The following is a 222,648-nucleotide window of genomic DNA, read 5'->3' as shown; positions in this document are numbered from 1 at the left end:
GCATCATCAAGATTTCAGAGCAGATGCACGAAAACCTGCGTCTGACCAGTGGGGCGCTGAGCCGCTCCATGAACGCGCAGGCCGAACACTGGCTGCGCGTGGGCATGTTGTCGGAGCTGAACCCGACGCTGTGCCACGGCGAGATCTGCCAGCTGCTGATCGAATCGGAGCGGCAGGCGCCCGTGACGCCCAGTCTCAGGAGCGTGTCGCCCGCCGGCCTGGAGAAGGCGGCATGACGGGCGGCAAGAAGGTGAGCATCAGGACGGCGGCCGAGATCGACATGGCCCGGCGCGCCGGGCACCTGGCCGCCGACGTGTTGCGCATGATCGGCGAACACGTGAAGCCGGGTGTGACCACGGACGAGCTGGACCGGCTTTGCCACGACCACATCGTGAACGAGCTGAAGGCGGTGCCGGCCAACATCGGTTACCACGGCTACCCGAAGACGATCTGCGCTTCGGTGAACCACGTGATCTGCCACGGCATCCCGTCGGACAAGAAGCTGAAGGACGGCGACATCGTCAACATCGATGTGGCGCTGATCAAGGACGGCTGGTTCGGCGACACGAGCCGCATGTTTTATGTGGGCGAGCCGGGCATTCTGGCCAGGCGCCTGGTGCGCACGACTTACGACGCCATGCGCGCGGGCATCCAGCAGGTGCGCCCGGGCGCGACGCTGGGCGATGTGGGCCACGCGATCCAGACCGTGGCGCACGCGGCGGGTTTCAGCGTGGTGCGCGAGTACTGCGGCCACGGCATCGGGCAGGTCTACCACGACGAGCCGCAGGTCTTGCACTACGGCCAGCGCAACACGGGCCTGAAGCTGGCGCCGGGCATGGTGTTCACGGTGGAGCCCATGATCAACGCGGGCAAGCGCGAGACCAAGGAGCTGCCCGACGGCTGGACGGTGGTCACGCGCGACCGCTCGCTCTCGGCGCAGTGGGAACACATGGTGGCGGTGACGGAGACGGGCTTCGAGATCCTCACGCCCTGGCCGGATGGCCTGGGCGATTACGCGGCGATCGAACCGGTGATCAGCGCCGCAAGCCCGCTGGCCGCAGCGGCGGCTGCGGTGGCCTGAGCGGGTTCAGCCGCGGCGCCTTCGCCACAGCCAGACGCCGACGCCCAGCAGGGCGGCGTAGTTCAGCGCCATGAACCAGGGCTCGTTCCAGGCGATGCCGTCGAAGCCCCAGTAGGTGATGGGGTAGAAAACGGGCGAGGGGAAAAAGTCGGCCGAGTGGGTGAACACGTCGATGATGATGTGCGACCACCAGCCCAGCAGGGGCAGCCAGAGCCGGCGCAGCCAGACCCAGAGCAGGGCCGTCACCGCGGCGGCCACCAGCGCGCTGTGAAACACGCAGTGCACCTGGTGCGACCAGAATGCCACCCAGGCCGGGAAATCGGGTTCGCCGCCCGGGGCGGCGGTGGCGTAATTGAGCCATTCGCCGGGCGTGCCGTTGGCCAGGGCCCAGGCCGCCACGGGCAGCGTGTGCACCACGTCGGGCACCACCGCCAGCGCCACCGCCCAGGCCAGGGTGGGTTTGTCCACCGGCCGGGCGTTCGCCAACGCCACCAGGCCGGCTCCCGCCCACAACCCATGCGCCAGGATGTCCATGGTTCAGGCCCGGGTGTTCATGGTTCGGCTCAGTAGTGGGGCGGCAGCTCGTCGCGCAGGTTGCGCGCGGGCGCCGAGCCCTCGTCAGCGCCCTGGCGGCGCAGGTGGCCGAGCTCGCGCAGCAGCAGGTGAATCTGCTCCTGCTGGCGCGCCACCACGGCGTTCAGCGTGTCGAGCAGGTCGTCGGCGTAGCTGGCCTTGATCTCCAGTTCGGTGAGGCGGCGCTCGGTGTCGGCGGCAGGTGCTGAGGGTGGGGTCGAAGCGGTGCTCATGTGGCTATTGGACACCACGCCGGCGCGTGACCCGCAGCGCAAGAAACAACCCCAACCCAGGGAGACCGAGGGTCCGGCTTTGCCGGCCCAAGGTATCGCCCCCCTCCAAGCCGAAGGCGCCAGAGAGGGGGGAGGCGCCGAAGGCGACGCGGGGGGTGTTTCCTTTACTCTGGCTGGTGTTCCAGCGAAGCGGAGTTCATGCAGTAGCGCAGGCCCGAGGGCGCCGGGCCGTCTTCGAACACGTGGCCCAGGTGCGCGCCGCACTGGCTGCACACGGTTTCCACGCGGGCCATGCCGTGGCTTCGGTCGGTGATCTCGGTGATGGCGCCGGGGATGGCCTTCCAGAAGCTGGGCCAGCCGCAGCCGGCGTCGAACTTGGTGCCGGCGTCAAACAGGTGGTTGCCGCAGCAGATGCAGTGGTAGCTGCCATCGGCCCAGACTTCTTCGTATTTGCCGGTGAACGGGCGCTCGGTGTGGGCGTGGCGGGTCACTTCGAAAGCAGCGGGTTCGGCGCCTTTTTCGGCCAGCAGGGCGCGCCACTCGGCATCGGTTTTCTGGATGGGGAACGTCATGGCGGGGTCCTTCAAGATGAGCAACTGATTTCAATCTGGGCCGCCCAGTCGGGCGGAAAGTCGGCCAGGTCGTCGTGGCCTGGCAGCTCGGTGAACGGGGTTTCCAGCGCGGTCTGCAGGCGCTGCAGAGCCGAGAAGTCGCCCTCGCGGGCGCGCTGGATGGCGATCTCGCCGAGGTGGTTGCGCAGCACCACGTGCGGGTTGGTCGAGAGCATCAGCACCTGGGTGAGGCGGGCGTCAAAACCGGGCTGGCTCTGCAGCCGCCCGCGCCACTGCAGGGCCCAGGCGTCGAAGGCTTCGCGCTGCAGGAACAGGTCGCGCACCGGCTCGATGGCCGCGCTGGCTGCCGCGGCGCCTGCGCCCGGTTCCGCAAAGCCGGCCACGGCGTTCGAGAGGCGGCGCCAGAAGAGGGTGAAGTCGACCGCGTCCTGCGCCATGAGCGCCAGCAGCTGCTCGGTGAGCGCTTCGTCGCCGGCCATCACGGTGCCGAGGCCGAGCTTGGCGCCCATGCGCCGCTGCAGTGCCGCGGGGAACAGGGCCTTGTAGGGTTCGAGCGCGTCCAGCGCCTGCTGCGGGTCTTCCATCAGTGGCAGCAGGGCCTGGCCCAGGCAATACAGGTTCCAGTGCGCGATGCCGGGCTGGCGCATGTAGCGGTAGCGCCCGCCGGTGTCGCTGTGGTTGCAGATGTGGCGCGGGTTGTAGGCGTCAAGGAACTGGAACGGACCGTAGTCGATGGTCAGGCCCAGGATGCTCATGTTGTCGGTGTTCATCACGCCGTGGCAGAAGCCCACGGCCTGCCACTGCGCGACCATCTCGGCGGTGCGCGCGCTCACGGCTTCGAGCAGGTTGGCGTAGACGTTGCCGGGCAGGGCGCGGCAGTCGGGGTAGAAGTGGTCGATGACGAAATCGGCGAGCGTGCGCAGCTGCTCGTGCTGGCCGCTGTGCGAGAAGTGTTCGAAGTGGCCGAAGCGGATGAAGCTGGGCGCGACCCGCGTGACGACGGCGGCGGTTTCGATTTCTTCGCGGCGCACCGGCTGGTCGGACCCGGTGACACACAGCGCCCGGCTGGTGGGGATGCCCAGGCCGTGCATGGCTTCGCTGCAGAGGAATTCGCGGATGGAGCTGCGCAGCACGGCGCGGCCGTCGCCCCCGCGCGAATACGGCGTGCGCCCGGCGCCCTTGAGCTGGATCTCTTGCGGGCCATCGGTGCCGGCGAGTTCGCCGAGCAGGATCGCCCGCCCGTCGCCGAGCTGGCCTGCCCACTGGCCAAACTGGTGGCCGCTGTAGACACTGGCGAGCGGGCGCATGCCGGGCAGCGGCTGGTTGCCGGTGAAGGTCTGCAGGGCTTGATCGCTCGCCATCCAGGCGCCGTCCAGCCCGAGCTCGCGCGCCAAAGCGGGGTTGCGGCCCACCCAGTAAGGGGCGGGCAGGGGCGTGGGGCGCAGCTCGGTGTAGAACGCGCGACCGAGGCCGGCGAAGCGGTGCGTCCAGCCGGTCGGTGTTTCGGTGGCGGGCGCGGGCGGCAGGGCATCGGGCAGGGTCATGCGGCGCATTGTCACCGGGACGACTTGCACCCACACCCGGGCGGGCTATCCGGGGCAACCCGCTACGGCCAGCGCGCGTTGTTGAGGCATGATGCTGGGTGAATTAAACGCACGATCGTTCGTTTTTCTTGTCGGACATTCCAGGAGAACCCCATGCTGGGACAAATGCAAAGCCAACCGCTGCTGATTTCGTCGCTCATCACGCACGCCGAGCGCCACCACGGCAGCACCGAAATCGTTTCCCGTCGCGTCGAAGGCGACATCCACCGCACCACCTGGGGCCAGGTCTCGCGGCGTGCGCGCCAGGTGGCCAACGCGCTCGACAGCCTGCACCTCGCCTTTGGCGACCGCGTGGCCACGCTGGCCTGGAACGGCTACCGCCACCTGGAGCTGTATTTCGGGGTCAGCGGCACCGGCCGCGTGCTGCACACGCTGAACCCGCGCCTGCACCCCGAACAGCTGGCCTGGATCGTCAACCACGCCGACGACCGCGCGGTCTGCTTCGACATGACTTTCCTGCCGCTGGTGCAGGCGGTGGCAGGCAAGTGCCCGGGCGTCAAACACTGGATCGCGCTGTGCGACGCCGACAAGCTGCCGGCCGACAGCGGCCTGCCCGGGCTGGTGAGCTACGAGGCCTGGATGGGCTCGCAGCCGGAAAAATACCTCTGGCCCGATCTGGACGAAAACAGCGCATCGAGCATGTGCTACACGAGCGGTACCACGGGCAACCCCAAGGCCGCGCTGTATTCGCACCGCTCCACACTGCTGCACGCCTACGGCGCGGCGCTGCCCGACGCGCTGGGCTGCTCGGCGCGCGACAGCATCCTGCCGGTGGTGCCGATGTTCCACGTCAACGCCTGGGGCCTGCCGTATTCGGCCGCGGCGGTGGGCTGCAAGCTGGTGTTCCCCGGGCCGGCGATGGACGGCAAGTCGGTCTACGAACTGATCGAATCCGAGAAGGTCACGATGGCCGCAGGCGTGCCCACGGTGTGGCAGATGCTGCTGGGCCACCTGCAGGCCGGCGGCCTGAAGTTCAGCACCCTGAAGCGCACGGTGATCGGTGGCTCGGCCTGCCCGCCGGCCATGATCAACGCCTTCAATGACACCTACGGCGTGGAGGTGCTGCACGCCTGGGGCATGACCGAGATGTCGCCGCTGGGCACGGTGTGCACGCTGAAGAACGCACAGCTGGCGCTTCCCGCCGATGAGCAGCTCAAGGTGCGTCTCAAGCAGGGTCGCAGCGTGTTTGGCGTGGACATGAAGATCGTGGACGAATCCGGCAACGAACTGCCCTGGGACGGCAAGGCCTACGGCGACCTGCTGGTGCGCGGGCCGTGGATCATCGCCAGCTACTTCAAGGGCGAAGGCGGCGACCCGCTGCAATACGACGACGCGGGCAAGGGCTGGTTCCCCACCGGGGACGTGGCCACCATCGACGCCGAAGGCTTCATGCAGATCACCGACCGCAGCAAGGACGTGATCAAGTCCGGCGGCGAGTGGATCAGCTCCATCGACGTCGAAAACATCGCCATGGCGCACCCGGCCGTGGCCATGGCAGCCTGCGTCGGCATGAAGCACCCCAAGTGGGACGAGCGCCCGATCGTGGTGGTGATGAAGAAGCCCGGCGCCGAGGTGACGCGCGAAGAACTGCTGGCGTTCTACGAAGGCAAGATCGCCAAGTGGCAGGTGCCGGACGATGTGGTGTTCGTCGACGCGATTCCGCTCGGCGCCACCGGCAAGATGCAGAAGATGACGCTGCGCCAGCAGCTCAAGGACTACGTGTTGCCGGGCCTCTGATGTTGGCTGGCGAGCGTTCGTCGGGCGTGCGGCGCTGGCTGCGGCTGGCGACGCTGGGCGCGCTCGCCTGTGCGGCCCTGGGCGGCCCGGCCTGGGCGGCCGACGCGCCGCAGAAGGTGGTGCGCATCGCCTTCATCGACCCGCTCTCCGGCCCCGCGGCCGACATCGGCCGCAACAGCCTGCGCAGCTGGCAGTTCATGGCCGAGCGGCTGGCCGGGCCGGGCAACCCCGCGGGGGTGCGTTTCGTGGTGGCGGGCTTTGACAACAAGGGATCGCCCAAGGAAAGCCTGGACGCGCTCAAGGCGGCCATCGACCAGGGCTTTCGCTACGTGGTGCAAGGAAACGGTTCCGGGGTGGCGGCGGCGATCTCCGATGCGGTGACGCGGCACAACGCACGTCACCCCGAGCAGGCGGTGCTCTTCATCAACTACGCGGCGATGGACCCGGCGCTGACCAACGACCTGTGCAGCTTCTGGCACTTCCGCGTGGACGCCGACACGACCATGAAGACGCGGGCGCTGGCGCTTTTCATGGCCTCGCAGTCCGAGCTGAAAAGCGTCTACCTGCTGAACCAGAACTACGCCCACGGTCAGCAGTTTTCGCGCTACTTCCGCGAGGCGCTGACGCAGGAGCGCCCCGATATCCAGATCGTGGGCGATGAGCTGCACACGGCTTTCGTGGGCCAGGATTTCACGCCCCATGTGCGCCGCATGGCCGAGTCCGGCGCGCAGGCCGTGGTCACGGGCAACTGGGGCGCCGACCTGCGGGGGCTGGTCAAGGCGATGCAGCAGCAGGGCGTCACGCTGCCGCTCTACGCCTACTACCCGATGCTCAAGGGTGTGCCCGAACTCCTGGCTTCGGGCGACGGCCGCCTGCCGGTGTACCAGGTGGCCAACAACCACACCAACCAGGCGGGCGACATCGCCGGGCTGGCCACCGCGTTTCGCCGCCGCCATGGCGAAGACCTGGTGGTGTATGCCGCGTTCGACGGCATGTCGATGCTGCTGCAGGCGATGACCCATGCCCAGACCACCGACGCGGCGCGCGTGGCCGGCCGCCTGAGCGGCATGGTGTTTCCGGGGTTCAGCGGGCCGGTGCACATGCGCGCCGATGACCACCAGTTGCAGCAGGGGCTCTACGTTTCGCGCTGGCAGAAGGTGGACGGGCGGCACCCGCGCGCGGCAGAGGACACGGGCTACACATTTGCGCCCGTGCGCTACATGAGCGCATCGGAAATCAGCGGTCCCACGAGCTGCCGGATGCAGCGGCCCTGAGTCCGGGTTGGTGCCCATCGCCTGTCCGTGCGAACCGCGGCAGCGGGCCTGTGCCGTCCGGCGGATGCTAGGCTTGTGCGAGCGCACAGTCGCCTGCGCGATAGGTGCTAGGGGCAATCCCTGAGGGGTTTGATGGCCTGTCAGGCTACGCTAAGGTTTTCCACCTTCAGGAGACCCAGCCATGTCGTTTGCCTTGAAATCCGTTGCCATCGCCGCCCTGTCGCTGACCCTGCTCAGCGCCCATGCCCAGAAGGGCGAGACGGTCAAGATCGCGTTGATCGATCCGCAGACAGGCCTGATGGGTCCGCTGGGCATGAACCAGATGCGCAGCTGGCAGTACTTCGCCGAGAAGTTCAGCGCCACCAACCCGGCCGGTGTGAAGTTCGAGATGGTGGCGTTCGACAACAAGCTCAGCCCGGCCGAAAGCCTGAATGCCTTCAAGGCCGCGCTGGACCAGGGCGTGCGCTACATCGCCCAGGGCAACGGTTCTTCGGTGGCGGGCGCACTGATCGATGCGGTCAACAAGCACAACGAGCGCAACCCGGGCAAGGAGGTGATCTTCCTGAACTACGCCGCCGTGGACCCCGATTTCACCAACAGCAAGTGCAGCTACTGGCACTTCCGTTTTGACGCCGACACCTCCATGAAGATGGAGGCGATGACCACCTTCATGAAGGACCAGAAGGACGTCAAGAATGTTTATCTGCTCAACCAGAACTACTCGCACGGCCAGCAGGTCGCCAAGTTCGCCAAGGAAAACCTGGCCCGCAAGCGCCCCGACGTGAAGATCGTGGGTGAAGACCTGCACCCGCTGGCCCAGGTGCGCGATTTCGCGCCCTACATCGCCAAGATCAAGGCGTCGGGCGCCGACACCGTGATCACCGGCAACTGGGGCTCCGACCTCGCGCTGCTGATCAAGGCCGCCAACGAAGGCGGCTACACCGGCAAGTTCTACACCTACTACACCGGTGTCACCGGCACGCCCACGGCGCTCGGCACGGGCGGCGAAGGCCGGGTGTTCCAGGTGGCCTACTCGCACTACAACATGGGTGGCCAGATGGGCCAGTGGATGGCCGAGTTCAAGACCAAGTACAAGGACGACATGTTCACCGGCGCTATTCCCTCGGCGTTCAACGTGCTGGGCGCCGCCATGGCCAAGGCCAAGTCCACCGACCCGGTGAAGGTAGCCGTCGCCATGGAGGGCATCAAGGTCAACAACTACAACGGTGAGGTGGAGGTGCGCAAGAACGACCACCAGTTGCAGCAGCCGCTGTTCCTAACGGTCTGGCAGAAGGCCGACACGAAGTACCCCTACAGCCCGGAGAACACCGGCATGACGCTGGCCCCGGTGAAGGAATTCCCGTCTTACGTGTCCAGCACGCCGACGAGCTGCCAGATGAAGCGACCAGGCTGATTGAACCACCCCCGCCGCAGTACTTGACCCACCCCCGCCGCGCTGCGCGCGACCCCCTCCAGGGGGCAACGCGAGCGGCCCGGCGGAGCCGGTTCCGCCGCGTTCTGGGTTGGGATATTTCGCTCCGGTGAGGGGATTGGACTGCTTCTGCGCGGGGTTGCTTTCCTGACCTGCTGCTGAGTCGGTGGGTGCTCCTGACGGGTCATACTCGTCCCCCGCTCCCACCCGTTTTCCTCTTCCCCACGTATCGCGCTCGAAAGGCAGGATCCATGGAGTTCTTCATCATCTCCATGCTCAATGGCGTCAGCTACGGCTTGCTGCTGTTTCTGTTGAGCTCGGGACTCACCCTCATCTTCAGCATGATGGGGGTGCTGAATTTTGCGCACGCCAGCTTCTACATGCTGGGCGCCTACATCGGCTATTCGATCGCCCAGCTGGTGGGCTTCTGGCCGGGGCTGTTCGTGGCCCCGCTGGTGGTGGGCGCGCTGGGCGCGCTGTTTGAGCGGCTGACCCTGCGCAAGGTGCACAAGTTCGGCCATGTGCCCGAGCTGCTGGTGACCTTCGGCCTGTCCTACATCATCCTGGAGCTGGTACAGCTGATCTGGGGCCGCACGGCGGTGGAGTTCGTACCACCCGAAGTGTTGCGCGGCCCGGCCTTCACCCTGGTGCACCACGCCAACGACACGCTGGAGATGTTCTGGGGCGCTGTCAGCAGCGAGGTCTGCGCTGGCGCGGGGGTGATCTGCTCACCGTTCCCGGCCACGCGCGCTTTCATGATGCTGGTGGCGATCCTGATGCTGGTGGCGCTCTGGCTGCTGCTGACCCGCACGCGCATCGGCCTGATCATCCAGGCCGCGCTGACCCATCCCGAAATGGTGGAGAGCCTGGGCCACAACGTGCCGCGGGTGCTGATGCTGGTGTTCGGCGCCGGCACCGGCCTGGCCGGTCTGGCCGGTGTGATCGGCGGCAGCACCTTTGTGACCGAGCCCAACATGGCGGCCACGGTGGGCTCGGTGATCTTTGTCGTGGTGGTGGTGGGCGGCATGGGTTCGCTCTCCGGCGCCTTCCTGGCCTCGCTGCTGATCGGCGTGATCCAGACCTTTGCCGTGGGGCTGGACTATTCGTTCATCCACCTGGTGGAGCAGTTGGGTGTGCAGGCCTCGGACGCCATGAGGGAGAACTCGGTGCTCAAGCTCACGCTGTCGCAGGTGGCGCCGATCCTGCCCTACCTGTTCCTCGTGCTGATCCTGATCTTCCGGCCCAAGGGCTTGCTGGGGACCCGCGAAGGTTGACCGACCATGTCAAAACAGTATTACGAATTCAAACCCCTCAACGTCGGCCGCTGGATCGTCTGGTCGCTGTTTGCACTGGTGCTGGTGTTCGCGCCGCTGGTGTTCGGCAGCAACCTCTCGGTGACCATGCTCTCGCAGATGGGCATCGCCATCATCGCCTGCCTGTCCTACAACATCCTGCTCGGGCAGGGCGGCATGCTGAGCTTCGGGCACGCGGTCTACACCGGCCTGGGCTCCTACATGGCCATGCACGCGCTCAACGCCGCAACCGATGGCCAGATTCCCATCCCGGTGAGCCTGGTTCCGCTGGTGGGCGGCGTGGCGGGGCTGTTCTTCGCTGTGCTGTTTGGCTACGTCACCACCAAGAAAGCCGGCACGCCGTTCGCCATGATCACGCTGGGCATGGCCGAGCTGGTGTTTGCGATGTCGCTGATGTTCTCGGAGTTCTTCGGGGGCGAGGCGGGCGTGTCGGGCAACCGCGTGGTGGGCGACCCGTTCATGGGCATCAGCTTCGGCCCGCCGATCCAGGTGTATTACCTCATCGCGGTCTACACCTTCGTCTGCGTGGGTCTCATGTTTGCGTTCACGCGCACGCCGCTGGGCCGCATCCTGAACGCCGTGCGCGACAACCCGGAGCGCGTCGAGTTCATTGGCTACAACACGCAGAAGGTGCGGTATCTGGCCTTCATGATCGCGGGCTTCTTCGCCGGCGTCGCGGGCGGCCTGGGTGCGCTGAACTTCGAGATCGTGACCGCCGAGGTGGTGGGCGCGGCGCGTTCGGGCGGCTACCTGCTGTTCACCTTCCTGGGCGGCGCCACCTTCTTCTTCGGCCCCATCATCGGCGGCATCCTGATGGTGCTGGCCTTTGTGTTGCTGTCGGAGCTGACCAAGGCCTGGCTGCTCTACCTCGGGCTGGTGTTCCTGTTCATGGTGATGTACGCGCCGGGGGGCATCGCCAGCCTGATCATGATGAACCTGCGTGTGGCCTCGTTCGGCAAGCTGCGCGAGGTCTGGGTCGCGTATCTGGCACTGGGCGTGACCGCGCTGGTGGTCCTGCTCGGCGGCGGTGCGATGGTCGAAATGATTTACCACCTGCAGCTCGACGCGGCGATGGGCGACTCGGTGAAATACCTCGGCATGGAGCTGCATTCCAAGACCGCCGGCAGCTGGTTTGGCGCCGCCTTCGTGACGCTGACCGGCCTGGGCATCTTCGAGCTCACACGCCGCCAGTTCAGCGCCCAGTGGGCCGCGATCCAGACCGACATCGAAAAAGAAATCAAGCGCCGGGAGACGCAATGAGCAGCGCCACGTCCACAGCCGACACCGGCCGTTTCGAACAGACCATGAGCCACGTGCACGCCGGTGGCTACGCACTGGAGCTGCGCGACCTGCGCAAGCGCTTCGGCAAGACCGAGATCATCCGCGGGGTGGACCTCGCGGTGCGTTCCGGCGAGCGCGTGGCCATCATCGGCCCCAACGGCGCCGGCAAGTCCACGCTGTTCAACCTGATCTCGGGCCGCTTTGAACCCAGCAGCGGCGAGGTGCTGCTCAACGGCACGCGCATCGACGGCAAGAAGCCCTTCGAGATCAACCGCCTGGGCCTTTCGCGCAGCTTCCAGATCACCAACATCTTTCCCAAGCTCAGCGTGTTCGAGAACCTGCGCTGCGGCGTGCTCTGGAGCCTGGGCTACCGCTACACGCTGTTCCGCTTCCTCGCCGGCATGGACGACGCCAATGAGCGCGCCGAAGAACTGATGCGCATGATCCGCCTCGACAAGAAGCACGACACGCTGGCCATGAACCTGACCTACGCCGAGCAGCGCGCGCTGGAGATCGGCATCACCATCGCCGGCGGCGCCAACGTGATCCTGCTCGACGAACCCACGGCCGGCATGAGCAAGAGCGAAACCAGCCGTTTCATCGAGCTGATCCGGGAAGTCACGGTGGGCAAGACCCTGCTGACGGTGGAGCACGACATGGGCGTGGTCTTCGGCCTGGCCGACAAGATCGCGGTGGTGGTGTACGGCGAGGTGATCGCCTTTGACGAGCCCGAGGCGGTGCGGGCGAACCCGAAGGTGCAGGAGGCCTATCTGGGCTCCGTACTGGCGGATGAACAGGCGGCCTCCGCCGGCCATTGAGGAAAACCGCAGCATGCTGAAAATCGAAAACCTCCACGCCTATTACGGCAAGAGCCACGTGCTGCATGGCGTCTCGTTCAACGTCGGGCAGGGCGAGATCGTGGCGCTGCTGGGGCGCAACGGCTCGGGCCGTTCCACCACGGCCAAAGCCATCATGGGCCTGGTCGATTGCGAAGGCGCCATCGACTGGAAGGGGCAGTCCATCCAGGGCAAGAAGCCCTTTGAGATTGCCCACCTGGGCTTGGGCTATGTGCCGGAAAACCGAGACATCTTCCCCAAGCTCACCGTGCACCAGAACCTGCTGCTCGGACAAAAAGGCAAGGGCAAGGACGTGCGCTGGAGCTTCAACGACATGTACGCGATGTTCCCGCGGCTGAAGGAGCGGGAGCACACCGAAGCGGGCGTGCTGTCGGGTGGCGAGCAGCAGATGCTCACGCTGTGCCGCACGCTCATGGGCGACCCCGACCTGATCATCATCGACGAACCCACCGAGGGCCTCGCGCCCAAGATCGTGGAGCTGGTGGGCGAGTACCTGCAGAAGCTCAAGGCCCGCGGCGTGTCGGTGCTGCTGATCGAACAGAAGCTCACCATCGCCATGGCGATCTCCGACCGCGCGCTGGTCATGGGCCACGGCAGCATCGTGTTCCATGGCACGCCGGAGAGCCTCAGAGCAGACCCCTATACCCGCAAAGAGTGGCTGGAAGTTTGAACGCCCCCCGCGCCGCCTTCGGCGTCACCCCCCACTGGGGGGCGATGCCAGTGGCCCGGCGAAGCCGGTTCCACGGCATCCTGGGCGAAGGCACGCGCGCCGATGACTCTATAGCGACAGGTGGCACTTGCCGCGCTGCACAAACTGCCTAAAATCGCACGACCGTTCGTTTTTGAAACGTTTTCCCCGTATCCAACAGAGGAGATTCCATGACCGCTGAGTACCAGGTCCACGGCGATGTGGCCGTCATCACGTTGAACAACCCGCCGGTGAACGGTCTGGGCTTGTCCACCCGCCAGGCCATCGTCGAAGGGCTGGAGAAAGCCGAAAACGATGCGGCGGTCAAGGCCGTCGTGCTGACCGGCGCCGGCAAGGCGTTTTCGGGCGGTGCCGACATCCGCGAGTTCGGTTCGCCCAAGGCGATCCAGGAACCCAACCTGCTCTCCGTGATCATCCGGGTCGAGAACACCACCAAGCCGGTGATCGCGGCCGTGCACAGCGTGGCCATGGGCGGCGGCCTGGAACTCGCGCTGGGCGCGCACTACCGCATCGCCGCACCCGGTTGCAACGTGGCGCTGCCCGAAGTGAAGCTGGGCCTGATCCCCGGCGCCGGTGGCACGCAGCGCCTGCCGCGCGTGCTGGGCGTGGAAGTGGCGCTGAACATGATCGTCAGCGGCGAGGCCGTCAAGAGCGAGATGCTGGCGCAGGTGCCTGGCCAGAAGCTGTTCGACAAGCTGTCTGCATCGCCCGAGTCGCTGGCCGAAGAAGCGCTGGCCTTCGCCCGCGACATGGCCGCCAAACACGCCGACGGCTCGGCCTTCCCGCTGGTGCGCAACCTGCCCTGCAAGCACCCCAATGGCGAGGCCTACTTCCAGTTCGCGCGCAACATGGTCAAGGGCATGGCGAAGAATTTCCCGGCGCCCGCCAAGTGCGTGGACGCCGTGGAAGCCGCAACCCAGAAGAAGTTTGCCGACGGCATGGCCTTCGAGCGCGAGATCTTCATCAACCTGATGTGGACGCCCGAGTGCCGTTCGCTGCGCCACCTGTTCGTGGCCGAGCGCGCCGCGAGCAAGATCCCCGACGTGCCGGAAGACACGCCCAAGCGCAGCATCGAGTCGGTCGCCGTGATCGGTGCGGGCACCATGGGCGGCGGCATTTCCATGAACTTCCTCAACGCCGGCATCCCGGTGAAGATGCTGGAGATGAAGCAGGAAGCGCTGGACCGTGGCGTGGCCACCATCCGCAAGAACTACGAAGCCCAGGTCAAGAAGGGCAAGCTCAAGCAAGACAAGTACGAGCAGCGCATGGCCTTGCTGAGCACCACGCTGAGCTACGACGACCTGAGCGCGGCCGATCTGGTGATCGAGGCCGTGTTCGAAGAGATCGGCGTCAAGGAGGCCGTGTTCAAGGAACTCGACCGCGTGATGAAGCCCGGTGCCATCCTGGCGTCCAACACCTCCACGCTGGACGTGAACAAAATCGCCCACTTCACGAAGCGTCCACAGGACGTGGTGGGCATGCACTTCTTCAGCCCGGCCAACGTGATGAAGTTGCTCGAAGTGGTGCGCGGTGACGCGACCGCCAAGGACGTGCTGGCCACGGTGATGGCGGTGGCCAAGAAGATCAAGAAGACGGCGGTGGTGTCCGGCGTCTGCGACGGCTTCATTGGCAACCGCATGATCGAACAGTACGGCCGCCAGGGCGGCTTCCTGCTCGACGAAGGCTGCACCCCCGAGCAGGTGGACAAGGCGATGGAGAAGTTCGGCATGGCCATGGGCCCGTTCCGCATGGGCGACCTGGCCGGCAACGACATCGGCTGGGCGATCCGCAAGCGCCGCTACCAGGAAAAGCCGGACATGAAATACAGCAAGACCGCCGACCTGCTGTGCGAGAAGGGCCGCTTCGGCCAGAAGACCGGCGCCGGCTGGTACGACTACGTGCCGGGCAAGCGCGACGCGATCCCGAACGCCGAGGTGGTGAAGATGATCGAAGACCACCGCGCCGCCGCCGGCATCACGCCGCGCAAGATCTCCGATGAAGAGATCGTGCAGCGCCTGGTGTTCTCGCTGGTCAATGAAGCCGCGCACATCCTCGAAGAAGGCATCGCCAACAAGGCCAGCGACATCGACGTGGTCTACATCTTTGGCTACGGCTTCCCGGTCTACCGCGGCGGCCCGCTGAACTACGCCAACGAAGTCGGGCTGTTCAACGTGGTCCAGGCCATGAAGCGCTTTGCGAAGAACCCGCTGGACGACGCGAAGTTCTGGGAGCCTGCTCCCTTGCTGGCCCGCCTCGCCGCCGAAGGCAAAACCTTTTGATGACCGCACGAACCACGAATTGAGGATTCCATCATGACCAACGCCGTCATCGTCTCCACCGCCCGCACGCCCCTGGCCAAGAGCTGGAAGGGCGCCTTCAACATGACCCATGGCGCCACGCTCGGCGGCCACGCCGTGCAGCACGCCGTGCAGCGCGCCGGCATCGACGCAGCAGAAGTCGAAGACGTGATCATGGGCTGCGCCAACCCCGAGGGCGCGACGGGCGCCAACATCGCGCGCCAGATCGCGCTCAAGGCCGGCCTGCCCATCACGGTATCGGGCATGACCGTCAACCGCTTCTGCTCGTCCGGACTGCAGACCATCGCCCTGGCCGCCCAACGCATCATCGCGGGCGAAGGCTCGGTGTATGTGGCCGGTGGTGTGGAGAGCATTTCCTGCGTGCAGCAGGAAATGAACCAGCACATGCTGGTGGACCTGGCCCTGCAGAAGCAGAAGCCCGAGATCTACTGGAACATGCTGCAGACCGCCGAACAGGTCGCCAAGCGCTACAACATCGGCCGCGATGCCATGGACGAGTACGGCGCCGCCAGTCAGCAGAAGGCCACGGCCGCGCTGGAAGCCGGTCTGTTCAAGGCCGAGATCGCGCCCATCACCGTGACCGCCGGCGTGGCCGACAAGGTCATGGGCCTGATGACCCGTCAGGTCACGGTCGAGAACGACGAAGGCATCCGCGCCGGCACCACGTTCGAAGGCATCCACGGCCTGCGCTCGGCGCTGCCGGGCGGCCTGATCTCGGCCGGCAACGCCAGCCAGTTCAGCGACGGCGCTGGCGCTTGCGTGGTGATGGACGAGACCCTGGCCGAGAAGAAGGGGTTGCAGCCGTTGGGCCGTTTCCTGGGTTTTGCGGTGGCGGGCTGCGAGCCCGACGAAATGGGCATTGGCCCGGTGTTCGCCATTCCCAAGGTGCTCGCGCGCCTGGGCCTGAAAGTCAGCGACATCGACCTCTGGGAACTCAACGAAGCCTTCGCTGTGCAGGTGCTGTACTGCCGCGACAAGCTGGGCATCCCGGCCGATCGCCTGAACGTCAACGGTGGCGCCATCGCCGTGGGTCACCCCTACGGCGTGTCGGGCCAGCGCCTGACCGGCCACGCGCTGATCGAAGGTAAACGCCGCGGCGCCAAGCGCGTCTGCGTGACCATGTGCATCGGCGGTGGCATGGGCGCGGCCGGCATCTTCGAAGTCTTGTAAGGACTTCCGGTGAGCGACGTCACCGTCAGCCCCGAGGCATTTCTGGCGATGGGTCGCGAGGTCCTGGCCTCGCAGCCCTTCTCCCAGCTCATCGGGGCCGAGCTGGCAGCGCTCTCGCCGGGACGCTGCGAGCTGCACGTCCCGATCACGGAAGTGGTCAAGCAGCAGCACGGTTTCGTGCACGGTGGCGTGCTCAGCTACGCGGCCGACAACGCGCTCACCTACGCCGGAGGCACGGCGCTGCGGGTGCCGGTGGTGACGGCCGAGTTCAAGATCAACTACCTGCGCCCGGCCATCGGCGAGCGCCTGATCGCGCGCGCCGAAGCCGTGCACACCGGCAAGTCGCAGGCGGTCTGCCGCTGCGACGTGTTCGTGGTGAAAGACGGTGAAGAAAAACTCTGCGCGGTGGCACAGGGCACGATCGCCGCGCTGCCATCGTCGCCAACCTGAACGGGCGCCGGTGCCGGGGTTCACCCCATGCCCACGGCTCGCCTGTCGCACCATACTGCAACGATGAATCCCTACCGCATCGGCTCCGGTGCCGGCTACGCCGGCGACCGCATCGACCCCGCGCTGGACCTGGCCGAACGCGGCGAGCTCGACGCCCTGGTGTTCGAGTGCCTGGCCGAGCGCACCATCGCCCTGGCCCAGCTGGGCCGCGCCCACGATCCACAAGCCGGCTACGACCCCATGCTCCAGGCGCGCATGCGCGCGGTGCTGCCGGCCTGCGTGCGCAACGGCGTGACCATCATCACCAACATGGGCGCCGCCAACCCGATGGCGGCCGGGCAGGCCGTGCTGGACGTGGCGCGTGAACTGGGCCTGCCGCGCCTGCGCGTGGCGGTGGTGACGGGCGACGACGTGCTGCCCTGGATGCTGGTGAACGACGTGCCGCTGATGGATTCGCCCGACACCGTGCGTTCGCTGGACGACCGCCTGATATCGGCCAACGCCTACCTCGGCGCCGACGCCTTGCTGCCCGCGCTGCAGGCCGATGTGAACGTGATCATCACCGGCCGTGTCGCCGACCCGTCGCTCTTTGTGGCGCCGCTCATGGCCCACTTCGGCTGGGCCGCCGACGACTGGCATCACCTGGGTCAGGGCCTGCTGGTCGGACATCTGCTCGAATGTGCGGCCCAGGTCAGCGGCGGTTACCTGGCCGACCCGGGCCATGTGGACGTGCCCGATCTGCACCGCGTCGGTTTCCCTCTGGCCGAGGTGTGTGCCGATGGCAGCGCGGTCATCACCAAGCTGCCGGGCACCGGTGGGCGTGTGGACCGGCTGAGCTGCACCGCGCAACTGCTCTACGAAGTGGAAGACCCGGCGCACTACCTGCAGGCCGATGTGGTGGGGGATTTTTCAAAAGTCCGTTTCACACAGCTTGAATCCGACCGGGTGCAGGCGCAGGGCGCCAGCGGCCAGGCGCGCCCCGAGCAGCTGAAAGCCACGCTGGGTTACCGGGATGGTTTCATCGGTGAGGGTCAGATTTCCTACGCCGGACCGGGTGCGCGAGCGCGGGGTGAGTTGGCGTTGTCCATCCTGCGGCACCGCCTGCAAGATGCCACGCTGCACCACGGCCTCTCCGGTCTGGAACACCGCGCCGAGCTGATCGGTGTGAACGCGATGCACGGCCCTCAGCTGGGCGCGGACCGCGAGCCGTATGAGGTGCGCGTGCGCCTGGCGGTGCGCTGTTTGACGCGCGCGCAGGCTGAAGCAGTGGGACAGGAGGTGGAAGCGCTCTACCTCAACGGACCGGCGGCTGGCGGCGGTGTGACGCAGTCCGTGCGCGAGGTGATCGCCGCGGCTTCGGCCCTGGTGCCGCGCAGCGCGGTTCATGCCCGCTGCGACATCCTCGAACTGAGCGCGGAAGGTTGACATGACAGCACCGTCCCAAAAAACATCCCCACGCCGCACGCTGCGCGACATCGCGCTCGCCCGCTCGGGCGACAAGGGCAACCGCGCCACGCTCAGCGTGATCGCGCTGAACCCCGCAGACTATCCCGAGCTGGAGCGCCTGCTCAGCGCCGAGCGGGTGCAGGCCCACTTTGCCGGCGTGGTGCAGGGGCCGGTGCAGCGCTACACCTTGCCTGATCTCGCGGCGGTGCATTTCGTGATGTTCGACGCCCTGGGCGGCGGCGTCACGCGTTCGCTGGCGCTCGACGCCCACGGTAAAACCCTGAGTGCGGCGGTGCTGGATCTGCCGCTCTGAGCCCTACACTGACTTTGCCTTTTCACAACCACCCCGAGGAGACTTTCATGCGTCCTGTGTTCCGATTGCTGGCCATCACCGCCACTGCGCTGGCGTGTTCCTCCACCGCCCTGGCCCAGGCCTGGCCCGACCGGCCAATCAAGGCGGTCGTGCCCTTTGCCGCCGGCAGCGCCACCGACACCATCGGCCGCGCCTTCGCGCTGAAGATGCAGGAGTCGCTGGGGCAGACCATCGTGGTCGACAACAAGCCCGGCGCCAGCGGCCTGCTGGGTGCCGACGCGGTGGCCAAGGCCGCGCCCGACGGCTACACCATCCTGATCGGCACCAACAGCACCAACGCCGCGCTCAAGAGCCTGATGAAGAAGCTGCCCTACGACCAGGACACCGCCTTTGCGCCCGTGGCCTACATGGGCTCGGTGCCGCTGATCATGGCGGTCAACAACGACGTGCCGGCCAAGACGCTGAAGGAGCTGGTGGACATGGCCAAGGCCAAGCCGGGCAGCATCAACTTCGCCAGCGCCAGCACCTCGCAACTCGTGTCCACCGAGATGATGGCGGGCATGGCCGGCATCCAGCTCTCCAACGTGCCCTACAAGAGCGGCCCGGCCGCCATGACCGACCTGATCGGCGGCGTGGTGCAGATGTTCAGCGCCGACTTCGCGGTGATGCTGCCGCAGGTGAAAGCGGGCAAGGTGCGCGGCCTGGCGGTGACGTCGTCCAAGCGCTCGCCGGCCGTGCCCGAGCTGCCCACGGTCAACGAAGCGCTGGGCTTGAAAGACTACGAACTGATCGCCTACTTCGCGGTGTTCGCGCCCGCGGGCACGCCGCCCGACATCGTGGCCAAGCTCAACAAGGCGGTGAACGAAGCGGCCAACAGCAAGGAGATCCAGGACCGCTTCGCGGGCATCGGCTTCGCGGTCGAACCCGGTACCCCCGCCGACCTGGCCAAGCGCAGCGTGGCCGAAACCGCCAAGTGGGCCAAGGCCATCAAGGACGCCAAGATCGAACCGCAGTGAGGTCTGCGCGGGACGGTGCCCGCTGGCGCTGTCCCGCAGCCGACTGTCCCGCGAGGGACGAAATTCACCCTTTGGCTGGGCCGTTCCCCTTGCTCCCACGCGTGCGGACGGCACACTACAGCGTCCTTCTGCACCGACTGCTGCCATGAGCCTCCGTCCCACCCTCGATTTCCTGCTGCATCACTGGCTGGCCGCTGAATCGCTCAACCAGCGCGAGCGCTTCAAAGACCACAGCCGCGAAACCTTTGACGCCGTGCTCGACACCTGCGAGCGCATCGCACGCGAGAAGTACGCGCCCTTCAACCGCCTGGTCGACACGCAGGAGCCGCAGTTCGACGGCGAGCGCGTGATCCTGCCGCAGGCCACGCACGACGCGCAGAAAGCCTACGCCGAGAGCGGCATGCTCAGCGCAGCGCAGGACTATGAGATTGGCGGCATGCAGCTGCCCTACACGGTGGAGGCTTCGGCCAACGCCTTCTTCGCCATGGCCTCGGTGAGCATCGGCAGCGGCATGCTCACCACCGGCAACGCCAACCTGCTGATGAAACACGGCACAGAGGCGCAGAAGCGTGTGTTTGCGCTCAACGAATTCAGTGGCCGCTTCTCCGGCACCATGTGCCTGAGCGAGCCGCAGGCCGGCTCGTCGCTCAGCGACGTGGTGACGCGTGCCGTGCCCGATGGTGAGGGCTTTGAAGCCGATCCACTCGGCCCGCGCTACCGCCTCAAAGGCAACAAGATGTGGATCTCGGCCGGCGAACACGAGCTGACCGAGAACATCATCCACCTGGTGCTGGCCAAGATTCCCGACGCCGATGGCAAGCTGATCCCCGGCGTCAAAGGCATCTCGCTCTTCATCGTGCCCAAGAAGCTGGTGGACACCGAAGGCCAGCCCACCGGCGAACGCAACGACGTGGCGCTCGCGGGCCTGAACCACAAATGCGGCTGGCGCGGCACGACCAACACCTTGCTGAATTTTGGCGAGGGCAAGTACCCGGTGCGCGGTGAAGCCGGCGCGGTGGGCTACCTCGTCGGCCAGCCCGGCAAGGGCCTGCAGTGCATGTTCCACATGATGAACGAGGCCCGCATCGGCGTCGGCATGGCGGCCACCATGCTGGGCATGGCGGGCTACCACGCGAGCCTCGACTATGCGAAGAACCGGCCGCAAGGGCGACCGGTCACAACAGGCGGAAAAGACGCCGCGGCCCCCCAGGTGCGCATCATCGAACACGCGGACGTGAAGCGCATGCTGCTGGCGCAGAAGAGCTACTGCGAAGGCGCGTTGGCGCTGGAACTCTATTGCGCCCGCCTGGTGGACGAACAGCACACCGGCGCGCCGGACGCGGCCGACGAAGCGCGCCTGCTGCTGGAAGTGCTCACGCCCATCGCCAAGAGCTGGCCCAGCGAGTGGTGCCTGGAAGCCAATTCGCTGGCGATCCAGATCCACGGTGGCTACGGCTACACGCGCGATTTCCCGGTCGAGCAGTACTGGCGCGACAACCGCCTGAACATGATCCACGAGGGCACGCACGGCATCCAGGGCATGGACCTGCTGGGCCGCAAGGTGCTGATGGAAAACGGCAAGGGCCTGCAGCTGCTGGCCGGCCGCATCAACGCCACCATTCAACGCGCAATCCAGGTGCCCGAACTCGCGGCGCACGCCAACGCGCTGGGTCAGGCACTGGCTCAGGTGGGCGCGGCGACGAAAGCCGCCTGGGCCACCGGCAACCCTGGCCATGCACTCGCCAACGCCGTGCCCTACCTGCAGGCTTTTGGCCACACGGTGCTGGCCTGGATCTGGCTGGACGTGGCGCTGGCCTCGCGGGATGCCAGCGAGAGCAGCGCGCGCACTGGGCGCCTGGCTGCCGCACGCTTCTTCTTTCACTACGAGTTGCCCAAGATCGGTGCCTGGTTGCAGGTGGTTCGCGAACGCGACCTGACCTGTGCCGAGTTGCCCGAAGCCGCTTTCTGAACACCCATCCACAGGAGACACCCCATGACCCGAAACATCCAGCAACTCTTTGACCTCAAAGGCAAGACGGCGCTCGTCACCGGCGGATCGCGTGGCCTGGGCCTGCAGATGGCCCACGCGCTCGGCGAGGCCGGTGCGCGCGTGGTGATCAGCTCGCGCAAGGCCACCGACCTGGAAGAGGCCACGGCCGAGCTGCAGGCCGCCGGCATCGACGCGCGCTGGATCGCCGCCGACTGCTCGCTCGACGAAGACATCCGCCGCCTCACCAGCGAAACCCTGCAGCGCGTGGGCGACGTGGACATTCTCATCAATAACGCCGGCGCGGCCTGGGGCGCTCCGGCCGAAGACCACCCGCTCGAAGCCTGGGACAAGGTGATGAACCTCAACGTGCGCAGCTACTTTCTGCTGAGCCAGCTGATCGCCAAGGCGAGCATGATCCCGCGCCGCACCGGCAGCATCATCAACACCGCCAGCATCGCCGGCCTCGGAGGCAACCCCTCGGGCATGAAGACGATTGCCTACAACACCTCCAAGGGCGCGGTGATCAACTTCACCCGTGCGCTGGCCGCCGAGTGGGGCGAACATGGCATCCGGGTCAACGCCATCTGCCCGGGCTTCTTCCCGAGCAAGATGACGCAGGGGACCTTGAAGGCCATGGGCGAAGAGAAGCTGGCCTCGCACGCGCCCCTGCGCCGCCTCGGCGACGACGAAGACCTGAAGGGCCTGACCGTGCTGTACGCGTCGGATGCCGGCAAGCACATCACGGGGCAATGGCTCGCCGTCGATGGCGGCGTGAGCGTGATCACAGGAGGTTGAGTGGAGTTCTCGGTTCACATTCCTTTTGTCGAACTGCTCGGCTTCGAACTGCAGAAGTTCGAAGGCGGCGAGGCGGAGATCGCTTTTGCGCCCCGGCCCGAGCATGAAAACTCGTTCAACGTGGTGCACGGCGGTGCCAGCATGACGCTGCTGGACGTGGTCATGGCGCACGCCGGGCGCTCGGTGGAGCCGGCCATGGGCTGCGTCACCATCGAGATGAAAACCAGCTTCATGCGCGCGGCCAAGGGGCCGCTGCTCGCCAAAGGCAAGCTGCTGCACCGCACCGCCACCATGGCCTTCACCGAAGGCAGCATCTTCGATGCCGAGGGCAAGCTCTGCGCCCACGCCACCGGCACCTTCAAGTTCGTGCCGCGCCTGCCGGTGGGCAAGTCCACGAACGCCCTCAATACCTTGAAGACCGACTGATGACGTCCTCACACCCTCCTGTCGCCTTCGTCACAGGTGCCGCCCGCGGCATTGGTCTGGCCATCGCCCGCTGGTTCTTCCACCAGGGCTACCGCGTCGCCGTGATCGACAACGACGCGATCACACTGACCGCCACCGAAGCCACGCTGCGCCAGGAACTGGGTGCGCGCGCCGACCACCTGCTGGTGATCCACGGCGACGTGTCCGACCCCGCGCAGGTGGCGGCCGCCGTGCAGCGCATCGGTTCGGATTTCGGGCGGCTCGACGCGCTGGTCAACAACGCGGGCGTCGCCACTTTCAAACCGATCGGTGACACCACATACGACGAGTGGCGCTGGGTCATGGCCACCAACCTCGATGGCCCCTTCATCTGCACCCAGGCCTGCGCGCCACTGATGCTGAAGAACGGCGGCGGCGCGGTGGTCAACATCGCGTCCATCTCGGGGCTGCGGGCCAGCACGCTGCGCGTGGCCTACGGCACCTCCAAGGCGGCGCTGATCCACCTGACCCGCCAGCAGGCGGTGGAGTACGGCAACGCCGGCATCCGCGTCAACGCGATCGCGCCCGGCCCGGTCGAGACCGAGATGGCAAAGAAGGTGCACACACCCGCCATCCGCGCCGACTACCACGACACCATCCCGCTCGCGCGCTACGGCAGCATGGAAGAGATCGCCAACGCGGTCGGCTTCCTGTGCAGCCCGGAAGCGAGCTACATCAACGGCCAGGTGCTGGCGGTCGACGGCGGCTTCGATGCCGCCGGCGTCGGCCTGCCCACGCTGCGCCGTCCCTCTGTTTGAAACACACCCAGGAGACATTCCCCATGCCCAGCAACCAACAGATCCTGCTCGACAACCGCCCGCAAGGCGAAGCCACCGTCGACAACTTCAGGCTCGTGACCACCGAGACGCCCGCCCTGTCCGATGGTCAGGTGCTCGTGAAACACCACTACCTGAGCCTGGACCCCTACATGCGTGGCCGCATGAACGACAGCAAAAGCTACGCGGCGTCGCAGCCGCTGGGCGAGGTCATGATCGGCGGCACCGTCGGTGAAGTCGTGGAATCGAAGCACCCCAAATTCAATGCCGGCGACCAGGTCGTGGGCATGGGTGGCTGGCAGCAATACAGCGTGGTGAATGCGGACCAGCCGGGGGCGCTGCGCAAGGTGGACACGACGCACGTGCCGCTCTCGCACTATCTCGGCGCGGTCGGCATGCCGGGCGTGACCGCCTGGTACGGTCTGGTGAAGATCATCAACCCCAAGGCCGGCGAGACGGTGGTCATCAGCGCCGCGACGGGCGCGGTCGGCAGTGCGTTTGGCGCGCTGGCCAAGGCGCGCGGCTGCCGCGCGGTCGGCATCGCGGGCGGACCCGACAAATGCAAGTACGCGGTCGAAGAGCTGGGCTTTGACGCCTGCATCGATTACAAGCTCCACAAGGACATGTACTCGCTGGCCAAGGCGCTCAAGGAGGCCTGCCCGAACGGCATTGATGGGTACTTCGAGAACGTGGGCGGCATGATCCTCGACGCCGTGCTGCTGCGCATGAACGCCTTCGGCCGCATCGCCATCTGCGGGATGATCGCCGGCTACGACGGCGCGCCGCTGCCGCTGACCAACCCGGCGCTGATCCTGGTGAACCGCCTGAAGATCGAGGGCTTCATCGTCAGCGAACACATGGAGGTCTGGCCCGAGGCGCTGACCGAACTGGGCACGCTGGTGGCCACCGGCAAGCTGCGGCCGCGCGAGACGGTTGCGCAAGGCATCGAAAACGCGCCCGAGGCTTTCCTGGGCTTGCTCAAGGGCAAGAATTTTGGCAAGCAGCTGGTGAGGCTGTAACACCCCCGCCGCGCTGCGCGCGACCCCCTCAAGGGGGCGCCGCTGGCGGCCCGGCAAAGCCGGTTCCGCGGCGGCCTTGATCAAGGCATCGCCCTCGAAAAGGAGTTGTGATGAACGCTACCCATGAAGTGTTCAACCAGGTTGAGCCGCTGGTGGATATCAACCTGTTCGCTGCCAACCGGGCGATGCAGGATGCGTTGCGCTTCAATGCGCCCGCGCTCGACACCGCGCCTTTGCAGGCGCTCGGCGCGCAGGTGGGCAGCGCCGAGATGCAGACCCACGCGCGCCTGGCCAACGTGTTCACGCCGCAGCTCAAAAGCCACGACCGCTTTGGTCACCGCATCGACCAGGTGGAGTTCCACCCGAGCTACCACGCGCTGATGACGGCTGCCACGGCGGCGGGTTTGCACGGCACGCCCTGGGGCACCGCCAGCCGTCGCGACGTCGGGCCGCCCCAAGGCGCGACAGCCCCCTTGGGGGGCAGCGAACCACACGGAGTGGGGAGCGTGGGGGCGCACATCCACCGCGCCGCCGGTTTCATGCTCTTCACCGAGCTGGAGCCCTCCACGTTGTGCCCCATCTCCATGAGCTACGCGGTCACGCCCGCGCTGCGCGACAACCCCGCCATCTACACCGACTGGGCGCCGCAGCTCACCAGCCGCGGCTACGACCCGGCTTTGAAGCTCTGGAAAGACAAGGCCGGCGTGACCATGGGCATGGGCATGACGGAGAAGCAGGGCGGCTCGGACGTGCGCGCCAACACCACGCAGGCCGTGCCCGCGGGCAGCGATCACTGGGGCCAGCGCTTCAGCGTCACCGGCCACAAGTGGTTCTTCTCGGCGCCCATGTGCGACGCTTTCCTGATCCTCGCGCAGACGCCCAGCGGTTTGAGCTGCCTGTTCCTGCCGCGCGTGCTGCCCGATGGAACGCTGAACCAGCTCTTCATCCAGCGCCTGAAAGACAAGCTCGGCAACAAGGCCAACGCCAGCTCCGAGGTGGAGTTCGCCGGCGCCACCGCCTGGCTGGTGGGCGAAGAAGGCCGCGGCGTGCCGCAGATCCTGGCCATGGGCACGATGACGCGGCTGGACTGCGCGCTGGGCACCAGCGGGCTCATGCGCCAGGCGCTGTCCATCGCACTGAACCACACGAGTCAGCGCATGGCGTTTGGCAAGAAGCTGATCGATCAGCCGCTGATGAAGAACGTGCTGGCCGATCTGGCGCTGGAGTCCGAGGCGTCCACGGCGTTGGCTTTGCGGCTGGCGCGCAGCTTCGACCGTCCGGAGGATGAACACGAGCGCGCGATGCAGCGCCTGCTCACGCCCGTGGCCAAGTTCTGGATCTGCAAGCGCGGCAGCCATTTCGCTGAAGAAGCCATGGAATGCCTCGGCGGCAACGGTTACGTGGAAGAGGGTGGCGAGGGCATCATGGCTCGCATCTACCGCGAGATGCCGGTGAACTCGATCTGGGAAGGCGCGGGCAACATCATGGCGCTGGACCTGCTGCGCGCGCTGAGAAAAGCCGACGCCGCCGCCGCGCTCGCGCACGAACTGGCCCCGGCCCGGGGCATGCACACCGCGCTGGACCACCTGGCCGAGAGCCTGCCGATCCGCGTGGAACAGATGGCCACCGAGATGGAGGCCCGCCGCCTGGCGCAGGACGTGGCGCTGGCCGTGCAGGCCGCGCTGCTGGCGCAGACCGCGCCGGGCGCCGTGTTCGGCGCCTTCTGCGATTCGCGTCTGGCCGGCCACTGGGGCCACTGCTTCGGCTCGCTGGGTTCTGGCGTTGACTTCGATGCCATCATTCAAAGAGCCCAACCGCGCTGAATTCTGGAGACCCCATGTCGGACCTGATCCTGCACCACTACCCCATGTCGCCCTTCTCGGAAAAGGTGCGGCTGATCCTGGGCCACAAGCAACTTGCGTGGAAGAGCGTGCTGATTCCCAGCGTGATGCCCAAGCCCGACGTGGTGGCGCTCACCGGGGGGTACCGGCGCACGCCCTTCCTGCAGATCGGTGCCGACATCTATTGCGACACCGCGCTGATCTGCGACGTGCTCGAACACCGCCAGCCCGCGCCCACGCTCTACCCCGAACACCACAAGGGCATGGCCCGCGTGCTGGCCCAGTGGGCCGACAGCACGCTGTTCTGGGCCGCCATGGGCCACACCCTCAGCCCCAAAGGTGCGGCCGCGATGTTCGGCAGCCAGCCGCCCGAAGTGGGCCAGGCCTTCGCGGCCGACCGCAGCGCCATGCGCAACGGCATGACCAGCCTGCGCGCGGGCGATGCCGCTTCGGCCTACCGCAGCTACCTGCGCCGAATCGCCCACATGCTGCACGAGCAGCCCTTCCTGTTCGGCGACGCGCCCTGCATCGCCGACTTTGCGGCCTACCACCCGCTGTGGTTCACGCGTGTGGTGAATCCGGCCATGGCAGGCATCCTGGACACCACGCCCGGTGTGCTGGCCTGGATGGACCGCATGGCCGCGCTGGGCCACGGCCAGCCGGCGAAGTTCACGGCTACCGAGGCCATCGCGGTGGCTGCGGCGGCCGATCCCGCGCCGCTGGCCGACGAAGCCTTCCAGGACGACCACGGCGTCGCGCTGGGCAGCCGCGTGACCGTGGCCGCCGAGAGCTTCGGCACCGAGACCACCGAAGGCACGCTGCGCGCCGCCACCCGCACGCACTACACGCTGGAGCGCCACGACGACCGCGCCGGTCGCCTGCATGTGCACTTCCCGCGCATCGGCTATGTGCTGAAGGAAGTGCGCGCTTGAGCGGCCAGACCGTGCTCCCCCGCAGCGCCGCCGTGCAGTGGCGCTGCCTGCCGTTCGCCGCCATGTCGGCCGACACCCTGTACCGTTTGCTGCGCCTGCGCTCAGAAGTCTTCGTGGTGGAGCAGCGCTGCGTGTTCCTGGACATGGACGGGCTTGACGCGCAGTGCATGCACCTGCTGGGCGAGACCGTGGACGAACAGGGTGAAGTCCATCTGCTTGCGTCCACCCGCCTGGTACCGACCGGCCTTGCGTTCGCCGAGGCCAGCATTGGCCGCGTGGTCACCGCGCCATCGGCACGCGGCGGGGGCATCGGCCACACGCTCATGGCCGAGTCGGTGCGCCAACTGATCGCGCTGTGGGGCGAGCAGCCCATCCGCATCGGCGCGCAGGCGCACCTCGAAGCCTTCTACAACCGCCACGGCTTCGTGTCGGACAACAAGCCCTACATCGAAGACGGCATTCCCCATCTGGAAATGCTGCGCCGCTGAAACCTCAAAATACCCCGGAGACAACCACATGATTTCAGACTTCAAAGGCAAGACAGCGGTACTGACCGGTGCGGGTTCGGGCTTCGGCCTGGAGTGCGCACGCATCGGCGCCCAGCTCGGCATGAACCTCGTGCTGGTCGACGTGCAGCCCGACGCGCTGGACCAGGCCGCGGCCGAGCTGATCGCGGCCGGTGCGCAGGTGCTCGCCAAACGTGTGGACGTGTCCAGCGCCGAGCAGATGGAAGCCCTCGCCACCGACGTGGTGCAGCGCTTCGGCGCGCCGCATTTCGTCTTCAACAACGCGGGCGTGGGCTCGGGCGGTCTGGTCTGGGAAAACTCGGTGAAGGACTGGGAATGGGTGCTGGGCGTGAACCTCTGGGGCGTGATCCACGGCGTGCGCCTGTTCACCCCGCTGATGCTCGCCGCCGCGAAAGCCGACCCTTCGTTCCAGGGCCACATCGTCAACACCGCCAGCATGGCCGGCCTGCTCACGCCGCCCAACATGGGCATCTACAACGTGAGCAAACACGCCGTGGTGAGCCTCACCGAAACGCTCTACCAGGACCTGAAGCTGGTGAGCGACCAGATCGGCGCGAGCGTGTTGTGCCCGTACTTTGTGCCCACCGGCATCAGCCAGAGCCACCGCAACAAACCCGCCGAGCTGGCCGACGAAAAAGCCACGCAGAGCCAGCTGATCGGCCAGGCCATGAGCGACAAGGCGGTGAGCTCGGGCAAGGTCACGGCGGCCGAGGTGGCGCAGAAGGTGTTCGACGCCATCGCGGCCGACCAGTTCTACATCTTCAGCCACCCCAAGGCGCTGGGCAATGTGCGAGCGCGCATGGAGGGCATCGTCAACCAGACCAACCCGGCCGACCCGTTCCTTGAACGGCCCGAGATCGGCGTGGGTTTGCGCGCAGCGCTGCGCGCCGTGTGACACAGACCGGGACGGCCATGGACGACGGTGGCCACACCCTGTTCGACACCGCCATCGGTGTCTGCGGCATCGCCTGGGGGCCGGGGGGTGTGGTCGCGGTCCAGTTGCCCGAGGCCGACGCGGCGCGCACGCGTGCGCGGCTATTGAAAGGCTTGCCGCCGCTGCCCGGGCTGACCCCGCCGCCGGCGACCGTGCAGGCCGCCATCGACGGCGTTCAGGCCTTGCTGGAGGGCAGGTCGCGCAGCGATCTGCGCGAGATCGAACTCGACATGGCGCGCCTCACGCCGTTCCAGCGCGAGGTCTATGCGATGGCCCGCGCGATACCGCCCGGCCAGACCCGCACCTACGGCGAGATGGCCCAGGCCCTGGGCGATGCCGGCCTGGCGCGCGCCGTGGGGCAGGCCCTGGGCCACAACCCGTTTGCCCCGGTCGTGCCCTGCCACCGCGTGCTGGCGGCGGGCGCCCGCTCGGGCGGCTTCTCGGCCCGCGGCGGCGTGGCCACCAAGCTGCGCATGCTGCAGATCGAAGGCGCGCAGATCGGCGGCGAGCCCGGCCTGTTCGACGGAGACGGTGCGTGATCACCGCGACCGAGCTGCTGTCGGGCGCCATCCGCGTGGTGGACTACCGCTGCAGCGTCGGCCCCGCCGAGCCAGCACCTGGTGCACTCGCGCTGGGGCTGTGTCGCCGAACAGCGCAACCCAGAAGCCCCGTTCGCCGAGCGCCCGAGATCGGGGTGGCGTTGCGGGAGCGTGGCCGGTGTTTGCTCGGCGCCGCGCCTTTTCATGGCATGCGGTTGCGCCAGGCTTCGGGCAAGAAGTCGATCAGCGGCGTGGCTTCGCGCTGCAACTGGCGCTGGCCGCCGCCTGCGCGCCGGCTGGGCGTTTCCTGTGACAGGTCCAGTTCGCCGAGCTGCTTGATCCAGGCCACATCCAGACCCCCGTTGACCAGCGGGCGGGAAAAGATCAGGGCCAGCATGCGCCGGGCTTCGGCGCTGCCCTGTGCCTCGGCGAGGCGGTAATAGCGGATGGCTTCGGTGTAGTTGACTGGCGTGCCTTCCCCCCGGTGGTGGCGCCGGGCCTGGTTCAGCAGTTCCAGCGGCAGGCGCGATGCATCGGGCTGGGGCTTCCGGGGGATCTGCAACTGGTCGGCCACGATGGCGGCGTTGGTGCCCGCCACGGCCGATTTCGGCGCAGCGGCGCGGAAGTACTGCAGCGCTTCGGTGTCGCGCCCGGCCGCCACGCTCTCCATGCCGAGTTCGATCAGGGCATGCACGTCGCCGGCCCGTGCCGCCCGCTGCAGCAGGGCTCTCGCCGGGAGCGGTTCGTCGATGGCGTCGGTGTCCACGCCCGGTCGGGCCAGGCGCAGGGGCGCCAGACGGGCGGCCACCAGCCATTCGAGGTACTGGGCGCGGGGCAGGTGGGTGCGGCGCAGCGGTGCCAGCCACTGGCGGGCCGCCGCCGGGTTGGCCGGACCCTGACAACCGTCGATCTCGCACCAGGCGAGCCCGGCCAGGGCGATGCCGGCGTTCTGCTGGTGTGCCCGTTCGAACCACTTCTGCGCCTCGCCGCTGTCCTGTGGCACACCGGCACCGTGCAGGTGGATGAGGCCCAGTTGCCAGGCGGCCTGTCCGGCCGCGCGCGTGCGGCCGGTGGCGACCCGGCGCAAGGCATCGAGTTCGGCGAGCACTGCCGTGTCGGGCGCATCCGGCAGGCGGATCGGCGCCTGGTGCAGTGGTGTGACCTCGATGGGGTCGGCGTGGAGGGGGGCGGCCTCGATCGGCGCGGCCTCCAGGGGTTCCGCTCGGATCGGCGCTGCAGCGGGGACGGGGCCGGTGGCCAGGGCGAGCGGGACCACCGCTGTGAACAGCAACGAGGCAAGGGCGTACCGAAGCCGGCGCGCCGGCTGCGCGTCACTGCGGGCGGTGGACTCGGGTCCCATGGGATGCCGTTCGAAGCCGATGGGGTGGCGTTGCGCGGCTTGCCGGCTCAGCGCTTTGCCGCCGCGGCTGAAGCTGGCGCTGGTGCGGGAGCCGCCACCGGCACAGCACGCTTGGGCGTTACCCGCCACTGCATGCGCTGCTTCGCGACCGGCATGCCGCCTTCGGTGGCCTGGCTGAACGCGGCTTCGATGCTGTCCATGCCGCTCATGCCGGCGATCACCGCCAGACCCGGCGCCTGCATGGCCTCGGGCAGGCGCGGCAGCACGTCTTCGCCCGTGGCAAAACACATCACCGCCTCTTCGCCCGGCTGGCCGGCGTCCAGCACAAAGCCGGGGCTGGGCACCATCCAGTCGGGGATGCGCACGGTCTGGTTGGCCGACACCAGCGACGAGGGGTTGGTCGCGTTGGGCAGCAGGCGGATCATGCCGCCCTGCGAGGCCTGCATGTAGCAGTAGAGGTGCGAAGCGCGTGACACCGTGGCCGAGAGGAAGATCTGCGTGCCTTGCTCGAACACCGTCTTGTCGGCCACCAGGTTCTCTATCTGCAGGTTCATGTGCAGCGGGTCGGCTTCTGCGCCCAGCGCAGGGCCGGTGGGGGCCGCGGTGACCTGGCCATCGGCCACGCTGGGGATCGCGGGCTCGGTGTTGACCGTGTTCCATCCCACGCGCAGCAACTGGCCCTGGTCACCCAGGGTCACGTAGTTTCTGAGGGCCCGTTCGTAGGTCATGAAATCCACCACGCCGGTGACCACCATGCCCTGATCGGCCTGGTATTTGGCCAGGGCGGCCCGCACGGTGGGGTGGTTGACCGGCAGCTTCGCGGTTTCAGCGCTCAGGTAGCCGCCGCTGCGCAGCGACTTCATCACCAGCGCCTGCTGCACGGCGGTCGTGCCTTCGTCGTGCCAGTCACGCAGCTGGCGCTGGAAGTCCGGGTGGTTTTGCTCCAGCGTCAGGCATTGCCAGTAGGGCACGCGTGCCCACTTGCCCGCCAGCTCGATCATGGCCAGTTCGACCAAGGTGCGCACGGCGGCACCCGAACCCTGGGTGTAGTCGCGCCCGACGTTGAATTGCCAGCCGTAGTCGCTGATGCGACCCGCGAGGTCCAGCCCCTGTCCTCCGGCACCCACGATCACTTCGTTGGCCGAATCGAGCCCTGGAATGAGCGTGCGCGAGCGGAAGTCACCCAGGTGCAGCTCCATGCCGATGATGGTGGCGCTCTTGTCCCGGCTGTAGCCGGTCTCCAGGCGCGAGGCCGAGGTGCCCACGTCGAAACGGTTGTTGATCACGTTCTGGTCGACGAAGGCCACCGCGCCCGAGACATACAGCGCCGGGCGCTGCAGCCGGATCTGGTTGTTGTTGAGCAGGATGGTGGTGAGGTTCTGCACCGTGTCCTGGCGGGCAATGTCCACCTCGAAGTCGACGTACCTGAAGGCGTTGCTCAGCCGGGACATCTGCGAGATGGCGGTGATGATCATGTCCTTGGTTGCGACCGGGACGCGTCCGGAGAAATCGGGAATCTGTTTGCTGGTGATCAGTGTGGTGGGTATCTGGGCATCACGGAAAAGCCGGTCCATGCACATCAGCGAGTCCGAGAAGCTCGACAGTGAACGCACTGGCCGGGTGGTCGGACGGTCCGAAGCGTGCGCATAGGACTGGAAGCTGGCATCCTTTCGGGCGTCCATGGGGGTGGAACAACCGCTCATCAGCAACAGGGTTGCCAGCAATGTTGCGACCAGGCGGCGCCTCTGTTGGCGCAGAGTCCGGGTGCCGATGTGCAGGATGTCCATGATGTCCTCGCCCTCTGGGTGTTTTCGTTTTTACCGGCAGACGTTGACCAGGTCGCCGCGCAGAACCACAACCTGATCTCGCGTCTGCGGTCCGTAGCGCGTGCCCAGGCTGTCACCAGTGGGAACGCTGCTGGATCCGACCTCCTGGACGCAGGTCTTTTGCAGACCTTCTGTCTGGACCGTGGTCACCACATCGCTGTCGGTGTAGATGGATCCGTCTTCCGCCGTCGCGGAATAGGCTTTGGCCACATAGCGGTTGATGCGCGCACGCATCCAGGCCGGAATGTCGGTGGGGCCGTCCATGCCGCCTGACTGCTGCCGAGGTCCGCTGGGCATGGCCACGTACTTGACGGGACCGTTCAGTTGAATCGGATCTTCGCCAGGAGCGGCGTGCGCCATCTGGGCAGAGAGCAGGTGGAACATGGTGATGGTCATGATCCATTTCCCCGCTCGCACTGGAGTGCTTTTCATGGTTGTCCTCCTGAAGTCATGGAATCAGAAGACAGCGCCCCCCGCACAGATGCAGGGGGCGCTGGAGCAGGGGACGTTCAGCGACCAGGACCGCCGTGGCTTGCGGCCGTCGGCTTGCAAGCCACGCAGCCGTTGTTGCTGGCGATGTTCTGGATCGCCTTGGTGCCTTCCGTCGCCACGTTGACGACGCCGGAACGGTTCAGCGCGGTGATCTGCCACGACTTGCCATCAATGGTCACGTTGCCAATGTTGGACGACACGTTCTGGCTGGCGTAGGCCTCGTCACCCAGGGCGAGGTTGGCCACGACCGAGCCACGGGCTGCGGTCAGCTGCACCGACTCGGCGCCTTTTTCGACCGTCACGTTGCCGGAGTTGCTGGACACGTTTTGCTGTGCGTAGGCGTCTTCGCCGTTGGCCAGGTTCATGAAGAGGGAAGAGGTGGCGGCCACGGCCTGGAACGACTTCCCGTCGATGACGATTTCCGGGCATTCCGTGCATGTGTCCCCCCCGCCGCCACCGCCGCCACCGCCAGCGAAGGCAGAGGTGGCAAGGGCTGCGAAAGCGATGATGGCAAGTTTTTTCATGATGGTTCCTCAAAAAAGTGGATTCACATTTCCCAAGTGGCTCGGAGGATTCCTGGCCACCAGCCTGATCGACTCGGCCTGGCGGGAGGGCTTGCCCTCGGTAGGGTTTTTGCGGCCCGTCTGGCGTTGTCTGGCTCCAGTTTGGGCAGTGGGCGAAGTTGCGACCAGCGTCACAAATGACTACTGCATTTGTCCAGCGGTGTCCACATGGCGGGGCATGCGATCACCCCTTGCCAGCCCTCTGAATTCGCGGTTTTTCAACCTTCTGGGCGGGTCTGAAAGAGGGCGTAAGAAGTAACTAGTATCTAAATGAAACACAAGAAACATTTAGAAAACAAGGTGTAAAAATACGTCGCTCTGTATCAAATTCGCACTTTCAGTGAGCACAAAAGCACACTAAATCTTGGTTTTTGGCTCGCTGGTGTCGTAACGAAATGATTTTGTTGCAAGCAACACCGCTGATTACGGGCCAGGCCAGCAGCCCCAAGGGGGGCCTTCATGGATCCGTTGAGCAGACTCCTTACTTCATCGGGGGCTTGTCCACGGCCTTGGCGCAATGAAAAAATCCAGACGCAATGGTGTCGCATTGAGCATAGGCAACTCTGGACGAAATATTTCGTTGTAATTTGAACTGCGGCATACATGGTTGAAAGACTCACTGAGGGATGCACGTATGGAACGTATGGACACACCGATCAAAACCGCCTCGCCATCGGGCGTGAACCCGAACCACAAGGCTGTGTTGAGCCGATCCGGCAACGCCTTTGCGATGCGTGACAACCCGCCCTCCATCTGGCCGGACTTCATGGTGGGGCAGACGGAACAACCGGTGAGGGTGCTGCTGGTGGACGACGACCCACTCGTTCGGCATGTGATGGCGCAGGAGTTGCTCGCCGATGACCGGATCACACTGGTTGCCCAGGCGGGCAGTGTGCGTGAGGCGCGCCGCAAGATCGCCCTGCATGAGTTCGATGTGCTGCTGGTGGACCTCAATCTGGGTGACGGCACGGGGTTCGAGTTGATCGAGCTCGCCAAGCGAAGCCGACCGGGTGCCGAAGTGGTGGTGATCTCCGCCATTGAAGACGAACCGCAGGTTCTGCAGGCCTTTGAGCTGGGTGCCACGGGCTACCTGATCAAGAACTCCTGGTTCGGCAATTTCCCGCAGGCGGTGCTCCAGGTGGTCAATGGAGGAGCTTCGATCACGCCGAGTCTCGCGCGACGCCTGTTGCACCGGCTGGACCCGCGCGATGCCGGGCAAACGGGCCAGATCAGCCGAATGAAGCTCTCCAGCCGCGAGCGCGACGTGTTGAAGATGGTGGCATCGGGCTACACCAGTGCCGAGATCGGGGGCCGGCTCGGCATCAGCGTGCGGACCGTGAATGCACATGTGCGCAACATCTACAGCAAGCTGCAGGTCAAGACCCGTGCGCAGGCCGTGAGCTTTGCCACCGATCGTGGGTTGATATGAGGCGCAGCGCCGGCTGCGATGGACCATGCTGAGTGGCGTCCTGCGTCCGGGGACCCGAATCTGGGCGGTCCCGGTGCTCGCGCTGACGCTGTCGGCCCTGGTGGAGATCGTTGCGCCCCGCTTTCTGGAGGAAGGGCTGGCGCCGGCCCGGCTGTTGCACCATGCCACCTGGGCGCTGAGCCTGCTGGCGGGCCTGATCGCTGCGGTCGCCACGGTGAAGATGCGCTACAGCGCTGCGCCTGAAGAGCGCCGACCGCAAGACCTGGCCATGGTGGTCAATGCGCTGATCTGGCTCGTGCTCGCGTTGATCGCCGCCTGGTCGGGCGTGGCCAGCAATACCCCTGTTTCGGGCCTCCCGATCCACATCACCTACCAGTTGGCGGTGGCCGCCGTCGCCCATCTGCTGCTGGTCAGCGTTTCGGCGCTGTCTGCGCGGGCGAGAGCGCTCTGGCTGGCGTATGCCGTCTTGAGTCTGGTGCTGTTGGTGTGGAGTTTTCTCGAACCAAGGGGGAACGACGTCAGCTACCTGGCGTGGAAGGTGCTCAATGTGGTGTTTTTTGCCGGGCTGTTGCGCCGGCTGTTGCTGAAGCTGGAGCAGCCCGCATCGCAGCTGCCGGTGCTGGAGCGTGATGGTTCGGCCCGTCAGGCCCTGTCGGATCGGGAGCGCGAAGTGCTCCGGCTGGTGGCGATAGGACACACCAGCAATGAGATCGCGACCAAGCTTTCGCTCAGCGTGCAGACGGTCAACACCCACATCCGCAACATCTACCGCAAGCTGCACGTCAAGTCACGCGCCCAGGCGGTCAATCTGGCGGCGCACCAGAGGTTGATCTGATCCGGCCTCGACCGGTTGACCTGAACGCATGATGCCTACAGGTCCAGCATGTCGTCACACCACATCGGCCCCCTGGTCGGACTCTTCTCGGTCACACTGACTGTTGGGTTCCTGACGGTTTACGGCGGCGGGCGCGAGAGCAAGCGCGCTGACGTGGCCATGGCCTGCGGACTGCTGGCCTGGGTGGTGTACATGTTGTGGATCGGGCGCTTCGCCGACGAGCCACCCGACGCCGTCGACCTGTTCGTCGAGCGCATCGGACTCCAGGTGTGCCTCTCGGCGGCCACCGTGCTGGTGCTGATGGTTGTGCCCCTGTCTTCGCAACGCTTCTGGGGCCTCGTTGGGACGCAGGCGCTGGGCGGTGTGTTGTCGCTGTGGCTCTGGGCTGCCACCTCGCTGGCCGCCTGGTTGACCGTCTGGCGGTTGTTCAACCTCATTTTTGTGGGTGTGTTGCTGGTCGTGCTCGCGCGACCGCTCCTGCGCCGCCCGAGGTCTGTGGCCTGGGGGCGATTTCTGTTGTCGGCATTGTTGATGCTGTGTGCCCTGGTTGCCGTGTGGCCCGTGGCAGCGGTTCCGTGGCTGGCTCCGGCGGGTGCGTATACCTATCCGGCCGCTCTGGTGTGCGCCTGGTGGATGTTGTCCGGGCGGTTCGGAGGCCGGGGTGTCCCGTTTCAGCACTCAGCCGCCGCCGAAGAAGAGGGCGGTCATGAGGAGCGGCAGCGCATTGCCCAGGACGTGCACGATGGCGTGGGCGCCCACCTGGTGGCGATCCTGTCGTCGCTTGATGCGCGGGACCCGGAGCAGAGGGCGCTCGCGTTGTCGCTGGAGCAATGCCTGCTGGACCTCAAGATCATGGTGGACGGCCTGTACGAGGACGTGACCCATCCGCTCGAAGCGCTGGCCATGCTGCGTTACCGGGTTCAGCCCTGCCTGGAGCGCACGGGCATTGCCATGGTGTGGGACATCGAGGACAGTCCGTCCATGGAGCAGCTGTCGCCGCACGCCGTCACGCAGTTTCTCAAGATTGCACAGGAGGCCATCGCCAACGTGATGCGCCATGCCCAGGCGACCGAGATCCGCGTGGTGTGCGAATACGACGAAGCGGACCGGCGCATTGAATTGACCGTCGTGGACAACGGCCGGGGCTTTGACGGGCAGCGGCGTCACCAGGCCGCCCGGAGCAAGGGCCTGGCCGGCATGCAGCGCCGGGCCCTGGACATGGGGGGCACGCTGCAGATCGAGAGCGCAGCCGGCCATGGCACGCGTGTCCACCTGACGCTGCCCTGCCCGGACCCGGCCTTCCGAGCGCAGCCGGCGGCGTCGGCGCAGGGCCTTTCTTCGGACGTGTCGGGGCATCCGGACCCGTAGCGACGATGCCTGCGGCTTGTGCACCGCCCGTGGTTGGCACGGGGTGTCCATTGGGGCGAGGGCCGCCCGGCTTGTGGCAAACTGCGCCCCTTCTTGAAGCCCCGCCCACCGTGCGGGCAGGACGACAGGGGTCACATGCACACCATCATCGCGCAGATCGCGCAGGAAATCCGGGTCGGCGTTCACCAGATCAAGGCGGCTGTGGAGCTGCTCGACGGTGGCTCCACCGTGCCCTTCATCGCGCGCTACCGCAAGGAAGCCACCGGCGGCCTGGACGACATCCAGCTGCGCGAACTCGAATACCGCCTGGGCTATTTGCGTGAGCTCGAAGACCGGCGCGCGACCGTGCTGAAAAGCATCGACGAGCAGGGCAAGCTGACGCCCGCGCTGCGAGCCGCCATCGCCGCCGCGCCGACCAAGCAGGAACTGGAAGACCTGTACCTGCCGTTCAAGCAGAAGCGCCGGACCAAGGGCCAGATCGCGCGCGAGTTCGGCATCGAGCCGCTGGCCGACAAGCTGTTTGCCGACCCGACACTGGACCCGATGGCCGAGGCCGCGGCCTTCACGAAGCCGCCCGAGGTGCTGGACGACGGCAAGCCCGGCGCTGATTTTTCCACCGTGCCCGCCGTGCTCGACGGTGTGCGCGACATCCTGAGTGAACGCTGGGCCGAAGACGCAGCGCTGCTGCAGAACCTGCGCGAATGGCTCTGGGCCGAAGGCCTGTTGCAGAGCAAGCTGGTGGCGGGCAAAGACGAGAACCACCCCGACGTGGCCAAGTTCCGCGATTACTTCGACTACGACGAACCGATCAGCCGCGTGCCCTCGCACCGTGCGCTGGCCGTGTTCCGTGGCCGCTCGCTGGAGATCCTGGATGCCAAGCTGGTGCTGCCCGAGCCCGAAGCCGTGCTGCTGGCCAGCGGCAAGCCGGCGCCCACGGTGTCGCTGGCCGAGGGCCGCATCGCGCTGCACCTGGGCTGGAGCCACCAGGGCCGCAAGGCCGACGACCTGCTGCGCAAGTGTGTGGCCTGGACCTGGCGCGTCAAGCTCAGCCTGTCCAGCGAACGAGACCTGTTCGCCCGCCTGCGCGAGAGCGCCGAGGCGGTGGCGATCAAGGTGTTTGCCGACAACCTGCGCGACCTGCTGCTGGCCGCACCCGCCGGCCCGCGTGTCGTGATGGGGCTGGACCCGGGCATCCGCACCGGCGTGAAGGTGGCGGTGGTGGACGCCACCGGCAAGCTGGTGGACACGTCCACCGTGTACCCGCACGAGCCCCGGCGCGACTGGGACGGCTCGCTGCACACCCTGGGTCTGCTGGCGCGCAAACACGGCGTGAACCTGATCGCCATTGGCAACGGCACCGCCAGCCGAGAAACCGACAAGCTCGCTGCCGACCTGATCAAGCTGCTGGCCAAAGCCGGCATTGAAGGCGTGCAAAAGGTGGTGGTGAGCGAAGCCGGCGCATCGGTGTATTCCGCCAGCGAGTTCGCCTCGCAGGAAATGCCCGACGTGGACGTGAGCCTGCGCGGTGCCGCTTCCATCGCGCGCCGTCTGCAGGACCCGCTGGCCGAGCTGGTGAAGATCGACCCCAAGAGCATCGGCGTGGGCCAGTACCAGCACGACGTGAACCAGAGCGAACTCGCGCGCACGCTGGAAGCGGTGGTCGAAGACTGCGTGAACGGCGTGGGCGTGGACCTGAACACCGCGAGCGTGCCGCTGCTCTCGCGCGTTTCGGGACTCTCGGCCACCGTGGCCAAGTCGGTGGTGCGCTGGCGCGAAGCCAATGGCGCCTTCAAGAGCCGCCAGCAGCTGCTCGACGTGACCGGCCTGGGGGCCAAGACCTTCGAGCAGAGCGCGGGCTTCCTGCGCATCCGCGGGGGCGACAACCCGCTGGACATGACCGGCGTGCACCCGGAGACCTACCCGGTGGTCGAGCAGATCATCGCCCAGACCGGCCAGCCCGTGGCCACGCTCATGGGCCGGGCCGACATGCTCAAGACCCTGCGCCCGGAGCTGTTCGCCAATGAGAAATTCGGCGTCATCACGGTCAAGGACATCCTGACCGAGCTGGAGAAGCCCGGCCGCGACCCGCGCCCGGACTTCCAGGTGGCGCGCTTCAACGACGGCGTGGACGACATCAGCGACCTGCGCGAAGGCATGATCCTCGAAGGCACGGTGAGCAACGTGGCCCAGTTCGGCGCTTTCATCGACCTGGGCGTGCACCAGGACGGCCTGGTTCACGTGAGCCAGCTGGCGAACAAGTTCGTCAACGACGCCCGCGAGATCGTCAAGACCGGCGACATCGTCAAGGTCAGGGTGATGGAGGTCGATGTGGCGCGCAAGCGCATCGGCCTGTCCATGAAACTGGGCGATGCGCCGACCCGTTCCGGACGGGACGACGGGGCGCCGCGTGACAACCGGTTTGAGCCTGCCCGTTCGGGCTCACGCTCCGGTGGTGGTCGCCCGGCCGGTGCGGGGCCATCGTCCGCGCAGCCGGCTTCGGCCATGGCCTCGGCATTTGCGCGTCTGCAGGGGATGAAAAAAGGCTGAATCCGGCCCCGGACGTCGGGTGGCGCTGAGCCGCCTGGGCGCATGGGCCTCAGGCTGCGAGACAATCGTGGCCTTATGCAAGCGCTTCGCCTCTACGCCGGTCCCAAGGCACGTCAGCACATCGAACAGCACGGCCTGCGCCCGCAGGACGTGGGCACGGTGCCGGCCGCCGCCGGTGGCCCCAAGGGCCTGATACTGGGTCCGCTGGACCGTTTCATCTTTGGTCACTGGCTGACCCACAGCATCCAGCCGGTGCACCTGGTCGGGGCCTCGATCGGGGCCTGGCGCATGGCGACCGCCTGCCTGCAGGGCACCGCCAGCGCGCTGGAACGGCTGGAGCGCGATTACATCGCCCAGCACTTTGCGTTGCCCCCGGGCCAGAAGCGCGCGACGGCGGCACAGATCAGCGGCCAGTTCCGCAGCAACCTGCAGACCTTTTTCAGCGGGCGCGTCAGCGAGGTGTTGTTGCACCCGCGCTACCGGCTGCACGTCGTTGCCTCGCGTGGGCGTCGCCTGCTCGCGCGCGACGGGCCACTGCGGACGCCGCTGGGTTACCTCGGTGCGTTTGTGGCCAACGCCGTTCATCGCCAGGCGCTGGGGGGCTGGCTGGAGCGTGTCGTGTTCTCGACGTCCACAGCGGATGGTGCGGCACGGCCTGATGCGTCGCTCCCGTTTGAGACGACCGACCTGCGCACGCGTCAGGCGCCCCTGCGCGAAGACAACTTCATGGATGCCCTGCAGGCCAGCTGCTCCATCCCCTTCATGCTCCGGCCCGTGCAAGGCATTGCGGGTGCGCCATCGGGGCCCTACTGGGACGGCGGCATCACCGACTACCACCTGCACCTGCGTTACCTGAGCAACCCGGTGGCCCCTCTGGTGCTCTACCCGCATTTCCAGCAGTTGGTGGTGCCCGGCTGGCTCGACAAATCCTGGAAGCGCCGCCACCGGTCCAGCCCCGCGCTGGACCACATGCTGGTGATCGCGCCCGACCCGGCCTGGGTCAAGACACTGCCCAACGGCAAACTGCCCGACCGCGGCGACTTCACGCACTACGGCCAGGACATCACGAGCCGCCAGCGCGTCTGGAGCGGTGCCACCGCCGCCGCCGCGCAACTCGCCGACGAATTTGCCCAGTGGCTGGAGCGACCCGACCTTTCGCGCATCGAGGCGCTGTAGGGCGGGCCAGCGCGTACCGGGGTGCGAGGGGATAATTCCGCCCATGGAATCTGTCCCGCGCTACCTCACCGCCGCCCTCTACAAGTTCGTGGACCTGCCCGATGTCGAGGCGCTGCGCGAACCGCTGCAAGCCTGTTGCGATGCGCAGCAGGTCAAGGGCACGCTGCTGCTGGCGAGCGAAGGCATCAACGGCACCATCGCCGGCCTGGAGCCGGGCGTGCGTGCGGTGCTGGCGCACCTGCGGGCCGATCCCCGCCTGGCCACGCTGCAACACAAGGAGGCCTGGGCCCACAAGCCGCCTTTCCTGCGCATGAAGGTGCGCCTGAAAAAGGAAATCGTCACCTTGCGCGTGCCCGGGCTGGACCCGAACAAGACCGTGGGCCAGTACGTCAAACCCCAGGACTGGAACGCCCTGGTGGCCGACCCGGACGTGGTGCTCATCGACACCCGCAACGATTACGAGGTCGCCATCGGCACGTTCCAGGGCGCCATCAACCCGAACATCAGGACCTTCACCGAACTGCCCGCCTGGCTTGATGCCCAGCCCGGTTTGCAGGGCGACAGGAAACCCAGAATCGCGATGTTCTGCACCGGCGGTATCCGTTGCGAGAAGTCCACCGCGCTGATGAAGATGCACGGGTTTGATGAGGTCTACCACCTCGAAGGCGGCATCCTCAAATACCTGGAAGAAGTTCCACCCGAGCAGAGCACCTGGGAGGGTGCGTGTTTTGTGTTTGACGAACGGGTGAGCGTGGGTCACGGCCTGCAGCCCGGCCCCCATGAACTGTGTCGCTCCTGCCGCTGGCCGCTGGGTGAACAGGACAAAGCCTCGCCGCTGTACGTCAAAGGCGTGAGCTGCGCGCACTGCCACGACCAGCGCAGCCCCGAACAGAAAGCCCAGCTGGCCGAACGGCAGCGCCAGGTCGAGCTCGCCGAGGCGCGCGGGGAAGTGCACGTGGGTGCGCACATGCCCACCCACGACCCGCGACGGTGAACCGAGCGCCCGTTGCGACTGCATCGCCCGTGTAAAGCGGGTAACGCTTCCACACACACGGCGTTTTCATGCGGGTTTGTCCCTAGACTGGCCTGCCCTAACGACTCTCAAGGAGTGTTCATGAAACGCCTGATTCCTTTGTTCGCCGTGGCCACGCTCGCCGCTGCCTCCGCTTCTGTTCAAGCCGAGGGCCTGTACGGCGAAGTCGGCTACACGCCGCTGAAGCTGGAAAGCCGTGTCGGTGGCCTCGATTTCTCCTCCAAACCGTCCAACGTGCGCGGCATCATCGGCTATGAACTGAACAGCAACCTGGCCGTCGAGGGCATGCTCGGTCTCAGCGCACAGGACTCGTCCGTGAAAGTGAACGGCATCAATTCCGGTGTCAAGGCCGAGGTCGACAACATGGTCGGTGTCTTCGTCAAGCCCAAGATCGAAGTGGTTGAAGGGCTGGAGCTCTTCGGTCGCCTGGGTGCGGCACGCACCAAGCTCTCCGTCGGCAATGAGACCGACAGCGCCACCTCCGTGGCCTACGGCCTCGGTGCAAGCTACCAGCTCACCCCCGCCCTCTCGCTCAACGCCGACTACATGACCTACCACGACAAGGACGACACCACCCTCAAGGGCGTCACCGTCGGGGTCGGCTACAAGTTCTGACGAAAGGCAGCGTCACCACCGTTCTGGCGGGTCCGCCAGAACGGTGGTGCCCCGCCGTTCACCCCACGGACGGCGCTGGCGGCAGCTTGAGCAGGCGGCCGTATTTTTCGGCCAGGTGGCTCTCGGCCCGCTCCAGCATGAAATAGCGGAACGCTCCGGCCGCGGGCGACAGCAGCTTCGACAGCGTGTGCACCACGTTCCAGGCACGGATGATGGTGTGCCTTTCACGCCCAGTGTGGCGATCAGGCCGTGTTCCAGCTCCAGACCGATGGTGTGCAGCGACAGGAAACTGATGCCCATCCCGGCCATCATGGCCTGCTTGATGGTTTCGTTGCTGGCCATCTCCATCACCACGCGCGGCTCCATGCGCGACGTCTCCAGAAATTTTTCCATCGCGGCGCGCGTGCCGGATCCGCGCTCGCGCAGGATGAAGCCGCAGGGCCGCAGGGCCGCAGGCTGTCCACCGTGGGGTGGCCCACCTTGAGCAGCGGGTGCTCGGTGGGTGCCGCGAGCACATGCGGGTGCGCGGCAAAGGGCTCGGCCCGCGTGGCCAGTTCCTTGGGCGGGCGGCCCATGACGGCGATGTCCACCTCGTTGCAGTGCAGCATCTTCACCCGCTGCTCCCGGTTGCCCACGGCGAGCCGGATTTCCGCCCCCTCGTGTTCGTGCTGGAACTCGGCCAGCAGCCGCGGCAGGCAATATTTCGCCGTGCTGACCATGCCGATGGTCAGCGTGCCCACCTCCAGCCGCTGCAGCCGCGCGGCCGCGTCTTCGGCGTCCTTGAGGGTGGCGATCACCTTGCGCGCGTCGACCAGCATGTATTCGCCCGCCGTGGTCAGGGCCACCTGGCGCCCGTTGCGCTCGAACAGCGGCAGGCCCACGTGGCCCTCCGGTTCATTGACCTGCATGGTCACGGCCGGTGGCGTGAGGTGCAAAACCTCGGCGGCCCGGGCAAAACTCAGGGGTTTGGCGACCTCAGTGAAAACCCTGAGTTGGCGGAAGGCGGTGTTCTTAATTAAGTAATCTCTTAACCAAAATGCAAGTAATCATGAATTTACCTTATTTAAGTCCATCCCTATAGTCCGTTCATCACCCCGTGTTTTCGGGGTTTCTGAACAGGTGAATCCATGCTGAACGCCCTGATTTTTGATGTCGATGGCACCCTGGCCGACACGGAAAGTGTGCACCTGGAAGCGTTCAACCACGCCTTCCAGCAGGAGGGTCTGGACTGGCACTGGAGTACCGAACAGTACACGCAGCTGCTCGATATCTCGGGTGGCAAGGAACGCATGCTGGCCTATTGGCGCTCGGTGGATCCGGACCTGAAAGAGGTGGAGGCGGGCGCGGTCAGCGACACGATCAACCGCCTGCATGAAATCAAGACCGCGTACTACGAAAACGCCGTCAACAGTGGCGCCGTGACGCTGCGCCCGGGCGTGCTGGCGCTCATGAACGAAGCGCGTGGCCAGGGCCTGCAACTGGCCATCGCCACCACCACCTCACCAGTCAACATCGCGGCACTGATGCGCTCGGCCATAGGGCTGGACTGGCGCTCGCATTTTCTGGCCATCGGCGATGCCAGCAATGCCCCGGTCAAGAAGCCGAATCCGCAGGTCTACATGAAGGTGCTGGCCGACATGGGCATGCGCGCGGCCGATTGTGTGGCTTTTGAGGACTCGTCCAACGGCCTGCGCGCGGCCCGGGCAGCCGGTCTGGACACCGTCATCACGCCCAACGGTTTCACTGCCCACCACGATTTCACCGGCGCGCTGCGGGTCGTGCCCGACCTGAGCGAAGTCAATGTGGCGCGGCTCAGGGAATGGCACAACCGCTGAAGCGCCTTCGCGATCTTTCCTTTCACTTTCCAGGCTTTTCATGACCATCCGCATCGCACCTTCCATCCTGTCTGCCGACTTTGCCCGTCTGGGCGAAGAAGTGCGCGCCATCGAGGCCGCCGGGGCCGATCTGGTGCATTTCGACGTGATGGACAACCACTATGTGCCCAACCTCACCATCGGCCCGCTGGTGTGCGAGGCGATCCGCCCGCACGTGAAGATCGGGATCGATGTGCACCTGATGGTCGAACCGGTGGACGCGCTGATCCCGCTGTTCGCCAAGGCCGGCGCCAACATCATCACCTTCCACCCCGAGGCCAGCCGCCATGTCGACCGCACGCTGCAGCTGATCCGTGACCACGGCTGCAAGGCCGGCCTGGTGTTCAACCCGGCCACGCCGTTGTCGCTGATGGACCATGTGATGGACAAACTCGACGTGGTGCTGCTCATGAGCGTGAACCCGGGCTTCGGCGGGCAGAAGTTCATCGCCGGTACCCTGCCCAAGCTGGTGGCGGCCCGCGAGCGCATCGATGCCCACATGGCGGCAGGGGGCCAGACCATCTGGCTCGAAGTGGACGGTGGCGTGAAGGTGGACAACATCGCCGAAATCGTGTCCGCCGGGGCCGACACCCTGGTGGCGGGCAGTGCCGTGTTTGGAGCCCCCGACAACAACGGCGGCTACCACACCGTCATGAAGCAGTTGCGCAAGAACGCGCTGGCCTGAAGCCCGCCCACAGCCATCCATTCAACAACTCCCACGAAAGCCCTCCATGACCACGCGCCGCCGCTTCACCCTCACGCAATACCTGATCGAACAACGCCGCCGTTTTCCCAGCGCCAGCGGCGACTTCAACGCGCTGCTGCTCGACGTCGCCCTGGCTTGCAAGGCCATCGCACGCACGGTGGCTTTTGGCGACCTGGGCAGCATGCTCGGTCAGCCGGCGCCCGAAGTCACCACCAGCGTGAACGTGCAGGGTGAAGAACAGAAGAAGCTTGACGTCATCAGCAACGAGTACTTCACGCAGATGACGGAGTGGGGCGGTCATCTGGCGGGCATGGCGTCCGAAGAGATGGACCACCCGTACCAGATCCCGGCCACCATGCAGCGCGGCAAATACATGCTGGTGTTCGACCCGCTGGATGGTTCGAGCAACATCGATGTGAACGTCACCGTGGGCAGCATCTTCAGCGTGTTGCGCGCACCGCAGGACGTGATCGACAGCGGGCGCGATGTGGTCGAGGCCGACTTCCTGCAGCCCGGCACGCAGCAGCTCGCCGCCGGGTATGCGCTCTACGGCCCGACCACCATGCTGGTGCTCACGGTGGGCAATGGCGTGGCCGGCTTCACGCTGGACCCGAACCTTGGCCAGTTCATGCTCACGCACCCCAACCTGCAGATTCCGGAAGACACCCACGAGTTCGCGATCAACGCATCCAACAGCCGCTTCTGGGAAGCCCCGGTGAAACGTTATGTGGACGAGTGCCTGGCCGGCAAGACCGGCGCGCGCGGCAAGGACTTCAACATGCGCTGGATCGCCAGCATGGTGGCCGAGGCGCACCGCATCCTCATGCGCGGCGGCATCTTCATGTATCCGCGCGACACCAAGGACGCCGCCAAACACGGGCGCCTGCGCCTGCTCTACGAAGCCAACCCGGTGGGCATGATCATCGAGCAGGCCGGTGGCCGCGCCAGCACCGGCCGCGAGCCCGTGCTGACCGTCAAGCCCACCGCGCTGCACCAGCGCATCGGCTTTGTGTTCGGCAGCAAGAACGAAGTGGAGCGCATCGAGCGTTACCACAGCGAGCCGGGCGCCTACAAGGACGACAGCAATCCTTTGTTCGCAGAACGCTCCCTTTTCCGCGCCTGATCGCACACCCAACTTTCATCTCCGGGGACAACACCATGTCAGAACGCCATCCCATCATCGCCATCACCGGTTCCAGCGGCGCCGGTACTTCGACCGTCACACGCACCTTCCAGAACATCTTCCGCCGCGAGAACGTGACGGCCGGGATCATCGAAGGCGACAGCTTCCACCGTTTCGACCGCAAGGAGATGAAGGTGAAAGCAGCCGAGGCCGAAAAAGCCGGCAACAACAACTTCAGCCACTTCGGTGCCGAGGCCAACCTGTTCGGCGAGATCGAGAACCTGTTCCGCACCTACAGCGAAACCGGCCAGGGCAAGTGCCGCAAGTACCTGCACAACGCCGAAGAGGCAGCGCCCTACAAGCAGGACCCGGGCACCTTCACCGCCTGGGAAGACCTGCCCGATGGCACCGACATGCTGTTCTACGAAGGCCTGCACGGCGCCGTGGTCACGCCCGAGCACAACGTGGCGCAGTACCCGGACCTGCTGGTCGGCGTGGTGCCCGTGATCAACCTGGAGTGGATCCAGAAGCTCTACCGCGACAAGAACATGCGCGGCTACAGCGCCGACGCGGTGACCGACACCATCCTGCGCCGCATGCCCGACTACGTGAACTACATCACCCCCCAGTTCCAGCACACGCATGTGAACTTCCAGCGCGTACCGATCGTGGACACGAGCAACCCTTTCGTGGCGCGCGACGTGCCCACCGCCGACGAGAGCATGGTGGTGATCCGTTTCGCCCAGCCCAAGGGCATCGACTTCCAGTACCTGCTCAGCATGATCAACGGCTCCATGATGAGTCGTGCCAACACCATCGTGGTGCCGGGCGGCAAGATGGAGCTGGCGATGCAGCTGATCTTCACGCCGTTCATCTGGCGCATGGTCGAGCGCAAGAAAAGAGCGGGTTGACCCCCTGCGCCGCGCCTGATGGCGCGTCACCCCCCAGGGGGCAACGCGAGTGGCCCGGCACAGCCGGGTCCATCGCGTTCCCGGTTGGAGGCACCTCGCGCCGCCGGTATTGAGATTCGAGACAAAAGCATCCCAAGGACAGACCATGACCACACCTTCCCCCGAACTCGCCCGCCAGATGGCCAACGCCATCCGCATGCTCGCTGTCGATGCCGTCGAGAAAGCCAAGTCCGGCCACCCCGGCGCGCCCATGGGCATGGCCGACATTGCCGAGGTGCTGTGGAACCGCCACCTCAAACACAACCCGGCCAACCCGCACTGGCCCGACCGCGACCGCTTCGTGCTGTCCAACGGCCACGGCTCGATGTTGATCTACGCGCTGCTGCACCTCACCGGCTACGACCTGCCGATGAGCGAGCTGAAGAACTTCCGCCAGCTGCACAGCAAGACCGCGGGACACCCCGAAGTGGGCATCACCCCCGGTGTGGAAACCACCACCGGCCCACTGGGTCAGGGCATCACCAACGCGGTCGGCATGGCGCTGGCCGAGAAGCTGCTCGCGCAGGAGTTCAACCGCGAAGACGAAACCGTCAGCCACCACATCGTCGACCACCACACCTACGCGTTCCTGGGTGACGGCTGCATGATGGAAGGCATCAGCCACGAAGCCTGCGCGCTGGCCGGCACGCTGCGCCTCTCGAAGCTGGTGGCGTTCTACGACGACAACGGCATCTCCATCGACGGCCACGTCGAAGGCTGGTTCACCGACGACACGCCCAAGCGCTTCGACGCCTACGGCTGGCACGTGATCCCCAACGTGGACGGTCACAACCCCGCCGCCATCGAAGCCGCACTGCTGGAGGCGAAGAAGCAGGGTGTGTTGCCCCACGGCAAACCCACGCTGATCTGTTGCAAGACCGTGATCGGCATGGGATCGCCCAACAAGGCCGGCACGCACGACGTGCACGGCGCCGCACTCGGTGCGGCCGAGGTGCAGGCCACCCGCGAACAACTGGGCTGGACCGCACCGCCGTTCGAGATTCCGGCCGATATCGCCACCGCTTGGAACGCTACCGAGCGCGGCGCTGCGGCCGAGCGCGCCTGGCGCGAACGCTTCGAGGCTTACCGCGCGCAGTACCCGCTGGAAGCGGCCGAGTTCGAGCGCCGCATGGCCGGTGATCTGCTGCCCGCGTTCGCCGACAAGCTGCCCGAAGTGCTGGAAGCCATCGCCGCCAAGGCCGACGCTTTCGCCACCCGCAAGTCCAGCCAGAACGCGCTCGACGTGCTGGCACCGCTGGTGCCCGAATTCTTCGGCGGCAGTGCCGACCTGACCGGCTCCAACCTCACCAACTTCAAAGGTTGCGTGAAGGCCGGGCGCGACGCCTGGGGCAACCACATGAGCTACGGCGTGCGCGAGTTCGGCATGGCCGCGATCATGAACGGCATCGCGCTGCACGGCGGCTACATCCCTTACGGTGGCACCTTCCTCACGTTCTCCGACTACAGCCGCAACGCGATCCGCATGGCCGCGCTGATGAAGCTGCGCGTGATCCACGTGTTCACGCACGACTCCATCGGCCTCGGCGAAGACGGTCCCACGCACCAGAGCGTGGAGCACGTGCCCAGCCTGCGCATCATTCCCGGCCTGGACGTGTGGCGTCCGGCCGATGGCCTGGAGACCGCCGTGGCCTGGGCATGCGCGATCGAACGCCGTGACGGCCCGAGCGCGCTGTGTCTCTCGCGCCAGAACCTGCCGCGCCTGAGCGACGTGTCCATGGTCGCGAAGATCCGCAAGGGCGGCTACGTGCTGGCCGAAGGCAAACACCCGAAGGCCGTGATCCTGGCCACCGGTTCCGAAACCTCGCTGGCGATGGAAGCCCACGCGGCGCTCGCTGCCGAAGGCATCAGCACCCGCGTGGTGTCCATGCCCAGCAGCAACGTGTTCGACCGCCAGTCCGAGGCCTACCAGGACATGGTGCTGCCGCTGTCGCTGCCCACGGTGGCGGTGGAGGCTGCACACCCGGACTTCTGGCGCAAGTACGTGGGCCGCACCGGCGTGGTGGTCGGCATCGCGACGTTCGGCGAATCTGCCCCGGCGAAAGACCTGTACCAGCACTTCGGCATCACCAGCGCCCGCGTGTGCGATGCCGTGCGCACCCTGGTGCACCGCGCGGCGCACCGCCGCGAAGAAGCGTTGCCCGAGCACATCGTTGTCGGATCGCACTGAACCACCCCCGTCGCTGCGCTTCGCCCCTCAAGGGGCAGCGCCTGCGGCCTGGCAAAGCCAGTTCCGCGGCGCTCTGGGTGAGCTGCCCATCGCCCGCAACGCTTCTTCAATCTGATGGTGTTTGATGTGACTGAAAAATATCCCTACGACCTCATCCTGTTCGACCTCGATGGCACGCTGATCGAGACCGCGCCCGAGATCGCCGACGCAGTGAACGACACGCTCAAGCAGTTCGACCTGCCGCCGGTGACCCAGCAACAGGTGAACGACTGGATCGGCCACGGCACGCGCGAGCTGCTGATCCAGGCGCTCGCCTTCACCGGCGACACCACGGCCGACACGGTGCGCCAGTCCGACAGCTTCAAGCTCATCGAGCACGAGTTCGGCAAGCACTACCAGCAGCGCTGCGGCACCCGCAGCCACCTCTACCCGCACGTGCGCGAAACGCTGCAGGCGCTGCGCGCTGCGGGCGTGAAGCTGGTGGTGATGACCAACAAGGAAGGGCGTTATACCCAGACGGTGCTCGATGCGCACCAGATGGCACCCCTGTTCGACCGCGTCATCAGCGGCGACACCTTGCCGGTGAAGAAGCCCAACCCGGCTGGTATCACCGACTGCCTGAAGCAATTCGGCATGAGCAGTGATCGTGCGCTGTTCGTGGGCGACTCCAGTATCGACGTGGCCACCGCACGCAACGCGGGCATCGCCGTCTGGGCGCTGCCCTATGGCTACAACATGGGCGAGCCCATCGAGGCCTGCAACCCCGACCGCGTGATCCCCGACTTTTCGGCGTTGACCACCTCGCTCTCGGCCCGCGACACCGCGGCGAGTGCCTGAACGCCTTTTCTTATTTTCTTTATCCATCGAGGAGACTTCCCCATGACCATCAGGATCGGTATTAACGGCTTCGGGCGCATCGGGCGCATGGTGTTCCGCGCCGTCACGCAGGAAGCCGAGTTCAAGGACATCGAGGTTGTCGGCATCAACGACCTGCTGGAGCCCGAGTACCTGGCCTACATGCTGCAATACGACAGCGTGCACGGTCGCTTCAAGGGCACCGTGGCCGTCGAGGGCAACCACCTGGTCGTCAACGGCAAGAAAATCCGCCTGACCGCCGAGAAAGATCCCGCCAACCTGAAATGGAACGACATCGGTGCCGACGTCGTTGTCGAGTCCACCGGCTTCTTCCTGACCGGCGATACCTGCCAGAAGCACATCGATGCCGGTGCGAAAAAGGTGGTGCAGTCCGCGCCATCGAAGGATGCAACACCGATGTTTGTCTACGGCGTGAACCACGCCAAGTACGCGGGCGAGGCCATCGTGTCCGCTGCGTCCTGCACCACCAACTGCCTGGCCCCCGTGGCCAAGGTGCTCAACGACAACTTCGGCATCAAGCGCGGCCTCATGACCACCGTGCACGCCGCCACCGCGACACAGAAGACCGTGGATGGCCCCTCCAGCAAGGACTGGCGCGGCGGACGCGGCATCCTGGAGAACATCATTCCCTCGTCCACCGGTGCCGCCAAGGCCGTGGGTGTGGTGCTGCCCGAACTGAACAAGAAGCTCACCGGCATGGCCTTCCGCGTGCCCACCTCCGACGTGTCGGTGGTGGACCTGACGGTCGAGCTGAACCAGGAAGCCAGCTACGAAGACATCTGCAAGGCCATGAAGGCGGCCTCGGAAGGCGCGCTCAAGGGCGTGCTGGGCTACACCAGCGACAAAGTGGTCTCCACCGATTTCCGCGGCTGTTCCATGCCTTCGATTTTTGACGCTGAAGCCGGTCTTGCACTCGACAGCACCTTCGTCAAGGTCGTGGCCTGGTACGACAACGAGTACGGCTACACCTGCAACATGATGCGCTTCGTGCAGCACGTCGGTCGCCACTGATCGGGAGGACCACCATGAAATTCCTCCGATTCAGCGATGTCTGCGCCAGCGGTTTCGCCCGCGGCAAACGCGTCTTCATCCGCGCCGACCTCAACGTGCCCCAAGACGACGAAGGCAAGATCACCGAAGACACGCGCATCCGCGCCAGCATGCCCGCCATCCAGATGGCGCTGGACGCCGGTGCCGCCGTCATGGTGACCTCGCACCTGGGCCGCCCCACCGAAGGCGAGTTCAAACCCGAAGACTCATTGACCCCTGTCGCTGCCCGCATGGGCCAGCTCATGGGCCGCAACATCCGCGTCGTCGCCAACTGGGTGGATGGCGACTTCTCCGTGGCGCCCGGTGAGGTGGTGATGCTGGAGAACTGCCGCCTGAACAAAGGCGAAAAGAAGAACAGCCCCGAACTCGCCAAGAAGCTCGGTACCCTGTGCGACATCTTCGTGCACGACGCCTTCGGCACCGCGCACCGCGCCGAGGGCACGACCTATGGCATCGCCGAGACCGCGCCCATCGCCTGTGCCGGCCCGCTGCTCGCCGCCGAGATGGACGCGATCGGCAAAGCGCTCGCCAACCCGAAGCGCCCGCTGATCGCCATCGTCGCCGGCAGCAAGGTCAGCACCAAGCTCACCATCCTGCAGGCGCTGGCCAAGAACGTGGACGGCCTGATCGTCGGCGGCGGCATCGCCAACACCTTCATGCTCGCCGCCGGTCTGAAGATCGGCAAGAGCCTGGCCGAACCCGACCTGATCGGCGAAGCCAAGGCCGTGATCGAAGCCATGAAAGCGCGCGGCGCCGCGGTGCCGATCCCGACCGACGTGGTCTGCGCCAAGAGCTTCAGCCCCGACGCCGTGGCGACGGTCAAAGCCGCCACCGACGTGGCCGACGACGACCTGATCCTGGACATCGGCCCGGAGACCGCCCTGCTGCTGGCCGAGCAACTGAAGAAGGCTGGCACCATCGTCTGGAACGGCCCGGTGGGCGTGTTCGAATTCGCCGCCTTCGGGAACGGCACCAAGGTGATCGCGCACGCGATTGCCGAGAGCAGCGCCTTCAGCATCGCCGGCGGTGGCGACACCCTGGCCGCCATTGCCAAATACGGCATCGAGAAGGACGTGGGCTACATCTCCACCGGCGGTGGTGCCTTCCTCGAGGTGCTGGAAGGCAAGACCTTGCCGGCGTTCGAGGTGCTGGCGCGCCGGGCCGAGACCCCCTGATTCACGACTTCATTTCATCTTTCCAAGGACATTCCCCATGGCCCTCATTTCCCTCCGCCAACTGCTCGATCACGCCGCCGAGCACAACTACGGCCTGCCGGCCTTCAACGTCAACAACATGGAGCAGGTGCAGGCCATCATGCAGGCGGCCGACAAGGTGAACAGCCCCGTCATCCTGCAAGGCTCGGCCGGTGCGCGCTCCTACGCGGGCGAACCCTTCCTGCGCCACCTGATCTCTGCCGCCATCGAGATGTACCCGCACATTCCCGTCTGCATGCACCAGGACCACGGCGCCGCGCCCGCCATCTGCTTCCGCTCCATCCAGTCGGGCTTCAGCTCGGTGATGATGGACGGCAGCCTGCTGGCCGACGGCAAGACACCTTCAAGCTATGAGTACAACGTGGCAACCACCCGCCAGGTGGTGGACCTGGCCCACGCCTGCGGCGTGTCGGTCGAAGGTGAGCTCGGTTGCCTGGGCTCGCTGGAAACCGGCAAGGCCGGCGAAGAAGACGGCCACGGCGCAGAGGGTGTTCTGGACCATTCATCCTTGCTGACGGACCCCGATGAAGCGGCCGACTTCGTGAGCAAGACCCAGGTGGACGCGCTGGCCATTGCCATCGGCACCAGCCACGGTGCCTACAAGTTCACCAGCAAACCCAGCGGCAAGGTGCTGCGCATCGACCGCGTGAAAGAAATCCACCGGCGCATCCCCAACGTGCACCTGGTGATGCATGGTTCCAGCAGCGTGCCGGAAGACTGGCTCGCCATCATCAACCAGTACGGCGGTGACATGGGCGTGACCTACGGCGTGCCGGTGGAAGAGATCGTCGAAGGCATCAAGAACGGCGTGCGCAAGGTCAATATCGACACCGATCTGCGCATGGCCAGCACCGGTGCCATCCGCAAGCACCTGGCCGAAGACCGCAAGAACTTCGACCCGCGCAAGTTCTACAAGGAAGCCACCAAGGCCATGCAGGCGATCTGCGCAGCCCGCTACGAGGCTTTTGGTGCCGCCGGCATGGCCAGCAAGATCACCCAGGTGCACAGTCTGGAGACGATGCAGAAGCGCTACGACAAGGGTGAGCTGGCCGCCAAAGTGGCGTGATCAAAGTGCGGCGCAGGGGGAGCCTCCGGCGAGAAGGGGCTCTCCCAACCCAGGATGCGGTGGAACCGGCTTAGCCGGGCCACCGCATCGCCCCCTTGGGGGGTGACGCCGCAGGCGGCGCGGGGGGTACCTCTACTTGCTGCTGACGTATTCCGCCACAGCCGCCATCTCCAGCTCCGTCATCTTCTCCGCCACCACGTGCATCACCGCGTTGTCGTTGGTGCGGTCGCGCTTGTTGAACGACTTCAGCTGGGTGTGGATGTAGCCCGAGAACTGGGTCGCCAGGCGGGGCAGGTTGGCCGCACCTTCGGCGTTTTGTCCGTGGCAGCTCACGCAGGCCGGCACGCCGCTGAACTTGTTGCCGTTGTGGTAGATGTACCGGCCCATCGCCGCGAGCTGCGGCTCCTTGGCCTCCTCGCGCGGGATGCTGAACTTCTCGTAGTACTTGCCCAGCGCCAGCATCTCGTCGGGTGTGAGCTTGCTCACCATCTCGGCCATGGCGGTGCTCTTGCGCTGGCCGCTCTTGAAGGCGTTGAGCTGCTTGGCGACGTACTCGGCGTGTTGTCCTGCCAGACGCGGAAACACCTCGCTGGTGGACTCGCCTTGGGCACCGTGGCAGAGGAAACAGGAGCCGCCAGCGATTTTTTTGGCCCGTGCTTCGTCGGCCTGGGACCAGGCGCCGGCGCTGCCCAGCAGCAGTGCGGCGACGGCAACCACCTGGGTGGTAAGGGTGAGTCTGGCAACTTTCATTGCATAACCTCTGACTGATATTTGAAAGCCAAAAAAACGCCCCGGCCTGCGCCAGGGCGTTGTGGAGTATCAGGCCAGGGTGTCGGCCCAGATGTTGCGCGACCAGGCGTGGGCATAGCGGCCTTCGAGCTCGCTGGCCGCGGTCGACACACCTCCGGAGCCGGGCACGGTCAGCATGGTCTTCTTCTCGGCGTCGTAGCGGTGCACGCTGGCCACGTGCACCACGTCTTCGTCGGTCACGAAGCTGTAGCAGGTGTTGGCATAGATGGGCAATGCGAGCGGCTCCTTGCCTGCCAGCAGGGCCACCACGGCGGCCGCACAGGTCTTGCCGTGCTGGTTGGCCATGTGGCCCGACTTGGGCATGCCGGGCGCGATCTGGATCGAGTCACCCAGCACGTGGATGTTCTTCCTCGCCTTCGATTCAAAGGTCAGGAAGTCGACTTCGCACCAGCGGTTGTTGGCGGTGGCCAGACCGGTGGAGACGGCGATGGCGCCAGCGCGCATGTTGGGCACCACGTTGGCGACACCGGCCTTGAAGTCGTCGTTGAATTCGAACTTCAGGGTGTTGGTGGCGGCGTCCACGTCGACCACCTTGTGCTTGGGGCGGTACTCGATCATGCCGTCGTAGTGGTCCTTCCAGGCCTTCATGAACAGGCCCTTCTTCGACTGGATGTCGTCGTTGGCATCGAAGATCACGACCTTGCTCTTGGGTTTGGCCTTCTTGAAGTAGTTGGCCACCATGCAGGCCCGCTCGTAAGGGCCGGGCGGGCAGCGGTAAGGTGCCAGTGGGATCGACAGGGCGTAGACGCCGCCGTCGGGCATGGCTTCGAGCTGCTTGCGCAGGGCGACGGTCTGCGCGCCGGCCTTCCAGGCGTGCAGCACCTTGTCCTGCGCACCGGGCTTGGCCATGCCGGGCAGGGTGTCCCACATGAAGTCGATGCCGGGCGAGAGGATCAGGCGGTCGTAGGGCAGCTCGCCGCCGCTGGCGAGTTTCACCATGCGTTTCTCGGCGTCGATGCTCGCGACCATGTCGCGCACGATCTTCACGCCGTGGCGTTTTTCCAGGTTGTCGTAGGGCGTGGTGATGTCGGCGATGGTCTTGCTGCCCTGGATCACCAGGTTGGAAATCGGGCAGGAGACGAAGGCCGGATTCGGCTCGATCAGCGTGACATTGATACCGTAGTCGGAGAACAGGCGCACGTATTTGGCGGCGGTGGCGCCGCCGTAGCCACCCCCGACCACCACCACCTTGGCACCACTGGCGCCTCCAGCCGCACAGCCACCCAGCAGGCCCAGACCCGCAACCGCCGAACCGGCGCCCAGCGTTTGAACAAATTGACGACGTTGCATCATGGTGGGTTCTCCTTATTTTTTCAGGGCTGAGAAGTAGGCGGCCAGCTGTTGCAGCTGTTCGTCGGAATAGCCCTTGGAGAGCTGGTGCATGATGGTGGCGGGCTTCTTGCCGGTCTTGAAGTCCATCATCTTCTGGAGCAGTTCGTCCTTGTCCTTGCCGGCCAGGGATTCCATGCCGGCCTCGGCCTTGCCCATGGTGCCGTGGCAGTTGGCACAAGCCGCCGCCCACGCGCGCACCTGGCTCACCTCGGCCTGCACACCAAAAGCGGCTGCGCTCAGCGCTCCCACTGCCAGCCATTTCATTGTTTTGATCATCGTCACCTCCAGAGTGTGGTTGGAAAAAACACCATCTAAAACTGTAGCAGAGGGTCTTCCGGTGCGCCAAGCATCAGTAATTCCGCATATTTAGATGATTGATGCTAGCACCGTGATCGGACCCTCCAAACCGTAAAAACCCTATCGGATTTCGTTCGCAATCGGGCGAAAAAGTCAGCGCGGGGTAAGGGTTTGCGGTTTTCCAGGTCGACGAGGGAGGTCCATGTTTCGGGGGCCTGTTGGTGCGCCTCCTGTCAGAAAAGTGTGGAAATTCGGGTTTACACTAATCTGTATATAGGCATTCAATCATATAGTTGATTGATCGAAGTCAAACAGATCTGGAGACCACCGGTGGATGACATGCACGAGGTTTTTGAGTCCGTGGCGCGCTACTTCAGCGTGCTCGGCGAGCCTACGCGGCTGCGCATCCTGTACGCGCTGTGTCAGGAAGAAAAGTGCGTCAACGAGATCATCAAGGTGACGGCGCTGGCGCAGGCCAATGTGTCGCGCCATCTTGGTCTCATGTACCAGGCTGGCATGTTGTCGCGCCGCCGTGAGGGTACCCAGATTTTTTACAAGGTGGCCGATCCCATGTACGTCGAGCTGTGCCGCACGGTGTCGATGCAGGTGGCCGATCGAGCAGACAGCACGTCAGTTTCCCGAGAAAGTTTCAACCATTTTGTTGAAGACATGACCCCGCGCCAAAGCCCCAAGGTCAAAACCAAAGCCAGGGCCAAACGCAATCCCCCCGCCAACCAGAAGGAAGAAGCAAGTGTCTAAAGACCTGAGCGAAGTGATTGGACGCGTGATCCCCGCGCCCGAAAATTTTCTGAGTCCCGAGAAGCTCGAACAGGCGCGCAAGGCCCGTCGAAGCTTCATGGGCAAGGCATTGGCCATGGGCGCCGGTGTGGCCGCCACGGCCGGAGCCGCCACGCGCGCCATGGCCGCTGATGGCGAGGAAGCCATCCTCAAGATGCCCGAGCACTCCACCGGGCTGGGACAGGCGGTGGCTATCGAAGACGGCTATGGCAAGCCCAGCAAGTGGGAAACCAACCTGCGCCGCCGCCAGAGCCCGGGCCTGACCCGTGTGGACCAGGCTTCGGTGAGCTTCACGCCGCTGCAGGGCCTGTTCGGCATCATCACGCCCAGCGGCCTGCACTTCGAGCGCCACCATCAGGGCTGGTGGGACATCGACCCGTCCAAGCACCGCCTGATGATCAACGGTCTGGTCAAGCGCCAGCGCGTCTTCACCATGGACGACCTGATGCGCCTGCCCAGCGTGTCGCGCATCCACTTCATCGAGTGCGGCGCCAACACCGCGACCGAATGGGGCAACGTGGCGGTGCCCACCGTGCAGTACACGCACGGCATGGTCAGCTGCTCCGAGTTCACCGGCGTGCTGCTGTCCACGCTGCTGGAAATGTGCGGCTACGACAAGAAGGCCGCCAAATACGTGCTGGCCGAAGGGGCCGACGGTTCTTCCATGACCCGCACGATCGACATCGAGCGCGCCATGGACGATTGCATCGTGGCCTGGGCCATGAACGGCGAAATGCTGCGCCCCGAGAACGGCTATCCGCTGCGCCTCGTGGTGCCGGGCATCCAGGGCGTGAGCTGGGTCAAGTACCTGCGCCGCATCGAAGTGGGCGACCAGAAATACGCGACCAAAGACGAGGCGGTGCACTACATCGATCACATGCCCGATGGCACGCACCGCCAGTACACCGGCATCCAGGAAACCAAGAGCGTGATCACCACGCCTTCGGCTGGCCAGACGTTGCTGGACAAGGGTTACTACAACGTGACCGGTCTGGCCTGGTCGGGCCGCGGCTCGATCAAGCGCGTGGACGTGAGCGTGGACGGTGGCCGCAACTGGCGCACCGCCCGCATCGAAGGCCCGGTGCTGCCCAAGGCCATGACGCGCTTCAACATCGACTGGGTGTGGGATGGCAAGCCCGCCATCCTGCAGGCCCGTGCCATCGACAGCACCGGCTATGTGCAGCCCAAGATCAACCAGCTGCGTGCCGTGCGCGGCACCAAGTCCGTCTACCACCAGAACGCCATCCAGAGCTGGCTGGTGTCCGAAAACGGTGAAGTCTCCAACGTGCAGGTGTACTGATGAAATCCATTTTTAAACTCTCAACGAAAGCCGTTGTTCTGGCGTCTGCGCTCTCGCTGGGTTCTGCCTTTGCGCAGACCGCGCCGTGGCACAACATGGGCCGCGACGCCACGCCCGCCGAGGTGAAAGCCTGGGACATCGATGTGCGCCCCGACTTCAAAGGCCTCCCCGCTGGTGCGGGCAGCGTCTCGCAGGGTGAAGCGGTCTGGGAAGTCAAGTGCGCTTCCTGCCACGGTTCGTTTGGTGAGTCCAACGAGGTGTTCACGCCCATCATCGGCGGCACCACCAAGGACGACATCAAGAACGGTCGCGTGAAGGGCCTGGAAGAGGGCAAGAGCATCTCGCCCCAGAAGACCACCATCATGAAGGTGGCCACGGTCTCCACGATCTGGGATTACATCAACCGGGCCATGCCCTGGAACGCGCCCAAGACGCTGACCACCGACGAGGTCTATGGCGTGACGGCTTACCTGCTGAGCCTGGCCGAGATCGTTCCGGCGGATTTCACCTTGACCGACAAGAACATCGCCGAGGTTCAGAAGCGCATGCCCAACCGCAACGGCATGGTGTTCTACGAGCCGCTGTGGAAGGCGAACGGCAAGGGCGATGTGAAGAACGTGGCCTGCATGAAAGACTGCTCGGTGGATCCCACCGTGCGCTCATTCCTGCCCGACTTTGCCCGCGACGCTCACGGCAACATCCAGGAGCAGAACCGGGTGATCGGTCCGGTTCGTGGTGCCGACACCACCAAGCCCGCGCCCAAAGGTCCTGTGGGTTCGGTTGCACCGGCTCCGGTGGTGCTGGCCGCCCGCACGGCCACCGGTGGCGCTGACACCAAAGGCATGCTCAACACCAACGCCTGCACGGCCTGCCACGGCTTGAAGAGCAAGATCGTCGGCCCCGGCTTCAACGAAATCGCTGCCAAATACAAGGGCAAGGCCGACGCCGAAGCCTATCTGGAAGGCAAGATCAAGGCGGGTGGTTCGGGTGTCTGGGGTGCCGTGCCCATGCCGGCCCAGGACCAACTCTCGGCCGCTGACGCCAAGACCATCGCCAAATGGATTGTGGAGGGCGCGAAATAAACCGGAATTCTCCCAACTTGTATGCGCCGCGGAGGTGACGTGATCCACGTGTCTCTTCAAATATGCGCATTTAATCGTTAACCCCCATACGTTTTTTACCAAGGAGACCCTAAGCTATGAAGATGGATTTCAAACAGGTTGTCCTCGCCGCTTCGGCCCTGCTGATCACCGCAGGTGCTTATGCCGTGGACGCTGCCGCTGCCAAGGCACTCGCTTCCAAGAACGCATGCCTGGCCTGCCACGCTGCGGACAAGAAGCTGGTGGGACCCTCATACAAGGACGTGGCCGCCAAGCACAAGGGCCAGGCCGATGCCGAAGCCAAGGTGGTCGCACGCATCAAGTCTGGCGGTTCCGGCATGTACGGTCCGGTGCCCATGCCTCCCCAGCCGAACCTGAAGGATGACGAGCTCAAGCTGCTCGCAGCCTGGGTCCTGGCCGGTGCCCCCGATAAGTAAACTCACCCTCACTTTTTTTCAGGAGTTCCCCATGAACAGTTCCCGTCGCACAGCCATCAAGTCCACCGGCGCGTTCGCCTCCCTGATCGCCCTGGGCCTCGTCACCCAGAGCCAGGCCCAGGCCGCCGTGGATCACGCCAGCTTCCAGGTCAAGACCCTGGAAGATGCCCTCAAGGCCATCGGTGGCACCGCTGCCTCCAGCGACCAGGTTTCCGTGGTGTCGCCCGACATCGCTGAAAACGGCGCCGTGGTGCCCGTGGGCGCCACCAGCAAGCTGCCCAACACGACCGAGATGTACCTCATCGTCGAGAAGAACCCGACCCCGCTGTCGTGCGCTTTCATGATCCCCGCCGGTACCGCTGCCGACGTGCAGACCCGTCTGAAGATGGGTCAGAGCACCAACGTGGTGGCCGTGGTCAAGGCCGACGGCAAGCTGTTCTCGGCCACCAAAGAAACCAAAGTGACGCTGGGTGGCTGCGGCGGCTGATCGCCCCGAGCTCACACCACACATCCCCGCAAACCATATTTTTTGAATTGATAGGAGTCCATCATGGCTGATCCGATGCGCATCCGTGCCGCCCTCGCTGGCGACGAAACCACCGTTCGCGTGCTCATGTCCCACCCCATGGAACCCGGTACCCGCAAGGACGCGGCCGGCGCCCTCATTCCCGCCCACTTCATCAAGGATGTGGAAGCCACCAGCGCCGGCAAGACCGTTCTGAAGGCAATGTTCAGTGGCTCCGTGTCGCAGAATCCCTTCCTGTCCTTCAAGTTCAAGGGCGGCGCCAAGGGTGACAAGGTCGTGGTGAAGTGGACCGACAGCAAAGGCGATTCCCGCACCGACGAAGCCGCCATCGCCTGATCGGGCGCGGGCAAGAGACGGCCAGTCACGCCAGGTGCTGGCCGTTTTTGATTTTTCACTGCACAAGAAGGAGACCCCCAGATGAAACAAGCCGTGGTTTACCGCAGCGCTTTTGTGGCCGCCGCACTGACACTGGGTGCTGCTGCGGCGTCTGCCCAGGGCAATGCCACGCTCGATGGCATCGCCAAGTACCGTGAGATGCTGCAGGATGGCAATCCGGCCGAGCTGTTCGAAATGAAGGGCGAAGAGCTCTGGAAACAGAAGCGCGGTCCGAAGGCTGCCACGCTGGAACAGTGCGATCTGGGCAAGGGGCCTGGCGTGCTGAAGGGGGCGTTCACCGAGTTGCCGCGCTACTTCAAGGACACCGGCAAGGTGATGGACCTGGAGACGCGCCTGATCCACTGCATGACCACCTTGCAGGGGTTTGATTCGGCCGAGCTCTACAAGGCAGCGCCATCGATCGGCAAGGGTGAAGGCGCCAATCTGGTGGCCATCACAACCTACGTAGCGACCCAGTCCAAGGGTCTGCGCTTCAACCTGCCGAACAACACCGAGCAGGAAAAGGCGATGTACGAAGTGGGCAAACGCCTGTTCTTCCAGCGCAGTGGCCCGCACGACTTTGCGTGCTCGTCCTGCCACGGCGTCGAAGGGGGGCGCATCCGCCTGCAGGACTTGCCCAACCTGACCAAGAATCCGGGTGACGGCATTGGTTTCGCCGCATGGCCTGCCTATCGGGTCTCCAACTCGCAGATGTGGACCATGCAGAAGCGCCTGAACGATTGCTACCGCCAGCAGCGCTTCCCTGAACCCAAGTTCGGCAGCGATGCCACCATTGCCCTGGGCGTTTACATGGGCGTCAACGCCAAGACCGCCGAATCCATTGTGCCGGCCATCAAGCGCTGATCAGGAGACTCAACCCATGAAAAAATCGATCTCTTTTGCACTCGTTCCTCTGGCCGTGGTTGCGCTCAGCGCCTGCACGACAGGCGTCGGTGGAGCGGACTACGACAAGATGCACGCCAATGTGGTGGCCTCTTCTTTCCAGCCCAAAGGCATTGCCACGATGGAATACCTCAAGCAGGACGAAACCAACCGCCTGTGCAGCGCTGCCGATGTCGCGGGCAAGCCCCTGGATGAGAAGACCGCCAAAGCCATCGAAGCCGCCGAGCTCAAGACCGTGAAGATGCCCAGTGACGGCAAGTTCCTGGGTGACTGGAAAGAGGGCGAAAAAATTGCCCAGAGCGGCCGTGGCCTGACCTGGACAGACAAGGCCGAAGCCGCCAATGGGGGCAACTGCTACAACTGCCACCAGATGGACAAGAAGGAAATCTCTTTCGGCAACCTGGGTCCCAGCCTGTACAACTACGGCAAGCTGCGCGGTGTGACGGATCCGAATGCCGCCGCATCCAAGGCGATCGTGGAATACACCTGGGGCAAGCTGTGGAACTCGCGTGCCTACAACGCCTGTTCCCAGATGCCGCGCGCAGGCCACAAGGGCATTCTCAACGAGAAGCAGCTTCAACACGTGATGGCGCTGTTGCTCGACCCCGCTTCACCGGTGAACCAGTGATGAAACCACGCCCACAGGACGCCTGACCTGTGGTGCGGCCTGCTCCCGGTGTCGAACCGGGGGCAGGATGTCGGCAAAAAAATTTGGCGCAAATATCAGCAATCAATTGTTAAGGAATGTTTATGAGCTTCAGTCGTCGTGAATTCATGCAGGTGCTGGCCGTGGCCAGCGCGGGTGGCATGGCTCTGGACCACAAGGATGTGCTGGCCGGCAAGCCGGGTGCGGGTCAAGCGATGTACGACTTGCCCAAGTTCGGCAACGTCAGCTTCCTGCACTTCACCGACTGCCACGCGCAGCTGATGCCCATCTACTTCCGCGAGCCCAACGTGAACCTGGGCGTGGCCGAAGCCGTGGGCCGCCCACCGCACATCGTGGGCGAGAGCCTGCTCAAGTACTTCAAGATCCGCCCAGGGACCCCCGAGGCCCATGCCTTCACTTACCTCAACTTCGAAAGCGCTGCCAAGACCTACGGCAAGGTCGGCGGTTTCGCGCACCTGGCCACGCTGATCAAGCAGATGCGCGCCAGCCGCCCCTACGCCATGCTGCTCGACGGTGGCGACACCTGGCAGGGCAGTGCCACCGCGCTCTGGACCAATGGCCAGGACATGGTCGACGCCTGCAAGCTGCTCGGCGTCAACGCCATGTGCCCGCACTGGGAATTCACGTTGGGCGAAAAGCGCGTGCAGGAGATCGTGGAGAAGGACTTTGCCGGCAAGCTCGACTTCCTGGCGCAGAACGTCAAGACCAACGACTTCGGTGACCCGGTGTTCAAGCCCTACGTCATCAAGGAAATGAACGGCGTGCCGGTGGCCGTGATCGGCCAGGCCTTTCCCTACACGCCCATCGCCAACCCGGGCTACATGGTGTCGAACTGGACCTTCGGTATCCAGGACGAGAACATGCAGAAGATGGTGGACGAGGCCCGCTCCAAGGGCGCACAGGCCGTGGTGGTCATCTCGCACAACGGCATGGACGTGGACATCAAGATGGCTTCGCGCGTGACCGGCATCGACGCCATTCTCGGCGGCCACACACACGACGGCATGCCCGCTCCCATCGTGGTGAAAAACGCCAAGGGCCAGACCCTGGTGACCAACGCCGGCTCCAACAGCAAGTTTCTCGGCGTGCTCGACTTCGACGTGCGCGGTGGCAAGGTGCAGGACTTCCGCTACAAGCTGCTGCCGGTGTTTGCCAACCTGTTGCCGGCCGACCAGGAGATGCAGACCTACATCGACAAGGTGCGCGCGCCCTACAAGGCCAAGCTTGACGAAAAGCTGGCCGTGTCCGAAGGCCTGCTCTACCGCCGTGGCAACTTCAACGGCTCGTGGGACCAGCTCATTGTCGACGCGCTGATGGAGGTGAAGGGTGCCGACCTGGCGTTCTCGCCCGGCTTCCGCTGGGGCACCACCATCCTGCCGGGCCAGGCGATCACGCGCGAACTCATGATGGACCAGGTGGCCATCACCTACCCGACCAGCACGCTCACCGAAATGAGCGGCGAGACCATCAAGACCGTGCTGGAAGACGTGTGCGACAACCTGTTCAACCCCGACCCCTACTACCAGCAGGGCGGCGACATGGTGCGTGTGGGCGGTCTGGCCTACACCTGCGACCCCAAGGCTGGTTCGGGCAAGCGCATCAGCAACATGATGCTCAAGGGAAAGACCATCGAAGCGGGCAAGACCTACAAGGTGGCTGGCTGGGCGCCGGTGGCCGAAGGTGCCAAGGGCGAGCCGATCTGGGACGTGATGGAGACCTATTTCAAGAGCCACAAAACCATCACCACGCGCAAGCTCAACACCCCCAAAGTGGAAGGCATGCAAGGCAATCCCGGCATAGCTGCCTGAGCGGTATGCCCCGGGCGTGAACAGGTGGATGGCGCGTTTGATATGCTTCCTCCGCCTGTTTACTCTCCAAGGAATTTTCGATGATCAAGAACGCAGGGATGCTGATCGCGGTGCTGGTGCTCGCGGGTTGTGCATCTTCAAAACCCTTCTGGGCCAAGCCCAACGTGTCCTCCGATGACACCTACACCCAGTTGTCCGAGTGTCGCTTCCAGGTGGGCTTGAACAAGGTTCCCAAATCAGAGCAGGAACTCATGGTGGCGCACTGCATGCGCGGCAAGGGCTTCCGGCTGCTGGCCAACGACAGCTGAGCACCCGTGGGGCGCTGAGTCACCAGCAAAAAATCCCCTCGCGGCGCGGCTGTGAAGGGGATTTTTTTGTGCCCCCGATATGTCCCCAGGAAAGCGTTGGCTGAACGGGCGCCGTGGGGGGATAGACCCAGAAACACAAAAGCCCCGGAGTACGGGGCTTGTGGTTGGTCTTGTGGACTCCTTGGGAAGTCCGGAAACCAGTCTGTGGCGGAGAAGGAGGGATTCGAACCCTCGGTACAGTTGAAACTGTACGCCGGATTTCGAATCCGGATGAATGCCTATTTGCGTGCGTTGCTTCGTGTTGATAGAATCATTAAAAATCAACAACTTAGAGCCGATGCACTGGCAATATACACAGCCCAAGTGTTGATTGAAATTCCCCAAAATTCGGGGTTTTTGGCTACATGGTGGCTACATGGAAGTTCCGTGTAGCCAAAACCAACCGGAGCAATCAGCATGGCACGACCGAAAAAGAGCGAAGCCCCGAACCTTGACGACCGGGTGAACCTGACAGCCGGGGCTATCGAGCGCGTGACCTGCCCGGCTGGCAAGCAACAGGCATTCATGCGCGACACCGAAGCGCCGGGCCTGCGCGTGCGCGTGACTGCTGCCGGGGCAAAGTCGTTTGTGTTCGAAGCCAAGCTGAACCGGCAGACCATCCGCCGCACCATCGGGGATGTGAAGGTGTGGACGATTGAACAGGCCCGCACAGAGGCCCGCCGCCTTGCCGTGGTGCTGGACGGTGGGCAAGACCCGCGCGAGATAGAGCGCCAGCAGGCAGCCGACGTTGTAGCGGAGCGCCAGCGAGTGCAATCCACCATCGTGCGCGAGAGGTTGACCGGCTTAGAGGCTTGGGCCGAATACGTCAAAGAAGGGCGCGAGGTGGGGTTTACCGTCCGTGGTCCGTGGAGCGCCCGACATGCCGCAGACCATGACACTATGGCCGCCGCTGGTGGCGTGGCCTACAAACGAAAGAGCAAGGGAGTGACGCAGCCGGGGCCGCTGCATCCGCTGTTGTTGCTCCCGTTGGTGAAAATTGACGCGCCCACCGTGGCCCAATGGCTGAAAGACCAAAACACCCACCGGCCCGCCCGCGCCGCGCTGGCATTTCGCCTGCTGCGTGGTTTTCTGAACTGGTGCGCTGAACACCCCGTGTATTCGACCATTGCAAAAACCGAGGTACATGAGCCGAAAGAGGTCCGCCGTTTGGTTCGAAAGCAGACCCCAAAGGATGACGTGTTGCAGCGCGAACACCTGCCCGCATGGTTTGCTGCTGTGCTGGCCGATGGCAACCCCTACGCACGCGCCTACCTGCTGGCGCTGCTGTTGACCGGGGCACGGAAAAATGAGTTGTCTGGCCTAGCTTGGGAGGATGCCGATTTCCGATTCGGTGGCAGCTTGACCATCCGTGACAAGGTGGAAGGCTTGCGCGTCATCCCTTGCCCTGCTTACCTTACCCACATCCTGGCGCAACTGCCTAGGCGTGGACCGTGGGTGTTTGGTCCGGATGGTGAAGCGCCGAACGTGGGCGATACAGCCGCATACAACCACCGCAAAGCCCTTGCCGTTGGTGGCCTGCCCCATGTGTCCCTGCATGGGCTCAGGCGCTCGTTTGGCTCGCTTGCTGAGTGGGTGGAGTGCCCGGCTGGTGTGGTGGCCCAACTCATGGGGCACAAGCCCAGCGCGACCGCCGAAAAGCACTACCGCGCCCGACCGCTTGACCTGCTGCGGATATGGCACGAAAAAATCGTGGCATGGATGCTTAAGCAGGCCGGGGTGCAGTTCGACCCGAAGGCAGAACCGGGAAAACTCACGCTAGTGGCCTAATTCACATTCATCCGTTTGAAATTCTTGAAGGCAGTTAACAGCAATGAAAAGCACAAAATTTGTCAGTGCATTCGCGGGTGTGATGTTCGCCTTTAGTTTCAGTAGTGCAGCCGTTGCTCAAGTAAAAAAATGCACCTTGCCCGATGGAACGGTTAGATACAGTGACCTGCCGTGCAACGAAAAGGAAACCGCCAATAATTTGGCTGTACCCTCAACACCAAGGATGCCGACTGAGCCAAAGGCGGGGAGTTTGCCAAGGCTGAGCCCTGAAGCAAAGGCACATGAAGCAAAGAGAGCCAAAGCCCGGGAGAGAGTTAACGCAGAATCCGCAAAGCAGGAAGAACTCGCAAAACGGGCGCGTGAAGCAAACTCAGAGGTTCGCAGAATTAGGGATGAAAATTATGACCTTGCGAAGTGTCAAGCCGCAAGGGCACAACTTGAGCAAATGGAACGCAAAGACCCAATAGGCGCCAAATTTGAATTTGACTATTTTCAAATTCGGCAAAAAGTTAGTCTCTATTGTGGTAACTAATTTGGCAATCAGAATTGCAGTTCCAGCTAGGCCCGAGAACCAAAAATCGGGTTTCCCTGCCCGACTGCTGGGGTTCCTTATCAGGGAGCACGAAGGGAGTGCTTTTCAGTGAACCTAGACAAAATTCTGCGCGACTATGCGCGTCAAGACATGCGCCGTTTTTACCCGCAGACAGAGCACAGCCTGACAGACTGCGAACTGGCCGGGTCGCTGCTGAGTGCGCCGGCTTGTCACCGCGTGAACGTGTCGCTGCAACCGCGCTAGATGCCCTGGCGAGCTTTGAGGCAATGTTAAAGCGAACGGTAGAGGAAACGACAACGGCAGAGGAAACGACTTCACCCTTAGATATGGATGTGGATGCGCCATATGGTGGCCTGACTTTTGACCAAGTGCGCCATCTGTGGGCACGCCGCGAGGTGTACCGCCGTGCTGCGCTGGTGTATGCCCGCATGGTCGGAGATGAGCAACTGATAGAGCACTATCAAACGCCAGAGCCCGCGCCCGAGTTGGAAGTGAGCCCCAGCCAGTCGGCAGCCAGTAAAGGAACACCGCCAAAGCTGAACGAAGGCGAAAAAACTGAAATTCTGCGTCTTTACGACCGAGGTAGAGGGGAGTCAGTCAACGCCTTGGCACGCCGGTTTATGGTTTCCCGACCTACTATCGACAAGGTACTAAAAAACGCTGGCATAAAAAAATAGAGCAACACTGTTGAATTCCACGCAATCCTGACCCCGGCTTTCCATCCAATATTGACCCCACCTGTTGGGGTGTAGCCGAGCTACGCGTCTGTGGATAAGTCTACCGCTGGTGCATCGGCTTCTCCTTTCTCAGTCGTGCCGTTCTGGGCCGTCCGGGGCTTCTTTCTCGGGCCTGTCTTTGCTGCAGCGCTGGAGTGTTTGAACCGCCAGCTTTCATTGCCTGTCTCCACGATGTGGCAGTGGTGGGTCAGCCGGTCCAGCAGCGCCGTCGTCATCTTCGCGTCGCCGAACACCTGGCTCCATTCCCCGAAGCTCAGGTTGGTCGTGATCAGTATGCTGGTGCGCTCGTAGAGCTTGGAGATCAGGTGGAACAGCAAGGCACCACCGGCCTGGCTGAACGGCAGGTAACCCAGTTCATCGAGGATCACCAGGTCCATGTAAACCAGCCGGTGAGCCAACTGCCCGGCCTTGCCCTGGCTCTTCTCCAGCTCCAGCGCATTGACCAGTTCCACCGTCGAGAAGAACCGCACCCGTTTGCCGTGACGCTGGATCGCTTCGATGCCGATGGCCGTGGCCAGGTGGGTCTTGCCCGTACCCGGTCCGCCGATGAGCACCACGTTGTGGGCCGCGTCAATGAACTGGCCTCCATGCAGCGTGCGCACCAGTGCTTCGTCCACACCGGCCTGGCTGAATTCAAAGCCCGCAAGATCGCGGTGGGCGGGGAAGCGTGCCGCGCCCATCTGGTACGCCATGGAGCGCACTGTGCGTTCGGCCTGTTCGGCGCGCAGCAACTGGCCCAGGAATGCCACAGGACTGAACTCGGTGTGCCGCGCCTGCGCGGCCACCTCGGGGTAGTTGGCGGCCATGCCGTGCAGCTTCAATGCCTTGAGCGCTGTGATGATGGCCTGGCTCATGGCTGCGCTCCTTGGGCGTCGTCACCATCGAGCGAGCGCAGCCGGTCGTAACGCTGCACGTTGGCCAGCGGCTGCACCGCCAACGTCAAGGGCGTCTTGACCTCCTGGGCATCGCCCGTCTGGCCGCCAGACTTCAAACGCGCCAGCACGTTGAGCACATGCTCACCACTGGGCTTGCCGCTCTCCAGCGCCAGCTCGGCCGCCACCAGCACCGGCTCCAGCCCATGCACCGGAACGGCCGCCAGCACCTGTGCCATCACCCGGTCCCCGCCTTCGTGGCGCAGCAGGATGGCCTGCAACTTCTTCAATGGCTCGGGCAGGGTCTCGAAGGGCGCACCGTTGCGCAGCGCCCCGGGCTTGCGTTCGATCAGGCTCACGTAATGGCGCCAGTCGTAGAAGGTCTGGCTGCGCTCGAAGCTGCGCGCATGGCTGGCGATGCGGGTGTTCTCGGCCACAACGTCCAGGCGATCCGGATACAGGCGCAGGCTGACCACCTCGTGGGCGTGTTCGGTCGGCACGCTGTAGCGGTTGCGCTGCAGGTGCACCAGCGCCGTGCTGGAGACTCGGGCCAGCACCTCCACGTAGCCATCAAACGGTTTGGGGTTGGGCATGAGGCGCAGTTGTTCGTCCTGCAGCACGTCGGCCACCTTCAGCGTGGGCCACTCGGGGTGGTTGAGCTCGGCCCACGCGGCGCGGCACTCCTGGGCCAGCCAGTCGTTGAGCGCTTCCATGCTGGGCCAGCGCTGTTTGAGCGCCTTGTGCCAGATGCTGCTGCGCCGGTCGCGCACGTTCTTCTCCACGATGCCCTTCTCCCAGCCGCTGGCGACGTTGCAGAACTCGGGCTCGAACAGGTAGTGGCCCGTCATGGCTTCAAAGCGCGCATTGATCACGCGCTTCTTGCCCGCGCCGACCTTGTCCACGGCGGTCTTCATGTTGTCGTAGATGCCGCGCTGGGGCACGCCGCCGAAGGCGGCAAACGCCCGGGCATGGGCATCGAACAGCATCTCGTGGCTCTGGGTCGGATATGCCACCAGCCAGAAGGCGCGGCTGCCACACAGCTTGGTGTGCGCCACTTCCAGGCGCCGGCGCAGGCCGCCCACCCAGGCGTACTCGGTGCTCCAGTCGAACTGGAACGCGTCGCCCAGCGCGAACTTCAAGGGCACGAAGGCGGGCTTGCCGACCTTGCCCGACTGCTCTTCTCGCCAGCGCCGGGCAAAGGCGGCCACCCGGCCGTAGCCGCCGGTGTAACCCTGCTCGGCCAGGGCTTCGTACATGGCCTTGATGGTGCGGCGATCGCGTTTGCCGCGGTGCTGGTCGGCCTTGAGCCAGGTCGCCAGCGTCTCGGTAAAGCCGTCGAGCTTGCTCACCACCACCCGCTGGGGGTACTTGGGCTGGACCATCTCGCCCTTGCGCAGCCACACCTTGATGGTGTTTCTGGCCAGGCCCGTGCGCCGCTCGATCTCTTTGATTGGAAGGCCATCGCGCAGGTGCATCCTGCGGATCTTTGCCAGTGTTCCCACGTTGATCACTCCTTGAACCCTCCTGCTCAAAAAACAAGCAGGAGACCTTACTCAAGGGGTCAAAGTTGGATGAAAAAACTCAGTCCAGAGGGGTCAGATTTACGTGGAAATCAACACTGCCCCAGGCATGAGCCCTGCCGAGGTGTGGAACCGCTGCGAAGCTGCAACCGCTGCGCATCCCTACATCGTGGCGAAGGCTGCCGCCGGTGTGCCGCTGGATTACCTGCGCGTGGTGCCTGCTGGGGATGCCCTGCTCATTCAAGGCGAGCGCATGGCCGGTGCTTTGGTTGTGCCTGCTTATGCGCCCGATGGGATGCTGCAAAGCCTGCAATGCGTGACCACTGGCGACACTGCCGCCCGTTTGAAGGCGAAAAAGAAAAAGCCCAAGCTGAACCTGCCCGGTGCGCCGATGGCCGGGGCATCCTTCACGGTGGGCGATGTGGTGGCCGGTGCGCCGGTGCATCTGTGCGAGGGCATCGGTACTGCATGGGCCTGCTGGCAAGCGACCGGGCATCCCGCCTTGGCGTGCTTTGGCTGGGGCAACGTGGGCAAGGTGGCCGAAGCCATGCGCCAGCGTGACGCATCCGCCCGGCTGGTGCTGGTGCCTGATGTGGGCAAGGAATCGGACGCCGCAAAGATTGCCCAGAACGTGGGCGCTGCCGTGGCCTACATGCCCGAGGGCGAGGAACGGAACTTCGACGCAAACGACCTTGCACAGCGTGAAGGGCACGATGTGCTGGCCGCGCTGCTGGAGGATGCGCGAGAGCCGCCCAAGCCTGAGCCGCGTTACAAGCTGCTGGGGGCTAATGAACTGCGCGACCTGCCGCCGCTGGCGTGGCGCGTGCGTGGTGTGTTGCCTGCCGTGGGGCTGGCCGGTTTGTATGGCCCTAGCGCATCCGGTAAATCATTCCTGGCGCTGGACATGGCCGCCGCCATTGCCGAGGGCCGCCGTTGGTTTGACTGCCGGGTGGAAGCCGCGCCCGTGGTGTATACCGCACTGGAAGGTGAAGGCGGGTTTCGCCTGCGCGTGGCCGCATGGGAAGCGCACACGGGCCGCGCCCTGCCTGCTGGCTTGTCTATGGTGTTGCAGCCGTTCAAGCTGACCGAGCCCCAGGACGTGCAAGACCTGGCCGCCGTGGTGCCTGCTGGTGCTGTGGTGTTTCTCGACACGCTGAACCGCGCCGCCCCGACTGCCGACGAAAACAGTTCAAGGGACATGGGCGAGATTCTGAGCGCCGCAAAGTACCTGCAAAGCCTTATCGGTGGGCTGGTGGTGCTGGTGCATCACACGGGCAAGGATGCGACCAAGGGACTACGCGGGCACAGTTCGCTGTTCGCCGCCCTTGATGCTGCCGTGGAAGTCTCACGCGATGGCGAGCGCCGGGAGTGGAAGGTAGCCAAGTCCAAGGATGGGCAAGACGGGGACGCGCATCCCTTCACGCTGAAAATTGAAACGATGGGCACGGATGAACACGGGGACGCCGTTACATCGTGTGTGGTGGTGCGCGACACCGCAGCCCAGGACGTGCGAACCGTGAAGCTGCCCCAGGGTGGCAATCAGAAGCTGGTGCTTGATGCGCTGCGCCCGATGTTCAGGGGTGGCCCGACAGGCAAGCCGGGAGCCCCGCCGCTGCGCCCATGTATCGAGCTTGAAGCCGCTGTGATTGCTGGGGCTGGGCGCCTGACGTGCCCGACAGACCGTAGAGCTACCCGCACCAGAGAGGCGATAACGGGGCTGGTTTCGCGCGGTGTGCTTGGCTTGAACGAGGGCTGGCTATGGCTGAACTGAATAACCGAAGTTCGCCGTTTTCACCGTTTTCGGTGAATTCCGTAACCGAAGTTCTCCTCCCCCCATATAGGGGGGAGAAAGTTCGGTGGTTTTCCGGCGGTGATTGCCATGCTTGATTTGTTCGGCCTGGAACTTCGGACCCCCCGAACCAACCGCCGTCCCGAAGCTGCCGCCCTGGTAGAAGTCCTGAAAGCGCTGCGAGTGCATCCCGCCGTGGCATGGGCGGAGCGCATGAATACCGTGGCTGCAAAGGTGGGCACCCGCTTTGTCCGTTTCGGCTGGCCGGGCTGCCCTGATGTGCTGGGGCAATTGAAGGGTGGCCGCTTGCTGGGTGTGGAAGTGAAAGCGAAGGCCGGGACGTTCCCTGTTGACACCGCCAGTTGGGAGAGCAATCACCAGCGCCTAGGCTCAACGTAAATTTTGACAGGCTCCTGAATCAATTCAGTCCTGGTTCCACAAGATGCATTGACTTCAATGATGGCCGCATTCATACGCCTGCGTTTGCCAGCCGGCGACTCGGATTGCAGGTTAGAGGCGATGGACAGCTCCCGCTTCGCCTTCTGGCACGCAAACTGGTCAATCGCTGGCCTGGACGAGTCCTGACTCTGCTGTGGCTGCTGGCGAGAAGAGTCCCGTTGTTGCCTAAGTGCGGCGCGTTCCCTTTCGAGTTGTGCGCGCTCTCGCGCAATACTGGCTCGTTCAGCGCTTAGCGCCCGCTCTTCGTCCGAGAGCTGCTTGACAATCTGCCGGCCGTCCGCGCAAGGTGCATCACTGTAGATGACCCGGCCAGTTGCTTTGTCAGGGCACCTGTACACCTGTGCGCTGGCAGCCGAACAGGCAAGCGCCGAAATTACCAAGAAAGCTACCTTCAAAGCCATACCGTCCCCCTTTTTTGCAGTCTAGCATTGCATCTGGAGATGATGTGGGTATGGCCGGGGCTTTGGTGGTGCCTAGATGCGCCAGACAAGCCCCAGGGTAAGCGCGAGGTGGTGGAGCACTTCCAACCGCGGTACGACAAGAGCGCCGTTTACCGTGAACTCAAAAAGTTGGTAGCAGCCGGGCAAGTGCTGGAGTGCATCGGGATTGTGACGGCCCATGTGGAGGTGCGAAATGGTGCGAACTGATGCAAACACCAATCCGCACCTGCCCCGCACTTACTGCTGGCACTATAAAAACTGTCCCTCGTATTTATCGGACCGTTACGGCTTGAGCTGTTCGCGGTTCAGTCGGATGAAGTACGGCTTGCCCCGGTAGGTACCCATCGTGCGCCGCCGGAGTTTCTTTAGCCCAGAAAAAAGAAACCTGAAAAAACTAGCGTCATCAGCAAAGTGCTGACAGATAGTGAGCCGACAAGCCCCCGCCGTGGGGCTTTGCTCGTTGGTGGGTGGTGATGCACGCGAAGTGCAAAACCCTGTACCGCTGGCTACATGGTGGCTACATGGGCACTTGGGCTCAGAAACAAAAAACCCCGACTGCTACAAAAAAGTGAGCATCGGGGCCTTGTCTGTGGCGGAGAAGGAGGGATTCGAACCCTCGGTACAGTTGAAACTGTACGCCGGATTTCGAATCCGGTGCATTCGACCACTCTGCCACCTCTCCGCGTCGAAGCCTTGTATTCTAGCAGGAGACAGGCACTGCTTTTTACAGGCCCTCCAGTGTGACAATGGCTCACCGTCTGTTCGTGGTTATTCATGCTTGTCGATACCCAGCCCGCAACCCACCTGCATCTGCCGGCCTCGCCCGAGGTGATAGACCAGTGGGTGAACGCCCAGCTGATCGGTGTCCTGATGGACAACATGGTTCCATCGCTGCTGGCTGCGACACTGGCGCTGCCGGTGCTGGTGTTCATGATGGCTGGTGAGGTGGACGTGGCCTCCTTGCTGATCTGGACGTGCCTTTTGGTGACTGTGCTGGTCTACCGCTACCGTCTGATCGGGATCTACCAGTTGCGCTACGACAGTTCCGAGGGCCCGCAGCGCATGGCGTTTGCAGACCGCTACCAGTGGACCTGGAGTGCCGTGGGCTTCCTTTGGGGTGGTGGGGTGCTGTTGAGCTACCTGCAAGCCAGTACCGCGACGCAGTTTGTCTGCGGCATCGTGGTGCTTGGGCAGGGGTTGCTCACCTTGACGGCTTTCAGTGCCTATTTGCCGGTCTTCCGGCGGTATGTGCATGCCCTTGTGATATCGGTCTTGCTGGGCCTCACCCTCAACACCTTGCGCGCACCAGACGCAACGTCTGTGATGGAACAAAGCCTCGCTTTGATGGCCCTGTTGATGGTGTTCTGGTGGCTTTTGCTGGTGGCGGGGAAGCGCCTGCATCAGATCTACCGCGCCAGTTTTGAACTCCAGTTCTCCAACCAGGAACTGATCGATTCGCTGACCCAGCAGACGCGGGCCTCGATCCGGGCTGTGGCGACCAAAAACCGGTTTCTGGCGTCGGCTGCTCACGATCTCCGTCAGCCGGTGCATGCCCTGAGTCTGTATGCCGACTGGCTGGCCACCGAGCCAGAGATGGCGCGCGATATATCGCCGCGGATCCTGCAATCGACCCGGGCCATCAACGAGCTGTTTGACTCCCTGTTTGACCTGACGCGCATCGATGCGGGCAATTACAAGGTGCGCTTGCAGAACGTGGACGTGCTGCAACTCTTCGCCGAGCTGACCACGCAGTTTGAGCCCGTTGCGGTCGGTAAGTCACTCAAGTTCAAGACGTATGCCCAACCCGCGACGATATGGGCCGATCCGGTGGTGTTGCGCCGGATTCTGGGCAACCTGCTGTCCAATGCGTTTCGTCACACACAGCGAGGTGGCGTCTTGCTGGGTCTGAGGCGGCGGGAGGAGATGCTGGTTTTTGAAGTCTGGGACACCGGCGTGGGCATTGCGCGCGAACACCAGCAGGCGATATTTCAGGAGTTCTTCAGGGTGTCGCAGCACCAGGGGACCGAAGACAGTCTGGGTCTGGGTCTGACCATCGTTTCCAAACTGGCCACGCTCATGGGCTATCAGTTGGCGCTGTCTTCACAGGCGGATCGGGGCAGCGTATTCCGCGTGCTGCTGCCCGCGTACACACAGAAAGCAGCGGTGGAGGCCACGCCAGATACCTTGATGCCGCGCTCGGCGGCAAGTGCTGGCGGCTGAAGCAGGCTGATCAGTCTGCTCCCGGGGAGCACACGGGCAAAGCTCAGAGGTCGAGCAAGCCGGCGGTGCGCGCCAGATGGCTGGCTTGGGATCGGCTCTTGACATTGAGGCGCCGGAACAGGCGCCACAGGTGCACTTTGACGGTGTGTTCGCTGATCTGCAGTTGTTCGGCAATGTCGCGGTTGGAGAGGCCGCGGTCCAGCATGACGAGCAGCTGTTTTTGTCGCTTGGACAACTTTTCAGGGATGGTCGGTGCGTTTTCGTCTTCTGGCTCTTCGGCCAGGAATTCGCGCAGCACCTTGCCGATCTGGGCGGCACCGGCCGATTTTTCGACGTAGGCGTCGGCACCTGCTTCCCTGGCCAGGTCTTCGTAGTCAGAGGCCGGCGATGCAGACAGCACGATCAGTGACGTGTCGGGGAGCATTTGGCGCACCTCGCGCACGCCAGAGACGCCATGGGTGTCGGGCAGCTTCAGGTCGAGGCAGACCAGCTCAGGTTCCCCGTGCTCAGCAATGGCCTTGCTCACAGTCGCCAGGCGTTCCAGCTCGATCACCTGGGTGGAGGACCGAAGACGACGCAGAAGCATGACGACGGCTTCGCGCATCAGCGGATGATCGTCAATGACAAAGATACTCATGGGGGGATGTGCTGTTAAGTTATGTATTCAGAGTGACAGCATATCGGCATTGGCAGCTTTTGGCGATAGCAATAAGGGCATGTTTGTACACCTTGTTTTTAGTTTTTGATGCCCGTGTTCCATGAAGTTGGGAACTCGGTAAACACCAGCGGTGTGCTGCCTTGATGAGGCGGTGTCTCGTCGGCGTCCACCCCGGAAACCGATTGTCGCAGGTTCGGGAATGCGAAACCTTCGCCGCTGCATCAGTCGGCTGGCGCTGCAAAACACCCGAGGGCTTGTGCCAGTACCTGCGGATCGGCCGAAACGATCAGCTGGCTTTGCAGCTCGGCGATGGCATCCGTACCTTGTTGCTGCAAACGGGTGACTGTGCCTGCCGCTTCCCGCGGCGACGCAAAGCCGGTGCTTTGCAGCAGCAGGTGGCCTTGCGCGTCGAGCAGCTTGAAGTAGAACAGGCCGTCTTTTTCGCGGTATTGCTTGAAGCTGGGCGCGGCCGCCCGGCTGGCCTTGGACGCCTTGGCGGGGGGTGGCTGGCTGTCCAGCGGGCGAAGGCCGACGGCGTGGCGCAGCCGCGCGGTGAACGGCGTGGCGAGGCCGCGCGCTTTTTTTGCACCCGCTTGCAGGGTGCGCTCGATCTGCGCCGGGTCCTGGATCAGTTCGTCGTAGATGGCGCGCATGGGGGCGATCTCGGCGTCCAGGCGTTCGAACAGCATCTGCTTGGCATCCCCCCAGGCGATGCCGTCGGCGTAGGCCCTGGCCAGCCCGGCGGTTTCTTCGGCGCTGGCGAAGGCCTGGTAGAGCTGGAACAGGGCCGAACCTTCGGGGTCCTTGGGTTCACCGGGCGCGCGCGAGTCGGTGACGATGCCCATGATGAGCTTGCGCAGTTGTTCCTTGGGCGCGAACAGCGGAATCGTGTTGTCGTAGCTCTTGCTCATCTTGCGGCCGTCCAGCCCGGGCAGGGTGGCCACGTGGTCTTCGATCGCAGCCTCGGGCAGGGTGAAGTGTTCACCGTAGAGGTGGTTGAAGCTCGACGCGATGTCGCGCGCCATCTCGATGTGCTGGATCTGGTCACGCCCCACCGGCACCTGGTGGGCGTTGAACATCAGGATGTCGGCCGCCATCAGCACCGGGTACATGAAGAGGCCCGCGGTCACGCCGTTGTCGGGTTCGTCGCCGCTGGCGGTGTTCTTGTCGACCGAGGCCTTGTAGGCATGGGCCCGGTTGAGCAGGCCCTTGCCGGTCACGCAGGTGAGCAGCCAGGTGAGTTCGGGGATTTCGGGGATGTCGGACTGGCGGTAGAAGGTGACCTTCTCCGGGTCCAGGCCGCAGGCCAGCCAGGTGGCGGCGATTTCCAGCGTGGAGCGTTGCACGCGCGCCGGGTCACCGACCTTGATCAGGGCGTGGTAGTCGGCCAGGAAATAGAAGCTCTCGACCGAGGCCAGGCGGCTGGCGCGCACCGTGGGGCGGACAGCGCCCACGTAGTTGCCCAGATGCGGTGTGCCCGAAGTGGTGATGCCGGTGAGGACGCGTTGGTGGCTCATGAACAGGGATATCTGAAATTAAAACAGCAGAAAGCGCAGCGGCGTCAGCAGCAACTCGATCGCGCCACCGGTGAGCATCATCAGCGGTCGCAGCCAGAGGTTGCCCACGACGCCGGTAATGACCAGGGCCATCACGATGAAGAAACCCCAGGGTTCGACGCGCGAGACCGGGTAGGCCAGGTGGTTGGGCAGCAGGCCCACCAGAATGCGCCCGCCGTCCAGTGGCGGCAACGGAAACAGGTTGAAGGCAAACATCACCAGGTTCACCAGCACGCCGGCGCGGCACATGTCCAGGAAGAAGCGTTCTTCCACCCCGGCGGCCACCAGCAGGTACAGGCCCACGGTCCACATCACCGCCTGCACCAGGTTGGCGCCCGGGCCGGCCAGGGCGACCCAGACCATGTCGCGTTTCGGGTTGCGCAGGCGCCCGAAATTCACCGGGACGGGTTTGGCGTAACCGAACAGGAAGGCGCCGGAGGTGGCGAAGTACAGCAGCAGCGGCATGGCGATCGTGCCGACCGGGTCGATGTGCTTGAGCGGGTTGAGCGTGATGCGGCCCAGCATGTGCGCGGTGTTGTCGCCAAAGTGCCGTGCTGCGTATCCGTGAGCGGCTTCGTGCACCGTGATGGCGAACAGCACCGGAATGGCGTAGAGGGCTACGGTTTGAATGATCTGGGCGAAATCCATGAGGGGCGGCGGGCGGGCAAAGGGCTATTGTCCCAGAAGGGGTGGCGCACCCGCAGGCGCTTGCCGTCCGGGTACCGGCATCGGGCTCACAAGCCCAGCGTGGACAGCGAGCCTCGGCCCTCTCGAACCAGCTCGGGTTCGCCACCCGACCCCATGGGGGTGAGGTCGACGACGGTGGTGGCTTCGAGCGGACAGGCGCCGGCATCGATCACGCCAGCGAGATCGTGTTCGAAGCGTTCGCGGATGTCCTGCGCATCGTTGAGGGGATGCACCTCGCCGGGCGGGATCAGCGTGGTGGCCAGCAGGGGGCCGTTGTGCAGGTCCAGCAAGGCCAGCAGGGCGTTGTGGTCCGGCACCCGCAGGCCGATCGTCTTGCGCGAGGGGTGGCTCAGGCGGCGCGGCACCTCCTTGCTGGCTTCGAGGATGAAGGTATAGGGGCCAGGCGTGGCCTGCTTGAGCAGGCGGTACTGGCGGTTGTCCACCTTGGCGTAGCTGGCGAGCTCGCTCAGGTCGCGGCAAAGCAGGGTGAGGTGGTGTTTGTCGTCGACCTGGCGGATGCGGCGCAGCCGGTCGGCCGCAGCCTTGTCGTCAATGTGGCAGACCAGCGCGTAGCTGGAGTCGGTGGGCACTGCCAGCACGCCGCCCCGTTCGAGCAGCTGCACCGCCTGCTTGAGCAGCCGGGGTTGCGGGTTCTCGGGATGGACTTCGAAGTACTGGGACATGGTGCGTATTGTGCGCGGCCCGTGGGCATAGCCAAGGCGCCGCTGGTTCAGGCCTCGGGTGGTTCCACGGGCAGGCGGTGTTCGCGCGCGGTGATCCAGCTGGCGGTTGCGCCGCAGACCACGATGAGCACGATGCCGGTCAGTTCCAGTTGCCCCGGAATGTGGTTGAACACCAGCCAGCCGCACAACATGGCAAAACCGATCTGGGTGTACAGGTAAGGCGTGAGTGTGGACGCTGGCGCGCGCGCGAACGCGAGGATGAGCAGGAAGTGGCCGACAGTGCCCATGAGGCCCACCAGGCAGAGCAGGGCGAAAGTGCGGGAGTCCGGGATGGTTTGCCAGACCAGGGGCAGGATCGCGCTGGCCACCAGCGCGCCCACCCAGCCGGTGTAGAAGTGCATGGTCATCGGGTCTTCGGTGCGTGCCATCTGGCTGGTGAGGATCTGGAACCAGGCGTAGGTGACCACCATCAGCAGAGGCAACAGGCTGGCCCAGCCGATCACGTCACCACCCGGCTGGACCACCAGCAGGGCGCCCACGAAACCACCACCCACCAGGGCCCAGCGCATCGGAGCGACGCGCTCTTTCAGGAACAGCGCCGCCAGCAGGGTGACCACCAGCGGCGTGGTCATGACAAAGGCGGTGAATTCGCCTACGGGCATGTATTGCACGCTGATGAACGACAGCACGCTCACCATCAGCAGCAGGCAGCCACGCAGCACCTGGAAGCGCGGGTGCCGGGTGGCCAGCAGGCTGCGTCCGCGCATGGGGAGCATGACGGTGCTGACGGCCACGGCCTGGAACACGTAGCGGAACCACACCGCCACCAGGATGGGCACGAAGGCACCGACGTACTTGACCGCGGTGTCCAGCACCGCGAAGCAGGCCACCGCCATCACCAGGAACGTGATGCCCAGCGCGGCCTGTGCACCGGGTCGGGCAACGGCGGCGCTCATCAGTGGAAACGCGCTGCGAGCGGCTCCCACACCGGTGTGACGCTGCCCGGCAGGTCGGGCAGCTTGCCCAGATCGGTGTGGCTTTCGGTCGGGCTGTGGAAGTCGCTGCCGCGTGAGGCGAGCAGGTCGAACTCGCTGCAGAACCCGGCGTATTTCACGTAGTCGGCCTGGCCGTGGGCACCGGTGACCACCTCCACGCCCTGGCCACCGTGGGCCTTGAATTCGGTGAAGAGCGCGTACTCTTCGTTGGCGGTGAGGTTGTAACGGCCGGGGTGGGCGATCACCGCCAGACCACCGGCGCCGGTGATCCAGGTCAGGGCGTTGCGCAGCGACGCCCAGCGGTGAGGCACGAAACCAGGTTTGCCCTCAGCCAGGTATTTCCGGAACACGGCATTGGTATCGGTGCTGTAGCCCGCCTCCACGATGTAGCGCGCGAAGTGCGAACGCGAGATCAGCTCCGGGTTGCCGACGTATTTGAGTGCGCCTTCGTAGACCCCCGGGATGCCCACGCGCGCCAGGTCATCGCTCATCGCGCGCGCACGTTGCTCGCGCCCGCCGCGTGTCTGCCGCAGGCCCTCGACCAGGGCCGGATCGGTGTGGTCGAAACCCAGGCCGATGATGTGCACCGTGGCGCTGGCGAAGGTGATGGAGATTTCCACGCCGGTGAGATAGGGCAGACCGGCCTGGCGGGCCGCAGCGATGGCGCGCTCCTGGCCACCGATCTCGTCGTGGTCGGTGAGCGACCACAAGGCCACGCCGTTGGCTTTGGCGCGAGGCGCCAGCTCCTCGGGAGTGAGGGTGCCGTCAGAGACGACGGAATGGCAATGGAGATCGGCGTTGAGGATGTGGGTCACCGTTTCATTTTAGGTTTGACGGGTTCAACGCGCTGACGCCAAGACCAAAACCTTTGCCGACGGGCGTGACTCCCGCCGAGAACACCGCGGAACTGGCTCCGCCAGGCCGCAGGTGTTGCCCCCCTTGGGGGGTGACGCCGCAGGCGGCGCGGGGGGAGCCGATCTGTCGCGGGGGGCTATCCAGTGTTCCGCAGCCCGGCCGCGATGCCGTTGATCGAGATGTGGATGCCGCGGCGCACCTTTTCGTCGCGGTCAGCGTGGTTTTCACCCGCCCGGTAGCGGCGCACCAACTCGACCTGCAGGTGGTGCAGCGGGTCGATGTAGGGGAAGCGGTGGCGCATGGAGCGCTGCAGTGCGGCGTTGTTGACCAGGCGCTGCTTCTCGCCCGTGATCAGCGCCAGCGCATCGGCCGTGCGGTGCCATTCGGCTTCAATGGCGGTGAACACCTTGGTGCGCAGGCGCTTGTCTTCGACCAGCTCGGCATAGCGCGTGGCGAGCGCGAGATCGCTCTTGGCCATGACCATGTCCATGTTGGACAGCAGGGTGCTGAAGAAGGGCCACTGTTTCACCATCTTCTGCAGTTGCGCCTTTTGCTTCGCCACGCCCTTGGGACCTTCCTTGTGCAGGAAGGTGTGCACCGCCGAGCCGAAGCCGTACCAGCCCGGCAGCGTCAGGCGGCACTGGCCCCAGCTGAACCCCCAGGGGATGGCGCGCAGGTCTTCGATCTTCTGCGTGGCCTTGCGCGACGCCGGACGCGAGCCGATGTTGAGTTCGGCGATCTCGCGGATCGGCGTGGCGGCGAAAAAATATTCGGCAAAGCGCGGGGTGTCGTAGACCAGGGCGCGGTAGGCGGCCATGCTCGCCGTGGAGAGCTCGGCTGCTGCGTCGAGAAAGGCCTTGGGGGCGTTGCGGGTGGCCTGCAGCAGGGTGGCTTCCAGCGTGGCGGCGACCAGGGTTTCCAGGTTGCGCCGGCCGATCTCGGGGTTGGCGTATTTGGAGCCGATCACCTCGCCCTGTTCGGTCAGGCGGATCTGGCCGCGCACGGTGCCGGGTGGCTGGGCGAGGATGGCCTGGTAGCTCGGGCCGCCGCCACGGCCCACCGTGCCACCGCGGCCATGAAACATGCGCAGCCGGATCGTTTTCTCGTGGCCCTTGTTGAGCGAATCGAACAGCTCCACGAGCGCGATCTCGGCGCGGTACAGCTCCCAGTTGCTGGTGAAGATGCCGCCGTCCTTGTTGCTGTCCGAGTAGCCGAGCATGATGTCCTGCTCGCAGTAGCCGTCGTGCGCGCCGCGGTGCACCATGGCGCGCACGCCGGGCAGGGCGTAGTAGTCGCGCATGATGGGCGCGGCGTTGCGCAGGTCTTCGATGGTCTCGAACAGCGGCACCACGATCAGGTCGGCCACCGCGTCTTCGGCGAGCAGGCCGCGCACCAGGCCCGCTTCCTTCTGCAGCAGCAGCACTTCGAGCAGGTCGCTCACCGTTTCGGTGTGGCTGATGATGGCGTGGCGGATGGCCTGGGCGCCGAAGCGTTCGCGGCCGCTGCGCGCGGTGTCGAATATGGCCAGCTCGTCCCTGGTGTGGGCCGAGTAGGGCGTGCCGGGCACGCGCAGGGGCCGCGCGTCGTTCAGCTGGCGCAGCAGCACCGCGCGTTTGCCCATTTCGTCGAGCGCGCTGTAGTCGGCCTCGATGCGCGCCGTGGCCAGCAACTCGGCCACCACTTCCTCGTGTTTGTCGGAGCTCTGGCGCAGGTCGATGGTCGCCAGGTGAAAGCCGAACACCTGCACCGCGCGGATCAAAGGGCGCAGGCGGGAGCGGGTGAGCGCGGCGCCGTGGTTCGCCACCAGCGAGGCTTCGATGGTGCGCAGATCGGCCAGCAGTTCGGCGGCGCTGGGGTAAGCGTCTTGCGGCGCGACCGCGTGACGCGCGGCTTCTCCGCCGGTCAGCGCGGTCAGCGTGGCGGCCAGGCGCGCGTACATGCCGGTCAGGGCTCGGCGGTAGGGTTCGTCCTGGCGGTGGGCATTGGTGTCGGGCGAACGTTCGGCCAGGGCTTGCATGGCCGGGCTCACGCTCGCCAGCATGGCCGACACCGACAGCTCGGCACCCAGGTGGTGCAGTTGCGTGAGGTGGTGGCGCAGCACCAGGTCGGCCTGGCTGTGCAGGGCCAGCTCCAGGGTTTTCGCGGTCACGTTGGGGTTGCCGTCGCGGTCGCCGCCGATCCACTGGCCCATGCGCAGGAAGGGCGCCACGTCCTGGTCTTCCAGGCCTTCTTCGAGGTCGCGGTAGATGCGCGGGATCTCCGACAGGAAGGTGGCCTGGTAGTAGCTCAGCGCGTTCTCGATTTCGTCGGCCACGGTGAGCTTGGTGAAACGCAGCAGGCGCGTTTGCCATAGCTGGGTCACGCGGGCGCGCAGCTGCGCTTCGAAGTCGGCGTGGTCGCGCGGCAGCAACTGCTCGCGTTCGGCCAGCAGGTGGGCGATGGCGCGTTCGGCGTCCAGAATGCTCTTGCGCTGCACCTCGGTGGGGTGCGCGGTGAGCACGGGCGAGATGTGGGCCGCAGCGAGCGTGCGCACCACTTCGGACGGCGCGATGCCGGCCTTTTTCAGGCGCTGCAGCGTCATGGCCAGGCTGCCCTCCTGCAGATCGCCGGCGCGGTCGTGCACCGCGCGACGGCGGATGTGGTGGCGGTCTTCGGCCAGGTTGGCCAGGTGGCTGAAGTAGGTGAAGGCGCGGATCACGCTCACCGTCTGCTGGCCCGAGAGACCCTTGAGCAGTTTCTTCAGCGCCTTGTCGGCGTCCTGGTCGGCGTGGCGGCGGAAGGCCACCGAAAGCTGGCGGATCTGCTCGATCAGGTCGTAGGCAGCCTGGCCCTCCTGCTCGCGGATCACGTCACCCAGCACCCGGCCCAGCAGGCGGATGTCGTCGATCAGTGGCTGGTCCTTGTCGGAGCCGGATATGGTGCGTCCGGCACCAGAACGGTTGGACGGGGCGGCGGATCGGGCGGGCGTTCGGCTCATGGTGGGCAAGGGTGGCTCTGGGGCTTGGGTTGCTGATTTTTTGGGCAGGGGTCATGCTAGCATCCAAAGTTGCCTTTCCCGTTACCAAGCGGGTACGAAAACGCTCCCGACATCGGTTGGGGGCTGATCTTTTTTTGAACCTTCATCGTGGCTATTTCAAACCCAACCTCCGCGCTGTCCATCACCATCGCGACGCGTGAAAGCCGTCTGGCGCTGTGGCAGGCCGAACACGTCAAGGCCCTGTTGCAAGACTTGGGCCACCGTGTCGAGTTGCTGGGCATGACGACCCTGGGCGACCAGATCCTGGACCGCAGCCTCTCCAAGGTGGGCGGCAAGGGTCTTTTCGTGAAAGAGCTGGAAGTCGCGCTCGAAGAAGGCCGCGCCGACATCGCCGTGCACTCGCTCAAGGATGTGCCCATGGATCTGCCAACGGGGTTTGCACTGGCCTGCGTGATGGAGCGCGAAGACCCGCGCGACGCCTGGGTGTCGCCCGCCTGCGCGACGCTGGCCGAGCTGCCCGTGGGCGCCGTCGTTGGCACTTCCAGCCTGCGCCGGCTGGTGCTGCTGCGCGCCGCGCTGGATGCGCTGGGCCGCAGCGACGTGCGCATCGAGCCGCTGCGGGGCAATCTGGACACGCGACTGCGCAAACTGGACGAGGGCCAGTACCACGCAATCGTGCTGGCGTCTGCGGGCCTGAAGCGGCTGGGTCTGGGTGCGCGTATCCGGCACATCTTTGAACCCGCTGAATCCTTGCCTGCTGCGGGCCAGGGGGCGCTGGGCATTGAAGTCCGAGCCGATCGCGGCGACCTCGTTGAGGCCCTGAAGCCCCTGGTGCACATGCCCACCTGGTTGCGGGTGGCGGCCGAGCGCACGGTGTCGCGCGCCATGGGCGGCAGCTGCTCCATGCCGCTGGCGGCCTACGCCGACTGGACCAACGGCGATGCCGGTCACCTGGTGCTGCGTGCCGCTTGGGGGGACCCGGAAGGTGCTCTGGCTCTGGTGCAGGTGAGTGACCAGGCCGAAGTCCAGACGCTGCAGCAGGCCGAAGCCCTGGGGCAGCGCGTGGCGCAGGCGCTGCGCGCTGCCGGCGCCCAGCCGCCAGCGGCAGGGGCTTGACGCCTTGACCGACCTGCCCGGGCCAGCGCCTGTGTTGAGACCGATGGAGCGGCTCATCGTCACCCGTCCCGCAGCCGAGGCGGCGAGCTGGGTGCAGGCCCTGCAGGCGCAGGGCTGGCCGGCCCAGGCGCTGCCCTTGATCGACATTTCGGAACCGCAAGACACAGCCACATTGGCTTCGCTGCGGTACTGGCGCGCCCACTGGCTGGACATGGATGCGTTGCTTTTTGTGAGCGGGGCCGCTGTCAGCCATTTTTTTGCGCAGGATGTGCGAGCTCCCACGCGGCCTGATGGGGGCACACGGTTCTGGGCACCCGGTCCGGGCACGGTGCGGGCACTGGCCCAGGCGCTGACCGGTCTGGGGTTGAACGCAGCGCGCATCGATGCCCCACCGCCTGATGCCGGGCAGTTCGATTCCGAAGCGCTGTGGCCGATGGTGGCGTCGCAGGTGCGAGCGGGCCAGCGCATCCTGGTGGTGCGTGGTGCTTCGCCCGGGATGGCCGCTGCGCCGGAGCCGGATCCACCGCAACGCCAGCACGCTGGCAACGGTCGCGACTGGCTGATCCAGCAATGCGAAGCCGCAGGAGCCAGCGTTGAGAGTTGCGTGGCCTACGAGCGGTCGGCCCCCCGGTGGACGGCCGGGCATGCGGCGGTGGCCCGTGCCGCGGCCTCGGCCGGCAGCGCCTGGCTGTTCAGCAGTTCGGAAGCCGTGCACCATCTGACGAGCGCCACACCACACACCGATTGGTCGTCCGCCTGTGCCATCGCCACCCATCCCCGCATCGCTGCCAGCGCGAGGGCCGCCGGTTTTGGCCGCGTGATCGAAACCCGGCCCGCCTTGCCAGACGTGTTGCGGGCCCTAGAATCGAACTGGAGCCCCACATGAGCCCAGATACCCCAGACATTCCCCCAAGCCCAGTGAAAGAAGCGTCCGCAGCGGCGGTGGGGGGGGCTGCGCCCGTGGTTGCGCCACCGGTGGTGAAAGCCCGCCATCCGGTGTCGTGGATGTCGATGCTGGCGCTCGTGGTGGCCGCATTCTCGCTGGTGCTGGCCGGCCTGATCTGGCAAAAGCTCGGGTTCACGCAGCAGGAGCTGGCAAGGCGCAGTCAGGACAGCACGGTGCAGGCGGTGGAGGTGCGCACCGTGGCGAAACAGGCGGAGGCCCTCACGCAGGAACTGCAGGCGCGCCTGGCGGTGGCCGAGATCAAATTGTCCGAGGTGACCCTGCAGCGCAGCCAGCTCGAAGAACTCATGCTCGCGCTGTCGCGTTCGCGCGATGACAACCTGGTGCAGGACATTGAATCCGCCCTGCGACTCGCGTTGCAGCAGACCCAGCTCACGGGCAGCGTGCAGCCCCTGGTGTCGGCGCTGCAGGCCGCTGATCAGCGCATCGCGAGGGCTGCTCAGCCACGCCTGAATCCGGTGCAACGGGCCATCCAGCGCGATATCGAACGTATTCAGGGCGCCGCGCTGACCGATGTGCCCACGCTGGTGTTGCGGGTGGATGAGCTGGCCCGTCAGGTGGACGATTGGCCCGTGCAGAACGATGTCGGTGTGAAGACGGCCAGCACCATTTCCCGTCGGGCGGATGTGGCAGCGTCTGGCAAAGCTGCTGTGCAGCCGCCCGCTGCGAAAGCGGGTGCACCGGATTTGGCGGAACCGGCACCCTCTCTGCCTGCGCAGGAAACCGGCTGGTCGCGTGTTTCCATGGCCTGGTCTTCGTTCTGGCAGCGTGTCTGGACCGATGTGACCCGAAGCGGTCGCGAACTGGTGCGCGTCAGCCGCATCGACAGGCCCGAAGCCGCGCTGCTCGCCCCCGAGCAGGCTTTCTTCCTGCGGGAAAACATCAAGCTCCGGCTGCTCAATGCACGGCTTGGTTTGCTGAGCCGTCAGCTCAATGCCGTTGAGGCCGATCTGAAATCCACCGAGCTGGCGCTGGGTCGGTACTTCGACACCACGGCGCCCCAGGTGATGGCGGCGCAGAAGACGCTGGGGCAATTGCGGACCGAGCTGTCGACGGCGGACTTGCCGCGACCTGACGAAAGCCTCGCGGCGCTTGCCGCCGCCGCGGGAGGCCGGTGATGGTCGATCACAAACAGGGTGGCGCCATGCGCAGCGTGTTCTGGTTGTTGGGACTCGGTGCGCTGGCGGTGGCCCTGGCTTTGCTGGTGGGGCACAACCTGGCCATGGTCACGCTGTTCTGGCCGCCGTACCGCTTTGACGTGTCGTTCAACTTTGTGGTGTTCTGCCTGATCGCCGGCTTTGCGCTGGTCTACTTCGCGCTCAGGGCCATCGTCGTGCTGCGCGAATTGCCGGCGCAGGCCCAGCGCTGGCGGGCGCAGCAGGTGGAGCGTGCGGCCGTCGGATCGGTGCTGGACGCTCTGTCCTACCAGCTGTCGGGCCGTTTTGTGCGTGCGCAGGCCGCCGGACTGGCTGCGCTGGAGCAGCTCAATGCCTTGCCGTCGGCCCAGTGGCCCCGGCGGCACCAACTGCTGTTGCTGGCCCACCTGCTGGTCGCCGAGAGTGCGCAGTCGCTGCAAAACCGCAAGTCCAGGGACGAACACCTGCAGGCGGCACTGCATCCCAGGCTTGCCAGGAGCGCACCCGAAGCCCACGAAGGCGCGTTGCTGCGCGCGGTTCGCTGGGCGGTCGAAGACCGTGACGCCGACGCCGCACGAAGCCGCCTGGCTGAACTGCCGCAAGGTGCGGCGCGTCGCATCCAGGCGCTGCGTCTGAAGTTGCGCATTGCCCGCCTTGGTGGGGCCACCAGTGAAGCGCTGGAAACGGCCCGGGTGCTGGCCAAGCACCGCGCGTTTTCCCCGGAAGCTTCGCGCAGCATCGTGCGCGGGCTGGCGCTCGATGCCTTGGGCGAATCGCACGATCTCTCGCAGCTGCAAGCGCTCTGGAGCCGTCTGGATGCCAACGAGCGCGCCATGCCCGAGCTGGCTCTGGCGGCCGCCCAGCGCGCCAACCATTTGGGCATGCAACCTGGCGAACCTGTGGACGAGAACCAGGCGTTCACCACCGCGCTGGTGCTCAGCTGGCTGGAGCCGGTGTGGAACAAGTTCGCCGAGCTGGATGCCGCGCAGCAGCGCCAGCTGGTGCGCACGATGGAGCCCGGACTGGCCCAGCTCGATGGCACCTGGCTCGCACGACTGGAGCAGGCACAGCGCCAGCAACCCAACAACGCTTACCTCCAGTACCTGACCGGTCAGGCTTTCATGCAGCGCCAGCTCTGGGGCAAGGCTGCACAGTTGCTCGGGCAGGCCAGCCACAGCCTGACCGAGCCTTCCCTGCTGCGGCGAACCTGGCGCTCGCTTGCGGCCCTGGCCGAAGAACGGGGCGATGCCGTGGCCGCCCAGTCGGCCTGGAAAAAGGCAGCCCTGCTGGACTGAGTCTCTGGCCGGTTGCCCGGTGGTGGTGCTATCCCGGTTGACAGGGGTTGATGGGCGTGCCCCGCAGTACGCACAACCAGAAACAGGAACGCCGGCTTGAAGCCGGCGTTCCTGTTGGATTCAGGCCCCGGTTACCCGCGGCCATTCACCTCTTCACTGGGTCTCAAACGGCAGCGGCATGCTGCGCAGGTCCTTGCGGGTTTCCACCAGCACCAGCGGGCCTTCGTCCAGTATCACCGCGGGTTGGATCTCGCGCGGCACGTGGATGGGTTTGGGTTCAGCGGCGATCGCTGCCTGCACCTGGGCCACCTTGTCGGTATCGGAATTGACCCACACCAGACCACTGGCTGCGGCCACCTGGTTCAACTCGTCGATCGACACCGTGTAGGCCTGTACCTGGGGCAGACCGCGGGGTGCGGCTGCAACGGCGGCGGGTGCACTCGTGCGTACCGCGGGTGCTGCCACGGGTCGGGGTGCTGGCGTGGCCAGAACCGGCACCGGCTCGATCACGACGGGAGCGGCTTCAACCACCGTTTCTTCGACCGCGACCGGGCTGCTCTCCACCGGCAGGCTGAAATAGCTGCTGCGAACGGGTGCCTCGGTGGCCACCTCTTCAACCGGCGCCACGGACATCGCTGGCGCGGCGTCAGCTTCCGAACCCTGCTCGGACGCATCGCGCGGAGCACGCTCCCGACGGTCACGGCCATAACGGTCGCGGCTGCGGCGTTCGCGGGGCGCACGCTGACCACCGTTGTCCGTATCACCTTCTGTGGCGGGCGCTTCGGCGCCGCTGGCACGGGCGTCCGGCTCCAGGCGCTGCGCAGCGCCTGGAGCACCGTCCTGCTGCGCGACCTCAACGCCTTCCACACCCTGGGGGCGGCGGCGGTTGTCGTTGCGCGGACGGCGCTCGCGGCGCTGGCCTTCGGCCATGTCGGGCATTTCGCCAGTCGCCGCCGGTGCGGCATTCAGCAACGCTTCGGTGCCCTGGGTCTGGTCCAGCGGGGCCGCATCACGGCGGTTGTCACGGCGACCGCCATTGCGCGACTCACCACGCGGTTCGCCACGTGCCTCGCCGCGACCGTCCACCCGACCTTCGTTGCGACGGGCCCCTTCACGGCCCTCACGGCTTTCGCGGCCTTCCGGGCGGCCTTCCACGTTGCGGCCTTCGCCACCCCGCGTGTTGCGGCCGGCTTCGCGACCCTCGCGACCTTCACGCGGTGCACGGCTTTCGTTGCCGTTGCGACCACCCCGGCCCCGGCTGTCGCGACCGCCTTCGCGGCGCCCATCGGGGCGCTGCTCGCTGCGATCACCGGTTTTGGCGACGGATGCAACGGTGGGTGGTGCCGTGACGGCGGGGGCTTCGCCACCGCCAAACAGGCTCTTGAGCCAGCCGAAGAAACCCTTTTCAGCCGGTGCAGCCACCTTGGCCACGGGCGCTACGGCAACGGGTGCAGCCACCGGGACGGCAACGGGTGCTTCCGGCTTGGGTGCGGCCACAGGCGCCGGACCGTCGGGCAGCACGCCCTTGATCACCGGTTCCTGTTTGTTGGTGCGTTCCTGGCTGCGGCGCGTGAAGCCGGTGGCTTCGTCCGGCTCGTCGGCCAGCTTGTAGCTGGCGTCCAGGTCGTCCAGACGCGGGTCGTCGTGCTTCAGGCGTTCCAGCTTGTAGTTCGGCGTGTCGAGCGACTTGTTGGGCACCAGCAGCACGTTGATGCGCTGCTTGAGTTCGATCTTGGTGATCTCGGTGCGCTTTTCGTTCAGCAGGAAGCTGGCCACTTCGACCGGCACCTGCACCAGCACGGCGGCCGTGCTGTCCTTGAGCGACTCTTCCTGGATGATGCGGAGGATCTGCAGCGCCGAGCTTTCCGTGTCGCGGATGTGGCCGGAGCCACCGCAGCGCGGGCAGGGAATGGACGAGCCTTCGCTGAGCATGGGCTTGAGGCGCTGGCGGCTCATTTCAAGCAGGCCGAACTTGCTGATGGAGCCGAACTGCACGCGGGCGCGGTCCTGGCGCAGGGCGTCGCGCAGGCGGTTCTCGACTTCGCGGCGGTTCTTCGACTCGTCCATGTCGATGAAGTCGATCACGATCAGGCCGCCCAGGTCGCGCAGGCGCGCCTGGCGCGCCACCTCGTCGGCGGCTTCCAGGTTGGTGCGGGTGGCGGTTTCTTCGATGTCGCCACCCTTGATGGCGCGCGCCGAGTTCACGTCCACCGCCACCAGCGCTTCGGTCTGGTCGATCACGATGGCGCCACCCGAAGGCAGGTTCACCGTGCGGCTGTAGGCGGTCTCGATCTGGTGCTCGATCTGGAAGCGGCTGAACAGCGGTGCGTCGTCGCGGTAGCGCTTCACGCGGTGCCCGTGTTCGGGCATCACGTGGCTCATGAACTGGTGGGCCTGCTCAAAGATGTCGTCGGTGTCGATCAGGATCTCGCCGATGTCGCTGTTGAAGTAGTCGCGGATGGCGCGGATCACCAGGCTGGATTCCTGGTAGATCAGGTAGGCGCCTTTGCCGCCCTGGGCTGCGCCGTCGATGGCAGTCCACAATTTCAGCAGGTAGTTCAGGTCCCACTGCAGTTCGGGCGCTTCACGACCGATGCCGGCAGTGCGCGCGATGATGCTCATGCCATTGGGGTATTCGAGCTGGTCCAGCGCAGCCTTGAGATCCTGGCGGTCTTCGCCCTCGATGCGGCGGCTCACACCACCACCGCGCGGGTTGTTGGGCATCAGCACCACGTAGCGGCCAGCCAGGCTCACGAAGGTGGTCAGGGCTGCGCCCTTGTTGCCGCGTTCTTCTTTTTCGACCTGGACCAGCAGTTCCTGGCCTTCCTTGATCACGTCGTTGATGCGGGCCTGGTTGACCGGCACGCCAGCGGCGAAATACTGGCGCGAGATTTCCTTGAACGGCAGGAAACCGTGGCGGTCCTCGCCGTAGTCAACGAAGCAGGCTTCAAGCGACGGCTCGACGCGCGTGACGACGGCCTTGTAGATGTTGCCCTTGCGCTGTTCGCGCCCTTCGATTTCGATTTCGTAGTCGAGCAGTTTCTGCCCGTCCACGATCGCCAGGCGGCGCTCTTCGGCCTGCGTGGCGTTGATCAGCATGCGTTTCATGATGCGTTTCCTTCGGTCTGACACTGACATGGCGCCGGGTTGAACCCAGGCGCCGACCTGCCGTGAACCAGTGGAAAAACGCGAACGGGGGAGGAATTGCCGGAGAGCCACCGACCCGATGCCCACCCGGTGTTGGCCAGGGGGCGAGGGAGTGTTCGGGACGGGGCACGCTGTGTGTGTGCCGCGTTGAACTGCCGGGTCAGGGCGTAGGCGCGTGGACTGGGCTGAGCAGAGAAGGCTTGATGGCTGTCGGTGACATGGATCTCGCCGGTGATGTCTCTGGCTTCACTTCATCCTCAACCAGCCTGTCCACCGAGAGCGTGTGCCTTCTCGGGAACGCGGCTGGCCGATTGGGGTATTCCGTATTCGGGTTCGCAGTTTTACTCACGGATTCGCCCGCTGCTTCTACCTGACCGGTGCGGCTCCAGCCTCTTCGGAGAGGGCTTCGGGAGCAGGCGTCGGAACAGGGTGCAACGGGTGGCAACTAGTGGCCAATCGGGTCCCCGGTATCAAAGGTCGGAGGAGCCTGTCTGCGGTGACTGCCTTAAACTCAAGGAAATCAATCACTTACAGCACACGACTGGCACAGCACATTATAGTGTGCTCCCCGATCCATGGGGCCGGTATTTCCAGCGGGTTTTCCTTGAACGCCAAGCCATCTGTCCAGACCGCCGCGGCGGTCCAATTCCTCACGGTTGACGAAGAATCGGCCGGCCAGCGGCTGGACAATTTTCTCATTCGCCTGCTCAAGGGCGTACCAAAAACGCACATCTACCGCATCATCCGCTCGGGCGAGGTGCGGCGGAACAAGGGCCGCGTGGGGGCGGACGACCGGGTGGCCGCGGGCGACGTGTTGCGCATTCCACCGATCCGCTTGTCTGAGCGTGCCGAGGAAAAAACGGCCCATCCGGCGCCTGCGCGCGAATTTCCCGTGGTGTATGAAGATGATGCTTTCATGGCCATTGACAAACCCGCCGGAGTGGCGGTGCATGGTGGCAGCGGGGTGAGCTTTGGCGTGATCGAACAAATGCGGCAGGCGCGTCCCGCCGCACGTTTTCTCGAATTGGTGCACCGGCTGGATCGTGAAACCAGTGGCTTGCTGCTGATTGCCAAGAAGAAATCGGCCCTCAAAGCTTTGCAGGATCAATTCCGCGAGCGGGAAACCGGGAAAACCTATCTGGCCCTGGTCAAAGGGGGCTGGCCGGCGCGCCTCAAGGTGCTGGATCAGCCGCTGCACAAGTATTTGTTGCCCGATGGCGAACGGCGTGTGAAGGTGGTGGGCCCCGATGATCCGGACGGTATGCGTTCCGTCTCGCTGGTCAAGGTGGTCGGGCGCCTGCCTGCGCCCGCGGCCCTGGCGACCGCATACCCTGACGGATTCAGCCTGCTGGAGGTGACCATCAAGACCGGGCGCACGCATCAGATTCGCGTGCATCTGGCGCACGCAGGCCATCCGATTGCGGGGGACGACAAATACGGTGACTTCGAACTCAATCGGCAATTGAGCCGGGTGGGCCTCAAGCGCATGTTTCTGCACGCTTGGCGGTTGCGGCTGGCCCACCCGATTAGCGGCGAAAGCGTCGAGTTGCATTCGGAATTGCCACTGGAATTGAAAAACTGGTTGCCCGATGCACCGCATCGGACCCAATAACCCTATAGAATGGAATTTGCATCGTTCGGATGCAGAATCCAACCAAGACAATCCGCAAACTCAAAAGGACGATCAATGGCAAATTACGCTGAACTCATGGCGCAGGCACAGGCTTTGATGGCGCAGGCCGAGGAAGCTCGCAAAAGCGAGCTCGCCTCGACGATCGCCGATATCAAAGCCAAAATGAAAGAGTTTGGTATCACGGTGGCTGATCTGGGTGGCGCATCGGGCGGCAAGAAGCCTGCCAAATCCAAATCCACCGCCGCGGCCAAATACCGTGGCCCTCAGGGCGAGCTCTGGGCGGGTGGTCCGGGTCGCAAGCCCGAGTGGGTGCGCGCCGTGCTGGCATCGGGCAAAAGCATCGAAGACTTCCGCATCTGATCATCCGGATACGGCTTTGACGGGGCACCTTCGGGTGCCCTTTGTTCTTGGTGTCGCCTTTGCGCGGGCGCAGCCGTGGTGCGGCGCCATCGCACCGTCATGTCGGGCATCGATAATGGAAACTTGTCTCAAACCTTTTTCAGCCGCATGCGCCCGCGCCAATTTGACCTGATTGCCTTCGACTGGGATGGCACCCTCTTTGACTCCACGGCCCTCATCGTGCGGTGCATCCAGGCCGCAGTGCACGACGTGGGTGGGCGCATTCCTTCCGATCGGGCGGCCAGTTATGTGATCGGCATGGGCCTGATGCAGGCGCTCGCTCACGCGGCACCCGATGTGCCGCCCGCACGGTACCCCCTGCTGGGCGAGCGCTACCGGTACCACTACCAGCAACACCAGGACGACATCAGCCTCTTTGATGGTGTCCTGCCGCTTTTGGCCGAGCTCAAGCAACGGCATCACTGGTTGACGGTTGCCACGGGCAAGAGCCGACAGGGGCTGGACACCGCCCTGCGAACGGTCGAGTTGCACGGTGTCTTTGACGGCTCACGCACAGCGGACGAAACTGCGGGCAAGCCCAGCCCGCTCATGTTGCACGAACTGATGCGCGAGTTCGGGATCGATCCCGGACGCACGCTGATGATTGGCGACACCACGCACGACCTCCAGATGGCGCTCAACGCCGGCTGCGCCAGTGTGGGCGTCAGCTACGGGGCCCACGAACCGGATGCTTTTGCCGAACTTTCGCCCCTGCACGTGGCGCATTCGGTGCAGGATCTGCGGGACTGGCTCACGGCCAACGCCTGAAGCCGGCGTCACACATGGCATCGTCGGAGCAGGACCCTCTCTATCCGTTGTGCAACAGCCGCGACCTCGTGGATTCGGGGTTGGCGGTGTCGTTCGATGTGGTCTACGCTGGACAGACCTGCCGGGCATTTGCCATCCGCTACCAGGGCGAAGCACACGCTTACCTCAACCGGTGTGCCCACGTGGCGATGGAGATGGACTGGCAACCCGACCGTTTTTTTGACGACAGTGGCCGCTGGCTGATCTGCGCCAGCCACGGGGCCATCTATGACCCCGCCACAGGCGCCTGCCGCAGCGGCCCCTGCCGCGGCAGCCTGATCAAGATCCGGCTGGTCGAGCGCGATGGCGTGGTGCACTGGCAGTCACAATACGCGTTGAAACCTTTCCTACTCTGAGAGCAGCCAAACATGAACGACGATCCAGTGGGAACACCGTCCCCAGGCACAACCGGGCACCGTGCGGATGTGGGGTGGGAGCGCGCGGCGCTGGAAAAACTGGCATTTTCTGCCTTGGTGGAGCAGCGGTCTGCCCGACGCTGGACCATCGTCTGGCGATTGATGTGGCTGCTGCTGGCTGGTTCGTTGGTGTGGGTGATGTTCTTCTCGGGCGGAGGCGTTTCTTCCCCACGTAAGCCCCATACGGCGCTGATCGAAATCCGGGGTGAAATTGCGGCTGGTGCAGAAGCCAGCGCCGACAACGTGGTCAGTTCGCTGAAGGCGGCATTTGAAGACGCAGGCGCACAAGCCGTCGTGTTGCTCATCGATTCGCCCGGCGGCAGTCCGGTGCAGGCCGGCATCATCAACGACGAGATCACCCGACTCAAGGCCTTGCACAACAAGAAGGTCTACGCGGTGGTGGAAGAAACCTGCGCCTCGGCCGCGTATTACATCGCTGCGGTTGCTGACAATATCTACGTGGACAAAGCCAGTCTGGTGGGCAGCATCGGCGTGCTGATGGATGGTTTCGGCTTCACCGGCTTGATGGACAAGCTGGGTGTCGAGCGCCGCCTGATGACGGCGGGCGCCAACAAGGCCATGCTCGATCCCTTCAGTCCGCAGGACGCGGAACAGACCGCCTACATCCAGTCCATGCTCGGCGAGATTCACAGCCAGTTCATCACCGTCGTGCGGGCCGGGCGCGGCGACCGGCTCAAGGAAACGCCGGACACCTTCAGCGGCCTGGTCTGGAGCGGCCAGAAGGCGATTGCGCTGGGGCTGGTCGATGGGCTGGGCAGTCTCGATTACGTGGCACGCGAGGTGGTCAAGGCCGAAGAGGTGGTGGACTACACGCAGCGCGAGAATCTGGGGATGCGCCTGGCCCGGCAGTTGGGTGCCAGCGTCGGCGAGGGCATGTACCTGGCGGCCCGCTCCAGCGGATTGCAATTCAAGTAAGTTATGGACTCAACGCCAATCAGTGAACAGGGTGATTATGAAAATTGAGAAAGCTGTTTTTCCCGTCGGTGGCCTGGGCACCCGATTCCTGCCGGCCACCAAAGCCATCCCCAAGGAAATGCTGCCGGTGGTGGACAAGCCGCTGATCCAGTACGCGGTGGACGAGGCTTACGCGGCGGGCATCCGCGAAATGATCTTCATCACCGGACGCCACAAACGGGCCATCGGTGACCACTACGATGCGGCCTTCGAGCTGGAACACGAGCTGGAGCGCGGCAACAAGGCCGACCTGCTCAAGCTGGTACACGACATCAAGCCCGATGACATGGACTGTGTGTTCATCCGCCAGCCGCGCCCGCTGGGCTTGGGTCATGCGGTGCTGTGCGCTGAGCGCGTGGTGGGCAATGACCCGTTTGCCGTGCTGCTCGCCGACGACCTGATGGTGGGGCTGGCGGGCGGCCCTTCGGTGTTGCAGCAGATGGTGGCGGCTTACGAACAAAATCCCGGGACCGTGCTGGCGGTGCAGGACGTGCCACGCGAGCACACCCGTCGCTACGGAATGGTGGACGTGCATGGCGTCAACGAGGCGTTGGCCGAAGTGTTCGGCATGGTCGAAAAACCCATGCCCGATGTGGCACCCTCCACCCTGGCTGTGGCCGGTCGTTACATCCTCACACCTGCGGTGTTCGAGAGCATCCGCCGGCAACCCCGTGGCGCGGGGGGCGAGATCCAGCTCACCGATGGCATTGCGGCGCTGATCGGCACCGAGAAGGTGTATGCCTACCGCTACGAAGGTCAGCGCTACGACTGCGGCAGCAAGGCAGGTTTTCTGGAAGCGACCATTGACCTGGCGCTGGCCGATCCGTCGCTGCGCGAAGCGGTTCGAGCCCACATGGTCAAGGTGCTGGGCTGATCCTGGGGGAGCGCCTTGAGTGCTTCTCAGCGGCCGATCAGGAAGACCGCCGGTGCGTCCAAGGGCAAACCCTGCTGCAGTGATCGGGTCTTCCACTCGTTCGCCAGGGCACTGCGGGTGACCTGTTGCGGCAGCATGAGGCCGCAACTGACGGCCAGACGCGTGTGCGGGTGCAGGATCTGCAGCAAGGCCTGCAGCAAGGCAGTGTTACGGTAGGGCGTTTCGATCAGGATCTGCGTCTGCCCGGTTTTCAGGGCCAGCGCCTCCAGCTCGCGCAGGCGTTTGGCGCGCTCGGTCGACTCCTGAGGCACGTAGCCCACGAAAGCGAACCCCTGTCCATTCAGTCCGCTGGCCGCCAGGGCCAGCATCAGCGACACCGGGCCGACGAGGGGCACCACCGGCATGCACAGTGCGTGTGCAGCGCGCACGACAGAGCTGCCGGGATCGGCAATGGCAGGCATGCCGGCTTCACTGACCAGGCCGATGTCGTGGCCCAGCAAAGCCGGTGCGAGAAGGGCCTTGGCCTGGCTGTCGCCCTCTGCGGCCGGGGTGTGGTCGCCTTTTTTGTGCGCCTGCCGGGGGAGTTCGATGATGGCTTGGGCTTGCAGCGGTGCGGCGAGCCCGTTCACCGCCTCCACACGCTTGAGAAAGGCGCGTGTGCTCTTCGCGTTTTCGCTGATCCAGTGGGTCAGCCGCGCCGCGACCGCCACGGTTTCGGCAGGCAGACATTCGGTAATGGGTGCGGGATGCGCACCTTCCGGCAGGCAGCCAAAGTCCAGCGGTGTGGGCACCAGATACAGCGTACCGGGCGTGGGTTGCGCCGGCTTCACAGAATGGGTACCCCCGCAGCGCGGATCATGCGGCAGGTGCGGATCAGCGGCAGACCGACCAGCGCGGTCGGATCGTCGTTTTCAATGCGTTCGAGCAAGGCGATGCCCAGACCTTCACTCTTGGCGCTGCCCGCGCAGTCGTAGGGCTGCTCGGTCCGCAGGTAGTGCTCGATTTCCCCCTCGGTCAGTGGGCGGAATGCCACCTGGACGGCGGCCAGATCGCTCTGCTCAAAACCGCTGGACAGGCACACCACGGCCACCGCAGTCTGGAAAACCACCGTCTGGCCGCTCATTCGGCGAAGCTGCTCGACCGCGCGCTCGTGGTTGCCGGGTTTGCCCAGGGGTTCGCCGCCCAGGTCGGCAACCTGGTCGCTACCGATCACCACCGCTTCGGGGTGGCGCCGGGCCACCTCGCGCGCCTTGGCCAACGCCAGACGCATGGCCAGTGCAGCGGGCTTTTCGCCCGGTTGCGGGGTTTCATCGACTTCGGGACGTTCGACATCAAAGGCGATGCCCAGTCGCGCCAGCAATTCGCGCCGGTAGGGCGACGTGGAGCCCAGAATCAGGCGCTTCTTCGAGAGGTTTTCAGGGGTGGGCATGTGCATGGGCATGCTGGTATTGTCCCCGCATTCTTTTACACTGCCCTCCATGAAACCGAATCCGAACACTGCGTGGAACCCGGCCCGGCTGGACGTGCGAGCTTTTGCCCAGGCCGGCGCCGGTGTGAACGCGGACGACCCGATGGGTCTGTTTGGGCGCCTGAAAGACGAGTTGCACCCCGAGTGCGGCGCGGCCGATCTGCCGGGTGTCCGTTGGCAGGCTCATGGCGCTTTGCGTGCGGCGTCCGAGGGCGGCGAGCCTGCGGTGTGGCTTCATTTGCTGGCGGAAACGGTGGCGCCCTTGACCTGCCAGCGCTGTCTGGGCGCGGTGGAAACCCCGCTCCAGGTGGACCGCTGGTTTCGGTTTGTGGCCGACGAAACCACGGCTGCGGCAGAAGACAATGACTGCGAAGAGGACCTGTTGCCGCTGGAGCCGCGTCCCAGCTTGTACGAATTGCTGGAAGATGAGCTGTTGATGGCGTTGCCGCTGGTGCCGATGCACGACGCCTGTCCGGTGCCGGTGTCCATGCAGTCCGGCGATGTGGCCGCCGCAGACGGCCCTGCAGAAGAACAGCGCCCGCACCCGTTTGCGGCGTTGTCCCGCCTGAAAAAATGACGCAGGGTGATCTTCGAGCTATAATGCTTGGCTTTGCGCTGGTATCGATTTCACTGTGAGGTGTACGGTGTACACGAATATGGTGGTAGGCGAACCCTAGGCGCACCCCGATTGACCCTATTGAATTCAGGAGCCCACCATGGCCGTCCAGCAAAACAAAAAGTCCCCTTCCAAGCGCGGCATGCACCGCTCGCACAATGCGCTGAACGTGCCCGGCATTGCCGTTGAGCCGACCACCGGTGAAGTGCACCTGCGCCACCACATCAGCCCCAACGGCTTCTACCGTGGCCGCCAGGTACTGAAGAACAAGTCCGAAGCCTAAAGTGACGGCGGGTCGCCGATCCCGTCGCGATACCGCGTCCGGGGTGGAGACCGCTGTACTTGAACAGGCCCGCATGTGCCATGCGGGCTTTTTTCATTCTTGTGGCGCTTTGGGGCGCCACCACTGAGATGTTTGCATGATCACCGTTGCTGTGGATTGCATGGGTGGAGACGTTGGCGTGGGGGTGACCTTGCCAGCCTGCGAGGCCTTTTTGGCCAGCCATCCGCAGGCCCATCTGTTGCTCGTGGGTCAGCCCGAGATGTTGAAGAAGTCCCGGCCTCAGCTGCTCAACAACGTGCGCTGTCGCGTGGTGCCCGCCAGCGAAGTGGTCGCCATGGACGATCCGATTGAAATCGCGCTGCGCAAGAAGAAAGATTCTTCCATGCGGGTCGCGATCCAGCAGGTCAAGGATGGCGCTGCGCAGGCGGCGGTGTCGGCAGGCAACACGGGTGCGCTCATGGCCATTTCCCGCTACCTGCTCAAAACCCTGGATGGCATTGACCGGCCAGCGATTGCCAGTCAGTTGCCCAACGCACGCGGTGGCGCGACCACGGTCCTGGATCTGGGCGCCAACGTGGATTGCACGGCCGAGCATTTGTTGCAGTTTGCTGTCATGGGGTCGGCTCTGGTGGTCGCGATCACGGGCAAGCCCGAGCCCACCGTGGGATTGCTCAACGTCGGCGAAGAGGTGATCAAAGGCAGCGAAGTGATCAAAAAAGCGGGTGTCCTGCTGCGAAATGCGGCGAACACCGGTGACTTGAATTTTTTCGGTAACGTTGAAGGTGATGACATCTTCAAAGGCAGCGCGGACATCGTGGTATGCGATGGTTTTGTGGGCAATGTGGCGCTCAAAGCCAGCGAGGGCCTGGCGACAATGATCAGTGGCCTCATCCGTGAAGCGTTCTCAAAGAACATTCTGACGAAAATGGCGGCTATCGTCGCTTATCCGGTCTTATCGTCTTTTAAAAAACGGGTGGATCACCGTCGGTACAATGGTGCCGCACTGTTGGGACTGCGCGGCCTTGTTTTCAAGAGCCACGGTTCGGCCGATGCCTTTGCTTTCGAGCAAGCGCTGGTGCGGGCTTATGATGCGGCCCACAACGGGTTGCTGAAGAGTGTGCAGGAGCGCATCGCCCACGCCGCGCCGCTGCTGTCGCCAGCCGGGGTGCCCAGCGAGATCAGAAGCATTCCCACCCTTTAATTTGCCACCTTCAACCAGCATGACACGCTACGCCCGTATTTCCGGCACCGGCAGCAGCCTGCCGCCTCAGCGTCTGACCAACGCCGACATGGTCGACCGACTGGCCGCTGGCGGGGTTGAAACCAGTGACGAGTGGATTGTCGAGCGCACCGGTATCCGGGCACGACATTTTGTCGCCGACGGCGTTTTTGCCAGCGACCTGGCTGCCGAGGCCTGCCGCAAGGCCATGGACGCTGCGGGGTTGGATGGCAGCGACATCGATCTGATCATCGTGGCTACCTCTACGCCGGACATGGTGTTCCCGTCCACGGCGGCCATCCTGCAACACAAGCTGGGCATTTCGGGGTGTCCCGTGTTTGATCTGCAGGCCGTTTGCAGCGGATTTATCTACGGGCTCACGGTCGCTGACGCGATGATTCGCACCGGCACCGCGAAGAAAGCGCTCGTGGTGGGCGCCGAGGTTTTTTCCCGTCTGCTCGATTTCAATGACAGGACCACCTGTGTTCTGTTCGGTGATGGCGCGGGCGCGGTCGTGGTGGAAGCCAGCGATACGCCAGGCATTCTTGCCACCGACATCCACGCGGACGGCAAGCACGCCGGCATCCTGTGTGTTCCAGGGCACGTGTCCGGCGGCGAGATCCTGGGGGACCCCCTGCTCAAGATGGATGGTCAGGCGGTGTTCAAGCTGGCGGTGGGTGTGCTGGAGGAAACGGCGCGTGCGGTGTTGGCCAAGGCCGGTCGCAGCGATGCCGATATCGACTGGCTGATCCCTCATCAGGCCAACATCCGGATCATGCAGAGCACAGCCCGCAAGCTGAAATTGTCCATGGACAAGGTCGTGGTCACCGTGGATCAGCACGGCAACACCTCGGCGGCTTCGATCCCGCTGGCCCTCGACCATGCGGTGCGTGCCGGTCAGGTGAAAAAGGGTGACACCCTTCTGCTCGAAGGCGTCGGTGGCGGCTTCACATGGGGTGCCGTGCTGCTCGATCTTTGAGTCTGCGTGTCGCCAGGCTGCCATCCGCCCCATTTACAGTTCTGTATCTTCCATGACTTCTTTTGCTTTTGTCTTTCCGGGCCAGGGTTCCCAATCCGTTGGCATGCTGGACGCTTGGGGTGATCACCCTGCCGTGCGCGAAACCCTGCAGGAGGCTTCGGACGCCTTGGGCGAGGATCTGGCGCGCCTGATCAATCAAGGCCCCAAGGAAGCGCTGGCCCTGACCACCAACACGCAACCGGTGATGCTGGTGGCCGGTGTGGCCGCCTGGCGCGTCTGGTGCGCCGAGGGTGGCGCTGTCCCTGCGGTTGTTGCCGGTCATTCGTTGGGCGAGTATTCGGCGCTCGTAGCCTCGGGTGTGCTGACGCTGGCTCAGGCGGCTCCGCTGGTCCGCTTTCGGGCGGCGGCGATGCAGGCGGCGGTGCCTGTAGGAACCGGCGCGATGGCGGCCATTCTGGGCATGGATGCGGCGAAAGTGATGGCGGGCTGTGCCGAAGCGCAGGCCACATTCGGTGGCGGTAGCCTGGAAGTGGTGGAGGCGGTGAACTTCAACGATCCGGCGCAGACCGTCATTGCGGGCAGCAAGGCCGCTGTCGAAAAGGCCTGTGAAGTCCTCAAGGCCCATGGCGCCAAGCGGGCGCTGTCGCTGCCGGTGTCGGCTCCGTTTCACTCCAGCCTGATGAAGCCTGCCGCGGACAAGCTGAAAGAGCAGTTGGCGGCAACCGCCTTTGCGCTGCCTCAGATTCCGTTGATCAACAACATCGATGTGGCCGTTGAAACCGATGCAGAACGCATCCGCGATGCGCTGTACCGCCAGGCCTTCGGGCCGGTCCGTTGGGTCGAATGCGTGAGTGCCATTCGGGAGCGCGGCATCACCACGCTGGTGGAGTGCGGCCCTGGCAAGGTGCTGGCCGGCATGGTCAAGCGCATCGATGCGGGGCTGACGGGAGCGGCGCTTTTCGATCCGGCCACACTGGCCGAAGTCAAAAACCTGCTGGTCAGCTGATCGGAGATACAACACATGACTGAAATCAAATATGCGGGCCAGGTGGCCCTGGTCACGGGTGCAACGCGTGGCATCGGTGCGGCCATTGCGCACGAACTGGCGGTGCGTGGTCTGATCGTTATCGGTACCGCCACCAGCGACGAAGGCGCTGCCCGGATCACCCAGGCGCTCGCAGGCGTGCCCGGTGCGGCCGCAGGCAGCCGCGGCGCGACGCTGGATGTGAACAATGCCGCTGCCGCTGAAGCCCTGATCGACGACATCACCAAGGCGCATGGGGGACTGCAGGTGCTGGTGAACAACGCCGGCATCACGCGCGACATGCTCGCCATGCGCCTCAAGGACGAGGACTGGGATGCCGTGCTCGACACCAACCTGAAGGCCGTGTTCCGCATGAGCCGCGCCGTGATCCGTCCCATGATGAAGCAGCGCTATGGCCGCATCATCAGCATCACCAGTGTGGTGGGCGCATCGGGCAACCCCGGACAAGCCAACTACGCGGCGGCCAAGGCCGGTGTGGCGGGCATGACGCGCGCGCTGGCCCGTGAGCTGGGCAGCCGCAACATCACGGTCAACTGCGTGGCGCCGGGGTTTATCGAAACCGACATGACGGCAACGTTGCCGGAAGAGCAGCAAAAGGCGCTGCTGGGCCAGATTCCGCTGGGTCATCTGGGCAAGCCGGCCGACATTGCGCACGCTGTGGCGTACCTCGCGAGCCCGCAGGCGGCCTATGTCACAGGACAGGAACTGCACGTCAACGGTGGCATGTTCATGTCCTGAAGGCAGGACGCCCCATTCAATTTTCGACGCCGACAAAGCCGTCCGGCGGGCCGTCTGGAGGCCACTCTCTAGCCCGGCTAAAATGACGGTCTGTCATCCAACCACCCTCAGAGGGACTTATGAGCGATATCGAAGCACGTGTTAAGAAAATCATTGCCGAACAACTCGGTGTGGAAGAAGGCCAGGTCACGCATGAAAAATCTTTCGTAGCCGACTTGGGCGCCGACTCGCTCGACACGGTGGAACTCGTGATGGCCCTGGAAGACGAATTCGGTATCGAGATCCCGGACGAAGACGCCGAGAAGATCACCACGGTGCAAAACGCCATCGATTACGCCATGGCGCACCAGAAGGCCTGATCCTTCATGGTCCAACGCAGGGCCTTCCCATGGGGCACGGTTCCCCGGGGAAAGCATTGCATTTCACGCACCCTGATGCGTGGGGGAATTCAATGAGTCGTCGTCGCGTCGTCGTGACCGGCTTGGGATGCATCAGCCCCGTGGGCAACACGGTGTCTGAGTCCTGGGCCAACATTCTTGCCGGCAAATCCGGTATTGATCGCATCACCAAGTTTGACGCGTCAAATTTCACCTGCCAGATCGCAGGCGAGGTCAAGGGCTTCAATGTCGAGTCGTACATGTCTTCGAAAGAAGCACGCACGATGGACGCATTCATCCATTACGGGATCGCAGCTGCCGCACAGGCCGTGGCGGACTCCGGTCTGCCCACGTGTGATGCGCTGGGTGAAGAAATGGCCACCCGGATCGGTTGCAACATCGGCTCCGGGATCGGCGGCCTGCCGATGATCGAAGCCACGCACACTGAACTCATGAACCGGGGTCCGCGCCGCGTTTCGCCGTTCTTCGTGCCCGCCTCGATCATCAACATGATCTCTGGCCATGTCTCGATCAAGTTCGGGTTCAAGGGCCCCAACATCTCGATCGTGACGGCCTGCACCACGGGTCTGCACGCGATCGGCATGTCGGCCCGGATGATCGAATATGGCGATGCCGACGTGATGTTGGCCGGTGGCTCGGAGTCCACGGTGTCGCCGCTGGGCGTTGGCGGTTTTTGCGCCGCCCGCGCGGTGTCCACGCGCAACGACGACCCCGCGACCGCATCGCGTCCCTGGGACAAGGACCGCGACGGTTTTGTGCTGGGCGAAGGTGCGGGCGTGGTGGTGCTCGAAGAATACGAGCATGCCAAGGCTCGGGGCGCCAAGATATATGCCGAGGTGTTGGGTTTTGGCATGAGTGCCGATGCCTACCACATGACCGCGCCCAATGTGGACGGCCCACGCCGTTCCATGCTGATGGCGTTGAAGAATGCGGGTGTCAATGCTGATCAGGTCGATTACCTCAATGCGCATGGGACTTCCACGCCACTGGGTGATCTGAACGAGACCAACGCCATCAAGGCGGCACTGGGCGATCATGCCAAAAGGACCGTTGTGAACTCCACCAAGTCCATGACCGGGCACCTCCTGGGCGGTGCGGGTGGTATTGAGAGCGTTTTCACCATCCTGGCTTTGAATGAACAGAAGAGCCCGCCCACCATCAACATCTTCAACCAGGATCCGGAGTGCGATCTGGACTACTGCGCCAACACGGCGCGTGACATGAAGATCGATATCGCCATCAAGAACAACTTTGGTTTTGGTGGCACCAACGGCACCTTGGTGTTCAAACGCGTCTGAGCCCGTTGACCGCGATAGGGGTCTGACGGCCTGATCATGCGCAACGCCCCATCGGTTCTGTATCCGGTGGGGCGTTGTGCTTTCTATGCGCGGTGGCTGTTGGGGCTCGGTGCGCTGGGTCTTCTGGCACTGGCTGGCGGATGGTGGGTGAGCGGCAACACGTCCTGGGCTGCGGGTGTTCCATGGTTGGGCGCTGTGCTTTGGTTGTCGTGGATCGGGTTCGCCACCTGGAGCTGGCAGCGAACGCCGGAGGGCTTGTTGCAGTGGGATGCGCTGGCCGATTCAGCGACGGGACAACCCCTCGCAGGCGCCTGGGTCTGGTCCAGCGAAGCGTACCAGGACGGTGTGACCTTGCTGCGGGTCGATACAGTGCTGGATCTGCAAAGCCTTGTGCTTTTGCGATTGCACTACCCGGATGCTGCGAGCAGTTGGGCCTGGGTCGAGCGGACACGTGAGCCCGCGCGCTGGAACGAATTGCGTCGCGCGCTGGTCGCACACAAGCGTCAAGGCTCTGCGTTCAGCTGATCCATCGCAGCGTTGTTCAGACCCGTCCAGCGGCATGACGTCCCTGCACGGCGTGACCGTGGATCGGGGCATCGTCAGGCTTGGGGTATATTTCCGCGGCCCCCTCTTGCCGCATGACACAACCCGAAGACCACACCGCCCCCCCGCCGCCCGACAGCGATGTCATGCTGGTGCAGCGTACGCTTGCCGGCGAGCAGCGCGCGTTCGAGTTGCTGGTCATCAAGTACCAGCGAAGGGTCGAGCGCCTGATCGGGCGCATGGTGCGCGACGTCGACCTGGTGCAGGACATCGCCCAGGAGACCTTCATCCGGGCTTACCGGGCGCTGGCGCAGTTTCGGGGTGACGCCCAGTTCTACACCTGGCTTTACCGCATCGCGGTCAATACGGCAAAAAAGCAGCTGCTGGAACTCAAGCGCGACCCGCTGATCTTCCAGTCCCAGATGAAATCAGCGGAGGATGATGAAACTTCCGGCTCCGAACGTGAACTAAATTCCAACGCGGTCGATCACGAGACGCCTGAGGCGGTGCTGGCCAGCAAGGAAATTGCCGAAGCGGTGAACGCCGCCATGGATGCGTTGCCGGAAGAGTTGCGCATGGCGATCAGCCTGCGGGAAATGGACGGTTTGAGCTACGAAGAGATAGCTCTGGCGCTGGATTGCCCCATTGGTACGGTGCGTTCCCGCATCTTCCGGGCGCGTGAAGCGATATCGGGCCGCATCAAGCCCATGCTGGAGCGCCAGTCCGGCAAACGCTGGTGACGCCGAATGGGGCGTGGTGTGAACGGGGCTTGAACCCTAAAGTTTTTTTGGATATCAACCATGAATGCCGAACAAGACAACGTGAACGTGCGCCAGCCTGCGGGGTCCGGTGTGCCGTTTCATGCCGACTGGGGTAGCGATCTGGCGGGTGCACTGTCTGCGTTGACCGATGATGAGATCGGTGCGGACGAGCTGGATGCCCTGCTGGCCGATCACGACCACCGCGCCGCATTGTGCGCCGACTGGCATGCCTACCAGGTGATTGGCGATGTGCTGCGTGGCACGGCGCCTGCCTTGTCGAACCACTCGCCGCAGGCCTTCTTGGCAGGTATCCATGTGCGTCTGCAGCTCGAAGAAGGGCCGCAAAGCAGCCCTGCGAGGCCTGCCGTGATGGCCCAAGTGCGTGGGCATGCGGCGAACGATCCGGTGATGCGCTGGAAGATGGCCGCGGGTCTGGCCTCGTTGGCTGCCGTGGTGGCGGTGAGCTGGAGTGTGATGCGGGGCGCGCCGGGTGCGGATGGTGGGGTGGTTGCAGCGCCTCAACTGGCTCAGGTGGTAGCGCCCACAGAACCGGCGAATCCGGTAGTCGCCGGATCGAACACAGGGTCAACCAACGTGGCGGTGAGTACCGGGCAGGGCATCTTGATTCGCGATGCGCGGCTTGAGCAGATGCTGGCGGAGCACCGGCAGTATGGCGGCATGTCTGCGTTGCAGATGCCGGCGGGTTTCCTGCGCAATGCCACCTACGATACCGCTCCGCAGCGCTGATGCTCATGTCTCCTCATCTGTCGTTCGGTCGGTTTCTGTCGCGTGGCTTGGCCGTACCCATGACCCGCTCCGGTCACTGCGCTCACCGGTGCACCGGGCTGCATCCATGGTCTGCGCTGGTCCTGGTCGCTTTGGTCTTCGGGCTATGGCAGCCTTTGGCTCAGGCTCAGGCTCAGTCACAGGGTCTGACCGCGGTGCCGGCGCGCAGTGTCAATGAGTGGCTTACCCGAATGCAGGAAGCATCGCGGCAGCGGGCCTATACGGGCACGTTGGTGGTGTCGGCTGGTTCGGTCATGTCGACCTCGCGTATCTGGCATGTCTGCGATGGTGTGCAGCAGATGGAGCGTATCGAGATGCTCACCGGCGCACCGCGAACCACCATCCGCCGCAACAACGAAGTGATCACCTTTGTTCCCGACACCAGAACCGCCTGGATCGAAGAACACGAGTCGCTGGGCTTGTTTCCCGAGTTGCTGCGCACGCCAGCCAACGCCATTCCAAAATACTACGAGGTGCGTGAGACCGGGGTGCAGCGCGTGGCTGGGCATGCTGCCGATGTGGTCGAGATACTCCCCAGAGATCCTTTCCGGTTTGGTTTTCGTATCTGGTCTGAACAGAAAACCGGTCTGGTCGTGAAGCTGCAGACACTGGGCGAGCGGGGCGCCGTGCTGGAGCAACTTGCCTTCTCCGAGCTCCAGATGGACGCACCCGTGCGCATGGACAAGCTGCGCAAGATGATGAAGGACACCCGTGGCTATGAGGTGGTTCGACCGTCGCTGAAAAAAACCACGCCCGAGGCCGAGGGCTGGCATTTCAAGGAGGCGGTTCCAGGCTTCCTGCGCATGAGCTGCCACTCCCGGGAGTCCGGTGATGCCAACGAAGTTTCTTCGGTGCCCATGCAGTGCGTTTTTTCGGATGGATTGGCCTCGGTCTCGTTGTTTGTCGAGCCGCTGGATGCCCGCCGGCATGGCCCGGAAACCAGCGCGGTGATGGGCGCCACCCATTCGCTGGGCATGCGTCTCGGCAACCATTGGCTCACCGTGTTGGGCGAGGTTCCGCCGGCCACACTCCAGCGGTTTGCCCAGGCACTTGAGCGCACGCGTTGAACTGCCGGTCTGTGGGGCGGGTGCCTGAATGTGCCTTTTCTCCCTGTGTCTTCAGTACTATTGCCTGTCTGAATAGGATCAACATGACATTCAGTAAATCGAATCACGCTTCCCTGTTCAACATGGCCGCCGCAGGGATGCTGGCGCTGGCCGGCTCCGCAGCGCTGTTGTCGCCTGCGCCATTGGCTGCTCAGGGCGTTCTGTCTGCGCCCAGCGTGCGCGGCTTGCCCGACTTCACCGATCTGGTCGATCTGGTTGGGCCCTCGGTGGTGAATATCCGTACGCTGGAGCGAGCCAGAGCCAGCGAGGAAGCGGCCTCCGGAACAGATGAACAGATGCTGGAGTTCTTCCGCCGTTTTGGTATTCCGATTCCACCCGGCCTGTCGCCTCGCGGTCCACGTCAAGAGCGTGGTCCATCCGACGAGACGCAGCCGCGGGGTGTGGGTTCTGGCTTCATTCTCAGCAGCGACGGCCTGGTCATGACCAACGCGCATGTGGTGGACGGTGCCGACGAACTGATCGTCACCTTGCCGGACAAGCGTGAATTCAAGGCCAAGGTGGTGGGTGCTGACAAGCGCACCGATGTGGCGGTGGTCAAGATCGAGGCGAGTGGTCTGAGTGCGGTGAAGATTGGTGACGTGAACCGCCTTCGTGTGGGCGAATGGGTGATGGCCATCGGGTCGCCCTTTGGGCTTGAGAACACCGTGACGGCCGGGATCGTGAGTGCCAAGAAGCGCGACACCGGAGACTTCCTGCCCTTTATCCAGACCGACGTGGCGATCAATCCTGGCAATTCCGGTGGTCCGCTCATCAACATGCGCGGCGAGGTCGTGGGCATCAACAGCCAGATCTACTCGCGCTCAGGCGGCTTCCAGGGCATCTCGTTTGCCATCCCGATCGACGAGGCGGTGCGCGTGTCGGACCAGCTCCGCGCGACCGGGCGCGTCACGCGTGGGCGCATCGGTGTGCAGATCGATCAGGTCAGCAAGGAGGTGGCTGAGTCGATTGGTCTGGGAAGGCCTCGGGGGGCGCTGGTGCGGGGTGTCGAAGACGACTCGCCAGCGGCCAAAGCCGGGCTGGAGCCGGGCGACATCATTCTGCGTTTCGATGGCACGGAGATCGACAAGTCGGTGGACTTGCCGCGGCTGGTGGGCAATACACGACCCGGCAGCAAGAGCCGTGTGACGGTGTTCCGGCGCGGCTCGCAGCGGGAGTTGAGCATCACGGTGGCCGAGCTGGAGCCCGAGCGCACAGCCTCGCGCCCGACCGCTCCCGAGCCTGCCAAGCCACAGCCGGCGGGTGCAGCCAAGGCTCTGGGCTTGACGCTCTCTGATCTCACGCCCGCGATGAAGAAGGAGCTCAACCTCAAGGGCGGCGTGCGTGTGGAGAGCACCGAGGGTGCGGCTGCGCGCGCTGGCTTGCGCGAAGGCGATGTGATCGTCGCCGTCGCCAACACCGACACCGGTAGCGTCGCTGAACTGGAGGCGGCACTGGTCAAGCTCGACAAGTCGCGCCCTGTCAATGTGCTGTTCCGTCGCGGCGATTGGGCACAGTACACCGTGATCCGCCCGAGCCGATGAAACCGGACAAAACTCGAATCCACCCCAACTGAGGTCAATAACCCACTGATCTTTATGGTATTTGGGGCTTGTGGGGCGGGGTGGCGGGTACGCCACACACCGCTTGTCTGCCGCGATACACGGTTTGCCTCCCGCTACAGTGAGTGAATGCTCACAAGGCTCCGGTTTCTCCTGACCGAATTCGATAAAATCGGGCCGGTTCCGGATCGATTCCTTCGTCGAGGCACTGCATCGGTTCACGATGTGAGAATCGCGCCAGATCGGCCTCGGTCATCCACAGATGCTTCACAAGAGCACTGGATTTCCTGTGAATGAATTGTGGATAAGTCCCATGTTGCTGCGCTGCAACAAGCCTCGGTTGGCGTTTGTCGGGTTTGCATTCCGGGCTTTTTGCCTACAATGAAGTCCCAACTATCGCAGTTGCCATTGATTGTTGGTTATGGGCGCGTCAACAGCTGACGCGCCCTTTTTTATGGTCCCCCGCAACCTCGTGCGTGGGCACTTTGTTCCCCTGGTAGAGCTGTTTTCTTGATGAACCACATCCGCAATTTTTCGATCATCGCGCACATCGACCACGGCAAGTCCACGCTGGCCGACCGCATCATTTCCCTCTGTGGTGGCTTGTCCGATCGCGAGATGAGCGAGCAGGTGCTGGACTCGATGGACATCGAGAAAGAGCGCGGCATCACCATCAAGGCGCAGACCGCAGCGCTCAAATACAAGGCGCGCGACGGACAGGTCTACAACCTCAACCTGATCGACACGCCGGGGCACGTGGACTTCTCTTATGAAGTCAGTCGCTCCCTCTCGGCCTGCGAAGGCGCGTTGCTGGTGGTGGATGCCAGCCAGGGCGTTGAGGCGCAGACCGTTGCCAACTGCTACACCGCGCTCGACCTGGGTGTGGAGGTGGTGCCGGTGCTCAACAAGATGGACCTGCCCAACGCCGATCCCGAAAATGCCAAGAGCGAGATCGAAGACGTGATCGGCATCGACGCGACCGACGCCATTCCCTGTTCGGCCAAAAGCGGCATGGGTGTGGAAGACATCCTGGAGGCCGTCGTTGCGCGCATTCCTGCACCCAAGGGCAATCCCAACGCACCGCTGCGCGCCATGATTGTGGACAGCTGGTACGACGCCTATGTGGGCGTGGTGATGCTCGTGCGCGTGGTCGACGGTCAGCTGCTCAAGGGCGAGCGGTTCAAGATGATGGCCACCAACACCGTCTACAACGCCGACAACCTGGGCGTTTTCACGCCTGGCAACGAACCGAGAGACGCGCTCAAGGCCGGTGAAGTGGGCTACATCATTGCCGGCATCAAGGAGCTGCAGGCGGCCAAGGTGGGCGACACCATCACGCTGGAAAAAAAGCTGCCCAACAACCTCGGTCCGGCCGAAGAGGCGCTGCCCGGTTTCAAGGAAGTGCAGCCGCAGGTCTTTGCCGGTCTGTACCCGACCGAGGCGAACCAGTACGACGGCCTGCGCGACGCGCTGGAAAAACTCAAGCTCAACGACGCCGCGCTGATGTACGAGCCCGAGGTGTCGCAGGCGCTGGGTTTTGGTTTCCGTTGTGGTTTTCTGGGCCTGCTGCACATGGAGATCGTGCAGGAGCGACTGGAGCGCGAGTTCGATCAGGACCTGATCACCACCGCGCCCAGCGTGGTGTACCAGGTGGTCAAGCCCGATGGCGAAGTCATCATGGTCGAGAACCCGTCCAAGATGCCCGACCAGGGGCGCATGGAAGAGATCCGCGAGCCCATCGTGACCGTGCACCTCTACATGCCGCAGGAATACGTGGGCGCGGTCATGACGCTGGCCAACCAGAAGCGCGGCATGCAGCTCAACATGGCCTACCACGGCAAACAGGTCATGCTGACCTACGACATGCCGTTGGGTGAAATCGTGCTGGACTTTTTCGACAAGCTCAAATCGGTGAGCCGTGGCTACGCCTCCATGGACTATGAGTTCAAGGAGTACAGAGCGGCCGATGTGGTCAAGGTCGACATCCTGCTCAACGGAGAGAAGGTCGATGCGCTGTCCATCATCGTGCACCGCAGCCAGTCGCAGTACCGTGGCCGGGCCGTGGTGGCGAAGATGCGCGAAATCATCAGCCGGCAGATGTTTGACGTGGCCATTCAGGCTGCCATTGGCGGCAATGTGATCGCGCGCGAGACCATCAAGGCGTTGCGCAAGAACGTGCTGGCAAAATGTTACGGTGGCGATATCAGCCGCAAACGCAAACTCCTTGAGAAACAGAAAGCAGGCAAGAAGCGCATGAAACAGATTGGCTCGGTTGAAGTGCCCCAAGAGGCTTTCCTCGCGATTTTGCAGGTGCAGGACTGATGCAATCCACGATGAGCGCCATCACGGCGGTGGTCCTGGCCGCCTTTGCCGCTTATGCGGGGGCGTTTTTCTTTGGCTATGTCGAAGGCAACTTCGCCCTGTTGCTGATGCTGGCCACGGCCATCACCGGTTTGTACTGGGTGGCGGAGAAGCTGGTTTTCCTGCCTCAGCGCCAGCGCGATGCGCAACGGCTGCTGAACGCTCGGGAAGACCGTGCTGCGGCCTTGCATCAGCAGGGCTTTGGCGGGACCGACGTCGACGTGGAGCCTGCTCGCCAGCGGTTGCTGATGCAGCCGTGGTGGCTGGACTGGACGGCAGGCCTGTTCCCCGTGATCCTGGCGGTGTTTGTGCTGCGCTCCTTCCTGTTCGAGCCGTTCAAGATTCCCTCCGGATCCATGATCCCCACCTTGCGCGTGGGGGACCTGATCCTGGTGAACAAATTCCACTATGGCATCCGGCTGCCCGTGTTCAACACCAAGGTGATCGCGAACAACGAGCCGCAGCGTGGCGATGTGATGGTGTTCCGCTATCCCCCGCAACCCAGTCTGGACTACATCAAGCGCGTGGTGGGTGTCCCGGGCGACGAGGTGGCTTACCTCAACAAGCAACTGAGCATCAACGGCCAGCCGGTGCCGCGCAGCCAGGAGCCTGAGTTCTTTGACAGCGATGTCATGCGTTACGCCAAGCAGTTCGGGGAAAGCCTGGGGGGGCGGAGCTACAAGACCCTGAATGACGAGGACCGGCCGGCTTTCGTCTCGGGTACCACGGAGTTCGCCTACAAGGACAACTGCCGCTACTCGGTGGAGGGGGTGGTCTGCAAGGTGCCTGACGGGCACTACTTCATGATGGGCGACAATCGGGACAACTCCCTGGATTCGCGCTACTGGGGCTTCGTGCCCGAGGCCAACATTGTGGGCAAGGCCTTCTTTGTCTGGATGAATTTTGGCGATCTCGGGCGCATCGGATCGTTTGAGTGAGTTTGACCATCTTGGAGAAAAGAACCATGAAACTGAAGCAAAGGCAACAAGGTCTGACTTTTTTTGGCTTGTTGATCGTCGGCATCCTGCTGGCCTTCGCGGGTGTGATCTTTGCGCAATTTGTGCCCACCTATATCGAGTTCATGGCGGTGGAGAAGGCGGTTCAAAAGGCATCGGAGGGCACCACCGTGGCCGAGGTGCGCAGCATTTTTGACAAGGCAGCCACGATTGATGACATCACCACCATCACTGGCAAAGACCTGGAAGTGGGCAAGCAGGGTGACCGGGTGGTGGTTTCATTCGACTACCAGCGCGAAATCCCGCTGGTGGGTCCGGCCTATCTGGTGATGAAGTACAAGGGCAGCTCCAAGTGAGTGGGCCTTGTGCAAAGGGTGCCGCCTGATTTGACCCCGGAACTTCTCGCGCTGCAAAAGCGCCTCCAGCACCCGTTTGCCAATCCGCGCCTGCTGGAGCGTGCGCTGACCCACCGCAGTTTCACGTCCGACCACAACGAGCGCCTGGAGTTTTTGGGCGACTCGGTGCTCAATCTGGCCATTTCCGGTCTGCTGTTTGAAAAACTCAGTCAGCTGCCCGAGGGTGATCTCTCGCGGGTGCGGGCGAACCTGGTCAAGCAGGACACGCTGTTCCAGATCGCATCCGTGCTCGGACTCTCTGCTTGCCTGCGCTTGGGCGATGGCGAAAAGCGCTCAGGGGGCCACAAACGCCCGTCGATCCTGGCCGATGCGCTCGAAGCCATCATCGGCGCGGTGTACCTGGATGCGGGCTTTGAGGTGGCCGCCGCGATGGTGCGCAGGCTTTACGGCGATGTTGAACTGAACGCCCAGATGAGCGCCATGGGCAAGGACCCGAAGACCGAATTGCAGGAGTGGCTGCAGGCGCGCAAAATGAAGCTGCCGGTTTACCGCGTGGTGGCTACCCTGGGCGAAGCCCATAAACAGACGTTCGATGTGGAATGCACAGTGACGGAAACCGGTCGCAGCGAACGTGGTATCGGTGCTTCGCGTCGCGCGGGTGAGCAGGCCGCAGCGGCGGCCATGTTGCAGCACCTCATGGCGGAGTGACCCGCCTCCCGTTCCCGAAACACGCCGCTTGCGTCATTTCTCTCTTTGCCCTTGGCGTTGACCCGTCAGCACGAATCCATGTCCCGAAAAACCGTTCCCATGCCCGCTCCGTCACAGCCTGCCACACCTGTGGCCAACCCTGAGCTTGACGCCATGCTGGCCCGCGCCCTGGGCAACCCCGGTGAGGTTGAAGCCGAGCAGCCCGAAGCGGCGTTGCAAGAGCCCGAGCCTGTCGATCCGGCGGCCCAGCATTGCGGCTTCGTGGCCATCGTGGGCAAACCCAACGTGGGCAAATCGACCCTGCTCAATGCCTTGGTCGGCCAGAAGGTCAGCATCACCTCGCGCAAGGCGCAGACCACGCGACACCGCATCACGGGTTACCGCACCGTCGGGCCGACGCAGTTCGTGTTCGTGGACACGCCGGGTTTCCAGACCCGGCATGGCAATGCGCTGAACCGGGCACTCAACAAAACTGTGCTGGGCGCGGTGAACGATGTGGACCTGATCCTGTTCGTGGTGGAGGCCGGGCATTTCAACCTGGCCGATGCCAAGGTGCTGGACCTGTTGCCGGCGAACGTGCCTGTGGTGCTGCTGGCCAACAAGTTCGATCTGGTGCACCGGCGTGGCGACCTCGCGCCCTGGCTGCGCTCGATGCAGGAGCGCCACGCGTTTGCCGAGTTCGTGCCGATGTCGGCCAAGAACACCAAGGACATCCAGCGCCTGTTTGCGATCTGTGAGAAATACCTGCCGCAGCAACCCTGGATGCACGATCCGGAGGAGCTCACCGACCGCAGCGAGCGCTTCATGGCCAGCGAGATGGTGCGTGAAAAGCTCTTCCGCCTGACCGGCGACGAGCTGCCCTACACATCCACCGTCATCATCGACAAGTTCGAGCAGGAAGGCCGGCTCAGGCGCATCGCAGCGACCATCGTGGTGGAGCGCGATGGCCACAAGGGCATGGTGATCGGCGACAAGGGCGAGAAGCTCAAGCGCATCGGTACCGAGGCGCGTCAGGAACTGGAGAAACTCTGGGATTGCAAGGTGTTTCTGGAGTTGTGGGTCAAGGTGCGTTCGGGCTGGGCCGATGACGATGCGCGCGTGCGCTCGTTTGGCTACGAGTGAAGTCTCCGCAAGCGAACCATGGCCACGCGCCGGTTTTCTGAAGAACCTGCTTTCGTCCTGCACCGCTACGACTGGAGCGAGTCCAGCCTGGTGCTGGAAGTGTTCACGCGTCACCATGGCCGCGTTGCGCTGGTGGCCAAGGGGGTCAAGCGGCCCACGTCCCAGTTCCGTCCGGTGCTGTTGCCGCTGCAGCCACTGCACCTGAGCTGGGGCGGCGACGCCGAGGTGCGCACGCTCAAGTCGGCCCAGTGGCAGGGCGGGCATGTCATGCCCACCGGCGAGGCGCTGCTCTCCGGCTGTTATCTCAACGAACTGCTCATGCGCCTGCTGGCCCGGGACGATCCGCACGCGGCCCTGTACGACCACTACACCCTGGCGGTGCAGTTGCTGGCCGAGCGGGCCGATGCACAGCAGCTCATCCTGCGCGCGTTCGAGTTGCTGCTGTTGCGCGACATCGGCCTGCTGCCCGATCTGGCGCAAGAAGGCAATACGCTGGCGTCTCTGCACGATGGTGTGTTCTATGTGCTGGACCCGGAGAGCGGTCTTCGTGCGGCGCATGGCGACGATGCGCATGCCCTTTCTGGGGAGCAGTGGCGTTCGCTCCAGATCGCGATGGACGAGGCCGATCCCCTCATCGCCACCCTGCGCGCCTGTGTCGGTTGCCAGCAGGCGCTGCAGCCGCAGTTGCGCAACCTGCTGCACTACCATAGCGGTGTGCGGGTGTTCAAGACCCGCCAGCTGATGCTGGATGTGCAGGCCATGGGCCGACCTCGCGCATCGCCCGAAGCGGCTTCCACCAACCTCCAGACCACGCCATGACCACGGCTTTACTTCCACGCACCGCGCTGTCGGTCAACCTCAACAAGGTCGCCCTGGTGCGCAACACCCGGCACCTGGGTATCCCGTCGGTCACTCGGGCGGCCAGCTTGTGCCTGCAGGCCGGGGCACACGGCATCACCGTGCATCCCCGTCCCGATGAACGCCACATCCGGCCCCACGATGTGTCCGATCTGGCGGAGCTGCTCAAAGCCTGGCCCGATCGCGAATACAACATCGAAGGCAACCCGTTTCACAACCTGATGGATGTTGCTCGCGAGGTGAAAACCAAGGGCCTGCCGCTGCACCAGCTGACCTTCGTGCCCGACAGCGAAGGCCAGTTCACGAGCGACCACGGCTGGAGTTTTCCACAGGATGCCGAACGCCTGCGGCCTCTCATTGCCGAAGCGCAGGCGCTGGGCGCGCGCGTGAGCCTGTTCATGGACCCGGAGCCCGCCGCGATGGCCGCGGCCAGGACCGTGGGTGCGGATCGGGTGGAGCTCTACACCGAACCCTACGCCGCCGCCTGGCACACGCCGCAGCGGGCCAGCCAGCTGGAGCGCTACCGTGCCGCCGCGCAGGCCGCACTGGACGCGGGCCTGGGGGTCAACGCAGGGCACGACCTCAACCGTGAAAACCTCACGACCTTCCTGCGCACCGTTCCAGGTGTGAGCGAGGTGTCGATCGGTCACGCGCTGATCGCCGATGCGCTGGAGCTGGGCTACGCCGCCACCATCGCTGACTACAACCTCTGCATCGAAGAGGCTTTTTCGGTCACCTGAGGCCGTTGCTTTTCATCCAACCCAACGCCCGATCCAGCGGGCGCGAACTTTCATGATCTTCGGCATCGGCACCGACATTTGCGACATCCGCCGCATGGAGGCCACGCTGCATCGCCAGGGTGAACGCTTTGTGCGCAAGGTGCTCAGCGAGGGCGAGTTCGCCGTCTGGCAGCGGCGCAACGCGCGCTGGCCACGCCGCGGCCTGAGCTATCTGGCGACGCGTTTTTCGGCCAAGGAAGCATTTTCCAAGGCCATCGGTCTGGGCATGCGTTTGCCCATGAGCTGGCGGCGCTGCGAAATTGCCAATCTCCCCAGCGGTCAACCGGTGATCGTGCTGCATGGCGATCTCAAGACCTGGTTCGAGGCGCAGGGTCTGCGTGCACACGTGACCGTGACCGACGAGACCGACTACGCGGCGAGCTTTGTGGTGGTCGAAAAGGATGACGCCCACGCGCACTCCGGGGCCGCACGTATCGACTCGGGCCGACCAGGCAGCGAAACCTGACCACTTGACCGCTCAAAAAAATCCACCATGCATCAACACGCTCCTCTCATCATTGATGTCGCCGGCCACAGCCTCACCACCGCCGAACGCCAGCGCTTGGCCCATCCCCTGGTGGGTGGCGTCATCCTGTTTGCCCGCAACTGGTTGGACCGTGCCCAACTGACCAAACTGTGCCGCCAGATCAAGGCCGTGAGGCCCGACCTGCTGATCGCGGTGGACCACGAAGGCGGGCGTGTGCAGCGCTTTCGCACCGACGGTTTCACCCACCTGCCACCCATGGCCGCCTTCGGCGGGCTGTGGCTGTCGCCGCCGAAGAAAGGCGAAGGTGAGGGCGGTCCCGCGATGCGCGCGACCAACGCCGCCACGGCCGCCGGCTACGTGCTCGGCGCCGAGTTGCGTGCCTGTGGTGTGGACCTGAGCTTCACGCCGGTGCTCGATCTGGACTACGGTGAAAGCTCGGTCATTGGCGACCGCGCCTTCGCGCGCGACCCGCGCGTGGTGTCGTTGCTGGCGCAGGCGCTGATGTTCGGCCTGCAGCAGAGCGGCATGGGCAACTGCGGCAAACACTTCCCGGGCCACGGCTTCGTCAGGGCCGACTCGCACTTGGCGATTCCGGTGGACAAGCGCAGCCTCAAGGCCATCCTGGCCGAAGATGCCGCACCCTACGGTTGGCTCTCCAGCAGCCTGCAGGCGGTGATGCCCGCGCACGTGATCTATCCCAGGGTGGACAGCCGACCTGCGGGATTTTCGTCGCGCTGGTTGCAGGACGTGCTGCGCCACCAGCTCGGTTTCACCGGCGCCATCTTCAGCGACGACCTGAGCATGGAAGCGGCGCGCCACATCGACGGGCGCGACGTGAGCTTCGCCAAGGCCGCACTGGCCGCACTCACCGCGGGTGGCGACATGGTGGTGCTGTGCAACCAGTCTGTGGTGGATGGTGGGTCGCCGATCGACGAGGCCATTGAAGCCTTGTCGCGAGCACAGGTGGAGGGGTTGTGGAGCCCCAATCCCGCGAGTGAAGACCGGCGCCTGGCGCTGCTGCCGCGCGCTGCGGAGATGGACTGGGACACACTGATGGTGAGTGCGCGCTACATGCACGCACTCTCCCTGCTGCCCTGAATCAGCGTTCCACGCCCATCCGGTCGAGCAGATCGGAAATCAGCTCCAGCCGCAGCAAGGGATTGTCCAGCGTCATCAGCCGGTGTTTGAGTTCGGCCGGTGCGGGCAGGAGTTCGGCCCAGCGGTTGGCCACCCAGCCGCTGTCGTCCCACTGGTAGGGCGGCTGCAGCGGCAGCTCGTTCATGGCCTCTGGCTCGCGCTCCTGCAGGTTGTGCAGCAAGCGTTGCAGCGCGTCGCGCGTGGGCAAGAGGTGTTCGGGCACCGGGATCACGGGCTCAGCGTCGTCGAGTTGCACATCGCCCACCCACAGTCCGTGCGGCAGTTGATGGCTGGCGGTCACATGAAAGCGCTGCAGGCCGCGGCAGTGAATGACCAGCAGTCCGGGCTGTGGCCGCTCCAGCTGTTCGATGCGCGCCAGTGTGCCCACGGGATGAAACACCTCACGCGCAAAGGTGCCACCGCTGGGCGGTGCATTTGGATCGATGCGCCGTACCTCGCTGCCCTCGGACAGGCAGACGACGCCGAACGGCGCGCCGGCCTTGTGGCACCGGCTGATCATGTCGAGGTAGCGCACTTCGAAAATGCGCAAGGGCATCCAGCCGCCGGGAAACAGGACGGTCTGCAGCGGAAACAGAGGCAGTTGCGACAGGACCAGCGGTGCTGTCTCCGGTGTTTCACTCAATCGGCAACCACCGCGTCGGCACTCTGGCGCTGCAGCATGGCGAGCGCGCTGGCCACCGTGGTGCGCAGTTCGCGCCGATCGCAGATGAAGTCGACTGCGCCCTTGGTGATCAGGAACTCGGCACGCTGAAAGCCTTCGGGCAGCTTCACGCGCACGGTGTTCTCGATCACGCGCGGGCCGGCGAAACCGATCAGTGCCTTGGGTTCGGCGATCACCACGTCGCCCAGGAAGGCGAAACCGGCCGAGACGCCACCCATGGTGGGATCGGTCAGCACGCTGATGTAGGGCAGGCCCTTCTTGGCCAGCCGGGTGAGGGCGGCGTTGGTCTTGGCCATCTGCATCAGCGAGAGCAGGCCTTCCTGCATGCGCGCACCGCCGGTGGCGGTGAAGCAGACAAAGGGCACCTTCTGGGCAATGGCTTCTTCCACACCGCGCACAAAACGCTCACCCACCACCGAGCCCATGGAGCCGCCCATGAAGTCAAACTCGAAGCAGGCGGCCACCAGGCTGACGCCTTGTACCGCACCACCCATGACAATGAGCGCATCGGTCTCGCCCGTGGTCTCCAGCGCTTCTTTCAGGCGCTCAGGGTACTTGCGGCTGTCCTTGAACTTCAATGCGTCGACCGGCAGCACCTCCTGACCGATTTCATACCGGCCCTCGGCGTCCAGGAACGCATTCAGACGGGGCCGGGCACCGATGCGGTGGTGGTGGCTGCAGTGTGGGCAGACGTTCTGGTTCTTTTCCAGATCGGTCTTGTAGAGCACGGCCTCGCAGCTCGGACACTTGATCCACAGCCCTTCGGGCACGCTGCGGCGCTCGGTCGGGTCGGTGTGGGTGATCTTCGGTGGCAGCAGCTTTTCAAGCCAGGACATGGGTGTGCTCCTATGGGGAAGCCGGGCCCATGAGGCCCGGGAAAGTCAGGGGATTATGCGTCCAGCGCTTTTCGTATGGTGCGCAGGAATTGGGTGGCAACCGACACCACCTTTTCATGCGGCTCGTTCTCGATCAGCTGGATGATCTTGCTGCCGATCACCACCGCGTCGGCGCTCTTTCCTATGGCTTTGGCCGTTTCGGCATCGCGGATGCCAAAACCCACGCCCACCGGAATGCTGACGTGGGCGCGGATGCGCGGCAACATGGCCTCGACCTGACCCACGTCCAGCGTGCCCGCGCCCGTCACGCCCTTGAGCGACACGTAGTACACGTAGCCGCTGGCCACGCGCGCCACCTGCGCCATGCGCTCGTCGGTACTGGTGGGTGCGAGCAGGAAGATCAGGTCCATGTTGGCGGCGCGCAGGGTGGCAGCGAAGTCCTCGCACTCTTCCGGCGGGTAGTCCACCACCAGCACACCGTCCACTCCTGCGGCCGAGGCGTCGCGGACAAAGCTGCCGTCGCCGTGTTTCTGGTCATAGCGTTCGATCGGGTTGGCATAGCCCATCAGCACCACCGGGGTGGTGCTGTTGCGCTCGCGGAAGATCTTCACCATCGCGATGACCTGGGTCAGGCCAATGCCCAGCGCCAGCGCGCGATCGCCCGCCTTCTGGATCACCGGGCCGTCGGCCGAGGGGTCGGAGAACGGCACGCCGAGTTCGATGACGTCGGCACCGGCCTCGACCATGCCGTGCATCAGGTCGGGCGTGATGTCGGCATAGGGGAAACCGGCGGTGACGAAGGGGACCAGGGCCTTGCGGTTCTGTGCCTTCAGTTCGGCAAAGGTTATTTCGATGCGGCTCATTTGGTCACCTTGATGGTGGCGGTTTCCATGCCGCCTTTGACCGACTGCCCACGGCAGCTCGGTCGGCAATAGAAGTCGGCATTCGACAGGTCGGCCACGGTGCCGATGTCCTTGTCGCCGCGGCCGGAGAGGTTGACCAGGATCGACTGGTCGGGCCGCATGGTCTTGGCCAGTTTCATGGCGTAGGCCACGGCATGGCTCGATTCGAGTGCCGGGATGATGCCTTCGGTGCGGCACAGGTAGTGGAAGGCTTCCAGCGCTTCCTTGTCGGTGATGCCGACGTATTCGGCGCGGCCGATGTCTTTCAGGAACGCATGCTCCGGGCCGACGCCGGGGTAGTCCAGTCCGGCGCTCACGCTGTGGGTCTCGGTAACCTGGCCGTTGTCGTCCTGCAGCACATAGGTGCGGTTGCCGTGCAGCACGCCGGGGCTGCCTTTCTGCAGCGAGGCCGAGTGTTTGCCGCTGTCCAGGCCTTCGCCGGCCGCTTCCACGCCGATCAGGCGTGTGGCGGCGTGGTCGATGTACGGGTAAAAAATGCCCATGGCGTTGCTGCCACCGCCCACACAGGCGACCACCACGTCGGGCTGTTCGGTCTTGCAGCCAGCGGCCTTGAGCATCTGTGGCATCTGCACCAGGCACTCTTCACCGATCACGCTCTGGAAGTCGCGCACCATCATCGGATAGGGGTGCGGTCCGGCCACGGTGCCGATGATGTAGAAGGTGTTGTCCACGTTGGCGACCCAGTCGCGCATGGCCTCGTTGAGCGCGTCTTTGAGCGTCTTGCTGCCGCTTTCCACCGGCACCACGGTGGCGCCCAGCAGCTTCATGCGGTAGACGTTGGGGCTCTGGCGCTTCACGTCTTCACTGCCCATGTAGACCACACATTCCAGTCCGTAGCGGGCGCAGATGGTGGCGGTGGCCACGCCGTGTTGGCCGGCGCCGGTTTCGGCGATCACGCGCGGCTTACCCATGCGCCTGGCGAGCATGGCCTGGCCGATCACGTTGTTGATCTTGTGGGCGCCAGTGTGGTTCAGGTCTTCGCGCTTCAGGAAGATCTGCGCGCCACCTTGCTCACGGCTCATGCGTGCGGCGTGGTAGACAGGGGAAGGGCGGCCCACGAAATGCGCAAGCTCGCTCTGGAATTCCGCGAGGAACTCGGGGTCGTGCTGGTATTTCGCGTAGGCGGCTTTGAGCTCGTTGATGGCGTGCGTGAGCGTTTCGCTCACGAAGCTGCCGCCGTAGATGCCGAAGTGGCCGCGGGCGTCGGGTTGCTCGTAGGTGTTCATGGGTGTCTCGGTTCAATGGCCCGAGCGACCCGGAAACGGGTTCAGCTCGGATGGGATAAGTGGGTGTCGGCCGCGCGAACGGCGGCGACGAATGCGTGGATCTTGTCGGCGTCCTTGATGCCTTTCGACACCTCGACACCGGAACTCACGTCAACGGCCCAGGGCCGTACGCGGCTGATGCCATCGATCACGTTTGCAGGCGTGAGTCCACCAGACAAAACGAGGCGAGAGCTGGCGTTTAGAAGCGGATGTGACCAAGGGAAAGCGTTCCAGTCGAATGATTGACCTCCGCCGCCAAATCCCTCGACATGGGCGTCGAGCAAGATGGCCTGGGCGGCAGAAAAGTCTTGCGCGTATTTTAGGAGATCAAAGCCCGCCCCGGCGGGGCCGGTGGGTATGCGCGCCGCGCGCAGGAACGGGCGGCCAGCGGCCAGACAGTCGGCGGGTGTTTCGTCGCCGTGGAACTGCAGCAAGGCGTTCGGCACGGCCGCGGTGCCTTGCGCAATGAACGCCGGGCTGGCGTTCACGAACAGCAGCACCGGCGTGACGAAGGCGGGTAGGCGGCGTGCCAATTCCGCGGTGCGCTCGGGCGTGACAAACCGAGGGCTCTGGGGGTAGAGCACGAAGCCGATCGCGTCCGCACCGGCCTGCACGGCAGCGTCTACGTCGGATTCCCGGGTGAGACCACAGATTTTGATTCGTGTCCTGGAAGGTTTCATCGGCGGACGTTGCTTGTTCGAGGACACCGCGGAACCGGCTTTGCCGGGTCGCCAGTGTCGCCCCCTTGAGGGGGTGACGTTGAAGGCGGCGCGGGGGGAGGGGGCTATGGCAACCAGTCGAAGGCGGGTGTGCGGGTGGGCAGACCAAAAGCCTCATCGTAAACCGGACCCAGAAAATACAGGCCATCGGGCGAAAACGTGGGCGCGGCCGCGTCTCGGCTTTTCGCGGCCAACACATCGGCCATCCATGTGGCCGGGTACTTTCCGTTGCCAATGGCGATCAGGCAGCCCATGATGTTGCGGATCATGTGGTGCAGGAAGGCGGATGCTTCGAACTCGAAGCGCCAGTAGGCGCCGCGCTGCGAAATGTCGATGCGCTGCATCAGCTTGACGGGGCTGTGAGCCTGGCAGGCCGAGGCTCGGAACGAGGTGAAGTCGTGTTCACCCACCAGCGTCTGAGCCGCCTGCAGCATGGATTCAAGCTGAAGCGGGCGAAACACCCAGCCGACCTGGCCATGGTCGATGCTGGGTCTGACCGGGGATTCAAGCAACACATAGGCATAGCGGCGTGAGCGGGCGCTGGCGCGGGCGTGAAAGCTGGCGGGTACGCGTTGCGCCCATTGCACGGCAATGTCGGCTGGCAGAAAACGGTTGGTGCCGCGGACCCAGGCGTTGTTCGGTCGTTCGACCGGGGTGTCGAAATGCACCACCTGCATGAGTCCGTGCACGCCAGCATCGGTGCGTCCGGCGCACAGCGTGCCGACTTTGTCGAGGGCAGTGAATTCGGTCAGGGCCCGTTCCAGCCGGTCCTGCACCGTGCGGCCACTGGACTGGCTCTGCCAGCCATCGTAGCAATGGCCGTTGTAGCTGACCCCCAGCGCCATGCGCAATGACGGGGCTTCACGGGGTGAAGCCCCGACAGATGTGGCCTTGATCAAAGGGGAATGCAGACCGCGGGGTTGTGTCAGGCGAGGTCGGCCAGGAAGGTGCCTGCCTTGGTTCTCAGGGTGCCGGAGGCTTCGGCCAACACTTCTTCGGCCAGCGATCGTGCACCTTCAAGGTCGCCGATGGCCCGAAACTCTTCGGCCAGGGACAGCTTGGTTTCCAGCGGATTCTCGGCACTCAGTCCGGCAGTCTCTTCACTTGCGGCTTGCTGAGGGTCACTCAGATCCAGCTCAATGTCACTCAGGTCAAAGGACAACAATTCAGCAGAGGGTGCGGTGCGTTCTTGCCCGTTGCTGCTTTGGACCGCGGGCGTGGAGGATTCATCAAAATCGAACGCAGGCAGCACCTCGCTGTCGTCCAATGCGGGCTGTTCCGCCGCAACGACCGCGGGTGTCGCCGTTGGCGCGGGCGAAGACAGGGGCACCGGCTCGGAGGGGAAGTCCAGGTCAAAGTCCATCGGTCGGGAGGCCAGATCGTTGACATCACCGGGAGCGCTTGTGAGTGCGTCCGTTTGGTCCAGATCGTCCAGGCTGGACATCTGGGCGTCCACCCGAGCGGGCATTTGCAACGCAACCGGGGCCGAAGGTGTGTCCAGCCCAATGTCCAGATCAAGATCAAGGCCGAGGTTGTTGTCGGTATCTGTGTCGGTTGGTGCACCGGGGGTGGTGTTTTGTGCAAGTGTGCTGTTGCCGAAGGGGATCGTACGGGCGCCACCTGCAACAGCAGCACCCGCCTTGCCCACAGGACTTCCGCCAGGCTGGTACAGCGGATTGTTCGGATCCAGTTCTTTGCCCAGACCGCAGGCGTGTTCCCACTCAGCCCCCTGCCCTTGGGTGATCCCGTAGGCTTCAGTGGCCACAACTTCAAATGCCTTGGCGTCGCGACGCTTGGCGTAGATTTCAAGCAGTTTGTTGTGGATGGCCACGCGCGCGGGGGTGCTGCGCATGGCTTCCTTGAGAATCTCCTCGGCCTGCAGATCGCGGCCGTAGGCCAGGTAGACGTCGGCCTCGGCCACCGGATCGACGTCGCCGGCGGCATCCAGCTGGCTGGGGGAATACACCATGGACGAGCCCGATGCCGAGGCTTCGGCGGTGTCAATGCGCTGACCACCGCTGGAGCCGAAGAACGAGTCGGGTTGCAACCGGCTTTCCAGGAAGGAGCTGTCCGAGGCGGATGTCTTCTTGCGTTGGCGCATGCGGTACAGGCCCAAGCCAGCGAGCAGCACGAGCAGTCCACCCGCAGCGGGCAGCACGAAGGGATTGCCCAGCAACTGTCCAATGAAGGAAGGTTCATCGACAGCCGGAGCTGGCACCGGTACAGCGGGGTTGGGAGCGGGGGCCGGGGCCTGGGCCTGGGCAACAACGGGCGGAGCGGAGGGTTCAGCGGCTGCAGCGGGCACGGGCTCAGGTGAAACTGCTGGCGTGACAGCCACTTCGGGGGCTGTTGCTGCCGGTTTCGGAGCGTCCGGCACGACCGGCGCGCTGGCAGCGGCATCCGCTGGCGCTGGGGCGATTTTGGCCAGTTCGTCGATGTTTCTGGAGAGCTCCGCCACGCGGGTTGTGGCGTCGCTGGCGCGCCGTTCCTCGGCGATCTTGGCTTCTTCCTGTGCAGACTGACCCGGCGCAGCACCCTTGGACAGCGTCAGCTTGTCCTGGGTTGCTGGCGCTGGCTTCTGGTCCTCGACTTCGGCCTGCACACGACCCGTGGCTTGCCGGTCTGCTGCGGCAACCGCGGCAGCGGGCACGCGGCTCGCCAGGCGGCGGCGGAATTCGTTGAAGTCGCGGCTCTGCGCAGCGATGATCTGGCGAGCCTCGCTGGTTGGCGTGGCCGTCGCGGTGGCCTCATTGGGCAGATCCACCAGGGAACCCGCTCTGATGCGGTTGATGTTGCCACCGATGAACGCATCGGGGTTGGCACGCAGCATGGCCACGAGCATCTGATCAAGCGACACATTGGCGGGCAGGTTGTTCGCCGCAATGCGCCCGGCGGTGTCGCCGGCTTTGACCCTCAGGCGCGTACCGGCGCCAGCATTCACATCAGGCGCAGTGGCTGTCGGTGCGGCCGGACGGGGGGCAGGGGCGCGACCCGGTGCAGCGGAGGAGGCGGGTGCACGGACAGTTGGAGTGGAGGCAGCCTCTGGCGGCCGGACCGGCGTGGATGATGGCGCAACCGGTGCTGTCGTCGACTGCGCGGTCACTTGGGGTGCCATCGGCGCTGGCAGGGGCGGGCGCAGGTTGGGGGGGTCAAACAGCAGCGTGTAGTCGCGCACGATTCGGCCCGATGCCCAGTTGGCCTCCAGAATCATGTCCATGAAGGGCTCGTTGACTGGGCGTCTGCCCGTCAGACGCAGGAAGGCGCGGCCGTCGGAGCGGCGCTGCAGAACGACCTGGAGGTCGGCCAGCGCGGCATTGAAGTCCATACCGGCTGCACGGAACGCGCCTGCAGCCGCAAGACCCACACGCAGACTGGTCGATTCTTCGGCCGTGATTTCGAGGACCTCGACCTCGGCCCGAAGGGGTTCTCCCAGGGCCGATTGCACCACTATGCGCCCCAGAGCCAGGGCTTGCGCATCACTGGCCTGTAGCAGGCCGGTGCACAAAACCACCGCGGCAGCTATCGCGTGCAACCGCGCAAGACCTCTTGAACCGGTATCGCCGGCCGTGGCGCAGGTTCGGATGGATGGTGTGTGGCGGGTGTGAATTGGCACGTGGACCTCGACGTAAAAAACCGAGAATTGACCATAACATCAACGCATTACGGTGACAAGCTGAGAATTCGCTTGAGTTTCCCGGGGGCCGTTTCACCATATCTGGCGGCATTCCAGCGTTGTGACTTCGCAACGAGAAAGCGGGCTCAAATTGAACTGACCCCAAGAAGTTGGACGGTTGGAAGCTAGGCACCCAAGGCCTGAGTTCGGTACTCCACCGGGCTCAGGCCTTTTAGTTTGAGCTTAATACGCTGGTGGTTGTAGTAGTGGATGTAGCGGCACAGTCCCTGTCGTAACTGCTGGACGTTGTCGAATTTGTTGAGACGGAAGAACTCCGATTTCAGCGTGCCGAAGAAGCTCTCCATCGCTGCGTTGTCCAGGCAGTTACCCCTGCGGGACATGCTTTGCGTCAGGCCTCGCTCGAGCAGCCGCTGTCGATAGGCCTCCATCTGGTACTGCCAGCCTTGGTCTGAGTGCATCATCGGAGCCTCCTGCGCAGTGAGCCGCGACAGAGCCTTCTTGAGCATGTTTCCCACCAGCGGGAAGAGCGGACGCTCGTTCATTTCATAAGCCACGATTTCTCCGTTGAACAGGTCCATCACGGGCGACAGGTACAGCTTCTCGCCGCGCACATTGAACTCGGTCACATCGGTCACCCATTTCTCGTTCGGACGCTCGGCCTCGAACCGACGATTGAGTAGGTTGGGCGTCGAGGCCATCTCGCCCCGATAGGAGCGATATCTCTTGGGTCGCACCAGCGACTTCAGGCCCAGGCTCTGCATCAGACGCTGCACCGTCTTGTGATTCACTATTTGGCCGCTGCGGCCGAGCTCGGCCGTGATGCGCCGGTAGCCATAACGCCCCTTGTGGCGTTCGTACACAGCTTGAATGCTGTCCTTCAATCCGGCGTATCGGTCGCCAGCCTGCAGCACCTTGGCTTGGTAGTAGAACGTGCTTCGCGACAGGCCTGCGGACTGCAGTAGTCGACGCAGCAGGAACTGTGGCCTCAGTTCGAGGACGGCTTGCGCTTTTTCAGCGCAGCTTGCCGATTGGCTCGAACCAAGGCCTCCAACTTTTTTAGGTAGGCCACCTCCGTACGTAGTTGCTCGTTCTCCTCGTGCAACTCTTGCAGCGAGCGCTTGTCGTCCGTCTGCGCGGGGGCGGCTGGCGCGGATTTGGGCTTGGGGGGCTTCATGGGAGGGCGGCCTCGGGGTTTGGGGTGGAGCGCTTGCAGGCCGCCCTCATCGTACTGGCGCCGCCACAAACCCACGATGCCTCCACCGCCACGCACATCAAAGAGCGTGGCCGCTTGCGTGTTCGACAACTCCCGAAGCTTGGCCTGGCGCAGTACGTTCAACTTGAACTCTGCGCTGTAGTAGCCCCCTGGCTTTCTGTGCAATCCTTTCAGACCATGGGCCATATAGCGGTCCACCCAGTTCGCGATGCTGTTTCGGCCTATCCCGTACTGCTTGGCCAAAGCCTTATGGCCCAGCGGCCCGGCCAGATACCTTTGAACAACTTCGAGCTTGAAGCTCTCACTGTGTTTCGTCATGAAAAACACCCCATCGATTGGATTGATGTCCAACCTTTGGGGTGCAGTTCACAATGGCCCACTTTGTCGTCATGCATGCCTGCAATCAGGCGGCCAGCAAAATTCGCAGCATGCGGCGCAGCGGTTCGGCAGCGCCCCACAACAACTGGTCGCCAATGGTGAAGGCGCCCACATATTCCGGGCCCATGGCCAGCTTTCGGATGCGTCCGACCGGGATGATCATGGTGCCGGTGACCGCCACGGGCGTCAGGTCCTTGATGGTGGCTTCGCGGGTGTTGGGCACCACTTTGACCCACTGATTGTCCGCCGCGATCATGGCTTCGATATCGGCTGTTGGCACGTCTTTCTTGAGCTTGAAGGTCAGCGCCTGGCTGTGGCAGCGCATCGCGCCCACGCGCACGCAGAAACCGTCCACCGGGATGGCGGCCGAACCGAAGCCTTCGCCCATGCCGAGGATCTTGTTGGTTTCGGCCATGCCCTTCCACTCTTCCTTGGACATGCCGTTGCCCAGGTCCTTGTCGATCCAGGGGATCAGCGAACCACCCAGCGGCACCCCGAAGTTGGCCGTCTCGGCACCGGTCAGGCTGCGCTGCTTGGCGATGACCTTGCGGTCGATCTCCAGGATGGCGCTTTTGGGGTCGTCCAGCAAGGCCCTCACTTCGGCGTTGAGCGTGCCGTACTGCGTCAGCAGCTCGCGCATGTGCTGGGCGCCACCGCCGGAGGCGGCCTGGTAAGTCTGGGTGCTCATCCACTCGACCAGACCGGCTTTGTACAGCGCGCCCACGCCCATCAGCATGCAGCTCACGGTGCAGTTGCCGCCGACCCAGTTCTTGCCACCGTTGGCCAGCGCGTCCTTGATCACCGGCATGTTCACCGGGTCCAAGATGATCACGGCATCCTTTTCCATGCGCAGCGTGGAGGCGGCGTCGATCCAGTGGCCTGTCCAGCCTGCGGCGCGCAGCTTGGGAAACACCTCGCTGGTGTAGTCACCACCCTGGGCGGTGATGATGATGTCGCAGCGCTGGAGGGCCGCGATGTCGTGCGCATCCTGCAGGGTGGTCTCGTTCTTCGCCATCGCCGGAGCCTTGCCGCCGGCGTTCGAGGTAGAGAAAAACAGCGGCTCGATCAGGTCGAAGTCTTTTTCCTCGACCATGCGATCCATCAACACCGAGCCGACCATGCCGCGCCAGCCGACCAAACCAACCAACTTGCTCATTTCAAACGCCCTTTCAAGTAGAAAAACAGGTCCAGACCAGACCGACTTGCCCGGCTCGTCTGGGCCGGGAGGGCGCACGACGAACCAGGCTGGATCAGCCCTTAATGGTCGTGGTTTTGATGGTGATTGCGTGCGCGGCCACACCGGCCAGGGCGGCGGGTGCTTTGTTCAGGTCGAACGGGCGGGCGGCAAACATGAGTGTAGATTGTACCGGATGGTGGCTTGGGCGAAACTGACACGCGGGCGCAAAAAAGGCAGCCCGTAGGCTGCCTTCAATGGGGCGTTGGTTCGCAGTGCGATCAGCCCAGCGCTTTCACCACCGCATCGCCCATCTGCGAAGTGCCGACCTTGGTTGTACCCTCGCTGTAGATGTCGGGCGTGCGCAGGCCTTGCACCAGCACCTTTTGCACGGCGGCTTCGATGCGTTGTGCAGCGGCTTCCTGGTTCAGGCTGAAGCGCAGCATCATGGCCGCGCTCAGGATGGTGGCCAGCGGGTTGGCCACGCCCTTGCCGGCGATGTCGGGCGCGCTGCCGTGGCTGGGCTCGTACAGGCCCTGGTTCTTCGAGTTCAGCGAGGCCGAGGGCAGCATGCCGATGGAGCCAGTGAGCATGGACGCTTCGTCGGACAGGATGTCACCGAACATGTTGCCGGTGACGACCACGTCGAAGGCCTTGGGCGCCTTGACCAACTGCATCGCCGCGTTGTCCACATACATGTGCTGCAGTTCCACGTCTGGGTACTGGGCGTGCACTTCGGTGACCACGTCCTTCCAGAACTGGAAGGTTTCCAGCACGTTGGCCTTGTCCACGCTGGTGACTTTCTTGTTGCGCTTGCGTGCGGCCTGGAAGGCGACGTGGGCGATGCGCTCGATCTCGGGCTTGCTGTAGCGCATGGTGTCGAACGCTTCTTCGGCACCGGGAAAATGGCCGTCGGTGGCGATGCGGCGGCCGCGCGGCTGGCCGAAGTAGATGTCGCCGGTGAGCTCGCGGATGATGAGGATGTCCAGGCCCGCGATCAGCTCGGGCTTGAGGCTGGACGCTCCCACCAGCTGCTCGTAGCAGATGGCGGGACGGAAGTTGGCGAACAGGCCCAGGTGCTTGCGCAGGCCGAGGATGGCCTGTTCGGGGCGCAGCGGGCGGTCGAGCTTGTCGTACTTCCAGTCGCCCACGGCGCCGAACAGGATGGCGTCGGCCGATTTGGCGAGGTTGAGAGTGGACTCGGGCAGCGGGTGGCCATGCGCCTCGTAGGCGGCACCGCCAACCAGGGCGGATTCCATCTCGAATGGGAGATCGAGCGCGTTGAGAACCTTGACCGCCTCAGTGACGATTTCGGTGCCAATGCCGTCACCAGGGAGAACTGCGATTTTCATGATTTAGGAGAAGTTAAAGGATAAGGTTACGGCGCGAAGTGCCTGTGGTCAGGTTGCCGTGGAACCGGCTTCGCCGGGCCACTGGCAACGCCCCCTGGAGGGGGTGACGCCGCAGGCGGCGCGGGGGTGGGTCTGTTCACATCGTGTGCGCGAGCCAGGGCTTGGTCGCCAGACGCTCTTTTTCGAACGCGGCGATCTTGTCCTTATGGCGCAAAGTCAGGCCGATGTCGTCCAGCCCGTTGAGCAGGCAGTACTTGCGGAAGGCCTGCACCTCGAACGGGATTTCTTCGCCTTGAGGTTTCACGATCACCTGGCGTTCCAGGTCGATGGTCAGTTGGTAGCCCGGGAAGGCATACACCTCGTCGAACAGCTGGGCGACCGTGGCCTCGGGCAGCACGATGGGCAGCAGGCCGTTCTTGAAGCAGTTGTTGAAGAAGATGTCGGCGTAGCTCGGTGCGATGACGGCGCGAAAGCCGTACTGGTCGATGGCCCAGGGCGCGTGTTCGCGGCTGGAGCCGCAGCCGAAGTTCTTGCGGGTCAGCAGCACCGACGCGCCGGCGTAACGCGGCTGGTTGAGCACGAAGTCCGGGTTCGGTTGGCGTGTAACGGGATCCTGGCCGGGCTCGCCCTTGTCCAGGTAGCGCCACTCGTCAAACAGGTTGGGCCCGAAACCGGTCTTGCGGATCGACTTGAGGAACTGCTTGGGGATGATGGCGTCGGTGTCGACGTTTTCGCGGTCCATGGGGGCCACGAGGCCCTGGTGAATGGTGAATTTCTGCATGATGGTGTGTGGGGATTGTGTGGCTGGCCTCAGTGGGTCGCGCCCTTGACGGCTTCGCCAGCCTTCTCCAGCCCGGAGCCGACCGACTGGCCGACGGCTTTGCCGCCTTCGACGGTCTTGTCCTTGATCTCGATGGCCTTGTCAACGACCGCGTCCTTGACTTCCACGGCCTTGTCTTTGACCACGTGCGCGTCCTGTTTGACGCCTTGCACGGTGTTGCAGGCGGCCAGGGACACCAGGGTTGCGGTGGCCAGCAGGGTGAACAGGGGTTGGGTAGAGGACATCTGAGGACTCCTTGATGAGGACTCGGGATGGAAGGTCAGGCGATGGTGCGCACGTCAATGAAATGGCCGTGGATCGCGGCGGCGGCAGCCATCGCTGGGGAGACCAGGTGGGTGCGGCCACCGGCGCCCTGGCGGCCTTCGAAGTTGCGGTTGCTGGTGGAGGCACAGCGTTCGCCGGGTTCCAGGCGGTCGGCGTTCATGGCCAGGCACATGGAGCAGCCGGGTTCGCGCCACTCGAAGCCTGCGGCCTTGAAGATCTCGTGCAGGCCTTCGCGCTCGGCCTGTTCCTTGACCAGACCCGAGCCGGGAACGACCATCGCCAGCTTGATGTTTTTGGCCACTTTTTGGCCCAGCTTCTTCACCACGGCTGCGGCCTCGCGCATGTCTTCGATGCGGCTGTTGGTGCAGGAGCCGATGAACACCTTGTCCACGAAGATGTCGTTCAGGGCCTTGCCCGGCTCCAGCGCCATGTAGGTGAGCGCACGCTCAATGGCGCCGCGCTTGTTCGGGTCTTTTTCCTTCTCGGGATCGGGCACGCGGGCGTCCACGCCGAGCACCATCTCGGGCGAGGTGCCCCAGGTGACCTGCGGCACGATCGTGCTGGCGTCCAGTGTCACTACGGTGTCGAACACCGCGTCGGCGTCCGAGTGCAGAGTTTTCCAGTAGGCCACGGCCTGTTCCCATTCCACCCCGGTGGGGGAGAGCGGGCGGCCTTTGACGTATTCAATGGTCTTTTCATCTACCGCCACCAGGCCCGCGCGGGCACCGCCTTCGATGGCCATGTTGCACACCGTCATGCGGCCTTCCATGGACAGCGCGCGGATGGCGCTGCCGCCGAATTCGATGGTGTAGCCGGTGCCGCCCGCGGTGCCGATCTTGCCGATGATGGCCAGCACGATGTCCTTGGCGGTCACGCCCTTGGCGAGTTGCCCGTCCACGCGCACCAGCATGTTCTTGGCCTTCTTGGCCAGCAGGGTCTGCGTCGCCATGACATGCTCGACCTCGCTGGTGCCGATGCCATGCGCGAGCGCACCAAACGCCCCGTGGGTGCTGGTGTGGCTGTCGCCGCAGACCACCGTCATCCCGGGCAGGGTGGCGCCGTTTTCCGGACCGATCACGTGAACGATGCCCTGGCGTTGGGACATGAAGGGAAAGAAGGCCGCTGCGCCGAATTCGGCGATGTTGTCGTTCAGCGTGGTGATCTGTTCCTTGCTGATCGGGTCGGTGATGCCGTCGTAACCCTGTTCCCAGCCGGTGGTGGGCGTGTTGTGGTCGGCGGTGGCCACGATCGAGCTCACTCGCCAGACCTTGCGGCCCGCCTGGCGCAGGCCCTCAAACGCCTGCGGGCTGGTCACTTCGTGCACCAGGTGGCGGTCGATGTAGAGGACGGACGTGCCATCCTCTTCGGTGTGGACGACGTGTTCGTCCCAGATCTTGTCGTAGAGCGTGCGTGCCATGGGGGAGGGGTTCCTTTGCTGATGAAATTTTATGCGTGGGGGTCTGAAACGGTGTGTTACCCGGACTGCTCGCCCAGGTGGGCAACGAGCAGCCGGGCCGTGACGGGCAAGGTCGAAAAATCGCGGGCCACCAGATCAATCTGCCGGGTGGCCCAGTCATCGGTGAGCGCCACGCAGGTGAGTTCGCCCACGCCGTGCATCAGCTCGAAAGCACGCCGGGGCATCAGACCGACGCCCAGACCGTTGTGGATCATGCGGCACATGGCGTCCAGCCCGGTCACGCGGATGCGCAGCCGGATGCCTCGGCCGGCGGTGGTGGCGGCCTGGTGCATGGCCTGGTAGATGGAGCTGTTGGCGTGCAGTCCCACATGATCCCAGTCGAGACTGTCGGCGAAAGCCAGTTGTTTCTCACCCGCAAGGGGGTGTGCCTGCGGAACGATCAGCACCAGCTGGTCTTGCCGGTAGGGGCGGGTTTGCAGGTCGGGCAGGGGGCCACTCACTCCCGTGTGGCAGATGCCCAGATCGGCCGCGCCTTCCTGCACGGCCCGCACCACCTCGCTGGACAGGTGTTCTTCCAGGTCGATCTTGACCTGGTCGTGCAGGCGGGTGAAGCTGCCCAGGTCTTCGGGCAGGAACTGGACAATGGCCGAGATATTGGCGTGCATGCGCACATGCCCGCGCACACCGTCGGCGTACTCCGAAAGTTCGCCCTGCATCTTGTCCAGGCTGAACAGCACCGAGCGCGCGTGGTGGAGCAGGCTCTGGCCGGCGGGCGTGGGGCTGGCACCCCGGGCATGGCGGTAGAGCAGCGTGGTGCCCACGGCGCTTTCAAGATCGGAGAGGCGCTTGCTCACGGCCGAGGGGGCCATGAATTCCTGCTCGGCCGCCTTGCCGATGCTGCCGCGCTCGCACACCGCCACAAAAAGCTGGAGCGAGGTGAGGTCGAGGCGGCGGGTGAAGCTGCGGTCCGGGTTGTTCATGGCTGACTCGTCGTCAATGACGATGAGTTGCCAATTTTCTCACCTTGTTCTGTTTTTTGACATCGTATTTCACGATGGGTGTCTCCGCCAAAACAAAACCCGCCGATGGCGGGTTTTGTGGATGGGGACGAGGCCGGCGCGGAACCGGCTGCCGGGCCGCTGCTGGCGCTCCCTGGGTGGGTGGCGCCGCAGGCGGCTCGGGGTTTATCGCTTGAAACCAGCGGGGACGTCGCGGCGCTCGGCGCCCGTGAACAACTGGCGAGGACGGCCGATCTTGTACTCGGGGTCGCTGATCATTTCGTTGAGCTGGGCGATCCAGCCGACGGTGCGGGCCAGGGCGAAGATGCCGGTGAACAGATTCACCGGGATGCCGATGGCGCGTTGCACGATGCCGGAATAGAAGTCCACGTTCGGGTAGAGCTTGCGCGAAACGAAATACTCGTCTTCCAGGGCAATGCGCTCCAGTTCCTTGGCCAGCTTGAACAGCGGGTCGTTTTCCAGACCCAGTTCCTTCAGCACTTCGTCGCAGGTTTCCTGCATCAGCTTGGCGCGGGGATCGTAGTTCTTGTAGACGCGGTGACCGAAGCCCATCAGCTTCACGCCGGAGTTCTTGTCCTTGACCTTCTCCATGAATTCGCCGACCTTGGCCACGCCGCCCTGGCGCTGGATGTCTTCCAGCATGTTCAGGCAGGCCTCGTTGGCGCCGCCGTGAGCGGGGCCCCAGAGGCAGGCCACGCCGGCAGCGATGGCGGCAAACGGGTTGGTGCCCGACGAACCGCACAGGCGCACGGTGGAGGTCGACGCGTTCTGCTCGTGGTCGGCGTGCAGGATGAAGATGCGGTCCAGGGCGCGTTCGAGCACTGGGTTCACCACGTACTCTTCACACGGGGTGCCGAACATCATGCGCAGGAAGTTGCCCGAGTAGCTCAGGTCGTTCTTCGGGTACATGTAGGGCTGGCCCACGCCGTACTTGTAGGCCATGGCCACCAGGGTGGGCATCTTGGCGATCAGGCGGATGGCCGCCACGTGACGGTGTTCCGGGTTGTTGATGTCGGTGCTGTCGTGGTAGAAGGCCGACAGACCTCCCACCAGACCGGTCAGCACGGCCATGGGGTGGGCATCGCGGCGGAAGCCACGCAGGAAGAACTGCATTTGCTCGTTGACCATGGTGTGGTTGATCACGAGCTTGTGGAAGTCGCCGCGTTGCTTTTCGTTGGGCAGATCGCCGTTGAGCAGCAGGTAGCAGGTGTCGAGGTAGTCGCAGTGGGTGGCGAGCTGCTCGATGGGGTAGCCGCGGTACAGCAGTTCACCCTTGTCACCATCGATGTAGGTGATGGCCGACTGGCAGGAAGCGGTCGACAGGAAGCCGGGGTCGTAGGTGAACATGCCGGTCTGTGCGTACAGCTTGCGGATGTCGATCACGTCCGGGCCGATGCTGCCGGCATACACCGGCATGTCGACGCTGGGGCTGCCGTTGGAGAACGACAAGGTGGCTTTGTTGTCTACGAGTTTCATTCGGTTTCCTTTTAAGGGGCTTAAACGGGTAGCCGGGCTGCGCGAAGCATGCCCAATACGTGCGTGACGTCGTCACGGGCCAGCTCGCCTTGGGGTGATTTCCTGCCGAGCAACAGATCGAGCAGATCGTTGTCGGACAAATCCATTAGAACCCCCAGAGCTTCAGCCTGCCTGACAGTCAAGCCAGAAGCGTGCCTGGCAAAGAAGCTGTCGATGAACAGGTCGTTTTCGAGCAGTCCACGGCGGCAGCGCCAGCGCAGCTTGCTCAGAGCGCGTTGATCGAGCAGGGCGTCACAGGTACTGGCATCCATAGTGGTTCGGGTGGGGCGCTCAGATCGAGCGCATCACCATCATTTCCTTGATCTTGCCGATCGCCTTGGTCGGGTTCAGGTTCTTCGGGCACACATCCACGCAGTTCATGATGGTGTGGCAGCGGAACAGGCGGTACGGGTCTTCCAGGTTGTCCAGGCGCTCGCTGGTGGCTTCGTCGCGGCTGTCGGCGATGAAGCGGTAGGCCTGCAGCAGGCCGGCCGGGCCGACGAACTTGTCCGGGTTCCACCAGAAGCTCGGGCAGCTGGTCGAGCAGCTGGCGCACAGGATGCACTCATACAAACCGTTGAGCTCTTCGCGTTCTTCGGGACTCTGCAGGCGCTCGCGCTCGGGGGCTGGGGTCTCGTTGATCAGGTAGGGCTTGATGCTGTTGTACTGTTTGAAGAACAGCGTCATGTCGACGATCAGGTCGCGCACCACCGGCAGGCCGGGAAGGGGCTTCAAGGTGATCACGCCGGGCAGCGTGTTCATGTTGGTCAGGCAGGCCAGACCGTTCTTGCCGTTGATGTTCATCGCGTCCGAACCGCAGACACCTTCGCGGCAGGAGCGGCGGAAGGAGATCGTGGGATCGACTTTCTTGAGCTTCATCAGCGCGTCGAGCAACATGCGCTCGTGGCCGTCGAGTTCGACCTCGATGGTCTGCATGTAGGGCTTGGCGTCCTTTTCCGGGTCGTAGCGGTAGATCTTGAATGTGCGAAGGGCCATGGTGTTTTTCTCCGGGCTTGTTCTGTTCGGGATGGGTGCTTAGAAGGTACGGACCTTCGGAGGCACGGATTCCACGGTCAGCGGCTTCAAGTTGACGGGCTTGTAGGACAGGCTGTTGGTGGCGCTGTCCCACAGCGTGTGTTTCATCCACTCCACATCGTTGCGGCCCAGAGGGAACTGGGCGTCGTCGGCCGGACGCTCGTAGTCGTTCACGGTGTGCGCGCCACGGCATTCCTTGCGGGCTGCGGCCGAGGTCATGGTGGCTTGCGCCACTTCCATCAGGTTGTCCACTTCCAGCGCTTCGATGCGCGCCGTGTTGAACACCTTGGACTTGTCACCCAGGGTGATCTTGGCCACTCGCGAACGCAGGGCATTGATCTTGGTGACACCTTCGTCCATGCTGGCCTGGGTGCGGAACACGCCAGCGTGCTGCTGCATGATGGCGCGCATGTCGTTGGCCACGTCCTGGGCGTATTCGCCTTCGCTCGAAGCATCCAGACGAGCGAGGCGGGCCAGGGTCCTGTCGGCGGCGTCGGCGGGCAGGGGTTTGTGCACCTGCAACTTGTTGTTGTTCTCGACGATGTGGTTGCCGGCGGCGCGACCGAACACCAGCAGGTCGAGCAGCGAGTTCGTGCCCAGGCGGTTGGCGCCGTGCACGCTGACGCAAGCGCATTCGCCCACGGCGTAAAGGCCGTTGACGACTTTCTGCGCACCATGGCCGTCGGGCGTGACGACCTGGCCGTTGATGTTGGTCGGGATGCCGCCCATCTGGTAGTGGATGGTGGGCACGACGGGGATTGGCTCGCGCGTGATGTCCACGTTGGCAAAGTTGTGGCCGATTTCTTCCACCGAGGGCAGGCGCTTGCGGATGGTTTCGGCGCCCAGGTGGTCGAGCTTCATCAGCACGTAGTCCTTGTTGGGACCACAGCCGCGGCCTTCCTTGATTTCCTGGTCCATGCAGCGTGAAACGAAGTCGCGCGGGGCCAGATCCTTCAGGGTGGGCGCATAGCGCTCCATGAAGCGCTCGCCTTCGCTGTTGAGCAGGATCGCGCCTTCACCGCGGCAGCCTTCGGTCAGCAGCACGCCCGCGCCAGCCACGCCGGTGGGGTGGAACTGCCAGAACTCCATGTCCTGCAGCGGCACACCAGCACGCGCCGCCATGCCCAGGCCGTCGCCGGTGTTGATGAAGGCGTTGGTGGAGGCGGCGAAGATGCGCCCTGCGCCACCCGTGGCCAGCAGGGTCTGCTTGGCTTCGAGGATGTAGGTCTCGCCGGTTTCCATTTCCAGCGCGGTCACGCCGATCACGTCGCCATCGGCGTCGCGGATCAGGTCCAGCGCCATCCATTCGACGAAGAACGTCGTGCGTGCCTGCACGTTCTGCTGGTACAGGGTGTGCAGCATGGCGTGGCCGGTGCGGTCGGCCGCGGCGCAGGCGCGCTGCACCGGCTTCTCGCCGTAGTTGGCGGTGTGACCACCGAAGGGGCGCTGGTAGATGGTGCCGTCGGGGTTGCGGTCAAACGGCATGCCGAAGTGTTCGAGCTCGTAGACCACCTTCGGGGCTTCGCGGCACATGAATTCGATGGCGTCCTGGTCACCCAGCCAGTCGGAACCCTTGATGGTGTCGTAGAAGTGGTAATGCCAGTTGTCTTCGCTCATGTTGCCGAGCGAGGCGGACACGCCGCCTTGCGCTGCCACGGTGTGCGAACGGGTCGGGAACACCTTGGACAGCACGGCCACTTTCAGGCCGGCGCGGGCGAGTTGCAGCGAGGCGCGCATGCCGGAGCCGCCGGCGCCGACAATCACGACGTCAAACTGGCGCTTGGGGAGATTTGCAGTAACGGTCATGGCTTCAGAGCCTCCAGAGAACTTGAACAGCCCAGCCCAGACAGGCCACGAGCCAGACGATGGTGAAGATGTGCAGCACGAGGCGGATACCGGCGGGCTTGACGTAGTCCATCCAGATGTCGCGCATGCCGAACCAGACGTGCCAGGCGAGGGCCACGAACACGACAAAGGTCAGGGCCTTCATCCACTGGGCAGCGAAGATGCCGGCCCAGGTGTCGTAGCCCATGGGGCCGCTGGAAAAAATCACCTGCGCGAGCACGATGAAGGTGAACAGGGCGACGAGGGCGGCGGTGACGCGCTGGGCGAGCCAGTCGCGCAGGCCGTAGTGGGCGCCGGTGACGACGCGCTTGGAACCGAAGTTGACAGACATGGGGTTGTTCCTCTTGGTGACTGTGCTCAGTACAGACCGAACAGCTTGGCGCCCAGGACCAGCGTGAGGCCGATGCTCAGGGCCAGCGTGACGATGGCCGACGATTTGCCGAACTCTTTGCTGACGGCGTGGGCCACGTCCATGTAGAGGTGGCGCAGGCCGGCAATCAGATGGTGCAGGTAGGCCCAGATGATGGCCAGCACGACCAGCTTGAAGAACCAGCCCGGCACGAAACCTATCCCGGCGGCGAAGGCCGAACTGAAGCGTTCAAAGGACAGCTCGGACGAGACCGAGGTGTCGAACAGCCACACGATCAGCGGCAGCAGGATGAACATCAGGCCGCCGCTGGCGCGGTGCAGGATCGACACCCATCCCGCCAGCGGCAGGCGGTAGGTGGTCAGGTCTTTGAAGGCGTTGATGTTGCGGAATTCGGGCCGCTTTTTGGTCAACTCGGTCATGGTGGGCTTTCTTCCGATGAGGAGACAGGGAGGTTGGAAGGATTTCTTGTAACTCGTTGGTAACTCAGACCACGGGCCCGCAAATTCTATTGCAACGCAGCATACCGGACCCTGACACTGGGTGAGGCGTGTGAGCGGTGGTGTCGATGCAGCCCATGGCCCTCAGTTCAGTTCGTTGTGGTAGTGCCGGGTTTCCGTGCGGTAGAGGCCACGGCGCAGCTCCATGGGCACATCGTTGTAGGTGTAGGCCAGCCGTTCGACGCTGAGCAGGGCATGTCCGGCTTCGATGCCGAGCCAGCCCGCGGTATCGGCATCGGCGTTGACCGCCTTGAGCTTTTCGACGGCCCTCACCATGCGCACGCCGAACTGGGTTTCGAACAGCGCATACATGGGACCCTTGTCTTCGGCCAGCGTTTCCTGCGTGAGCCCCTTGAAGGTCGTGCCCGGCAACCACAGGTCTTCCAGAATGGCAGGCGTGCCACCGAAGGCCAGCACCCGACGGACCTGCAGCACCGGATCGCCGGTGCGCAAGGCGAGCTGGCGCGCGACTTCCGCTGGTGCGCGCAGGCGGCGGCACTCGATGATGCGCCGTTCGGCGGGGCCCTGGGCTTCCAGCGTGCCGGTGTCGGGCAACAGGCGCAGGAAGCGATACTGGATGTGTTGTTCCGCGTGGGTTGCCACGAAGGTGCCCTTGCCCTGGCGGCGCACGAGCAGGTTGTCGGTGGCGAGCTCGTCGATGGCCTTGCGCACCGTGCCCTGGCTCACCCGGTAGCGCGCGGCCAGATCGAACTCGCTGGGAATCATGTCGCCTGGTTTCCACTCGCCGGCTTGCAGGCTGCGCAGGATCAGGGTCTTGATCTGCTGGTACAGCGGGCTGAACGCCGGGGCGCCCTGGCTGGCCGAGCCGATGGCGTCGCCGCTGCTCGGCCCACCCGGATCCCCTGTGGATCGGGTGTCCAGTGATGACGAATCGGGCAGAAAGGCGGGTGGGGTTGCCATGGATTTTTGAACTCGATGGTGCCGCCGTGGGTGTCCGGCGACGAGGTCAATGATATCTTATATAAGACATAAGACAAATTGACCAATCAGGGTTTGCGAGGGTACACTTCAAGGCTGAGCCAAATTCACGGTTCGCGGGTTTTTCCGCGTTTTGTGAGGTCCCGGACTCGGGGTTCGTCCCGCCCGCTTTTCATTTACCCAACGTCCTTTTCTGGAGTTTTCACCATGAGCAAGAAGCCCGTTCGTGTTGCCGTCACTGGTGCCGCAGGTCAAATCGGTTACGCCCTGCTGTTCCGCATCGCCTCGGGCGAAATGCTGGGCAAAGACCAGCCCGTGATCCTGCAACTGCTGGAAATCCCCGACGAGAAGGCCCAGAAGGCGCTCAAGGGCGTGATGATGGAAATTGAAGACTGCGCCTTCCCGCTGCTGGCCGGCATGGAAGCCCACAGCGACCCGATGACCGCCTTCAAGGACACCGACTACGCTCTGCTGGTCGGTTCGCGTCCGCGCGGCCCCGGCATGGAGCGCGCCGAGCTGCTCGCCATCAACGGCGCCATCTTCACGACCCAGGGCAAGGCCCTGAACGCCGTTGCATCGCGCGATGTCAAGGTGCTGGTGGTCGGCAACCCCGCCAACACCAACGCCTACATCGCCATGAAGGCCGCCCCCGATCTGAAGCCGGGCAACTTCACCGCCATGCTGCGCCTGGACCACAACCGCGCCGCCAGCCAGCTGGCCGCCAAGACCGGCAAGGCCGTCTCCAGCATCAAGAAGCTGGCCGTGTGGGGCAACCACTCGCCCACCATGTACGCCGACTACCGCTTCGCCACCATCGACGGCGCTTCGGTCAAGGACATGATCAACGACCAGGTCTGGAACAAGGACGTGTTCCTGCCCACCGTCGGCAAGCGCGGCGCCGCGATCATTGAAGCGCGTGGCCTGTCTTCCGCCGCCTCGGCCGCCAACGCCGCCATCGACCACATGCGCGACTGGGCACTGGGCACCAACGGCGAATGGGTCACGATGGGCATCCCGTCGCAAGGCTGGTACGGCATCCCCAAGGAAGTCATGTTCGGCTTCCCGGTCACCTGCGCCAACGGCGAATACACCGTGGTCGAAGGCCTGGACATCGACGCTTTCTCGCAGGAGTGCATCAACAAGACCCTGGCCGAGCTGCAGGGCGAGCAGGACGGCGTCAAGCACCTGCTGTAACCCGTTGGTAACCACGGCGTGATCCATCCGCGCGACATCCTCCTCGGGGCCCAGGCCGGCGCGTTCGCGCTGCCGGTCTGCGACCACTACAGCGGGGTGGAAGCGCGGATGAAGAAGAGCCTGCAACTGCAGGCCGATCTCACGGCCGAGTTCGGCACCTGTGTCTTTGACGTCACGCTGGATTGCGAAGACGGTGCGCCCGTGGGCGGCGAGGCCGATCACGCGGCGCTGGTGACGGCGCTGGCGCTCGGTGCGGCGCCCGACGCGCGTGTGGCCGTGCGCGTGCACCCGGTGGACCATCCGGCGTTCGACGCCGATGTGGCGACCATCGCGTGCCAGGCGGCCTCACGTCTCACGCATCTGATGGTGCCCAAGGTCGAGTCGGTGGCCGATGTGCAGCGTGCTGTCGCTGCCATGGATGCCGCCGGTGCGACCTCGTTGCCGTTGCATGTGCTGATCGAGTCGCCTGCCGCGGTGCACCGCGCCTTCGACATTGCCGCGCATCCGCGCGTGCAGTCGCTCAGTTTTGGCCTGATGGATTTCGTGTCCGCCCATGGCGGTGCGATTCCGGCCGATGGCATGGGCGTGGCCGGGCAGTTCAGCCATCCGCTGGTGCTGCGCGCCAAGATCGAGATCGCTTCGGCCTGCCACGCACACGGCAAGGTGCCCTCGCACAATGTGGTCACCGAGTTCAAGGACCCGGCCGCGCTGCAGACCGCCGCGCACAAGGCCGCCCGCGAGCTTGGCTACACCCGCATGTGGAGCATCCACCCGGACCAGATCCGGCCCATCCTGGCCGCTTTTGCGCCCGAAGACCGCGAGATCCATACCGCTGCCGGCATCATCGAACGCGCCACCGCCGCCGACTGGGCGCCGGTGCAGTTCGAAGGCCGCCTGCACGACCGAGCCAGCTACCGCTTCTACTGGCAGGTGCTCGAACGGGCACACCAGACCGGGCATGCCTTGCCCGAATCTGTGCGCCACTGGTTCGCGCTCGCTGCCTCGATCCCTCCTGCGGTGGTTCACGCCGTGCGGCACTGAGCTTGCTTGGTCCCCACGCAGCACCTTGCCTTTCACCCTTATCAGATCCTTCCCCACCTCTCTGGAGAAAACCATGTCGACCTTCCTGACCGACTACCGCGCCCACGCCGCCGAGCGCGCCGCCCTGGGCATTCCCCCGCTGGCGCTCGACGCCAAGCAGGTCGCTGCCCTGATCGAACTGATCAAGAACCCGCCCGCGGGCGAAGACGCCTTCCTCATGGACCTGCTGACGCACCGCGTGCCCCCGGGCGTGGACGACGCCGCCAAGGTCAAGGCCTCGTTCCTGGCCGCCGTGGCGCACGGCGATGAAAAGGTCGCCCTGATCTCCAAGGCCAAGGCCACCGAGTTGCTGGGCACCATGGTGGGTGGCTACAACGTGCATCCCCTGATCGAGCTGCTGGACGACGCCGAAGTGGCGGCCGTGGCCGGCGCAGCGCTGAAGAAGACGCTGCTGATGTTCGACTTCTTCAACGACGTGGCCGAGAAAGCCAAGGCTGGCAACGCAGTCGCCAAGGAAGTGATGCAGAGCTGGGCCGACGCCGAGTGGTTCACCAGCCGCCCTGAAGTCGACAGGAAGATCACCGTCACCGTGTTCAAGGTGCCCGGAGAAACCAACACCGACGACCTGTCGCCCGCCCCGGACGCCACCACGCGCCCGGACATCCCCATGCACTACCTCGCGATGCTGAAGAACACCCGCCCCGACGCGGCGTTCAAGCCCGAGGAAGACGGCAAGCGCGGCCCGATGCAGTTCATTGAAGACCTGAAGAAAAAGGGCCACCTGGTCGCCTACGTGGGCGACGTGGTCGGCACCGGCTCCAGCCGCAAGTCGGCCACCAACAGCGTGGTGTGGGCCACGGGTCAAGACATCCCCTTCGTGCCCAACAAGCGCTTCGGTGGCGTCACGCTGGGCGGCAAGATCGCCCCCATCTTCTTCAACACGCAGGAAGACTCCGGCTCGCTGCCGATCGAAGTGGACGTGTCCAAGCTGGAAATGGGCGACGTGATCGACGTGCTGCCCTATGACGGCAAGCTGGTGAAAAACGGTCAGACCGTGGCCGAGTTCAAGCTCAAGAGCGACGTGCTGTTCGACGAAGTGCGCGCCGGCGGCCGCATCAACCTCATCATTGGCCGCAGCCTGACCGCCAAAGCGCGCGAGTTCCTGGGCCTGCCAGCGTCCACCCTGTTCCGCCTGCCCAGCGTGCCCACGGCCACCAACGCCGGTTTCACGCTGGCGCAAAAAATGGTCGGCCGCGCCGTCGGCCTGCCGGAAGGCCAGGGCGTGCGCCCGGGCACCTACTGCGAGCCGAAGATGACCACCGTGGGCTCGCAGGACACCACCGGCCCCATGACCCGCGACGAGCTGAAAGACCTGGCCTGCCTGGGCTTCAGCGCCGACCTGGTGATGCAGTCCTTCTGCCACACCGCGGCTTATCCGAAGCCGGTGGACGTGAAGACGCACCGCGAACTGCCCAAGTTCATCAGCAGCCGGGGCGGCGTGGCCCTGCGCCCGGGCGACGGCGTCATCCACAGCTGGCTCAACCGCCTGCTGCTGCCCGACACCGTGGGTACCGGCGGTGACTCGCACACCCGCTTCCCGATCGGCATTTCCTTCCCTGCGGGCTCCGGCCTCGTGGCTTTTGGTGCCGCCACCGGCGTGATGCCGCTGGACATGCCCGAGTCGGTGCTGGTGCGCTTCAAGGGCGAAATGCAACCTGGCGTGACCCTGCGCGATCTGGTGCACGCCATTCCGCTGTACGCCATCAAGCAAGGTTTGCTGACCGTGGCCAAGGCCGGCAAGATCAACGAGTTTTCCGGTCGCATTCTGGAAATCGAAGGTCTGCCCAACCTCAAGGTCGAGCAAGCGTTTGAACTCTCCGATGCGTCTGCCGAGCGCTCCGCCGCCGGCTGCACCATCAAGCTCAACCCCGAGCCGATCAAGGAGTACCTCACCAGCAACATCGTGCTGATGAAGAACATGATCGCCGACGGCTACGAAGACAAGCGCACCCTGCAGCGCCGCATCGAAAAGGTCGAGGCCTGGCTGGCCAAGCCTGAGCTGCTCGAAGCCGACAAGGACGCCGAATACGCGCACGTCATCGAGATCGACCTGGCCGACATCAAGGAACCCATCCTCTGCTGCCCGAACGATCCGGACGACGCCAAGACCCTGAGCGAAGTGGCCGGCACGAAGATCGATGAAGCCTTCATCGGTTCGTGCATGACCAACATCGGCCACTTCCGCGCCGCGGCCAAGCTGCTGGGCGGCCAGCGCGACATCCCGGTCAAGCTGTGGGTGGCCCCGCCGACCAAGATGGACGAGACGGAGCTGATCAAGGAAGGCCACTACGCCAGCTTCGGCGCCGCCGGTGCCCGCACCGAAATGCCCGGTTGCTCGCTGTGCATGGGCAACCAGGCGCAGGTGCGTGAAGGCGCGACCGTGGTGTCCACCTCCACCCGCAACTTCCCGAACCGCCTGGGCAAGAACACCAACGTGTACCTTGCCTCGGCCGAGCTGGCAGCGATTGCGTCCAAGCTGGGCAAGATCCCGACCGTGGCCGAGTACCACGCAGCCATGGGCATCGTGAACCAGGATGGCGCAGCGATCTACAAGTACCTGAACTTCGACCAGATCGAAGAGTACGCAGAGACTGCCAAGGGCGTGACGGCATAAGCCATTCGCTCCCCAAAAAAGAAGCGGCCTTCGGGCCGCTTCTTTTTTGGGCTGTTCAAAGACCGGTCAAGCAGCGCCAGCCGGGCCAGCCCTCGCGTGCCATCGCGAACTTGCGTGTGGCCTCGCTCCAGGATTCGCCGCCGGCCATGGCTTCGCGAAAGCGCCGCGCATCGACCACCCGCGTGCCGCCCAGCAGCGTCACACCGCGCTCGAACAGGGCATCGGGCCAGAGCCCGGCCGAAGGACCGATGACCGCGAAGCGCGTAGCGTTCGGTGCGGCCGCCAGCATGTCGTCCAGCGTGTGATTGAGCAGCATGGTGGAGGTGCCGACGACCACGTTGCAGGGGCCGAGGTCGGCGCGGTTCAGCGTGATGTGCACATTCGGGAAACGCTCGCGCTGGCGCGCGACCATCGCGGCGTCCATCTCCACCACGCTCAGGCGGCCTCCGGCCTCGGCAACTCTGCGCACCAGCGGCGGGAAGAAACCGATCATGCCCAGGTGGTCCTGCGCGGTGAGTGTCACGTCGCCGAGCGAGTTGCCGGCCGGCGGTGGCTCGTAGCCTATTTGCCGCCACACCGAATCGGTGAGGGCGTTGATGGCGGCGAGCGCGATGGCGCGTTCCACAGGGCTGCCATTTTCAAGCCGGCTGGCCAGTGCCATCGGGTCGGCGCCCGCAAGTGGTGCCGTGCCCCGAGCGCCGCCGTGGGACTTCAGCAACGCATCCAGCGTGTCGCCCAGCAGCACATAAGACAGGCCGAAGGCGCCGTCTCCCAGTTCGATGGCGCAGAACTCGGCGTCGTGCGCCCCGGGGTTTTCTGCGCGCCGTGGCACGTGCAGGCGTGCCACGAGCGCCGGCGGAAAACGCTGCCCGATTTGCGCGAGCTGGGCCAGCAACGCCCGGGCAATGTGAGCGGTCTGCATGTCAGCTCAGCCGCGCAATCAACGCGCCTTCGACGGGTGCGGCCAGCGGCACCCAGACGCGGATGGGGCTGCCCTGCGCCACGGTGATGGCTTCACCGTCCTGGTTGCGCATGGCGTCCAGCATGACGGTGTGGTTGCCCGCGGGGTGGATGATTTCCAGCCGGTCGCCCACGGCGAAGCGGTTCTTGGCTTCCACTTCGACCCAGCCGTCTTCGCGCACCTGCAGCACCTCGCCCACGAACTGGCTGCGCTGGCTGGTGGAGTGGCCGGTGATGTAGTTCTGGTAGTCCTGCGCCGGGCGGCGCTCCATCAGGCCACCGGTGTAGCCGCGGTTGGACAGGCCTTCAAGCTCCAGCAGCAGTTCGGGGTTGAAGGGTTTGCCGGCCACGGCGTCGTCGATGGCGCGGCGGTACACCTGCGCGGTGCGCGCCACGTAGTAGTGGCTCTTGGTTCGGCCCTCGATCTTGAGCGAGTCGATGCCCATGGCCGCCAGCTTGCCCACGTGCTCCACCGCGCGCAGGTCCTTGCTGTTCATGATGTAGGTGCCGTGCTCGTCTTCCATGATGGGCATGAGCTCGCCGGGGCGGCCGGCTTCTTCGATCAGCCACACCTTGTTGGCTTCGGGATGGCGCTGGCCGTTGCCCACGGTGGAGAAGGCGCTCGCCGCTTCTTCGTCTTCCTGGGCGAAGTTGAAGCCGTCGAGCTGCGCCAGCGGCACGGCTTCGCCCGTGTCAGTTTCGGTGGTCGCGGCCTGGGTCTTGTATTCCCAGCGGCAGGCGTTGGTGCAGGTGCCCTGGTTGGGGTCGCGGCGGTTGAAGTAGCCGCTGAGCAGGCAGCGGCCCGAATACGCGATGCACAGCGCGCCGTGTACGAACACTTCGAGCTCGATGTCCGGGCAGTCGTTGCGGATCGCGGCCACTTCATCGAGACTGAGCTCGCGCGACAGGATGATGCGGCTCACCCCCTGCTTCTGCCAGAACTTCACTGCGGCGCTGTTGGTGGTGTTGGCCTGCACCGAGAGGTGGATCGGCACCTCGGGCCAGAGGCCTTTCTCCATCTGCTCGCGCACCAGCATGATCAGGCCGGCGTCGGCCATGATGAGCGCGTCGGGCCGCAGCTCCACCACCGGCTGCAGGTCGCGCAGGTAGGTGCGCAGCTTGTCGTTGTGGGCGATCAGGTTGCTGGTGACGAAAAACTTCTTGCCGCGGGCGTGCGCCTCTTCAATGCCCTGCGCGATCTGTTCCATGCGGAACTCGTTGTTGCGCGCGCGCAGGCTGTAGCGCGGCTGGCCGGCGTAGACGGCGTCGGCGCCAAAGTCGTAGGCGGCGCGCATGCGTTGCAGCGTGCCGGCGGGGAGCAGGAGTTCGGGGACTTTGAGGTTCACTCTCTAATTGTCCCGCAAACCGGCGGTTGCGGCCCTGAATTCGGGCCCGTGTTCGCCAGCGCACAGACTCGGTGCGGAGCTGTCGCTACGCTCGGTTCATGCCGGTTGGACAGTTTGGTCCAACCGGTGATCCGTGTGACCGGTGCTACCGCACGAACCACACCCGTTGACCCTCAAGGAATCCCCATGAAAAACTCCCTCTTGCTGCTGGCGCTTTTGTCCACACTCGGTCTGGCCGCCTGTGACCGCGAACCTGTGGTGGTCAACACGCCGCCCGCTACGGTCACGGTGCCCGGCCCCGCCGGTCCTGCTGGCGAATCCGGTGCCACGGGTGCCACCGGCGCCACCGGCGATCAAGGCTTCACAGGTAATACCGGCAGCACCGGCAGCACCGGCAGCACTGGCAGTACCGGTGACACCGGCGCGCAGGGCAACACCGGCAATACCGGCGATACCGGCGCGCAGGGCAACACCGGCAATACCGGCAAGACTGGCGACACCGTCATCGTCGTGCCCGCACCGACGAACTGAGTTTCTTCCACGTCATTCAAGGAGATGCTATGAGCTTGGGAACCATCTTGCTGATCGTGTTGATCCTGATGCTGATCGGCGCCTTCCCGAACTGGTCGCACAGCAAAAGCTGGGGCTATGGTCCCAGCGGTGGGCTGGGGTTGGTGTTGATCATCGTGGTGGTGCTTCTGCTGATGGGACGCATCTGACCGCTTTCCGGGGCCTGTTCACAACCGGAAAAAGGTGTGAGCAGGCCCTGGTCTAACCGGGTGCGGTCGTGCCAGCTGGTCTTCTGTTCAAAGGACATCGCATGAACACGTCACTTCGCACCCTGGGCATCGCACTGGCGCTGTCCATTCTCCCCGCCACGGCGGTGCACGCCCAGGTCAGTGTGGGTATCCAGATCGGCTTGCCGGGTGTCCAGATCGGGGTGAACATGCCCTCGTATCCGATGCTGGTCCCGGTGCCCGGGTACCCCGTCTACTACGACCCACAGGCCAGCTCCAACTACTTTTTCTATGACGGCCTCTACTGGGTCTACAGCGGCGACAACTGGTACGCGAGCAGCTGGTACAACGGCCCCTGGGAGCTGACCAGTCGGGACTACGTTCCCCTGTTCGTGCTGCGCATTCCCGTGCGCTACTACCGCCACCCGCCGGCGTACTTCAGCGGCTGGCGAGCGGACGCACCACCACGCTGGGCCGAACACTGGGGGCGTGACTGGGAACGGCGCCGTCCGGGATGGGACCGCTGGGATCGCCGCCATGTGCCCGCCGCCGCCCCGTTGCCTCGCTACCAGCAGAAATACCCCGGTGACCGCTACCCCAACACGCCTGAACGGCAGCGCTCGATCCGCTCTGAGCACGACCGGTATGTGCCCCGCGAGGCGGTGTCGCGTCAGTACCTGAAGGCACCAGCCCCGGTGTTGCAGCGGCGCGTCGAGCCCGCCCCACCGCCACGCAGCCCGTCACGCGATTCGCGTGAGCCGGTCCGCCGCGTCGAGCCGCGCGCCAACGACGGGCCGTCCCAGAGGTCCTCCCCGAACAAAGCCCGGTCTGAGGGAGCTTGCCAACCCGGCTCACCGGGCTGCCGTGCTGAACCACCCGACCGCAAGGCGCCGGGGCGCGGGCCCGCGGACGAAGAGCGCAACCGCGGCCGGAACTGAATCCTCCGATCCCGACGGGTACACGCTGAACCCGGGCGGGATCCGGTCGCGGGTCTTCGGAGAGCCGGCATCGCTGGCGGGCAGCCGTGCGACAAGCCATTACTGGCAGCACGGTGAAACCCGCTGCTGACAGAATGGTTCGCGATCCCACCGATTCTGTCAGGAGCCTTGCATGTCCCTCAGCGCCGTTTACGCCCATCCGTTCGCATCCACGGTCAAGACCTTCAGGAGCGCCTCGGGCAAGAGTGGCCGTTTCTATTCGCTGCCGGTGCTGGCGAAACAGTATCCGGGGGTGAAGCGCCTGCCGGTGTCCTTGCGCATCGTGCTGGAGAGTGTGGTGCGGCATTGCGATGGTGAGCGTGTCACCACGGAACACGTGGCGCAGCTCGCCCAGTGGCAGCCGAACGCACCCCGCAGCGACGAGATCCCGTTCACGGTGGCGCGGGTCGTGCTGCAGGACTTCACCGGTGTGCCACTGCTGGCCGACCTGGCCGCGATGCGCAGCACCGCGCAGCGCCTGGGCAAGGACCCCAAACGCATCGAGCCGCTGGTGCCGGTGGACCTGGTGGTGGACCACTCGGTGATGGTCGACTACTACGGCACGAAGAACGCGCTCGACCTCAACATGAAGCTGGAATTCCAGCGCAACCGCGAGCGCTACGAGTTCATGAAATGGGGCATGCAGGCCTTCGACACCTTCGGCGTCGTGCCGCCGGGCTTCGGCATCGTGCACCAGGTGAACCTGGAGTACCTGGCGCGTGGCGTGCACCTGAAAGGTGGCCTGTATTACCCCGACACCCTGGTGGGCACCGACAGCCACACCACCATGATCAACGGCATTGGCGTGGTGGGCTGGGGCGTGGGCGGCATCGAGGCCGAGGCCGCCATGCTGGGCCAGCCGGTGTACTTCCTCACGCCCGACGTGGTGGGCTTCGAACTCACCGGTCGCCTGCGCGAAGGCTGCACCGCGACCGACCTGGTGCTCACCGTGACCGAGATCCTGCGCAGCCACAAGGTGGTGGGCAAGTTCGTCGAATTCTTTGGCGAGGGCACGGCCTCGCTCACCTTGCCCGACCGCGCGACCATCGCCAACATGGCGCCCGAATACGGTGCCACCATGGGCTTTTTCCCGGTGGACGACAAGACGCTCGACTACTTCCGCGGCACCGGCCGCAGCAAGGGCGAGATCGAGGCCTTCGAGGCCTACTTTCGCGCGCAGGAGCTGTTCGGCGTGCCGAAAGCCGGTGACATCGACTATTCGCAGGTGGTCCAGCTGGACCTGGGCCAGGTCACACCCAGCCTGGCAGGCCCCAAGCGCCCGCAGGACCGCATCGAACTCGGCCGGGTGGCGGCACAGTTCGCCTCGCTGTTCAGCAAACCCAACGCGGAGAACGGCTTCAACCAGCCCGCCGCGCTGCTGCACACGCGTTACCAGCCCGAGCTGGGTCAGCCCGCCGATCCGCCGGCGCCCGAGAAGACGACACCCACGCCCCCCGGCGCGCCGCGTTTCGTGGCCGAGATGGAGGCCAACAAGCCGGCCCACGCCAACGACGAGCCGCAGTCGCAGGCGGTGCAGAAAAAGCTGACCATCGGCAACGGCGACGTGCTGATCGCCGCCATCACCAGTTGCACCAACACCAGCAACCCCGGCGTGCTGCTGGCCGCGGGCCTGCTGGCGAAGAAAGCGGTGGAAGCCGGACTCAAGGTCAAGCCGCACATCAAGACCTCGCTGGCCCCGGGCTCGCGCATCGTCACCGAATACCTCACGGCCACCGGCCTGCTGCCCTACCTGGAAAAGCTGGGTTTCTCGCTCGCGGGCTATGGCTGCACCACCTGCATTGGCAACGCCGGCGACCTCACACCCGAGCTCAACGCCGTGATCACGCAGAACGATCTGGTGTGTGCGGCCGTGCTCTCGGGCAACCGCAACTTCGAAGCCCGCATCCACCCCAACCTCAAGGCCAACTTCCTCGCCAGCCCGCCGCTGGTGGTGGCCTATGCGATCACCGGCACCGTGCTGACCGACCTGATGACCGAACCGCTGGGCAAAGGCCACGGCGGCAAACCGGTTTACCTGGGCGATGTCTGGCCGAGCAGTGACGAGATCCATGCGCTGATGAAATACGCCATGCACGGCAAGGCCTACCGCGACAACTACGAACGCGTGAAGACCGAACCCGGCAAGCTCTGGGAGCGCATCAAGGGCGTCGGTGGCAAGACCTACACCTGGCCCGCCAGCTCCTACATCGCCGAGCCGCCGTTCTTTGACGGCTTTGCCTTGCAGCCGCCCGCGAAACAGGCGCCCGCGGTGCGCAGCGCGCGCATCATGGCCCTGTTTGGCGACTCCATCACCACCGACCACATCTCGCCCGCCGGCTCCATCCAGGAGAGTTCGCCCGCCGGGCAATGGCTGCTGGCGCGTGGCGTTCTGAAGCCCGATTTCAACAGCTACGGCGCGCGCCGCGGCCACCACGAGGTGATGATGCGCGGCACCTTTGCCAACGTGCGCATCAAGAACCTGATGCTGCCGCCGGGTCCCGACGGCTCGCGCGAGGAGGGCGGCTGGACGCTGTACCAGGGCGGCGGTGTGGCGGAGAAGATGAGCATCTTCGACGCCGCCATGCGCTACCAGGCCGCGGGCCTGCCCACGGTGGTGTTCGCGGGCGAGGAATACGGCACCGGCTCCAGCCGCGACTGGGCGGCCAAAGGCACGCAGCTGCTGGGCATCAAGGCGGTGGTGGCGCGCAGCTTCGAGCGCATCCACCGCAGCAACCTGGTGGGCATGGGCGTGCTGCCGCTGCAGTTCAAAACTGGCGACAGCTGGGAGCGCCTGGGGCTCACCGGCGAGGAGCAGATCGACGTGTTGCCCCACCCGCAACTGCTGCCGCAGAGCGAGGCCACGATGGTGATCACGCGCCCCGACGGGCAGCGCAGCGAGGTCGCGCTCACACTGCGCATCGACACACCGGTGGAAGTGAACTATTACCGTGCGGGCGGAATCCTCCCCTACGTGCTCAGGCAACTGCTGGGAGCTTGAGCCACGCGCCGCAACGCGGCATGATGTGCCACATCCCCCCCAGCGTTTCAGGAGCCGCCGTGCGCAAGCCTGCCCTCTACAGCCGATCGGCCCGCGCCGGCCCTGCGCCAGCGGGCGGGCGCCCGGTGGACTCGGACACCCTCCCGAGCGCTGATGAACCCGTGACCGAGCGCCCGCCCGCCCGGATTGTGCGGCGCGGCTGGCGTGCCGGCCTGGCCCGCGCAGCGATCAATCCCCGCGTGATGTGGGCTGCTCTGGCCCTGCTCGGTGCGCTGCTGCTGGCGAGTGTCTGGATGCAAGGTCCGGTGGGCGCCAGGGCGCTGACCCAGAAAGACATCGACGCCGCGGTGCTGCGCACGCTCACAACCCAGAATCTGCCCTCGGCGGCGGCGCGTGCGGCCGAGAAGATCCGCCCCGCCGTGGTCCGCGTGATGTCCTTTGTGAAGAACACCAAGGGCGAAGAGGTGGAACACGGCGTGGGCACCGGCGTGGTGATCCTCGACAAGGGCGTCATCCTGACCAATCTGCATGTGGTGCAGGCCGCGCAGACCGTCAAACTGGTGTTTGCCGACGGCTCCGAATCGGGCGCCACCGTGACCGGTGTGCAGGCGGAGAACGACCTGGCCGTGTTGCAGGCCCACACGATCCCCGATGACCTGCACGCCGCCACCCTGCGCAGCACCGGCGACCTGGTGCCGGGTGACCACGTGGTGGCCGTGGGTTTTCCCTTCGGCATCGGCCCCTCCACTTCGGCGGGCGTCATATCCGGGCTGGGGCGCGCCTTCAAGTCGCCCGAGGGCGAACAGGAAATCGACAACCTGATCCAGTTCGACGCGGCGGCCAACCCGGGCAATTCCGGCGGGCCGCTGGTCACCATGGATGGCGAGGTGGTCGGCATCGTCACCGGCATCCTCAACCCCACCAACCACCGCACCTTTGTCGGTATCGGTTTTGCCGTGCCGATTGAAAGCGCCGCCGGCGCCGTCGGCCTTCCCCCCTTCTGAACAGGAGTGCTTCATGAGCGACAACAACGCCCCCGACACCGCCCAGCTCATGGAGCAGATCCTGTACGAAGTGAAACGCGTGGTGGTCGGCCAGGACCGGTTCCTGGAGCGCGTCATGGTGGCCATGCTGGCGCAGGGCCACCTGCTGGTTGAGGGGGTGCCCGGGCTGGCCAAGACACTGACTGTCAAGACCCTGGCCAGCGTGGTGCAGGGGCGGTTCAAGCGCATCCAGTTCACGCCCGACCTGGTGCCGGCCGATCTGGTGGGCACGCGCATCTACAACCAGAAGACCGGCGACTTCAGCACCGCGCTGGGCCCGGTGTTTGCCAACCTGCTGCTGGCCGACGAGATCAACCGCGCGCCGGCCAAGGTGCAGAGCGCGCTGCTGGAGGTGATGCAGGAGCGGCAGGTGACGATTGCCGGTGAGTCGCACAGGGTACCCAGTCCGTTCCTGGTGATGGCAACACAGAACCCGATCGAGACCGAAGGCACCTACCCGCTGCCCGAGGCGCAGGTGGACCGCTTCATGATGAAGGTGCTGGTGGACTACCCGACCGATGAAGAGGAATACGTCATTGTCGAGCGTGTCACCGGCCCCGCCGTGCAGGTGCAGGCCGTGGCGACCACCGACCAGCTCGCCGCGCTGCAGGCGCTGTGCCGCCAGGTCTTTGTGGACCCGGCACTGGTGCAATACGCGGTGCGGCTCGTGTCGGCCACGCGCACGCCCGAAAAACACGGGCTCAAGGACACGGCGCGCTTCATCACCTACGGCGCCAGCCCGCGCGCCACCATCGGCCTGGTGGAGGGCGCGCGCGCGCTGGCCATGCTGCGTGGGCGCAATTACGCGTTGCCCGAAGACATGAGCGACCTGGTGCCCGACGTGCTGCGCCACCGCATCGTGCTGTCCTACGAGGGCCTTTCCGAGGGCCTGGACAGCGACGCGCTGATCGCCCGCATCATGGACGCCGTCACACCGCCAGCCAAGCCGCTGGAGCACGACAAAAAGGCCGCTTGAAACAGAGGCACCATCATGCTGTTCGGCCTGTTCAAATCCCGTTCCCAAGCCCCTGAGCCGCCGGTGCTCGCTCAGGCGGCGAAGGCCGATGCGCTGCTGCGCGAGCTGGAGTGGACCGTGATCCGCCGGCTCGACGGTCTGTTGCAGGGCGACTACCGCACGCTCATGCGCGGCAGTGGCCTCGACCTCGCCGACTTGCGCGAATACCAGCACCACGACGACGTGCGTCACATCGACTGGAACGTCACCGCGCGGCTGCAGACGCCGCATGTGCGCGTGTTCACCGAAGACCGCGAGATGGCGGCCTGGTTCCTGCTCGACTTGAGCCCATCGGTGGATTTTGGTTCGGGCGAGCAGCGCAAGAGCCAGGTGCTGCTGGGCTTCGTGGCGGTGCTCGCGCGCCTGATCAGCCGCCACGGCAACCGCGTGGGCGCGGTGCTGTACGGCTCGCGCGGCCAGCCGGTGGTGGACGCGGTGCTGCCTGCGCGTGGTGGGCGCAACCAGGTGCTGCAACTCATGCAGATGATCCGTCGCCCCCCGGCCCTGTCGGGCGGCAAGACACCCGGCAAGGATGGCTCGACCCGCCTGGCCGACCTGCTGCGCGCCGCCACCCACACCGTGCGCCAGCGCTGCACGCTGTTCGTGGTGTCCGACTTCATCAGCGAACCCGGCTGGGAGCAGCCGCTGGGTGAACTCGCGCGGCGCCACGACGTGGTGGCCGTGCGCCTGCTGGACCCGCTGGAGCTGAACCTGCCCGACCTGGGGCTGGTCACCGTGCGCGACGCCGAAACCGGCGAGCAACTGCTGGTCGACACGCACGACAGTGGTTTCCGCCAGCGCTTCGCCCGCATCGCCGCGCAGCGCGAAGCCCAGCTGCGCGAGAGCCTGACCCGCGCGGGCGTGGACACCCTTGAGCTCGCCACCGACGACGACCTGGCCGACGCCGTGCTGCGTTTTGTGGACATGCGCAAGCGCCGCGCCCAACCGCGCCGCCCGTTGCCGGCGCACCTCGGAGCCCGCGCATGAACAGCCTCAACGCCTTGCTGGCCCAGTCGCCGGTGTCCTTCCTGTGGCCCCAGTTGCTCTGGCTGCTGCTGATCCTGCCGCTGCTGGTGTTGCTGTACTGGTGGCTGCTGCGGCGGCGCCGGCAGACGGCCCTGCGTTTTGCGAGCCTGGCCATCGTGCGCGAGGCCATGGGCAAAGGCCCGGGCTGGCGCCGGCACGTGCCGCCGCTGCTGCTGCTGTTCGCTTTTGCCGCCATGCTGCTGGCCTCGGCCCGACCCATGGCGACCATCCTGCTGCCGTCGACCCAGCAGACCATCATCCTCGCCATGGATGTGTCGGGCAGCATGCGCGCCACCGATGTGGAGCCGAACCGGCTGGTCGCTTCGCAGAACGCCGCCAAGGCGTTTCTGGCCGAGCTGCCGCGCCATGTGCGCGTCGGCATCGTGGCCTTTGCCGGCACGGCGCAGGTGGTGCAGCCCATCACGCTCAGCCGAGAAGACCTGGTGACCGCGATCGACAAGTTCCAGCTGCAGCGCGCCACCGCCATCGGCAGCGCGATCGTGGTGGCGCTCTCGGAGTTGTTCCCGGATCAGGGCATCGACCTGGGCAGCATGACCTTCGGGCGCCACAACGATCCGTTTGCGCCCCAGGGTCGCGCCATCGACCAGCCCCAGACCGAGAAGAAGGCGTTTGAACCGGTGCCCCCCGGCTCCTACACCTCGGCCGCCATCATCCTGCTCACCGACGGTCAGCGCACCACCGGCGTGGACACGGAAGAGGCCACCAAGATGGCCGCCGACCGGGGTGTGCGCGTGTACACCGTGGGCGTGGGCACCGTGAGCGGCGAGGTGATCGGTTTTGAAGGCTGGTCCATGCGGGTGCGGCTGGACGAAGACACCCTCAAGGAAGTCGCCCGCACGACCCAAGGCGAATACTTCTACGCCGGGACGGCCGAGAACCTGAAGAAGGTCTACGAGACCCTGAGCACCCGGCTCACGGTGGAGAAAAAGGAAACCGAGATCTCGGGCCTGCTGGCACTGGTGGCCGCACTGCTGGTGCTGCTCGCCTCGGGCCTGTCGCTGTTCTGGTTCAACCGCGTGCTGTAGATCGGCCTGGCCGGTGGCCCCGGGTTGCCCAAGCCCGGGCGGCACGCCTGCGCAGCCGATTCCTGCGCTGTGTCAAAAGACCGGGACTGGACGCACGGCAAAATGCGCCGATGAATACGCATGTCTTGGTGGCGGGGGGTGGCATCGGTGGTCTGGCCTGTGCATTGGCGCTGGCGCGGACGGGTGCCTCGGTCGATGTGATGGAGCAATCGGGTGCCCTGGGTGAAGTGGGCGCCGGCTTGCAGCTCGGTCCGAACGCGGTGCGCGTGCTGGACGACTGGGGCCTGATCGACGAATTGCACGCCCGCGCCGCTTTCCCCGACGAACTCCGGGTGCGTGACGCCCACCGGGGCGTGCACCTGGGTCGCCTGCGGCTGGGCGCCATGATCCGCGCCCGCTACGGCCAACCCTACGCCACCATCCACCGCGCCGACCTCCACGAATTGCTGTTGCAGGCCGTGCAGCGCCAGGACGCCGTGCGTCTGCACCTGGGCGCGCGCTTGACGGCGTACGAGCCGACCCAGGTCTCGGTGCGTGCCACCTGCGAAGACGACTCGGTGTTCCAGGGCGCGGCACTGGTTGGGGCCGACGGTTTGTGGAGCCGGGTGCGCACCCAGATGCTGGGCGCCCACCCGGTGCGCGTGAGTGGCCACCTGGCCTACCGCGGCATGGTGCGCGCAGCAGACCTGCCTGCGGCCTTGCGCGCTTCGTGCGTGACCGCCTGGCTGGGGCCTCAGCTGCATGTGGTGCATTACCCGGTCAAGCGTGGGGAGTGGTTCAACGTTGTGGCCGTGGTGCATGGCGTGCTCGGGCAGGGCCATGGCGGTCCGCCCGGCAGCGATCCGCAGAGCTGGAGCCACGCGGCGCGCAGCGCCGACCTGCAGCGCGCACTGGGGCCGGTGTGCAGCGATCTCATGGGCATGCTCGAAGCCGTGACCGAATGGAAACTCTGGGCACTGAACGACCGCGCACCCGTGGCCAGCGCGCAGGAACAGGCCCAGGGGCGCGTGGCCCTGCTCGGCGATGCCGCACACCCCTTGCGACCCTACCTCGCGCAGGGAGCGGCCATGGCGATCGAAGACGCCTGGACGCTCGGCCGGCTGCTGCAGACGCAGCCCGTGGCCGAGCCCGTGGACTGGCCGGCCCTGTTCGCGCGTTATGCGCAGACCCGCTGGCAGCGCAACGCGCGGGTGCAAAACCGCTCGCAGCGCAACGGCACCATCTTCCATGCCAGCGGTGCATTGCGCTGGGCGCGCAACATGTCCATGAGTCTGATGGGCGAGGGACTCATGGACAACCCCTGGCTCTACAGCGGGCCGCCGGAACCGGTATAGCCTCCGAGTTGGTGTAACCCTCCTGCGCCGCTGCGCGGCTTCCCCCCCCAGGGGGACCACACCAGTGGCCCGGCGAAGCCGGTTCCATGGTGTGTGCTGGTGGTATGCCGGCGGGCGGGCTGCTAACCTGTGGGCCTGTTTTCAACTTCAAGGATTCGCTGCATGCGCCACGTCCAACGCCGTCATGTCATCGCTGCTGTCATCGCCATGGCCTGCAGTGTGCCCACTGTGTTCGCCCAGACCGCATGGCCGAGCAAGCCGTTGAAGATCGTGGTCGGTTTCCCTGCCGGCTCCTCGCCCGACCTGATGGCCCGCGCGCTGGCGGAGCCGCTGCAGCAGGCGCTGGGCCAGCCGGTGGTGGTGGAGAACAAGGTCGGTGCGGGTGGCAACATCGCCGCCGCGCTGGTGGCCCGTGCCACCGATGACCACACCATCGGACTCATGATCAACGGCAACCTCACCATTGCCAAGATCCTCAACCCGGCCATCAACTACGACCCGCTGAAGGACCTGACACCGGTCACGCTGATCGCCACCTCGCCCCTGGTGCTGACCGTGCCCGCGGGCACCACGGCCACCGGCGCCGCGTACTTTGAAGCCGCGCGCCAGTCGGGTGACCGCTGGAACTACGGCACCCCGGGTCTGGGCACTGTGGCCCATCTGGGCATGGAACTGCTCAAGGCCAAGGCCGGCATGGCGCCGCTGCATGTGCCGTACCCGGGCAACCCGCAGGTCATCACCGCGCTGCTCGGCGCGCAGATCCAGATGTCGCTGCTGCCACCCGGGCTGGCCATGGCGCAGGTGCGCGCGGGCAAGCTCAAGGCCATTGGTGTCACCTCCAGCGGGCGCAGCAGCGTGGTGCCCGAGGTGCCGAGCCTGGCCGAGGCCGGTGTGAAAGACCTGCAGCTGGAAATCTGGAATGCGGTGGCCGCGCCGAACAGCCTGCCCAAGGCACATGTGAACCGGCTGGCCACGCTGCTGGCCGAGATCGTGCGCCAGCCCGAGATGCGGCAGAAAATCCTGGCCCAGGGCTGGCAGGTGGCGGGCACCTCGCCCGAAGGTCTGGCGAACCGCATCCAGGCCGATACGGCTGTGATGGCAGAAGTCATTCGCAAAAACAACATCAAACCGAATTGACGCCCAGGCAAGCGGTCATGGCCGACAGCTCGGCGTCCAACGCTTCGCGGAACGCGGTGTCCTTGGGTACCCGCCCGTCAACGTAGCCCAGGTCTGCACGCAGCCGCCCATTCACCACCGACAGGTTGCCCCAGCCGATGACCTGGTCGCGCCACAGCAGCGGCATGGCGTAGTAGCCGCGCACGCGCTTGGCAGGCGGGGTGTAGGCCTCGAAGCGGTAGGCCCAGGCCCACAGGCGTTCGAAGCGGTCGCGGTCCCAGACCACGGGGTCGAACGGCGCCAGCAGGCGCACACCATCGGGCGCTCTCCAGCGGCGCGAGCGCGGGTCTTCTTCCCCGGGCCAGTACCAGGTCGTGCCGCCCACATCGGCGTGCGGCAGCCGGGCGCAGGCCCGCAGCAGCGCCGGGCGCAACTGGTCCTTCCATTGCGGCACGGCGTGATAGAGCAGACGGCCCACCAGCAGGCGCAGGCCGGGCGAGGGCAGCGGGGCGTATTTCGCCACCAGGGTGTCTACCAGCGCGTCCAGCGTGGCGGGCACGTCGGCAGGTGCTTCCTGCGGGGTGTGCACCGCGTACAGCCGGGTGCCGTTCTCGCGCCGGGCCACGCGCAGCCAGCCGCGGTAGTGCATGCCGTCGAGCAACTGGGTGCTGGCCTTGGACTGGCCACCGAAACCGTTGGTGGTGTGGCCGTGCGCGAAATGCGTGTCCACCTCGCGCGGGTGGACTTCGCCGCGCGCCTGTACGAAGGACCAGACCGCCTGGGCCTGCGCCAAACGTTCGGGGGTCCATTCGGTGGGCGCGGTGCGTGGGTGCATGCGGGCATGCAGCGCGGGTGTGACGAAGCCGTAGTTGACGAAAAAATCTTCCTCCACCGCCAGCCGCGGGTAGTGCCGCTCCAGGTCGCCCACCCGGTACGCCTTGACCCGGTGGCGCAGTGTCAGGTCCTGCGCGCGGGCGGGTGAGCGGATCGGGTCGGCCTGCACAAAACCCAGCCGCTCGATGGCCTTGGGCAGGGTGGTGGGCGTGAACAGGCTGCGGGCGATGGCGTAGCGGCGCAGGTCGGGCAGGGTGATGGTGACCATGGATTCATCATGCCGGAGTCGAATGCATTGCGCCGTCACTGAACACGGCCGGATGGCCTGCCATTCCCAAGTGTTTCACGGGTCATGCTGCGCTGGGCGCCCAGCGCATAGACTCCACCGCATGACTTCACTTTAAGGAATTGAATGAAAGCGTTCATTGCACTGTTGCTTGTTGCCGCTTCGCTCGCTGGCTGCGCTGTCTACACCCCATCCGGTTCGGTGGTTGTCGACCCTGGCCCCCCGGGCAAGAGTGGCGGCAAGTTCTGTCCCCCTGGCCAGGCCAAGAAGGGCAACTGCTGAAACAGGCTGCGCCGGGCAGCCGATGACGGCGGCGGCACGAGCGCGGTTTTCAGTTGATCGAGCGGTGGTCTGCGGTGGGCGACCAACCGCCGGTGACGAAGCACATCACAGCTCCGTGCGCAATGTCCAGATTTCCGGGAACAGAACCACGTCCAGCATCTTGCGCAGGTAGCTCACCCCGCCCGTGCCGCCGGTGCCGCGCTTGAAGCCGATCACGCGTTCGACCGTGGTCACGTGGCGGAAGCGCCAGAGGCGGAAGGCGTCTTCGAGGTCGGTGAGTTCTTCGCCGAGCTGGTACAGGTCCCAGTGTTCCTTGGGGTTGCGGTAGACCTGCAGCCAGGCCTGTTTCACCGTGTCGCTGGCCTCGTACGGCTGGGTCCAGTCGCGCTGGGTGTGGCTCGCCGGCACGGCGATGCCGCGGCGCGCCAGCAGGCGCAGGGCCTCGTCGTACAGCGACGGGGCTTCGTAGGCCGCCTGCACCAGCGCCAGCCGCTCGGGGCTGTGCGCATGGGGCTTGAGCATGGCGGCGTTCTTGTTGCCCATCGCGAACTCGATGCAGCGGTACTGGAAGCTCTGGAAACCGCTGGAATGGCCGAGGTAAGGACGGATGGCGCTGTATTCGGGCGGCGTCATGGTGGCCAGCACGTCCCAGGCGTGCACCAGCTGCTCCATGATCTTGGAGACGCGGGCCATCTGCTTGAACGCAGGGTTCAGTTCGTTGGCCGCGATGTTGCGGATCGCGGCCGTGAGCTCGTGCAGCATGAGCTTCATCCAGAGTTCGCTGGTCTGGTGCTGCACGATGAACAGCAACTCGTCGTGCGCGGGCGAGAGCGGTTTCTGCGCGCCCAGGATGGCGTCGAGCTGCAGGTAGTCGCCATAGCTCATGTCGTTGCTGAAATCGAGCTGGGCTTTTTCCTCGGCGACGATGGCTTCGGTGGGGGACGCGGGGGTGTCGTGGTATGGGCAGGCCATGGGGTGCTCCGGTTCAGGTGACGGCGTGTTTGCGGTTGAACTCGGGGCGTTGCCACTCCGCTGTTTCGAGCACCTGCTTCAACTGCTCGACCGCGTTCCACACGTCCTCGAAGCCGATGTAGAGCGGCGTGAAACCGAAGCGCAGGATGTCCTTGTGGTGGCCACCATCGCCGGCGCGGAAGTCGCCCACCACGCCGCGCGCGATCAGCGCCTGCACGATGGCGTAGGCACCTTCGTCCCGGGTGAGGCACACCTGTGAACCGCGCTGCGCATGTTCGCGCGGCGTCGCCAGACCCAGACCGTGGCCCGCACAGCGTTCTTCGACGAGCTGGATGAACAGGTCGGTCAACGCCAACGACTTGCTGCGCAGCGCGGCCATGCCACCTTGGGCATCGGCGGCCAGCAGCGTGTCCACGCCGCATTCCAGCGCGGCCAGGCTGATCATGGGCTGGGTGCCGCACTGGTAGCGCGTGATGCCGGGGGCGGGTCGGTAGTCGGGCGTGAAATCGAACGGCGTGGCGTGGCCCCACCAACCGGCCAGCGGTTGCCAGAAGCGGTCGGCGTGTTGGGTGTTCACCCACACGAAGGCGGGGGCGCCGGGGCCGCCGTTGAGGTATTTGTAGCCGCAGCCAACGGCGAAGTCGGCCCCGGCCTGATTCAGGTCGACTGGAACCGCGCCCGCGCTGTGCGCCAGGTCCCACACGGTCAGGATGCCTTCGGCATGCGCCGCGGCGGTCACGGCGGCCATGTTGTGCATGGCGCCGGTGCGGTAGTTCACGTGCGTGAGCATGAGGATGGCCACGTTCGCGGTGAGCGAGGCGGCCATGTCTTCCGGCTCCACCAGCACCAGCTCCATGCCGTGTTGCTTGCACAGGGCTTCGGCGATGTAGAGGTCGGTGGGGAAGTTGCTGCGTTCGCTCACGATCTGCTTGCGCTGCGGCGCGTCAGTGGCCACGATGTTCATCGCCGCGCTCAGCACCTTGAACAGGTTGACCGAGGTGCTGTCGGTCGCGACCACGGTGCCCGGTGCGGCGCCGATCAGGCGTGCGATCTTGTCACCCACCTTCTGCGGCATGGCGAACCAGCCGTTCTTGTTCCAGCTCTGGATCAGGTCGGTGCCCCACTCGCGGGTCACGACGTCGGCCACGCGGGCCGGGGCGGCGGCGGGCATCACGCCGAGCGAGTTGCCGTCGAGGTAGATGGTGGCTTCGGGGAGGGTGAAGAGCTTGCGCAGGTCGCGCAGCGGGTCTTGCGCGTCGAGGGCGATGCAGTCTTGCTGGGTGGTCATGGGTTTTTGTCTCCTGGGGAAATCACAGTTCACGAAGCACGGCACGCACCGGGCTGGCGTCGGCGGTGGTCAGCTTCAGGGGCAGGGCGATGAGCTCGTAGTCGCCTTCGGGCACGTCGTCGAGCAGCAGGTTTTCCAGCACGCGCAGGCCGCGGCGGCGGATCACCTGGTGGCTCTCCAGCGTCTTGCTGTCGGCGGGGTCGATGCTGGCGCTGTCGATGCCGATGAGCTTCACGCCGCGGTCGGCCAGCAGTGAAACCGTTTCCGGGGCAAAAGCCGGCAGGGCGTTGTCAAAGCGGTCTTGGGGCTGAAGCCGGTACACGCGCACCAGCACGCGAGGCGGCAACTGGTCGAGTGCATGCGCCAGGTGTTCCGGCCGCACCAGCGGGCCGCAACCGATGGCGTGGATCACGCGGCAGGGGCCGAGAAAGGCGTCGAGCTCGACCGCGCCGATGGCGGCGCCAGAAGGGTCGTAGTGCAGCGGGGCGTCGGCGTGTGCGCCCACGTGGGGCGAGAGCGTGATGGCGCTCACGTTGACCGGGCAGCCGGGTTCGATGCGGGCCACCCACTGCTGGGCGTAGGCCGTATCGCCCGGGAAAACCGGCGTGCTGGCGTTGACGGGAGGGGAAATGTCCCAGAGCTTTTTCATGGTCCGGCGAAGGTAGCACCGGTGAAAAAACCATGGTGTCGGTTATTTCCAACGGAGAGAAATTATTTTAGGCCTAAACAAAATAATGGATTTACACCGCCGGACGGATGCCCTGTGCCGGTTCAGGTTTTTGTGAAAGCTTGATTTAAAGCAAATGAGAATCAATATCGTTTGTTTACGCTCTGCTCACTTCTTTTCATTCATGGATGTGACCGTGTCCCTCTCCACACCCCAAGCGGTTTCCTGGCCTTTGCCTGTTGACGATGATCTGGCGCCTGCCGATCGGGTGAGTGCATTGCACCAGGGTCCGATGCACACGCCGGGCGTGTTGCAGGTCTTTGCTCCGGCGCGCGACGAGGACAGCCGCAGGACCCTGCGCCGGATGGCCGAGATCGGGTTCCTGCCCGGCGAGTCGGTGCGGGTGGTGTCGCGGGGCTGGCTGCGCGGCGGGCCGATCGCGGTGCGCGTGGGGCAGTCCACCTTCGCCTTGCGCGCCCACGAAGCGGCGTTGCTGCAGGTGCGCTGGGCCGTAAAAGTATGAGCGCCGCGCCGGGCCGCCCCAAGCCAGCTCGCGCCGCAGTGCGCAGCACGGAGGCTTCCCAATGAGCGCCGCGGCTCCCCGGCTGGCCCTGCTCGGCAACCCGAACTGCGGCAAGACCGCGCTGTTCAACCTGCTCACCGGCCACCGGCAGAAGGTGGCCAACTACGCGGGTGTGACCGTCGAACGCAAACAGGGCTGGCTGACCACGCCGTTGGGCCGGCGCGCGCAACTGCTGGACCTGCCCGGCACCTACAGCCTGGACCCGCTGAGCCAGGACGAGCAGGTCACGCGCGACGTGGTGCAGGGGCGCCTGGACGGCGAAGCGCGGCCCGACCTGCTGGTGTGCGTGGTTGATGCCACGCACCTGCAGCTCAACCTGCGGCTGGTGCTGGAAGCCCAAGCGCTGGGACTGCCCATGGTGCTGGTTCTCAACATGGCCGACGTGGCGCAGGCGCAAGGCATGCGCATCGACACCGCTGCCCTGGCCGCGGAACTGGGCATGCCGGTCGTGTCCGCGGTGAGCGTGCAGAAAGACGGCGCGCGCGCCTTGCTGGAGCAACTGGATGCCCTGTTCACCCAGGGGCTTCCGACGCCGTTGCCTGCCGCGGCCGACGCCGGCGTGGTGGACCCGGTGGCGCTCAACCAGCGGGTGCGCGAACTGCTGGCGCTGACCCTGCAGGCCCCCGCCAAGCGCTGGGGCCTGAGCGACCGCATCGACCGCTTTGCGCTGCACCCGCTGTGGGGCATGGCCTTGCTGGCGCTGTTGCTGCTGTTCATGTTCCAGGCGGTGTTCGCCTGGGCGGCCTGGCCGATGGACGCGATCGAGGCCGGCATCGGTTTGGTGGGCGAGCAGGTGGCCACGCGCATGAGCGACGGCCCGTTGCGCAGCCTGCTGGTCGATGGCGTGATCGCGGGCGTGGGCGGTGTGCTCGTGTTCCTGCCGCAGATCCTGATCCTGTTCTTTTTCATCTTCGTGCTGGAGGACTCGGGCTACCTGCCGCGCGCGGCCTTCCTCATGGACCGCTGGATGGGTCTGGTGGGGCTTTCAGGCCGCTCCTTCATTCCACTGCTGTCCAGCTTTGCCTGCGCCGTGCCCGGCATCATGGCCACGCGCACCATCACCCATTGGCGCGACCGCTGGCTGACCATCCTGGTGGCCCCGCTGATGACCTGCTCGGCGCGGCTGCCGGTGTACGCCTTGTTGATCGGCGCCTTCATCCCGCAGCGCACGGTGGGTGGGCTGTTCAACCTGCAAGGGCTCGTGCTGTTCGCGCTGTACGTCATGGGCATCGTCAGCGCGATGTTCGTGGCTTATGTGGTGTCGCGCCACAGCGGCAAGGGGCAGCCCACGCCGCTGCTGATGGAGCTGCCGGCCTACCGCTGGCCGAGCGCGCGCAACATCGCGCGTGGTCTCTGGGAGCGGGGGCTGATTTTTGTGCGCCGGGTCGGCGGCATCATCCTGGCGCTCATGGTGCTGCTGTGGTTTCTCTCCAGCTATCCGGCGGCCCCCGAAGGCTTCACCGGGTCAGCCGTGGCGCACAGCTTTGCCGGCCGCCTGGGTGGCGTGCTGGAGCCCCTGTTCGCGCCGCTGGGTTTTGACTGGCGCATCGTGGTGGCGCTGATCCCGGCAATGGCGGCGCGCGAGGTCGTGGTGGCGGCCCTGGGCACGGTCTACGCCCTGTCCGCGCAAGGCGACCAGGTGCACGAGGCGCTCGGCGCCCTGATCGCCGAACAATGGACCCTGCCCACCGCGCTGGCCTTGCTGGTGTGGTTTGTCTATGCGCCGCAGTGCGTGGCCACGCTGGCCGCCGTGCGGCGTGAAACCGGTCACTGGCGCCACGCCCTGGGGGTGGCGGCCTACCTGTTTGCACTGGCATATCTGATGGCCTGGATCACGTACCGGGTCGCCGGGGCCTGGGGGGCGGCATGAGCGTTCAGGGCTTCATCGCCGGCGTGTGTGTGCTGGTGGCGCTGGCGTATGTGCTGCGGCCGAGCCTGCGGCGCTGGCTGCAGCGGGGTCGGGCGGTCGCGGCCAGCGGGAACACCGCGGACGGTCAGCCGCCGGGCGCGTGTGGTGCCTGTTCGGCCTGCTCGGGTTGCCCGTCCGGCAAACCCCGGGTCTGACAACGGGGCGCCTCCAGAGTGGGCGGCTTCAGACCGTAGGCTGCTGGGGCTGCGGCTCGGGCTGCACCAGCCCGGGCGCCCGGTAACGCAGCACCTTGAGTGCGCGCTCGGGTGACACGTCGGCGAAGCGGGCCGGGTTGGGCAGGCGTTCTACAAACACCAGTTCGGGCGCGGCTTCGCGCATCTGGTCTTGCAGAAACGCGGTGTCCAGTTCGGGCGCGTTGAGACAGAGCAGCAACTCGCCGTCGGGGCGCAGCAGGTCCGGCAGGCGGCGCATGAGGCGGGCGTAATCCTTCGTGGCGATGAAGCTGCCTTTCTGGTAGCTCGGCGGGTCCACGACGATGAGGTGGTAGGGCCCGGATCGTGTGAGCTTGCCCCAGGTCTTGAAGATGTCGTGGGCCAGGAAGCTGGCGCCGGCCTGCAGGCCGTTGAGCGCGTGGTTCTGTTGCCCGATGGCGATGGCCCCTGCGCTCATGTCCACGTTGACCACCTGCTTCGCGCCGCCCTGCAGCGCCGCCACCGAGAAGGCGCAGGTGTAGGCAAACAGGTTGAGCACCTTGGCGCCCGCGGCGTGTTCGCGCACCCACTGGCGCCCTTCGGCCATGTCGAGGAACAGGCCGTGGTTCTGCCCTTTGAGCACGTGCACCAGGTAGCGCGCGCCGCGTTCGCTCACCACGTGGGGTTCGGGCACGCTGCCGGCCATCAGCCGGGTTTCGCTGCGACCTTCGTGCCGGCTCTGGAACACCCAGTTCAGCGGCTCACCGGGCGCGAGCTGTTCGTGGCGCGCGGCGAGGGCGGCCGACACCGTGGCCAGTTCGTCGTCGCTGGTTTCGCCAAATCGGGTCAGCACCCACACCGGCGGGTACGCATCCAGCGTCCAGGCTTCACAGCCCGGGTGCAGGCCGCCCCGGCCGTGGAAGAGGCGCTGGGCATCGGTGGGCATGGCCATCGTGGCGATGGTGTCGAGCAGGGCTTGCATGTTCTTTCAGTGTTCTGGCCATTCACCCAGCGGTGGCAGACCATGGCGGCGGCGCGCCTGGCCGCAGGCGTCGCTGCCTTCTTCGAACTCGCGGCAGGGGTTGGGTCGCCACTCGTAGATGCCGCAGGTGGCTCTTTCGCCGATGCGGCCCGATAGCGCAGCGCAACGGGGTTGCCCATGATCGGTGCCGCGCATGCGGCTGATGGTGTCGGTGACCGGCACCCACAGCCCGTCGGGCACGCTGCCCCCTTCGGCCTGCGTCTCGCAGACCGAGAAGTCCACACGAAAGCTCGCGCAGCAGGCCCCGCACGAGGTACAGGTGCCCATGGTCACGCAGCGCAGGCCCAGCGCTTCAGGCCAGGCGCCCCAGCAGCAGGTACTCCATCAGCGCCTTCTGCGCATGCATCCTGTTCTCTGCCTCGTCCCACACCACACTCTGCGGGCCGTCGATCACTTCGGCGCTCACCTCTTCACCGCGGTGCGCGGGCAGGCAGTGCATGAAGAGCGCGTCGGGTTGGGCCACGGCCATCATGGCTTCGTCCACGCACCACTGCGCGAAGGCGGCGCGGCGCACCTCGTTCTCGGCCTCGTAGCCCATGCTGGTCCACACGTCGGTGGTCACCAGGTCGGCGCCTTTACAGGCTTCCTTCGGGTCCTTGAACACCTTGTAGCAGGCCGGGTTGGAGACGCCGGCAAGCTTCGGGTCGACCTCGTAGCCGCTGGGCGTACTCACATGCACGGTGAAGCCCAGCAGCTCGGCCGCCTGCAGCCAGGTGTTGGCCATGTTGTTGCCGTCGCCGACCCAGGCCACGACCTTGCCCTTGAGGGCGTCCAGCGGGTTGCCGCTGGCGGCCGGTCGGTACTCGACCATCGTGAACAGGTCGGCCAGGATCTGGCAGGGGTGGAACTCGTTGGTCAGGCCGTTGATGACGGGCACGCGCGAGTGCTCGGCGAAGCGCTCCAGCTTGCTCTGCTCGTAGGTGCGGATCATCACGAGATCGACCATGCGGCTGATGACCTTGGCGCTGTCTTCAATCGGTTCGGCGCGGCCAAGCTGGCTGTCGCCCGTGGTCAGGTGCACCACCGAGCCGCCGAGCTGGTACATGCCGGCCTCGAAGCTCACGCGGGTGCGCGTGCTGGCCTTCTCGAAGATCATGGCCAGGGTTCGGTCGGGGTCGGCGAAGGGCTGGTGCTTTTCGACGGCCTTGAACTTGGCCTTGATGAAGGCGGCGCGCGTGAGCAGGTAGGCGTACTCGTCGGCGCTCAGGTCCTTGAACTGGAGGTAGTGGCGGAGGTTCATGTGTTTTCTGCCAGGAAAGCAGCAATGATCGGCAACAGGATGGCGCAGACTTCGTCGGCCTCGGCGGTGGTCATGATCAGCGGTGGCACCAGGCGGATCACGCTGTCGGCCGTGACCGACAGCAGCAGGCCGGCGTCGGCCGCGCGCTGGGTGATCACGCCGCAGGGCTTGTCCAGCTCGATGCCGATCATCAGGCCCTGGCCGCGGATGTCCTTCACGCCCGGCTTGCCCAGCAGGGCGGCTTCGAGCTGGCCGCGCAGGTGGGTTCCCACGGTGGCCGCGTTCTCCAGCAGGCCTTCTTCTTCCATGATGCGGATGGTTTCCACCCCGGCGCGCATGGCCAGCGGGTTGCCGCCGAAGGTGGTGCCGTGGTTGCCCGGCTGGAAGATGTTCGCGGCTTTCGGGCCGGCCACCACCGCGCCGATCGGCACACCCGAGCCCAGGCCCTTGGCCAGCGGCATCACGTCCGGCTGGATGCCGGCCCACTGGTGCGCGAACCACTTGCCGGTGCGGCCCATGCCGCACTGCACCTCGTCGATCATCAGCAACCAGTCCTGCGCGTCGCACAGCGCGCGCACCTCCTGCAGGTACTGCGCGCGCATCGGGTTCACGCCGCCTTCGCCCTGGATGGTCTCGAAGAACACCGCCACCACATTGGGGTTGCCCACGGTGGCCTTCTTCAGGGCTTCGATGTCGTTGAGCGGCACGCGGATGAAGCCTTCGACCAGCGGTCCGAAACCGGCCTGCACCTTGGGGTTGCCGGTGGCCGAGAGCGTGGCGATGCTGCGGCCGTGGAACGCTTTTTCGTAGACCACGATCTCCGGGCGTTCGATGCCCTTGTCGTGGCCGTACTTGCGCGCCAGTTTCAGCGCGGCCTCGTTGGCCTCCAGGCCGGAGCTGCAGAAGAACACGTTGGTCAGGCCCGAGCGCTCCACCAGCATCCGGGCCAGCACTTCCTGGTTGGGCACGTGGTAGTAGTTGCTGGAGTGGATCAGCTTGGCCACCTGGTCCTGCAGCGCAGGCACCAGTTTGGGGTGGGCGTGGCCCAGGGTGTTGACGGCGATGCCCGCCAGCGCGTCGAGGTATTCCTTGCCGTTCACGTCCCAGACGCGGCAGCCTCGGCCATGCGACATCGCGATCGGCAGGCGGCCGTAGGTGTTCATCACGTGGGGCGACGAGGGGACGGCGGTGGCGGCGGCATTCATGCGGGACTCCGGTGGGGAAGGGCCAAAAGAAAGCGGCTCAACGAAGGTTGAGCCGTTGAAAAGCGATTTTAGGGGCAGCAGCGGGCATCATCATTGCTTGTTCCGCATCGCTGTCATGAAGCCACGGCAGCCTGTGGTCAGCCGACCGGAGCCCCGGGTTATCCCTGAGTTCAGGTCTTATATAAGATAGAATACCTGCCATCCACCCCGGCCAGCGATCCTCGGTCTGGCGGTGGCCATGCGTCCCTTCCAGGGCCCTCCATCCGAAGGCTTCCCCGATGGTTTCTCCGACTGCCAAACAAGTGTTCATCCAGGGCGTCACACGCAGTGGCCGCACCTTTCGCCCCAGCGACTGGGCCGAACGTCTGGCCGGCGTGATGAGCCAGTTCCGCCCCGGCGGCGGCGTGGTCCGGCAGGGCAGCCACATCGCGTATTCGCCCTGGTGCGTGCCCACGGTCATGAACGGCGTCAAGGTCGTCATCGTGCACACCGATCTGCGCGAAGCCGAACCCATGGCCTGGGACTTCGTCATGCACTTTGCGCGCGACAACGACCTGCAGGTGGCCGAAGGCTGCGTGCTGCCGGAGCCGGCCGCAAAACCCTGAACCACCTGGCCCACGTCACTCGAACAGTGGACAGGCAACAAAAAACCGCCCGAAGGCGGTTTTTTGCTTTTCTTTGCTGGCAGCGCACCCGTTTCAAACGGCAGACCCCGAGGGGTCCGGGCTGGTGGCCTGACGGATCAGGCCGGTGGGGTGGTCAGGCGGTGGCGAGTGCCAGTGCCTTGACCTTGGCGGACAGGCGGCTCTTGTCGCGAGCGGCCTTGTTTTTGTGGAAGATGCCCTTGTCGGCAATGATGTCCACAACGCCTTGCATTTTGGCGAAGAGTTCGGTGGCCTTGGTCTTGTCGCCGGCCAGAACCGCTTTTTCAACGTTCTTGACGGCGGTGCGGTATTTGGAACGCAGCGAGGTGTTCGCAGCGTTGATCTTGATGTCCTGGCGGACGCGTTTGCGGCCAGATGCCAGACGGGGGTTCTTTTTCTTCGGCTTGGTTGCCATGGTGAATTTCCTTCAAATGTTTGGGGATGATGCCCAGCAAAGCCCGCAATTTTAGCATGCTGCTGCCAGCCTGGGTAGCGTCTCCGCCGGGCGTGGGGAGCGCGTGGTTACACTGGCGGCCGTGTCCCTGTTCAAATCCGCCTCCCTGGTCTCCCTGCTGACGCTGGCCTCACGCATCACCGGGCTGGTGCGCGAACTGCTGATGGCATCCACTTTCGGTGCCAGCGCCCTGACCGACGCGTTCAACGTCGCCTTCCGCATCCCCAATCTGCTGCGCCGGCTGTTTGCCGAAGGCGCGTTCAGCCAGGCGTTCGTGCCCGTGCTGGCCGGTGTGCGCGAAAAGGAGGGCGACGCCGCCACCCGCCAGATGGTGGACCAGATCGCCACCGTGCTGGCCTGGGCGCTGACCGCCACCTGCGTGCTGGGCGTGGCCGGGGCGCCGGTGCTGGTCTGGGCCATGGCCAGCGGCCTGAAACAGAGCCCTGACGGCTTTGAGGCCGCCGTCTTCATGACGCGCTGGATGTTCCCTTACATCGCCTTCATGTCGTTCGTGGCGCTGTCGGCCGGCATCCTGAACACCTGGAAGCGCTTTGCCGTGCCGGCGGCCACGCCGGTGCTGCTCAACGTGGCCATGATCGCGGCCGCGTACTGGGGCGCACCCTGGTTCAACAGCCTGGGCATCCCGCCGATCTACGCCATGGCGGGCGGGGTCTTGCTGGGCGGCACGCTGCAGCTGGGTGTGCAGATCCCGGCCTTGCTGCGGCTGGGCATGTTGCCGCGCATCAGCATGCGCTGGTCGTCGCTGAAAACCGCCTGGAACCACCCCGGCACGCGCCGCGTGACCACGCTGATGCTCCCCGCGTTGCTGGGCGTGAGCGTGGCGCAGATTTCGCTGTTGATCAACACCCAGATCGCATCGCACCTGGCCACTGGCAGCGTGAGCTGGCTCACCTACGCCGACCGCCTGATGGAATTTCCCACCGCCATGCTGGGCGTGGCGCTGGGTGTGGTGCTGCTGCCCCAGCTGGCGGCCGCCAAAGCGGCCGAAGATGCCCAGCGCTACAGCAACCTGCTCGACTGGGGCCTGCGCCTGGTGGTGCTGCTGGCCGTGCCCTGCGCGGTGGCGCTGCTGACGTTTGCCAAACCGCTGGTGGCCGTGCTCTACCACTACGGCGCCTTCACCGCGGCCGACGTGCAGCAGACCACCGGCGCCCTGATGGGCTACGGGGCCGGCCTGATCGGGCTGATCGCCATCAAGGTGCTGGCGCCCGGCTTTTACGCCCGCCAGGACATCCGCACGCCGGTGAAGATCGCGGTGGTGGTGCTGGTGCTGACCCAGCTGATGAACCTGTTGTTCGTGCCTTACCTGGCCCACGCCGGGCTGGCGCTGGCCATCGGCATCGGCGCCATGGTCAATGCGCTGTGGCTGCTGATCGGCCTGCTGCGCCGCGGGGCCTACACGCCGACACCCGGCTGGGCGCGTTTTGCCCTGCAGGTGGTTGCGGCCAGCGCGCTGATGTCCGTGTTCCTGATGTGGACTGCTGCGCGCTTCAACTGGCTGGGTTTTGAGGGCCAGGCGTTGCAGCGTGTGGGCCTGCTGGCCCTGTGCGTGGTGGGCGCGGCCCTGATCTATTTCCTGAGCCTGACCGTGGCCGGTTTGAAACTTCGCCAATTCGTCCGAAAATGAGGCTCGTTGCACCGGCACCCTGCCGTTCAGCGGTCTGCCCGCCGCCCTGACCATGCCTTCAGCCTTTGAATTCCCCACGCCCACGCCCCTGGGCTACTTCGCCGCGCTGGTGGCCGACGATGACGGCTTGCCGTTGCTGGAAGCCGCCACCGCCATCGCCCAGGATGAATACCCCGAGATGGATGTGCAGGAAGTGCTGGGCGACGTGGACCAGTTGCTAGCCCGCGTGCGCCGGCGCTGCGACGACGCCACCGATCCGCTGCAGCGGCTGCGGGCGCTCAACCAGTTCTTCTTTCGCGACATGGGGTTTGGCGGCAACGTCAACAACTACTACGACCCCGACAACAGCTACCTCAACGCGGTGCTCCGGACCCGGCGCGGCATCCCCATCACCCTGGGTGTGCTCTGGCTGGAGCTGGCGCAAGGGCTGGGCCTGAAGGCGCGGGGCGTCAACTTCCCCGGGCATTTCATGGTCAAGGTCAACCTGCCCAATGGCCAGGTGGTGATCGACCCGTTCACCGGCCAGTCGCTCAGCCGCGAAGACCTGTCCGAGCGGCTGGAGCCCTACAAGCGGCGCAACGGGCTGGTGGACGATTTCGACGTGCCGGTCGGCCTGTACCTGCAGGCCGCGCCATCGCGCGAGATCCTCTCGCGCATGTTGCGCAACCTGAAAGAGATCCACCGCACGCAGGAAGACTGGCTGCGCCTGATTGCGGTGCAGGACCGCCTGCTGGTGCTGCTGCCCGATGCCTGGACGGAATACCGCGACCGCGGCCTGGCCTGGGCCGAAATGGGCGATGCCCGGCTCGCAGTGAGCGATCTGGAAATCTACATCGCCCACACCGACGATGCGCTCGATCGCGACGCCATGGACCGCCGGCTGCAGGAACTGCGCCGCGCGTTGAACTGAGCTGCCGCGGATGACAACCGTGTTGCTGGTCGGTGCCACCGGCCTGGTGGGGCAGGCTGTGCTGCAGCAGGCCCTGGCCAACCCCGCCGTGGCCCGGGTGGTCGCCCCGACCCGCAAGGCGCTGGCGCCGCACCCCAAGCTGCTCAATCCGCTGGTGGACTTCGAACGCCTGCCCGAAGACGCCGGGTGGTGGGCGGTTGACGCCGTGGTCTGCACCCTGGGCACCACCATCGCCAAGGCCGGTTCGCAGGCCGCTTTCTACAAGGTGGATCACGACCACCCGCTGGAGGTCGCCTACCTCGCGCGGCGCCACGGCGCGCGGGCGTTTGCCTTCAACTCGGCCCTGGGCGCGGACGCGGCCTCGCGCGTTTTTTATGCCCGCACCAAGGGCGAGATCGAACGCGATCTGCAGGCCGTGGGCTACCCCTCGCTCACGCTGGTGCGCCCGGGCCTGATCGGGGGCGTGCGGCTGGAGAGCCGGCCGGCCGAACAGCTCGCGGTACGCATCTCGCAGTGGGTGCAGCCGCTGCTGCCGCGACGCTACCGCGTGGTCCCCGCGCAGCGCATCGCACACCACCTGCTGCAGGCCGCGCTGGCCGCCACGCCGGGGGTGCATGTGCTGCCTTCGGAGGTGCTGCTTTAGCGGTGCGCCGGTGAGCCCGCCTTGCCGAGCTGGTGCCAGGTGCGGCGCAGCTGGGTGTCGGAGCTGAAGCCGGCCAGCTCGGCGGCCAGCGTGACGCTGTGGCCCGATCGCAGCGCGGCGTCGGCCAGGTCCAGCCGGATGCTGCGCAGGTAGGCCAGCGGGGCGATGCCCGCGTGGGTGAGGAACAGGCGCGCGAGGTGGCGCGGCGAGGTGCAGGCCACGTCGGCCATGCGCTGCAGCGACCAGTCGGCCTGCGGTTGCTGGCCGATGGCGTCCTGCACCCGGTGGATGGCCGGGTGCAGGTGGGCGCGAAAGCGCAGAAAGGGCGAGAGTTCGGGGTCGTTCGGTCCGCGCCGCAGCGCCACCACCATGGCCTGCGCCACCTGGGCCGCCAGGGCCGGCCCGCACAGGTCGGCGATGCGGTGCAGGAACAGGTCGATGCCGGTGGTCACGCCCGCGCTGCTGCTCACCGGGCCATCGACCACAAACACGCGGTTCGACACCGTCTCGCAGCGGGGCGCCACGGCGCGCAACTCGTCGAGGTGCTGGTGGTGGGTGGTGGCCCGGTGTCCATCCAGCAGTCCCGCGTGCGCGGCCAGCAGGGCGCCCGCGCACACGGTGAGCAGTTCCAGTCGGCCCGGCGCCAGCTCGAGTGCCCGCAGCCAGTGGATGAGCTGGCGCGCGCTGTCGCTGCCCACATCGAGGGTCCGCCCCGGTTGTCCGACCAGCACCACCCAGGCCGGCTCGGACAGGCCGGTCGGCAGGGGTTCGATCTGACTGATGATGGCGCCCACCGAGCTGCTCGTCTGGCGCTCGGGCCCGATGAACCGCAGCGCGAACGCCTCGGGCTGGCCGGCCGCGCGCAGGCACTGGTTGGCGATGCGCAGCGCCTCGGCGGGACCGGCCCAGTCGAGTATCAGGCTGTCCGGCATGAGCACGAACGCCACCTGGATGGGCGCGGTCGCGGGCGTCATGTCACTCGCAGCGTGAAGGCGGCCGGGCGCGGCGCTCATGCCGGTTCCAGTGCCTGCGCGGGCGTGCACAGGCGCGCGAAGCGGTCTTTCAGCACCGTGGCCGTGCGGGCCGTGATGTCGGCGGCCGGCAGCGGCGTGCCGTCGGGCTGCACCATGTCAAAGGTCAGCGTGGCATCGGTCACGAAGTCCACCGTGTAGCCCAGATCGGCCGCGTGGCGGGTGGTGGTTTCGCAGCACTGTTCGGTGCGGATGCCACTGACGATCAGGCGCTGGATGGCATTCCGGTTCAGCCACACCTCCAGCCCGGTGCCCACGAGCGCGCTGTGGCGCGACTTGTGGAAGGTCGCGGCGGCTTCAAAAGGCGCGAGGCCGTCGAGCGGCCGCACGGCGCCCGACTCCAGCGAGAAAGGGTTTTGCGGAACCTGCGGCCCGTCCACGTGGAAGATGCGCACGATGGGCATGCCAGCCGCCTGGGCGCCCGCGATGAGCGCGTTCTGCGCGGCCAGGTAGGCGGGCAGGTCCCGTTCGGTGAAGAAGGGGCGGTGGCGGAAGGACTCTTGCACGTCGATGACCAGCAGGGCGGTTTTCATGGGGACTCCATCGGGGTTGTTGAAGCCTTGATCATGCCGATGACCGATGCGGGTGTCTGCTCGCTGCCAGACAGGAACCGATCATTTCAGGACATGGCCACTGTCTACCAGGTACCCATGACAGTCGCCATGGACAGGGAATTTTCGGACACTTTATCTCCCTGGTTGTGTTGTGTCCCGGAAACGGCGAAGGCCCGTTGCCGGGCCTTCCTGGGCACGAAGCGGTGCGGGTTCAGCTGACCGTGACGATCGCTTCCCCGCCTTTGGCCGCGATCACGCCGATCTCATAGACCGTCTCGCCCAGCTCGCGCAGCGTGGCGGCGCAGGCGGCGGCTTCGGCGGCATCGATCATCACCACCATGCCGATGCCGTTGTTGAAGGTGCGGTTCATCTCGATGTCGTCGATGCCGGCGGTCTTCTGCAGCCAGGCGAACAGCTCGGTCTGCGGCCAGCTGCCTTTCTTGAGGTGGGCGGCCGTGCCCTCGGGCAGCACGCGCGGGATGTTCTCCAGCAGGCCGCCGCCGGTGATGTGGGCCAGGGCCTTGACGGGGTGCTTGGCCAGCGTGGCGAGCACGTTCTTCACGTAGAGGCGGGTCGGGGCCATGATGGCCTGCTTGAACGGCTGGCCGTCCAGCGTGGCGGGCAGTTCGCTGCCGGCGCGTTCGATGCACTTGCGCACCAGCGAAAAACCGTTGGAATGCACGCCGTGCGAGGCCAGGCCCAGCACCACGTCGCCGGGCTTGACGCTTTGGCCGGTGAGGATCTTGGATTTTTCGACGGCGCCGACGCAGAAACCGGCGAGGTCGTATTCGCCGGCCGGGTACATGCCGGGCATCTCGGCGGTTTCGCCGCCGATCAGCGCGCAGCCGGAGAGTTCACAACCCAGGGCGATGCCGCCGACCACGGCCGCGGCGGTGTCCACATCGAGCTTGCCGCAGGCGAAGTAGTCGAGGAAGAACAGCGGCTCGGCGCCCTGCACCAGCACGTCGTTCACGCTCATGCCCACCAGGTCGATGCCCACCGTGTCGTGCATGTTCCATTCAAAGGCCAGCTTGAGCTTGGTGCCCACGCCGTCGGTGCCCGACACCAGCACCGGTTCCTGGTAGCGCTTGGGCACTTCAAACAGCGCGCCAAAACCGCCGATGCCGGCCAGCACGCCTTCGCGCATGGTCTTCTTCGCCAGCGGCTTGATGCGTTCGACGAGCGCGTCGCCCGCGACGATGTCAACGCCGGCGTCTTTGTAGGAAAGGGGAGTGTTGCTGGAGGTCATGGGGTGCGTGTGCCGGCGGCGGGGCCGGGCGTTGGGACGGGGAAAACGTCGATGGAGCAGCCTCCACCAAGGTGGGGCAGCGGGGTTTGGCGGTCGGTTGCGGGTCCACCCGGGGTGGCGGACTAGAATTTGCCCCAGATTTTAAGGGTTTGCCCCTGCAGCCCGATCGTTTACCTCCGACACACCTGTTCATGACTTTCACGCCCAACCAGATCCGTGTCGCTTCGTGGGCCGCCATCGCGCTGGTGAGCTGGCTGCTGCTGTCGCTGCTGGCGCCGGTGCTCATGCCTTTTCTGCTGGCCGCCGTGCTGGCCTATGCGCTGCACCCGCTGGTCGAGCGGCTGCACGCGCGGCGCATCCCGCGCTGGCTCGGCGCCGGCCTGGCCATCACGATGCTGTCGCTGGTGATGCTGGCGGTGGTGTTGCTGATCGTGCCGGTGATCACCAAGCAGGTGCCCCTGCTCAAGGACCAGGTGCCGGCGTTGCTGGACAGTGTCAACACCCGGCTGGTGCCGCTGCTGGCGCGTTTCGGGGTTGACCTGCAGGTGGACGTGTCGCTGGTGCGCGGCTGGATGCAGGCGCTCATCACCGGTCACGAAAGTGAACTCATCCAGGGCCTGCTGTCGTCGCTGCGCATCGGGGGCAGCGCGCTCGCCGCGGTGTTCGGCAACCTGATCCTCGCGCCCATCGTGGCCTACTACCTGCTGCTCGACTGGGCCAATCTGATCGAGCGCAGCAAGGGCCTGATCCCGCCGCGCTGGCGCGCCGTGGTGCAGCGTTTCCTGGATGAAACCGACGAGGTGCTCGGGCAGTACCTGCGCGGGCAGCTGCTGGTGATGGGTGTGCTGGCGGTGTTCTACACCGTGGGTCTGGCGCTGGTGGGTCTGAAACTCGCCTTGCCCATCGGCGTCTTCACCGGGCTGGCGGTGTTCATTCCTTACCTGGGTTTTGGTCTGGGGCTGGTCATGGCCCTGCTGGCGGCCGTGCTGCAGTTTCAGGCGCTGCTGGGCGTGGCGCTGGTGGCGGCGGTCTACACCGTGGGCCAGGTGGTCGAGAGCATGTACATCACGCCGCGGCTGCTCGGCGAACGCATTGGCCTGCACCCGATCGCCGTCATCTTCGCCCTGATGGCTTTTGGTCACCTGTTTGGTTTTGTCGGCGTGCTGATCGCCTTGCCGGCCAGCGCAGTGTTGCTGGTCGCGATCCGCCGGGCCAAGTCGCAGTACATGGCCAGTGAGCTTTACATCGAAAGAGCTGTTCAACCGCAGGCGACGACACCCATGCCCGAGCAGGACCGACCGGCATGAGCAGGGGTCATCCCCCCATGAAACAGATGGCGCTGGACATCGGTCTGGCTCCCGTGCCCACGCTCACCAATTTCGTGGCTGCCGGCAACGAAGCTGCGCTGGAGCATTTGCGCCTGTGGGCTGGCAACCCGCTGCGTTCGCCGGTGCCGACGTTCCTGTGGGGCGACGGCGGCAGTGGCAAGACGCACCTGCTGCGCGCGGTGCGCGAAGCCCTGCGCGACCACGGCAGCCGGGTCGGCTGGATCGACGCCGCCACGCTGCACCCCGGCGAGTACGACGAACACTGGGACGCCGTGCTGTTTGACGATTGCCAGCTCTACACCGCCGAACAGCAGGCCACCGCGTTCAACTGGTTTGTCAACGCCCAGAGCCCGGCGCTCGGACCCGCGCGCTGGGTGCTGGCCGCCGCTGACCGGCCACCGGCCGACCTGCAGCTGCGCGAAGACCTGCGAACGCGGCTGGGCTGGGGCCATGTGTTCCAGCTGCACGCGCTGGGCGAGACCGAACGCCGCGCCGTGCTGCGCCGCGCGGCCGACGAGCGCGGCGTGTTCCTCGGCGACGAAGTCATGGACTTCATGCTCACCCGCTTCTCGCGCGACCTCTCCAGCCTGATGATGCTGCTCGACCAGCTCGACGCCTACGCCCTGCGCACCCAGCGCGCGATCACCATCCCGCTGATCAAATCCATGCTGGAAAACGAATGAACCTGGCTCTTTTCGATCTCGATCACACCCTCATCCCCATCGATTCCGACTATTCCTGGGGTCAGTTCACAGTGACCCTGGGCTGGCGCGATGCCGAAACCCACACCCGGGCGAACGACGCCTTTTACGAGCAGTACAAGGCCGGCACGCTGGACATCCACGAATACATCCGTTTCTCCGTGGCGCCCCTGGCCGAACACGGCGCCCAGAAATCCGACGCCGCGCACCGCCGCTTCATGGACGAGGTGATCCGCCCGGCCATGAAACCCGTTGCTTTCGATCTCGTGCGCCAGCACCAGGACGCCGGCGACACGGTGATCATCGTCACCGCCACCAACGAATTCGTCACCCGCCCGATCGCCGAAGCCTTCGGGGTGGACGAGCTGATCGCCATCGATCTGGAGCGCGATGCGCAAGGTGAACCCACCGGCGCGATCCGGGGCACACCGTCGTTTCGCGAGGGCAAGGTCGCGCGTGTGGAACAATGGCTGGCTGCGCGCGGCCATTCCTGGGCCAGCGTGGCGCACAGCACCTTCTACAGCGACTCCATCAACGACCTGCCGCTGCTGGAAAAAGTGCACGAGCCCGTCGCGACCAACCCGGACGCCCGGCTCCGGCCCATCGCCAGCGAGCGGGGCTGGCGCATCCTGAACCTATTCGAATGATCAAAAAATTCATCGACAAGCTGCTCGGCAAAGCCAGTGGCTCCAAAAACGCCAAGATTTCCAAGTTCGGCAAACGCGAAGACGTGCCGGTGTCGGTGCACGGCATCGACCGCAGCCTGGTGGACCAGCGCGCGCTGGACGTGGTGCACACGCTCAAGCAGGCCGGCTTCGAGGCCTACATCGTGGGCGGTGCGGTGCGCGACCTGCTGCTGGGTCTGCGCCCCAAGGACTTTGACGTTGCCACCAGCGCCACGCCCGAGCAGGTGAAGAGCCTGTTCCGCCGCGCCTTCATCATCGGCCGGCGCTTTCGCATCGTGCACGTGGTCTACGGCCGTGGCCGCGAACACGAGATGATCGAAGTCTCGACCTTCCGCGCCTACCTCGACAGCGCCGACGCCGAGCAGGTGAGCGGCAACGAGCGCACCAGCAAGGGCGAGCTCGCCAGCATGAAGCACGCGGTGGACGCCAGCGGGCGTGTGCTGCGCGACAACGTCTGGGGCCCGATCGAGCAGGACGCTGCGCGCCGCGACTTTTCCATCAACGCGATGTACTACGACCCGGAATCCCAGGTCGTGGTCGATTTCCACAACGGCATCCGCGACGCCAAGAAGCTCACCCTGCGCATGATCGGCGACGCCGCCACGCGCTACCGCGAAGACCCGGTGCGCATCATCCGCGCCGTGCGTTTTGCCGCCAAGCTCAGCGGCCTGGGTTTCAAGTTCGACGCCAAGACCCTGGCGCCGCTCGCTTCGTCGCGCAACTTGCTGGCCGACGTGCCGCAGAGCCGCCTGTTTGACGAAATGCTCAAGCTGCTGCAGACCGGTCATTCGCTGGACAGCGTGGCTCAGCTCAAGGCCGTGGGCCTGAACACCGGCATCTACCCGCTGCTTGACGTGGTGGTGGAGCGCGCCGACGATCCGTTCGTGAAACTGGCCCTGCAGGACACCGACCGCCGCGTCGGCGAAAGCAAGCCGGTGGCGCCGAGCTTCCTGCTGGCCTGTGTGTTGTGGGCCGATGTGCGCAAGGGCTGGAGCCAGCGCCTGCAGCCGCGTGGCAACCAGCGCCCGCCGCCGGCGTTTGGCGCCTTGCAGGACGCCGTGGACGAGGTGTTCGAGTCGCGCATTGGTGACGTGTCGGGCCGGGGCAAGCTGGGCGCAGACATGCGCGAGATCTGGATGATGCAGCCGCGCTTTGACAAGCGCGTGGGCACATCGCCGTTCAGCCTGGTGGACCAGGCGCGCTTCCGCGCCGGCTTCGACTTCCTGCGCCTGCGTGCCCAGGTGGGCGAGATCGAAGAAGAGCTGGCCCACTGGTGGGAGACTTTCCAGAACGCCAGCGACGAAATCCGCGAAGACATGGTGGACGCGCAGCGCAAGGTCAACCAGCCCAAAGGCGGTGCTGGCGGCGCGCGCCGCGTGAAGCGCAGCGATGCCGATCACCCGGCCAGCGCGACCGAGCCGGATCCACGATTCCGGGCGGCGGGTGAGGCTGACAACGACGAAGACGGCGACGACGACAACGCGCCGGCCGAAGCGGGCGCCTCCGCCGATGGCACGGCACCCGCCAAGAAGCGCCGCCGCCGTCGTCGCAAACCCGGTGGCGCAGGTGGTGCGGCCGGGCAGGGCGGCGCCACCGAAGGTTCCGGCGACTGATTTCGATCCGTGCAGGCCTTGGGCATGCCACAGCGCGCTGAAGTCACGGCCTTTGTGGCGCTGGGCGCCAACCTCGGCGACCCGTCGCGGGCCTTGCGAGAAGCCTTGCAGCGCTTGTCTGAAGCACCCGGCGTGCGGCTGGTGAGGGCCTCCAGCGTGTACCGCACCGCGCCCATCGACTCCAGCGGGCCGGACTACCTCAACGCGGTGGCCGAGATCGCCACCACGCTCACCGCACCCGATCTGCTGACCGCCCTGCAAGCGATCGAGCAGTGCGCAGGGCGAGAGCGTCCCTACCGCAACGCGCCACGCACGCTGGATCTGGACCTGCTGCTGTACGGCAGCGCGCGCATCCATTCGGCAACGCTGACCGTGCCGCACCCGCGCATGGGGGAACGGGCGTTTGTACTGGTGCCGCTGCACGAGATCGCGCCAAGGCTTGTGACAGACGAGTCGTTGAAAGCTGTGTCAGGGCAATCGATCCAGCGCATGTGAGGCGATAGCCCGGAGCGCGTGCCCCAGCCCAGGATGCCGTGGATCGGGCTCCGCCCGGCCACTGGCATCGCCCCCTGGGGGGTGACGCCGCAGGCGGCGCGGGGGGTCAAGGAGCCAGCCGCTCCCGCAGCCAGCCGCCATCGCCTTGCAGCGTGTAACGCAGGCGGTCGTGCAACCGGCTCTTGCGCCCTTGCCAGAACTGCCAGTTGTCGGGTTTGAGGCGGTAGCCGCCCCAGTGTGGCGGTCGGGGCGGTTGCAGCAGGAACTGCGCGCCGTATCTGGCGGCGTTGGTCACCAGCACGGTGCGGCTCTCGATCACCTCGCTCTGCGGACTGGCCCAGGCGCCAATCCGGCTGTCGAGCGGGCGGCTCTTGAAATACTCATCGCTCTCGGCGTCACTCACCTTTTCGACGAGGCCTTCGATGCGCACCACACGTTCCAGCTCAACCCAGTGGAACTGCAGCGCGGCATACGGGTTACCGGCCAGTTCGCGGCCTTTCTGGCTCTGGTAGTTGGTGTACCAGACGATGCCCTGTTCGTCGTAGCCTTTGATCAGCACCACGCGGGTGCTCGGCCGCAGGTCGGAGCCCACGGTGGCGAGCGTCATGGCGTTGGGCTCGGGCACTTCGCTGTGGATGGCTTCGGTGAGCCATTGATCGAACTGTTTGAGCGGATCGGCCTGGGAAGCGGATTCGCTGAGTTCGGCTTTTTCGTAGCTTTTGCGCAGGTCGGCGATGTTCATGGAGCCAGTATAGGCAGCCGGGGGAGCGCAGCGCTTGCGCGCGGTCAATCGGCCACGTCTGACGGGGCGAGTCGGAGCAGGCGCTCCAGCGCGTGGTCTTCGATGCCGTGGGAACGCAGCCCGTGCAGGGTCTGGCGGGCATAGTCCAGCGTGCTGCCGTAACGCCCACGCGAGTGGGTGAAGATGTCGCGGTAGCTTTCGGCGTCAAGGGGGCCGGTGTAGTTGGGGCTGTGCCGGGAGAGGGTGAAGGCCAGCGCTTGAACCGGGCCTTTCGCGGTCTGGCAGAGCAGCCATTTCGGGTCGTACACCGGGTTGGGCATTTCGCGTGCCCACAGCTGGGGCATCAGGGCCTCCACCTGGTCGTGCGGCAGGCGCAGGGCGAGGCCGCTGCAACTGCCACCGGCCATCAGCGCGAACACCAGCCCCGGCCGTTCGGGCGTACCGCGGTTGACCCGGCTCCACATCTGCAGACAACGGTGGTAGCCATGCACCCGGGCCGGTCGTTGTTCGGTGGCCTCGAATTCGGGCCGCCAGACCAAGGAGGCGTAGCCGAACACCCACAGGTCGGGTGCGGGCCCCTGGCTGCGCCATTCGGCCAGTGTGTCGGCCATCATCCGGGCGCCGTCGCGACGGGTGGGGTCCCAGGTGTCGGGTCGGCGGGTTCGGGGGGTGGCTGGGGCAGGGTGCATGTCGGGGTGGGCCATTTAGAATGCGGGGTTTGATCGCACAGGCCTGTTGGCTGCATGTCCCCGGCCGGTTGCGAGCGGTGTTGATTTTCTCTTGCCCATTGTTCTTCAGGGAGTGTTTGCCCATGTTTTCTCAAGATGACGACCAGGACGTCCGCGTTGCAGCGGTGGTGCTGATGGCCGCCGTGTTGCTGGCCGTGGGCCTGGCGCTGGGCTTCGGCATCCACCATTCCCGCGGCACGGGTGGCGCCACCGGGACCGAGGAGGTGGCAGTGCCCGCCGCTCAAGCGGTAGCCGTTGAAGCGGTCGCCACCGCCGCAATGCCCGCCGCCGCGGTGCCCGTGGTCGCGGACGACGCCAGCGTGGTGATCGAAAACGGTGTGGTCACGTTTTATTTCGCCTCCGGAAAAGCCGAGCTGGCATCGGGCGCTCTCGACGCGCTGGACGATGCGATCACCGCAGCCAAGGGCGGCAAACGCCTGTTGCTCTCCGGCTTCCACGACGCCACCGGCAATCCCGTCCAGAACGCCGAGCTGGCGAAAAAACGCGCCCTCTCGGTGCGCGACGCCCTGGTGGGTGCGGGTGTGGCCGCCGCTTCGCTGGAGCTCAGGAAACCTGAAGAAGCCGTTGGCACCGGCAACGACGCCGAAGCCCGCCGCGTGGAAGTGATGATCGTTGACTGACCCCGGCGTTTCTCATCCGAAAGAAAGCCCGGCCAAATCCGGGCTTTTTTGCGGGCGCATGCAGCGCAGGCTGCAGATCAGCGCAGACCGGCGCCGCCCTCGGTTTCTGCGCGCTGGATCAATTCGATCTTGTAGCCGTCGGGGTCGGTCACGAAGGCGATCACCGTGCTGCCGCCCTTGACCGGGCCGGCCTCGCGCGTCACGTTGCCGCCCGCCGCCTTGATCTTTTCGCAGGCGGCGTAGGCGTCGGGCACGCCCAGGGCGATGTGGCCATAGGCCGTGCCCATGTCGTAGTGGTCGGTGTCCCAGTTCCAGGTGAGTTCGATCTCGGCCTGGCCGGGGTTGCCACCCTCGAAGCCCAGGAAGGCCAGTGAGTATTTGTATTCCGGGTTTTCGGATGTGCGCAGCAGCTGCATGCCCATCACCTGGGTGTAGAAGTCGATCGAGCGCTGCAGGTTGCCCACGCGCAGCATGGTGTGAAGAAATCGCATGTCGGGTGCTTTCGGGTCGGTTCGGGGATCGCGATTATGTCGTCGCGCCGCCCGCGGGTTTGTGCTGCATGTCGAATACCAGGCAGGTCGTGGTGGCATGGGCGTAGAGCGTGCCGTCCGGGCCGACCAGCTGGGCGTCGGCGGTGGCGAGCTGGCGGCCGCAGTGGATCACGCGGCCGATGGCGCGCACGCGCGGCACCTTGGGCGTGAGCGCGCGCACGATGTTCACGCTCAGTTCGGCGGTGGTGTAGGCGCGGCCGGGCGGCATCCTGGTGTGCACCGCGCAGCCGAGCGCGGAGTCGAGCAGGGTGGCGAACCAGCCACCGTGCACCGTGCCCATGGGGTTGAAATGCTGCGGACCCGGCGTGCCCTGGAAGATGGCGCTGCCGTCGCCCACTTCGACGATCAGGAAGTCCAGCGTTTTGGCGATGGCGGCGTAAGGCAACTCGCCTTGCAACATGGCCTGCATCACCTCCAGCCCGGTCTTGCCGGCGATCTGGTCGGGCCGGGCCACGCCGGGCCCGGGGCCGGCGGCCATGCGTTGCAGAATTTCTTGCTCCTGGGCCAGCCAGGTTTCCAGGGTGTCTGACGCGCTCATGGGGTTCTCCATAACAGTTGCATATGCATTGATTGTAGATACAATCAATTGCATGAACCCTGTCACCACCGCGTCAAGCCCCACAACCCCTGCGGTCAAGCCGCAGGGTTGCACCAATCTCAAGTTGCGCCAGCTGATGCGCCGCGTGGCGCAGCATTACGACAGCGAGGTGGGCAAGTCGGGGCTGAAGGGCACGCAGTATTCGCTGCTGTCCTACGTGGTCAAGCTCGGGCCGATCCGGGCGGTGGATCTGGCCGCCGAGATGAAGGTCAGCACCTCGACCCTGTCGCGCAACCTGCAGCCGCTGGTGGCCGCGGGCTGGCTCGCGGTGGGGCCCGGCGCCGACGCGCGCAGCCACCTGATCAGCGCCACCGAAGCCGGACAGAGCAAGCGGGCAGAAGCCCAGCGGCGCTGGCGCGTCGCGCAGGAGGGCATCAACCGGGCACTCGGCGTGGAACGCGTGGCGGCCCTGCACACCTTGCTGGACGAAGCCATGGCCTGTCTGTCACCGGTGGCCGGTGACGACGGGCTCAGCGTTTGAGCCCCACCAGCTCGCTGTAGGCCTGGCGCGTCTCCGGCGACACCGAAGCCACCAGCTGGGCATACGGCGTCTGGTGGCGCGTGAGCACCCGCGCCGAGGCGGTGGTGCGGGAACGGCAATACCAGTGGCAGGTGTGCTGCATCAGGTACAGCTCGGCCAGCAGGGTGTAGGCGCGGTCGCGTTCGCTGCGCTGCGCCGGGTTGTCCACCGTTTGCTGGATGCCGCGGGCATGGATACGCATGGCCTCGCGCAGATCGAAGCTGACACCCGGCAGCCAGCGGTCGGCGTAGGGCAGGGCGATGCGGTTGACGCGAAACGGCGTGGGCGCTTCTTTGGCCAGGTCCGCTGCGAAGCGCTGGAACTGGCTGGCGAGCGTGGTTTCGGTGGCCTGCTGCAGTTGCCAGATCTGCTGGCGGCGCTCGGGGTCTTTTTCGCTCAAAGCCCGCATGTAGCCCTCGCTCAGCCGTTCCATCAGTTTTTCGATCTGGAACTGGCCGAGGTGGCGCCCCAGCAGCTGGATGCGCTGGCGCTGGTCCGTGGTCTTGAGGATGAAGGCGCCGGCAAAGGCCAGCAGGCTGAGGGTGAAGAGATCCATGGGGAAACCGAGGGGCTTTGAGGGCTGCAGTGTAGTCACTGCGCCATGGCGTTGATGGTGAAGGCCTCAGCTTGGTGGCGTGACTTGCCGATTCCATTCTGAAGATGACACGCCCACGGCGGCCGGTCAGCAGCGAAAATGGTGCTGCTTTCGGCGCCGTCGAAATGCCGGCCCCGACTTGTCCGACCCCACCCACCGTCCATGAGCGCCTCCTCCTCCGCCCCGTTTGCCCGTGTGGTCATTGGTTACGGCGTGGTCGCCTTGTTGTGGATTCTGTGGTCCGACGCGCTGGTGGAGTTGGTGTTCGAAAACATCGAGTTGCTCTCCGCAGCGCAAGCCTGGAAAGGCATGCTGTTCGTGCTGGTGACGACCGGATCGCTGTTCTGGTTCCGTGTCCAGGATTCTGTATACGAGGTCGATACCCGATGGCCGGCGCACCTTTCACGCCACCAAAGGTCCCTTGCACGATGAGTCGGCGACCATCGGTGTGTTTGGCACGGCCCGCGATATCACCGACATGGTGAACTTGCGGCACCAGTTGCAGGAGAGCGAAGAGCGCTACCGGCTGCTCCAGGACGTGTTCAGCCGCGTGACCGATGCCGTCGTGTCGATCGGACCCGACCAGCGTCTGGTGTATGCCAACGACAAGGCTGCGCGCCTGGTGGGATGGCAGTCGCCCCAGGACCTGCTGGGTCACATCTTCTGGGACGAGTTGCCGGCATCCCGGGGCACGGCGTTCGAGACGGCTTACTGGCGTGCGCGAGAAAGCGGCGAGGCCCTGAAGGTTGCAGACTGGTACGAGTCCAGGGGCGTGTGGCTGGAATTCGGTCTGTATCCGGCCGGGGAGGATGTCTCCGTCTGCATCACCGACATCACGGCGCGCAAGCAGGCCGAGCGTGAATGACTGCTCTCGACGGGGGGCAATGTCCCGGCGGCTGATGGCGCAGGAACGTTTCACGGTGCGGCGCATGGTCCAGACACTGCACGACCAGCCCGGGCAACAGCTCAGCAGCGCCCGGTTGCACCTGGATCCGGCTCGCGCGCGAGGCCGTCGGCACTGTCGACCACGCGCTGCCCGTGCAGGGCCTCGAACTGCTGGAGCAGTTGCCCGGTGCAGGCGGAGGGCCTCGGCCCGTCAGGCACCGACTTTCACGCCCTTCCAGAACGCCACCCGGCCGCGGATGTGTCCCGCTTCGGGTTTCGGGTCCGGGTAGTACCAGGCGGCGTCGGGGTTGATTTCGCCATTGACCAGCAGCGAGTAGTAGCTCGCCTCGCCCTTCCAGGGGCAGCTGGTGCGGTGGTTGCTGAAGGTGACGTAGGCGCGGTTGAGGGCGCTTTCGGGGAAGTAGTGGTTGCCTTCTTCCAGCACCGTGTCGTCGCTTTCGGCCACGACGACACCGTTCCAGGTGGCTTTCATGCGAGCGGCCTGGTCATTTGCTCTTTTCCTTGCCGCGCGGCACGACGGCCGTGACGGGAGGGGTCGGGCGGTCCGAAGTGGCCGGGCCTTTGGGTGCCGATGTGTCCTTCTTCGGTTTTTTCGACATCTTTTCGTTGCGTTGTTCTTTGCCCATGGGGATCTCCGTTGGTGACCGCTTTTCGCGGCGGGTAGACGCGGATGTTAAGCCACCGGTGCCGTTGCCGGCAGACCGCGTGGTGGCATCAGGGCGCCGACACGCCGAGCAACTCCGCCAGAGCGGGCGTGGCCATTGCGCCGGCCTTGCTCACCACCTGACCGTTGCGTGCGTTCTTGGCCACGATGAAGGGCACCGCGTCGGCGCCCAGGCTGTCGAGCAACTGGGAGTTGGACTTGATCGCGGCTTCCACGTCGGCGGGCACATTCGCCGAGGCCGACATGCCGCCTTGTCCGGCGAGCAGCGATTGTTCGTGTTCGTTCATGGCCTGCGCCGGGTCGCTCGCCTGCATCAGCGCCGCACCCTGGGGCAGGCTCTTGGGGCCGATGATGGCCACCGGCACCCAGATGAACTTCACCTTGGTGTTCAGCGGCTGACTGGCTTTCCAGAGCTGGCTGCAGTGCGGGCACTGCGGATCAAAGAGCACATAGACCGGGTTGGCACCCATCAGCGCGCCCACGGTGAAGCCCTTGGCTCGCGCGGCGACCGCGTCGTAGGCCTGGGCCGGCGCCACGGTGGCCACGGCCGGCGCTGCGGCTTCTTCTTTGGAACATGCAGCGAGCAGCAGCGTGGAGGCCGCCAGAACGGCGAGGGAGAGGTGTCTGAAATTCATGGGATGGGCGACGTGTTGCCTGGCGGGGCCATCATCATCGCAGACATCGGGCACCGGGGGCGTGGCCACCCGATGCCCATGCACCCGGGGTGCGTCAATGGTTGAGGATGATGTTCGCGATCAGCCCGGTTGCGATGGCGATCAGCACGTAGTCGGTGCCCACCTGCACCCACTGGTGACCACGCGGGGGCGGCGCCAGACGGTGTCCGCGGTGGTCCACCACGAAATACTGGCGATGACGGTACTCGTAGGGAATGTAGTGGCCGCGGCGAAACTCGGGGCTGCGCGCGTTGTAGTAGCGGTGGTTGTTCCGGAAGTTCCGGTTGTTGCTGCGCGCATCGCGGCGGTCGTCGCGCCGGTCGAAGCGGTCGTTGCGACGGTCATCGCGGCGTTCAACGCGGTCATCGCGGCGGTCGTCGCGGCGTTCAACGCGGTCATTGCGGCGGTCGTCGCGTCTTTCGACGTGCTGGACCGGTTGCACGATGACGCGCACGTCGCTGCGCCTGTCACCGCGCTTGTCGTTCGACTGCGCGAAGGCGGACAGCGAGCTCAGTCCGAGTGTGGCGGCCAGCAGGGCACTGACGAGGGTTCTGGATTTCATGGAGGTACTCCGTGGGTTGGGGTGAGCGAATACTGACAGCAACTTGTGTCGCCCGGGTAAAGGCCGGGCACTCGGACTGCAAAGACAGGTAGCCAGGTGTTCCTCTGGTCCCCCGCCTCAGAGACCTGTCAGGGCCGCTTCCTTGGCGCGCATCTTGGCCGCGATGTATTCACCGTGTGTCACGTGCAGCAGCCCGGCGACCTTGCTGATGACGTGGTTTTCGTGGGCATCGATGTGGTCGTCGGCATATGCGACCTGCCACATCGCTTCGACCACCCGCACCTTCTGCGCCTGGGTGAACCGCTCGTTGAGCTGGCTGGTGAAACGCTGGTAGTCGTAGGCGGTGTGGGCGGTGTCGTGCGCCAGCTCCAGCAGCCGCTTCAGTTCCTCATCGTCGAGAGAAAACTTGCTGCGCAGCGCGTTCAGCACCGCGTCGCGCTCCGATTCGGCGATGGCCGGATCGGCCCGCATCACCTCGACCAGCAGCACCGCCGTGGCGAGTTGCAGGTCGTGCACCTGTTCGGCGGGTGACTGGTTGGCCGCGGGGGCCGTGAGCTGGGCGAGAAAGTCCTGGAGCGTCTTGAGCATGGTGCAGTGTGTGGGTGGTGTGTCAGTCAGGGTAGAGCGAGCGGGGGTGTGCGGGGTTCCCGAACAGGTGGCCGGGTTTCAGGCCTTCGCCCGCAGACCCTGCACCAGCGCGCCGATGGCGATGCCGGCGAGTGCCCACAGCAGGCTCCAGTTGCCCGTGCCCAGGCCCGCGATGGCCGGACCGGGGCACACGCCGCACAGGCCCCAGCCCACGCCAAACAAGGCCGACCCCACCAGCGTGTCGCGGTTCCAGTGGGCGACGTGCTGGTGGAAATAGCCACCGAGCAGTGGGCTGGCGAGCAGGCGGGGAAGCAGCCTGTAGGCGAGCAGGGTCACGAGCACCGCACCGCCCATCACCAGCATCAGGCCAGCGTCCTGGAAACGCAGGAAGCTCAGCACCACCTCGGGTTGCACCATGGTGGAGAGCGCCAGGCCAAAACCGAACAGCGCGCCGCCCGCCAGCACGGCGAGGAATTTCATCGGACTCATGCCAACCCCCAGGCGACCAGGTTGGCCGTGATGAAGGCCGTGGCCATGAAGGTCAGCACCGCCAGCAGCGAGGGCAGCTGCAGCGAACCCAGGCCGCAGATGCCATGGCCCGAGGTGCAGCCGTTGCCCAGGCGCGCACCGTAGCCGACGAAGAAGCCGCCCAGCAGCAGCATCCACACCGGCACCCCGGTGGACAGCGGTGTGCCATCCGAAAAAACGAGCCACCAGACCAGCGCCCCCAGCACGAGTCCGGCCGCGTAGACCAGCCGCCAGCCGCGCGAACCGGTGAAGCGCTCCTGCTGGAAGAACGGCCGTCGTGACACGAAGGACCAGGAGCTGGTGAACACCGTGCTCATGCCGCCCACCAGGCCGGTGAACATGAACAGCAGCGACACGCCGGCGCCGATCAGCAGGCCGCCGAGCAGGTAGTGCTGCCAGCCCAGGGGGAAGAGGTTGGTGAGGGAGAGTTCCATGGCGGCGGATTATCCATGTCGGGCCTGCGCCCGATGAGAGCTTGCTGCAGACGCCAAAGTGGCAACGGCATCAGGGGCATGGGCGCTGTTGGGCGCCGGATAATCGGCGACCACGGTGGCCGATCCGGTTCCATGTCTCCACGCTTATGCACACCCTTGAACAACTGCGCAGCGGCGCGCTCGCCGGCACGCGCCGGCTCGACCTGAGCTGCGGCCTGACCGAACTGCCCCCCGAGGTGCTGGATCTCGCCGACACGCTGGAGGTGCTCAACCTCACCGGCAACCGCCTGCGTGAACTGCCGCCCGACCTGGGCCGGCTGCACCGGCTGAAGATCGTTTTCTGTTCCAGCAACGCGTTCACCCACCTGCCCGAGGTGCTGGGCGACTGCCCGGCGCTGGAGATGGTGGGCTTCAAGGCCAACCGCATCCAGCACGTGCCCGCCGCGGCGCTGCCGCCAAAGCTGCGCTGGCTCATCCTGACCGACAACGCCATCGAACAACTGCCCGCCGAACTGGGCCGGCGCCCGGCGTTGCAAAAGCTCATGCTCGCGGGCAACCGCCTCGACGCACTGCCGCCGGGGCTGGCCAACGCGCAGCGGCTGGAGCTGCTGCGCCTGTCGGCCAACCGCTTCACCGAGCTGCCCGCTTGGCTCACCGAACTGCCGCGCCTGGCCTGGCTGGCCCTGGCGGGCAACCCGCTGGGCTGGCACCGAGCGGCGCCCGCGCCGCTGCCCCGCATCGCCTGGGGCCGGCTGCGCGTGGCCGAGCGGCTGGGCGAGGGTGCTTCCGGCCACATCCACCGAGCGCATGTGGACGGCGGTGCCCGCGAAGCGCTGGCGCTCAAGCTGTTCAAGGGAGCGGTCACCAGCGACGGCCTGCCCGAACACGAACTCGCCGCTTGCCAGGCCGCCGGGCAACACCCCGCGCTGTGCACGCCCAGCGCCGAACTGAGCGCGCACCCCGAAGGCGTGCACGGCATGCTGCTGCCGCTGCTGCCGCCCGAACTGGTGAACCTCGCCGGCCCGCCCAGCTTCGACAGCTGCACGCGCGACGTGTATGCGCCCGGCTTCACCCTGCCCGCCAGCGCCGCGCTGCGCGTGGCCCGCACCATGGCCAGCGCGCTGGCCCATCTGCAACAGCGCGGCGTGATGCACGGCGATTTCTACGCGCACAACATCCTCTGGAACCCGGCCAGCGGCGACGCCATGCTCAGCGATCTCGGCGGCGCCACGCTGTTGCCCGACGACCAGCCCGCGCTGCGCCGCGCCCTGCTGGCGCTGGACGTGCGCGCCTTCGGCTGCCTGCTGGAGGAACTGGTGGCCCACGCCCAGAGCGCTGGCGCCACGGCATCGCCGGCGCTGGGCCGTCTGGCCGGTCTCGCCACCGCCTGCCTGCACACCGACCCGGCCGCTCGACCCGAGATGGCCGGCATCGCCGGCGACCTCGACACCCTGGGCCGCTGAACAAGCCCGCCGTTTTGGCGTGCAGCCGGTTCAGGCGTCGCCGGCCATCGCGTGTTGTTTCCGCCAGCGGGCGGGCGTCATCCGGTGTTCGCGCTTGAAGGCGCGGTGGAAGGCCGGCTCGGACTCGTAGCCTGCTTCCCCGGCGATGCGCGCGATGGGTTCGGTGGTTTCCAGCAGGCGCCGCGCTGCATGCTGCAGGCGCCACTTGCCCAGGTAGCGCATGGGCGGATCGCCCACCAGTCCGGTGAAGCGTTCGGCAAAAGCCGAGCGCGACAGCCCCACCTCGCGCGCCAGGCCTTCGGTGGTCCAGGCACGTTCCCGCTGGCCGTGCAGCAGGGCCAGCGCGCGGCCCACCCGGGGGTCGCGCAGCCCGGCGATCCAGCCGCTGCCGGTGGTGGCGGGGTCGTCCTGCAGGTACTGGCGCACCGCCTCGATGAACAGCAACTCGGCGAGCTTGCCGAGCACGGCGGGCGACAGCTTTTCGTCCGGCGCAGGCCGGCGTGAGGCGAAGCGCAACGAGCTCTCGACCCACTCGCTTGCTGCCGCATCTTCCATCCGCGCCTTGAGCACACGCGGCAGGGCGCTGAGCAACGGGTCGTCAGGCTGGTTGTGCGACAGGAAGCCGCAGAAAAAACGCGTGTCCGCGGCATCGGCGTTGCCATGGACCAGGCGCCCGGGCCGGCTGCCGTCGCCGGGTTCGAACAGGTCGTTCACATCAATGGGCGCCAACGCCAGCTCGCTGCCGAGCAGGTGGTGGTCGTTGCGCGGCAGGATCACGATCTCGCCGCGGTGCGCGCTCATCGGCACACCGCCGACCACCTGCACCAGCAGCTCGCCCTCGCAAACGAAGTGGTAGGCAATGATGTGGCGCGGCAGCGGCAGGTAGCCCGCGCAGTCTTCGGGCGACACCTTGGACACCACGCACCAGGGTGAGGTGAAAGCCGCTTCCAGAAACACGCCACCGGTCAGGCGCATGGCGCGCAGGATCTCGGTCAGCGGATCGGCGGGGCGGTCTTCCAGCATGGGCGGCGTTTCGGTGACAAATGCCGGCGCCCTGGGCATTGTGGGTGCGCCGTCAGACTTCTAGAGTACCCCTACCGGCCCCGCAGGCGCAACACCGGCCAGCGGCCAAGCCACCCCCGGACGGCCGGCACGCAACCACATATTCAAGGAGCCTCCCCATGATCACCGACACCCAGGGCCACGCCTTGAGCGGCGCCACCACCGAAGCCTTGCCCTTCTACGAACAGGCCGTCACGGCCTTCCAGCTGTACCGCGGCGACCCCATGGCCAGCCTGGCGCAGGCCACCGCCGCCGCGCCGCGTTTTGCCATGGCGCACATCCTCCAGGCCCATATGCTGGCGCTGGCCACCGAGCCCGGTTGCGTCGCCATGGCGCAAGAGGTGCTGCAGAACCTCCGGCCACTGCCGATGAACGAACGCGAAGCCTCGCATGTGGGCGTGATCCAGCGCGTGCTGCAGGGCGAATGGACCAAAGCCGCCCTGGCCATGGACCTGCACCACACGCGGCACCCCTACGACATCGTGGCGCTGCAGGCCGGGCACCTGATCGACTTCTACCGCGCCAGTGCGCGCAACCTGCGCGACCGCATCGCGCGCGTGCTGCCGCACTGGTCGGCCGACATGCCAGGCTATTCCATCGTCCTGGGCATGTACGCATTTGGACTGGAAGAAAGTGGCGACTACGCGCGCGCCGAAGCGGTGGGTCGCGAGGCGCTCGACCTGCAGCCGCTGGACTGCTGGGCGCACCACGCGGTGGCGCATGTGATGGAGATGCAGGGCCGCGCGCAGGACGGCATCGGCTGGATGAAAGCGCGCGAACCGCACTGGTCGGGCGATGACAATTTCTTCAAGGTGCACAACGCCTGGCACGGTGCGCTGTGCCATCTGGAGCTGGGCCAGACGGACGCCGTGCTCGCGCTCTACGACGGCACCGTGCGCAAGACGCCGAGCGCCGTGGTGCTCGACCTGGTGGACGCCTCGGCCCTGCTGTGGCGCCTGCAGCTCACGGGAGTGGATGTGGGCGGTCGCTGGACCGAGCTGGCGCAGACCTGGGACGCCCACGCCGATGGCCGCCTCTACCCGTTCAACGACTGGCACGCGGTGATGGCCTACCTGGGTGCCGACCGCCAGAGCGACGTGCAGCGCCTGCGCGATGCCATGCGCAGCGCCGATGGCGCCAGCGAGGTCTCTCGCTGGGCCGCCGACACCGGGCACGACCTGGTGGAAGGTTTTGCCGCGCACTGGCGCGGTGAACACGACAACGCGGTGCAGCACCTCTACCGCGCGCGGTACTTCGCCAACCGCTTTGGCGGCAGCCATGCGCAGCGCGACATCATCGACTGGACGCTGACCGAGTCCGCCCTGCGTGCCGGCCAGCGCGGCATGGCCGAAGCCTTGGCCAACGAACGCCTGGCGCTCAGGCCGCACAGCCCGGTCAACCGCGGTTTCCTGCGGCGGGCGCGGGCGACCGGGGTCCCGGCAACCCAGCGGGCCGCCAGACGGGTCGCGGTGACGCAGTGAACCGGGTGGATCAGGCGTCCAGACGGATATGGCCTTCGGCCACGTAGCGTTTGAAGTCGGTCAGGGGCATCGCCGCCACGCCGTGGGTCTCTTCGTCGACCCAGCTCAGCGTGACGTCGTTCAGCCCCTGGGTCACCTCCACCGGTCCGGGGCGGATGGCGATGTTCGGACCGTCGCCTTCGCGGTATTCGACCTTGCCAACAATGCGTGCGGTTTGTGCCATCTGGATTTCCCTCTGAAGGTGATGCAATCAGCTTCGCCGCGGGGCGAAACCAGGGTCTGTTCGTTGCCAGACAGAGCAGGCCATTTTTGACCCATCCGGGCGTTCTTCGGTGTGCGGCCCCGACAAGACCGGACATTCATGCGGAGTATCGAGGGCCTGGCCCGGTGTGGTCGATGGGGTCGTGTGCTTTTTTGTAATTCCCGTTGTCCGGAATGAACCACAAGTAACCACCTTTGTTGAAAGAGAACCACGACCCCGGACACCGGTTCCAAGCGGAACCCGGCCGGTTTTTCCGGCCGGGTTCGCCATTCCCCTGCCGTGTGCAGCAACGCTGAAGGAACCCGTCATGATTGCTTCCAGACTTCTCACCTCGTCGGTGACCGCCCTGGCTGTCGTGGGCGCGGTGGGCTGGGCCTATGCCCAGACCGCGCCAGAACCTGCCGCCGAGGCGCAAACGCCGATGACCACACCCGCGGACGCCGCGGTCACGCCCGCACCGGACGCCGCAACGTCCGGCGCCATGATGAACGAACCCATGGAACGGGCCGACCGCAACTGATCCGATGGACGGGCACGACACACCGCCGGACGCCTCGCGCCGGGGCATGGCCGAGGACGTCCGGCGCGGCTTGCTGGCGGGCCTGGCCATCCTGGCGCTGGTGATTCCGCCCGTTCAACAGGTCCTGGTGCAGGTGGCTGCTCCGGTCAGCGCCGGGCGCCTGCCCGACTTTGGCCACACGCCGGCTTCGGTCGCCACCCGCCAGGTGGTGGACTGGGTGGCCGGCACGGGCAACCACAGCGGCCAGCCGTTCGTCGTCATCGACAAGAAGGCGGCCCGGCTCTATGTGTTTGACGCGGCGGCGCGCCTGCGCGATGCCACGCCGGTCTTGCTGGGCTCGGCGCCGGGCGACGACTCCGTGCCGGGCATCGGCTCGCGGCCCATCGCCGAGGTCAGGCCCGAGGAGCGCACCACGCCCGCGGGCCGCTTCGTGGGCATGGCAGGCCGCAACCACACCGGCGAAGACGTGGTGTGGGTCGATCACGGTGCGGCCGTGTCGATGCACCGGGTTCGCACCACCCAACCCACCGAGCGCCGGCTGGAGCGGCTCGCATCGCCCTCCGTCGCCGACAAGCGCATTTCGTACGGCTGCATCAACGTGCCGGCCGATTTTTACGACGCGCACATCCGTCCGATGTTTTCGGGCCGGCATGCCGTGATTTACGTGCTGCCGGAACACAAATCGCTGCAGCAGGTGTTCGGGTTCCAGGCGCGGCCCATCACGCATGCAATGCCTTCCTGAACCGCGGCTGGCAGCTTGGCACCTGCCGCGCACTGTGCGCTGGTGCACAGACGGACCGCCGCGCGGGCGTTACTTTGTTCCGGTGATGCGGCGGCTCGCCACCGCACGCTTTTTTCCCTGTTCCAAAGGAGACCGTATGTCCCTCTTGTCCCATTCCATGACCCGTGGTCTGCTGGCCAGCGCTGCCCTGCTCATGTTGTCGCCTGTCGCTTTCGCGCAGTCGCGCTCGGCGATCGATGCGACCTACCAGCAAGACCGCGCCGCCTGTCTCGACAGTGCGTCGATGCACGAACGCACGGCCTGCCTGCGCGAGGCCGGTGCGGTGCGCGCCGAAGCCCTGAAGGGCCGTCGGTCGACCGGAACGTCACCCGAAGAACTGGCGCGCAACGCCCTCCAGCGTTGCAAGGATATGTCGCCCGACGACAAGATGCTCTGCGAGCGCAGGGCGCGGGGCGACGGCAACGAAACGGGCTCCGTGGCCGCCGGCGGCTTGTTGCGTGAACTGGTGACCGAGGTTCCGGCGCCGGCGCCCATGCGGGCCCCCATGCAAGCGCCGATGCCCGCGCCCAGATAACCGGATCGCGGCGCAACAGCGCCGTTCATCGGCGGCTGGCGATTCCCGTTGGCCGCCGGTCCGATGGGTGGGGCCAGTGCCAGCGCACGGCCAGCGCGATCACGGCGGCGATCAGGGGCACCCAGCCTTGCTGTGATCCCATGGTCCACAAGGTGGCCGCGCTGACGACGCACCAGGCGACCGCCACCCCCTGCAGCGCCCCCAGGAGTCCGCGCGCGAAGCGTCCTCTCGCGTCCGCGCTCAGCAGCAGACCCAGGCTGCCGATCGCCGTCGGGTCGGGCGCGAAACCAAACACCTCGGCCTGCACCAGCGACCGGCCCGCGACCATTGCGTGCAGGGGGTACAGCAGCAGCGCCCAGGCCAGCAAGCCGAGGCCGATCCCGCAGCGCAGGGGGTGGGCCGTGGTGCGCAGGCTGCTGGCGCCCGACAGCACGAGCAGGCCGAGGGCCTGCACGGCGAAGACGCCAGCCGAGACCGTGGCCGCCGGGTTGATGGCCGCGTAGCGTTGCAGGAGAAAACTCCAGGCCACCAGCGCCCAGCACAACGCCAGCGCCGCGGTGCCCGCCCGCAGGGCGGTGTCGCTGCGCCGCAGCAGGCCGAGGCCCACGGCCAGAAAGACCAGCGTGGTCAGCACCGGCATGGGCCAGAGCGCCTGGTTCTGCAGCTCGAACAGGCGCCAATAGGTGCGCGGCGCGAACATCAGCAGATCGGCCGGGCGGTAGGTCCACCATTCGCTCATGGCTGGCTCGGGGTTGCTGTGCCGTGCAGCACGTGGGTGTTCAGAGCGCCGCCACGTCCCGCGCCATGCGCGCGCGCAGGGTGGCGTCGGGCAGGCGTCCGCGCGCCGCGCCCATGTTCTGACGCAGATGCGCCACCTGGCTGGTGGCGGGAATGGCGCAGGTGACGGCCGGGTGCGACACCACGAATTTCAGCGCCACCTGGGCCCAGCCGTCGCAACCGATCTCGCGCGCCCAGCCCGGCAGCGGGTGGCCGCGCAACCGGTCCAGCAGGTCACCCTGGCGGAACGGCCGGTTCACGATCACGGCGATGCGCCGTTCCTGCGCCAGCGGCAACAGGCGCTGCTCGACCTCGCGGTCCACCAGGTTGTAGGTGAGCTGCACGAAGTCGATCGCTTGCGTGCGCAGGATGCGCTCCAGCTCGGCGTGGCGCCGGCCTTCGGAGGTGCTGATGCCCACATAGCGCAACTGGCCCGCGGCCTTCATCGCCTGCAGCCGCGGCAGGTGTTCCTCCCAGGCCAGCAGGTTGTGCACCTGCATCAGGTCGAAGCGCGGCACACCCCAGTGCGCCCGCGAAGCCGCCATCTGCCCGGCCCCGCGTGCCGCGTCACCCACCCACACCTTTTCGGCCGAAAACAGCGTGGCCGGGTGGCCCAGTTTCGCCAGCGCATGGCCGATCACCGGTTGCGAGGATCCGTACATGGGCGAGCTGTCGATCAGGCGGCCGCCCTCGGCAAAAAAGGCGCGCACCACCTCGGCACACCCATCGCGGGCCACCGGGTCGTTGCCCACGTTGAAGGTGATCCAGCTGCCCAGCCCCACCACCGGCAGCGCTTCGCCGCTGGAAGGGATGGGGCGCGTCAGGGGGCTGGGTGCAGGCTGGGCCGTTGCACGCGTGGCCCAGGCGGGCAGGCCCGCCAGCAGGGCCGATGTGGCCAGCCAGCGGCGGCGGTCCGGTGCGACCGGGGCCGGCGAATGCGTGCGCGGTGTGTCCATGTGCAGCCCGGTTCAGCGAAACCCGAACACCAGCAGCAGGTTGTTCGCCGGCATGGCGAGCCGCAGGCCCAGGCCCAGGCCGCAGCGCAGGGCTTCTTCTTCCACCGCGTCCCGGCGGCGCAGGCCCCAAGCCGGGTTCTGCGCGTGCAGGCTTTCGTCAAAGGCCAGGTTGCCGGGCGAGGTGGGCACGCCGTCCTCCAGAAACGGCCCATAGATCAGCAGCAGACCGCCGTCCTTGACCAGGTGGCGCCCGGCGCCCTGCATGAGTGATCGGCACGTGGCCCAGGGCGAGATGTGCAGCAGGTTGGCGCAGAAGATGGCATCGAAGGGCAAGGCGAACGCACTGGCCAGGGTCTCTTCGTCGCTCGGCCACCGCGGCTTCATCACGTCGAGCAGACAGGGCGCACGCACGTTGCCGGCCCCGGCCTCCTGCACCCGGGCCGCAATGGCGGGCAGTGCGGTGCTGTTTGCTTCGGTGGGTTGCCAGGTCCAGCCGGGCAGGCCGGCGCCGAACCAGGCCGCGTGTTGCCCGGTGCCCGAGGCGATTTCCAGTGCGCGGCCCCGGGTCGGCAGCACCTCGCGCAAGGCCTCCAGGATCGGTTGCTTGTTGCGGTCGGCGGCGGGGCTGAACGGCAGGGTACTCATGGGCGTGGCGCGGCGGAACCGGGGGGCGGGCGTCAGACCGGGCTGCCGGCCGTCCGGGGCGTGGTCAGGGTCAGCAGGATGTCGGCGTACCAGGCGCAGTTCAGGCCCAGCGACTCGTCGAGCACGCGGTCGCGGTCGCCCATGTCCATGCGCGACGAATGCACGCCCAGCAGCTTCCAGGGCAGCTCGGCCGTCTCGGGGGTGGGCGCGGTGTCGCGCATCACCACCGCCGCGCCGCTGGTGCCGCGGTGGGTGCGCGCGTCGGTCAGGAAGAAGCCCTGCCCCTGGAAGCGGATGCCATAGGGCGACGCGATCGCCGCCTGGCGCACCACCGGCAGGTGGTGCACGGCGTCGTGAAAGCCGAGCGGAAAACCCACCACCAGCAGCGAGGCGTCCACCGGCACGCTGGCAAACGAGGTCTGCAGGTGGGCCGGGGTGAAGGCGCGGATGATCGCGCCGGCCGGCAGCTGGCTGCGGTCCAGCTCCAGCACGGCGACGTCGATCTCGCTGCCGCCGTCGCGGCCCTGGCGCCACACCGCCGCGCCCTGGTTGTAGAGCAGCATCGAAAACCCGGTCGAGCGGGTGAGGTTGCTGGCGTCCAGGTGCACCTCGATCTCCAGCCGGTCGGGCAGGTGGCTGGTGGCTTCGTCGATCACCACATGGCGGCTGGTGACGAGGTAGAGGCGCTCGTCGCGCTGGAAGAAGAAACCGCTGGCGTTGGTGAGCGCGTAGCTGCGCAGGAAGGTGGACACGCGCGGCGCGGCCAGAAACAGCGGGTCCACCGTGGCAGACGCGTTGCGGGTTTGTGGTGGTGGCGAGGTGGGGTTCATGGGTGGTTCGGTATTCATGAAGAGTCTGTTCAGACCACAGCACCAAACAGGGCGCCCACGCCGGCTGTTATGGCCATGGCCAGCGCCCCCCAGAAGCCCACGCGCCAGGCGCCCAGGCCCATGCGGGCACCGCCGGCGCGTGCGGCCAGGGCGCCGAGCAGGGCAAGAAAAAGCAGCGACGAGCCCGCCACCCAGCCGATCAGGCCCGGCCCAGGCACCAGTGCCGTCACCGCCAGCGGCAGCGCCGCACCCGCCGCGAAGCTGGCGGCCGAGGCCAGCGCGGCCTGCACCGGCCGCGCGCTCAGGGTGTCTGAAATGCCCAGTTCGTCGCGCGCATGGGCGCCCAATGCGTCGTGTGCCATGAGCTGGGTGGCCACTTGCCGGGACAGTTCGGCGTCCAGACCGCGCCCGGCATAGATGGCGCTGAGTTCACGGTGTTCGGCGGCCGGGTCGGCATCGAGCTCGACCTGCTCGCGGGCCAGGTCGGCTCCCTCGGTGTCGGCCTGCGAATGCACCGACACATACTCGCCCGCGGCCATCGACATGGCGCCAGCGACCAGCCCGGCCACCCCGGTCAGCAGGATGCTGCTGTGGTCGGCGCTCGCCGCCGCCACCCCCAGCACCAGGCTGGCGGTGGAGACGATGCCGTCGTTGGCGCCGAGAACGGCGGCGCGCAGCCAGCCGATGCGGTCGGTTCGGTGGCGTTCGGTGTGTCGCCAGCGGGAGGGCATGGGCAGTCCTTTGCGGTTCTTCGTCGGGCCCCAGTGTAGGAGGCCAACCCGGCGCGATCTGTCCGCTGTCGAACATACCGGGGGTGTGGTGCAGGGTACATGACCGCGGGTGTTTGTGGCCACCGCGGGTTGTGTGGCGGGTCGCCGGGTCGCTGGCCGGCGATTCAGCGCCAGGTGCCCGGTGCCAGTCCGTCGAGGGTGTGGGGCCCGATGGCGGCGCGGATCAGGCGCAGCGTGGGGAAGCCCACCGCCGCCGTCATGCGGCGCACCTGGCGGTTGCGGCCTTCGCGGATCACCAGCTCGATCCAGGCCGTGGGCACCGCCTTGCGCACCCGGATCGGCGGATTCCGCTCCCACAGCCCGGGTGGCTCCGGCATCGCGCGGGCGCGCGCTGGCAGGGTGGGGCCGTCGTTGAGCTTCACGCCGCGGCGCAGCGCGGCCAGCGCGGCTTCGTCGGGCACACCCTCCACCTGCACCCAGTAGGTCTTTTCCATCTTGTGGCGCGGGTCGGCGATGCGCGCCTGCTCCTGGCCGTCGTCGGTGAGCAGCAGCAGGCCTTCGCTGTCGGCGTCCAGCCGGCCGGCCACGTACACGCCGGGCCGGTCGATGAAGTCCTTGAGTCCGCGCCAGCGCCCTTCGGGTGTGAACTGGCTGAGCACGCCGTAGGGTTTGTTGAAGCGGATCAGCATGGTGGCGCTCGCTCCATCATTCAGCGAGAAACAGCGCCGGATCCACCATGGCTCGGTTGAGCATCACGCCCCAGTGCAGGTGCGGCCCGGTCACGCGGCCGGTGGCGCCCACGGCGCCCAGGCGTTCGCCCGCCAGCAGCGTGTCGCCCACCCGCACATCGATCGCGCTCAGGTGGCACACCATGCTCAGCAGGCCACCGCCGTGGTCGAGCCAGACCGTCTGGCCGTTGAAGAAGTAGTCGCCGGTGTCGATCACCCGGCCCGCCAGCGGCGCCACCACCGGGGTGCCGGTGGGTGCGGCGATGTCCATGCCACTGTGAGGATTGCGCGACTGGCCGTTGAACACACGCCGCAGCCCGAAGGAACTGGAGCGCCGCCCCGGCGTGGGCACCCGCATGCGCAGGCTCGCCGGCAGCGGTTCGCTGAACACGGCAATCACCGTCTTCTGGTGGTCGCGTTCGCGCTCGAAGCGCGCCAGGTCCTGGGGTGAGAGGTCCACCGTTTTCGGGGCCACCTTCAGGCGCTGCTCGGCGTAACGTTTGGGCACCACCGTGTAGGCCTGTTCGCGCGGCGCTTGGCCGTCGATCTGCACCACGATGCGCGCCTCGCCCGGCGTGGCCGACAGCGGGATGCCCACCAGTGCGGACCATTCGATCGGGTCGCCCAGCACCAGCAGCGGCACCTCGCCCGCCCAGGCCCGGGGACGCTCCTGCGATGGCCCCAGCGAAAGGCGAACGATGCCGCCCGGCACCGGCGCCACCTGGGGCACGTTCGCCTCGGCCGCCGCTTCCCCGGCCCCTGAGGCCAGGCGCCAGTTACCCAGCAGCAGAAGCCCCACGGCGCCCGCGGCCCCCCGCACCACGGAGCGGCGGGAGCGGGTCGACTGAGCAGGTGGCACAAGGGGGTTCTGAAGCATGGGAGGCGGGTGCGCTGGTTGGACGATCGGCAGGGCGTGGCGGGCGCTCCAAGCATGCCACCGATCGGGCCGGCGGTGAACCGCGGGTGGGCCGGCGGTCCGGTCGGCTAGCATGGCCGCATGACCGTTCACACCGAGAGCCTGCGGCTCGCCTCCCTTTATCCCGATGTTTTCCATGTCGAGGCCCCCGAATCCCCTGTGGGGCCCGACCTCTGGCCGCGCAAGCCGGGGGTGTTCATCCGCAAGGCGGCCGCTGCCGTGGCCGAACCCGTGGAACCCGTGGAACCGGCGGAAGTTCAGGAACCGCAGGAACCCCGACCGGCGCCCCCGCTGGTGCGCGAACTCGTGGCCGGCCAGTTTGGCCTGGTGCCGCGCTGGGTGAAGTCGGCGTCCGATGCCAAGCTGCGTTCGCCCAAGCTGGTCAACGCGCGCAGCGAAACCGTGACCACCTCCAACAACCTGCGCGAAGCCTGGCTCGCCGGGCAGCGCTGCATCGTGCCGATGATGGCGTTTTTTGAAGACGACTTCCGCAGCGGCAAAGCCGTGGCCACGCGCATCAGCCGCGTGGACGGCCAACCCATGGGCGTGGCGGGCCTGTGGGAAAGCTGGACCGGCGCCGGCGGCGAAGTCATCGTGAGCTACACCCTGCTCACCGTCAACGCCAACAGCCACGCGCTGATGCACCGCTACCAGCAGCCCGGCAGTGAAAAACGCATGCCCGCGGTGCTGAACGAAGGGGGCTACGACGCCTGGCTCAACGCCGCCCACCCCGAGAAGGCGCGCGAATTCCTGCGCGCCTACCCGGCCAACTGGCTGACGGCGAACCCGGTCGAAAAAAAGTAGCGTTCCGCGGACCTCAGCGCAGCGGCTGTGGCGCGGTCACGATCTCGTGCTCGGTGGTCGCATCGGGTCCCTGAGGGCGGGACCAGTTGGCGATTTGCGCCAGCGCCAGGCGCTCGGCCTCGTTGAGGATGTCCATCGGCTTCGCGTGTGAGGGGGCGTGGGTGACCACCCCGATGCCCAGGCGCGGCTGGAAGGTGTGGTGCGTCTGATACTCATCCACCACCGGCAGCGACGCGCCGACCATGAAGCGCAAATGGGCCAGCGTTTCGGTCAGCGGCGCGGCGTGCTTGTCGGTGAACATCACCACCACAAAGCAGCGCGGGTGGTATTGACCCACCACGCAACGGAAACCGGCCGCGCGGCGAACGCGCGCCGCCAGCGTCACCAGGATCTGGTGCTCCACACCCGGCCCGGCCGAATCGGTCAGCTCGTAGAGATTGCTCACGTTCACGCAGATCACCGAACATTCGCCCTGCTGGCGGGCGGTGCGCCAGAACACGTGTTCCACCTCGGCGATCAGGGCCGAGCCGGTGTAGAGCCCAGTGACCGGATCGGCGCCTTGCTGCACGCGCGAGAGGCGGGCGAGCTTGCGGTTTTGCCGGTTGCGCACAAAACCCAGCACCGTGGCCGTGAGGAAATACACCATGGTGACCAGCGCCGTGAGCAGCCAGAAGCCCGAACCCAGGCCCGGTGCGTCCAGGCCGCGCAGGTACAGGCCACTCACCATGGCCGCCAGGCACACGATCGCCAGCACCATCCAGCGCGCCAGCGGATCGCCCCGCCGGGTGGCCCGGATGACCGCGATCAGCGCCAGCAACACCGGCACCATGTTGACCACCGCGGCCGCCAGCAGCACCGGACGAAAGTGGTCACGCGACACCTGGCTGGCCAGCAGCGCCAGCGCCATCGCGGTCAGGAACACGGCAGCGCCCCCCCAGGCGGTGAGGCGGTGCGCCAGGGCGTCCTCGCGCGCACCGCCCAGCCAGCCACCCAGGAAATACAGGGCCACGCCGCCCGCCAGCGGCCCCAGACTGGCTTTGAGCACCATCAGCGGACGCTCTGGCAGGGCTGGAAACAAGGCTTCCGGCAAACCCGACATGACCACGCAACTCGCGCCAGTGAGCACCACAAACCACAGGTTGCGCATCGCGCCCGTGCTGCGGCTGCCCAGCGCGTCACCCAGCGCCAGCGCCGCCAGCGTCAACAGACCCCCGAGCATGGCCGACCAGATGGCGATTTCAGAAACAGGCATGCGCCCGATTATGGTTGCCATGGCCCAACCAGAATCGCGGGAATCTATCGAATGCGTGTCTGAGCTGCGACACCCCACGAACGCACGCCGCTACAGCGTCTGCCGGTAGCGCTCCAGCATCTGTTCCTGTGTCTCCACCGGCGCCTCCGCGCTCATGCGCTCGCCGATCTGGTCGCGCAGCATCTCGCCCATGCTCGGCATCACCGAGCGCTCAACCTGGCGGCTGGTATCCCAGAGTGCCGATCGCATCAGCGCCTTGGCGCAATGCAGGTAAGACGCCCGCACCGTCACGCGGATGACGAGTTTGGGCACGCGCCTCGCATCGGCGCTGCGCTCGCGGTCGGCTTCATCGGTGGTCAGCAGCGCGCTGCCGTTCACGCGCAGCGTCTCGTCCATACCCGGCACCAGAAACAGCAGGCCGATCTGGCCGGTCTGCACGATGTTTTCCAGCGTGTCGAGCCGGTTGTTGCCCGGCGCGTCGGGGATCAGCAGCGTCTGCGGATCCAGCACTTTCACGAAGCCCGGCTCACCGCCGCGCGGCGACGCGTCCAGCGCGCCGTTCGCCCCCGCGCTCGACAACACCACCAGCGGCGACAGGCCGATGAAGCGCGTGGCGTGCACGTCGAGCTGAGGGAGTTCCTTCTTGGCCGAGCGTTCGCGCACCGGGTCGTACAGCGCGCGCAGCGCTTCAAGGGTGGTGATGTTCATGGCTTCAGGGCTTACAGGTCGTAGGTCACCGAGCGCTCGGGCAACACGCTCAGGTCCAGCGAGCGCACCGCGCCCATCCAGATGGCGCGGTCGCGGTGGTCCACCAGGTCGTTGCCGGTGATCGGGTGGATGAACACCACCAGACCGCCGCGGTGCAGCGTCAGCCAGGGGATCACGTCGGCAAACAGCGCCGCCTTGAAGGCCAGCTGGCAGCTCCAGTCCGGGTGCGGGCCCACCGGTTTCTCGTGCACGCGGCCCATCTTCAGGGGGAACGCTGCGGCCGCCGCTTCGCACAGCGTGCGTGCCTGCGCCAGCGTGTCGGCGTTGAAGTACACGTGGGCGTGCCAGCCGTGGATGGCGGTGTCGGGCGGGGCGGTGGTGGCGTCGTTCATGCGCGGCATGATGGCAGATTTCAGCGCACGCTGTGCCGTGCCGAGGGCGTGCAGCTCGCCACTGGCATACAGTCCCCGCATGACCACCCCTGTCACCCATCCAGCCCTGCGGGCACGCAGCCCGCAGGGCGAAGGTACGCCCATGAGCCACGCCGTCTCGCGCCTGCGCACCGCGCGTCTGGCCGTCAGCTCCAAGCCTTACGTGGCCCGCGGCTCCGGTCTGGGGCGCTGCCCCAGCTGCCGGCTCATTGCCAGCCACTGCATCTGCTCGCTGCGCCCGCAGGTGCCCACGCGCGCCGGCGTGTGCCTGATCATGGGTGACATCGAAGCGCTCAAGCCCAGCAACACCGGCTGGCTGATCGCCGACGTGGTGGCCGACACCTGGGCCTTCGGCTGGGCGCGCACCGCGGTGGACCCGGCGCTGCTGGCGCTGCTGGCCGATCCGCAGTGGCAACCGTATGTGGTGTTCCCCGGCGACTACGTGGAGCCCGGGCGCGTGGTGACCGCGCTGCCACCGGTTGAAGACAAGGAAGCCGGGCAGGGCGACCAGCGCCCGCTGTTCATCCTGCTCGACGGCACCTGGTCCGAGGCGCGCAAGATGTTTCGCAAGAGTCCGTATCTGGACCGCCTGCCCGTGCTCAGCCTGCATCCCGAACAGGTGTCCAACTACCGGCTGCGCCGCTCCACGCACGAGCACCACTTCTGCACCTCCGAAGTGGCCGCGCTGTGTTTCGAACTGGCCGGAGAACAGCGTGCCGCCGACACGCTCGCCGCCTGGCTCGACGTGTTCACCGACCACTACCTCAGCATCCGGCAGCAGCTGCCGCTGGACTGGGCCAGCGAGCCGCACCAGCGCCTGCAGGCGCTGGCGATGCCTGCGCGCTGAAACGCAGGCGGGACCGCGCTCAGCCCGGAATCTCCGGCTCCACCAGCAGCGCCAGCAGCTGCAGCGACTGCTGCCAGCCCAGGTAGCAGGCTTCGGTGGGGATCATGGCCGGAATGCCCTGCTGCACCGCGGTCAGCTCCGTGCCCACCGACACCGCTTTCAGCGTGATCGTGGTGATCATCTGGCCGGGCAGGTTCGGGTCGTCGAACACATCGGTGTTCACGATGCGCTCATTGGGCACCAGCTCCAGGTATTTGCCACCAAAGGCGTGCACGTGGCCGCTGCTCAGGTTGGTGAACTGCATGCGGTAGATGCCGCCGACCTTCGCGTCCATCTCCAGCACGCGGCCCGTGAAGCCGTGCGGCGGCAACCACTTGGCCATCGCGTCCGGGTCGAGAAAAGCGCGGTACACGCGCTCGGGCGGTGCGGTCAACACACGGTGCAGGGTGACGGTGCCGGTGGTCATGGGGAATCTCCTGGGTGGCGGTTGGGGGTGACGGGTGAAGCGGCGGACAGCTGGCGCATCCACCAGCCTACGACGAAGCAGGGTGCCCGGTTTCGACAAACCCGTGTTACCCAGCTTGGCGCAACGGCCACCTGTGCCTATCATGGTCTGCACGGCATGGCCGCCCCGTGGGGCGGCACGGCCGGCGTCCCGGGTGTTCACTCTCAAGGGGGCAGGCGACATGAAAGACGTTGACCAACTTTCACCCGTCAAACAAGGGCTGTGGTTCTACGGCGGCGTGACCACCTGCCATGTGCGCATCGTGCGCCACCACACCCTGTACGGCACCGGCAACGCCGACGACCCGCCCGAACTCGCCGGCGATCACGCCGTGGAGTGTTACTACATCCGCTTCGACAAGCCCCACACACCCATGCCCTGGCAGGACGGCGGCGCGGCCCTCTCGCTGCGCGAGGCCGTGTTCATGGCCGAACGCAGGCTCGGCCCTGTGGTCAGCTGGGTCGACTGACGACGCTCAAACACTCGCCGCTGGCACCGGCCGCACGGTGTAGCTCGCCGTGCCTTGTGTCCAGGCCAGCAGGCGGTCGATGTTCGGGTGTTTGCCCGGGTGCGTGCGCGCATCGGCCGTGTGTTCCGCGTACCAGTCCAGCCCCAGCGCCGCGGCTTCGGGCGTGATGCGGCCGCCGTGCATCGCGGCCAGGGCGGCGTACACCGCCAGCGAACCGGTCTGGCCCGGCCTGTTTTCAATCGTGGCCAACACCGCACCGTGGGCGTCCAGCAGTTGCAGCGCGGCGAGGTGGTGGGTGGCGGGCAGGGTCTTGAGTCGCTCGGTGAAGTTCATGCTGGTTCAGGGTTTTCGCAGTGGCTCCGATTCTTCCCGATTCATGTAAACCATGCGAAATTTTGTTGTGCCGTTCATAGACGGCCGCTGTGTGCAACCTTGTGCGCCAGCGCCGGCTCATGAAAACCGCGGTGTAGGATGGGCAGCCTCCCAACCATCACCCAGGTGACGAGGCATGAACCCACCGACTTCCCGGCTCCCCGTACTCATCGCTGCCCTGGTCGCGCTCGCCGTGGCGGGCTATTTCGGCTGGCAGCAGTTCAAGCCCGTGCAGGCGCCGTTGGCCCCGGTCGCTGCGCCCTCGGCCGCCGCCCCGGAAGCGCCACCTGCGCCGGTGGTCTCCGAGCCCACAGCCCCCGCCATTGAGCACCCCGTCGAGGCGCCGGTGGCCGATGCCGCCAGCGAGCCCACCGCGCTGCCCGCGCTGGACGGCTCCGACGAACACGTCAGCGGCTTGCTCTCGGGCTTGCTCAGCCGCAAGAACCTGCTCACCTTCCTGCAGCTCGACGGCTTCGTGCGGCGGGCGGTGGCCACGGTGGACAACCTGGCGCGCTCGCAGGCGCCGGTGATGGTCTGGCCCGTCATCCCCACGCCCCAGCGTTTCACCACGCAACGCGGTGAGAACGGCGTTGAAACCATCCACCCCGGCAACAGCCAGCGTTATGTGCCGCTGGTGCTGATGATCGAATCGGTGGACACCGGCAAGGCCGTGGACCTTTACCGCAGCCTCTACCCCCTGTTTCAGCAGGCCTACGAAGAGCTGGGCTTTCCGGGCCGCTATTTCAACGACCGGCTGGTCCAGGTGCTCGACCACCTGATCGCCACACCGGTGCCCACCGAACCGCTGGGCGTCACCCTCGTGGACGTCAAAGGCACCGTCCCGTCAACGCGCCCCTGGGTGCGCTACGAACTGGCCGACCCGGCCCTGGAGTCCTTGTCGGCCGGGCGAAAGATGCTGCTGCGCACCGGCCCGGACAACCAGCGGCGTTTGCAGGCCAAGCTCAAAGACATCCGCCAGCGTGTGGCCAAGCCCTGAGCGCCCTGGCCACCGACGGAAACACCGCCCATGACCCATCCCGCCTTCTATCCCATCGGCACCCCTGGCCAGGCCTGGGGGCCCGCTGAAGTGGCCGCCTGGCGCGCGCAGCTGGTGCGCCAGCGCAGCTACGCCGAGGATGTGCTGATCGTGTTCGAGCGGCTGCGCGCGCGCTTCGAGGTCCTGCCCTATGGGGAGGTGTTGTACGGGAGCGATGTGTATCCGCTCTTCGCCCTGCAGAGCCTGGAATGGCAACCCGGCCTGCCAGGCGTGCTCGTGACGGGTGGCGTGCACGGCTACGAGACCAGCGGCGTGCATGGTGCGCTGCGCTTCCTGGACCAGCACGCCGAGGCCTACACCGGCCGGGTGAACCTGCTGGTGGCGCCCTGCGTGAGCCCCTGGGGTTACGAACGCATCCACCGCTGGAACTTCGACGCCATCGACCCGAACCGCTCGTTCAAGGAACCCAGCGCGGCGCAGGAATCCGCCGCGCTGATGCGGCTGGTGGCGCCCTTGGGCCAGTTTGATGTGCACATTGACCTGCACGAAACCACCGACACCGACGCGTCGGAGTTCAGCCCGGCGAAGGCAGCGCGTGATGGTGTGCCGTACACCCCCGTGCACATCCCGGACGGCTTCTACCTCGTGGACGACACCGAGAACCCGCAGCCCGAATTCCAGCAGGCCATCATCGCGGCGGTGGAGCGCGTCACGCACATCGCGCCGTCCGACACCCAGGGCGGCCTCATCGGCTCGCCCCAGTTCGGCCGCGGCGTGATCCGCTACCCGCTGAAGTCGCTCGGCCTGTGCGCCGGCATCACGGGCGCCCGCTACACCACGACGACCGAGGTCTACCCCGACAGCCCGCGCGTCACGCCCGAGCACTGCAACGCCGCGCAGGTGGCGGCCGTGTGCGCGGCGATCGATTTCGTGCTCGCACAGCGCTGACGCGACTCAGGCGCGGTAGCCGTTGGCCGCATCCAGAAAATCGATCTCTCGTTGCCGCACGTCCGGATCACTGGCCAGCCAGACCCCGCTGAGCCGGGCCTCCACCATGGCGGGTGCGAGCTGGCGCAGCTGTTGCAGCTCCATCGCGGCGCCCGGCAGATCGCCCGCGCCGACCAGGCAGAGCACCAGGCACAGGCGGGTGCCGGCGAAATCGGCCTCGCGCAAGGACTGCCGCGCCGTGTCAATCGCTTCCGCATAGGCCCGGGATGCGAACTGCGCCCAGACCAGGTTGTCCAGCAGATGGAAGCGCGCTGGGTCGCGCGGGCTCAGGCGCAGCGCTTCCAGGCAGCGCCGTGTGCCCATCGCGCACGCACCCGACACCGCCTCGCACATACCGAGCCGCACCAGCGCGACCGGGTCGTTCGGGTTCAGATCGAGAGCGCGCCGAAAATCGGCGCTCGCCTCGGGCAGCCGGCCCGACACCAGCATCAGCCAGCCGCGCCCGAGGTAAGCCAGGTGGTCGGCGCTGTCGATCGCCAGGGCCCTGGCCGTCGCGTTCAGCGCGGCCTCCAGGGTGTCCGGAATCGACCCGGCGGTGCCAAAGTACAGGTGCCACGAGTGGGCGTCCACGATGGCGTGCAGCGCCATCCCGCAGCGGGGATCGAGCGCCAACGCTTGCCCGGCGATCCGGATGGCCTCGTCGCGGGTGGCCGCATGGGAGCGCGACAAACCCTCGCGCACGCGTGCACGGGCCTGCAGCGCGAGCTCATAGGCCGTCACGTTTTCGATCGGACGGCTGCGTGCACGGTTCAGCTCCGTGGTCTCGATGTACGGCGCCATGGCGGTCACGATCGCACGGGCGAGCTCGTCCTGCAGCGCAAACACGTCCACCAGCTGGCGGTCGTAGCGATCGGCCCAGATCTGTTGGCCGGTGACCGCATCGATCAGCTGCGCCGCCACCCGGACCGACGCGTCAGCCCGGTGCGCGCTGCCCTCCAGCACATAGCGCACGCCGAGCTCGTGCGCCACCGTGCGCACGTCCACCATCCGGTTCTTGTAGGTGAAGACGCTGTTGCGTGAAATCACGAACAGCGAATGAAAGCGCGACAGCGCGGTGATGAGTTCGTCGGTGATGCCATCGATGAAGTCTTCGTGCGCCGCGTCGCCCTGCATGCGCGCAAACGGCAGCACGGCGATCGAGGGCTTGTCCGGCAGGGGCAGCGGTGTGGCCGCTGCATCGGCGTGGGTGGATGGCGCCGGTGAGGGCGCACGCTGAGCGTAGGAGACCTGCAAGGTGAACTGGTAGCCCGTGCCGTTGACGGTGGACACCGCATCGGCGCCCAGCAACTTGCGCAGCCTGGACACATGCACGGTGAGGTTGTTCTCCTCCACCACCACGCCCTGCCACACCTGGCGCAGCAATTCTTCTTTGGTGACGACGCGCTCCCGGTTTTGCACCAGCGCCGTCAGCACGTCGAAGGCCCGCGCACCCAACGCCACCGGCTCACCGCTGTTCAGCAACTGGCGCTGCGCGGGTCGGAGTTCGAAATGACCGAAAACCACGGGATCGAGCACGGTCAGCCTGCCTTTCACCGGAGCCTTTCATCGTAGCCACAAGTCCGGGTTTAGGAAAGTTTGGTCCAAATTCAGATGCGTTTAGGGACGGCGGTCATGCGAATGGCCACATTGGACAGGGCCGTTTTCATGGGTCTGAAGCGGGCCACAGACGCCGCTGTTCCGGCGAAACAAGGAGACAAAAATGATTGCATTTGTGCGAGTGGCCGGCGTCAAGCCCGGAAAAACGGGCGCAGCCCTGGCGTTTGCCAAAGAGATGGCCACCTATTTCAAGGAAACACAAAAACGCGAGCTCGAAGTGTTGCTCCCCATCGGTGGCGAGGTGCAGCGCGTGGCCTGGTCGGCCCGCTACAACGATCTGACCGAGCTGGAGACCGTCATGAACAAGATCACCTCAGACCCCAGGTACTGGGAGCTTGTCAACAGCGCGTCAGACAACTTCATCCCGGGCTCGTTTCATGACGCCATCTGGAAGACGGTCTGACGCCGTGCCTGCCTGTTCCGGCTCCTGTTTCATTCATCCCCCAATCCCCTGGAGACATCACCATGCCCAAATACCTTGCGCAAGGCAACTACTCCGCCGAAGGCGCGCGCGGTCTCGTGAAGGAAGGTGCCTCCGGGCGCCGGACCGTGGTTGACAAACTCGTCAAATCGATGGGCGGCACGCTCGAATGCCTGTACTTCGCCTTTGGTGACACCGATGTGTTTGCCATCGTCGACATGCCCGACAACGTGAGCGCCTGCGCCCTCGTGACCGCCATCAACACCAGTGGCGCGGTGTCCTTGCGCACCACCGTGCTGCTCACGGTGGAAGAGGTCGACATAGCCACCAAGAAGTTGCCGGTCTACCGCCCGCCGGGGCAATAGCGCGCGCACCGCGCCTTCGAGGGCCGGTTGGCGAAGCGGTGGGATCAGACCTCCACCGCATCCACCTCGATCACGCCCTCGAACAGGTCGATCGCCGTGGCGGCCACCTGCGCCGTGTCGACGTAGGCATATGCGCCCACGCCCACCGCGCCCACGATCGGCAGCCAGCGCGCCGCGCCCCTGCCCAGAACTCTTTGCGTGAGCTTCACGCCAATGCGCCGGGTGAGGGTGCGGATGAGCAGCGGCGAGGCGCGCCGCACCAGCGTGCGCTGACCCACGCGCACCACCAGATCGCGCACGCCCTGCGCCGCCGTGTGCTGGAACAGGCAATACACCACCTGTTCGGGCGTCAGCGTGGACTGTTTGCCATACAGGGCGGCCAGGTCGGCCACCAGCTGCTTCTGGATCTTCCAGACACCCACCATCTCGGGCAGGATGGTCAACCAGCCCACGAAACCCGGCGGCAGCGCCAGCGCGCCGGCCGCCAGCGCCGCCTTGGCCGCCGCGGCATTGGCCTTCTTGCGTGCATCGTCCGCGGGCGACTGGCTCTTGCGCTCCTTCGAGCTGGGCACCTGGCCCACCAGCGACAGGATGGCCTGGCTGATCAGGTGCGATCCGGTGCCCTCGGGCGTGTCGGATTCCATCGTCTCTTTTTTGCGGGGTGGCATGGGGGACTCCTTCTGGCGTCTGGTCAGCGTTCGGCACACGGATCTGCACAGCCGGTTGTAACAGGCCTTCTGCCCACATCGCACCAGAATACGGCGCCTCGCCCAACCCCAGCTGGCGCGCCGAGCAGGGCGCTGGACGATGCGGTGCGTGGCCTGCGCGTGGCGCTGCGCACGGCCTTGGTGGACTCCCGGGCTCCCAGGCCGGGCACAGGAGCCACAGCCACCCGACGCTGACACAAACTTGAAACCTGTTTGCCTTACAAGGAGGCATGCACAAGAAAAGCAAGCCCCTTCGCCCTGCAGAGACCCCGCCCGGTCCGCAGCCCTGGAACCCCGAGGTCTGTCATGAGCTGATCCAGAAGCTCTGGGCCTTGCGCGCGGCCATGCTGGACAGCGAACAGCGCTACGCCGACACCATCGAACGGGTCGGCCCCCATCAGCGCGACAGCGCCCGCAACCTGGTGCATTTCCTGGCCATGCGGGCGACCGACCTGCGCGACCTGCAGGGCCGGCTGGCCTGGCTGGGGGTGTCTTCGCTGGGGCGTTCGGAGTCTCACGTGTTGGCCAACGTGGACAAGGTGCTGGGCATCCTGCACCGCCTGACCGGCCAGGACTGGCAGGACCGCTCGTCCGAGGAGCCCGTGGGCAGCGTGTCGGGACCGGCGCTGTTGCTGCATCACACGAAGGCCTTGCTCGGCCCGGTGGCGCGCGACCGCAACGTGCGCATCATGGTGACCCTGCCCAGCGAGGCGGCGACCGACTTCTCGCTGGTGCGCGGCCTGGTCCGGGCCGGCATGGACGTGGCCCGCATCAACTGCGCACACGACGACGCCGATGCCTGGAAGGCCATGGCCAGGCTGGTGCGGCGTGCCGCCAAGGCGGCGCAGCGCGAGGTGAAAGTCCTCATGGACCTGGGCGGCCCCAAGATCCGCACCGGCACGCTGCCCGTCGGCCCAGCCGTGCTCAAGCTCCGCCCCGCTCGCGACGAGCTGGGCTTCGCCATCCAGCCCTGGCGGTTGCGCCTGACGCCGACCGAGATGCCGACAACGTCCGGGACCCCGCCGCGCATCGTGGTGGACCAGGACTGGCTGGAGCGTGCCCGGCTGGGGCAACAGATCCACCTCACCGACGGGCGCGGCAAGAAGCGCCGCCTGCTCGTCGTCGAGCGCGATGTCCATGGCGTGGTGGTCGAGTGCATGGACACCTGCTACCTCACGCCCGACACAGCCCTCTCGCTCAAAGGCACGCACGGTCGCCGCATCCACACCGCCTATCCCAGCGGCATACAACCCCTGCCGTCGGCGATCCGCCTGCACCGGGGCGACGTGCTGCAGCTGACCGCCGAGCCGGCCTACGGTGACGATGCAGGCGATGCCGAGCCGCCCCGCATCGCCTGCACCTTGCCCGAGGTGATCGGCCAGGCGCGCGTGGGTGAACGGGTCTGGATCGACGACGGCCGCATCGGTGCCGTGGTGCGCAAGGCGTCCCGGCGCCGGCTGGAGCTGGAGATCGTGCAGGCCCGCGACGGCGGCGAAAAACTCATGGCCGACAAGGGCATCAACTGGCCCGACAGCCAGCTCGACCTGCCCGCGCTCACCGACAAGGACCTGCAGGACCTGCGCACCGTGGCCAAGGTGGCCGACCTTGTGGGCCTCTCGTTCGTGCAAGCACCGGACGACGTGCACCGCCTGCTCGACGAGCTGCGGGCGCTGGGGGGCAGCCAGGTGGGCGTGGTGCTCAAGATTGAAACCTTGCGGGGCTTCGAGAGCCTGCCCGAGCTCATGCTCGCCGCCATGGCCGCGCCCACGGCCGGCGTGATGATCGCGCGCGGCGACCTGGCCGTGGAATGCGGTTACGAGCGCATGGCCGAAGTGCAGGAAGAAATCCTCTGGTGTTCAGAGGCGGCGCACATGCCCGTCATCTGGGCCACGCAGGTGCTTGAAACCCTGGCCAAGACCGGCGTGCCCTCGCGCGCCGAAATCTCCGACGCCAGCATGGGCGTGCGCGCTGAATGCGTGATGCTCAACAAAGGCCCGTACATCGAAGACGCCATCCGCATGCTCGACGACATCCTGCGCCGCATGGCCGGCCACCAGACCAAGAAAACCCCCTTGCTGCGCGCCCTGCGGGCCTGGGCGGAGGAGGGCCTGACCTGAGCCCCCGCGCCGATCCGTCACCGCAACAGATTGCGCCATTTGCCGATATTGAAGACCTGCCCGTAGCCATTCTTCTTCAGCACCATCCTCGCCATCCCGCTGCGCGTTCCGCTGGCACAGCAGAGCACCACGGGCGCCGACCTGGGAATCTCGCTGAGCCGGCTCCCGAGTTCCGGCAGGGGGATGTTGATCGAGCCCGGGGCGCTGGCGCCCGCGAACTCCGCGGCGGACCGCACATCCACCAGCGTCGCGCCCTGCTGCTTCAGCCCGGGCAGCAAAGCCACGACCTTTCGCGCGCTCCACCACTTGTAGCCAAACCACAGCGCCACCAGCATGAGCGGCCAGTACTGCTGGAAAAAATCTGCGAAATCCATACAACTCCTTGGGGTAGGGGGCTGCGGGAGGAAAAAATCCAACCGAAGCTACACCCGGGAGTATCTTTCAATTTGGCCAGATGCCTGCAGGCGTTGGGAACGCCTTCCCCGGAAATTCCCCGCTGAGGTCCCGAGCCGGGCGCTTGCGGCACACTGGGCGCCATGAAGCACTTCCTTACCTGTCTTGTGATGGCTGGCTTCGCATGGAGTGCCTCGGCCCAGACCCTGTGGCGCGATGCACCGATGCACGCCAGTCCGGCCGAGATCCGCGCCCTGATGCCCGACGCCCGCGAAACCTCACCCAGCCAGCGCTTGGCGGACCGCAGCGCCTTGCTGGAAATCCCGAACACGCCGATTGCGGACGAGGACTTCGCCGCCACCTTCCATTTCGAGTCCGAGCGCCTGCAGCGCATTCACCTGCGGGCCCAGCCTGGCACCCGCGAGCGCACCCAGGCGCTGCTGCAAGCCCTGCAGGCCTCGCTGCGCGCGCGCTACGGCCTGCCCATCAGCACCAAGGCGCGGGAGAACGCGGCGCCCGGCACGGTCGACCTCAAGTGGGCGTTTCGGCGCATGACGGTGCAGCTCCAGATGACCGACGGCACCACGGTGGAGCTGATCTACAGCGCCAACATACCCAGCCGGCCGGCGGGCCTTTGAAAAACCATTTCGTCGACCCGGTTTGAAAAAATCGCCCTGATGGTCTATGGTGAAAGCGCTTGGCGACATCTTTCCCATCTCCCCCCCCTCCCGCTACGCGCTCATGCGCAGTTGTCAGGCTCTCTTTTATTCTTCTGAAAGGAGAACAACATGGGACTACTGGACAAGTTTTTTGGCAACAAGGTGGCGTATCCGCCGCTGCCGGCTGGCAACGAGGCGATGGCCCAGCTCGATGAGGTCAAAGCGCCGCTGGCGGAGCTGGCGCACAAGGTGCATGACCACCTGGAAGTGGTTCCGGCAGAACACGAGGCCTTTGTCTTCCTCGGCAGACCCCCCAGCAACTTCGGCATTGCCTGGATTCACGATGGCAAGGTCACCGGCCTCAAGGAGTTCGCCGAAGAACACCATCTGACGCAAATTGAAGTCGGCAAGATGATTGTGCGGCTCGGCGAGGCCTACCAGCATGCCAGCGAAACGCCGCGCTACTCGGCCGAATTCGGCGGCAAGCAGATGGTCGTCATACCGTCGAAGCTTCTGGAGAATGAAATGCACCAGATCATGGCGAATACGCTGCACTGAGTGCGGCAGCGGGTGCGTCGCACCCTTTGTCGAGATGGGTGGGGAAGGGCGGTTTTGGGGAGTGGTTGACCGCTTGATCTGGCGCGTCCTTTACGCCGCCGCCAGCGCATCAGCCACGCGCTGCGCCGCCAAGATCAGGTCCCTGACCAGCCGCTCGTCCACCTCCAGGAAGCCTTCGTACTCGCCCAGGTTGCGCTTGTTGTGGCACAGGTCCAGCACGCGCCAGACCTCTGGCCCAAGTCCCAGCGTGTGCGGCAGCACCTGAAAGACGATGTAGCGGTTGCCGGCCCGGTAGCCCTTGGCGCGCAGTGCCGCGAGGCACAAGGCGTGGGCCGCGTTGTAGGCCAGGTCAAAGCGGCTTTCCAGTGCCAGCGTGGTGTTGCCCGCGTCCGCCAGGCGGGCGCGGCCCGTGCGCTGCAAGCCGGCGATCTCGGCCGCATCTGGCGGTTCGGGTTTGAGCGAGCCGCCAGTGCGGCTCAGATTTTCAAGTGGGTTGGTTGGGTTCATGTGGCGCTGATTCGGCCTGGCCGATCAGCCATATCTTTGGCTGTTGCATCACGCGACTGACGAACGCATTGTCGCCCTGCAGGCGGGCTTGGAAATCGGTGGCGGAATACAGCGCCGGGTTGATGGTGCGCCCCAGCGTCTGGCTGGCGCCTTCCAGCGCCGCGAACACATCGCCATAGCCCAGCGTGTCGCTCACCACCAGCAGGTCCACGTCGCTCTCGGCCGTGTCCTGCTGCTTGGCGATGGAGCCAAACACAAAGGCGCGCTCAATCTGCGGCCCCAATGGCGCCAGCGCGGCGCGCAACACATCGGCCAGCCCCATCGTCTTGAGCACCAGCCCGCGCAACTCGGCAAACACCGGCGATGCTGCGTTGGCCTGAAAGTGCTTCTGGTTGCCCTGCTTGCGCACCGTGAGCAAACCCGCGCCCGCCAGATCGGCCAGCTCGCGCTGCACCGCGCCCGCGCCCGACTGCGCCAGCCCGATCACCTCGTTCGTGTAGAAGCTGCGGTCCGGCGCGCCGAACAGCACGGCCAGCACGCGCTGGCGCACCTTGGGGAAGAGGGCGTCGGCTGTGGACGAAGGAGAAGGTGTGGATCTAATACCCATAATGGGTTCTATCATACCTAATATGGGTTTGTGTGGCGATTCTTGCTACGCCACTGCACGCGGATCACGCTGCATACAGGGGCTCGCGGTGGCGGTTGATGCTGGCGATGTTGATTTCCACGTAAATCTGACCCCTCTGGACTGAGTTTTTTCATCCAACTTTGACCCCTTGAGTAAGGTCTCCTGCTTGTTTTTTGAGCAGGAGGGTTCAAGGAGTGATCAACGTGGGAACACTGGCAAAGATCCGCAGGATGCACCTGCGCGATGGCCTTCCAATCAAAGAGATCGAGCGGCGCACGGGCCTGGCCAGAAACACCATCAAGGTGTGGCTGCGCAAGGGCGAGATGGTCCAGCCCAAGTACCCCCAGCGGGTGGTGGTGAGCAAGCTCGACGGCTTTACCGAGACGCTGGCGACCTGGCTCAAGGCCGACCAGCACCGCGGCAAACGCGATCGCCGCACCATCAAGGCCATGTACGAAGCCCTGGCCGAGCAGGGTTACACCGGCGGCTACGGCCGGGTGGCCGCCTTTGCCCGGCGCTGGCGAGAAGAGCAGTCGGGCAAGGTCGGCAAGCCCGCCTTCGTGCCCTTGAAGTTCGCGCTGGGCGACGCGTTCCAGTTCGACTGGAGCACCGAGTACGCCTGGGTGGGCGGCCTGCGCCGGCGCCTGGAAGTGGCGCACACCAAGCTGTGTGGCAGCCGCGCCTTCTGGCTGGTGGCATATCCGACCCAGAGCCACGAGATGCTGTTCGATGCCCATGCCCGGGCGTTTGCCGCCTTCGGCGGCGTGCCCCAGCGCGGCATCTACGACAACATGAAGACCGCCGTGGACAAGGTCGGCGCGGGCAAGAAGCGCGTGATCAATGCGCGCTTTGAAGCCATGACGGGCCACTACCTGTTCGAGCCCGAGTTCTGCAACGTCGCCAGCGGCTGGGAGAAGGGCATCGTGGAGAAGAACGTGCGCGACCGGCGCAGCAGCATCTGGCACAAGGCGCTCAAACAGCGCTGGCCCAGCATGGAAGCGCTCAACGACTGGCTGGCCCAGGAGTGCCGCGCCGCGTGGGCCGAGCTCAACCACCCCGAGTGGCCCACGCTGAAGGTGGCCGACGTGCTGCAGGACGAACAACTGCGCCTCATGCCCAACCCCAAACCGTTTGATGGCTACGTGGAGGTGCTGGCCCGAGTCTCCAGCACGGCGCTGGTGCACCTGCAGCGCAACCGCTACAGCGTGCCGACCGAACACGCCCACGAGGTGGTCAGCCTGCGCCTGTATCCGGATCGCCTGGACGTTGTGGCCGAGAACACCCGCATCGCCAGCCATGCGCGCAGCTTCGAGCGCAGCCAGACCTTCTACGACTGGCGCCATTACGTGAGCCTGATCGAACGCAAGCCCGGGGCGCTGCGCAACGGTGCGCCCTTCGAGACCCTGCCCGAGCCATTGAAGAAGTTGCAGGCCATCCTGCTGCGCCACGAAGGCGGGGACCGGGTGATGGCACAGGTGCTGGCGGCCGTTCCGGTGCATGGGCTGGAGCCGGTGCTGGTGGCGGCCGAGCTGGCGCTGGAGAGCGGCAAGCCCAGTGGTGAGCATGTGCTCAACGTGCTGGCGCGTTTGAAGTCTGGCGGCCAGACGGGCGATGCCCAGGAGGTCAAGACGCCCTTGACGTTGGCGGTGCAGCCGCTGGCCAACGTGCAGCGTTACGACCGGCTGCGCTCGCTCGATGGTGACGACGCCCAAGGAGCGCAGCCATGAGCCAGGCCATCATCACAGCGCTCAAGGCATTGAAGCTGCACGGCATGGCCGCCAACTACCCCGAGGTGGCCGCGCAGGCGCGGCACACCGAGTTCAGTCCTGAGGCATTCCTGGGCCAGTTGCTGCGCGCCGAACAGGCCGAACGCACAGTGCGCTCCATGGCGTACCAGATGGGCGCGGCACGCTTCCCCGCCCACCGCGATCTTGCGGGCTTTGAATTCAGCCAGGCCGGTGTGGACGAAGCACTGGTGCGCACGCTGCATGGAGGCCAGTTCATTGACGCGGCCCACAACGTGGTGCTCATCGGCGGACCGGGTACGGGCAAGACCCACCTGGCCACGGCCATCGGCATCGAAGCGATCCAGCGTCACGGCAAACGGGTGCGGTTCTTCTCGACGGTGGAACTGGTCAATGCGCTGGAGCTGGAGAAGAGCCAGGGCAAGGCCGGGCAGTTGGCTCACCGGCTGGTTTACATGGACCTGGTGATCCTCGATGAACTGGGTTACCTGCCGTTCAGCCAGGCCGGTGGTGCCTTGCTGTTCCACCTGATCTCCAAGCTCTACGAGCGCACCAGCATACTGATCACGACCAACCTGAGCTTCGGGGAATGGAGCCAGGTGTTCGGCGACGCGAAGATGACGACGGCGCTGCTGGACCGGCTGACCCACCACTGCCACATCGTGGAGACAGGCAATGAAAGCTGGCGGTTCAAACACTCCAGCGCTGCAGCAAAGACAGGCCCGAGAAAGAAGCCCCGGACGGCCCAGAACGGCACGACTGAGAAAGGAGAAGCCGATGCACCAGCGGTAGACTTATCCACAGACGCGTAGCTCGGCTACACCCCAACAGGTGGGGTCAATATTGGATGGAAAGCCGGGGTCAGGATTGCGTGGAATTCAACACCCGGAACCCAGGGCGCCTCGGCGTCATACACACGATCAGGTTCGGCATCAGGCCCGCCGAGCGCCCGAGCGTTCCGAGTCGAACTCGTTGGGCACGCGCTTCGTGGCGCTGCTGCTGGTCGCTGGCCTGGGTTGGTATGGCTACACCCGATACACCGAGCGGGCCGAAGTGACAGCGGCGGAACCCCAGAGCGTGATGAGCAGCCCGGTGCAAACCGCCGCGCCCGAGATCAGATTGCCAGCGTTTCAGTGCGATGGCCGGGTAATCCCCCCAATTTCCACAGTCCGCAGAAGTAGAACGGTTATGCAGCCATGGCCAGATGCTGCTTTGGGGTGAATCCGCCCAGGGCCATGTTCGGGCGGTCGTGATTGTAGGACCACATCCATTGCGTGGCGAAGTCCTGAACCTCTTCAAGGCTTGACCAGTGATACTGGGATAACCATTCGTATCGCACCGTCCGGTTGAACCGCTCAACGTAGGCGTTTTGCTGCGGCTTACCAGGCTGGATGTATTCGATCTGGATGCCCCATTCACTGGCCCAGTTCTGAATGGTGCCGCTGATGTTCTCCGGCCCGTTGTCGCAACGAATCACCAGCGGCTTGCCTCGCCAGGCAATGATCTGCTTCAGCGCCCGGATCACCCGCTCACTGGGCAGCGAGAAGTCCACCTCAATGCCAAGCGCCTCACGGTTGAAGTCGTCGATCACGTTGAACAAGCGCAGATTCCTGCCGTCCTCCAGCCTGTCGTGCATGAAGTCCATGGACCAGACCTGATTGATAGCCTGCGGCACGGCCAATGGTTGCGGCTTCTCCCGCATCAGCCGCTTGCGTGGCTTGATGCGCAGGTTGAGCTCCAGCTCGCGGTAAATGCGGTAGACCCGTTTGTGGTTCCAGCCAAAATTCTTCACGTTGCGCAGGTACAGGTAGCACAGGCCGAATCCCCAGTTGCGGTGGTTGTCCGTCAGGCGCATCAGCCAGTTGGCAATCTCCTCGTTCTCGGCGTTTTGTTTGCACTCGTAGCGGTAGCAGGATTCACTGATCGAGAACACCGCACAGGCGACTCGTATGGCGACGGCACGCTGCTGCACGACTTCCTTGGCCATCTCGCGCCGACGAGATGGCCGTGTTACTTTTTTGCGAGGTACTCGTTGGCGATTTCAGCCTTGAGCTTCTCCTCCAGATACATCTTCCTGAGGCGCCGGTTCTCGTCTTCAAGCTCCTTCATGCGGGCCATCATGGAGGTGTCCATACCGCCGAACTTGGCACGCCACTTGTAAAAAGTAGCGGTACTGATCCCCACCTCCCGGCAGATCTCTGGCACCGCCAGACCGGCCTCAACTCGCTTCAAGGCAGCCATGATCTGGCTGTCGGTAAATCTCGACTTCTTCACGTAGAACTTCCTTCTTGGAAAATTCTACTTCTGGGAACTTTGGTTTTTCGGGGGGATTACCGCCGCAAACACTGCTCGCAAATGAGTTCATGCAGCGAAGCCAAGCAGTTTCTGAACAACTGCCCGGGCATGGAAATGGACGGGGATGGTGATGGCATTCCGTGCGAGCAGCAGTTGTGCACGGGGCCTTTTGGCGGGTGAGGGCGGCCTGACGCCGAAGCCCGGTGCTTCGCTGCGGCATCTGCGACCAAATCCATGTGTCTCGCTTCGGGGCAAAAGGCAAGACCTCCGCTGCCCGCTGCCTGACCCTAGGGGCGATTTACAAATTTGCCGTTAAGAACTCTGAGAATTTTTGAGCCTTGGCAATATTAATAACATTATCGCCAGTTTCTTTTTGATATTTGTCTAGAATAAAAAGTACCGTTTCCAACGCTTTGTTAAGTATTTCTGAGTCTAGTTTCTCAACGTCGAGGCCCTCAACCTCTTGGTGCGAGTATGTGGCTTTCCCCAGCATAATGGAAACGACTGCACGAGCAACATGAAAAGTCAGATTTCTTGCAAGACCTCTTAAATCTGAGGCAATGGCAGTCGAGATGTGTTCCCTAACCTTTTGAACTATTAGTACGGAGGTTAGGTAACTGCCAAATGGCTTCTTGGGATCGAAAATGGTTTGATATGAGGCGTCTGACTTTATGATTGTTGTTGGATTTCGTCTGGCAGTTGCGGGATCAAAGAATAGAATTGATCTTATGGCTTGGGCCATGTCCTGAATTGTGAAAACCCGATTGGCAGGTTTGCCTTGGTTCTTGTAGAAGCCTTTCCTTCGATCGTAGAAATAGTTCTTGGTTAAACAGAAGTCTTCAATGTCGCGTTGAATAGCATCTGTGGCACGAAGTAGGACCGGTTGAACTGGATTCTGAAAGTTGGAGGCGTTGATTATTTTGTCGACAACGGCCTTATCTGTTGACTTTACTACTTTTACCAAAACAGTTCGGGGATCACTTTCAGATATTGATTTTCGATTTTCGTAAATTGTAAATGAGGTCTGGAGTCCGTTAATTACTTTCACATTTTCCAAGTGAAGTGCTTTGGGTAACTGTGAAACTTTCTCAGCAATTATCGTGATGCCGTTGTTGAACCACCAGAAGTCATTCTCTTTATCTGCGTTTATTGTTTCAGAGATCTTCTTGTTGACATCAACTTCTCCTAGGAAATGTCGAATGTTTGCTTCAAAAATTGATTCTCTCACTTTACCTGTTGACGAGTCGGAGATGAAGTCTAAATAGTTCTTTAATCTGACGACGCCGACGTAGCCATACTTTTCTTTGGTCAGGCTTATGGATGCAGGATCCATTTCAAAGAGCAGTTCTAAGCTTTGAATCGGTTGCAGTTGATATAGTTGCATCAATTCGGCAGAACTCATTAGCTCTACGGAAATAGGGCATCCTTTGAGCGTGCCTTCAGCGACTGCATTGAATTGGTCTATCTTTGCCTTGATTACGCTGTTTACTTCGTTTGTCTCAGCTCTCGTGCAGTATCTGAAGTCGACAGATAATAAGGCATGTTTTTTTATGGCTTCAATCCAGATGGCTCGGAATAGTTCGATTTTTTCAACTAGGCTGCTGTTAAATATCTTCAGTAGCGTGGGTGTGTCTTTCGAAAGATCGCAAATTAGTGGCCAACTGGTTATCCAGGTATTCAGGGTGGCCTCTTTGAATGAGGGTGTAGTTTTTGACTGAACTATAAGAACTCTCATAGATGAGCTTGAAGTTATTTTTATTTCTTGAAGATCTTCTTTTGTTGTGATGCACTGATCGTTTACAAGTATTAGAAAGCAATCAATGCCTCCGTCATTTCCGCCATCAGTTATTGCATCTTCGATTTCTGAAAATGTGGTTTCTGATTGCTTTGTGAGCTGTAGTGCGCAAAAGTACTCGAATCTCTCACTTTCTGGTATGTGTGAGAACCCGTTGTCATTTGCGAATTGAGTTGCGCACGCGTCAAGAAGTATTTGATTTGCCATTTCCTCTCCCTAATTTATAAGCTGTCTATTTCCCCCAACTATCCTTCAACCCCGTCACCCGGTTGAACACCGGCCTGCTTCCAGCCACGTGATCCACCCGGTCCGCCACAAAGTACCCAAACCGCTCAAACTGGAATTTCTGGTCCGGCTGTGCGGCGGCCAGTGAGGGCTCCACGTAGGCGGTGACGACTTTCAGGCTGTTGGGGTTCAGGGCTTCGATGAAGTCTTTGCCGCCGGCGTCGGGGTTGGGGTCGCTGAACAGGCGGTCGTACAGGCGCACTTCGGCGCTCACGCCGCTGGCCACGCTCACCCAGGTGATGGCGGCTTTGGCTTTCACGCTGTCGGCGCCGGGGGTGCCGCTCTTGGTGCCGGGGATCACTTTGGCGTGCACCTCAAGCACGGTGCCGTTCGCATCCTTGGCGCAGCCGGTGCATTCGATGACGTAGCCGCCTTTGAGGCGCACCACGTTGCCGGGAAACAGGCGCTTGTAGCCCTTGGGCGGCACTTCTTCAAAGTCTTCGCGTTCGATCCAGACGTGCTTACCGATCTTGAACACGCGGTCGGGCGGCGGGGTCTGGCCTTCGGCAATCGCGCTGTGGGGTAGGGCGGGCTGGGTGCAGTCTTCGGTGTAGTCGTCAGCGCCAAAGGCCTCTGCCCAGTTGGTGAGCACCAACTTGACGGGGTCGAGCACGGCCATGCCG

230 protein-coding genes, 1 tRNA gene and 1 pseudogene (2 of these 232 only partly in view) are annotated in these 222,648 nt (G+C 65.3%); 136 read left to right on the top strand and 96 right to left on the bottom strand.

Annotated features, from left to right (window positions below; translation table 11 throughout):
- Positions 1–236: the 3' portion of a ParD-like family protein gene (locus AC23D4_RS09525; protein WP_472888366.1), read on the top strand. The gene continues 4 nt to the left of window position 1, outside the view; the window shows 236 of its 240 coding nt (coding positions 5–240); the start codon falls outside the window, past its left edge; the stop codon is at positions 234–236.
- On the top strand, positions 233–1,081 hold the full coding sequence (map, locus tag AC23D4_RS09520) for a type I methionyl aminopeptidase (protein ID WP_472888365.1): 849 nt from the start codon (positions 233–235) through the stop codon (positions 1,079–1,081). Before AC23D4_RS09525 ends, map begins: the two co-directional genes overlap by 4 nt.
- A 6-nt stretch (positions 1,082–1,087) precedes the next feature.
- Here the strand turns inward: map and AC23D4_RS09515 are convergent, their stop codons facing one another.
- From AC23D4_RS09515 to AC23D4_RS09500, 4 genes are all read right to left on the bottom strand, one after another.
- Positions 1,088–1,615 carry a hypothetical protein gene (locus tag AC23D4_RS09515; protein WP_472888364.1) on the bottom strand — a complete coding sequence of 176 codons (528 nt, stop codon included), beginning with the start codon at positions 1,613–1,615 and terminating at the stop codon, positions 1,088–1,090.
- Positions 1,616–1,644: 29 nt separating this feature from the next.
- Positions 1,645–1,887, bottom strand: coding sequence for a SlyX family protein (locus AC23D4_RS09510; protein ID WP_472888363.1), 243 nt, complete (start codon positions 1,885–1,887; stop codon positions 1,645–1,647).
- A gap of 164 nt (positions 1,888–2,051) precedes the next feature.
- On the bottom strand, positions 2,052–2,459 hold the full coding sequence (msrB, locus tag AC23D4_RS09505; protein ID WP_177135506.1) for a peptide-methionine (R)-S-oxide reductase MsrB: 408 nt from the start codon (positions 2,457–2,459) through the stop codon (positions 2,052–2,054).
- 11 nt (positions 2,460–2,470) lie between these two features.
- Positions 2,471–4,003, bottom strand: coding sequence for a protein adenylyltransferase SelO (locus AC23D4_RS09500; RefSeq protein WP_472888362.1), 1,533 nt, complete (start codon positions 4,001–4,003; stop codon positions 2,471–2,473).
- Positions 4,004–4,156: 153 nt separating this feature from the next.
- On the opposite strand from AC23D4_RS09500, the gene AC23D4_RS09495 reads away from it, so the two are divergent.
- The 23 genes from AC23D4_RS09495 to AC23D4_RS09385 all read left to right on the top strand — a co-directional run bounded on the left by AC23D4_RS09495 (position 4,157) and on the right by AC23D4_RS09385 (position 29,197).
- Complete coding sequence (locus AC23D4_RS09495; RefSeq protein ID WP_472888361.1) at positions 4,157–5,800, top strand: 3-(methylthio)propionyl-CoA ligase; 1,644 nt, start codon at positions 4,157–4,159, stop codon at positions 5,798–5,800.
- Positions 5,800–7,074 carry a branched-chain amino acid ABC transporter substrate-binding protein gene (locus AC23D4_RS09490; protein WP_472888360.1) on the top strand — a complete coding sequence of 425 codons (1,275 nt, stop codon included), beginning with the start codon at positions 5,800–5,802 and terminating at the stop codon, positions 7,072–7,074. Before AC23D4_RS09495 ends, AC23D4_RS09490 begins: the two co-directional genes overlap by 1 nt.
- Before the next feature lie 181 nt (positions 7,075–7,255).
- A complete protein-coding gene (locus AC23D4_RS09485; RefSeq protein ID WP_472888359.1) occupies positions 7,256–8,488 on the top strand; it encodes a branched-chain amino acid ABC transporter substrate-binding protein in 1,233 nt (410 codons plus the stop codon).
- A 269-nt stretch (positions 8,489–8,757) separates the two neighbouring features.
- Positions 8,758–9,780, top strand: coding sequence for a branched-chain amino acid ABC transporter permease (locus AC23D4_RS09480; protein WP_472888358.1), 1,023 nt, complete (start codon positions 8,758–8,760; stop codon positions 9,778–9,780).
- A gap of 6 nt (positions 9,781–9,786) precedes the next feature.
- Positions 9,787–11,079, top strand: coding sequence for a branched-chain amino acid ABC transporter permease (locus tag AC23D4_RS09475; RefSeq protein WP_210826439.1), 1,293 nt, complete (start codon positions 9,787–9,789; stop codon positions 11,077–11,079).
- Positions 11,080–11,123: 44 nt separating this feature from the next.
- Positions 11,124–11,918: an ABC transporter ATP-binding protein gene (locus tag AC23D4_RS09470; protein WP_472888437.1), complete on the top strand. Its 795-nt coding sequence runs from the start codon at positions 11,124–11,126 to the stop codon at positions 11,916–11,918.
- Between the two features lie 13 nt (positions 11,919–11,931).
- Positions 11,932–12,627, top strand: coding sequence for an ABC transporter ATP-binding protein (locus tag AC23D4_RS09465; RefSeq protein ID WP_472888357.1), 696 nt, complete (start codon positions 11,932–11,934; stop codon positions 12,625–12,627).
- Positions 12,628–12,836: 209 nt separating this feature from the next.
- Complete coding sequence (locus AC23D4_RS09460; RefSeq protein WP_472888356.1) at positions 12,837–14,945, top strand: 3-hydroxyacyl-CoA dehydrogenase NAD-binding domain-containing protein; 2,109 nt, start codon at positions 12,837–12,839, stop codon at positions 14,943–14,945.
- A gap of 33 nt (positions 14,946–14,978) precedes the next feature.
- On the top strand, positions 14,979–16,154 hold the full coding sequence (locus tag AC23D4_RS09455; protein WP_472888355.1) for an acetyl-CoA C-acyltransferase: 1,176 nt from the start codon (positions 14,979–14,981) through the stop codon (positions 16,152–16,154).
- 48 nt (positions 16,155–16,202) lie between these two features.
- Positions 16,203–16,604, top strand: coding sequence for a PaaI family thioesterase (locus AC23D4_RS09450; RefSeq protein WP_472888436.1), 402 nt, complete (start codon positions 16,203–16,205; stop codon positions 16,602–16,604).
- Positions 16,605–16,667: 63 nt separating this feature from the next.
- On the top strand, positions 16,668–18,029 hold the full coding sequence (locus tag AC23D4_RS09445) for an acyclic terpene utilization AtuA family protein (RefSeq protein WP_472888354.1): 1,362 nt from the start codon (positions 16,668–16,670) through the stop codon (positions 18,027–18,029).
- A 1-nt stretch (position 18,030) separates the two neighbouring features.
- A complete protein-coding gene (locus tag AC23D4_RS09440) occupies positions 18,031–18,363 on the top strand; it encodes an AtuA-related protein (protein ID WP_472888353.1) in 333 nt (110 codons plus the stop codon).
- 47 nt (positions 18,364–18,410) lie between these two features.
- Positions 18,411–19,379 carry a Bug family tripartite tricarboxylate transporter substrate binding protein gene (locus AC23D4_RS09435; RefSeq protein WP_472888352.1) on the top strand — a complete coding sequence of 323 codons (969 nt, stop codon included), beginning with the start codon at positions 18,411–18,413 and terminating at the stop codon, positions 19,377–19,379.
- A gap of 145 nt (positions 19,380–19,524) precedes the next feature.
- Positions 19,525–21,348, top strand: a complete 1,824-nt coding sequence (locus tag AC23D4_RS09430) for an acyl-CoA dehydrogenase (RefSeq protein ID WP_472888351.1) — start codon at positions 19,525–19,527, stop codon at positions 21,346–21,348.
- A gap of 24 nt (positions 21,349–21,372) precedes the next feature.
- Positions 21,373–22,164 carry an SDR family oxidoreductase gene (locus tag AC23D4_RS09425; protein ID WP_472888350.1) on the top strand — a complete coding sequence of 264 codons (792 nt, stop codon included), beginning with the start codon at positions 21,373–21,375 and terminating at the stop codon, positions 22,162–22,164.
- The gene (locus AC23D4_RS09420; RefSeq protein WP_472888349.1) at positions 22,165–22,590 is read left to right on the top strand and encodes a PaaI family thioesterase; all 426 of its coding nucleotides are present in this window, start codon (positions 22,165–22,167) and stop codon (positions 22,588–22,590) included.
- On the top strand, positions 22,590–23,387 hold the full coding sequence (locus AC23D4_RS09415) for an SDR family NAD(P)-dependent oxidoreductase (protein ID WP_472888348.1): 798 nt from the start codon (positions 22,590–22,592) through the stop codon (positions 23,385–23,387). Before AC23D4_RS09420 ends, AC23D4_RS09415 begins: the two co-directional genes overlap by 1 nt.
- Positions 23,388–23,410: 23 nt before the next feature.
- Positions 23,411–24,424, top strand: coding sequence for an NADP-dependent oxidoreductase (locus tag AC23D4_RS09410; protein WP_472888347.1), 1,014 nt, complete (start codon positions 23,411–23,413; stop codon positions 24,422–24,424).
- 110 nt (positions 24,425–24,534) lie between these two features.
- Positions 24,535–26,247, top strand: a complete 1,713-nt coding sequence (locus tag AC23D4_RS09405) for an acyl-CoA dehydrogenase family protein (protein ID WP_472888346.1) — start codon at positions 24,535–24,537, stop codon at positions 26,245–26,247.
- 14 nt (positions 26,248–26,261) lie between these two features.
- Positions 26,262–27,197, top strand: a complete 936-nt coding sequence (locus AC23D4_RS09400; protein WP_472888345.1) for a glutathione S-transferase family protein — start codon at positions 26,262–26,264, stop codon at positions 27,195–27,197.
- Entirely contained in the window at positions 27,194–27,685 is a 492-nt protein-coding gene (locus AC23D4_RS09395) for a GNAT family N-acetyltransferase (protein WP_472888344.1), read from the top strand. The genes AC23D4_RS09400 and AC23D4_RS09395 overlap by 4 nt, the downstream gene beginning before the upstream one ends.
- A gap of 28 nt (positions 27,686–27,713) precedes the next feature.
- On the top strand, positions 27,714–28,619 hold the full coding sequence (locus AC23D4_RS09390; protein ID WP_472888343.1) for an SDR family oxidoreductase: 906 nt from the start codon (positions 27,714–27,716) through the stop codon (positions 28,617–28,619).
- A gap of 17 nt (positions 28,620–28,636) precedes the next feature.
- The gene (locus AC23D4_RS09385) at positions 28,637–29,197 is read left to right on the top strand and encodes a methylated-DNA--[protein]-cysteine S-methyltransferase (protein ID WP_472888342.1); all 561 of its coding nucleotides are present in this window, start codon (positions 28,637–28,639) and stop codon (positions 29,195–29,197) included.
- A 202-nt stretch (positions 29,198–29,399) separates the two neighbouring features.
- On the opposite strand, the gene AC23D4_RS09380 is transcribed toward AC23D4_RS09385, so the two are convergent.
- The 4 genes from AC23D4_RS09380 to AC23D4_RS09365 all read right to left on the bottom strand — a co-directional run bounded on the left by AC23D4_RS09380 (position 29,400) and on the right by AC23D4_RS09365 (position 33,399).
- Positions 29,400–30,557, bottom strand: coding sequence for a tetratricopeptide repeat protein (locus AC23D4_RS09380; protein WP_472888341.1), 1,158 nt, complete (start codon positions 30,555–30,557; stop codon positions 29,400–29,402).
- A 47-nt stretch (positions 30,558–30,604) separates the two neighbouring features.
- The gene (locus AC23D4_RS09375; RefSeq protein WP_472888340.1) at positions 30,605–32,344 is read right to left on the bottom strand and encodes a DUF4384 domain-containing protein; all 1,740 of its coding nucleotides are present in this window, start codon (positions 32,342–32,344) and stop codon (positions 30,605–30,607) included.
- A 30-nt stretch (positions 32,345–32,374) separates the two neighbouring features.
- Entirely contained in the window at positions 32,375–32,779 is a 405-nt protein-coding gene (locus AC23D4_RS09370) for a hypothetical protein (protein WP_472888339.1), read from the bottom strand.
- 113 nt (positions 32,780–32,892) lie between these two features.
- Positions 32,893–33,399 (bottom strand): hypothetical protein, encoded by a 507-nt coding sequence (locus AC23D4_RS09365; protein WP_472888338.1) that lies wholly within the window; start codon positions 33,397–33,399, stop codon positions 32,893–32,895.
- A gap of 682 nt (positions 33,400–34,081) precedes the next feature.
- Here AC23D4_RS09365 and AC23D4_RS09360 point away from each other — a divergent pair.
- The 7 genes from AC23D4_RS09360 (at position 34,082) to AC23D4_RS09330 (ending at position 42,441) form a co-directional block, all read left to right on the top strand.
- Positions 34,082–34,867 (top strand): response regulator transcription factor, encoded by a 786-nt coding sequence (locus AC23D4_RS09360; RefSeq protein ID WP_472888337.1) that lies wholly within the window; start codon positions 34,082–34,084, stop codon positions 34,865–34,867.
- A gap of 25 nt (positions 34,868–34,892) precedes the next feature.
- Positions 34,893–35,702, top strand: a complete 810-nt coding sequence (locus tag AC23D4_RS09355) for a helix-turn-helix transcriptional regulator (RefSeq protein WP_472888336.1) — start codon at positions 34,893–34,895, stop codon at positions 35,700–35,702.
- Positions 35,703–35,750: 48 nt separating this feature from the next.
- A complete protein-coding gene (locus tag AC23D4_RS09350) occupies positions 35,751–37,070 on the top strand; it encodes a sensor histidine kinase (protein ID WP_472888335.1) in 1,320 nt (439 codons plus the stop codon).
- A gap of 135 nt (positions 37,071–37,205) precedes the next feature.
- Positions 37,206–39,617, top strand: a complete 2,412-nt coding sequence (locus tag AC23D4_RS09345; RefSeq protein ID WP_472888334.1) for a Tex family protein — start codon at positions 37,206–37,208, stop codon at positions 39,615–39,617.
- Positions 39,618–39,692: 75 nt separating this feature from the next.
- Positions 39,693–40,793: a patatin-like phospholipase family protein gene (locus tag AC23D4_RS09340; protein WP_472888333.1), complete on the top strand. Its 1,101-nt coding sequence runs from the start codon at positions 39,693–39,695 to the stop codon at positions 40,791–40,793.
- 43 nt (positions 40,794–40,836) lie between these two features.
- Complete coding sequence (gene trhO, locus AC23D4_RS09335) at positions 40,837–41,787, top strand: oxygen-dependent tRNA uridine(34) hydroxylase TrhO (protein ID WP_472888332.1); 951 nt, start codon at positions 40,837–40,839, stop codon at positions 41,785–41,787.
- Positions 41,788–41,907: 120 nt separating this feature from the next.
- Complete coding sequence (locus AC23D4_RS09330) at positions 41,908–42,441, top strand: porin family protein (RefSeq protein ID WP_472888331.1); 534 nt, start codon at positions 41,908–41,910, stop codon at positions 42,439–42,441.
- 58 nt (positions 42,442–42,499) lie between these two features.
- Here the strand turns inward: AC23D4_RS09330 and AC23D4_RS09325 are convergent, their stop codons facing one another.
- The gene (locus AC23D4_RS09325) at positions 42,500–42,634 is read right to left on the bottom strand and encodes a hypothetical protein (RefSeq protein WP_472888441.1); all 135 of its coding nucleotides are present in this window, start codon (positions 42,632–42,634) and stop codon (positions 42,500–42,502) included.
- Positions 42,635–42,708: 74 nt separating this feature from the next.
- Positions 42,709–43,403, bottom strand: a pseudogene (locus AC23D4_RS09320) (LysR substrate-binding domain-containing protein); the annotation flags it as partial.
- A 168-nt stretch (positions 43,404–43,571) separates the two neighbouring features.
- On the opposite strand from AC23D4_RS09320, the gene AC23D4_RS09315 reads away from it, so the two are divergent.
- The 9 genes from AC23D4_RS09315 to fba all read left to right on the top strand — a co-directional run bounded on the left by AC23D4_RS09315 (position 43,572) and on the right by fba (position 53,488).
- Positions 43,572–44,276, top strand: a complete 705-nt coding sequence (locus tag AC23D4_RS09315) for an HAD-IA family hydrolase (RefSeq protein ID WP_472888435.1) — start codon at positions 43,572–43,574, stop codon at positions 44,274–44,276.
- A gap of 40 nt (positions 44,277–44,316) precedes the next feature.
- The gene (rpe, locus tag AC23D4_RS09310; RefSeq protein ID WP_472888330.1) at positions 44,317–45,000 is read left to right on the top strand and encodes a ribulose-phosphate 3-epimerase; all 684 of its coding nucleotides are present in this window, start codon (positions 44,317–44,319) and stop codon (positions 44,998–45,000) included.
- 46 nt (positions 45,001–45,046) lie between these two features.
- Complete coding sequence (locus tag AC23D4_RS09305; protein ID WP_472888329.1) at positions 45,047–46,144, top strand: class 1 fructose-bisphosphatase; 1,098 nt, start codon at positions 45,047–45,049, stop codon at positions 46,142–46,144.
- A 35-nt stretch (positions 46,145–46,179) separates the two neighbouring features.
- Complete coding sequence (locus AC23D4_RS09300; protein WP_472888328.1) at positions 46,180–47,055, top strand: phosphoribulokinase; 876 nt, start codon at positions 46,180–46,182, stop codon at positions 47,053–47,055.
- A gap of 145 nt (positions 47,056–47,200) precedes the next feature.
- The gene (gene tkt / locus AC23D4_RS09295; protein ID WP_472888327.1) at positions 47,201–49,282 is read left to right on the top strand and encodes a transketolase; all 2,082 of its coding nucleotides are present in this window, start codon (positions 47,201–47,203) and stop codon (positions 49,280–49,282) included.
- Positions 49,283–49,408: 126 nt separating this feature from the next.
- A complete protein-coding gene (locus tag AC23D4_RS09290) occupies positions 49,409–50,119 on the top strand; it encodes a phosphoglycolate phosphatase (protein WP_472888326.1) in 711 nt (236 codons plus the stop codon).
- A gap of 42 nt (positions 50,120–50,161) precedes the next feature.
- Complete coding sequence (gap, locus tag AC23D4_RS09285) at positions 50,162–51,169, top strand: type I glyceraldehyde-3-phosphate dehydrogenase (RefSeq protein ID WP_472888325.1); 1,008 nt, start codon at positions 50,162–50,164, stop codon at positions 51,167–51,169.
- A 14-nt stretch (positions 51,170–51,183) separates the two neighbouring features.
- Positions 51,184–52,383 carry a phosphoglycerate kinase gene (locus AC23D4_RS09280; protein ID WP_472888324.1) on the top strand — a complete coding sequence of 400 codons (1,200 nt, stop codon included), beginning with the start codon at positions 51,184–51,186 and terminating at the stop codon, positions 52,381–52,383.
- Between the two features lie 37 nt (positions 52,384–52,420).
- The gene (gene fba / locus AC23D4_RS09275) at positions 52,421–53,488 is read left to right on the top strand and encodes a class II fructose-bisphosphate aldolase (protein ID WP_472888323.1); all 1,068 of its coding nucleotides are present in this window, start codon (positions 52,421–52,423) and stop codon (positions 53,486–53,488) included.
- A gap of 132 nt (positions 53,489–53,620) precedes the next feature.
- Here fba and AC23D4_RS09270 read toward each other — a convergent pair whose 3' ends face one another.
- From AC23D4_RS09270 to AC23D4_RS09260, 3 genes are all read right to left on the bottom strand, one after another.
- A complete protein-coding gene (locus AC23D4_RS09270) occupies positions 53,621–54,238 on the bottom strand; it encodes a c-type cytochrome (RefSeq protein WP_472888322.1) in 618 nt (205 codons plus the stop codon).
- A 69-nt stretch (positions 54,239–54,307) separates the two neighbouring features.
- The gene (locus AC23D4_RS09265; protein ID WP_472888434.1) at positions 54,308–55,588 is read right to left on the bottom strand and encodes an FCSD flavin-binding domain-containing protein; all 1,281 of its coding nucleotides are present in this window, start codon (positions 55,586–55,588) and stop codon (positions 54,308–54,310) included.
- 15 nt (positions 55,589–55,603) lie between these two features.
- Positions 55,604–55,906, bottom strand: a complete 303-nt coding sequence (locus AC23D4_RS09260; protein WP_305723101.1) for a c-type cytochrome — start codon at positions 55,904–55,906, stop codon at positions 55,604–55,606.
- Positions 55,907–56,266: 360 nt separating this feature from the next.
- On the opposite strand from AC23D4_RS09260, the gene AC23D4_RS09255 reads away from it, so the two are divergent.
- The 13 genes from AC23D4_RS09255 (at position 56,267) to AC23D4_RS09195 (ending at position 67,206) form a co-directional block, all read left to right on the top strand.
- Complete coding sequence (locus AC23D4_RS09255; protein WP_472888433.1) at positions 56,267–56,686, top strand: ArsR/SmtB family transcription factor; 420 nt, start codon at positions 56,267–56,269, stop codon at positions 56,684–56,686.
- Positions 56,679–58,025 carry a sulfite dehydrogenase gene (soxC, locus tag AC23D4_RS09250; protein ID WP_472888321.1) on the top strand — a complete coding sequence of 449 codons (1,347 nt, stop codon included), beginning with the start codon at positions 56,679–56,681 and terminating at the stop codon, positions 58,023–58,025. The genes AC23D4_RS09255 and soxC overlap by 8 nt, the downstream gene beginning before the upstream one ends.
- Positions 58,025–59,107, top strand: coding sequence for a c-type cytochrome (locus AC23D4_RS09245; protein WP_472888320.1), 1,083 nt, complete (start codon positions 58,025–58,027; stop codon positions 59,105–59,107). Before soxC ends, AC23D4_RS09245 begins: the two co-directional genes overlap by 1 nt.
- A 116-nt stretch (positions 59,108–59,223) precedes the next feature.
- Positions 59,224–59,562: a c-type cytochrome gene (locus AC23D4_RS09240; RefSeq protein WP_472888319.1), complete on the top strand. Its 339-nt coding sequence runs from the start codon at positions 59,224–59,226 to the stop codon at positions 59,560–59,562.
- 31 nt (positions 59,563–59,593) lie between these two features.
- Positions 59,594–60,049 (top strand): thiosulfate oxidation carrier protein SoxY, encoded by a 456-nt coding sequence (gene soxY, locus AC23D4_RS09235; RefSeq protein WP_305723098.1) that lies wholly within the window; start codon positions 59,594–59,596, stop codon positions 60,047–60,049.
- Between the two features lie 63 nt (positions 60,050–60,112).
- The gene (soxZ, locus tag AC23D4_RS09230; RefSeq protein ID WP_177135562.1) at positions 60,113–60,424 is read left to right on the top strand and encodes a thiosulfate oxidation carrier complex protein SoxZ; all 312 of its coding nucleotides are present in this window, start codon (positions 60,113–60,115) and stop codon (positions 60,422–60,424) included.
- Positions 60,425–60,505: 81 nt separating this feature from the next.
- Complete coding sequence (gene soxA / locus AC23D4_RS09225; RefSeq protein ID WP_472888318.1) at positions 60,506–61,327, top strand: sulfur oxidation c-type cytochrome SoxA; 822 nt, start codon at positions 60,506–60,508, stop codon at positions 61,325–61,327.
- 16 nt (positions 61,328–61,343) lie between these two features.
- Positions 61,344–61,994, top strand: coding sequence for a sulfur oxidation c-type cytochrome SoxX (gene soxX / locus AC23D4_RS09220; protein WP_472888317.1), 651 nt, complete (start codon positions 61,344–61,346; stop codon positions 61,992–61,994).
- A 122-nt stretch (positions 61,995–62,116) separates the two neighbouring features.
- Positions 62,117–63,841 carry a thiosulfohydrolase SoxB gene (gene soxB, locus AC23D4_RS09215; RefSeq protein ID WP_472888316.1) on the top strand — a complete coding sequence of 575 codons (1,725 nt, stop codon included), beginning with the start codon at positions 62,117–62,119 and terminating at the stop codon, positions 63,839–63,841.
- Positions 63,842–63,921: 80 nt separating this feature from the next.
- Positions 63,922–64,149, top strand: coding sequence for a hypothetical protein (locus tag AC23D4_RS09210; RefSeq protein WP_472888315.1), 228 nt, complete (start codon positions 63,922–63,924; stop codon positions 64,147–64,149).
- Between the two features lie 456 nt (positions 64,150–64,605).
- Positions 64,606–65,976, top strand: a complete 1,371-nt coding sequence (locus tag AC23D4_RS09205; RefSeq protein ID WP_472888314.1) for a site-specific integrase family protein — start codon at positions 64,606–64,608, stop codon at positions 65,974–65,976.
- A gap of 43 nt (positions 65,977–66,019) precedes the next feature.
- Entirely contained in the window at positions 66,020–66,508 is a 489-nt protein-coding gene (locus AC23D4_RS09200) for a hypothetical protein (RefSeq protein ID WP_472888313.1), read from the top strand.
- 227 nt (positions 66,509–66,735) lie between these two features.
- Complete coding sequence (locus AC23D4_RS09195; protein WP_472888312.1) at positions 66,736–67,206, top strand: helix-turn-helix domain-containing protein; 471 nt, start codon at positions 66,736–66,738, stop codon at positions 67,204–67,206.
- Positions 67,207–67,286: 80 nt separating this feature from the next.
- Here the strand turns inward: AC23D4_RS09195 and istB (AC23D4_RS09190) are convergent, their stop codons facing one another.
- Both istB (AC23D4_RS09190) and istA (AC23D4_RS09185) read right to left on the bottom strand, forming a co-directional pair.
- Positions 67,287–68,120: an IS21-like element helper ATPase IstB gene (gene istB, locus AC23D4_RS09190; RefSeq protein ID WP_487623727.1), complete on the bottom strand. Its 834-nt coding sequence runs from the start codon at positions 68,118–68,120 to the stop codon at positions 67,287–67,289.
- Positions 68,117–69,640: an IS21 family transposase gene (istA, locus tag AC23D4_RS09185; RefSeq protein WP_472890615.1), complete on the bottom strand. Its 1,524-nt coding sequence runs from the start codon at positions 69,638–69,640 to the stop codon at positions 68,117–68,119. The genes istB (AC23D4_RS09190) and istA (AC23D4_RS09185) overlap by 4 nt, the downstream gene beginning before the upstream one ends.
- Before the next feature lie 127 nt (positions 69,641–69,767).
- Here istA (AC23D4_RS09185) and AC23D4_RS09180 point away from each other — a divergent pair, with 127 nt between their 5' ends.
- Positions 69,768–71,429, top strand: a complete 1,662-nt coding sequence (locus AC23D4_RS09180) for an AAA family ATPase (RefSeq protein WP_472890028.1) — start codon at positions 69,768–69,770, stop codon at positions 71,427–71,429.
- Positions 71,430–71,537: 108 nt separating this feature from the next.
- Positions 71,538–71,846 carry a hypothetical protein gene (locus AC23D4_RS09175; RefSeq protein ID WP_472890029.1) on the top strand — a complete coding sequence of 103 codons (309 nt, stop codon included), beginning with the start codon at positions 71,538–71,540 and terminating at the stop codon, positions 71,844–71,846.
- Here AC23D4_RS09175 and AC23D4_RS09170 read toward each other — a convergent pair.
- Both AC23D4_RS09170 and AC23D4_RS09165 read right to left on the bottom strand, forming a co-directional pair.
- Positions 71,822–72,307: a DUF4124 domain-containing protein gene (locus tag AC23D4_RS09170; protein ID WP_472890030.1), complete on the bottom strand. Its 486-nt coding sequence runs from the start codon at positions 72,305–72,307 to the stop codon at positions 71,822–71,824. The genes AC23D4_RS09175 and AC23D4_RS09170 overlap by 25 nt on opposite strands.
- 629 nt (positions 72,308–72,936) lie before the next feature.
- Positions 72,937–73,028, bottom strand: a tRNA-Ser gene (locus AC23D4_RS09165).
- Between the two features lie 92 nt (positions 73,029–73,120).
- Here AC23D4_RS09165 and AC23D4_RS09160 point away from each other — a divergent pair.
- On the top strand, positions 73,121–74,566 hold the full coding sequence (locus AC23D4_RS09160; protein WP_472890031.1) for a sensor histidine kinase: 1,446 nt from the start codon (positions 73,121–73,123) through the stop codon (positions 74,564–74,566).
- Between the two features lie 43 nt (positions 74,567–74,609).
- On the opposite strand, the gene AC23D4_RS09155 is transcribed toward AC23D4_RS09160, so the two are convergent.
- From AC23D4_RS09155 to ppc, 7 genes are all read right to left on the bottom strand, one after another.
- The gene (locus AC23D4_RS09155; protein WP_305362950.1) at positions 74,610–75,203 is read right to left on the bottom strand and encodes a LuxR C-terminal-related transcriptional regulator; all 594 of its coding nucleotides are present in this window, start codon (positions 75,201–75,203) and stop codon (positions 74,610–74,612) included.
- Positions 75,204–75,445: 242 nt separating this feature from the next.
- Positions 75,446–76,741, bottom strand: a complete 1,296-nt coding sequence (locus tag AC23D4_RS09150) for a tryptophan--tRNA ligase (protein ID WP_472890032.1) — start codon at positions 76,739–76,741, stop codon at positions 75,446–75,448.
- An 18-nt stretch (positions 76,742–76,759) separates the two neighbouring features.
- Positions 76,760–77,428 (bottom strand): site-2 protease family protein, encoded by a 669-nt coding sequence (locus tag AC23D4_RS09145; protein ID WP_305362949.1) that lies wholly within the window; start codon positions 77,426–77,428, stop codon positions 76,760–76,762.
- 86 nt (positions 77,429–77,514) lie between these two features.
- A complete protein-coding gene (locus tag AC23D4_RS09140) occupies positions 77,515–78,150 on the bottom strand; it encodes an L-threonylcarbamoyladenylate synthase (protein WP_472890033.1) in 636 nt (211 codons plus the stop codon).
- A 47-nt stretch (positions 78,151–78,197) separates the two neighbouring features.
- Positions 78,198–79,106 carry a DMT family transporter gene (locus AC23D4_RS09135; RefSeq protein ID WP_472890034.1) on the bottom strand — a complete coding sequence of 303 codons (909 nt, stop codon included), beginning with the start codon at positions 79,104–79,106 and terminating at the stop codon, positions 78,198–78,200.
- On the bottom strand, positions 79,106–79,960 hold the full coding sequence (locus tag AC23D4_RS09130) for a 3',5'-nucleoside bisphosphate phosphatase (RefSeq protein WP_472890035.1): 855 nt from the start codon (positions 79,958–79,960) through the stop codon (positions 79,106–79,108). The genes AC23D4_RS09135 and AC23D4_RS09130 overlap by 1 nt, the downstream gene beginning before the upstream one ends.
- Positions 79,961–80,136: 176 nt before the next feature.
- Positions 80,137–82,977, bottom strand: a complete 2,841-nt coding sequence (gene ppc / locus AC23D4_RS09125; protein WP_472890036.1) for a phosphoenolpyruvate carboxylase — start codon at positions 82,975–82,977, stop codon at positions 80,137–80,139.
- A gap of 153 nt (positions 82,978–83,130) precedes the next feature.
- On the opposite strand from ppc, the gene hemC reads away from it, so the two are divergent.
- The 4 genes from hemC to AC23D4_RS09105 are packed head-to-tail and all read left to right on the top strand — an operon-like array spanning position 83,131 to position 87,488.
- Positions 83,131–84,093 carry a hydroxymethylbilane synthase gene (hemC, locus tag AC23D4_RS09120; protein ID WP_472890072.1) on the top strand — a complete coding sequence of 321 codons (963 nt, stop codon included), beginning with the start codon at positions 83,131–83,133 and terminating at the stop codon, positions 84,091–84,093.
- 4 nt (positions 84,094–84,097) lie between these two features.
- On the top strand, positions 84,098–84,979 hold the full coding sequence (locus tag AC23D4_RS09115; protein ID WP_472890037.1) for a uroporphyrinogen-III synthase: 882 nt from the start codon (positions 84,098–84,100) through the stop codon (positions 84,977–84,979).
- Positions 84,976–86,175, top strand: coding sequence for a uroporphyrinogen-III C-methyltransferase (locus AC23D4_RS09110; RefSeq protein WP_472890038.1), 1,200 nt, complete (start codon positions 84,976–84,978; stop codon positions 86,173–86,175). The genes AC23D4_RS09115 and AC23D4_RS09110 overlap by 4 nt, the downstream gene beginning before the upstream one ends.
- Before the next feature lie 26 nt (positions 86,176–86,201).
- Positions 86,202–87,488 carry a heme biosynthesis HemY N-terminal domain-containing protein gene (locus AC23D4_RS09105; RefSeq protein WP_472890073.1) on the top strand — a complete coding sequence of 429 codons (1,287 nt, stop codon included), beginning with the start codon at positions 86,202–86,204 and terminating at the stop codon, positions 87,486–87,488.
- A 153-nt stretch (positions 87,489–87,641) separates the two neighbouring features.
- On the opposite strand, the gene AC23D4_RS09100 is transcribed toward AC23D4_RS09105, so the two are convergent.
- Positions 87,642–90,596, bottom strand: coding sequence for an Rne/Rng family ribonuclease (locus tag AC23D4_RS09100; RefSeq protein WP_472890039.1), 2,955 nt, complete (start codon positions 90,594–90,596; stop codon positions 87,642–87,644).
- A gap of 643 nt (positions 90,597–91,239) precedes the next feature.
- On the opposite strand from AC23D4_RS09100, the gene AC23D4_RS09095 reads away from it, so the two are divergent.
- The 6 genes from AC23D4_RS09095 to galU all read left to right on the top strand — a co-directional run bounded on the left by AC23D4_RS09095 (position 91,240) and on the right by galU (position 95,739).
- Positions 91,240–92,247: an RluA family pseudouridine synthase gene (locus AC23D4_RS09095; protein WP_472890040.1), complete on the top strand. Its 1,008-nt coding sequence runs from the start codon at positions 91,240–91,242 to the stop codon at positions 92,245–92,247.
- Positions 92,248–92,343: 96 nt separating this feature from the next.
- Positions 92,344–92,628, top strand: coding sequence for an H-NS histone family protein (locus AC23D4_RS09090; protein WP_472890041.1), 285 nt, complete (start codon positions 92,344–92,346; stop codon positions 92,626–92,628).
- A gap of 147 nt (positions 92,629–92,775) precedes the next feature.
- Positions 92,776–93,435, top strand: coding sequence for an HAD family hydrolase (locus AC23D4_RS09085; RefSeq protein ID WP_472890074.1), 660 nt, complete (start codon positions 92,776–92,778; stop codon positions 93,433–93,435).
- Positions 93,436–93,449: 14 nt separating this feature from the next.
- Entirely contained in the window at positions 93,450–93,830 is a 381-nt protein-coding gene (locus AC23D4_RS09080; protein WP_472890042.1) for a Rieske (2Fe-2S) protein, read from the top strand.
- Between the two features lie 12 nt (positions 93,831–93,842).
- The gene (locus AC23D4_RS09075) at positions 93,843–94,826 is read left to right on the top strand and encodes a S49 family peptidase (RefSeq protein WP_472890043.1); all 984 of its coding nucleotides are present in this window, start codon (positions 93,843–93,845) and stop codon (positions 94,824–94,826) included.
- A gap of 37 nt (positions 94,827–94,863) precedes the next feature.
- Positions 94,864–95,739: a UTP--glucose-1-phosphate uridylyltransferase GalU gene (gene galU, locus AC23D4_RS09070; RefSeq protein ID WP_472890044.1), complete on the top strand. Its 876-nt coding sequence runs from the start codon at positions 94,864–94,866 to the stop codon at positions 95,737–95,739.
- Between the two features lie 26 nt (positions 95,740–95,765).
- Here the strand turns inward: galU and AC23D4_RS09065 are convergent, their stop codons facing one another.
- Both AC23D4_RS09065 and AC23D4_RS09060 read right to left on the bottom strand, forming a co-directional pair.
- Entirely contained in the window at positions 95,766–96,569 is an 804-nt protein-coding gene (locus tag AC23D4_RS09065; RefSeq protein WP_472890045.1) for an SAM-dependent methyltransferase, read from the bottom strand.
- Positions 96,566–97,174, bottom strand: coding sequence for a Maf family protein (locus tag AC23D4_RS09060; RefSeq protein WP_487623726.1), 609 nt, complete (start codon positions 97,172–97,174; stop codon positions 96,566–96,568). Before AC23D4_RS09060 ends, AC23D4_RS09065 begins: the two co-directional genes overlap by 4 nt.
- A gap of 43 nt (positions 97,175–97,217) precedes the next feature.
- Here AC23D4_RS09060 and AC23D4_RS09055 point away from each other — a divergent pair, with 43 nt between their 5' ends.
- The 22 genes from AC23D4_RS09055 to nagZ all read left to right on the top strand — a co-directional run bounded on the left by AC23D4_RS09055 (position 97,218) and on the right by nagZ (position 117,263).
- Positions 97,218–97,784, top strand: coding sequence for a YceD family protein (locus AC23D4_RS09055; protein WP_472890047.1), 567 nt, complete (start codon positions 97,218–97,220; stop codon positions 97,782–97,784).
- A gap of 139 nt (positions 97,785–97,923) precedes the next feature.
- Positions 97,924–98,106, top strand: coding sequence for a 50S ribosomal protein L32 (gene rpmF / locus AC23D4_RS09050; protein ID WP_066086119.1), 183 nt, complete (start codon positions 97,924–97,926; stop codon positions 98,104–98,106).
- Positions 98,107–98,242: 136 nt separating this feature from the next.
- Complete coding sequence (gene plsX / locus AC23D4_RS09045) at positions 98,243–99,307, top strand: phosphate acyltransferase PlsX (RefSeq protein WP_472890048.1); 1,065 nt, start codon at positions 98,243–98,245, stop codon at positions 99,305–99,307.
- 19 nt (positions 99,308–99,326) lie between these two features.
- Positions 99,327–100,304 (top strand): beta-ketoacyl-ACP synthase III, encoded by a 978-nt coding sequence (locus AC23D4_RS09040; RefSeq protein WP_472890049.1) that lies wholly within the window; start codon positions 99,327–99,329, stop codon positions 100,302–100,304.
- A gap of 52 nt (positions 100,305–100,356) precedes the next feature.
- A complete protein-coding gene (gene fabD, locus AC23D4_RS09035; protein ID WP_472890050.1) occupies positions 100,357–101,310 on the top strand; it encodes an ACP S-malonyltransferase in 954 nt (317 codons plus the stop codon).
- 15 nt (positions 101,311–101,325) lie between these two features.
- Positions 101,326–102,087: a 3-oxoacyl-ACP reductase FabG gene (gene fabG / locus AC23D4_RS09030; RefSeq protein ID WP_472890051.1), complete on the top strand. Its 762-nt coding sequence runs from the start codon at positions 101,326–101,328 to the stop codon at positions 102,085–102,087.
- Between the two features lie 119 nt (positions 102,088–102,206).
- Complete coding sequence (gene acpP, locus AC23D4_RS09025) at positions 102,207–102,446, top strand: acyl carrier protein (RefSeq protein WP_177135589.1); 240 nt, start codon at positions 102,207–102,209, stop codon at positions 102,444–102,446.
- Positions 102,447–102,538: 92 nt separating this feature from the next.
- Entirely contained in the window at positions 102,539–103,783 is a 1,245-nt protein-coding gene (gene fabF / locus AC23D4_RS09020) for a beta-ketoacyl-ACP synthase II (RefSeq protein WP_472890075.1), read from the top strand.
- Positions 103,784–103,819: 36 nt separating this feature from the next.
- A complete protein-coding gene (locus tag AC23D4_RS09015) occupies positions 103,820–104,308 on the top strand; it encodes a hypothetical protein (RefSeq protein ID WP_472890052.1) in 489 nt (162 codons plus the stop codon).
- 113 nt (positions 104,309–104,421) lie between these two features.
- Complete coding sequence (rpoE, locus tag AC23D4_RS09010) at positions 104,422–105,066, top strand: RNA polymerase sigma factor RpoE (RefSeq protein ID WP_305362929.1); 645 nt, start codon at positions 104,422–104,424, stop codon at positions 105,064–105,066.
- A gap of 60 nt (positions 105,067–105,126) precedes the next feature.
- Complete coding sequence (locus AC23D4_RS09005) at positions 105,127–105,834, top strand: sigma-E factor negative regulatory protein (protein WP_472890053.1); 708 nt, start codon at positions 105,127–105,129, stop codon at positions 105,832–105,834.
- 5 nt (positions 105,835–105,839) lie between these two features.
- On the top strand, positions 105,840–106,940 hold the full coding sequence (locus AC23D4_RS09000; protein WP_472890054.1) for a MucB/RseB C-terminal domain-containing protein: 1,101 nt from the start codon (positions 105,840–105,842) through the stop codon (positions 106,938–106,940).
- Positions 106,941–107,023: 83 nt separating this feature from the next.
- Positions 107,024–108,520: a DegQ family serine endoprotease gene (locus AC23D4_RS08995; RefSeq protein WP_472890055.1), complete on the top strand. Its 1,497-nt coding sequence runs from the start codon at positions 107,024–107,026 to the stop codon at positions 108,518–108,520.
- 531 nt (positions 108,521–109,051) lie between these two features.
- Complete coding sequence (gene lepA / locus AC23D4_RS08990) at positions 109,052–110,860, top strand: translation elongation factor 4 (RefSeq protein WP_472890056.1); 1,809 nt, start codon at positions 109,052–109,054, stop codon at positions 110,858–110,860.
- A complete protein-coding gene (gene lepB, locus AC23D4_RS08985) occupies positions 110,860–111,837 on the top strand; it encodes a signal peptidase I (protein WP_472890057.1) in 978 nt (325 codons plus the stop codon). Before lepA ends, lepB begins: the two co-directional genes overlap by 1 nt.
- A gap of 26 nt (positions 111,838–111,863) precedes the next feature.
- Positions 111,864–112,211 (top strand): DUF4845 domain-containing protein, encoded by a 348-nt coding sequence (locus tag AC23D4_RS08980; protein ID WP_472890058.1) that lies wholly within the window; start codon positions 111,864–111,866, stop codon positions 112,209–112,211.
- A gap of 30 nt (positions 112,212–112,241) precedes the next feature.
- Positions 112,242–112,919 (top strand): ribonuclease III, encoded by a 678-nt coding sequence (gene rnc, locus AC23D4_RS08975; RefSeq protein ID WP_472890059.1) that lies wholly within the window; start codon positions 112,242–112,244, stop codon positions 112,917–112,919.
- A gap of 99 nt (positions 112,920–113,018) precedes the next feature.
- Positions 113,019–114,041, top strand: coding sequence for a GTPase Era (era, locus tag AC23D4_RS08970; RefSeq protein ID WP_472890060.1), 1,023 nt, complete (start codon positions 113,019–113,021; stop codon positions 114,039–114,041).
- A gap of 18 nt (positions 114,042–114,059) precedes the next feature.
- Positions 114,060–114,860 carry a DNA repair protein RecO gene (gene recO, locus AC23D4_RS08965; RefSeq protein ID WP_472890061.1) on the top strand — a complete coding sequence of 267 codons (801 nt, stop codon included), beginning with the start codon at positions 114,060–114,062 and terminating at the stop codon, positions 114,858–114,860.
- The gene (locus AC23D4_RS08960; protein WP_472890062.1) at positions 114,857–115,639 is read left to right on the top strand and encodes a pyridoxine 5'-phosphate synthase; all 783 of its coding nucleotides are present in this window, start codon (positions 114,857–114,859) and stop codon (positions 115,637–115,639) included. The genes recO and AC23D4_RS08960 overlap by 4 nt, the downstream gene beginning before the upstream one ends.
- A 52-nt stretch (positions 115,640–115,691) precedes the next feature.
- Complete coding sequence (gene acpS / locus AC23D4_RS08955) at positions 115,692–116,144, top strand: holo-ACP synthase (protein ID WP_472890063.1); 453 nt, start codon at positions 115,692–115,694, stop codon at positions 116,142–116,144.
- Positions 116,145–116,171: 27 nt separating this feature from the next.
- Positions 116,172–117,263, top strand: a complete 1,092-nt coding sequence (gene nagZ, locus AC23D4_RS08950) for a beta-N-acetylhexosaminidase (protein WP_472890064.1) — start codon at positions 116,172–116,174, stop codon at positions 117,261–117,263.
- 1 nt (position 117,264) lies between these two features.
- On the opposite strand, the gene AC23D4_RS08945 is transcribed toward nagZ, so the two are convergent.
- The 21 genes from AC23D4_RS08945 to AC23D4_RS08845 form a co-directional block, all read right to left on the bottom strand.
- Entirely contained in the window at positions 117,265–117,945 is a 681-nt protein-coding gene (locus AC23D4_RS08945) for an LON peptidase substrate-binding domain-containing protein (protein ID WP_472890065.1), read from the bottom strand.
- Positions 117,942–118,820: an acetyl-CoA carboxylase, carboxyltransferase subunit beta gene (gene accD, locus AC23D4_RS08940; RefSeq protein WP_472890066.1), complete on the bottom strand. Its 879-nt coding sequence runs from the start codon at positions 118,818–118,820 to the stop codon at positions 117,942–117,944. Before accD ends, AC23D4_RS08945 begins: the two co-directional genes overlap by 4 nt.
- 53 nt (positions 118,821–118,873) lie before the next feature.
- The gene (trpA, locus tag AC23D4_RS08935) at positions 118,874–119,683 is read right to left on the bottom strand and encodes a tryptophan synthase subunit alpha (RefSeq protein WP_472890067.1); all 810 of its coding nucleotides are present in this window, start codon (positions 119,681–119,683) and stop codon (positions 118,874–118,876) included.
- Positions 119,680–120,969, bottom strand: a complete 1,290-nt coding sequence (gene trpB, locus AC23D4_RS08930; protein ID WP_472890068.1) for a tryptophan synthase subunit beta — start codon at positions 120,967–120,969, stop codon at positions 119,680–119,682. The genes trpA and trpB overlap by 4 nt, the downstream gene beginning before the upstream one ends.
- A 41-nt stretch (positions 120,970–121,010) precedes the next feature.
- On the bottom strand, positions 121,011–121,688 hold the full coding sequence (locus AC23D4_RS08925; RefSeq protein ID WP_472890069.1) for a phosphoribosylanthranilate isomerase: 678 nt from the start codon (positions 121,686–121,688) through the stop codon (positions 121,011–121,013).
- A 104-nt stretch (positions 121,689–121,792) separates the two neighbouring features.
- Positions 121,793–122,578, bottom strand: a complete 786-nt coding sequence (gene truA / locus AC23D4_RS08920; RefSeq protein WP_472890076.1) for a tRNA pseudouridine(38-40) synthase TruA — start codon at positions 122,576–122,578, stop codon at positions 121,793–121,795.
- A 74-nt stretch (positions 122,579–122,652) separates the two neighbouring features.
- On the bottom strand, positions 122,653–125,172 hold the full coding sequence (locus AC23D4_RS08915) for a FimV/HubP family polar landmark protein (protein WP_487623725.1): 2,520 nt from the start codon (positions 125,170–125,172) through the stop codon (positions 122,653–122,655).
- 353 nt (positions 125,173–125,525) lie between these two features.
- Positions 125,526–126,892, bottom strand: a protein-coding gene (locus AC23D4_RS08910) for an IS3 family transposase (protein ID WP_472887530.1) whose coding sequence is annotated in 2 segments (ribosomal slippage) — positions 125,526–126,403 and positions 126,403–126,892 — 1,368 coding nt in all. Because the reading frame shifts where the segments join, the coding sequence is not laid out codon by codon here.
- An 85-nt stretch (positions 126,893–126,977) separates the two neighbouring features.
- On the bottom strand, positions 126,978–128,108 hold the full coding sequence (asd, locus tag AC23D4_RS08905) for an aspartate-semialdehyde dehydrogenase (RefSeq protein WP_472889333.1): 1,131 nt from the start codon (positions 128,106–128,108) through the stop codon (positions 126,978–126,980).
- A 299-nt stretch (positions 128,109–128,407) separates the two neighbouring features.
- The gene (leuB, locus tag AC23D4_RS08900; protein WP_472889334.1) at positions 128,408–129,478 is read right to left on the bottom strand and encodes a 3-isopropylmalate dehydrogenase; all 1,071 of its coding nucleotides are present in this window, start codon (positions 129,476–129,478) and stop codon (positions 128,408–128,410) included.
- A gap of 136 nt (positions 129,479–129,614) precedes the next feature.
- Positions 129,615–130,259: a 3-isopropylmalate dehydratase small subunit gene (gene leuD, locus AC23D4_RS08895; RefSeq protein WP_472889335.1), complete on the bottom strand. Its 645-nt coding sequence runs from the start codon at positions 130,257–130,259 to the stop codon at positions 129,615–129,617.
- Positions 130,260–130,288: 29 nt separating this feature from the next.
- On the bottom strand, positions 130,289–130,543 hold the full coding sequence (locus AC23D4_RS08890) for a hypothetical protein (protein WP_472889336.1): 255 nt from the start codon (positions 130,541–130,543) through the stop codon (positions 130,289–130,291).
- 35 nt (positions 130,544–130,578) lie between these two features.
- The gene (leuC, locus tag AC23D4_RS08885) at positions 130,579–132,000 is read right to left on the bottom strand and encodes a 3-isopropylmalate dehydratase large subunit (protein ID WP_472889337.1); all 1,422 of its coding nucleotides are present in this window, start codon (positions 131,998–132,000) and stop codon (positions 130,579–130,581) included.
- 56 nt (positions 132,001–132,056) lie between these two features.
- Positions 132,057–132,980 carry a LysR family transcriptional regulator gene (locus tag AC23D4_RS08880; RefSeq protein WP_472889338.1) on the bottom strand — a complete coding sequence of 308 codons (924 nt, stop codon included), beginning with the start codon at positions 132,978–132,980 and terminating at the stop codon, positions 132,057–132,059.
- Between the two features lie 204 nt (positions 132,981–133,184).
- The gene (locus tag AC23D4_RS08875; protein WP_472889339.1) at positions 133,185–134,495 is read right to left on the bottom strand and encodes a citrate synthase; all 1,311 of its coding nucleotides are present in this window, start codon (positions 134,493–134,495) and stop codon (positions 133,185–133,187) included.
- Positions 134,496–134,515: 20 nt separating this feature from the next.
- Positions 134,516–134,806: an FAD assembly factor SdhE gene (locus tag AC23D4_RS08870; protein ID WP_472889340.1), complete on the bottom strand. Its 291-nt coding sequence runs from the start codon at positions 134,804–134,806 to the stop codon at positions 134,516–134,518.
- A 19-nt stretch (positions 134,807–134,825) separates the two neighbouring features.
- A complete protein-coding gene (locus AC23D4_RS08865; RefSeq protein ID WP_472889341.1) occupies positions 134,826–135,530 on the bottom strand; it encodes a succinate dehydrogenase iron-sulfur subunit in 705 nt (234 codons plus the stop codon).
- A gap of 39 nt (positions 135,531–135,569) precedes the next feature.
- Complete coding sequence (gene sdhA, locus AC23D4_RS08860; protein WP_472889342.1) at positions 135,570–137,375, bottom strand: succinate dehydrogenase flavoprotein subunit; 1,806 nt, start codon at positions 137,373–137,375, stop codon at positions 135,570–135,572.
- A gap of 4 nt (positions 137,376–137,379) precedes the next feature.
- Positions 137,380–137,745: a succinate dehydrogenase, hydrophobic membrane anchor protein gene (gene sdhD, locus AC23D4_RS08855; protein WP_472889343.1), complete on the bottom strand. Its 366-nt coding sequence runs from the start codon at positions 137,743–137,745 to the stop codon at positions 137,380–137,382.
- A gap of 26 nt (positions 137,746–137,771) precedes the next feature.
- Positions 137,772–138,203: a succinate dehydrogenase, cytochrome b556 subunit gene (gene sdhC / locus AC23D4_RS08850; RefSeq protein WP_472889344.1), complete on the bottom strand. Its 432-nt coding sequence runs from the start codon at positions 138,201–138,203 to the stop codon at positions 137,772–137,774.
- A 162-nt stretch (positions 138,204–138,365) separates the two neighbouring features.
- Positions 138,366–139,202, bottom strand: coding sequence for a GntR family transcriptional regulator (locus AC23D4_RS08845; RefSeq protein ID WP_472889345.1), 837 nt, complete (start codon positions 139,200–139,202; stop codon positions 138,366–138,368).
- A 225-nt stretch (positions 139,203–139,427) separates the two neighbouring features.
- Here AC23D4_RS08845 and AC23D4_RS08840 point away from each other — a divergent pair, with 225 nt between their 5' ends.
- The 3 genes from AC23D4_RS08840 to acnB all read left to right on the top strand — a co-directional run bounded on the left by AC23D4_RS08840 (position 139,428) and on the right by acnB (position 144,129).
- Positions 139,428–140,414: a malate dehydrogenase gene (locus AC23D4_RS08840; RefSeq protein WP_226463025.1), complete on the top strand. Its 987-nt coding sequence runs from the start codon at positions 139,428–139,430 to the stop codon at positions 140,412–140,414.
- 18 nt (positions 140,415–140,432) lie between these two features.
- A complete protein-coding gene (locus tag AC23D4_RS08835; protein ID WP_472889346.1) occupies positions 140,433–141,455 on the top strand; it encodes an HpcH/HpaI aldolase/citrate lyase family protein in 1,023 nt (340 codons plus the stop codon).
- A 73-nt stretch (positions 141,456–141,528) separates the two neighbouring features.
- Positions 141,529–144,129: a bifunctional aconitate hydratase 2/2-methylisocitrate dehydratase gene (gene acnB / locus AC23D4_RS08830; protein ID WP_472889347.1), complete on the top strand. Its 2,601-nt coding sequence runs from the start codon at positions 141,529–141,531 to the stop codon at positions 144,127–144,129.
- Between the two features lie 55 nt (positions 144,130–144,184).
- Here the strand turns inward: acnB and AC23D4_RS08825 are convergent, their stop codons facing one another.
- Both AC23D4_RS08825 and trhP read right to left on the bottom strand, forming a co-directional pair.
- Complete coding sequence (locus AC23D4_RS08825) at positions 144,185–145,051, bottom strand: Rossmann-like domain-containing protein (protein WP_472889348.1); 867 nt, start codon at positions 145,049–145,051, stop codon at positions 144,185–144,187.
- 1 nt (position 145,052) lies between these two features.
- On the bottom strand, positions 145,053–146,435 hold the full coding sequence (gene trhP / locus AC23D4_RS08820) for a prephenate-dependent tRNA uridine(34) hydroxylase TrhP (RefSeq protein ID WP_472889349.1): 1,383 nt from the start codon (positions 146,433–146,435) through the stop codon (positions 145,053–145,055).
- A 186-nt stretch (positions 146,436–146,621) separates the two neighbouring features.
- On the opposite strand from trhP, the gene AC23D4_RS08815 reads away from it, so the two are divergent.
- The 10 genes from AC23D4_RS08815 to AC23D4_RS08770 all read left to right on the top strand — a co-directional run bounded on the left by AC23D4_RS08815 (position 146,622) and on the right by AC23D4_RS08770 (position 157,748).
- Positions 146,622–146,966 (top strand): collagen-like protein, encoded by a 345-nt coding sequence (locus tag AC23D4_RS08815; protein ID WP_472889350.1) that lies wholly within the window; start codon positions 146,622–146,624, stop codon positions 146,964–146,966.
- A 29-nt stretch (positions 146,967–146,995) separates the two neighbouring features.
- Complete coding sequence (locus tag AC23D4_RS08810) at positions 146,996–147,154, top strand: DUF3309 family protein (protein ID WP_472889351.1); 159 nt, start codon at positions 146,996–146,998, stop codon at positions 147,152–147,154.
- Between the two features lie 101 nt (positions 147,155–147,255).
- Positions 147,256–148,110, top strand: a complete 855-nt coding sequence (locus AC23D4_RS08805) for a hypothetical protein (RefSeq protein WP_472889352.1) — start codon at positions 147,256–147,258, stop codon at positions 148,108–148,110.
- Positions 148,111–148,282: 172 nt separating this feature from the next.
- The gene (locus AC23D4_RS08800) at positions 148,283–151,147 is read left to right on the top strand and encodes an aconitate hydratase (RefSeq protein WP_472889353.1); all 2,865 of its coding nucleotides are present in this window, start codon (positions 148,283–148,285) and stop codon (positions 151,145–151,147) included.
- Positions 151,148–151,206: 59 nt separating this feature from the next.
- A complete protein-coding gene (locus AC23D4_RS08795; RefSeq protein ID WP_472889354.1) occupies positions 151,207–152,151 on the top strand; it encodes a S1C family serine protease in 945 nt (314 codons plus the stop codon).
- 13 nt (positions 152,152–152,164) lie between these two features.
- Positions 152,165–153,166: an AAA family ATPase gene (locus AC23D4_RS08790; RefSeq protein ID WP_472889355.1), complete on the top strand. Its 1,002-nt coding sequence runs from the start codon at positions 152,165–152,167 to the stop codon at positions 153,164–153,166.
- A 15-nt stretch (positions 153,167–153,181) separates the two neighbouring features.
- Entirely contained in the window at positions 153,182–154,192 is a 1,011-nt protein-coding gene (locus AC23D4_RS08785; RefSeq protein ID WP_472889356.1) for a DUF58 domain-containing protein, read from the top strand.
- Between the two features lie 32 nt (positions 154,193–154,224).
- Positions 154,225–155,277, top strand: a complete 1,053-nt coding sequence (locus AC23D4_RS08780) for a VWA domain-containing protein (protein WP_472889425.1) — start codon at positions 154,225–154,227, stop codon at positions 155,275–155,277.
- A 110-nt stretch (positions 155,278–155,387) separates the two neighbouring features.
- Positions 155,388–156,611, top strand: coding sequence for an FAD-dependent monooxygenase (locus AC23D4_RS08775; protein WP_472889357.1), 1,224 nt, complete (start codon positions 155,388–155,390; stop codon positions 156,609–156,611).
- 162 nt (positions 156,612–156,773) lie between these two features.
- On the top strand, positions 156,774–157,748 hold the full coding sequence (locus AC23D4_RS08770; RefSeq protein WP_472889358.1) for a Bug family tripartite tricarboxylate transporter substrate binding protein: 975 nt from the start codon (positions 156,774–156,776) through the stop codon (positions 157,746–157,748).
- Here AC23D4_RS08770 and AC23D4_RS08765 read toward each other — a convergent pair.
- The 4 genes from AC23D4_RS08765 to kynB all read right to left on the bottom strand — a co-directional run bounded on the left by AC23D4_RS08765 (position 157,735) and on the right by kynB (position 162,038).
- Positions 157,735–158,829: a DNA glycosylase AlkZ-like family protein gene (locus AC23D4_RS08765; protein ID WP_472889359.1), complete on the bottom strand. Its 1,095-nt coding sequence runs from the start codon at positions 158,827–158,829 to the stop codon at positions 157,735–157,737. The two genes, AC23D4_RS08770 and AC23D4_RS08765, sit on opposite strands and share 14 nt — an antisense overlap.
- Positions 158,830–159,234: 405 nt before the next feature.
- Positions 159,235–160,101, bottom strand: a complete 867-nt coding sequence (kynA, locus tag AC23D4_RS08760) for a tryptophan 2,3-dioxygenase (RefSeq protein WP_472889360.1) — start codon at positions 160,099–160,101, stop codon at positions 159,235–159,237.
- Between the two features lie 13 nt (positions 160,102–160,114).
- Entirely contained in the window at positions 160,115–161,389 is a 1,275-nt protein-coding gene (gene kynU / locus AC23D4_RS08755) for a kynureninase (protein WP_472889361.1), read from the bottom strand.
- Positions 161,390–161,411: 22 nt separating this feature from the next.
- A complete protein-coding gene (gene kynB / locus AC23D4_RS08750) occupies positions 161,412–162,038 on the bottom strand; it encodes an arylformamidase (protein ID WP_472889362.1) in 627 nt (208 codons plus the stop codon).
- 154 nt (positions 162,039–162,192) lie between these two features.
- On the opposite strand from kynB, the gene AC23D4_RS08745 reads away from it, so the two are divergent.
- The 3 genes from AC23D4_RS08745 to AC23D4_RS08735 all read left to right on the top strand — a co-directional run bounded on the left by AC23D4_RS08745 (position 162,193) and on the right by AC23D4_RS08735 (position 164,703).
- Complete coding sequence (locus AC23D4_RS08745; RefSeq protein WP_472889363.1) at positions 162,193–162,579, top strand: FeoA family protein; 387 nt, start codon at positions 162,193–162,195, stop codon at positions 162,577–162,579.
- A gap of 61 nt (positions 162,580–162,640) precedes the next feature.
- Positions 162,641–164,509 (top strand): ferrous iron transporter B, encoded by a 1,869-nt coding sequence (gene feoB / locus AC23D4_RS08740; protein WP_472889364.1) that lies wholly within the window; start codon positions 162,641–162,643, stop codon positions 164,507–164,509.
- Positions 164,506–164,703, top strand: a complete 198-nt coding sequence (locus AC23D4_RS08735) for a hypothetical protein (protein WP_472889365.1) — start codon at positions 164,506–164,508, stop codon at positions 164,701–164,703. Before feoB ends, AC23D4_RS08735 begins: the two co-directional genes overlap by 4 nt.
- 28 nt (positions 164,704–164,731) lie before the next feature.
- On the opposite strand, the gene AC23D4_RS08730 is transcribed toward AC23D4_RS08735, so the two are convergent.
- From AC23D4_RS08730 to AC23D4_RS08715, 4 genes are read right to left on the bottom strand one after another with little or no spacing between them, the layout of a single operon-like run.
- Positions 164,732–165,682, bottom strand: coding sequence for a class I SAM-dependent methyltransferase (locus tag AC23D4_RS08730; protein WP_472889366.1), 951 nt, complete (start codon positions 165,680–165,682; stop codon positions 164,732–164,734).
- A 6-nt stretch (positions 165,683–165,688) separates the two neighbouring features.
- On the bottom strand, positions 165,689–166,009 hold the full coding sequence (locus AC23D4_RS08725; RefSeq protein WP_472889367.1) for a YkgJ family cysteine cluster protein: 321 nt from the start codon (positions 166,007–166,009) through the stop codon (positions 165,689–165,691).
- Between the two features lie 25 nt (positions 166,010–166,034).
- On the bottom strand, positions 166,035–166,982 hold the full coding sequence (gene argF / locus AC23D4_RS08720) for an ornithine carbamoyltransferase (RefSeq protein WP_472889368.1): 948 nt from the start codon (positions 166,980–166,982) through the stop codon (positions 166,035–166,037).
- Positions 166,979–168,187: an aspartate aminotransferase family protein gene (locus AC23D4_RS08715; protein WP_472889369.1), complete on the bottom strand. Its 1,209-nt coding sequence runs from the start codon at positions 168,185–168,187 to the stop codon at positions 166,979–166,981. The genes argF and AC23D4_RS08715 overlap by 4 nt, the downstream gene beginning before the upstream one ends.
- A gap of 278 nt (positions 168,188–168,465) precedes the next feature.
- Between AC23D4_RS08715 and AC23D4_RS08710 the strand changes: the two genes are divergently transcribed.
- Complete coding sequence (locus AC23D4_RS08710; RefSeq protein ID WP_290971267.1) at positions 168,466–168,792, top strand: DUF3579 domain-containing protein; 327 nt, start codon at positions 168,466–168,468, stop codon at positions 168,790–168,792.
- A gap of 154 nt (positions 168,793–168,946) precedes the next feature.
- On the opposite strand, the gene rpsT is transcribed toward AC23D4_RS08710, so the two are convergent.
- Positions 168,947–169,246, bottom strand: coding sequence for a 30S ribosomal protein S20 (gene rpsT / locus AC23D4_RS08705; RefSeq protein WP_177135647.1), 300 nt, complete (start codon positions 169,244–169,246; stop codon positions 168,947–168,949).
- 121 nt (positions 169,247–169,367) lie between these two features.
- Between rpsT and murJ the strand changes: the two genes are divergently transcribed.
- Genes murJ through AC23D4_RS08690 form a run of 3 tightly spaced genes read left to right on the top strand, consistent with a single transcriptional unit; the run spans position 169,368 to position 172,486 of the window.
- Complete coding sequence (gene murJ / locus AC23D4_RS08700) at positions 169,368–170,933, top strand: murein biosynthesis integral membrane protein MurJ (protein ID WP_472889370.1); 1,566 nt, start codon at positions 169,368–169,370, stop codon at positions 170,931–170,933.
- 52 nt (positions 170,934–170,985) lie between these two features.
- Positions 170,986–171,843, top strand: coding sequence for a SirB1 family protein (locus tag AC23D4_RS08695; protein WP_177135649.1), 858 nt, complete (start codon positions 170,986–170,988; stop codon positions 171,841–171,843).
- A 10-nt stretch (positions 171,844–171,853) separates the two neighbouring features.
- Complete coding sequence (locus AC23D4_RS08690; protein ID WP_472889371.1) at positions 171,854–172,486, top strand: Rossmann-fold NAD(P)-binding domain-containing protein; 633 nt, start codon at positions 171,854–171,856, stop codon at positions 172,484–172,486.
- Here the strand turns inward: AC23D4_RS08690 and AC23D4_RS08685 are convergent.
- From AC23D4_RS08685 to purM, 3 genes are all read right to left on the bottom strand, one after another.
- Complete coding sequence (locus tag AC23D4_RS08685; RefSeq protein WP_472889372.1) at positions 172,483–173,499, bottom strand: GlxA family transcriptional regulator; 1,017 nt, start codon at positions 173,497–173,499, stop codon at positions 172,483–172,485. The two genes, AC23D4_RS08690 and AC23D4_RS08685, sit on opposite strands and share 4 nt — an antisense overlap.
- Positions 173,496–174,050: an isochorismatase family protein gene (locus tag AC23D4_RS08680; protein WP_472889373.1), complete on the bottom strand. Its 555-nt coding sequence runs from the start codon at positions 174,048–174,050 to the stop codon at positions 173,496–173,498. The genes AC23D4_RS08685 and AC23D4_RS08680 overlap by 4 nt, the downstream gene beginning before the upstream one ends.
- 232 nt (positions 174,051–174,282) lie before the next feature.
- Positions 174,283–175,320: a phosphoribosylformylglycinamidine cyclo-ligase gene (purM, locus tag AC23D4_RS08675; RefSeq protein WP_472889374.1), complete on the bottom strand. Its 1,038-nt coding sequence runs from the start codon at positions 175,318–175,320 to the stop codon at positions 174,283–174,285.
- A gap of 191 nt (positions 175,321–175,511) precedes the next feature.
- Here purM and AC23D4_RS08670 point away from each other — a divergent pair, with 191 nt between their 5' ends.
- Genes AC23D4_RS08670 through folK form a run of 5 tightly spaced genes read left to right on the top strand, consistent with a single transcriptional unit; the run spans position 175,512 to position 180,143 of the window.
- A complete protein-coding gene (locus AC23D4_RS08670; protein ID WP_472889375.1) occupies positions 175,512–176,627 on the top strand; it encodes an AI-2E family transporter in 1,116 nt (371 codons plus the stop codon).
- A gap of 17 nt (positions 176,628–176,644) precedes the next feature.
- Positions 176,645–177,331, top strand: coding sequence for a DnaA regulatory inactivator Hda (gene hda / locus AC23D4_RS08665; RefSeq protein WP_472889426.1), 687 nt, complete (start codon positions 176,645–176,647; stop codon positions 177,329–177,331).
- On the top strand, positions 177,328–177,996 hold the full coding sequence (locus AC23D4_RS08660) for a histidinol-phosphatase (protein WP_290971249.1): 669 nt from the start codon (positions 177,328–177,330) through the stop codon (positions 177,994–177,996). The genes hda and AC23D4_RS08660 overlap by 4 nt, the downstream gene beginning before the upstream one ends.
- A complete protein-coding gene (gene pcnB / locus AC23D4_RS08655; protein WP_472889376.1) occupies positions 177,993–179,648 on the top strand; it encodes a polynucleotide adenylyltransferase PcnB in 1,656 nt (551 codons plus the stop codon). The genes AC23D4_RS08660 and pcnB overlap by 4 nt, the downstream gene beginning before the upstream one ends.
- A 24-nt stretch (positions 179,649–179,672) precedes the next feature.
- Entirely contained in the window at positions 179,673–180,143 is a 471-nt protein-coding gene (gene folK, locus AC23D4_RS08650) for a 2-amino-4-hydroxy-6-hydroxymethyldihydropteridine diphosphokinase (protein WP_472889377.1), read from the top strand.
- 106 nt (positions 180,144–180,249) lie between these two features.
- Here folK and pdxH read toward each other — a convergent pair whose 3' ends face one another.
- Positions 180,250–180,885, bottom strand: a complete 636-nt coding sequence (gene pdxH, locus AC23D4_RS08645; protein WP_472889378.1) for a pyridoxamine 5'-phosphate oxidase — start codon at positions 180,883–180,885, stop codon at positions 180,250–180,252.
- A 44-nt stretch (positions 180,886–180,929) separates the two neighbouring features.
- The gene (locus tag AC23D4_RS08640; protein ID WP_472889379.1) at positions 180,930–181,574 is read right to left on the bottom strand and encodes a gamma-glutamylcyclotransferase; all 645 of its coding nucleotides are present in this window, start codon (positions 181,572–181,574) and stop codon (positions 180,930–180,932) included.
- Between the two features lie 122 nt (positions 181,575–181,696).
- Here AC23D4_RS08640 and AC23D4_RS08635 point away from each other — a divergent pair, with 122 nt between their 5' ends.
- Positions 181,697–182,254 carry an OmpA family protein gene (locus tag AC23D4_RS08635; protein WP_472889380.1) on the top strand — a complete coding sequence of 186 codons (558 nt, stop codon included), beginning with the start codon at positions 181,697–181,699 and terminating at the stop codon, positions 182,252–182,254.
- A 77-nt stretch (positions 182,255–182,331) separates the two neighbouring features.
- Here AC23D4_RS08635 and gloA read toward each other — a convergent pair whose 3' ends face one another.
- Together gloA and AC23D4_RS08625 are read right to left on the bottom strand one after the other, a co-directional pair.
- Positions 182,332–182,745 carry a lactoylglutathione lyase gene (gene gloA, locus AC23D4_RS08630; protein WP_472889381.1) on the bottom strand — a complete coding sequence of 138 codons (414 nt, stop codon included), beginning with the start codon at positions 182,743–182,745 and terminating at the stop codon, positions 182,332–182,334.
- A 34-nt stretch (positions 182,746–182,779) separates the two neighbouring features.
- On the bottom strand, positions 182,780–183,343 hold the full coding sequence (locus AC23D4_RS08625) for a PaaI family thioesterase (RefSeq protein WP_472889382.1): 564 nt from the start codon (positions 183,341–183,343) through the stop codon (positions 182,780–182,782).
- Positions 183,344–183,395: 52 nt separating this feature from the next.
- On the opposite strand from AC23D4_RS08625, the gene AC23D4_RS08620 reads away from it, so the two are divergent.
- Positions 183,396–183,884 carry a MarR family winged helix-turn-helix transcriptional regulator gene (locus tag AC23D4_RS08620; RefSeq protein WP_472889383.1) on the top strand — a complete coding sequence of 163 codons (489 nt, stop codon included), beginning with the start codon at positions 183,396–183,398 and terminating at the stop codon, positions 183,882–183,884.
- Here AC23D4_RS08620 and AC23D4_RS08615 read toward each other — a convergent pair.
- Positions 183,874–184,479, bottom strand: a complete 606-nt coding sequence (locus tag AC23D4_RS08615) for a hypothetical protein (RefSeq protein WP_472889384.1) — start codon at positions 184,477–184,479, stop codon at positions 183,874–183,876. The genes AC23D4_RS08620 and AC23D4_RS08615 overlap by 11 nt on opposite strands.
- 201 nt (positions 184,480–184,680) lie before the next feature.
- Between AC23D4_RS08615 and AC23D4_RS08610 the strand changes: the two genes are divergently transcribed.
- Complete coding sequence (locus AC23D4_RS08610) at positions 184,681–184,950, top strand: hypothetical protein (RefSeq protein WP_472889385.1); 270 nt, start codon at positions 184,681–184,683, stop codon at positions 184,948–184,950.
- Positions 184,940–185,383 carry a PAS domain-containing protein gene (locus AC23D4_RS08605; RefSeq protein WP_472889386.1) on the top strand — a complete coding sequence of 148 codons (444 nt, stop codon included), beginning with the start codon at positions 184,940–184,942 and terminating at the stop codon, positions 185,381–185,383. Before AC23D4_RS08610 ends, AC23D4_RS08605 begins: the two co-directional genes overlap by 11 nt.
- Before the next feature lie 231 nt (positions 185,384–185,614).
- Here the strand turns inward: AC23D4_RS08605 and AC23D4_RS08600 are convergent, their stop codons facing one another.
- From AC23D4_RS08600 to AC23D4_RS08570, 7 genes are all read right to left on the bottom strand, one after another.
- Entirely contained in the window at positions 185,615–185,896 is a 282-nt protein-coding gene (locus AC23D4_RS08600) for a DUF427 domain-containing protein (protein WP_472889387.1), read from the bottom strand.
- 13 nt (positions 185,897–185,909) lie between these two features.
- Positions 185,910–186,050 (bottom strand): hypothetical protein, encoded by a 141-nt coding sequence (locus AC23D4_RS08595; protein WP_305278990.1) that lies wholly within the window; start codon positions 186,048–186,050, stop codon positions 185,910–185,912.
- Positions 186,051–186,138: 88 nt separating this feature from the next.
- A complete protein-coding gene (locus tag AC23D4_RS08590; protein WP_472889388.1) occupies positions 186,139–186,723 on the bottom strand; it encodes a thioredoxin fold domain-containing protein in 585 nt (194 codons plus the stop codon).
- Between the two features lie 94 nt (positions 186,724–186,817).
- Positions 186,818–187,324, bottom strand: a complete 507-nt coding sequence (locus AC23D4_RS08585) for an RcnB family protein (RefSeq protein WP_472889389.1) — start codon at positions 187,322–187,324, stop codon at positions 186,818–186,820.
- A 117-nt stretch (positions 187,325–187,441) separates the two neighbouring features.
- Positions 187,442–187,912 carry a tellurite resistance TerB family protein gene (locus AC23D4_RS08580; protein ID WP_472889390.1) on the bottom strand — a complete coding sequence of 157 codons (471 nt, stop codon included), beginning with the start codon at positions 187,910–187,912 and terminating at the stop codon, positions 187,442–187,444.
- A 78-nt stretch (positions 187,913–187,990) separates the two neighbouring features.
- Positions 187,991–188,401 carry a DUF6691 family protein gene (locus tag AC23D4_RS08575; RefSeq protein ID WP_472889391.1) on the bottom strand — a complete coding sequence of 137 codons (411 nt, stop codon included), beginning with the start codon at positions 188,399–188,401 and terminating at the stop codon, positions 187,991–187,993.
- Positions 188,398–188,874 carry a YeeE/YedE family protein gene (locus AC23D4_RS08570; protein ID WP_472889392.1) on the bottom strand — a complete coding sequence of 159 codons (477 nt, stop codon included), beginning with the start codon at positions 188,872–188,874 and terminating at the stop codon, positions 188,398–188,400. Before AC23D4_RS08570 ends, AC23D4_RS08575 begins: the two co-directional genes overlap by 4 nt.
- Positions 188,875–189,020: 146 nt before the next feature.
- Here AC23D4_RS08570 and AC23D4_RS08565 point away from each other — a divergent pair, with 146 nt between their 5' ends.
- Positions 189,021–190,337 (top strand): leucine-rich repeat-containing protein kinase family protein, encoded by a 1,317-nt coding sequence (locus AC23D4_RS08565; RefSeq protein WP_472889393.1) that lies wholly within the window; start codon positions 189,021–189,023, stop codon positions 190,335–190,337.
- A 30-nt stretch (positions 190,338–190,367) separates the two neighbouring features.
- On the opposite strand, the gene AC23D4_RS08560 is transcribed toward AC23D4_RS08565, so the two are convergent.
- Positions 190,368–191,360 carry an AraC family transcriptional regulator gene (locus AC23D4_RS08560; RefSeq protein ID WP_472889394.1) on the bottom strand — a complete coding sequence of 331 codons (993 nt, stop codon included), beginning with the start codon at positions 191,358–191,360 and terminating at the stop codon, positions 190,368–190,370.
- Positions 191,361–191,518: 158 nt separating this feature from the next.
- Between AC23D4_RS08560 and AC23D4_RS08555 the strand changes: the two genes are divergently transcribed.
- On the top strand, positions 191,519–192,880 hold the full coding sequence (locus AC23D4_RS08555; protein ID WP_472889395.1) for a tetratricopeptide repeat protein: 1,362 nt from the start codon (positions 191,519–191,521) through the stop codon (positions 192,878–192,880).
- Positions 192,881–192,890: 10 nt separating this feature from the next.
- On the opposite strand, the gene AC23D4_RS08550 is transcribed toward AC23D4_RS08555, so the two are convergent.
- Entirely contained in the window at positions 192,891–193,103 is a 213-nt protein-coding gene (locus tag AC23D4_RS08550) for a hypothetical protein (protein ID WP_305279002.1), read from the bottom strand.
- Positions 193,104–193,449: 346 nt separating this feature from the next.
- Here AC23D4_RS08550 and AC23D4_RS08545 point away from each other — a divergent pair, with 346 nt between their 5' ends.
- The 3 genes from AC23D4_RS08545 (at position 193,450) to AC23D4_RS08535 (ending at position 194,978) form a co-directional block, all read left to right on the top strand.
- Positions 193,450–193,662, top strand: a complete 213-nt coding sequence (locus tag AC23D4_RS08545; protein ID WP_472889396.1) for a hypothetical protein — start codon at positions 193,450–193,452, stop codon at positions 193,660–193,662.
- Positions 193,663–193,666: 4 nt separating this feature from the next.
- Positions 193,667–194,404, top strand: coding sequence for a hypothetical protein (locus AC23D4_RS08540; protein ID WP_472889397.1), 738 nt, complete (start codon positions 193,667–193,669; stop codon positions 194,402–194,404).
- A gap of 136 nt (positions 194,405–194,540) precedes the next feature.
- A complete protein-coding gene (locus tag AC23D4_RS08535) occupies positions 194,541–194,978 on the top strand; it encodes a hypothetical protein (protein WP_472889398.1) in 438 nt (145 codons plus the stop codon).
- Positions 194,979–195,003: 25 nt separating this feature from the next.
- On the opposite strand, the gene AC23D4_RS08530 is transcribed toward AC23D4_RS08535, so the two are convergent.
- From AC23D4_RS08530 to AC23D4_RS08500, 7 genes are all read right to left on the bottom strand, one after another.
- Positions 195,004–195,717: a DUF6064 family protein gene (locus AC23D4_RS08530; protein WP_472889399.1), complete on the bottom strand. Its 714-nt coding sequence runs from the start codon at positions 195,715–195,717 to the stop codon at positions 195,004–195,006.
- A gap of 40 nt (positions 195,718–195,757) precedes the next feature.
- Positions 195,758–196,711 (bottom strand): aldo/keto reductase, encoded by a 954-nt coding sequence (locus AC23D4_RS08525; protein ID WP_472889400.1) that lies wholly within the window; start codon positions 196,709–196,711, stop codon positions 195,758–195,760.
- 12 nt (positions 196,712–196,723) lie between these two features.
- The gene (locus AC23D4_RS08520; RefSeq protein WP_472889401.1) at positions 196,724–197,356 is read right to left on the bottom strand and encodes a DUF938 domain-containing protein; all 633 of its coding nucleotides are present in this window, start codon (positions 197,354–197,356) and stop codon (positions 196,724–196,726) included.
- Positions 197,357–197,388: 32 nt separating this feature from the next.
- Positions 197,389–198,204: a S1 family peptidase gene (locus AC23D4_RS08515; RefSeq protein WP_472889402.1), complete on the bottom strand. Its 816-nt coding sequence runs from the start codon at positions 198,202–198,204 to the stop codon at positions 197,389–197,391.
- A gap of 11 nt (positions 198,205–198,215) precedes the next feature.
- Entirely contained in the window at positions 198,216–198,917 is a 702-nt protein-coding gene (locus tag AC23D4_RS08510; RefSeq protein WP_472889403.1) for a VIT1/CCC1 transporter family protein, read from the bottom strand.
- A gap of 164 nt (positions 198,918–199,081) precedes the next feature.
- A complete protein-coding gene (locus tag AC23D4_RS08505; RefSeq protein ID WP_472889404.1) occupies positions 199,082–199,606 on the bottom strand; it encodes a pseudouridine synthase in 525 nt (174 codons plus the stop codon).
- A gap of 16 nt (positions 199,607–199,622) precedes the next feature.
- Positions 199,623–200,522, bottom strand: coding sequence for a peptidoglycan DD-metalloendopeptidase family protein (locus AC23D4_RS08500; RefSeq protein ID WP_472889405.1), 900 nt, complete (start codon positions 200,520–200,522; stop codon positions 199,623–199,625).
- 120 nt (positions 200,523–200,642) lie between these two features.
- On the opposite strand from AC23D4_RS08500, the gene AC23D4_RS08495 reads away from it, so the two are divergent.
- The gene (locus AC23D4_RS08495; RefSeq protein ID WP_472889406.1) at positions 200,643–201,365 is read left to right on the top strand and encodes an SOS response-associated peptidase; all 723 of its coding nucleotides are present in this window, start codon (positions 200,643–200,645) and stop codon (positions 201,363–201,365) included.
- A gap of 13 nt (positions 201,366–201,378) precedes the next feature.
- On the opposite strand, the gene AC23D4_RS08490 is transcribed toward AC23D4_RS08495, so the two are convergent.
- From AC23D4_RS08490 to AC23D4_RS08480, 3 genes are all read right to left on the bottom strand, one after another.
- The gene (locus tag AC23D4_RS08490) at positions 201,379–202,617 is read right to left on the bottom strand and encodes a GGDEF domain-containing protein (RefSeq protein WP_472889407.1); all 1,239 of its coding nucleotides are present in this window, start codon (positions 202,615–202,617) and stop codon (positions 201,379–201,381) included.
- Between the two features lie 90 nt (positions 202,618–202,707).
- Entirely contained in the window at positions 202,708–203,325 is a 618-nt protein-coding gene (locus AC23D4_RS08485; RefSeq protein WP_472889408.1) for a pyridoxamine 5'-phosphate oxidase family protein, read from the bottom strand.
- A gap of 11 nt (positions 203,326–203,336) precedes the next feature.
- The gene (locus AC23D4_RS08480) at positions 203,337–203,798 is read right to left on the bottom strand and encodes a DOPA 4,5-dioxygenase family protein (RefSeq protein WP_472889409.1); all 462 of its coding nucleotides are present in this window, start codon (positions 203,796–203,798) and stop codon (positions 203,337–203,339) included.
- A 61-nt stretch (positions 203,799–203,859) separates the two neighbouring features.
- Between AC23D4_RS08480 and AC23D4_RS08475 the strand changes: the two genes are divergently transcribed.
- Positions 203,860–204,603 (top strand): tRNA-uridine aminocarboxypropyltransferase, encoded by a 744-nt coding sequence (locus tag AC23D4_RS08475; protein WP_472889427.1) that lies wholly within the window; start codon positions 203,860–203,862, stop codon positions 204,601–204,603.
- A gap of 19 nt (positions 204,604–204,622) precedes the next feature.
- Here the strand turns inward: AC23D4_RS08475 and AC23D4_RS08470 are convergent, their stop codons facing one another.
- Entirely contained in the window at positions 204,623–205,069 is a 447-nt protein-coding gene (locus AC23D4_RS08470) for an SRPBCC family protein (RefSeq protein ID WP_210828544.1), read from the bottom strand.
- A gap of 220 nt (positions 205,070–205,289) precedes the next feature.
- Between AC23D4_RS08470 and AC23D4_RS08465 the strand changes: the two genes are divergently transcribed.
- Positions 205,290–205,577: a hypothetical protein gene (locus AC23D4_RS08465; protein ID WP_472889410.1), complete on the top strand. Its 288-nt coding sequence runs from the start codon at positions 205,290–205,292 to the stop codon at positions 205,575–205,577.
- A 6-nt stretch (positions 205,578–205,583) separates the two neighbouring features.
- On the opposite strand, the gene AC23D4_RS08460 is transcribed toward AC23D4_RS08465, so the two are convergent.
- Complete coding sequence (locus AC23D4_RS08460) at positions 205,584–205,910, bottom strand: DUF2322 family protein (RefSeq protein WP_472889411.1); 327 nt, start codon at positions 205,908–205,910, stop codon at positions 205,584–205,586.
- A gap of 175 nt (positions 205,911–206,085) precedes the next feature.
- On the opposite strand from AC23D4_RS08460, the gene AC23D4_RS08455 reads away from it, so the two are divergent.
- Positions 206,086–206,946, top strand: a complete 861-nt coding sequence (locus AC23D4_RS08455) for a DUF3014 domain-containing protein (protein WP_472889412.1) — start codon at positions 206,086–206,088, stop codon at positions 206,944–206,946.
- A 30-nt stretch (positions 206,947–206,976) separates the two neighbouring features.
- The gene (locus AC23D4_RS08450; RefSeq protein WP_472889413.1) at positions 206,977–207,894 is read left to right on the top strand and encodes a M14 family metallopeptidase; all 918 of its coding nucleotides are present in this window, start codon (positions 206,977–206,979) and stop codon (positions 207,892–207,894) included.
- A gap of 6 nt (positions 207,895–207,900) precedes the next feature.
- Here the strand turns inward: AC23D4_RS08450 and AC23D4_RS08445 are convergent, their stop codons facing one another.
- Positions 207,901–209,487, bottom strand: a complete 1,587-nt coding sequence (locus AC23D4_RS08445; RefSeq protein WP_472889414.1) for a winged helix-turn-helix domain-containing protein — start codon at positions 209,485–209,487, stop codon at positions 207,901–207,903.
- Positions 209,488–209,653: 166 nt separating this feature from the next.
- Here AC23D4_RS08445 and AC23D4_RS08440 point away from each other — a divergent pair, with 166 nt between their 5' ends.
- Together AC23D4_RS08440 and AC23D4_RS08435 are read left to right on the top strand one after the other, a co-directional pair.
- Positions 209,654–209,953: a hypothetical protein gene (locus tag AC23D4_RS08440; RefSeq protein WP_472889415.1), complete on the top strand. Its 300-nt coding sequence runs from the start codon at positions 209,654–209,656 to the stop codon at positions 209,951–209,953.
- Between the two features lie 62 nt (positions 209,954–210,015).
- Positions 210,016–210,336, top strand: a complete 321-nt coding sequence (locus tag AC23D4_RS08435) for a GYD domain-containing protein (protein ID WP_472889416.1) — start codon at positions 210,016–210,018, stop codon at positions 210,334–210,336.
- A gap of 44 nt (positions 210,337–210,380) precedes the next feature.
- On the opposite strand, the gene AC23D4_RS08430 is transcribed toward AC23D4_RS08435, so the two are convergent.
- The gene (locus tag AC23D4_RS08430; RefSeq protein WP_472889417.1) at positions 210,381–211,004 is read right to left on the bottom strand and encodes a hypothetical protein; all 624 of its coding nucleotides are present in this window, start codon (positions 211,002–211,004) and stop codon (positions 210,381–210,383) included.
- 269 nt (positions 211,005–211,273) lie between these two features.
- Between AC23D4_RS08430 and AC23D4_RS08425 the strand changes: the two genes are divergently transcribed.
- Positions 211,274–213,160, top strand: a complete 1,887-nt coding sequence (locus AC23D4_RS08425) for a pyruvate kinase (protein WP_472889418.1) — start codon at positions 211,274–211,276, stop codon at positions 213,158–213,160.
- A gap of 17 nt (positions 213,161–213,177) precedes the next feature.
- Here AC23D4_RS08425 and AC23D4_RS08420 read toward each other — a convergent pair whose 3' ends face one another.
- A complete protein-coding gene (locus AC23D4_RS08420; protein ID WP_472889419.1) occupies positions 213,178–213,534 on the bottom strand; it encodes a rhodanese-like domain-containing protein in 357 nt (118 codons plus the stop codon).
- A gap of 189 nt (positions 213,535–213,723) precedes the next feature.
- Here AC23D4_RS08420 and AC23D4_RS08415 point away from each other — a divergent pair, with 189 nt between their 5' ends.
- Together AC23D4_RS08415 and AC23D4_RS08410 are read left to right on the top strand one after the other, a co-directional pair.
- Positions 213,724–214,191 carry a hypothetical protein gene (locus AC23D4_RS08415; RefSeq protein ID WP_487623724.1) on the top strand — a complete coding sequence of 156 codons (468 nt, stop codon included), beginning with the start codon at positions 213,724–213,726 and terminating at the stop codon, positions 214,189–214,191.
- Positions 214,192–214,341: 150 nt separating this feature from the next.
- Positions 214,342–214,770: a hypothetical protein gene (locus AC23D4_RS08410; RefSeq protein WP_472889421.1), complete on the top strand. Its 429-nt coding sequence runs from the start codon at positions 214,342–214,344 to the stop codon at positions 214,768–214,770.
- Between the two features lie 90 nt (positions 214,771–214,860).
- On the opposite strand, the gene AC23D4_RS08405 is transcribed toward AC23D4_RS08410, so the two are convergent.
- Both AC23D4_RS08405 and AC23D4_RS08400 read right to left on the bottom strand, forming a co-directional pair.
- Positions 214,861–215,277, bottom strand: coding sequence for a hypothetical protein (locus AC23D4_RS08405; protein ID WP_472889422.1), 417 nt, complete (start codon positions 215,275–215,277; stop codon positions 214,861–214,863).
- The gene (locus tag AC23D4_RS08400; RefSeq protein ID WP_472889423.1) at positions 215,255–215,899 is read right to left on the bottom strand and encodes a nucleotidyltransferase domain-containing protein; all 645 of its coding nucleotides are present in this window, start codon (positions 215,897–215,899) and stop codon (positions 215,255–215,257) included. The genes AC23D4_RS08405 and AC23D4_RS08400 overlap by 23 nt, the downstream gene beginning before the upstream one ends.
- Positions 215,900–216,108: 209 nt before the next feature.
- Between AC23D4_RS08400 and istA (AC23D4_RS08395) the strand changes: the two genes are divergently transcribed.
- Positions 216,109–217,632: an IS21 family transposase gene (gene istA / locus AC23D4_RS08395; RefSeq protein WP_472890615.1), complete on the top strand. Its 1,524-nt coding sequence runs from the start codon at positions 216,109–216,111 to the stop codon at positions 217,630–217,632.
- A complete protein-coding gene (gene istB, locus AC23D4_RS08390) occupies positions 217,629–218,462 on the top strand; it encodes an IS21-like element helper ATPase IstB (protein WP_472890616.1) in 834 nt (277 codons plus the stop codon). Before istA (AC23D4_RS08395) ends, istB (AC23D4_RS08390) begins: the two co-directional genes overlap by 4 nt.
- A gap of 374 nt (positions 218,463–218,836) precedes the next feature.
- On the opposite strand, the gene AC23D4_RS08385 is transcribed toward istB (AC23D4_RS08390), so the two are convergent.
- A protein-coding gene (locus tag AC23D4_RS08385) for an IS3 family transposase (RefSeq protein ID WP_472887725.1) occupies positions 218,837–219,924 on the bottom strand; the annotation gives its coding sequence in 2 pieces (ribosomal slippage) (positions 218,837–219,672 and positions 219,672–219,924; 1,089 coding nt in all).
- Between the two features lie 81 nt (positions 219,925–220,005).
- On the opposite strand from AC23D4_RS08385, the gene AC23D4_RS08380 reads away from it, so the two are divergent.
- A complete protein-coding gene (locus tag AC23D4_RS08380) occupies positions 220,006–220,125 on the top strand; it encodes an excalibur calcium-binding domain-containing protein (RefSeq protein WP_487623723.1) in 120 nt (39 codons plus the stop codon).
- 118 nt (positions 220,126–220,243) lie between these two features.
- Here the strand turns inward: AC23D4_RS08380 and AC23D4_RS08375 are convergent, their stop codons facing one another.
- Positions 220,244–221,947 carry an AIPR family protein gene (locus AC23D4_RS08375; protein WP_472889989.1) on the bottom strand — a complete coding sequence of 568 codons (1,704 nt, stop codon included), beginning with the start codon at positions 221,945–221,947 and terminating at the stop codon, positions 220,244–220,246.
- Between the two features lie 25 nt (positions 221,948–221,972).
- Positions 221,973–222,648, bottom strand: the 3' portion of a protein-coding gene (locus AC23D4_RS08370) for a glutamine--tRNA ligase/YqeY domain fusion protein (RefSeq protein WP_472889988.1). Its footprint extends 1,169 nt past the window's final position; 676 of the gene's 1,845 nt are visible here — the last part of the coding sequence; its start codon lies beyond the right edge, outside the window; its stop codon occupies positions 221,973–221,975.

Source organism: Hydrogenophaga sp. L76 (genome assembly GCF_057654755.1).
The sequence above is the reverse complement of the archived record's forward strand: the minus strand, read 5'-3'. Positions and strand labels throughout refer to the sequence as shown.

Coding starts and splice junctions, on each gene's coding strand:
- purM (WP_472889374.1), bottom strand. CDS start 175,320: ATGACCTCCAGCAACACTCCCCTTTCCTACAAAGACGCCGGCGTTGAC.
- AC23D4_RS09245 (WP_472888320.1), top strand. CDS start 58,025: ATGAAATCCATTTTTAAACTCTCAACGAAAGCCGTTGTTCTGGCGTCT.
- AC23D4_RS09090 (WP_472890041.1), top strand. CDS start 92,344: ATGGCGCAGGCACAGGCTTTGATGGCGCAGGCCGAGGAAGCTCGCAAA.
- AC23D4_RS09350 (WP_472888335.1), top strand. CDS start 35,751: ATGTCGTCACACCACATCGGCCCCCTGGTCGGACTCTTCTCGGTCACA.
- AC23D4_RS08600 (WP_472889387.1), bottom strand. CDS start 185,896: ATGAAAGCCACCTGGAACGGTGTCGTCGTGGCCGAAAGCGACGACACG.
- AC23D4_RS08420 (WP_472889419.1), bottom strand. CDS start 213,534: ATGGATTTCGCAGATTTTTTCCAGCAGTACTGGCCGCTCATGCTGGTG.
- AC23D4_RS08470 (WP_210828544.1), bottom strand. CDS start 205,069: ATGACCACCGGCACCGTCACCCTGCACCGTGTGTTGACCGCACCGCCC.
- AC23D4_RS08875 (WP_472889339.1), bottom strand. CDS start 134,495: ATGAAACTCGTAGACAACAAAGCCACCTTGTCGTTCTCCAACGGCAGC.
- AC23D4_RS08490 (WP_472889407.1), bottom strand. CDS start 202,617: ATGCCTGTTTCTGAAATCGCCATCTGGTCGGCCATGCTCGGGGGTCTG.
- AC23D4_RS09410 (WP_472888347.1), top strand. CDS start 23,411: ATGCCCAGCAACCAACAGATCCTGCTCGACAACCGCCCGCAAGGCGAA.
- AC23D4_RS08545 (WP_472889396.1), top strand. CDS start 193,450: ATGATTGCTTCCAGACTTCTCACCTCGTCGGTGACCGCCCTGGCTGTC.
- AC23D4_RS09435 (WP_472888352.1), top strand. CDS start 18,411: ATGCGTCCTGTGTTCCGATTGCTGGCCATCACCGCCACTGCGCTGGCG.
- AC23D4_RS09485 (WP_472888359.1), top strand. CDS start 7,256: ATGTCGTTTGCCTTGAAATCCGTTGCCATCGCCGCCCTGTCGCTGACC.
- AC23D4_RS08405 (WP_472889422.1), bottom strand. CDS start 215,277: ATGAACCCAACCAACCCACTTGAAAATCTGAGCCGCACTGGCGGCTCG.
- sdhA (WP_472889342.1), bottom strand. CDS start 137,375: ATGACCGTTACTGCAAATCTCCCCAAGCGCCAGTTTGACGTCGTGATT.
- AC23D4_RS08805 (WP_472889352.1), top strand. CDS start 147,256: ATGAACACGTCACTTCGCACCCTGGGCATCGCACTGGCGCTGTCCATT.
- kynB (WP_472889362.1), bottom strand. CDS start 162,038: ATGAAAAAGCTCTGGGACATTTCCCCTCCCGTCAACGCCAGCACGCCG.
- AC23D4_RS08870 (WP_472889340.1), bottom strand. CDS start 134,806: ATGGATGCCAGTACCTGTGACGCCCTGCTCGATCAACGCGCTCTGAGC.
- AC23D4_RS09150 (WP_472890032.1), bottom strand. CDS start 76,741: ATGAGCCACCAACGCGTCCTCACCGGCATCACCACTTCGGGCACACCG.
- sdhD (WP_472889343.1), bottom strand. CDS start 137,745: ATGTCTGTCAACTTCGGTTCCAAGCGCGTCGTCACCGGCGCCCACTAC.
- AC23D4_RS09255 (WP_472888433.1), top strand. CDS start 56,267: ATGCACGAGGTTTTTGAGTCCGTGGCGCGCTACTTCAGCGTGCTCGGC.
- AC23D4_RS08810 (WP_472889351.1), top strand. CDS start 146,996: ATGAGCTTGGGAACCATCTTGCTGATCGTGTTGATCCTGATGCTGATC.
- AC23D4_RS09260 (WP_305723101.1), bottom strand. CDS start 55,906: ATGATCAAAACAATGAAATGGCTGGCAGTGGGAGCGCTGAGCGCAGCC.
- AC23D4_RS08505 (WP_472889404.1), bottom strand. CDS start 199,606: ATGCTGATCCGCTTCAACAAACCCTACGGCGTGCTCAGCCAGTTCACA.
- istB (WP_487623727.1), bottom strand. CDS start 68,120: ATGAGCCAGGCCATCATCACAGCGCTCAAGGCATTGAAGCTGCACGGC.
- AC23D4_RS08620 (WP_472889383.1), top strand. CDS start 183,396: ATGAACCCTGTCACCACCGCGTCAAGCCCCACAACCCCTGCGGTCAAG.
- AC23D4_RS09135 (WP_472890034.1), bottom strand. CDS start 79,106: ATGAGCGCCGCCGTTGCCCGACCCGGTGCACAGGCCGCGCTGGGCATC.
- acpS (WP_472890063.1), top strand. CDS start 115,692: ATGATCTTCGGCATCGGCACCGACATTTGCGACATCCGCCGCATGGAG.
- AC23D4_RS09140 (WP_472890033.1), bottom strand. CDS start 78,150: ATGTCCCAGTACTTCGAAGTCCATCCCGAGAACCCGCAACCCCGGCTG.
- AC23D4_RS09445 (WP_472888354.1), top strand. CDS start 16,668: ATGAATCCCTACCGCATCGGCTCCGGTGCCGGCTACGCCGGCGACCGC.
- AC23D4_RS08960 (WP_472890062.1), top strand. CDS start 114,857: ATGACCACGGCTTTACTTCCACGCACCGCGCTGTCGGTCAACCTCAAC.
- AC23D4_RS08515 (WP_472889402.1), bottom strand. CDS start 198,204: ATGAATACCGAACCACCCATGAACCCCACCTCGCCACCACCACAAACC.
- AC23D4_RS09145 (WP_305362949.1), bottom strand. CDS start 77,428: ATGGATTTCGCCCAGATCATTCAAACCGTAGCCCTCTACGCCATTCCG.
- AC23D4_RS08715 (WP_472889369.1), bottom strand. CDS start 168,187: ATGAATGCCGCCGCCACCGCCGTCCCCTCGTCGCCCCACGTGATGAAC.
- fabD (WP_472890050.1), top strand. CDS start 100,357: ATGACTTCTTTTGCTTTTGTCTTTCCGGGCCAGGGTTCCCAATCCGTT.
- tkt (WP_472888327.1), top strand. CDS start 47,201: ATGACCACACCTTCCCCCGAACTCGCCCGCCAGATGGCCAACGCCATC.
- pcnB (WP_472889376.1), top strand. CDS start 177,993: ATGATCAAAAAATTCATCGACAAGCTGCTCGGCAAAGCCAGTGGCTCC.
- AC23D4_RS08560 (WP_472889394.1), bottom strand. CDS start 191,360: ATGCTGGAAGACCGCCCCGCCGATCCGCTGACCGAGATCCTGCGCGCC.
- AC23D4_RS09355 (WP_472888336.1), top strand. CDS start 34,893: ATGCTGAGTGGCGTCCTGCGTCCGGGGACCCGAATCTGGGCGGTCCCG.
- AC23D4_RS09055 (WP_472890047.1), top strand. CDS start 97,218: ATGAAACCGAATCCGAACACTGCGTGGAACCCGGCCCGGCTGGACGTG.
- AC23D4_RS08410 (WP_472889421.1), top strand. CDS start 214,342: ATGGGACTACTGGACAAGTTTTTTGGCAACAAGGTGGCGTATCCGCCG.
- AC23D4_RS08995 (WP_472890055.1), top strand. CDS start 107,024: ATGACATTCAGTAAATCGAATCACGCTTCCCTGTTCAACATGGCCGCC.
- AC23D4_RS09430 (WP_472888351.1), top strand. CDS start 19,525: ATGAGCCTCCGTCCCACCCTCGATTTCCTGCTGCATCACTGGCTGGCC.
- AC23D4_RS08670 (WP_472889375.1), top strand. CDS start 175,512: ATGACTTTCACGCCCAACCAGATCCGTGTCGCTTCGTGGGCCGCCATC.
- feoB (WP_472889364.1), top strand. CDS start 162,641: ATGAGCGCCGCGGCTCCCCGGCTGGCCCTGCTCGGCAACCCGAACTGC.
- AC23D4_RS09280 (WP_472888324.1), top strand. CDS start 51,184: ATGAAATTCCTCCGATTCAGCGATGTCTGCGCCAGCGGTTTCGCCCGC.
- AC23D4_RS09370 (WP_472888339.1), bottom strand. CDS start 32,779: ATGACCATCACCATGTTCCACCTGCTCTCTGCCCAGATGGCGCACGCC.
- AC23D4_RS08610 (WP_472889385.1), top strand. CDS start 184,681: ATGAGCGCCTCCTCCTCCGCCCCGTTTGCCCGTGTGGTCATTGGTTAC.
- AC23D4_RS09170 (WP_472890030.1), bottom strand. CDS start 72,307: ATGGCTTTGAAGGTAGCTTTCTTGGTAATTTCGGCGCTTGCCTGTTCG.
- AC23D4_RS09390 (WP_472888343.1), top strand. CDS start 27,714: ATGATTTCAGACTTCAAAGGCAAGACAGCGGTACTGACCGGTGCGGGT.
- leuD (WP_472889335.1), bottom strand. CDS start 130,259: ATGCAGAAATTCACCATTCACCAGGGCCTCGTGGCCCCCATGGACCGC.
- rpsT (WP_177135647.1), bottom strand. CDS start 169,246: ATGGCAACCAAGCCGAAGAAAAAGAACCCCCGTCTGGCATCTGGCCGC.
- AC23D4_RS09040 (WP_472890049.1), top strand. CDS start 99,327: ATGACACGCTACGCCCGTATTTCCGGCACCGGCAGCAGCCTGCCGCCT.
- kynU (WP_472889361.1), bottom strand. CDS start 161,389: ATGACCACCCAGCAAGACTGCATCGCCCTCGACGCGCAAGACCCGCTG.
- AC23D4_RS08635 (WP_472889380.1), top strand. CDS start 181,697: ATGTTTTCTCAAGATGACGACCAGGACGTCCGCGTTGCAGCGGTGGTG.
- AC23D4_RS09060 (WP_487623726.1), bottom strand. CDS start 97,174: ATGCACATGCCCACCCCTGAAAACCTCTCGAAGAAGCGCCTGATTCTG.
- AC23D4_RS08615 (WP_472889384.1), bottom strand. CDS start 184,479: ATGGATCTCTTCACCCTCAGCCTGCTGGCCTTTGCCGGCGCCTTCATC.
- AC23D4_RS09000 (WP_472890054.1), top strand. CDS start 105,840: ATGTCTCCTCATCTGTCGTTCGGTCGGTTTCTGTCGCGTGGCTTGGCC.
- AC23D4_RS09415 (WP_472888348.1), top strand. CDS start 22,590: ATGACGTCCTCACACCCTCCTGTCGCCTTCGTCACAGGTGCCGCCCGC.
- AC23D4_RS09180 (WP_472890028.1), top strand. CDS start 69,768: ATGAGCCCTGCCGAGGTGTGGAACCGCTGCGAAGCTGCAACCGCTGCG.
- AC23D4_RS09515 (WP_472888364.1), bottom strand. CDS start 1,615: ATGGACATCCTGGCGCATGGGTTGTGGGCGGGAGCCGGCCTGGTGGCG.
- AC23D4_RS09085 (WP_472890074.1), top strand. CDS start 92,776: ATGCGCCCGCGCCAATTTGACCTGATTGCCTTCGACTGGGATGGCACC.
- AC23D4_RS09330 (WP_472888331.1), top strand. CDS start 41,908: ATGAAACGCCTGATTCCTTTGTTCGCCGTGGCCACGCTCGCCGCTGCC.
- AC23D4_RS09345 (WP_472888334.1), top strand. CDS start 37,206: ATGCACACCATCATCGCGCAGATCGCGCAGGAAATCCGGGTCGGCGTT.
- AC23D4_RS09105 (WP_472890073.1), top strand. CDS start 86,202: ATGCGCAGCGTGTTCTGGTTGTTGGGACTCGGTGCGCTGGCGGTGGCC.
- recO (WP_472890061.1), top strand. CDS start 114,060: ATGGCCACGCGCCGGTTTTCTGAAGAACCTGCTTTCGTCCTGCACCGC.
- AC23D4_RS08525 (WP_472889400.1), bottom strand. CDS start 196,711: ATGGACACACCGCGCACGCATTCGCCGGCCCCGGTCGCACCGGACCGC.
- msrB (WP_177135506.1), bottom strand. CDS start 2,459: ATGACGTTCCCCATCCAGAAAACCGATGCCGAGTGGCGCGCCCTGCTG.
- AC23D4_RS08745 (WP_472889363.1), top strand. CDS start 162,193: ATGAGAATCAATATCGTTTGTTTACGCTCTGCTCACTTCTTTTCATTC.
- AC23D4_RS08865 (WP_472889341.1), bottom strand. CDS start 135,530: ATGGCCCTTCGCACATTCAAGATCTACCGCTACGACCCGGAAAAGGAC.
- AC23D4_RS09495 (WP_472888361.1), top strand. CDS start 4,157: ATGCTGGGACAAATGCAAAGCCAACCGCTGCTGATTTCGTCGCTCATC.
- AC23D4_RS08425 (WP_472889418.1), top strand. CDS start 211,274: ATGCACAAGAAAAGCAAGCCCCTTCGCCCTGCAGAGACCCCGCCCGGT.
- AC23D4_RS08465 (WP_472889410.1), top strand. CDS start 205,290: ATGAAAGACGTTGACCAACTTTCACCCGTCAAACAAGGGCTGTGGTTC.
- AC23D4_RS09500 (WP_472888362.1), bottom strand. CDS start 4,003: ATGACCCTGCCCGATGCCCTGCCGCCCGCGCCCGCCACCGAAACACCG.
- AC23D4_RS08520 (WP_472889401.1), bottom strand. CDS start 197,356: ATGAGTACCCTGCCGTTCAGCCCCGCCGCCGACCGCAACAAGCAACCG.
- soxY (WP_305723098.1), top strand. CDS start 59,594: ATGAACAGTTCCCGTCGCACAGCCATCAAGTCCACCGGCGCGTTCGCC.
- AC23D4_RS08880 (WP_472889338.1), bottom strand. CDS start 132,980: ATGAACAACCCGGACCGCAGCTTCACCCGCCGCCTCGACCTCACCTCG.
- AC23D4_RS08690 (WP_472889371.1), top strand. CDS start 171,854: ATGACAACCGTGTTGCTGGTCGGTGCCACCGGCCTGGTGGGGCAGGCT.
- AC23D4_RS08725 (WP_472889367.1), bottom strand. CDS start 166,009: ATGGGCACCTGTACCTCGTGCGGGGCCTGCTGCGCGAGCTTTCGTGTG.
- AC23D4_RS08815 (WP_472889350.1), top strand. CDS start 146,622: ATGAAAAACTCCCTCTTGCTGCTGGCGCTTTTGTCCACACTCGGTCTG.
- AC23D4_RS09110 (WP_472890038.1), top strand. CDS start 84,976: ATGAGCCCAGATACCCCAGACATTCCCCCAAGCCCAGTGAAAGAAGCG.
- trpB (WP_472890068.1), bottom strand. CDS start 120,969: ATGAACACCTACGAGCAACCCGACGCCCGCGGCCACTTCGGCATCTAC.
- asd (WP_472889333.1), bottom strand. CDS start 128,108: ATGAGCAAGTTGGTTGGTTTGGTCGGCTGGCGCGGCATGGTCGGCTCG.
- era (WP_472890060.1), top strand. CDS start 113,019: ATGCCCGCTCCGTCACAGCCTGCCACACCTGTGGCCAACCCTGAGCTT.
- fabG (WP_472890051.1), top strand. CDS start 101,326: ATGACTGAAATCAAATATGCGGGCCAGGTGGCCCTGGTCACGGGTGCA.
- AC23D4_RS08415 (WP_487623724.1), top strand. CDS start 213,724: ATGGCTGGCTTCGCATGGAGTGCCTCGGCCCAGACCCTGTGGCGCGAT.
- AC23D4_RS09365 (WP_472888338.1), bottom strand. CDS start 33,399: ATGAAAAAACTTGCCATCATCGCTTTCGCAGCCCTTGCCACCTCTGCC.
- trhO (WP_472888332.1), top strand. CDS start 40,837: ATGGAATCTGTCCCGCGCTACCTCACCGCCGCCCTCTACAAGTTCGTG.
- AC23D4_RS09380 (WP_472888341.1), bottom strand. CDS start 30,557: ATGGGACCCGAGTCCACCGCCCGCAGTGACGCGCAGCCGGCGCGCCGG.
- AC23D4_RS09400 (WP_472888345.1), top strand. CDS start 26,262: ATGTCGGACCTGATCCTGCACCACTACCCCATGTCGCCCTTCTCGGAA.
- AC23D4_RS08530 (WP_472889399.1), bottom strand. CDS start 195,717: ATGAGCGAATGGTGGACCTACCGCCCGGCCGATCTGCTGATGTTCGCG.
- gloA (WP_472889381.1), bottom strand. CDS start 182,745: ATGCGATTTCTTCACACCATGCTGCGCGTGGGCAACCTGCAGCGCTCG.
- AC23D4_RS09455 (WP_472888355.1), top strand. CDS start 14,979: ATGACCAACGCCGTCATCGTCTCCACCGCCCGCACGCCCCTGGCCAAG.
- acnB (WP_472889347.1), top strand. CDS start 141,529: ATGTCGACCTTCCTGACCGACTACCGCGCCCACGCCGCCGAGCGCGCC.
- AC23D4_RS08550 (WP_305279002.1), bottom strand. CDS start 193,103: ATGGCACAAACCGCACGCATTGTTGGCAAGGTCGAATACCGCGAAGGC.
- AC23D4_RS08980 (WP_472890058.1), top strand. CDS start 111,864: ATGAAACTGAAGCAAAGGCAACAAGGTCTGACTTTTTTTGGCTTGTTG.
- fba (WP_472888323.1), top strand. CDS start 52,421: ATGGCCCTCATTTCCCTCCGCCAACTGCTCGATCACGCCGCCGAGCAC.
- AC23D4_RS08585 (WP_472889389.1), bottom strand. CDS start 187,324: ATGAAATCCAGAACCCTCGTCAGTGCCCTGCTGGCCGCCACACTCGGA.
- ppc (WP_472890036.1), bottom strand. CDS start 82,977: ATGAGCCGAACGCCCGCCCGATCCGCCGCCCCGTCCAACCGTTCTGGT.
- AC23D4_RS08375 (WP_472889989.1), bottom strand. CDS start 221,947: ATGGCAAATCAAATACTTCTTGACGCGTGCGCAACTCAATTCGCAAAT.
- AC23D4_RS09205 (WP_472888314.1), top strand. CDS start 64,606: ATGGCACGACCGAAAAAGAGCGAAGCCCCGAACCTTGACGACCGGGTG.
- AC23D4_RS09460 (WP_472888356.1), top strand. CDS start 12,837: ATGACCGCTGAGTACCAGGTCCACGGCGATGTGGCCGTCATCACGTTG.
- AC23D4_RS08495 (WP_472889406.1), top strand. CDS start 200,643: ATGACCGTTCACACCGAGAGCCTGCGGCTCGCCTCCCTTTATCCCGAT.
- AC23D4_RS09425 (WP_472888350.1), top strand. CDS start 21,373: ATGACCCGAAACATCCAGCAACTCTTTGACCTCAAAGGCAAGACGGCG.
- soxB (WP_472888316.1), top strand. CDS start 62,117: ATGAGCTTCAGTCGTCGTGAATTCATGCAGGTGCTGGCCGTGGCCAGC.
- AC23D4_RS08455 (WP_472889412.1), top strand. CDS start 206,086: ATGAACCCACCGACTTCCCGGCTCCCCGTACTCATCGCTGCCCTGGTC.
- AC23D4_RS08485 (WP_472889408.1), bottom strand. CDS start 203,325: ATGAACATCACCACCCTTGAAGCGCTGCGCGCGCTGTACGACCCGGTG.
- plsX (WP_472890048.1), top strand. CDS start 98,243: ATGATCACCGTTGCTGTGGATTGCATGGGTGGAGACGTTGGCGTGGGG.
- AC23D4_RS08625 (WP_472889382.1), bottom strand. CDS start 183,343: ATGAGCGCGTCAGACACCCTGGAAACCTGGCTGGCCCAGGAGCAAGAA.
- AC23D4_RS08460 (WP_472889411.1), bottom strand. CDS start 205,910: ATGAACTTCACCGAGCGACTCAAGACCCTGCCCGCCACCCACCACCTC.
- AC23D4_RS09015 (WP_472890052.1), top strand. CDS start 103,820: ATGCGCAACGCCCCATCGGTTCTGTATCCGGTGGGGCGTTGTGCTTTC.
- AC23D4_RS09305 (WP_472888329.1), top strand. CDS start 45,047: ATGACCACGCGCCGCCGCTTCACCCTCACGCAATACCTGATCGAACAA.
- AC23D4_RS08595 (WP_305278990.1), bottom strand. CDS start 186,050: ATGGGCAAAGAACAACGCAACGAAAAGATGTCGAAAAAACCGAAGAAG.
- AC23D4_RS09340 (WP_472888333.1), top strand. CDS start 39,693: ATGCAAGCGCTTCGCCTCTACGCCGGTCCCAAGGCACGTCAGCACATC.
- AC23D4_RS08575 (WP_472889391.1), bottom strand. CDS start 188,401: ATGAGTCCGATGAAATTCCTCGCCGTGCTGGCGGGCGGCGCGCTGTTC.
- soxA (WP_472888318.1), top strand. CDS start 60,506: ATGAAACAAGCCGTGGTTTACCGCAGCGCTTTTGTGGCCGCCGCACTG.
- AC23D4_RS08380 (WP_487623723.1), top strand. CDS start 220,006: ATGAGTTCATGCAGCGAAGCCAAGCAGTTTCTGAACAACTGCCCGGGC.
- leuB (WP_472889334.1), bottom strand. CDS start 129,478: ATGAAAATCGCAGTTCTCCCTGGTGACGGCATTGGCACCGAAATCGTC.
- AC23D4_RS08640 (WP_472889379.1), bottom strand. CDS start 181,574: ATGCACCCTGCCCCAGCCACCCCCCGAACCCGCCGACCCGACACCTGG.
- lepB (WP_472890057.1), top strand. CDS start 110,860: ATGCAATCCACGATGAGCGCCATCACGGCGGTGGTCCTGGCCGCCTTT.
- AC23D4_RS08730 (WP_472889366.1), bottom strand. CDS start 165,682: ATGCAAGCCCTGCTCGACACCATCGCCACGATGGCCATGCCCACCGAT.
- AC23D4_RS08510 (WP_472889403.1), bottom strand. CDS start 198,917: ATGCCCTCCCGCTGGCGACACACCGAACGCCACCGAACCGACCGCATC.
- AC23D4_RS08680 (WP_472889373.1), bottom strand. CDS start 174,050: ATGAAAACCGCCCTGCTGGTCATCGACGTGCAAGAGTCCTTCCGCCAC.
- AC23D4_RS09080 (WP_472890042.1), top strand. CDS start 93,450: ATGGCATCGTCGGAGCAGGACCCTCTCTATCCGTTGTGCAACAGCCGC.
- AC23D4_RS09440 (WP_472888353.1), top strand. CDS start 18,031: ATGACAGCACCGTCCCAAAAAACATCCCCACGCCGCACGCTGCGCGAC.
- AC23D4_RS08555 (WP_472889395.1), top strand. CDS start 191,519: ATGATCACCGACACCCAGGGCCACGCCTTGAGCGGCGCCACCACCGAA.
- AC23D4_RS08430 (WP_472889417.1), bottom strand. CDS start 211,004: ATGCCACCCCGCAAAAAAGAGACGATGGAATCCGACACGCCCGAGGGC.
- rpe (WP_472888330.1), top strand. CDS start 44,317: ATGACCATCCGCATCGCACCTTCCATCCTGTCTGCCGACTTTGCCCGT.
- soxX (WP_472888317.1), top strand. CDS start 61,344: ATGAAAAAATCGATCTCTTTTGCACTCGTTCCTCTGGCCGTGGTTGCG.
- soxZ (WP_177135562.1), top strand. CDS start 60,113: ATGGCTGATCCGATGCGCATCCGTGCCGCCCTCGCTGGCGACGAAACC.
- rpmF (WP_066086119.1), top strand. CDS start 97,924: ATGGCCGTCCAGCAAAACAAAAAGTCCCCTTCCAAGCGCGGCATGCAC.
- rpoE (WP_305362929.1), top strand. CDS start 104,422: ATGACACAACCCGAAGACCACACCGCCCCCCCGCCGCCCGACAGCGAT.
- AC23D4_RS09450 (WP_472888436.1), top strand. CDS start 16,203: ATGGGTCGCGAGGTCCTGGCCTCGCAGCCCTTCTCCCAGCTCATCGGG.
- AC23D4_RS08890 (WP_472889336.1), bottom strand. CDS start 130,543: ATGTCCTCTACCCAACCCCTGTTCACCCTGCTGGCCACCGCAACCCTG.
- AC23D4_RS08790 (WP_472889355.1), top strand. CDS start 152,165: ATGAGCGACAACAACGCCCCCGACACCGCCCAGCTCATGGAGCAGATC.
- AC23D4_RS08475 (WP_472889427.1), top strand. CDS start 203,860: ATGAGCCACGCCGTCTCGCGCCTGCGCACCGCGCGTCTGGCCGTCAGC.
- AC23D4_RS09405 (WP_472888346.1), top strand. CDS start 24,535: ATGAACGCTACCCATGAAGTGTTCAACCAGGTTGAGCCGCTGGTGGAT.
- AC23D4_RS08785 (WP_472889356.1), top strand. CDS start 153,182: ATGCTGTTCGGCCTGTTCAAATCCCGTTCCCAAGCCCCTGAGCCGCCG.
- AC23D4_RS08565 (WP_472889393.1), top strand. CDS start 189,021: ATGCACACCCTTGAACAACTGCGCAGCGGCGCGCTCGCCGGCACGCGC.
- map (WP_472888365.1), top strand. CDS start 233: ATGACGGGCGGCAAGAAGGTGAGCATCAGGACGGCGGCCGAGATCGAC.
- galU (WP_472890044.1), top strand. CDS start 94,864: ATGAAAATTGAGAAAGCTGTTTTTCCCGTCGGTGGCCTGGGCACCCGA.
- AC23D4_RS09510 (WP_472888363.1), bottom strand. CDS start 1,887: ATGAGCACCGCTTCGACCCCACCCTCAGCACCTGCCGCCGACACCGAG.
- AC23D4_RS09155 (WP_305362950.1), bottom strand. CDS start 75,203: ATGAGTATCTTTGTCATTGACGATCATCCGCTGATGCGCGAAGCCGTC.
- AC23D4_RS09360 (WP_472888337.1), top strand. CDS start 34,082: ATGGACACACCGATCAAAACCGCCTCGCCATCGGGCGTGAACCCGAAC.
- AC23D4_RS09210 (WP_472888315.1), top strand. CDS start 63,922: ATGATCAAGAACGCAGGGATGCTGATCGCGGTGCTGGTGCTCGCGGGT.
- nagZ (WP_472890064.1), top strand. CDS start 116,172: ATGCATCAACACGCTCCTCTCATCATTGATGTCGCCGGCCACAGCCTC.
- AC23D4_RS08580 (WP_472889390.1), bottom strand. CDS start 187,912: ATGCTCAAGACGCTCCAGGACTTTCTCGCCCAGCTCACGGCCCCCGCG.
- AC23D4_RS09300 (WP_472888328.1), top strand. CDS start 46,180: ATGTCAGAACGCCATCCCATCATCGCCATCACCGGTTCCAGCGGCGCC.
- AC23D4_RS09075 (WP_472890043.1), top strand. CDS start 93,843: ATGAACGACGATCCAGTGGGAACACCGTCCCCAGGCACAACCGGGCAC.
- AC23D4_RS08695 (WP_177135649.1), top strand. CDS start 170,986: ATGCCTTCAGCCTTTGAATTCCCCACGCCCACGCCCCTGGGCTACTTC.
- AC23D4_RS08770 (WP_472889358.1), top strand. CDS start 156,774: ATGCGCCACGTCCAACGCCGTCATGTCATCGCTGCTGTCATCGCCATG.
- AC23D4_RS08540 (WP_472889397.1), top strand. CDS start 193,667: ATGGACGGGCACGACACACCGCCGGACGCCTCGCGCCGGGGCATGGCC.
- lepA (WP_472890056.1), top strand. CDS start 109,052: ATGAACCACATCCGCAATTTTTCGATCATCGCGCACATCGACCACGGC.
- AC23D4_RS08480 (WP_472889409.1), bottom strand. CDS start 203,798: ATGCGGGGACTGTATGCCAGTGGCGAGCTGCACGCCCTCGGCACGGCA.
- AC23D4_RS08685 (WP_472889372.1), bottom strand. CDS start 173,499: ATGAGCGCCGCGCCCGGCCGCCTTCACGCTGCGAGTGACATGACGCCC.
- hda (WP_472889426.1), top strand. CDS start 176,645: ATGAAACAGATGGCGCTGGACATCGGTCTGGCTCCCGTGCCCACGCTC.
- AC23D4_RS08825 (WP_472889348.1), bottom strand. CDS start 145,051: ATGCAGACCGCTCACATTGCCCGGGCGTTGCTGGCCCAGCTCGCGCAA.
- AC23D4_RS09270 (WP_472888322.1), bottom strand. CDS start 54,238: ATGAAAGTTGCCAGACTCACCCTTACCACCCAGGTGGTTGCCGTCGCC.
- fabF (WP_472890075.1), top strand. CDS start 102,539: ATGAGTCGTCGTCGCGTCGTCGTGACCGGCTTGGGATGCATCAGCCCC.
- pdxH (WP_472889378.1), bottom strand. CDS start 180,885: ATGAACATCGCCGACCTGCGCAAAAGCTACGAAAAAGCCGAACTCAGC.
- AC23D4_RS09240 (WP_472888319.1), top strand. CDS start 59,224: ATGAAGATGGATTTCAAACAGGTTGTCCTCGCCGCTTCGGCCCTGCTG.
- AC23D4_RS08660 (WP_290971249.1), top strand. CDS start 177,328: ATGAACCTGGCTCTTTTCGATCTCGATCACACCCTCATCCCCATCGAT.
- AC23D4_RS08765 (WP_472889359.1), bottom strand. CDS start 158,829: ATGGTCACCATCACCCTGCCCGACCTGCGCCGCTACGCCATCGCCCGC.
- AC23D4_RS08840 (WP_226463025.1), top strand. CDS start 139,428: ATGAGCAAGAAGCCCGTTCGTGTTGCCGTCACTGGTGCCGCAGGTCAA.
- AC23D4_RS08775 (WP_472889357.1), top strand. CDS start 155,388: ATGAATACGCATGTCTTGGTGGCGGGGGGTGGCATCGGTGGTCTGGCC.
- AC23D4_RS08925 (WP_472890069.1), bottom strand. CDS start 121,688: ATGAAACCTTCCAGGACACGAATCAAAATCTGTGGTCTCACCCGGGAA.
- accD (WP_472890066.1), bottom strand. CDS start 118,820: ATGTCCTGGCTTGAAAAGCTGCTGCCACCGAAGATCACCCACACCGAC.
- AC23D4_RS08570 (WP_472889392.1), bottom strand. CDS start 188,874: ATGGAACTCTCCCTCACCAACCTCTTCCCCCTGGGCTGGCAGCACTAC.
- AC23D4_RS09265 (WP_472888434.1), bottom strand. CDS start 55,588: ATGCAACGTCGTCAATTTGTTCAAACGCTGGGCGCCGGTTCGGCGGTT.
- istB (WP_472890616.1), top strand. CDS start 217,629: ATGAGCCAGGCCATCATCACAGCGCTCAAGGCATTGAAGCTGCACGGC.
- AC23D4_RS08400 (WP_472889423.1), bottom strand. CDS start 215,899: ATGATAGAACCCATTATGGGTATTAGATCCACACCTTCTCCTTCGTCC.
- AC23D4_RS08800 (WP_472889353.1), top strand. CDS start 148,283: ATGTCCCTCAGCGCCGTTTACGCCCATCCGTTCGCATCCACGGTCAAG.
- AC23D4_RS08845 (WP_472889345.1), bottom strand. CDS start 139,202: ATGGCAACCCCACCCGCCTTTCTGCCCGATTCGTCATCACTGGACACC.
- sdhC (WP_472889344.1), bottom strand. CDS start 138,203: ATGACCGAGTTGACCAAAAAGCGGCCCGAATTCCGCAACATCAACGCC.
- AC23D4_RS08440 (WP_472889415.1), top strand. CDS start 209,654: ATGATTGCATTTGTGCGAGTGGCCGGCGTCAAGCCCGGAAAAACGGGC.
- AC23D4_RS08535 (WP_472889398.1), top strand. CDS start 194,541: ATGTCCCTCTTGTCCCATTCCATGACCCGTGGTCTGCTGGCCAGCGCT.
- AC23D4_RS09100 (WP_472890039.1), bottom strand. CDS start 90,596: ATGAAACGCATGCTGATCAACGCCACGCAGGCCGAAGAGCGCCGCCTG.
- AC23D4_RS08500 (WP_472889405.1), bottom strand. CDS start 200,522: ATGCTTCAGAACCCCCTTGTGCCACCTGCTCAGTCGACCCGCTCCCGC.
- AC23D4_RS08435 (WP_472889416.1), top strand. CDS start 210,016: ATGCCCAAATACCTTGCGCAAGGCAACTACTCCGCCGAAGGCGCGCGC.
- trpA (WP_472890067.1), bottom strand. CDS start 119,683: ATGAGCCGCATCGAAATAACCTTTGCCGAACTGAAGGCACAGAACCGC.
- AC23D4_RS09480 (WP_472888358.1), top strand. CDS start 8,758: ATGGAGTTCTTCATCATCTCCATGCTCAATGGCGTCAGCTACGGCTTG.
- AC23D4_RS08590 (WP_472889388.1), bottom strand. CDS start 186,723: ATGAATTTCAGACACCTCTCCCTCGCCGTTCTGGCGGCCTCCACGCTG.
- AC23D4_RS08710 (WP_290971267.1), top strand. CDS start 168,466: ATGGTTTCTCCGACTGCCAAACAAGTGTTCATCCAGGGCGTCACACGC.
- AC23D4_RS09470 (WP_472888437.1), top strand. CDS start 11,124: ATGAGCCACGTGCACGCCGGTGGCTACGCACTGGAGCTGCGCGACCTG.
- AC23D4_RS08450 (WP_472889413.1), top strand. CDS start 206,977: ATGACCCATCCCGCCTTCTATCCCATCGGCACCCCTGGCCAGGCCTGG.
- AC23D4_RS09175 (WP_472890029.1), top strand. CDS start 71,538: ATGCTTGATTTGTTCGGCCTGGAACTTCGGACCCCCCGAACCAACCGC.
- gap (WP_472888325.1), top strand. CDS start 50,162: ATGACCATCAGGATCGGTATTAACGGCTTCGGGCGCATCGGGCGCATG.
- AC23D4_RS09200 (WP_472888313.1), top strand. CDS start 66,020: ATGAAAAGCACAAAATTTGTCAGTGCATTCGCGGGTGTGATGTTCGCC.
- folK (WP_472889377.1), top strand. CDS start 179,673: ATGCCACAGCGCGCTGAAGTCACGGCCTTTGTGGCGCTGGGCGCCAAC.
- AC23D4_RS09005 (WP_472890053.1), top strand. CDS start 105,127: ATGAATGCCGAACAAGACAACGTGAACGTGCGCCAGCCTGCGGGGTCC.
- argF (WP_472889368.1), bottom strand. CDS start 166,982: ATGAACCTCCGCCACTACCTCCAGTTCAAGGACCTGAGCGCCGACGAG.
- AC23D4_RS08735 (WP_472889365.1), top strand. CDS start 164,506: ATGAGCGTTCAGGGCTTCATCGCCGGCGTGTGTGTGCTGGTGGCGCTG.
- AC23D4_RS09160 (WP_472890031.1), top strand. CDS start 73,121: ATGCTTGTCGATACCCAGCCCGCAACCCACCTGCATCTGCCGGCCTCG.
- kynA (WP_472889360.1), bottom strand. CDS start 160,101: ATGGCCTGCCCATACCACGACACCCCCGCGTCCCCCACCGAAGCCATC.
- AC23D4_RS09490 (WP_472888360.1), top strand. CDS start 5,800: ATGTTGGCTGGCGAGCGTTCGTCGGGCGTGCGGCGCTGGCTGCGGCTG.
- AC23D4_RS09375 (WP_472888340.1), bottom strand. CDS start 32,344: ATGGACATCCTGCACATCGGCACCCGGACTCTGCGCCAACAGAGGCGC.
- leuC (WP_472889337.1), bottom strand. CDS start 132,000: ATGGCACGCACGCTCTACGACAAGATCTGGGACGAACACGTCGTCCAC.
- acpP (WP_177135589.1), top strand. CDS start 102,207: ATGAGCGATATCGAAGCACGTGTTAAGAAAATCATTGCCGAACAACTC.
- AC23D4_RS09465 (WP_472888357.1), top strand. CDS start 11,932: ATGCTGAAAATCGAAAACCTCCACGCCTATTACGGCAAGAGCCACGTG.
- AC23D4_RS09385 (WP_472888342.1), top strand. CDS start 28,637: ATGGACGACGGTGGCCACACCCTGTTCGACACCGCCATCGGTGTCTGC.
- AC23D4_RS09475 (WP_210826439.1), top strand. CDS start 9,787: ATGTCAAAACAGTATTACGAATTCAAACCCCTCAACGTCGGCCGCTGG.